Source organism: Shewanella sp. MF05960 (assembly GCF_050849305.1).
GTDB lineage: Bacteria > Pseudomonadota > Gammaproteobacteria > Enterobacterales > Shewanellaceae > Shewanella.
The window spans coordinates 1-230,686 of sequence record NZ_JBOZPS010000008.1; the positions used below are offsets into that span (position 1 = coordinate 1).

A 230,686-nucleotide genomic window follows, 5' to 3' on the forward strand; every position below is an offset into this window, starting at 1 on the left:
AAGATGAAAAGAAGATTTGCCTAAATCGATCCCAATTACTTTAATAGTAGACATGATGCTTCGCCTCTTTGATTAGCCTACCCTAAGTTTAGCTTAGGGGTGAGGCGGACCATCTAATTAAGCCCCAACTAATGTTGAGGCTTTTTTACACCACTCGCTATTGCTAGCAGCTCGTATACCAATAATGGTACCCGAGGCCAGACTTGCGCTTGCACGCCTGATGTTCAACCAGAGCTGCCTTGGGCTTTAAACCTTAACGATAAAACCCAAATTTCAGACATAAAAAAGCCCCAACTCATGTTGAGGCTTTTTTACACCACTCTCTATAAATAGAGATTATAATGGTACCCGAGGCCAGACTTGAACTGGCACGCTTATTCAGCGAGGGATTTTAAATCCCTTGTGTCTACCGATTCCACCACTCGGGCAAAACTTGTTGTGTTTTGATATCAAATATCAAGGCACTAAATTTTGATTTCCACTACGTTAATCTGGTGCGTTTTTCACGTCCCGTTTAACTTGGTGCATACTTTACTGTTTTTTTGACCTCAAGCAACAAAAATATTTACTTGAGCGAACCGAACGCTTCAAAATTCGTCAATTCGATTTAAATTACAGCAAACTGAGTGAGTTAACAGCAACCCACTCATGCTTTACACTCATAAAAAATACCACAAAATGCGGAATAAACAGTACGATTAATTAGCTCTAACCGGTGTTAAGCCTTTACTGCGATTGGTCACAGCATCTTCAATTTCAAAGCCCGCTTCAGACCACACTTGTGCTTCTTCTACGTTAAAAGACTCTTTAGCCCAAATAGTTGCGGTATCTAAACTGAAGTTAGCTTGAACCCAACCATTTGCTTCCGTTGCACCAAAACCTCGAACGCGCCAATTTTGAGCTTGAGTGGCATCAAAACCAATCGATTTCCACTGGCTAATTTCACGCTCTGACATGCCTTCCCAGCTTGGCGCTGATGCACAACCAACAACAAATAACACCAATAAACCAGCAAACAATTTCTTCATCATGTTCAATGACTCACAATAATACCGAAGCCCCATAAAGAGCTTGAGCGGAACGTTTTAATTAATGGTGCGGATCATATCTGAGATTGGACTTTAAACAAGCAGAATTACATAAAATTACAGTCAATAAAAAAGGCCGCTTTCGCGACCTTTAGAGGTAAAACCGACATCATGTGATTAGTCACGTTGACGTGTTGGTTTTCCGTGGTTTGAACCCACTTTGTGTTTACGTACCGCACGACGAATTTTAGCACTTTTCACTTTAGAGCGAGCGACACTGTGTTTGTCAGAACCCAATAATGAACGTGTTTCAGGCTCAAGTCCTGCAAGTTGACGTAAATAGTTAACCTGGTCAATTGGCAATTCAATCCAACCGCCACGTGGCAACGTTTTTGGTAACTCAACTTGACCATAACGCACACGGATCAAACGGCTCACCTGCACTTCTTGTGATTCCCATAAACGACGCACTTCACGATTGCGTCCTTCACGTAATGTCACGTGCCACCATTGGTTAATGCCTTCGCCACCAGCCGCTTTGATGCTGTCAAACTGCGCAGGACCATCTTCTAAGGTCACGCCGGTGCGTAAACGTTGAACTGCCGCTTCTGGTACTTCACCAAAAGTACGCACAGCGTATTCACGCTCAACTTCGTTTGATGGGTGCATCAAACGGTTAGCGAGTTCACCATCACAGGTAAACAGCAATAAACCAGAGGTATTAATATCTAAACGACCTACCGCAACCCAGCGAGCATCACGCACTTTAGGTAAACGTTCGAACACAGTCGTACGACCTTCAGGATCTTTGCGCGAACAAATTTCACCTTCAGGTTTATGATAAGCCAACACACGACAAACGATGTCGTCAGCTGACTTTAATGAAACGGCACGGCCATCAATACGTATTTTGGCATCAGCCTCAACACGATCGCCTAAACCAGCAATTTCACCGTCAACACTAACTCGGCCTGCAGCAATCCATGCCTCCATCTCACGACGGGAGCCATGGCCTGCACGGGCCAAGACTTTCTGCAATTTTTCACTCATTAGCGGGGACTCTTTAAAGAAATTCGATAGAAAGCAAAAGGTTAATTACTTTTACTTTATTGTCTTTTTAGGATTGTACCCGCCTGTGACGCATACAATTAGAAAAGTGCCAAGATTATACGCTGAATGTGACAAACGAGCAAAAAAAACCGCCGACACGGTTAAATGTGTCAGCGGTTTTATCATGAGCCCAACGATAAACTAATGTGCAGTAATATCTTGGCGGTCAAAACGGATGTTAAACAATAAGCTGTACATCACAGGCAATACCACTAGAGTCAGCAATGACGCAAAGCCAAGGCCAAAGATAATAGTAATAGCCATTGATCCAAAGAAGGCATCGCTGATTAACGGGATCATCCCCAGCATGGTGGTGATGGCCGCCATCATGACCGGGCGAACACGGCTGACACAAGAATGCACTAATGCATTCGTCGGTGCTGCGCCATCATGAAGCTCGAGGTTTATTTGCTCAACCAATACAATACCGTTTTTAATCACCATACCTGACAAGCTCAGTAAGCCAAGTAAGGCCATAAAACTAAATGGCGCATCAAACAGCAGTAAGCCGGCTGAGACACCAATGACAGCAAGTGGCACGGTAAACCAAATCACTAACGGTTGCCTTACTGAGTTAAACAGCAATACGGTAATTAAAAACATCGCTAAATAACCGAGCGGAATAGAACTAAATACCGCCGTTTGTGCTTCACCAGCAGACTCATACTCGCCGCCCCACTCAAAGCGATAGCCTGCAGGAAGTTCAATGGCCTCGACTTTCGCTTTCACTTTACGATGCACCGAGTCTGCCGTTTCGTCTGAACCCAATTTAGGATCGCCTAATACGGCTAACATGCGGATTCTGTCGCGGCGCATCACCAACGGGTTTTCCCAGTCAGTGGTAAATTCACTGACCACTTGAGTCGCGGGGACAAACGTATTGTTCTCGGCACTCCAGATTTGCATTTTCCACAAACTATCAGCTTGTAAACGCTCTTCTGCTGGCGCCCGGGCAACAATAGGCAGTAAGTGACTGGTTTCACGATATAAGCCTATCTGCTTACCGCTAAAGTTAAGCAATAAGGCGTTATCCAGATCTTGTTTACTGATACCGGTTTCACGTGCTTGCGCATTCAATAATTGTGGGCGGATCACCGGCACTTGATTGCGCCAATCATGGCGAACACTGTCCATTGCCGGTTCGTTATTGAAAATCTCTTTGGCCTGGGTTGCTAACGCACGTAACACTTGTGGGTCTTCACCATAAAAGCGCGCTTCAATTTTTGCGGCTGGCGACGGGCCATTCTCCATCATCTTCATACGATATTGCGCTTGCGGGAAGTTCTGCGCTAAAAAACGCTCAACCTCAGGCATATACGCTCTAACCGCATCTAAATCTTCCATTTCAATGATGATCTGAGCAAACGCGGCATAACCTTTTTCAGGCTGGTAAGGTAAAACAAATCGTTGTGCACCTTGACCTATCACGCTCGACAAATGCACCATACCCGTGCCATTTTGCTTATCTTCTGCAATAAGCTTGTGCTCAATTTTAGTCACAAAACGCTCAGTGGCTTTAATGTCTGTACCTTCTGGCATCCACACATCGACAAAGAAAATAGGTGTATTCGACGCAGGGAAAAACACATTCTTAATATAGCCAAAGCCAAATACCGCCGACGCCAACATCACCAGCACTAACAGCAAGGTCGCTATTCTGTATCGCAGTACAATGGATAATGTGCCGCGGTATGCAGTAAACAACCACCCTTTGTAAGGATCAACTTCTTCGTCAGTGGGCTCTGCATCTTTAAACAACACATTACAAAAGAATGGCGTTAAGGTAATGGCCGTGATCCAGCTAATGAACAACGAAATCATCAACACCTGGAATAACGAGCGACAAAACTCACCGGCGGCATTTTGCGACAAACCAATAGGGGCAAAGGCAATAATGGCAATCACTGTTGCTCCGAGTAATGGCCACTGAGTTTGCGACACAATAAGCTTTGCAGCGGCTAAGCGCGTTTTGCCACGCTGCAGACCAATCAATACCCCTTCGGTAATCACAATCGCGTTATCGACCAACATCCCCAGCGCAATAATTAATGCACCTAGTGAAATAAGCTGTAGTTCGATACCCAGCACCTTCATCATAATGAAAGTACCTAAAATGGTCAGTAACAGGATTAGTCCCATTAATAAGCCCGAACGCAAGCCCATAAATAACAACAAAACAGCGATAACAATCGCAATCGATTCAAGCAAGTTAATTAAGAAACCTTGAACCGTGCTATCCACTTCATGACTTTGGTTGTATACCGTATCTAACGCCATGCCTATAGGGCGTTGTGATTCCAACTGTTCAAGACGTTCGGTGACTTTTTCACCCACATCAACCACGTTGACGCCGCCTGAGAATGAAATCCCCAAGCTCAATGCCAATTGCCCGCGGTTGTGATAAATCACACTTGGGGTTTCATCAAACTCTTTAGCTATACGAGCAATGTCACCTAAGTAAATCAGCTCGGTACTGCCAGGTGAACTCACCACTAAACGAGACAATGCGTTAACGGAATTAAATTCGCCGGTGGGGTGCAGTCGAATGCGATTGTCACCAATCACAATGCTGCCTGCATTAGACACCACGTTTTGGTTGTTCACTAAGCTGTATATGTAATTTTGATCTAACCCTAAAGCAGACAATTTTTGCTGTGATATTTCAATGACAACTTGCTCAGTAATATTGCCGATAACTGACACTTTCTTTACACCGGGAACCAATACCAGTTCACGGCGTAAATAATCAGCATAATTGCTCAGTTCACGGTTACTGAAATCATCACCCGATAAGTTAAGCAAAATACCGTACACATCGCCAAAGTCATCTATCACTTGCGAAGAAGACGAACCTGGCGGTAATTGTCCTTGAGTATCACTCACTTTACGACGCATTTCGTCCCACACCTGTGGTAAACGCTGTTTGTCGTAACTGTCTTTAATCTCAATTTGAATTTGTGATAAGCCAGCACTGTTGATTGAGGTAATGTGTTTTACCCCATCAAGTTGTTGTAATGCATTTTCAAGCGGTAAAGTGACCTCTTCTTCCACTTGCTCAGGTGAGGCTCCAGGATAAGCAGTAATCACCAATGCTTGTTTAATGGTAAATTCTGGAAACTCAAGCTGGCCTAAACCGGTAAAGGCAACGCTACCGCCAATGAGCAGTAACAGGGTAAACATCCAGCTAATGACTTTGTTGTTAATTGAGTACTCAGCAACACTCATCGCTTATACTCCTCGCTGCCAGCGTAAAGGTTTTACTTTTAGACCAACAGACAGTTGTGATAAACCGGCAGCAACAAGAAGATCGCCTTTTTGTATACCCGTTAACACCTCGACACCTTCATTACTCACGCGCCCGAGAGTCACATTTACCGGACTCACTTCACCGCTTTGCGGATCATACTTCCACACCACAACATTGGCGTTAGTGTCATCTTTATCCACTGCGGTCATCGGTACCACTGCGGTAAATACGCTTTGGTCGTGGGTTGTTTGTGCAATGATAAGTTCAGCGCTCATGCCCGGCAGCAATTGCACATCTTGCGGTTGTTCTAATGAAAACACCACTTCGTAAGCCTGTGTACCAGGGGTTACCTGGGTAGAATATTCTTTAAAATAGGCATCAAAAACTCTGTCGTTCATAGCGCTAAAACGCACTTTCGCTTTTAAAGCATGAGTGACCGTTTGGGCATACTTGGCCACTATCGCTTCAGGCACTTGAATGCTGATGTCGAGTAAGTGATTATTTTGCAGGGTTAACACGCCTTGATTGGCTTGGACGATTTGATGATTGTCGACCATACGTTTCGCAATAGTGCCACTGAATGGCGCTTCTAAACGGGTGTAGCTGAGTTGATCCTTCGCGGCTTCTAATGCCGCTTTAGCGGTTTTCAATTGCGCTTTACTGCTGTCAAACTCGGCCTGAGATATCAGTTGGCGACTAAACATTGCCTGGTTACGGGTAAACTCTGCCGATAAAAACTCGTAATTTGCTTCACTGGTCATTAAGTTATTTTTCGCATCGCGATCATCCAATTTAGCGAGTAAAAAACCTTGTTTAACCACTTCCCCTTCAACAAGCTCGAGATTCACCAATTGACCTGAAACTCGAAACGACAATTCAGCACGGCTATTGGCTGTCACTTTCGCAGGAAACTTATGCACTTGATTAGCGGCTGACTCAGTGATTTCAAATAACTTTACTGGGCGAATGACTTCTTTCTCTACGGTCTTTTCTGCTTGAGAACAGCCAGCAATAAGCACAGTAGCAAGCAATGTTAACGGTAACATTGAGTGATATTTCATCGATAAATCCTTGGAGTTAGGCAGATAACAGACATAAAAGAATGGTATTAAATGATTGATAATTAATTCTGACAATAATAGGTAGACGATACGCTGATTTATGGTTGCAATAAATGGGTTTGTTTGGGAACATCAATCCCATTATTTGAGTTTGACTTAACGATTAATCTGCGAGTAATTACTATGAAAACCGAAGACATTGCCTTGTTTCATCGAATTGTAGAAACAGGCAGTATATTGGAAGCCGCTGATTTGCTGAATTTGCCCAAATCAACGGTAAGCCGAAGGTTACTGTCGCTTGAAGAATCATTAAATATCAAGCTGTTCCATCGCTTAAGCCGCGCGATATCGCTCACCTCTGCCGGCAGCCAGTTTTACGAAAAAACCTTAGTGATGTTAGCTGAGCTTGATCAAACCATCGCCGATATAACCGATAATAAAGCTGAGCTCACCGGCCATTTACGCATTTTGATGTTTCCGGTGCCGCAGATAATGCAAATTGTGAACAAAATATTTGCCTTTATGGATGAAAATCCTAAGTTCACCATTGAAATTATTACCAGCACCGAGCCTTTGGATATGGTGCGTAATAATATTGATATCGCGTTTATGGTGAATGAAACATTTACCGAACTCGATATGGTGGCAAAACCAGTGCTTTATGAAGAAATGTGTTTCTTTGCCAGTCCTGAGTATCTTGCAAAAGCGGGCACGCCAAAAAGCATAAGCGATATTGAACAACACAATTCAATTTTGTTTCGTTTCCCCAATGGTAAAACCTTTAGCGAAGTACCATTAGCCAATGATGTGCTGCAGGCGGTAAAAGGCAATTTATGCACCAACAGTATTCAACTGGCGTATGAAGCCACTCGCCTAGGTCGAGGTATTGGTTACTTACCGCATGGGATTTGTGTTGGGGATGTTGAACAAGGCAAGTTAATTCGATTATTTAACGAGTTACAACCATATGTTGGTGTGGTGTTTTTAGTCTATCCATCCAGGCGCTTTTTAAGCTTAACGGGACAACGATTAATCGATTACATGCTAACTGAAATGCCCGTTCAAACCAGTAAGGCTGCTATCATCAATAATAAAGTGTGGACATAAAATACTGAACCTTAACGAGAGATAGTAAGTTTATGTACTAGCCTAATGCGTAAAGTCATTATCTAAGTGATTGTCTAAGCCATTATTTGAGTTATCATTTGAGTCGTCGTTTAACTGATTAACTTCAGTGTCGTGCTCATTGCTAGCGTTTTCAATGGTGTCATTATTATCAATGCGCGTTTCTGTATCATTATCGCTGCTATCATCTTCAGCGTTATCCAAGGCTATACTGGCTTTATCAAAAAGTGCTTGTAACGATGCAACATCAGTTAAAGCAGGTAGATCGGCCAATTTTTTTAAACCAAAGTAATCTAAAAATTGATGAGTAGTCGCGTACAGCGCGGGACGTCCCGGTACTTCTTTATGGCCAACGGCCTTAATCCAATTGCGATCAAGCAAACTTTTAATGATATGAGTGCTGATGGCTACACCACGGATTTGCTCAATATCACCACGAGTCACCGGCTGCCTATAGGCAATAACTGCAAGAGTTTCCATGGTGGCACGCGAGTATTTAGGGGCTTTTTCTTGCCATAGCGGCTGTAAGAATGGACTGAGGATTTCTTGGGTTTGAAAACGATAACCACTGGCAACCTTAACCAGTTGTACGCCGCGATCTTGATAATCGAGCTGAAGTTCATCGAGGGTTTCTTGAATGCGCACCCGTGACACGTTAAAGTCAGCTAATACCGTTTCTTTTAAGACTTTGATTGATAGTGGTTTACCCAGTACAAATAAACTGGCTTCAATTAATTGTTTAAGCTGGATAGCATTGATTTGATTCATAGTGCTAATGACTCATTAAGATAAACGCTAAAAAGCTTTAACATAGATAGGCGAAAACGGTTCATTTTGCACTAATTCCACCAGCAACTCTTTCACCAGTTCCATTAACGCTAAAAAGCTGACAACCACACCGGCACGACCTTCACTGACATCAAACAAATGCTCAAAACCAAGATATTCAGTGCTAGACAGCTTTGCTAAAATTTGGCTCATGCGCTCACGGGTTGATAATTGTTCGCGCTTAACATGATGGTCTTCGTTAGCATCTATGCGTTTTAACACTTCGCCAAAAGCGCGGGCTATATCGGCTAACGACACTTCGGGTGGCACAACGACTGGCTTAATACCTGGGGCTGCAACCACAGAGGCTTGAAACACATCACGCTCAATTCGCGGCAGTTCATCTAAATCTGCTGCGGCTTGCTTAATCACCTCGTAGGCTTTTAATTGGCGAATAAGAACCACGCGAGGATCTTCTTCCTCATCGTCTTCATGCGCCATTTTTGGCAACAATAAGCGTGATTTAATTTCAGCTAAGGTCGCGGCCATAACCAGGTAGTCAGCGGCTAATTCAATCCGTGCCTCGGTCAATATCTCAATATAAATTAAATATTGCTGCGTAATTTGCTGAATAGGTAAATCAACCACATCCAGCTTTTGCTTACGAATTAAGTACAGCAGTAAATCCAGAGGCCCCTCGAAGGTTTCTAAAAAGACTTCAAGTGCCTCAGGCGGGATAAACAAGTCGAGTGGCATGCTGTCCATCGCTTGACCGCGCACCACCGCGAGTGGAAGGCTCTGTTGAATGCCCTGCATGGTTATCCCTTTGGACTCAAACGAATCGCGAGCTTATTCAAATGCACTGGTATCGCCTGCGCCGTAACGCAAAATAACCACTTCATCTTCTGACATATCAATGACGGTGGTTTGCTTCTCGGGTAAATAGCCGCCGTGAATAATGCCATCAACTTGGTGTTCTAAAATATCGCGGATATGCTCAGGATCTGACTCTGCTGCTTGCTCGTTTGGCATAACCAAACTGGTGGTCATCATTGGCTCATCTAAGGCTTCAAGTAAAGCAAGTGCAATTAAGTTGTTCGGCACACGGATACCAATGGTGCGTTTCTTATCGCACTGTAAACGGCGCGGCACTTCTTTGGTCGCTTTAAAAATAAAGGTATACGGCCCTGGTGTGCAGCTTTTAAGTAAGCGGTACGCCTGGTTGTCTACGCGAGCAAAGTTGGCCAGCTCAGATAAATCACGGCACATTAACGAAAAGTTATTGTCGTTTTCAATCTTACGAATACGCACCATGCGTGTCATGGCGTTTTTGTCGCCAATCATACAACCCAATGCATAACCCGAGTCGGTAGGATACACAATCACCCCACCTTGTTTAAGAATCGCCACGGCTTGGTTTATTAACCGCGCTTGTGGGTTTTCATCGTGAATATAGAAAAATTGACTCATGTCCGTTCCATCCAATTTTGAGATTGCCAAACCCACTCAACACCTTGGGGTTGGTATAAGTTTTTGCCTAGTTCAATCCAATTACTAGGAAAATGAAAATCACTGCCCACAGACGCAAGCAGGTTATTAAGTTTACTCAGAGCAATAAGATTATTTCGGTCGTCCAGCGTTTGCTGCCCCAAAATAACTTCCATCGCATCGCCGCCCGCTTCTGCATATTCGCGCACTAAACGCTTAAGCCACTTTGCCGACAATTTATAACCACTTGGGTGGGCAAGCACCGCAACACCGCCCGCTTGATGAATATGTTCAATGGCATTGGCCATGTCGCCCCAATTATTGGGCACATAACCGGTTTTTCCGCGGGCTAAATACTTTTTAAACACACTGGGCATATCTGTCGCATGGCCATGATCGGCTAACCATCTTGCATAGTGGCCACGACTTAATGCGGCATCGCCAGCAATGGCTTTGGCGCCTTCATAAGCACCTTCAATGCCTGCTTTGGCTAAACGCTCGCCAATTTCTTGGGCGCGCACTTCACGTAATTCGCGTTGTTGAGTTAAAAAGTCTAATAAGCCCGTATGGGTAATATCGACGTTAAGGCCCACAATATGAATATCAAAACTGTTCCAGCGCGTCGAGATTTCACAACCGTTGATAAGCTTCAATGGCGTTGCATGCGCAAGGTTTGCAATGTGTGCTTCTGCTAAACCGCCAACGGTATCGTGGTCGGTAATCGCAAACATCTCTACGCCCTTTTCAATGGCGCGAGAAATTAATTGAGTTGGTGTAAGTTGACCGTCTGATGCGGTCGTGTGGCTGTGTAGATCGGCCAATAGAGTCTCTGTAATCATCTGTTTATTGTACAAGAATACCAATAAAAATACTGCTGGGATTAGTGAATTAATTGTGTCAAATAATAACTATTTTTAGCGTGAAGCAGCGCTTTGCGTTCAATAAATCGACAATAGACACTACTGGATACATTTTTCCGTGTTTTTGAGTAATATTCAATTGACTTTATAGCCCAGCTGGGTTTTCCTATAGGCACGAAATACAGAATTCAATATAGCGATTAACAATGACACATTCATTAGCTTCATTACACATTACTTGGTGGTGGCACTTCCCAAATTAACGGGTGGTGTGAAGCGTTGTGCTCATTTTTAAGAGACAAGATTTTACCAGAAAGCCCGCAGAGATGTGGGCTTTCTTGTTATTTGGCCCATAGGATTACTCGGGTTAAACAGCAGTTAAGGTGACCAGATGATAAACATTAATACACAAGGAGCGGCAGCATAGTGACGACTACAGTGATCACACCAAACCAACTCGCTCAGGTTAGCACGCAAAAACAAGCGTTAACCTACCATACTGATCCGTTAAATCTGTATCAGCATGTTACCCAAAATGCGCCGCATACTATGCTGCTAGAATCTGCGGAGGTCGAAAGTAAAGATCATCTTAAAAGCATCGTGTTAACCCATGCCGCCATGATGATCCGCTGTGACGGTTATCAACTGACGTTTAGTGCATTAACCGAAAACGGCGCCAGCTTACTTGAGCCGATTGCTTCGTTCTTCAGTCACGCCGATTTACAGCGTCAGCCAAATCAATTAATCGTTACATTACAAAAAGCCACCGAGTTACAAGATGAAGATGCGCGCTTAAAATCGACCTCACCGCTTGATGGTTTACGGATGTTTGTACAGCACATTCACACTAACCATGCGGTTAAATTTGAAGACTTATTTTTAGGTGGCGTACTGGCATATGACTTAATTGACACCGTAGAGCCGCTTCCTTCTGCGCCTAATGCCAATAACGACTGCCCAGATTATTTGTTCTATCTCGCTGAAACCTTGATATTAATTGATCATCAAACTCAGCAAGCTGACATTGTCAGTCACCAATTTAATCAAGACCCAGCGATTACAGCTCAGCTGCAAACACAAATCGACACGGTTAGTCAGCAATGTACTACTTTGGGCGATGTCGCTGCATTAGCACCGATTGACGCTGAGGCTGAAGTGAACATCAGCGACGAGCAATTCAAAAAAACGGTCATTGATTTAAAGGAACATATTGTTGCTGGCGATATTTTCCAGGTCGTGCCCTCTCGTTGTTTCAGCTTGCCTTGCCCGAATACATTAGGAGCATACCGCGCGCTAAGACTGACCAACCCTAGCCCGTACATGTTTTATTTCCGCGGCCCGGATTTCACCTTATTTGGTGCATCACCAGAAAGTGCCTTGAAATACGATGCTGCAAGCAATCAGGTAGAAGTGTATCCGATTGCCGGGACTCGTCAGCGCGGTAAAAACGCCCAAGGCGAAATCGACTTTGATTTAGACAGCCGTATCGAACTTGAGCTGCGTTTAGATAAAAAAGAATTGTCTGAGCATTTAATGCTGGTCGACTTAGCCCGTAACGACATTGCCCGTATTAGCCAAAGCGGTAGCCGTAAAGTGGCCGAATTACTTAAAGTTGACCGTTACTCACACGTAATGCACCTTGTGAGTCGTGTTACTGGCCAGTTACGCAGTGATTTAGATGCCCTGCACGCTTATCAAGCCTGTATGAACATGGGCACCCTAGTGGGTGCGCCCAAAGTACGTGCATCGCAATTGGTGCGTGAAGCAGAACAAGCTCGTCGTGGGAGTTATGGTGGCGCTGTAGGCTATGTTAACGGTTTAGGTGACATGGATACCTGCATTGTTATCCGTTCAGCGTTTGTTAAAAATGACGTTGCTTATATTCAAGCCGGTGCCGGCGTAGTGTTTGACTCAGACCCACAAGCCGAAGCCGATGAAACTCGTCAAAAAGCCCAGGCGGTGATTTCTGCCATTAAAATGGGAGGTGGCCTATGAGCAACACGAACCCATTAGCGAGCGCTAAAATGAAATTATACTTACTCGATAACTTTGACTCGTTTACCTATAACCTCGTTGATCAATTCCGCAGTTTAGGCTGTGAAGTATTGATTTATCGTAACGATGTTAGCGCCGATTATTTGGCTGAAAAACTGATTAATGAAACGGGCAAAGCGGCCTTAGTGCTATCACCAGGACCTGGCGCGCCACACGAAGCTGGCTGCATGATGGAACTTATCGATAAGGTTGCCGGCAAAGTGCCTATGCTAGGCATTTGTTTAGGTCATCAGGCGATGGCGGAATATTACGGCGGTAAAGTTGAGCGCGCCCCCTTTGTAGTACACGGCAAAGCCAGCCCAACGTTTCACAACGGCCAGGGCGTGTTTGCTAACTTACCGTCTCCGCTGCCTGTTGCCCGTTACCACAGCTTAGTGGCCACTCGCGTGCCGGATTGCCTCGAGGTTATCGCCACTACAGATGACATGCCGATGGCAATATTACACCCACAACATCAAGCTATTGGATTTCAGTTTCATCCAGAGTCAATTTTAACCACCTTGGGTAGCCAATTGTTAACGCAAACACTGGCTTATTTAACCCAAGACAATACGGCTACAGGAGGCGCATAATGGCTAATTTACAACCTTTATTCGACCAACTCTATCAAGGTCAACACCTCAGCCGTGAACAAACATCAACGTTGTTTAGCACCATTATTCAAGGTGATATGGAACCGGCCACCATGGCTGGAATGTTAGTGGCTCTTAAAATGCGCGGCGAAACCATTGACGAAATCACCGGTGCAGCAGATGCATTAAGACAAGCCGCTAAGGCGTTCCCTCGATCTAAAGCATCTATTGACACAGGGATTGTCGATATTGTCGGTACTGGCGGTGATGGTTATAACACCATTAATATCTCAACCACAGCAGCGTTTGTAGCCGCAGCTGCTGGCGCTAAAGTGGCCAAACACGGCAACCGCAGTGTATCGAGTAAATCGGGTTCATCTGATTTACTGTCTCATTGTGGTATCGCGCTCACGATGGCACCAGAAGCGGCAAGCCAATGTTTAGATGATCTTGGATTATGTTTCTTATTTGCGCCGCACTATCATGGTGGCGTAAAGCATGCGGTACCGGTTAGAGCAGCATTAAAAACCCGCACTATTTTCAACGTGCTTGGGCCATTAATTAATCCAGCTAAGCCTGAGTCAATGCTACTTGGGGTTTACTCGCTCGAATTGATTGAACCGATTGCTCAAGTGCTCAATGCGCTTGGGGTAAAACGCGCCATGGTAGTGTACGGTAGCGGCTTAGATGAAGTGGCATTACATGACATTACCCATGTAGCAGAACTAAAAGACGGCACGGTACGTACTTATCAGCTCACGCCAGAAGACCTAGGGGTCACGCGTGCTGATATCACCGCGCTAACCGGCGGCGAGCCTAGTGACAATGCACTAATTACTCAAGCCATTTTACAAGGGCAAGGCCAGAGCGCACATCGTGATGCGGTGGCCATCAATGCGGGTTGCGCCCTTTATGTCAGTGGAATTTGCGACTCTGTTGCACAAGGCACACAGCTCGCGTTAGCCACCTTAGCCACAGGCAAAGCCTACACACTTTTAACCGATTTAGCCGCGGCTAGCCAAGCTGGAGAAAACAATGAGTAACCCAGAAAGTAATGTATTGACACGCATTGTTGATACTAAAGTTGCCCATATTGCTGCCCTCAAACTGCGCTTTCCTGAAGCCAGTTTGCAGCCTAAAATATCTGATCGCAGTTTATACGCAGCGCTTAAAGCGCCTAATGCACAGTTTATTTTAGAATGTAAAAAAGCCAGTCCGTCTAAAGGACTTATCCGCCCCGATTTTAACGTCGAAGCCATTGCCGATATTTACAATCATTATGCTGCGGGTATTTCGGTGTTAACAGACGAAGAATTCTTCCAAGGCGACATGGATTACATTCCGCAGGTTCGCGCTCGAGTGACTCAACCTATCATCTGTAAAGATTTCTTTGTCGACCCATATCAAGTGAAACTCGCTGCCCATCAAGGCGCTGATGCCATCTTATTAATGCTGTCGGTGCTCGACGATAAGCAATATCGCCTGCTCGCCGACGAAGCCGCTAAGTATCAACTCGATACCTTAACGGAAGTCAGTAATCAGCCAGAACTCATACGCGCGATTGATCTTAATGCGCCGATTATTGGTATTAATAATCGCAACCTGCGCGACTTAAGTACCGATTTAGCCACCACCGAACTTTTAGCGCCGCAAATCCCTGCCGATCGCGTGGTGATTAGCGAGTCAGGTATTTATAACCACCAGCAAACACGTCGCCTTAACCCGTTAGTGGATGGCTACCTTGTTGGTAGTTCAATCATGGCACAAGCAGATATTGACCTGGCTTGCAGACAATTGATTTATGGCAATAACAAAGTCTGTGGTTTAACGCGTATTGATGACATTGCAGCCGCAGCTAAGGCGGGGGCCGTATTTGGCGGATTAATCTTCCATCCTAAATCGCCACGAGCCATCAGCGCAGAAACCGCCGCCGAACTCATTGCCCAAATGCAGCAAAAACACATTGCACTCAATATGGTCGGGGTGTTTGTTAATGAACAGGTTGAAACCATTGCCAGTTTAGCGCAAACACTCAAACTATTTGCGGTGCAATTACACGGCAATGAAACCGAACTTGAAATTGATGCCCTGCGCGCACTGTTGTCGCAAAAGCAGCTCAGTACACAAATTTGGAAAGCGGTTGCTATCGACAGTCAAACCGGTGCAGTGGCAAACAAACCGCAAGGTGCTGACCGATATTTGTATGACAGTAAATCGGCCGAGCAATTTGGCGGCACAGGCCACACGTTTAACTGGCAAGCTGACATCGACAATAAAGCCGATGCCATGTTGGCCGGCGGCTTAACACCCGATAACGTTTACCACGCCAGCCAGCAAGGCTTTTATGGGGTAGACATCAACTCTGGTGTAGAATCAGCACCTGGCCATAAAGACCATCAAAAACTGATTGAAGCATTCACCCAATTACGCCGTAACTAGTTTGCACATTACGACACAATTTTTAGCGATAATACGATTACTCGAAGGGAACATTTATGACCGAGCTCAAGCTTAACCCTTATTTCGGCGAATACGGTGGTATGTACGTACCACAAATTCTAGTGCCAGCATTAAAGCAACTTGAATCCGCCTTTGTTGACGCGCAGCAAGACGAAAGCTTTCAAGCTGAATTTACCGACTTACTGAAGAACTATGCGGGTCGCCCAACAGCATTGACCTTAACCCGTAACTTAAGTCCAAACCCGATGGTAAAAATTTACCTTAAGCGTGAAGACTTACTCCACGGCGGCGCGCACAAAACAAACCAGGTATTAGGCCAGGCATTATTGGCTAAACGCATGGGTAAAAAAGAAATTATTGCTGAAACCGGCGCAGGTCAACACGGTGTCGCAACCGCCCTAGCCTGCGCGCTTTTAGGTTTAAAGTGTAAAGTCTACATGGGCGCGAAAGACATTGAGCGCCAGTCGCCAAACGTATTTCGCATGAAACTAATGGGCGCTGAAGTCATCCCGGTTACCTCTGGCTCATCAACCCTAAAAGATGCTTGTAACGAAGCCATGCGCGACTGGTCTGCCAGCTACGACAAAGCCCATTACTTATTAGGCACCGCCGCGGGTCCACACCCATTCCCAACGATTGTGCGTGAGTTCCAGCGTATGATTGGCGAAGAAACTAAAAAGCAAATTCTTGAAAAAGAAGGTCGCTTGCCAGATGCCGTTATCGCCTGCGTCGGTGGTGGCTCAAACGCCATTGGCATGTTTGCAGACTTTATTGACGAGCCATCAGTTGAGTTGATTGGTGTAGAGCCTGCCGGCAAAGGCATCGACACCCCAATGCACGGCGCGCCACTTAAGCACGGTAAAACCGGTATATTCTTTGGGATGAAGTCACCGTTAATGCAAGACAGTTCAGGCCAAATTGAAGAATCATATTCAGTGTCTGCAGGGCTTGATTTTCCGTCAGTGGGACCACAACATGCGCATTTAAACGCCATTGGCCGTGCTCGTTACGAGTCTGCAACCGATGATGAAGCGCTAGAAATGTTCCAAACTTTGGCACGCTGCGAAGGGATTATTCCTGCATTAGAATCAGCTCACGCACTGGCGTATGCTGTTCGATTGGCAAGAGAAGCCACCAAAGAAACGATACTCGTGGTTAACTTATCGGGACGCGGTGATAAAGATATTTTCACCGTGGCAGATATTCTAGAAGCCAAACAAAAGGAGAGCGGCAATGAGTAACCGTTATCAGGCAACATTTGCAGCCCTTAAAGCCCAACAAAAAGGGGCATTTGTTCCATTTGTCACCATTGGCGACCCTGGCCTTGAGTTGTCATTAAAAATTATTCAAACCTTGGTAGATAGTGGCGCAGACGCCCTTGAATTAGGCTTTCCGTTTTCAGACCCACTTGCTGACGGGCCCGTCATTCAAGGCGCCAATTTACGTTCATTAGCCGCGGGCACTAAACCTGATGATTGCTTTGAGCTAATAGCCAAAGTCCGTGCACAACATCCAGATTTACCTATTGGATTATTACTGTACGCCAATCTTGTATTTGCTAATGGTATTGATGCGTTTTATGCCAAAGCAGAAGCTGCTGGCGTTGATTCAGTATTAATTGCCGACGTGCCTGTTGAAGAGTCTGCACCTTTTAGTCAAGCGGCTAAAGCACATGGCATAGCACCGATTTTTATTGCTCCGCCTAATGCCGACGCTGACACGTTAAAACTGGTGAGCGAGCGCGGCGAAGGTTACACCTATTTGCTATCACGCGCGGGCGTAACGGGTACTGAGTCAAAAGCAGGCCAACCAATTGAAAATATTTTAGCCCAGCTTGCTGAGTTTAATGCCCCACCGCCGTTACTCGGTTTTGGTATTGCAGAGCCAGAGCAAGTGCGTGCCGCTATCAGCGCGGGTGCTGCTGGTGCTATTTCAGGGTCTGCTGTGGTTAAAATTATTGAAGCGCATCAACATGACGAGGCCACACTGTTGGCTAAGCTTGCTGAATTTACCCGCGCGATGAAAGCGGCAACTTAACGTAGCCGTTTACGCCCAGTTGTACGCGTTTTAAAAAATCAGGAGTACCTCGGTATTCCTGATTTTTATTATGCAGACTGCAAATAACGATAATGTGATTTATCAGCTAGCGTGCCACGTGCTGTCGGTAAGGCAGATGTGAACGAACAGTTAAACTAATAGTGAGGCGAATGGAAAGGCAGATAGTGGAGCTCCTAACCTGACTCTAACTATGCATCCATGTTGTCATATTTAGACAGGATCTAACGAGGCAAAATGAGCGTTGAACATCACCGTTACCTCATGAGATGAGTATGAAGAGAGATTCACTTAATCCTCCTTGTGTAATGGTTCAAAAAAATCTGCCCGTCATGTACAATCTGCCATTAATAAACTAGCGACAATCGTTCTCCTTTTTCCTTGCCTGAGATATTTATGAAGCAACTGTTAGATTTTTTACCTTTAGTGATCTTTTTTGCCGTGTATAAGTTTTACGATATTTACACCGCAACGGGCGTATTAATCGCGGCAACGGCTATTCAATTGGTCGTCACCTATTTATTGTATAAACACATTGAAAAGATGCACCTAGCCACCTTTGCAATGGTGACCGTATTTGGTTCGTTAACCTTATTTTTCCATGATGACGCCTTCATCAAATGGAAAGTCACCATCGTTTACGCTTTATTTGCGATTGGATTAATTGTGTCACAAGTCATGGGAAAACCTGCGCTGAAAAGCATGTTAGGAAAAGAAATGACCGTAGACGACAAAATCTGGACTCAGGTCACATGGTATTGGGTCAGTTTTTTTGTATTATGTGGCATTGCCAATATTTATGTTGCCTTTAGTTTACCACTTGAAACATGGGTGAACTTCAAAGTGTTTGGCCTCACCGCCCTCACGTTAATTAATACTGTCATTACCGTTGTATATCTTTATAAAAATATGCAAGAAGAGCCGATTAAACCAGAAGATGGTCAGTGATCATCAATTCGTATTTCAACAAGGAAGCCGTCAATATGTGGTACATGATTTCATCTCAAGACGTAGAAAATAGCCTAGAAAAGCGTTTATCAGTTCGCGCCGACCATTTAGCTCGCTTACAAGCTCTAGCTGATGAAGGTCGCTTATTAACGGCTGGACCGCACCCAGCGATTGACAATGAAAACCCAGGTGAAGCAGGCTTTACCGGTTCACTGGTGGTTGCTGAGTTCCCGTCTTTAGAAGCAGCACAAGCCTGGGCCGATGTTGACCCGTATATTGCCGCGGGTGTTTACAAAAGCGTTATCGTTAAGCCATTTAAGCGAGTATTGCCTTAATGAAGATTGTCTCATTTAACATTAACGGTCTGCGCGCACGCTTGCATCAATTGCAAGCGCTGATCGACAGCCACTCGCCAGACATTATTGGCCTACAAGAGACCAAAGTGCACGACGAGGCCTTTCCACTGGCCGATGTTGAAGCCATGGGTTACAAGGTGCATTATCATGGTGGTAAAGCCCATTATGGTGTGGCGATGTTGTCAAAAGCAGAGCCGCTTAACATTATTAAAGGCTTTGAAACAGACGATGAAGATGCCCAGCGCCGCTTAATCATTGGTCAATTCAAGCAAGATAATGGTCGTACGTTAACCGTGTTTAATGGTTATTTCCCGCAGGGTGAAAGCATTCATCACGAAACAAAATACCCTGCTAAGCGTAAGTTTTATCAAGACTTACAATTACATCTTGAAAAGCATCACACCCCAGATGAAGACATCGCGATTATTGGTGATATTAATATTTCACCGACTGATTTAGATATCGGCATTGGCGATGTGAACGCAAAGCGTTGGTTAAAAACCGGTAAATGCAGCTTTCAGCCTGAAGAACGTGAATGGTTAGCGCGTTTACAACAATGGGGATTTGTTGACAGTTTCCGTCACTTACACCCAACTCGCACTGAGCGTTATTCGTGGTTTGATTATCGCAGCAAAGGTTTTGATGATAACCGCGGCCTGCGCATTGATGTCATTTTAGTCACTCAACCTATGGTAGCTCGCCTTGTTGAATCTGATGTGGATTATGATTTACGCGGTATTGAAAAGCCGTCTGATCATGCGCCAATCTGGACCACATTAAGTTAAGCAGTCTTGTGACTCAGACAGTCTAGCTATGGCTTGTTCAACAAAAAATGCTACGCCATTATTGGTGTAGTATTTTTTATTGGACCTAAAAAAAGTAGCGGCTGGAAACTTGCCATTGCTGCTCAACCTGTTCGATAGGTTGATTGATATAACGCCTGGCTGGGCGAGTCGAATCAATGACATTGTATTCAAGTTGAATAAACCAGGGTTTATCCAGCTGATATTGATAAGCCACAGTCAACGACTGACCATCCTCGTTGTTATCATCCTCTGGGGTATAGTCGTTATCTGTCACTGAAAAGTCTTCTACACGCAAGCTTACACGGTGCTGCGACCAACGTTTACTCACCATGACATAACCCGAGTGAAAATCATTGTCGACCACAGGCAAACCATCGGTATTGGTCATTAAGGTGCTGCCTTGCATATACTGGCTGGTAAAACTAACGCCATAAGGGAGCAGCCATTTAGCACCGACATGGCCAAACTGGGTTAACCACACATATTGCCCTTGCTTTACAATAAGCGTGTTGGCGTTATTGTCATAGTATCCAGCCTGTACGCTACCTTTATTTCGCCACGTCCACTTAGCCACAACATGGGCACCAATACGGTCATCAAGTTCGGTAAAGGGATCTGAGTTGGCCGCTTGCTCTGCGAGCATACCGTCAGGTTGCATTGCGGGTATGGTCGTAATAGGAAGGGTTTCTTGTAGAAGGGTCTGCCTCGATGTTTGCGTCCAACCATGCCACGCGAGCATGGCTCCCGTGGTGTCATTAAACATAAACGCTTCGGCGGTTAATGAAAAGTCATGCGCCGATTGACGGTATTTGCCTAAAGACTCTATCGTGGTTGATAAACCAATATGCCGGACTTCTTCAGCAAGCCAACTGTTAATGGTCGAATAGGTTAAGCTATAAGGCGATGCCCACGCGGTGGCGACGTTTTCTAATGATATTTTGGGATACATTAAGCCAAATTCAACATCGAGACGAATACCCGACTCGCTTGGAATGTCGCGATAACGCACTAGTGCCTCAGTTAAACCAAGGCCATTATTGATGCCATCAATATAGCCATTCGCGACAATACGACTAGACCACGCGTCGCCCCATTGCGTCTGATAACTGAGTCCTAATTGCGACAACGCTATCTGCGAACCATTATTGGCACTAAATTTACCGAGCCCACCGCTTAAATATGAATCGCTGCTGTCGGCATACCCTATTCGAGTATCAACTACACCACTGACATGATGTTCAACCTCACTCCACGCCATCGACTGGGCGCTTGAGTGAAAAGTTAACACCGATAAACAGATACAGCGAAATATTAAACGGTCAATAACAGTCAATAATCATCACTCCTATACATAAGCAGACTGGCTTAACCAATCGTTAAACTGCAACTCTGGCAGTGGCCGTGACAAATAAAAGCCCTGGCCCATTTCACAGCCGCGCTCAGTAAGCCATTGTAAGGTCTCTTTATCTTCAATACCTTCTGCAACGACTTTAAGGCCTAGGTTATGGGCTAATTGTAAGGTTGATTGCACAATAATTTGGTCTGCATTTGTCTGCAGCAACTTTTGCACAAATGACTTATCAATTTTTAGTTCATCGACAGGTAATTGTTTTAATTGCGCTAATGATGAATAGCCCGTGCCATAATCATCAATAGACAAGGTTAAGCCATTTTGACGCAATAAAGTTAGTTGCTTAACCGCCAGCTCAGGGTCTGACACCACGGCATCTTCGGTGATCTCAAGCGTCATCGCCGACACTGGGACATTATGTTGTGCCAAGGTATCGATCACCCAGTAGCAAAACTGCTCATCTTTTAAATTTTCGGCTGAAATATTCACCGCTATGCACATGTCTATACCTTGTGCTTGCCAACGATGATATTGCGCCATAGCCTCGGTAATAACCCAACGAGTCAAAGCATCCATTTGCATGGTTTTTTCAGCAATAGGAATAAACGTATCTGGCGGAATAATCCCTCGAGCAGGATGGTTCCAGCGCACTAATGCTTCAACGTGAGTAATTTTTTGTTTCGCTAAATTCAGTTTCGGCTGGTAATAAAGCACCAATTGATTTTGCTCAATAGCGACTTTTAATTCGTTAATTAATTGAAAACGCTCAATGCTATTTTTATCAATATTGGCATCATAAATTTGATAATCACGCTTATTCATTTTAGCGTGTTGTAACGCGGTATCGGCCTGGCGTAACAAGGTTACAATATCAATACCCGGCTGATAAAAACTGACTCCTGCGGTAAATTGTAAATGCAGTAAAATATCTTGGTAGTGATAATCTTGGCCAATTTTTGCTTGTAACATGGTCAAGAACACTTCAAATGATTCATGTTCATATTCTTTAAACGCCAACACAAACTCATCGCCAGACAAACGACACGCCAAGGCGTTCGGGTTGATATGACAAAGCCGCTTAGCCACCTCTTTAATCACTTCATCGCCAACAGCATGGCCTAACGTGACATTCACCTCGGTCATGCGGCGGATATTAATTAAACAAATCGCCATGGTTGAACCTTCAACGAGCCAAGGCTCACAGACTCGTTGTAAATGGTTACGATTGGCTAAATTGGTGAGCGGATCATGAAACGCCTGATGTTCAATGGCTTTTTCACGCGCCACAATAGCTTGTTGCATCGAGGTAAATTCACTGGCAAGTTGTTGTAACTCAACGCTTGAATCTACGCTCACATGAGAATGATAATTACCTTTGGCGATAAAGCGGGCTTGTTCTATTAATTGTTTAATTGGCCGGGTAATACTGCTCGAAATCCAAAATGCCAACAGCAATGATACTGGTAACATTAACAGTAACACCGCCACTTGCTGTAACCACTGAGATTCGATTGATGCTAATAAATCTGAACGCGACTTGTACATATAAGCATGCAAGGATTTATCATCTACATGACCTAAAAATTGTTTCCATAAAATAAAGTTGCTGTCGGCTTGGTCTGCAACAATATATTGGGTCACTAATTGCGTTTCATGGCGCTCGAGCGGAAAACCAGAGTGACCCACTGGGGTCATCACCTCTTTTTCTAACAACATAAAACCGCTGTTTAACCCGGTGAGTTTTTGCAGAGAGTTTGCTAATGAATCGTCAATAAGAAAACCAAAACCCACCCAGCCAATGACACTATTTCCACCACTCGTTAACGGGGAAAACTTAATTTGATATAATTTGTCATCGAGGAGATAGAAAGGACTTATTTGATCAAACTCAGTGTCGAGTTTATAACGAAAAGGTGCATGTTGTTCCGAACCAAGCGCCACCGCTTCTTGACCGAGTTCATCTTGTGAGGCCACCAATTGGCCAATCACTTTACCGTCACCCGACACCGCCATCGCGAGTGAAGCGTTGATACGGCCACGATGATTATTGAGTGCCACTAAAAAACTACGATTATCACCATCGATAAAAATATCTTTTAAAGCAAAGTCTTTAGCCGCAGTAGATGCAAACGCCGCCAAATAATAGTTACGATTATCGTATTGTGACTCAAAGACTAAACTCGCCACCTCGAGTTGGTTAGCGACATACTGCTGTTCGAGGCGTTGATTGGATTGATATGACAGCCAGAAAGACAAGGCCAGTACCGCAATAATAACCAGTACAAAAAACGCAAAAATCCGTGTCTGCAGACGATTAAACAATACCAATATTAGTATCCTTCTAGGAATTCAAATTCATCTAAACTTTGTTGTTTAGGAATACTATCAAATTCAGCCTCTAAAGTGATCACTATTGGCTGCTTATTGGGTAAATGAAACGTCTGTAATTGCAGGTTATCGTTAAGCTTTAATTGCGGATGCCAGACACTGACAGTAAAGTCATCTTCAGGTAATGCGTTAAACACTACTTTTCCTTGGTTATCTGTGATGGCATAAAACGGCGTATCAACCACCAGCAAATGTCCCGACATCCAGTCATGAATATTACAGCCCATCGACACATGACCCGCTGTTTCAAACATGATTAACTGTTGCTCTTGTTCGTGTCGTAACTTAAATGAAAATCGTTTTGGGCCTAATGCAGAATAAATATGATGAGTTATATCATCTTCATTAACAAAAGCGACCTCTTGGCCTTTTTGCACCACGGTAATATAAGGTGAAAACTGTTTGTCTTTTTGATGCACTTCAGCTTTGGCAGGCTGCGCTGCTACAACCCGATTATCCGCGTTGTTGGGTTGTAAATACACCACCACATTGACCGCAGCCTGGCCTTGTTGATTAAGTATCAACAACTCCTGAGCGCTGACACTTTGAGCCAATAATTGACTGGCGAGTTGAGTCAACAACAGCAAAGTGGTTAGACTTAGCAGCGACCTTAAGCTCATCTTTTTCTTGTCACGATTTCGGCTTACACCAATCATCTACACTCCTATTGTTAGCATGTTAATCAGCAATATTGCCTAAGTACCTCTACAAGACCTCACCAAAAGCTGTTTTATTTCACCCATCTTAAATTTTATATTGGCTTAGCATGGCGGCTAATCCTTTTGATGAGTCATTGAGCTCTTTTGCTAGCACGCTAGACTGTTTTGCGGTGTTGCTGATGATTTCAGATTGTTGACGAATATGATTAATTTGCGATGAAATATCCCCAGCAGACATGTTTTGCTGCTCAGCAGAAGCGGCAATTTGGCTGCTCATATCAAATACCGAGTTAATCGACCCTGCCATTTGAGTAATATCATCACCCACGGCTTTAATGCTAGCGCTACCTTGATCAGCTTGCTCAACTATCACATTGGTAATGCCGGTAAGATTTTTAGTGCCTTTTTGTAGGCCTTCAATCATTTTTTGAATTTGCACTGTCGCTTCTTGAGTTCGGCCCGCCAGCGTACGCACTTCATCTGCCACTACCGCAAAGCCTCGACCTTGTTCGCCTGCCCTTGCCGCTTCAATCGCTGCATTAAGTGCTAACAGATTGGTTTGCTGCGATATGCTTTCAATCGTGGTCACCGCGTCATTAATTTGGGTGGCATCGCGAGACAGTTGTTCAACCGACGAAAATGATTCTGCAATTCGTTCTGATAAATAGCGAACCCTTTGTACAGCATCGGCAATTTTGTGCTGACTTTGGTCCATTTGCTTAGCATTTTTTTGGGTATGCGATGAAGTTTCACCGGCATGATGCGACACATCAGCAATGGCAGAAGTCATTTGCTCCATCGCATGAGATACCGCATCTAAAAAATGATGTTGTTGGTCTATAAGATCTTTATTGGTGTTCGCCTGACTATTAAACTCATCAGCCGCAGCAGACAAGGTGCGAGCATTATCGCGAATGGCCTTGACCATTTCACTCATGTTATCAGCGCAGCGGTCAATGTCGGTCGCGATTAAACTGAAATCATCAGTGCCAAAAAAGTTAAGCCTAAAGCTTAAATCACCATCGGCCAAACGCTTGATGGCCATGTACATATCCCACAGGCCGCCACCTAATGAGGTTGAAATCCAGTAGCTGAGTTGAAACAACGGCAACAAACCCACTAATGCAATGATCAACATAAACTGAGCATCGCCTTTTGCATCTTGCTCCCACGGCGACACATTCTGGCTTTGGCTTAAATATTGATTACCGACATTGGCTGATGCTATTACGGTATCGCCATTACGCCCGGTATTATCACGCGCAGAGACTTGCAATTGGTTGTCTGAAGCAAATTGTTGCAGCTGCGCGTCAGCTAAACCTTGATTATTAGCCACTGTCGCAAAACTTTGCACACTGGCTTTCACTCTCTCTTGAGATGCCTGTGCGATAAAATCGTTCGCTTGTTGATAATTGATTAGTGCAATTACGCTGGTTATCGCAGCGACCATTGAACACAGTATCCAAAATTTGCCGTTTAGGCTGAACTTAATCATGATTGCGTCAATCTTTCTAAACTGGATTTGCTTCATCTTTACGCTTCCTAAGGCAATTTATATCAAACATAAATAGTATAGCTGAGTGAATCTGTTCAATGATGAACAGCGGCTAAAAAAATAAAATGCCTAAGTGCAACACACTTAGGCATTTAGCTTTATTATTATCGACTTAAGCGTGTAAAACTTAAGTGCTAACGCTCACAATTTTTATCGATTAAACTTATACCGATAACACCTTGTTTAGCGGTAAATCACGATACCTTTTGCCCGTCGCGGCAAATATTGCATTGGTTAAGCTTGGCGCAACAGGTGGAACACCAGGCTCACCCACACCAGCAGGATTAGCAGTCGATTGGATGTGAATCACTTCAATATCCGGTGTTTGTGGTAAACGCAGCAGTGGATAATCATGAAAATTTGATTGCTGTACTTGGCCATCTTTAAAGCTAATTTCACCCATCATGGCTAAACTTAAGCCGAAAATAATCGCCCCTTCTGTTTGCGACTTCAATCGGTCTGGATTAACCACTAAACCTGCATCAATCGCGGCGATACTTTTTAACACCTTAAGGTTGTTATCTTTTACTTCAACTAAGGTGGCGACGGCAACATAGGTTGTAAAACTGCGATGAATAGCAAAACCCCAACCTTGATTTTTCAACAGTGGAGCTTGCTTAACCAGTTTGGCCTCCATGATATCTAGCACATTATGATAACGGCCAACATCAATAGGATGGTCTTCAAGTGTTTCGCCGTAATTACCGTACTCGAAACCTTGATCTGCTAAGGTTTCTTTTCTGGCTTCACCGAGCATTTCACGCCACATTTGTAAACAAGGCTTATTGGCTTTAACGGCCAATTCATCCATAAAACTGCCGATGCCGAATGCATGTTGAATATTACACACCGAACGCATCCAACCAATACGGGTATGGGCGGTAGCTTTTACGGCTTCGAGCTGTATTTGTGGCAACGCTAATGGCACATCAACAAAGCCTAAATCAAGTTCACCAGCAGAGGGTAAGTCGACTCCTTCAGCAAAAGTAGAACTAATAGACGGAAACCCTGTCCGGGCTAACATGGCTTGAGGTTGATTGTTTTTGTCTAGCTTAGCTTGATAAAATTGCGCACTTATCGCGTGGTAATAACCGTTTTGAATTTCATCTTCTCGGGTCCACGACACTTTAACCGGCTTATTAAGCTTTTGGGATAACATGGCCGCTTCTACGCTAAAATCGGGTTTGGATTTACGTCCAAATCCGCCACCTAATAGTGTCACATTCACTTTGACTTTATCTTCTGCAAGACCAAGTACTCCGGCGACATTTTGCTGAGTGCTTTGTGGCGTTTGAGTTGATGCCCAAATTTCGCATCCATCCGCAGTCACACTGGCGGTAGCCACGGGTGGCTCCATCATGGCATGAGTTAAATACGGCACGGTATAAACCGCATTAATTGTCGACTCAGCAGGCCAAGAATCAACGCTAGCACCTAGTTGGCGCATCACTTTGCCAGGTTGTTTAACTCGTTCAACTAAATCGGCCAAATACTGGGTGGTATCGTGGCTATCGTTGACAGATTTGGTCCAGGTGATTTTAAGCGCTTTACGCCCTTCCATCGCACTCCAGGTATTGCTGGCAATAACGGCTACGCCGCCCAAAGCTTGAAATAAGGGTGCGCCTTTAGGTACTGGTAACTGAATAATATCCAACACGCCCGCGACTTTACGTGCCGCGCTATCATCTAACGTGGCCACATCGCTGCCAAGTACAGGCGGGCGAGTGATGCTGGCATACACCATGCCGTCAACGTTAATGTCATAACCAAACATGGCTGTACCCGCTAATATGTCATCCATATCAACGATAGTTTTTGGCTTACCAATAAAGTTAAATTCACTGTCAGGCTTGAAGGTCAGCGTTTCAATATCAGGCACTTTAATGGCCGATGCCGCTACTGCTAACTCGCCAAAACGTAAGCTTTTGCTTGAACCTTTGTGATGCACACGACTTTGTTTGGCATACACCTCAGTTAACGGCACTTTCCATTTATCGGCTGCTGCTTGCTCAAGCATGGTTCTGGCCATGGCGCCCATTTGACGCATTTTTTTATATTGCTTACGAATACTTCGGCTACCATCAGTATTTTGATCGCCGTAAGCTTTGTCGCCTAAGCCTTGAACAACAACAATTTTGTCCCAGTCGGCTTCTAATTCATCAGCTAAAATTTGTGGAATACCGGTACGAATCCCCTGGCCCATTTCAGAGCGATGGCATGTTAAATACACCTTGTCGTCTTCGCCAATGGCAACAAATAAATTCATTAATGCTTGCTTGTCTTGCGCTAGCGCCATTGGGCTCCAGGCCAAACTGGTACTACCAAGGACTAAACCACCGCCAACGGCACCAAACAATTTAAGCACGTTACGACGGCTGATATTTTCAACTGCGGTAAATGTCGTCATGATTATGCCTCCGTCACTGATTTGATCGCCGCTTTAATGCGGGGATAGGTGCCACAACGACAAATATTGCCCGACATCGCATCATCAATTTGTGCATCGGTAGGCTTAGCGGTGGTTTTTAACAATGCTGCAGCAGACATTAATTGTCCTGCCTGACAGAAGCCACATTGAGGCACATTGTGCTGTAACCACGCATCCTTGAGTTTTTGAGCCTCTAGACCTTCAATGGTGGTAACTTGTTTGCCCTGCACTTGCTTAAGACTGGTTAAACAACCGCGCATTGGGCTGCCATCCACATGGATAGTACACGCACCACATAAGCCCGCGCCGCAACCAAACTTGGTCCCAGTAAAACCTAGGATGTCACGCAAAGCCCATAGGACGGGCATATTTGGGTCGGCATCAAGGGTAAAGTCCTTACCGTTGACCAGTAGTTTTTGTGTTGTGGTTGTCATAATCACTCCTTAATTAGGCAAAAGTCTTACTGATATAAACTTAAGAACAAAAATGCAGTTACTTGTATTTATTGAAATAGCTTGTATTTGTGGCAATAGCTTACGGATATCGTCGTAAACAGGTTTATTAACGTTACTTGAATTAGATTAAACTTAACTGAACTAGCTCAAGTTCAGTTAAACGAATTATTGTTGATGCAACCACAAGGCTAAATCGGCAGGTGTATCAATATCAAATTGGGCATTTTCCATGGGCAATATATTTAAACTATTCTTTTCGGCATGGCGTTTTAACACGCTCTTAGCGCCCTTATCGCCGTCAATCGACAGTAAGCCAGTAAAGTCGTCAGCAATAAAAATAGCCGGTACACCGACATCTTGATGATAAAAACTGCAGCTAGTGTGGCCATTGTGCTGATAAGCCTCAATCAAGCCCACATAATCATCCACCGTTAAGGCAACCTGGTCGGCTAACACCAACAATAATGCATCGGCTTTTGCCTCAATAGCATAGGCCACAGCTTGTTTAACCGAGCTTGATAAGCCTAACTGCCAATGTGGATTAATTATCCGCGGGGTATCGGCGGTAATCGCCATCACTTCAACATTAATATGCGCGCCCAGTATCACCACGGGCGCGGCGATATTAGCTGTTGCACTGAGTTGATTAAGCGTGGCGATACTATGGGATAGCACGCTTTGATCGTCTTGAATTTTAGCGGTGATTTTACTGCCGTTAAAGCGACTGCTCGCACCTGCGGCTAAAATGACACTCACAATATGAGGCGATGACGAGATAGTCATCCTTACAGCATCACGCAATCAAGGCTGGTCAATTTGCTGTGATACAACACACCATGACACTGAGATAAAATACTTAAGGCGACTGAACCGGGTAATTCACCACCTAATGCTAAACCTGCTGGTGCAGAGAAATAACCACTAAAGTCATCAACACTTAGCTCAGCGATATCGAGCACTTTATCGCGCCGATGAACCGGTCCTAATAACGAAATATACGCTAATCCCAACGGTTGCAACGCTTTTAGGGTTTTGGCATCAATTTGCAGATTATGGCTCATCACAAAAGCCGCATCTAACCCCTTGAGTACATCTTGCGAAATACTTGGAGTTTGATGTTTAATAATTTGGCAACCAGGGAAGTCATAAGTACGGGCATAAGCGGTGCGCTCATCGAATACCGACACTTTCCAACCCATTGTTTGTGCCATTTGCGCTATGGGTTGAGCATCTAATCCACCACCAAAAATACCGATATGCACCGGCGGTCTAAGGGGGATATTCAATACAGTATTGTGCTGTTGCTGCACTTTTTGAGTTTTAGTGTTTAGGGTAATCGCAGTTGGCGAGCCACTTTGTTGTTCAACAAACAATCCCGACACCGCGTGGCTTGACGCACCATCCTCGGCAATATTGAGCTGATAAGTACCACTATCACCACGCATTAGCGCGTCATGAACTTTAACGAGCCCGAGGTAATTATTCGCTTTGTTCAGCGACACCATCATAATATTGACGATGCCTCCACAACCTAGCTGATAACTGGTATCAGACTCGTCTGTGGCATCGTAGGTTAATTGCAGAACTTGTTGGGTTTGAATCGCACGTTGAGCATGGCGGCGAAGATCAGCCTCAAGGCAACCGCCACTGAGCATGCCCAGGCTTTTCCCCATGGGATGAAATAACATGATAGCGCCGGGCTTACGGTAAGAAGACCCTTGCACTTGAGTTAAAACCGCTAAAACCCAATCTTCTTGATATGTAGGTAACCAGGTATCGAGTAAATCAACAAGGTGTTGAACCATGAAAACTGTCCATCTTAATAAACGCAGCCTACTAAGCTAACAGACTGCCTTTACAATGCAAAGAATCATTAGTTTCAATTTATGTATAAATACACGTAAAGGTTAAAAAGTAAGTAATTTTAACAATGACTTAACCAAACTGCTGGCATAGTGTTAACGCAGTTTTCAATCAAATAACTGATCCGCGACAAACGGATTATGCTGGCGCTCATCAGCAAAGGTCGACATCGGCCCATGGCCAGGAATAAAGCTGACGTCTTGCCCTAAAGGCCACAATTTAGTGGTAATGGAATGCAGTAAGTCTTGATGATTAGACTGCGAAAAGTCGGTGCGGCCAATAGAGCCTCTAAATAACACATCACCCACCCAGGCTAACTTAGCTTGGGCATTATAAAACACAATATGCCCGGGAGTATGACCTGGGCAATGCAACACACTGAGGGTCTGCTCGCCAATAGTCACCTCATCACCTTCATTAAGGTATTGCGTTGGTTCAAATGCTTCAGCCCGCGCAAAGCCAAAGTTCTGACTTTGCTTAACGAGGTTATCTAACCAAAATTTATCGGCTTCATGCGGACCAATGATTGGTACTGATAATGTTGCCGCTAAACTCGCCGCACCGCCAACATGATCGATATGCCCATGAGTCAGTAAAATTTTCTCCACGCTCAAACCTAACTTAGTGATCTCAGCCATTATCCTTTCAATATCACCACCAGGATCAACCACCGCGGCCTTTAAGGTTTTTTCGCACCAAATAACACTGCAGTTTTGCTGGAAAGGAGTAACGGGGATAATTTGATACTTCATCGACAACCTCACGCTTATGCTCATATGTTGATTATCCGTTAATTTTACCTAGGCAGTATTGATCTAGATAGCTTTTTAATGTGATACCCATCAAGCTTTGCATTGTTGATGTACAATCTATAAATGCGATAGCGCCCAATTTAATCACCCATGGGTTATTAACGAGCCGCTTGCTCAGTGCTAAGCACTTAATTAACTGAACCGATATAACAATAATCGTGCAGTTCAAAGCGACTCGTAATGCTTCCCACAGACTTAGTAGGATATGTATGCACATTGATATGACTTTATCAGACATCAAAGCTCGTAAACATTTTTTCTCGGTGCCACTTGATTACCAACAAAGTCCCAGCAAGCAAATTACCGTATTTGCCCGAGAGTTAGTTAGCGTTGAAAACCAACACAAGCAACTGCCTTACTTAGTCTTTTTCCAGGGAGGCCCGGGCTTTGGCGCAGTAAGACCTCTGAGTAATAGTGGTTGGATTAAACGCGCACTAAAAGAATATCGGGTACTGCTACTAGACCAACGTGGCACAGGGTTATCGACTCCCGTTAATGCCACTAGTTTAAGTTACATGAGCGCCACCGATCAGGCCGACTATTTAAGCTTTTTCCGTGCCGACAACATTATTCGCGATGCTGAGTATATTCGCACTAAATTATCTCCAGGTGAGCCTTGGAGTATTTTAGGCCAAAGCTTTGGCGGCTTTTGTGTATTACATTATTTATCTGCCGCACCAGAGGGTTTAAAAGAAGCCTACATCACCGGGGGGATCCCCTCATTAACCCGTCCTGCAGATGAGGTTTACCAGGCCACTTATCAGCGTGTTATCGCCAAAAACAATGACTTTTTCACCCGTTTTAGCGATGCCAGAGTCTTAGTCGACACACTGGCTAAATACCTGTTCGACAATAAAGTCTACCTTGGCACTGGCGAGTTATTAACCGTAGAAATGCTCCAGCTATTAGGCATTAACCTGGGCATGGAACAGGGGCCTGAATCTGTTTATTATTTACTGGAACAGGCCTTAATAGACACGCCTCATGGTGTTGATGTAAACCCGTTGTTTTTGCATCAATTTAGTCAATTTCTTGATTACAACACCAACCCCATTTTCGCATTAATGCATGAGTCAATTTACTGTCAGCAACAGGCATCCGCCTGGGCTGCGCATAGAGTGCGTGCGCAATACAGCCAATTTAACTACAGCCCAGGTAAATCCTTATTCTTTACCGGCGAAATGGTGTACCCATGGATGTTTTCTCAATTTGAACAACTTGAGCCACTGCAACAAGCGGCAAATTTAATCGCCGCGAAAAAAGATTGGCCAGCCTTATACAACCTGGAGCAACTTGCCGCCAATAAAGTGCCCGTTGCCGCCGCGATATACAGCGAAGATATGTTTGTTGAAATGCAATACAGCTTAGAAACAGCCAAGCAAGTGGGTCATCTTAAATATTGGCTCACCTCAGAGTATGAACACAACGGTATTCGCATGGACGGCGAGCGAGTGTTAGACAAACTCATTAGCCTTAATCGTGGCCATTGTTTGCGTTAATATCTGATAAGAAATAAGAAAGAATAAAAAAGGGGCATAAGACAAAATCTTATGCCCCTTTTTTAATGGGATCAAATCATTTTACAACGATACAGCTATTACAATACTTGCAATACCTGCTCAGCAGCTAGGCGAGACTTAGGCAGTTTAGCGTTATAGTCTTCATCTGAGTGGTGATAGCCAAAGGCTAACGCCACATCACAGACATAACCGTCTAATTCTTTTGCAAAAATTTGGCCTAACATTTCACTATCAACACCTTCCATCGGCGTAGAGTCAATGCCAAGACGTGCTAGCGTGTGCATGGTGTTACCCAGTGCTAAATAAGTTTGCGACTTAGTCCAGGCAGCGTTATTGCCCGCTTCATCGGTGTTTAAATCAACAAATGCCAATCCGCCAAATGCACCTTCACGATCTTCAGGCTTAGTGCGGCCGTCAATAATGCCCTGGTCTACCACTTTGGCATAATCTTCACGCGTATATTTAGGGTTATAGGCAAACAATACCGTATGTGAAGCTGCTTTCGCGTGTGGCTGGTTAAACTGAAACTTATTGGCAAATGAGTCATGTAGACGTTGCTTAGCTTCATCACTTTCAATCACGATAAATTTCCATGGTTGAGAGTTAATTGATGAAGGTGACAACACCATTGCATCATAAATAACAGCTAAGTCGGCTGCTGATACGCGTTTAGTCGCATCGTAGCGTTTTGCGGTGTAGCGTTTTTCTAAATCAGAAATAATAGCGTGAGTCATGTGATGCTCCATAAAGATAAAATAAGACGTTTTCAATAAATTAAATGATTAACAATAAATTCGGCTGATATGTATTTCGCATATATTGTGCTTAATTGTGTGTTTTCAAGGGCATTAACGCCATTTAATCGAACAGCCCATACTGGCGGTTTGTTGTTTAGGCCCTTTACCAATGGCAGCAATTAATTGCATGGCATTCACCAACTCTGGGACACGATTAGGATCATTTTGTAACCTGGCATCATCCAGGCGGCCACGATATTGCAACTCACCCAGGGCATTAAAGCCAAAAAAGTCTGGGGTACACACCGCACCATATTGTTGACCTACATGCTGGTCTTCATCCACTAGGTACGGGAAAGTAAATCCATGCTTCGCGGCAAAACGAAGCATGTTTTCTGGCGAGTCAGAGTCAACTTGATGATAGTCATTTGACATCACAGCAAGGACATTAATGCCCTCTGCCATCAACAGTTTGGTGTCCTCGGCTAAGCGAGTCGCAATGGCTTTAACATAAGGGCAATGATTACAAATAAACATAATCAATAAGCCTTTATCACCTAAGTGTTCACTCATGGTAAACGCCTCACCATGAGGATTTTTTAAGGTGAAGTTGGGTGCTTTCCAGCCATAATCACAAATGGGTGTATCAAGTAACATAACGCGTAACCTTAAAAACTGAACTCGGGATGCCCCAAATTAACATAACAACACCGGTATACCTCGGCGTAAACACATATTGCAACGGGGCATACTTAATGTCGTTATTGTACGCTTAACTTTGGTCGCCATATACAGGGTAAAAATTGAAACATTATCAATTTATTTTTAATAATAGAATGTAAGACATACCGATTAACAGCTTGAAACAAAACAGCCAACCTCAGTTGACTGTTTTTAAGTGACCATCACATCAGGTTATTTTAACGTCGGTCCGCTAACCACTGCCCGATAGCCTTGCTGGGCATCATCTAGAATAAATTCAATGTAGTGCTCAATACTATCAAGGCTATCTTGTTGATAATGTGACACATAAAGTAATTGGCTTAACTGTTCTTTGGCTATCAATTCAAGAGAGTTTTTAATCAGCCTACGGCCTAAATAATCTAAGCCTTGATAGGGCTCATCGAGGATCAACAACGTAGGTTGTTTGACAATAGCCCTGGCGATTAGCAATAAACGTTGCTGGCCATACTCCAATTGTTTAAACGCCGTTTTGCTCAAATGCCCCATATGTAACATAGCTAGCCATTCGGTTGCGATAGCCACTTGTTGTTGCGTAGGCTTTTGGTACAAACCGATTGAGTCATAAAAGCCTGACACAATCACATCTAGCGCACTGCAATTAACCCGATATTGCATATGCAATGCTGACGACACCATGCCAATATGTTGTTTGATTTCCCAAATGCTCTCGCCCGAGCCTCTCTTTTTACCAAAAATATCGATATCGTTGCTATAACACTGAGGATGATCACCAAAAATAAGCCCTAACAAGGTACTTTTACCACAGCCATTTGGGCCTTTCACTTGCCAGTGTACGCCATTATCGATACGCCAATTCACCCCAGAGAAAATCACTTTATCGCTGTATGCCACTCGGCCATTGTGCAGTTCAAATACCGGGTCGGCAAACTTGGCACTGTGACGATGACGTCGAATAAGTGCTAATAATTCTTCACTTTGCTGCCCAGACTGTGCGGTTAACTGGTTAATAACGGGGTGGTTATCCCACTCAGGCTTGCTCATCACACTGTCTAACTTACCGTGACTAAACAAGGCAACATGCTCAATCCACTGAGGCAAATCCTCTTCCCGAGACACCACTATTAAGATTTGCATGCTGTGCGACAACTGTCGTAAATATTCAGTTAAGGTGTGTCGGTGATTAACATCGAGCCCAGCATAAGGTTCATCTAGCACTAAAAAAGGCACTTGGGTGGCAACGGCGCGAGCCAGCATGACCCTTCGCCCTTCACCTGTCGATAATTGAGTAAAACTGCTTTGGCTTAAATGGGTTAAATCAAGCTCTTGTAACAACTTGTGCGTCATGGCGTTATCATGGCACTGGCCATAAATCACTCCAAACACAGTGGTTTTAGGGTCTGTGTAACCGAGTGACTCACTGTCATCTTGCTCAAGAATATCTTCAAGCAGCGCTTGTTGTGCCAGCAAAGACACCACGGCGACCTGAGACGGATCTGCACCGATAATATTGCCTGAGTAATCGAGTGGTTGATGGTGAGGCGTGTGGGTTAATAGTTGGCCTAATATTGCCCCAACATCGCCTTCGGTGCTAAATACACCCCACGATTGTTGCGATGCGATTAGCCATTCATCAATCGCCAGAGTAACACTCGATGAACGGCATTGCAGTTGTGTAAATCTAATGTCCATCTTAATACCATTCCGCGTTAGTAAGTGATCTCTCAGCGAGAATTTAAAAGGGCTTAAACAAGGCGAATGACTGAATGAATAGTTATTCTCTTTCGAAGTCATGCAACGCAGTGTAAGCCCTTTTAAAACTCGCCACAAAGGAATGCCCCAGCGGCTTTTGCTCTGCGTTCTCGCTATTTGAAAGGGAACTACCATTACTACATAGCGACGCCTTAATCAAAAACCGCTGGACGCATTCTGATTGGTCACTTATTAATGTGGAATGGTATAACTAGCTACCTGTAGTTTACATCACTTGAGTGTCTCACAAGTTGCTGAAAAAAATCGACAAAAAAAGCAGAACATTTTACGTTCTGCTAAGAGAGGCTAAAGGACAAACATAAAAAACTAACTGATAACACTCATTTCGTTAAGCATCGACTCAACAATACAATCTTTAGTGGCTGCCACAAAATTAGCGATATGCTGATTGCCCATGTGAACTTGCCATAATTCACGGCTTTGCCAGTTTTCATAAAACATAAAATGCGCTGGATTTGCATTATCTTGATGTAAATCGTAGTTAATACAGCCTTCTTCAGCACGAGTCACATCAACCAATTTCAATAATTCGGCTTTCACTAACTCGATTTTATCTGCTCTGGCGGTAATATTGGCAACGATAGTTAACTGAGACATGTTGAATCCTGTTTCAAATAAATAATATAAAATAAACAATCAAATCTAACGCAAACAATTAAAACCCTTCAAGTACAATCTTACCGATTGATTTGCCTGTTTCTAACGCTTGGTGCGCTGCGCGTAAGTTAGCGGCGTTAATTTCGCCCATGTGTTGGCCTAATGTGGTTTGAATATAACCCTGATCAACAAGATCTGCGACGCGATTGAGTAAGCGACTTTGCTCTTGCATGTCTGCCGCCTTAAACATTGAACGAGCAAACATAAACTCCCAGTGTAATGACAAACTCTTAAGCTTAAGTTTAGTGACATCCAGCGCTTGAGGATCATCAATCATGGCGATTTTACCAAAGGGTGCAAGCACTTCAGTGTAACTTTCAAAATAAGTGTCTGTGCTGTTTAAGCTTGCTACGTGCGTTACAGGCCCAATATTTAACGCCTCAATTTGCGCCGTCAGTGGCTTGGTGTGGTCAACAACATAATCTGCACCTAACTTTTTAACCCAATCGCTTGAGCTTTGGCGTGATGCGGTTGCAATAACAGTGGCTCCGGTAATGGCTTTCGCAATTTGGACAAAAATAGAACCCACACCACCCGCGGCGCCAACCACTAAAATCACTTCGTTAGATTTATCAGTTAAGCCAGGGCTTTGCTGTTTAATGGTTAAGTGCTCAAACAATAACTCCCATGCAGTGATAGCTGTTAAAGGTAACGCTGCGGCTTCTGCATTTGATAAGCTCTTAGGCTTCATACCCACTAAGCGTTCATCAACTAACTGATATTCAGCATTGCTACCAGGTCGGGTAATGTCGCCCGCATAATACACCACATCACCGGGTTTAAATTGACTTGCCTTGTCACCTGAAGCAATCACTTCGCCAACCGCGTCCCAACCAATCACTTTAACTTCCCCATCAGCAGGAGGCATGTTTAAGCGCACTTTATAATCGGCAGGATTGACTGCTATGGCGCTCACTTTAACCAATAAGTCATAACCTGTAGCAATAGGTTGCGCTAACGTGACATCGATTAATGATTCAGGGTTTGTGATAGGTAAAGACTGCTTATATCCAATGGCTTTCATAATGTGGTTCCTGTTGTGCAAATCGGCAAATGATGTTCAAACTGAATGGAACTATATTAGCGCTTGTTTTATCTCACATAAACAGCATAATAATTGAAACATTATCAATTAAAAATGGGCAATCATGCTTTTAGAAGACTTACAAGTGGTGATAAAAGTGGCTGAGTTTCGCAGTATTACCGCTGCTGCAACCAATTTAGACATGCGAACAGCCACAGCCAGTGCGGCTTTAAAGCGAGTTGAAGCCCATTTAGGTGCGGAGTTGTTTATTCGCACCACGCGTCAATTACGCTTATCGAGTGCAGGTGAAAAGTACATTCCGCAATGCGAACAAGCCATGTTGATGCTTGAGCAAGCCAAACAGAATATGAAAGGTGAGCTAGACATTGTTGACGGCGACTTACGGTTATCGGTGTCATCCGATTTGGGCCGTAATGTGGTTACCCCTTGGATTGACGACTTTATGGACACTCACTCAAAAGTGAGCTTACGTGTCAGCATTAGTGATACTAACGTTGATTTTTATCGAGATTCAGTCGACTTAGCACTACGTTACGGTTCACCTAATGATGCAAATTTATATGGGTTTAAAATTTGCAATGTGCCAAGGTTAATCTGCGCTTCACAAACGTATTTAGACCAATATGGCACACCTAAACACCCGCAAGATTTAGCCGAACATAATGCGCTACTGTATCAACTACAAAACTTAACCCACGACATATGGGAATTTAACCAGGGCGAAGACAGTATTAAAGTGAAAGTATCGGGCAATCGAGTCGCCAATGATGCTGACTTAGTCAGGCGTTGGTGTGTCAGCGGCAAAGGCATCGCCGCAAAATCATGCTTAGATTTAGCACATGATTTACTGGCCAATAACCTTGTTAGCATCATGTCAGACTACCAGGTCAAATCCACTGAATTGTGGTTAATATTTCCAAGCAGACAGTCCATCACCCCTGCCACTCGATTATTACGCGACATGCTCAAGCAGCAGACCCGCGCGTTGTTACAAAAATTAATCGCTAAAGGCATTTTAGATAAAAGCGTGTTGGATTAATCTTTATACCCAATCAGCATGGTCTGTGGCTATAAAGGTCAACAGTCACAGGCCATCAAAAAACCTAATGTGTCGCTTTATCACCCCAAATCTCTGCTAACCTTTTGTCTCTGCCGCAGTTCCAGCGATAAGCATTATATCTAATAGGGTTGTTTTTATAGTAATCCTGATGGTAACTCTCATCGCCTTTTATCGGATAAAATATCGACGTATTTAAAATAGGCGTAACCACTTTATTATTAGGAAACTGCTTTTCGACTTTGCTTTTAGACTGTTGTGCAATCGCTCTTTCAGTGTCGTTTGCCACAAAAATGGCACTTAAATAGCTCGAGCCTTTATCGCAAAATTGCCCTTGTGCATCAAAAGGGTCAATGTTAACCCAGTAATGTGCTAACAATTGTTCGTAGCTCACTTTGTTAGGGTCATAAGTGATTTCAACCGCTTCATAATGACCTCGGTGGTTACCGTTATAGATAGGGTCTTTAATGTTTCCGCCGGTAAATCCTGAAATCACATCAGTAACACCATCAAGCTTTTCAAAATCAGACTCCATACACCAGAAACATCCACCAGCCAAAATGGTTTTATCTGCAGTGGCATTAGACGCATAAGACAATAAACTTGCGGCCAAGATGGTTAACAATAATGTGCTTTTCATACACCCTCCTTTAATTTGTATCTATATCTATATTTGTATACTTACAGTATGTAATTAATGACATAAAAGTTCACTCTGACATTGACACTGTGCAATTCTTTTATCATACCAATTAACACCCTAAATTATTTCACTTTTGCTTTGAGCTTCTTTTTATACGGCTTTTTAAAACTCCGTTTTGGTGCCGCACTCGCGACACCTTGTAATGCCGAAGGTAACTGGCTCGATGCCTGGGTGATTAAACCATCTAACTGACTGAGTAATGGTTGCATAAAGGCATCGTACTTTAAGCGTTTTTGGCTGATGGCATCGAGGCTGTTTTCCCATAATGCAGTCATGTCGGGTGTGGTGGCCGAGTCTGGCAAACTACGTATTAAGCCAACGCCCACTGGCGTCGCTTTAATGGCTTTGCCCTGACGAACTAAATACCCGCGCTTAAACAGTAATTCAATTATGCCTGCACGGGTGGCCTCTGTGCCTAAACCATCGGTTTCTTTAAGGATTTTTTTAATGTTGCTATCTGTGACATAACGGCTAATGCCCGTCATGGCGCCTAATAAGGTGGCATCGGTAAAATGCTTTGGCGCTTGAGTCATTTTTTCTAATAATTCACCACGCTCACATTGGAGTATTTGGCCTTTTACCAGCGGCGGTAGCGACTGTACATTATCGTCGTCATCGTCATTGTTGTTTGAATGATTACTGCTTTGGTTTGCAGTTGTTCGCTTGAACAATTGCTTCCAACCTAACGTTTTATCTTGGCGCGCTTTGGTGGTAAATAAGCCGCCAGCAATGGTCACTTCAACGGCGGTTTCTGCATACACATAAGCGGGATAAAATTGTGCGAGATATTGGCGAGCCACATGCTGATACAACTTAGCTTCGTTACTTGATAATGCTGATAAATTAGCCACTTTTTCGGTGGGCACGATTGCATGGTGAGCATCGACTTTAGAGTCATCCCAGGCTTTCGATTTAAGCTTAGCATTTGGCGCATCGCAGCCTTCAACTAACCCAGAAGCGCCTTTAAGCACGGCATCTAATACTTTGGGGGCTAATGCAAGTTGATCTTTGGGCAAATAACGGCTGTCTGAACGTGGGTAAGTAATGAGCTTATGGCGCTCATACAAACTCTGACAAGTGTCTAGCACTTCTTTAGCTGACAAGCCAAAACGTTTAGCAGCATCGATTTGCAGTGCAGATAAACTGTAAGGCAATGGCGGATTTTGACGCTTGTCTTTGGCTTCTAATTTAGTCACTTCAGCCGGTTTGCCATTAATACGAGCAACCACATTCTCGGCTAACCCTTTGGCTAATACTCTGCCATCTTCGTCCATATAAGGTTGGCATGCATCGCTCGGTTTCCATTTGGCCGTAAAAGCGTGTTGTTGGTCGGTCAATAAGTGGGCTAACACCTCATAAAATGCTTTAGGAATAAAATCAGCAATTTCATCATCACGGCGCACCACTAAACCGAGTAAAGGCGTTTGAACTCGGCCAACCGACAACACACCTTGATAGCCGACTTTGCGCCCTTGAATAGTATACGCGCGCGTCATGTTCATGCCGTATAACCAATCTGCGCGGCTGCGTGCTAATGCCGAGGTTGATAACGGCACAAACTCACGGTTACTTCGTAACTGCCCTAGCGCGCGTTTTACGGCTTGCGGGTTTAAATCGCTAATCAATAATCGCTGAACTTGATTGAGTTTGTCGCCTTTTACGCCGAGATATGAAATCACTTCATCGACTAAAAGTTGTCCTTCTCTGTCGGGATCGCCCGCGTTGATAATTGATGATGCTTGCTTAACCAGTTTACGCAACACGGTCAGTTGGCTGCGGGTTTTAGGTTTTGGCTGTAGCTTCCAGGTTTGTGGCACTATGGGTAAATGTTCAAGTTTCCATGACTTAAACGCATCATCATAGGCATCTGGCTCAGCTTGTTCGAGCAAATGGCCAATACACCAGGACACACAATCCCCGTTGGCAGTAGTAATAAAACCATCACCTTTTTTATGAGGCTTTGGCAATACATCGGCAATAGCTCGGCCCAGACTGGGTTTTTCAGCAATATATAAAATCATAATCCATTATCAGGTCGCAAAGATTCAGTAAGCACAACCATAAATCGCGCCAGTTAACTGTATAAAATTACAGTATAGATTACCTGTAAATTTAACGTGCTGCAAATTGCATAGTATTGAGCGTAAAAATCATTACAATGCGGGTTTTATTTGTCTAAACGAATAATACCAATTCCACTAATTATCTGGTCATTCAGCGGGAATTCTGTGCCTTCTAGGCAAGTAATAGGATTGAAGACATAGTTGCTCTCGGCAACTGCTCCTGCGTTGCTCTACCTTCTGCATCCATGCAGTCGTACGACAAAATGCTATTAAGCAGCATAGAAGGCACAGAAACCCGCCTTGCAGGAGACACTCAGACCGTTCATTTCTTTGTTGCATTGTCTTAGAAGGGAATAACCATTATTTCAACAATGCGCCTCAAACTGAACAATCTGAGTGACTCTGATTGGTCACATAATTAATGGAATTGGTATAATATAATGAAACTTGGCCAGCGCTTAACTCAGCTCAATGACATGATCCCAACAGGCTATACGCACATTTGGGATTGTTGCTGCGATCATGGTTTATTGGGTGCGGCGTTATTATCAAGACAGGCGGCACCGACGATTCATTTTGTCGATATTGTGCCCAGCTTAATGCAACAATTAGAAGACAAGTTGCAACGCTTTTATCCGCGCCAATTCATTCCTCAATGGCATGTACATTGTATCGATGTCGCACAGATCCCCTTATCAGATTATCCAGAAACGCCACTGCCAGAAACGCCACTGGTTGTTATCGCAGGCGTGGGTGGAGATTTGATGATCGAGCTTGTTAATTCAATTTGCCGCAATAACCCTGAACTGCAAATTGATTTTATGCTCTGCCCAGTGCACCACCAGTACGAATTACGCCAGCAGCTTATCAAGCTTGAATGTCGTTTAATTGATGAGAAATTGCTTGAAGAAAATCGCCGCTTTTATGAGATTTTGTATGTATCTCGCAACAAAGTAGACTCGGCAATAGCAACGCCCCTAGCAACCTCGCCAATAAGCCCGGTGGGCGGGAAAATGTGGCAATGCAGCTCCGAAGCGCAACGCGATATTGCTCAGCGTTATTTAAATAAAGTGCTGACACATTATCAAAAGATAAGTCTGTCTAATCCCCAAAAAGCAGCACAAGCGCTACAAGACTATCAAACGATTTTTTTGTAAATATTCGAGTTGATGTAGCTTAAAAGCCTAAAGCTAACACAAGTGTCCTGATCAACTTTGTTACTGGACGACGTAAAGAAAAACAACACCTGGATCCCGGCTCAACAGCACTGCCGGGACGACGTAGAGAAACTAGCATCTTGGTCGCGACTCAACAGCATTGCCGGGACGACGTAAAGAAACTAACATCCTGGCCGCGGCTCAACATCATTGCAGGAACGACGTATTTTTATGCCGTCATCCCTGAGATCTTTTATCAGGAATCCAGGTGTTGCTGTTGATTTCACTTAACAGCCAAAAAACAACACCTGGATCCCGGCTCAACAGCATTGCCGGGACGACGTAAAGAAACTAGCATCTTGGTCGCGACTCAACATCATTGCAGGAATGACGTATTTTTATGCCGTCATCCCTGAGATCTGTTATCAGGGATCCAGGTGTTGCTATTGATTTAGGTTTTAGGTTTTAGGTTTTAGGTTTTAGGTTTTAGGTTTTAGGTTTTAGGTTTTAGGTTTTAGGTTTTAGATTTTAGATTTTAGCATGGTGAGCCTTTTAACACCCATAAAAAAACCAGCATTTTCATGCTGGTTTGTTCGCTCACAAAATCTGGGTTAACTTATGGATGACACTCGTTGTGCATTTCTAAGTTAGTGCCGATGTCTTTGCTGCGGTTGGCTTTGGCGTCGTCATTACGCAACTGAGTCAAGTGGTCTAGATATTCTTGATTCACGTCATTGGTAATATAGTGACCGTCAAACACTGACGTTTCGAAACGCATAATTTCAGGATTTTCCATTCTTACCGCTTCAATTAAGTCGCTTAAGTCTTGGAAAATAATGCCGTCGGCACCAATGATTTTAGCGATTTCATCTGCGTCACGACCATGAGCAATAAGCTCATTAGAAGTCGGCATGTCGATACCGTACACGTTCGGGAAACGAATTTCAGGTGCCGCTGATGCAAAGTACACTTTCTTCGCGCCTGCTTCACGTGCCATTTCGATAATCTGTTCTGACGTGGTACCACGCACAATAGAATCATCGACTAATAACACGTTTTTACCTTTAAATTCGGTATTAATCGCGTTGAGCTTACGACGTACAGACTTTTTACGCTCTTGCTGACCCGGCATAATAAACGTACGGCCAATATAGCGGTTTTTAACAAAACCTTGACGGTACGGCAAGTCCATACAACGTGCGATTTCTAATGCGATGTCGCACGAGGTTTCTGGAATAGGAATAACCACATCAATGTCATGATCTTCCCATTCTTTCTTAATCTTTTCACCTAACTTAGCACCCATGTTTACGCGGCTTGCATAAACTGACACTTTGTCGATGCTTGAATCTGGACGGGCAAAGTACACAAATTCAAAAATACACGGTGCATAACTTGGGTCGACAGCACATTGGCGAGTAAATAACTGACCATCAAGTGAAATGTAAATCGCTTCACCTGGTGCAACATCGCGCATCACTTCAAAGCCAACGGCGTCTAAAGCAACACTTTCAGACGCGACCATGTACTCAGTACCCGTCGCCGTTTCGTGTTTACCCAACACTAAAGGACGAATACCAAATGGGTCACGAAATGCAACTAGGCCCTGGCCAATAATCATTGCGACTACCGCATAAGCACCACGGGTTTGGGCGTGGACTTTGGCTACGGCATCAAACACTTCGTCAGCACTTAATGACAAGCTACGCGTTTCTTGTAGTTCGTCTGCTAATAAGTTGAGTAAGATTTCTGAGTCAGATGTGGTGTTCACATGACGGCGTTTTGTAACTAGGCTTTCAGCTAACTCAATCGTGTTGGTTAAGTTACCGTTATGCGCTAACGAGATACCAAACGGAGAGTTAACATAAAACGGCTGAGCTTCAGAAGCACTAGAGCTACCCGCGGTAGGATAACGCACATGACCAATGCCAGCATTGCCTTGTAAACGTTGCATGTGTTTAGGTTCAAACACATCTTTAACCAAGCCATTCGCTTTACGTAAACGAAACGCATTGATGTCTACAGTCACAATACCTGCAGCATCTTGTCCACGATGTTGAAGCACAGTCAGCGCATCATAAATGGTTTGGTTAACTGTTGATTTTCCTACTATTCCGACGATACCACACATGGGTAAGGTTCCTCACTGTAAGGTGTTCTATGTTTATAATTATATTTTGGGTACAAAGCTTGAGGTGTTTTCGAGATAGTCAAAAAACCACTGAATAACCACGCCAAATTCGGGTACAAGTACTGAGTCTTTCCACCAAGCGGTGTCTGGAAATGCAGTAAATGCATCCATAAAGAACAGTAATGCACTAACTATCAAGGCGCCACGGATGGCACCAAAGCACAAACCTAATATTCGGTCTGTGCCTGACAAGCCAGTTTTAGACACCAACTGACCTAATAAATAATTGACTAATGCCCCTAGGATCAGGGTAACGACAAACAGAATGGCAATCGCGACACCGTTTCTAACTAACTCGTCCTGCATTTGAGTTAAATGCGCAGCAAGATCGAGATAAAACTGGCTAGCGATAAAGAAAGCGGCAAACCAAACCACAAGTGACATGGCTTCTTTTGCGAATCCGCGGATCAAACTAATAATAGTTGATAACCCGATAATGATAATAATTGCGTAATCAATCCAAACCATGAAAATGGGGATCCGGTATAGGGTTCAAGACGGCGCGATTCTAACAGAGACTGAGATGTTTCTCACCCCTGATTGTTCAAATTATTCATGCGTGATTGCGAACAATCAATTTGCTAATTTCAACCACGCAACTGTACTGCCGTCTGAACGAGTTATTGTTCTTGAGGATTGTAGGCAATGATCTTGCCCTTTAATCCAGTTAATTTGAAAATGGGGTCTTGGCGTGCTTTAAGCTTCGACTCAGAAACTTCAGGGCCAACAAACACTCGAGTTAACCTGCCATCGACAGGTTTGGCTGGCAATGTGTAGGCCGTGAACCCCGCTTTACGCAACTGAGCAATCAATGCACTGACATTGGCAGCGTTGTTAAATCCACCTAGCTGTAGAGTAAAGCCGGCTGTAATGGCGGTTTTTACCGGCGCTTTAGCTTGAGCAACCACTTTAACGGGTTCAGTTTTAGGTTGAGTTTTAGCCGGCACTGCTTGAACAGGTTTACTTTCAACCTTTTTAGCGACCGCTTCAGGCTCTTCAGTACCGAGCTCAACCACATCACTGCCCAAGTCTTGCGGCTCAGCTATGGTTAGCACCTGAAACTCTTCAACCGTGTCTTCGGCCGGTTTAGTTGCTTGAGTGTTATTTGAATTATTGTGACTCTTGGCTAATGGCCGTAATGGAATTTCAGTAAATTCCTCAACCACTTGAGTTTTTTTACCATCCAATAAGTCGGGTAAAAAAATCACCCCTAACGCGACAAGCACAATGGTGCCCACCAAACGATTTTGAAATTGACGATTCAAAGCGAATTCCCTTTTAAAATAATGCTCTATCGAACTTAAACTCACTAGTCAGTAGTCACTAATCAGTAACTGACCAATAATGAGCTAAAAAGACTTACACAGCCTTAAAACCTGCAACAGTATAAAAAGAACCAAACACAATAACCACATCGTCTTTGGATATTGACTGCTGCATTCCCTGCCAAGCGCTAGCGATATCGTTATATTGTACGGCAGTTGCACGGCTATTATCATCTGGTAATGTTTGATATAGCAGCTCAGCTGACGCACCACGAGGGTTGTCTAACCCAACTAAATGCCACTGGTTAATCTGTGGTGCTAATTGTGCCAGTACAGCCTTGATATCTTTGTCTTTTAACATGCCACACAATGCCACAATACGTCGGCCTTGATAAGCCTGTAATTGCTTTGCTAAATACCGAGCGGCGTGGGGATTATGGGCAACGTCAAGTAACACCAAAGGTTGCTGACTCACTTGCTCTAAGCGCCCAGCAAGTTGCGCATTGACCAAACCATCACTAATTTGTTGCTGAGTAATTGTGGGCCAAACCTGGCTCACTAAAGCAACAACACTAGCTGCATTCGGTAACGGTAAACGCGGTACCGGTAAGTTGTCATAATGATGTTGTTTCGATTTAAAATGCCATGTTGCCGCATCCGTTGGAGAAACATGGTAATCAAATTCAAAACCCACCCGATACAGTTCCGTTTGCATGTATTCAGCGTAATCTTTAACTGATTGAGGTAACTCAGGCTCACCCACTACCGCAATGCAATGCGGCCTAAAAACCCCGGCTTTTTCACGGCCGACTAATTCACGGGTGTCACCAAGATACTCTTGATGATCAAGGTCAATAGAGGTCAGTATTACAGCATTTGAATCAATAATATTGGTTGCGTCTAAACGACCACCTAATCCAACCTCAAGAATGGCCACATCCACGTTGGCAGCCTTAAATAAATATAAGCCCGCTAAGGTCGCGTATTCAAAAAAAGTCAGTGAAATATCTGCTCTAGCGGCTTCAATGGCACAAAATGCCTCAATAAGAGATGCATCACTGGCATCTTGCTGATTAATACGCACTCGCTCGTTGTAACGCAATAGATGTGGCGAGCTATACACGCCCACAGTTAAACCCGATTGGCGCAAAATAGACTCAAGCATAGCGCAACTGGTGCCCTTGCCGTTTGTGCCCGCCACAGTAATCACTTTTGTTGGCGCTAATGCTAATAATGCTAAACGCTTAGCCACTTGTTCAACACGAGTCAGCCCCATGTCAATTTCACTTGGGTGGATAGCCAATAAATAGTCTAGCCATTGGTCTAAACTCGATTGCAGGTTAGGAACATGCATTTCATTAATAGCCGACATATAACATCTCACTTTGTTTGACAGACGCTTAACTTAATCCAACATAAACAATGGCCCAAGAGCCAATTTAGGGATTTGATATTGCTCTGGATATGTCACATCGACTAGATACAAACCATTGGGCTTTGCGGTTGCCGCAGCTTGATTGCGATCTTTTAATGCCAATAATTCACTTATCCAGTTGATAGGTTGATTACCTAAACCAATTTCAAGTAACGACCCAACAATGTTGCGTACCATATGATGTAAAAATGCATTGGCTTGAATATCAACCATCACATACATGCCTTGGCGCGTGACATTGACTTTGTGAACGTTACGAAACGGAGTGTTTGACTGGCATTGCACCGCACGAAAACTGGTAAAGTCGTGCTCACCCAAGAGTAATTGTGCTGCTTGATGCATTAATGTTTCATCAATATCGCCGTGATAATGGCTCACACCTGAGCGTAAAATGCCCGGGCGCAGTTGGTGATTGTAAATCACATAACGATAACGCCGAGCGGTTGCACTAAAACGTGCATGAAAACTGTCGTCGACTTCTTTAGCCCAGCGCACGGCAATACTGTCGGGTAAATTGGCATTAATACCCAATGTCCAGGCGGTTAATGGCCGGTCTGCTGTAGTGTCAAAATGCACTACCTGGCCTGTACCATGCACACCCGAATCGGTTCGGCCTGCACAAAAAACCTCTATGGGTTCATTTGCCACATAAGTTAACGCTTTTTCAAGCTGAGCTTGCACTGAATCGACATCCGCCTGGCGTTGCCAACCGAAAAAACCACTTCCATCATATTCAATACCTAACGCAACCCGCATAACAATTTCCTCTACTCATTAATGGCGCGAAGTTTATACCAATTTGCACCATTATGAAATTGGATATAGGCACTCTTGCCGACTCTAATGAATAGATAAGTAAATGACATGATAGCGCCCTACTTTCAAACTTATCCCCAATCAACCTGAATATTCTCGATTTCAACAAGAATTGATACGCATTTACGCAAGAGATGACGTGCGGGTGGAGTAATCTTGATACTCAAAAGAAACACCTGGATACCTGATACAAGCACTCAGGGATGACGTGCGGGTGGAGCAGCCAGAAACAGCCACTACTCCGTCATTTGCTCATTCTTATTCAGTTGACGCCCACTACTCCGTCATTTGTTCATTTGAATACGAAATGACGCCCACTACTACGTCGTTCCGGCAACGCTGTTGAGCCGGAATCCAGGTGGTGGCTTTAAATATTCAAGAAAGGTCAAAAGAAACACCTGGATCCCTGATACAAGATCTCAGGGATGACGAATAAAAAGATGACGGCTAAAGGCCAAAAGAAACATCACCTACTACGTCGTTCCGGCAACGCTGTTGAGCCGGAACCCAGGTGTTGGCTTTTAATATCCAAGATAAAAGTCAAAAGAAACACCTGGATCCCTGTTACAAGCACTCAGGGATGACGTACGGTTGGGGCCAAGCTTTACCTAGAACCTAGAAGGACGAAGTCCGCGCTTGGCGAGCTTGCGAGCTCCTAGAACCTTAAATCTAAGAAACACCTGGATCCCTGATATAAGCACTCAGGGATGACGGGCGGGTAGAGAAACACCTTGATCCACGATACAAGCACTAGAGGATGACATAAGCACTTATTTTAAATAAAAAAACGGCGCAGATAGCTGCGCCGTTTAATCAATTGAACCTCAACACGTTAATGGCTAACGAAAACCTTTAAGTAAGTTTGCCGCTTCTGCTTGTTGGCGATCGTTGCCGTCTATTTGGACTTCTTTCAACAATGCTTTGGCACTATCTTGATCTTCAATTTCAATATAAGCCCGGGCTAGGTCTAATTTTGCATTAACCGAGTTTTCTTCATCATCAACATCAATCATATCGGCATTGCCAATTAACGAGTTCACTTCGCCCATATCAACATCAACGTCTTTGTACTGATCGGTTTTATCGTCGTCTTCGTCGGCATCGTTTAATAGTTTATCGATATCGATATAACCATTCTCACGCTCAAAACTCATTAGGTCGTCATCACTGACACTAAACTGAGGTGTTCTACTGCGCTCTTTTTCATCAAGTGCAGCCAATGCCTCATCAACCGTTAAATTATCGTCGCTCAGAATATATTCATCTTCTGAGGTGTAATCGTCACCGTCGTCATCGTTTAATGACTGTGAAAATGCAGCCAGTAAGTCATCATCACTCACATTCGGTTCAGCTTCTTGCTCATCCACTGCGGTTTCTGCCGCTTTAAGCAAGTCGCTTTCCCAATCGAGTATGGCAGGCTTTGGCTTATTGGCTTTTAAATCATTAAAAAAGCCAGAGTCTTTGTTTGCTTTTGCTGCGCCTTGAGTGTGTTCTTCTTTAAGCTGGTCATTGGCATTTTTTACATCATCGTTTGTGCTGAGTGCATCGATAGATACATCATCATCGCCCATTGTTGCGAGAAGCGCATTCAATTCATCTTCTGATGTGTCATCGTTTTCATCATCAGAGTTGTCTGAATCGTCATCGAGAGTAAACGTTAATCCGTCATCGTCATTGTTGCTTTCAAGGTCAGACCCAAGCTCAGTTTCAACATTACTTTCAATTGCATCACTGGTCTCTTCACGACTGTCATCGTCGTCACTCTGCGCCAATAACGCATCAAGCTCTGCATCAAAAAACGCCTTGTCACTATCGTCAACTAACGCGGCAGGCTTACTGTTGTCAGTGCCGTTGTCTGTGCTGTCATCGATTGTGTTTTCTGCTCTGTTTAAATCGAGATCATTTAAGTATTCATCAAGCTCATTAAACAAATCTTCGTCGTCAATATCGGCAGAGTCTTCGGCATCAAGTTGCACACCAGGGTCATTTACTGGCGTGGCATATTCATCTTCAATGTCTTGTTCAAAACTGGCGAGTAACGCATCAGTATCATCGTCAAGCGGCGGCGTGCTCTCTAATGAACGGTCTAACGCTTCATCAGTTTCTTCTCGTTCTGGCTGTTCTAACTCTAGCTCAGCCTCTTCTAGTTCTAGATCTGGTTCTTCAAGCTCTGATTCAGGTGCAACACCTTGAGCATTCTCAAGGCTATTGGCATCAACAACGGACTCTTCTTCACTAAGCGGCTCGAGCAGTGATGCCATTTCTGGCTCATTAAAGCTTGCTAACAAAGCATCAATATCATCGTCGCTGCTGTTCATCAGGTTTGCGGCGGTGTTACTTTCATCATCTTCTAGCTCTGCGGCTAATTGCGCTGCAACGTCATCTTCGTCGCTGTCTGTATCATTGTCAGAATCAGTATCGGTCTCATAATCGAGGCTCGTTAACTTATCGGTATGTTCAACAAGCGGCTCATTTAAGCTGGCCAAAAGCGCATCAATGTCGTCATCAGTCTCAACGTCATTGCTGTGGTTATTTGAACCGTCATCTGAATCATCTTCGAGCTCTGCTGCTATTTGCGCTGCTAAATCTTGCGCTTCAGACAAAGCAGAATCATCCGCTTCAGGGTTAATATCCGCAATAGTGGATTCAATAACAGGCTCATTTAAACTCGCCAATAATGCATCAATATCCTCGTCAGACTCAGCTTGTTGCGTGTCTTCATCACCCTGTTCATCTTGAAGCTCTGCGGCGATTAATGCAGCCAAATCATCGTCAGCATTAACAGTTTCGCTATTTAGCGGCGATATAGGGGCATCTTCATCGCTATCATTAGTTGGCGTAACGGCTAAACCGGCTAATAACGCATCAATGTCTTCATCGCTTGACGGCTGATCATCGCTATTTTCTAGCTCAAGCTCAGCTAATAATTCATCGGCATCCGATGTTAAAGTTTCATCGTTTTCAGTAATATCATCAACCGACGCTACCGCATCTAACGCTTCTGACTCTGTGCTGTCAGATTCTGTTTCTGCTGGCATATCAAATTCAGCGAGTAACGAATCGATGTCATCGTCGTTTGATACAGACTCTTGATCTTCAGGTTCAGCTGTTTCAGGCTCAGTAATTTCAGACTTAGGCTCTGCTGGCATATCAAATTCAGCTAATAACGAATCGATATCATCGTCGTTTGATACGCTTTCTTCAGGTTCGACGGTTTGAGGCTCAGCAATTGCAGACTCAGATTCTGCTGGCATATCAAATTCAGCCAATAGCGAATCAATGTCATCATCGTTTGATACCGTTTCTTGAGCTTTTGCTTCAGGTTCGACAGTTTCAGGCTCAACTATTTCTGACTTAGGCTCTGCTGGCATATCAAATTCAGCGAGTAGCGAATCAATGTCATCGTCGTTTGATACACTTTCTGCAGGCTCGACGGTTTCAGGCTCAGCGATTTCTGACTTAGGCTCTACTGGCATATCAGATTCGACGGATTCAGGCTCAGCGATTTCTGGCTTAGGCTCTGCTGGCATATCAAATTCAGCGAGTAGCGAATCAATATCATCGTCATTTGATACGCTTTCTTCAGGTTCGACGGTTTCAGGCTCAGTAATTTCAGACTTAGGCTCTGCTGGCATATCAAATTCAGCGAGTAACGAATCAATGTCATCGTCGTTTGATACACTTTCTTCAGGCTCGACTGTTTCAGGCTCCGCGATTTCAGACTTAGGTTCTGCTGGCATATCAAATTCAGCCAACAGCGAATCGATATCGTCGTCGTTTGATACGCTTTCTTCAGGCTCAGCAATTTCAGGCTTAGGTTCTGCAGGCATATCAAATTCAGCGAGCAGCGAATCGATATCATTTTCTGCTGAGGCATCAAGTAGGTCATTATCTGTGCTGTCGCTATCAAAGTCGGCGAGTAAGCTGTCTAAATCATCTTCAGGTGCAGGAGTGGTAATCGTTGCAGCAGGTGCTGCATCTAAACCCGCTAATAAACTGTCGAGATCGTCATCATCTTCAAGAGGTTCAAGCTCAGAGTCTTGATCTTCCATCGCCTCTGCCCAAAGATCATCAAGAGATGAGCCTTCGTCATCTTCTGCTTCATCATCTTCACCAATAAACATGTCTGATGCCATGTCCATTTCGCCATCATTGCCCAGTGACACTTCAGGTTGTAAATCAACGCTGTCTAAATCTAATAAATCATCAATTGATTCATCGTCATCTGAGTCGAGGTGAATAACCATCTCGTCAGCATTATCGTCTTCATCGACCACAGGAGCAGTAGATTGCTTAGCAACGGTTTCGGTTTGTGGCGTGTCTTCTGCAGTAGCTTGTTTATTATTTTTACGGCGAGTCAATAACCAAAATAATAAGCCAAATAACAATAACAAAGGCACAGATGCAGCCACTATCAGCATTAATGTGTTGTCCATTAAGCTGCGCCAAAAGTCTGCTGGCTCTTCAACTACAGGTTCAACGTTACCCACTTGCTGCAATAGCTTTTCGTATTCTATGGTGAGTTTGTCGTGTTTTTCGTTTAACAGTTGTAAATCTTCTTCAAGCGATGAAATATTTAACGACATCTGGCCGATTTTATTCTTCAGCACTTGATTGTCATTGTTACTGATCATCAAATCGTCTTGAGCGCGTGCAAGCTCATCGGTCAGCATTAGCGCTTTGGCATTGGCTTTATCGAGTACCGAATTTAGATCGTTTACTTCTGTGGCATTGGCTGGCTTTATTGCTTGGGTTGGTGCTTCAACGGTAGGTGTTTGTTGTACTATTTGCAGCGGTTTATCAGCATTAGGCTTTTTAACCACTTCAATAATTGCTGGCGGCTTGGTCACTACGGGTTTAGGTGTCACAACTCTAGGCGGTGGGGTTTGGCGAGTCACGCGGCGATCATCTTGCTCTGCACGGCGGCGAGCGACATTATCAGGAATGGCAGCCATAACATCGGCAGACGGGATTAATAAAATCATCCCACGTTCTAAGGTATTGTAATTATTACCACTAAAGGCATGTGGGTTGGCGTCAAACAATGCTGCCATGACCTGATAAACACTCACACGGTCATTAGGACGAACTTTTTGGGCAATACTCCAGAAAGTGTCTCTAGAGGTAGTAGGACCGTATTGACGTTTAGCTTGCTGTTTAACCTCGCCATTAGGGCCGGTTATTTTTAGTGTTTCTGCCTGAGCAGAATCAATAAGCTGTAAACTGGTTAAGCCAACGGTCGTACAGGCAATTAAACCCAAAATATAAGAAGTACGCAAAGTCATCCAATCCTTCCCTTTAAGCGCTATTGAGTTACCATCATGGCAACAGGCTGTAGGCAATTTTTATCGTTAGTATTTATACCCAATCAACCTGAAGCAGCTCGATTTCAGCAAGAATTTACACGCGTTTTGGCAAAAAACGATTGCGGGTAATGGTTATTCCCTTTCTAAAATCAATAACACAGCATAAACGCGTGTAAAACTTGCCCTTTGGGAGTTTCACCGTGTTCCCACTACGTTGTTGCGCTAAATTATAAGGTACCTACATTACTGCATTAACGCGCCTAGTATTGAAAACACGGTGAAGCTCTGAAACATGCATCATCAAGTAGATTGGGTATATGTCATCACTATATCAAATCACATCGGTTTGGCGCTAACTTTTGCACTTAAAAAAGCAGTATAGATGTTAAAAATGATACGTTTACGACTATAAACTAGATCCGCCACCCCTGCTACTACTGGCGCAAGTAAAACAAAAAAAGCCTGCTAGCTGCAGGCTTTTTAAACTAAATCACTTAATGATTAATAGATTAGCATTGAGCAACGCTCAATTAATAGTAATCTCTAATCAAAATTTCAGCGATTTGAACACTGTTTAATGCCGCACCCTTACGAATGTTATCGGCAGTAACCCATAAATTTATACCATGAGAATGAGAAATATCTTTACGGATACGCCCTACATACACAGGATCATTGCCGGCAGCTTCAGTAACCGCAGTTGGGTACTCGTCGTCGCTTTCAAATAATTCAACACCTGGAGCATCACGTAAAACCGCTTTAACATCTTCTGCATCAACAGGTTGGCGAGTTTCAATATGGATCGCTTCAGAGTGACCATAAAAAACAGGTACGCGAACGGCTGTTGGATTAACCACGATTTCGTCGTCACCAAAAATCTTCTGCGTTTCCCACACCATTTTCATTTCTTCTTTGGTGTAGCCATTTTCCATAAACATGTCGATTTGCGGTAATACGTTAAACGCAATTTGTTTTGGATAAACAGTCGGTTCAATAGGCAAACCTTGAAGCAGCTTAGCGCATTGACCCGCTAATTCTTCAATGGCTTTTTTGCCCGTACCAGACACAGACTGATATGTAGCCACGTTAATACGTGAAATGCCAAACGCATCATAAATGGGTTTTAGTGCAACCAACATCTGAATAGTTGAACAATTTGGGTTAGCTATAATATTGCGATTACGGAAATCAGCAATGGCTTCTGGATTCACTTCTGGGATCACTAAAGGCACATCGATGTCGTAACGAAAATGTGAAGTGTTATCGATAACAACACAGCCCGCTTCACCCGCAATTGGCGCCCATTTAGCAGACACATCGCCACCAGCTGAAAAGAAACCAATTTGAGCCTGGCTCCAATCAAACGTTTCTACGTCAAGAATTTCAACTTGTTTACCGTGAAAACTGACCGTTTCGCCAGCACTGCGACTGCTCGCTAATGGAAACAACTTAGCAACCGGAAAATTACGCTGCTCGAGGATCTCAATCATAGTTTGACCCACTGCGCCCGATGCACCTAAAACGACTACATTAAATTCCTGAGACATAATTAACGCTCGACTCCTATTATCCAGTTTGAACAATCAATCTACCCTAGTTTAGTGATGCTTTGCTAGGGTTAATGTATTAAAAAGACCTGCTTTGTAGTGATTTTTTCTCAACTGGGTAAATATCGTTACTTTTAAGCCTTAAATGGCTATTTACAGGCTTATTCACTCATAAAATTAGTCTTGGCTAAATCAATTAAAGCCTAACGCAGTCAGCATAGTTTGATTAATAGCGCCACGTTGCTCAGCTAATTGCATTTGAGTTAATGAAATCGCACTGTATTCACGACGATAAGTATGTTGTTTACGCATTAAATCAAAGCCAGATGGGGTGTTAAAACAACCACGGAATTTTCGATCATCGTCACGTAAGTCATACACCAAACGCGACAAAGACAATAACTGCGCTTCGCTCAACGCTGTTTGAATGACTATTTGGTTAAACTGAAAAGTCGGCAACAAACTGGTTAACGACTTAGTCGCTTCAATGCCCAGCACGGCGCATAACTTTTGATACAACATAAAGGTGCCGCGCGCCTTTCCTTCTAAACTGTAGCCAGCAATGTGCGGAGTCGCAAATTCCGCTAACGCAACTAACTCAGGCATCGGATGTGGCTCACCTTCCCACACATCTAATACCAGTTTTACATCGTCGCGTTGCTGCTTAAACTTAATCAATGCTCGATTATCAATGACTTCACCGCGGCAACAGTTAAGTAACCAGGTATTGGGTTTTAATTGGTTTAAGCGTGCTTCATCAAATAAGTACCAGGTTTTATGCTCGCCGTCTTTAGTGATAGGTACATGAAGGCTAATAATGTCAGCCTGAGCAATTAGCGTATCAAGCGAGACAAATTCACGGCTATCGCCTTGCTCAGCTTTTACAGGATCGCAAAGCAACACTTGCAAACCATACGCTTGCAAACACTTAGCCGCCGCAGTACCGGTATTGCCCGCACCAACAATCCCCACAACTTTACCTTGTAAAGATTCACCAAAGCGTTGTGCCAGCTCTAGCATGGCAATGAACGCATATTCACCCACAGCAGTGGCATTACAGCCCGGTGCGTTGGTAAATGGAATACCGCGCTGAGCAAGATAATCTACCGCCACATGATCGGTACCAATCGTCGCACTACCGACAAACTTAAGCTTGTGAGCATTTGTGAGTAATGCCGCATTCACTTTAGTCACAGAGCGCACTAACAACACATCAGCATCACGCACTTGCTCAGGCGTTAATGTGCGGCCATTCACATATTCAATCTCACCCAGGTCACCAAACAAGGCATCGACATAAGGCATATTTTCATCAGCAATTATTTTCATCGGGTATCTTATTGTCAGCGAATTTAACGACTTCACATCGCATTTTTATGGCCCGTATCTTATACCAAAGCCATAAATTGGACGAGAAAAACTGTCAGGCTTGAACGCTTCACTTACAGGCTAGAGGGATTAGGTGCTAGGTGCTAGGTGTTGCCCCACCGTTCGTCATCCCTGAATGCTTGTATCAGGGATCCAGGTGTTTCTTAGATTTAAGGTTCTAGGAGCTCGCAAGCTCGCCAAGCGCGGACTTCGTCCTTCTAGGTTCTAGGTAAAGCTTGGCCTCACCGTTCGTCATCCCTGAATGCTTGTATCAGGGATCCAGGTGTTTCTTAGATTTAAGGTTCTAGGAGCTCACAAGCTCGCCAAGCGCGGACTTCGTCCTTCTAGGTTCTAGGTAAAGCTTGGCCCCACTCGCACGTCATCCCTGAGTGCTTGTATCAGGGATCCAGGTGTTGCTGTTGACCTTGTGTAGAAGCGGAAAACCAACACCTGGATTCCGGCTCAACAGCATTGCCGGAACGACGTAGGAAAAATCAATGCTCTAAACTCTTAGTCCGTCATTTTTCGCCCGTCATCCCTGAGTGCTTGTATCAGGGATCCAGGTGTTTCTGTTGATCTTGTGTAGAAGCATAAAAGCAACACCTGGATTCCGGCTTAAAATCATTGCCGGAACGACGTAGGAAAAACCAATGCTTTAAACTCTTAGTCCGTCATTTTTCGCACGTCATCCCTGAGTGCTTGTATCAGGGATCCAGGTGTTGCTGTTGACCTTGTGTTAAAGCGGAAAAGCAGCACCTGGATTCCGGCTTAAAATCATTGCCGGAACGACGTAGTAGTGGGCGCTATTTGAATGCCCCACCCGTTCGTCATCCCTGAGTGTTTGTATCAGGGATCCAGGTGTTGCTGTTGACCTTGTGTAGAAGCGTAAAAGCAACACCTGGATTCCGGCTAAACAGCGTTGCCGGAACGACGTAGTAGTGGACATCATCTGAATACGAATGAGAACAAGATGTAATAGTGGGCGTCAACTGAATACGAATGAGCAAATGACGTAGTAGTGGCCGTTGCAGGTATGTCGAAGTACAAAAGCTTTTGCCCCACCCGTTCGTCATCTCTGAGTGCTTGTATCAGGGATCTAGGTGTTGCTGTTGACCTTGTGTAAAAGCATAAAACAACACCTGGATTCCGGCTCAACAGCATTGCCGGAACGACGGAGTAGTGGGCATCAACTGAATATGAATGAGCACACGACGTAGTAGTGGACATCATCTGAATACGAATGAGCAAATGACGTAGTAGTGGCCGTTGCAGGAATGTCGAAGTACAAAAACTTTTGCCCCACCCGTTCGTCATCCCTGAGTGCTTGTATCAGGGATCCAGGTGTTTCTTAGATTTAAGGTTCTAGGAGCTCGCAAGCTCGCCAAGTGCGGACGTCGTCCTTCTAGGTTCTAGGTAAAGCTTGGCCTCACCCGCTCGTCATCCCTGAGTGCTTGTATCAGGGATCCAGGTGTTTCCTTTGACCTTGTGTAGAAGCATAAAGCAACACCTGGATTCCGGCTTAAAATCGTTGCCGGAACGACGTAGTAGTGGGCATCAACTAAAGATGAATGAGTGCAACACCTGGGTTCCGGCTTAAAAGCATTGCCGGAATGACAAACTAAACACCTGGATTCCGGCTCAACAGCGTTGCCGGAACGACGTAAACCAAAAACGAAAGACAAAAAACAAAAAAGCCAGCGTTGTTTCCAATGCTGGCTTTCTTAAGTGCTGAGCAGACGAGGTTGCTAGTGCATATTATGCTTTGTACTTACGCATTACTAATGTTGCGTTAGTGCCACCAAAACCGAAGCTGTTGCTCATGATGGTGTTTAAGTCTGCCTTACGCATTTCTTGTACCACTGGCATGCCAGCGGCTTTTTCATCAAGGTTATCGATGTTAATGCTTGGGGCAATGAAGCTGTCTTCCATCATGATCATGCTATAAATCGCTTCATGAACACCTGCAGCACCTAAGGCGTGGCCGGTTAATGACTTGGTAGACGCAATAGCAGGCATGTTGTCGCCAAACACTTCACGTAGCGCTTCAAGTTCACGCATGTCACCCACAGGCGTTGACGTACCATGAGTGTTAATATAATCAATTGGCGCATCAACATCGGCAAGTGCCATTTGCATACAACGTACAGCACCTTCGCCAGACGGAGCAACCATGTCGTAACCATCAGATGTCGCACCGTAACCAATGATTTCGGCATAAATTTTCGCACCACGAGCAAGCGCATGCTCTAATTCTTCGACAACAACGATTCCGCCGCCACCAGAAATCACAAAACCATCACGGTCAGCATCATAGGTACGTGACGCTTTTTCTGGAGTGGCATTGTATTTAGTCGACAACGCACCCATTGCATCAAAGCCCATTGTTAACGTCCAATCAACTTCTTCAGCACCGCCAGCAAAAACCATATCTTGCTTACCCATTTGGATAAGTTCAACAGCGTGGCCAATACAATGTGCTGATGTTGCACAAGCTGAACTAATTGAATAGTTCACGCCCTTAATTTTGAATGGTGTAGCCAAACAAGCACTCGCAGTACTGGCCATAATACGTGGCACTATATACGGCCCAACACGTTTAACGCCTTTTTCACGTAACGTATCAGCTGCTTGAACCTGGTTTTTAGACGATGCACCACCCGTACCTGCAACTAAGCCAACACGGAAATTAGAATATTGTTCTTCAGTCAAATTAGCATCAGCAATCGCTTCTTGCATGGCTATATAAGCATAAGCAGCTGCATCGCCCATAAAGCGCAATGCTTTACGATCAATATGGTCAGCAGGGTTCAATTTAATATCACCCCATACTGTGCTGCGTAGTTGCATTTCTTCAAACTGTGCAGAGTGGGTAATACCGCTACGACCTGCTTTAAGTGACTCGGTCACTTCTTGCTTGTTATTACCGATACTTGAAACAACACCCATTCCGGTGATCACGACTCTTTTCATTTTTTTGCTATCCATTTGGTACATGTCGGTACTTAATTGCGGCAATCATAGCTGCTTTGAAGCAATTAAGTGGTCAGCTTTCCATAAACGCAGGTAAAATAATGCCAAGTTATGTGGCCTGAGTAAAATATTTTGAGTAAAAGCACTTTTTTATCTGCATCTGACACCCTACAACCTCAGCATAAAAGCCCATTGTTGGGTAATAATAGCGACGCTGACAATCAATATTATCAATCTGTACAGCAGTATATCGATACAGTATTGCAAACCAGTGACGCTCAACACAGTGCAAATAAACACACTCATTTACTCACCCTCGGACAATTTGGCTTTGCCGATGGTCATGAAATCCTCTTACTACAAGCTGCAATCGAGCATAAAAATCAGTATCAGCAAAACAATACCACAAATCGAGTGCATCTTATTGTATTTGCACAACAAGCTATCAATCGTCAGCAGCTTGAACAAACATGGTCACAGCAAGGGTTACTCAGCCCAGGCAATCCATTAGCGGTTCATGCTCAGGCACTGCTAAATACACAACTAGCAGCGATTAATGGTTGCCAGCGTTTCACACTTAATCATACACGCCTTACTATCGATGTATATTATGGCGACCCACTCAAGCAATTAAAAACCATTGCAACGCCAGAGTCACAAAAAATTCAGCATTGGTTTGCGCTACCCGATACGAGCCAAACTGACCTTAAGGATCACTATTTCAACTCAGCCGTTTTATGGCAATGTGGTCGCCTAAGTCATAATGATGCGAGTTTTTATGTTGCGGAAAATGTTGCGCCAAAGACGCCACTCACAGACACAGCGATACAAGCGATAAGCAAACAACTCAGCCAATGTGGATTTAATCCTCGCTCAGCCCATACGCAAATAGCACAAAACCCAATTGATGACATCGCCATTGCAGAGCGCCAGGCATTAAGCCACCAACTTAATCAACAGTTTGCCTATAACCCAACACCCAAGCACTTTAACGACAACCACCCTATTGCCATTATCGGTGGTGGTATTGCCGCCGCTAGCCTTGCGTTGTCACTGGCACAACGCGGTAAAAACAGTATAATTTACTGCAAAGACGCGCAATTAGGTCAAGGCGCATCGGGTAATAAGCAAGGCGCGATTTACCCATTACTCACACCCGAGAACGGGCCATTAAGTCAGTTTTTCCAACAAGCGTTTTTATTCAGTCGCCGCCAAATTGAGTCGTTAGTGAGTGATGGCTTTACTATTGGCCATCAATGGTGCGGTGTATTACACACAGGTTTTGATGAACGCAGTGAAACCAGATTAACCAAAATCATCGACGGTCAAGACTGGCCAGCCGAAATCGCGTTAGCGGTCGATAGCAAACACGCGAGCAAGCTCGCCAATCTCGATATCGACAAATCAGGCTTTTATTATCCACTTGGTGGCTGGGCTTGCCCGTTTGAATTTGCACAAGCAGCAATCGCCAAAGCACAAACGCTAGCTAGCGTAACGGTTGTCTATAATAGTCATATAAAGAAGATTGCAACGAGCCCGCAAGGTTGGCAACTGTTTACCGATGACGCCGAATTACCCATCGCAACACATCAACAATTAGTAGTCGCTTCTGGTGCACAACTTACCGATTACCCACAAACCAAACAACTTCAAATCACCGGATTTAGAGGCCAGGTGAGCCATGTCCCTGCACAAGGAGAATTGGCACAACTCTCTACCGTCATTTGTGCCAATGGATACTTAACCCCGCAACATCATCAATTACACTGTGTCGGCGCCAGTTATGTTAAAGACCCTAAACACTTAGCATTTTGCCCGCAAGAACAGCACGAAAATAGCTTGAAGATGAAGCAAAGCTTCCCAAATTCAAACTGGCCTAACGATATTGATGTTTCAAACAATGATGCCAGAGTCGGCGTAAGGATGGTCAGTCGCGACCACTTCCCAGTAATGGGATGCGCAACTGATGTTGAAGAGTTATTTAATCGATATGCTCTGCAGCAGCAATCAAAAGACAAACCAAGCCAATGGCAACGTTACTGGCAAACCACACCAGCACCTATTTATGACGGCTTATATGTTTTAGGCGGCCTAGGCTCACGCGGCCTAAGCTCAGGCCCACTGGTAGCAGAATGCCTCGCCGCAAACCTCTGCGGCGAACTGTCACCACTCAATCTGGAGTTACAAGCATTGCTCAGCCCCAATAGAATGTGGCTCCGCAAACTACTCAAAGGCAAAGCATTGATGTGAGTTTTAGGACAGAGATTCTAGGAACTCGCAAACTCGCCAGAGAGCGGACTTCGTCCTTCTAGTGACTAGATAACGGTATACAGAACGCTGCGCTTACGGTTTTTCGTACGTCGTTCCGGCAATACTGTTCAGCCGAAACGCAGGTGTACAGTCCGTCATTCCGGCAATGCTTTTGAGCCGGAATCCAGGTGTACAGTCAGTCGTTCCGGCAATGATTTTGAGCCGGAATCCAGGTGTACAGTCAGTCGTTCCGGCAGCGCTGTTGAGCCGGAATCCAGGTGTTAGCTTTTACGCACTTACACAAAGTCAAAAGAAACACCTGGATCCCTGATAAAAGATCTCAGGGATGACGTGCGGGTTGAGACCAAGCTACATCATTTACTCATTCGTATTAACATGACGTCCACTACTTCGTCGTTCCGGCAATGCCGTTAAGCCGGAATCCAGGTGTTAGCTTTTACTCTGTTACTTAAGGTCACAAGAAACACCTGGATCCCCGACTAAAGCACTCGAGGATGACGAAATGACAAGAAACACCTGGATCCCCGATTAAAGCAGTCGAGGATGACGAAATGACAAGCAACACCTGGATCCCTGATACAAGCACTCAGGGATGACGTGCGAAAAGATGACGGCGAAAAGATGACGAGCGGATGAAGAAAAGCTTATCACTCAATGAATTACAGACTTGGTTATCTGTATTCTTCTAATAAGCCTGCTAACTCTTTCTTAAAGTCGCCGCCAAGTTTAGGGTCGCGTAAGCCGTATTCAACAAAGGCTTTCATGTAACCCAACTTGTCGCCACAATCGTGTGACTTACCGGTCATGTTAAACGCTTCTACCGTATCTGATTCAATCAACATATCGATAGCGTCTGTGAGCTGAATTTCATCACCAGCACCAGGAAGCGTACGCGCTAATAAGTCCCAAATTTTCGAAGATAGAACATAACGGCCGACAACGGCTAAATTCGATGGCGCTTTACCTGTCTCAGGTTTCTCAACCATATTAAAAATTTTAGTAGAATCACCTGGGTTAATCGTTTCACCGCCACAATCAGCAATACCGTACTTATGTACCTGGTCATCAGGTACTGGCGCGACCATAATTTGGCTTGCTTGCGATTCACGAAAACGAATTAACATTGATGCTAGGTTTTCAGTGCGCTGATCAGCAGAGTATGAGTCTAAAATAACATCAGGCAATACAACGGCAAATGGGTTATCACCAATACAAGGTTTGGCACATAAAATCGCATGGCCTAGCCCTTTCGCTTCACCCTGGCGCACATGCATAATCGTGACATTTTTAGGACAAATAGACTGTACTTCGTGCAACAATTGACGCTTCACACGCTTCTCTAGCGTTGATTCGAGCTCATAAGATTTATCAAAGTGGTTTTCAATTGCGTTTTTACTGGCATGGGTCACCAACACAATCTCTTTAATCCCAGCACTCACACACTCGTCAACAATGTATTGAATGAGTGGTTTATCGACCAAAGGCAACATCTCTTTCGGGATAGCCTTAGTTGCAGGCAACATACGAGTACCCAAACCGGCAACGGGTATAACAACTTTCATAAATATCCTTATTTAGCGTGAGCTAATATCAAAAATAAAAAGGTAAAGAATTAGTATCAAGAACCGTCCACGACTACGTCGTTCCGGCAATGATTTTAAGCCGGAATCCAGGTGTTGGCTCTTACTCTGTTACGTAAGGTCACAAGAAACACCTGGATCCCTGATAACAGATCTCAGGGATGACGTGCGGGTGGAGCGTCAGCTTTACCTAGAACCTAGAAGGACGAAGTCCGCTCTCAGGCGAGCTTGCGAGCTCCTAGAACCTTAAATCGAAACACCTGGATCCCCGATTAAAGCACTCGAGGATGACGAGAAAATGAGATAAAGAAACACCTGGATCCCTGATACAAGCACTCAGGGATGACGTGCTGAGAACCAGAACCTAGAAGGACGAAGTCCGCGCTGGGCGAGCTTGCGAGCTCCTAGAACCTTAAATCGAAGAAACACCTGGATCCCCGATACAAGCACTCGAGGATGACGCGCAAATGAGATAAAGAAACCCCAGGGTCCCTGATAACAGATCTAAGGAATACAGTGCGGATGGAGCAACACCTATTGTCGGTTATCTAGCGATTTTGTGGTTGTCAGATGGTAGATAACGAACTAACCAGCATAAGGTTAAAATAGTTAAAAATAACATGGTGTTGGCAGGTGATTGCAAGTTAAAGTCAACCGTACAGTGGATCAGCATGTGCACTATGGCCATCGCACAGCCAAAGGCGATGCCTTTATAGAGTTTGTTATTACGTAAAAACATGGTTCGGCACGCTAACCATAAACAGTACAGTACCCACAAACCTAATAATCCAGTCACAACCACCCCGTATTCAACGGCAAACTGAATGTAATCATTATGGGCATGGTCATAAAAACCAGAATAAAACTGAGGCTGATACTGTGGGAATACGGTGTAGAAACTGCCACCACCGGTACCTGTAAATAAATGGTCCTGAATAATAGGAATGCTATCAATGACCACTTCATCGCGAGTTTCGGAGCTAAATGAGGTATCTTCTAATCGTTGCTTTACTTTATCAACACCGAAAATAGAACCGACAATTAAGAGGTCCAAAATAAAAATACTCACCACTAAAGGCTTAAATAATGTTGGTGGACGACGATAAATAAACATCGACAACAACGACACAGCACCGAGTGCAGTAAAGAAACCGGCATTGCCCATCCGTGAACGACTTAAAATAAGGCCGATAACCATAATAACAATGGCTAAACGCAAAATGAGTTTCCGACTAAATAATGTTGATAGCAGATCAACCAATCGTTGCCTTAAATCGTACTCATATTTTGTGGTTTTTAATTCTGATAACAGCCAACCAAAAGCAATACTTAAACAAAGCGCTAAATAATTAGCAAAGTGGTTTTGGTAAACGAATGACCCTTTTGCTCTGTCGCCATCGTGATAACCAAAAATAGGTGAAGATTCTAACTGTAGTAAATTCAAAAGCGTGCCGTAAAATGCTTGCAAACACCCCGACAGAATAATAGCGATTAACAACCATCGTAAAGCTTGTGGATGCTGGCAATACTGGCTTAATAGGAGAATAAACAAGATAAAACAAAAGGTTTTTAACAGTTGTTGTGCAGTTTGGTAAGCATCTACCGTATCGATACTGGGGAACCAATTTAACAACTGTAAACACAAATAAACTAATAATAAGCCGGGAGCAATGAGTAAATGCTTTTGCCATCGATAACGTAACAACAAGCTATTATGTTTAAAACAATATGCTACATGCGCAATTGCTAAGCTGACAATAGCAAACTCTAATATCGCTAATGCCCAAATTCGATTGCTGCCCAATGGTATTGGCATCCATATCACTAATGCACAGATAATCAATATCATGGTTTTATCAAATAAGCGCATATTTATGGTTTGAGAGTGTTGGGCGTTCATTAACGGCACATGTCCTTATTAACCCACTGCTCATCAACGGCATTTAAGCTTGGAATTGAATATTTCAAATAAGTGCAAATCACCGAGGTTAATTGGTACTGCGTTGCAAGTTGTTTTAAGTCATTGCGCATGCGCCAATTGGCCATAACAGATTTTCGGGCAACAGCAAATACCAGCTGTTTCTGCTCAACAGTCAAATGTCCCCATGAAGAGAATCCTATTGCCAACCCTTGATGCAACACTTCTGGGGTATAAGGGCCATATACTAATGCTTGCTCTAAATACAGCCAGGCTTGATCAACATCATGCTGAATAAAAGCTAGATTATAAGCGTAATCGCTGTAGGCGTTTGGCCAATGTGGACGCTGTTCAATCGCATCCAAATACAAACGATTAAAAACAGGAGTATTATCTTGAGCTAAATCAGCAAAAACGCCCCACTCCATTACTTTCGCTAACGTTAATAAATAATGAGGGTTTTGACTGTCAATGTTGTAAGCGTAATCAGCAGCTAATAAGGCATTGGAATATTGCAACTTTGTGGGCGCTGCGCTTTGCTGCCATTGGTCAATATAAAATCGAGATTTGAAATGATAGGCATTGGCTAAGCCTTTTTGCAGTAATATGGGCAGTAAAGCTACTAGCACTATTATGATCAGTAAATAACCTGCACGTCTCATTGACCAAATCACTTTACTCATCAATTATCTCGACTGTTCAAATAGTGAATTAGAAATATTATACGGGGTAGCTGTCGTCATTAAGTAGGCATAATCTTCATCAACCAAAGCACTAATTGCATCATAGGCTAACTTCAATTTTGGTGGACGACGATTGATAGAATGACAATCCGAGGCCACAATGGTGTACAATTTTTGTTTTAAAAAGTACTCACTGGTTTGTTGCGGTAATACCCCCATATCACCTAACAATGATGCTGCCGTCAGCTGTAATAAACAACCGGCTTGTACAAAGGGCTTTATTCTATCAGGGTGGCTTTGTAACTCCCGATTGCGCTCGGGGTGAGCAATCATGGGTAATATGTCTTTTGCTAACAACCAACTAATTAATTTATCTGTGCCTGGCGGAATATGGCTGCTGGGTAACTCAAGTAATAATACATTTTTTTGTTGATATTGGCCTAAAAAAGGTAATTGTTGTTGTTCAATAAACAACATAATTTCAGGTGAAATCCTTACTTCTGCAGCAGCACGAATATCGATGTTGAGATCCGTTAATGCTAATGTCGACGTTAGCAACTTAAAAGCAGCATTAATAGTGTGTAAATTATTATCAAAAATACCTAAATGAATATGGGGTGTCGCGACCATACGCGACACCCCTTGCTCTGCTGCCAATTTAACTAAACTGAGCGCCTCGTCAACTGACTTAGCGCCATCATCGATATTAGGTAAAATATGGCAATGCAGATCTATCATGCTTTGGTATTTTCCTTGCCACTATCAGTAGACGGTTTATTTATATACTCAGCACCATAGGCTTGATAATAGCCATAATCACCTTGGTAACTTGCAGCATCTTTTGTGTTAAATTGGTTCAGCACCACACCAAATACTTTACTACGTGCTTGATTTAACTTGGCTAAGGTTAACTTAATGGCTTCACTGCGAGTATGGGCAGATTTTACCACGACGACAGTCGCATCACACAATGAAGTAATAATTAAGGCATCACTCACGGCATGCACCGGCGGCGTATCAATAATAATTTTACTGTATTGTGTTTTTAACTCTGTGAGTAATTCAGCAAACTGAGATGAGGCCAATAACTCTTGTGGATTAAGCGGCACAGCGCCTGCTGGCATAACATCTACATTAGGCTTCACATCTTTTACAATACAATGTTCAATACTCTCAGTGCCCGATAATACATTGGCAAGACCAGGCTGGTAAGTCGGTAAACCAAAACGCAGGCCTAAACTTGATTTACGTAAATCAGCGTCAATAATCAGTACCTTCTCCATCGTGGCATAGGCAAATGCTAAGTTCATAGATGTGGTGGTCTTACCTTCATTAGGGTTAGATGAGGTCACTTCAATGACATTAAGATGACTGCCCATCGCCATTAACGACATGGAGGTTCTTATCGTTCTGACAGCCTCAGCGTGCAATGGGACAGTAGAGTCATAAAAAGAGAAGTTAATATCATCGTAACTTGTGCCTTTTTTAGCTTTAGGGATATACCCTAGTGCACGCTGCGATAATACCTTTTCTACATCATCACTAGTTTTTATGGTGTCATTTAATGCATCAAGCACTAATACCAACGCAATGGCAAAACCTAAACTGGCTATAAAGGCTAAAATAATAATCACTTTCTTTTTAGGCTTTTCAGGCAATAATGGCACCACTGCACGGTCAGTAAAGCGTGCCACGGGCGAATCAAAATCTCCAGTCACTTCAGTCTCTTTTTGGCGCGATAAAAAGCTATCAAATAACTGCCTATTAGTATCAACTTCACGTAATAAGCGCTGAAACTCGGTATCTTTTGTACTGAGGTTTTGGAATGAGCCTTTTGATCGACTAAATTGCGCTTCAAGAGTCTGTAGCGTTTGTGTAGCAGTTTGCGCTTCGTCTTCAATGCCTTGAACTAGGCGACTGATCTGTTTGCGTAAGTTCTGTTGTACCGTCTTAAGTTCTGCCTGGGCAGCAATCATCTTAGGGTGTTTAGGTCCATAAACCTGCTGCAATTCAGATACTTTACGTTCAACCAATACCACTTCGCGTTTCACGTTTTGGATCGATAAATGCGCGGTCACTTCGGGTAAACTTTCTAATCGGCTAATGTCTGTGGCGCCATAACGCTGCACAACCGCCATAAAACTATCGGCTTGCGCTTTGCGTGAACGTGCAACGGTAATTTCGTCACTTAAACGCTCAAGCTCTTTAGCATCAAGCGCTGTTACCCCTTCGACATCAATTAAGCCATTCTCAACTTTAAATTGCTCGAGCTTATGTTCAGACTGATCCAACTTTAAACGTAAATCTTCTAAACGACCACCAAGCCAGGTATTGGCTTTTTGAGTCATACCTAACTTAGCTTCAAGCTGGCTTAAAATATAAATGTCACCTACCGCATTGGCTACTTGAGCTGCTAATACTGGATCTGCGCTTTCATAACTAATATTAACTAATTGAGTTTTACGAACTGGTGACACAGTAATGTTCGCAGAAAAAGCATCTATCAAACGATGTTTAGCGATAGCTTGACTAGCCTGGCTATCGCTTACAACTTCCTGTGGAATAAAGTTTAATTGTGATTTTAACTCGCTAAACCAACTCGGAGGTTGATTAAAGACCGGATGATTAATCAGATCTAAATCATTAAACACACGCTCAGCGATAGAGCGTGATTTAATAATTTCAAACTGGGTTAAATAGTATTCTTGTTGGCCAGAATTAATACCATAAACTTCATCAATTTTGATGGCTTTAGCCTGTTCCGATTCAATCAGTAACGTCGATTTAGCGTTAAAAATGGGCGTCATACTCAGCACTACAAATATGGTTAACGCAGTGACTAATAAGGCAAAAGTCAAAATACGCCATTTAAACCGTAATATCGGCTGCATCAACTTCTTAATATCGATCAGTTGATCCGTCTGTAATCCTGATGGATTAGAAACAGGATTAGAAGAGGCACTTTGTCGTCTTTCTTGGAAGATCATTTAGAAAAATCTCTGTTCAATGGAAATAGTATCGCCAGCTTGAATAGCGCTGTTAATTGTGCCACGTTCAGATTCAACTTTACTGCCCTCACGTGAAATCGAAATTTTCTCTTGCGAGGCACGTTCAGTTAATCCGCCCGCTAATGCTATTGCTTGATTCACCGTCATACCGGGTTGATAAGGGTAACCACCGGGCAGTTTAACCTCACCATGGATATAAAACGGTCGATATTCGACCATCCCAACATACACATTAGGTTCAACAAAATAATCCCCTTTTAAGCCTTTATACACAATTTGCTCTACTTGTTTTATCGTAAGGCCAATTAATGTTAATGAACCTAAAAAAGGATAATTAATGGTACCACTGTTTGTAACTTGAGTTTCTAAGGTTAATGCATCTTCACCATACACTTTAATCACTATGGTATCGCCAGCACCTAAACGGTAACTCTGTGGTTCAGCATTGGCTGTCATTGGCTTAAATGCCAATAACAGCATAAATAATACTGAAATAAATGTTGCTAAATACTTCATGAATTTCCTATAAGGTCATTTCTGCTTTAATAAAGTAAACGTTTCTATCGTAAGCAAATTGACTGTCGGTAGAATCAATTTCAAAGATATCCACTCCGGTATTTAAGGTTAACCAACGGGTCACATAGTAATTCACACCCACTTGATACACTTTACTTTTATCTTCGCGATCCAAACCAGTATAATCATCATTAACTTGTTTGAAACCCAATGATGAGGTAAATAATTCACTCCATTCATGATGCCACTTAATCCCATAGCTGGTGCCTCGAATAAAGTCACCTACACCGTTAGGGTCACGACTGGCTCTACCTGTAGAAAAATCAAAAGCCGAATAGGTTAATGGTTTCCAGGTTACTTTAGCGTCCCAGGAGAGACCATTAAAATCTTCACGATCATTATTATCAAAGCTTTTTTGTTGATAACCAACTTTTATACTGCCCTCTGTAGCGGCTGTGGCGGCCCATTCAACACCAAGCAATGCGGTATTGGTTTTATTGTCACGGTCACCCGTAGGGTCAACCATATCATAAGCAGTATCTACACTTTGAAAATCTAGTAAAATACTGGTTGATGCCTGAGTGTCGTAATAAAATGTCGCGCCGACATTGGTATCGTCGTAATTACGAAATTGGGTAATCGTTTCAAAATTACTGTATTCTTTAGTTAAATAACTCGCATTAGCTCGAATACGAGCAGGGGTGGTTTTCGCGCCGTATTCATAATAACCACCGACACTTGCAATATTATAAGCATTAGGCTCGTTTTGATCTGCGCCACTAGTACCTTCAAAGATTCCACTACCTCGGTCTTCATGACCAACAATATATGCAACATCGAAACCAAATCGTCTAGATTGATTAACATCGACTTCTGCTTTTGCTTTTAGCAGGCCATCTAAATAATTATCATCACTGCTAGAAAAATAATCACCATACTCAAGCGCGGCATCGACTGTAAATACGGTTTGACCATCAATTAACTCAGCTTGCAACGCAGGCGTAACAGTTATAGCCCAGCTATCAAACTTTTCAGACGCAGCATTGGCACTGGTAATGTTGTCGTCATACTTTAATCCAGTGTTTAAGCCCGGCGTAAAATCGATACCAGACTCAGTACGTATCACACCCGCTTTTTCATCTGCCGCCAATATAGGGTTAACGATTAGCATCGAAGCAACAGCAATAGACATACAACTCAATTTAAATGGTACATTCATGATTTAATATCCTTATAAAATATATACATGCAATTAACACAGCCGAGATACGGCAGTGAGTAAAATTAAAACAATAAATAGACAAATAACGGTTTATGGAACGCTTCGCTTACAGGTACTAGGTAATAGGTTTTAGGTACGAGATTCTAGGTACTAGGAATATCTCCGCCCGTCATCCCTGAGTGCCTGTATCAGGGATCCAGGTGCTGCTTTTGACTTTGCTTTAAAGGCATAAAGACAACACCTGGATTCCGGCTAAAAATCATTGCCGGAATGACGTAGAAAAAGACAATGCTTTACCTTCTACGCCCGTCATCTTTTAGCCCGTCATCCCTGAGTGCTTGTATCAGGGATCCAGCTGTTTCTTTTGACTTTGCTTTAAAGGCATAAAGATAACACCTGGATTCCGGCTAAAAACGTTGCCGGAATGACGTAGATAAAGCCAATGCTTTACACTCTACGCCCTTCATCTTTTAGCCCGTCAACCCTGAGTGCTTGTATCAGGGATCCAGCTGTTTCTTTTGACTTTGCTTTAAAGGCATAAAGACAACACCTGGATTCCGGCTAAAAACGTTGCCAGAATGACGTAGAAAAAGCCAATGCTTTACCTTCTACGCCCTTCATCTTTTAGCCCGTCATCCCTGAGTGCTTGTATCAGAGATCCAGCTGTTTCTTGTGACTTTGCTTTAAAGGCATAAAGACAACACCTGGATTCCGGCTAAAAATCATTGCCGGAATGACGTAATGAAAATCAACACCTGGATTCCGGCTAAAAACGTTGCCGGAATGACGTAATGAAACATTACCAAATGATGTAGTAGTGGGCATTACAGGAATGACGCACTAAACATCTAGAATTTTGAAGGACAAGTCCGCTCTCAGGCGAGCTTGCGAGTTCCTAGAACCTCGTACCTCGTAACTAAGATCAATATACGTTCTTCCCAACAAAGCCTTTAAAAAACGTCATAAAGACAATCTTAACATCCCACCAGAGTGACCAGTTGCGGATGTAGGCTAAATCGTACTCCACACGCTTTTCCATCTTATCAAGGGTATCTGTTTCGCCGCGCCAGCCGTTCACTTGTGCCCAGCCGGTAATGCCAGGAAGCACTTTATGGCGCAGCATATAATAAGTCACTAATTTACGATATTCTTCATTATGTGCAACTGCATGTGGGCGTGGGCCTACCACAGACATATCGCCTTTTAATACATTAAAGAACTGCGGTAACTCATCCAATGACGTACGGCGAATAAATGCGCCAACTTTGGTAATACGTGCATCACCTTTACTGGCTTGCACGACCTTGTTGGAATTCTCAGTGACCGTCATTGAGCGAAACTTCCACACCTTAATTTTCCTACCATCTAATCCATAACGATCTTGTTTAAACAAAATCGCCCCTGGAGAAGACATATAAACCGCAATCGATACCGCTAACAACACAGGGGAAATAGCAACAATGGCACAAAAACTAAATACAATATCGAAGCTACGTTTATAAAAACGTTTCATGCCATTGACTGGTGATTCGAACACACTAATCGTATCCATCTCACCCACACTGCCAATACGGCCATTCATAAGATTTTTAAGTAAAAAATCAGGAATAATTAACACATCAACAGTGCTATCACCTAATGCCTGGATAATATCGGCTATACGTTGTTCTGCCAATAGAGGTAAACAAATATACAACTTTTGAATGTCGCCACTTTTAGCCAGTTCGATGGCTTGGTTAATATTACCTTCTATTAACTTAGGCTCTAAATCAACTATTCTACCTGGTTCTCTATCATCAAAAAAGCCTATACAATCAAAGCCTAAATCGTCATGCATCCATATCTCGTTATATAAATCCATTCCAGTTTTTGTTAAACCAATTATAGCAACTTTTTCAACACTATAACCTTTACTTCGTCTAAATCGTTTTATTTTCCTTAGTAAAAGCCGCCAACTCAATAAAAGAAATACAGATACTAAATACCAACCAACAACAACGACACGAGAATACAATTCACCATATTTCATGACAAACAAAAAGGCTACGATCAATAGATAACATATAGTTAAAATAGTAATAAGCATACGGCACATGTGAGAAAACTTACCTAGACGCCATGACCTATACAAGCCGAATGATTCACTAAAATAACTGAATAATAAAAGTAGACCTGCAAGGACTAATAAATAATCCTTACTAAAATAAACTGAATAGCTATGCAAAATCATAAACAAAGATAACATTATTAATGTCAAGTCTACTAAACGTGGTAAAAAACTAGATTTAGAATCAACAAACTGAAAGCTTGAGGCGCTATCCATAAAAAACCTTCTTATTACATATTTATTTTTATTAAAGTATGTAGGTTACATTTGACAATTAAACTAAATACGAAGAATTATAATAGCTAAGTGAATTTGAAATTGTAAAAAACGCAAACCAATATAGGTTAGATAATAAAAATACACATTACATATACAAAATTAAAATTAAACTGTTGAAAACAATTTTACTGATTACTTTTGCAATATATCTCTTCGTAACTAACAATTAATTCACTCCAAACTGAAACCTTAAAATCAATAAAGCTTGAAATAAAATCACTTCGATAAACATTATCTGTCATTAGCTTACTCATCATCAACAAAATAGCTTTTGAAGACAATTCAATTAAAAATCTTTCGTCAAACATCAACTTGAATGCATTTATATTTGAACATATAACAGGTATACCGTTATTTACAGCTTCGACAGCAGCTAATGGATAACCTTCTGAAAGAGATGGCATTATGAGAAAATCAACTTTAGAATATATTTCTTCCATTTTAATAGGATCCAAATAACCTAATAGTTTTATTTTTGTTGACAAATAACGATCATTTTTTATTTGACATATAAGAGGGCTATCATTTAGATAGGGCCCCGCAAAAAAAACTTCGAAATTAATGTCTCTTAGAGCTGGATTATTCTCAAAGAGTTTTATAGCTTTAACAAGTAAGATACCACCTTTAACACTTTTATCACCACCGATAAACAAAAAACTAAACTTATTCATGTTGACTTTCAATGAGGATTTCTCTAAATCGAGTCTAAAGTTATGATTAAATAGACTATCAGATATTCCATTTGTAATTGTTATTAATTTACTACTTAAAGATGGATAACTCTCCTTCATAAAGGTCTCAATTTGTGGAGAAACGCATGTAATTACATCTGCATTGGAGAGTTTTTTTATAAAAGTTTTATGTTTGATTACATATGTTAACTCATTTTCTTTTTTTAAATTTAAAAAACCATGTAATGTATATATAAATCTTATAGACTTATCTATTTCACGAATGGAACAACTTAATAAAAAATCATACATAAGGTGAGAATGAATAATTTTTATATTATTACTTTTCAAAAAACAATATGTTGATTTAACTTTGGAAAGCAATAACAATTTCGATATGTCAAAAAAAGGTCTAGCACGAATAATAATTCGTTGTGCTAAACTGGAGTTTAAAAGAGGATAAATATTACCTAAAGAAAATATATTTTCAGAAGCAACATGTGCTGCATAATAGTCTTTAATCTCATTATTAACAATTAGGAAAGGTTCATACTTAGTTTTATCGACTCTTTTTATTATTTCGAGCAATACCTTTTCAGCTCCACCCAATCCATTGGAAACAATAAAAAAAGCAACTTTTATTCTCTTCATAATAAATTCTATCTTATTAATAGCATTTAATAAAATCACATAAACGTATCAACTCATCTGACTTAGTTAAGCTTCCACATTTAAGGTTTTCGTTTTCGTTTTCGTTCAAAAGGTTAATTAATTCGCTTTCATCTAAAGCAACATAAATGCCAGCCGTATTAGAAAAAGATTGGACTGTAGATAATTGGTGGTCATTTCTATGCTCGCTGTATCGTAGTTCACGTGGTAATAATATTATCGGTTTTTTATACTCTAAAGCTGTGATAATACTACCCATTCCTGCGTGCGAAACTATACAGGTAGATGATTTAATAAGGGTTGTGTATTCCTCTTGATTAGCATGCTCTAATACTTGAATATTACTATAAACGTTAGTATCATCAAAAACTTGTGCTATTACCTTTGTAGAACTTTCGCTAGCCCATCTATCAACTATTCCAACTAGCCGTGGAAACGACAACTGAGTACCAACTGTCACAAAAATCATAATACACGCCCTTTATACTTAATCTTATTTGTTTCCAATAAATCCCATTGAGTTAATACTGTAATACTAAAAAGCTGTGCAACTCTTGCTGACATAGAAACTTTCTCAGAATTTGCAAGACTATCGATCCATAGTACCTTAACGTTAAACATTTTAAAAAAAATTAAAGCGATTAGCCCTGGAGCCGCACCAGTTGTTATGACCAAGTTAGGTGAAAATTCACTTTTTATCTTAATTAGTTTTGGAATAATATTAATTATTCCAAAAATGAAATTGTTACGATTAAAATCATTTATATTGAAATATTTAAACTTAGATTCAAACTTTTCATAAGTAGATGAAATTGCAATATCACAATTTTCACAAGATAAATTACCCGCAATTCTTAAAAGTTGAATCCAATGACCGCCAGGGGATGATATAAATAAAATATTTTTCATATTAACTCGCTTTGAATTTTTCTAAAATAGAAGAGATTATATCTTTCGCAGAAAACTTTGATATCGAATCACTTATATTTTTATGTATAAAATTATTTCTTTGACTATACATAGACCTTATGCCTTCAAGAAAAGAAGCATAAGAAAAATCATGTACAATTAAACCATTTAAACCTTCCTGAATGACAGTACTTGCCTCTCCGGTATTAAATGTTAAAGCGGGAGTTCCACATGCCAAAGACTCCATTAATGCAATAGACATTCCTTCTGTTAAACTAGTGGATACATACAAATCACATGCAACATATAGATCTTTAATTTTATAATGCTCAATACGTCCAAGGAAAAGCACTCTATTTTGAATTCCATTTTGTTTAGCAAACTCAATACAGTTATCTAAATATGGACCATCACCTACTATAATTAAAGAAAAATTTTCTGGTAAATCTACAATACAAGTTAATAACATCATCAAGTTTTTTGACTTATTAATGCGGCCAATCGATAACAAATAATAGTTATTTGGTAACAAATCAAACTTTGATATCACTTTAAGTTTTACATTTACCCTTTCTGTTTCATAATAAAATAGTTTACTATCAGCCCAAGTTGGAAAGAAATAAATTTCCTTGCGTTTATGTAGCAATCTCTTTAAGTAATGACAACTCTGATTATTGACTGAAAAAAAACCATTTATATTAGGTTCAATTTTTTTTAGTAAATATTTATAAACACTAGGAAAATACTTCCAATAAGATTCTCCACTTTTCCTTTCTAAGTAATGACTTATATCATAATGGAAGTTTACAAAATATCTAGAATTAGCATTCATTTTGATGAATGAATATTCAAATCTTTGTAAAAAAAATGTAGCTCTTTTGTCAAATAAGTTTTTAAATTTATTTAAACCTAAAACAAATTTAAACAATAAAGGAGTAAATGATTTTGTTGGGATGTTTTTGTCGGTACATACCGGTAGAAAAAAAATATTAAACCCATCTAAATTTATTACTTGTAATTTACCGACTTCTTTTGCATTTTTTGTAACACCGACAATTACAACTTCATATTTTTCATATATTTCTTTAGCAAATGATATAACATACTTGCCTACTCCACCTATATTTTTACTACGAGGATCAAACTGCCAAATAATGTATATTTTATCTAATTTCATGCTTAACACTTTCCATAAAATGATATAGCTTTTCAGAAACAATATCCCAAGAATTAAAATTAAGTTCGAAAGTCGAATTATCAAAACTTAAACACATGAAATCTTTTAACCCTTGGCAAACAGACTTTGGGTTGTCACCAACCAGAACACCATTACTATTATTTATATAAATAGAATTACCCAAAGTGGCTGTTGCGAGCACAGGCAAACCTGTTGCAAGATATTCAATTGTCTTAGTAACTGGTTGCTTATCATAAAAAGGAGTTATAGGAACATATGCAACACCTACATTAGCTTTTTTTATATATTCGTATGACTCCTTGTGATTAAGAAATCCTGTTAATTTAACAACCTCATTTAATCCGTTTGAAAAAACCTCCCTATTAATCAAATCATAATCTTCTTTACTACCGTGTCCGATTATATACATTGAATTAACAACACCACCACTGTTTATATAGATAGATAATCCTTTAATAAATTCATGCAAATTTCTTCCTGTATATGTCCCAATATAAACTAAATTAAATCCATTTTTATAGTCAGTATTATCTAGCTTACCAAATGAGTCAGCACCTAATGGTAAAATACAGTCGAACTTAACATTTAATCTTTTGGCAACACTTTCTGAAATAACAGTAATCTTCTTATAAAATAGACTGTCAAATTTTAAAATGCTATCTTCTAAAAATCGTTTATATTTAGATTTGTTTACAGAAGATGTTCTAATATCCAGAATGACATTTTTGTTCATCAGAGCGATTGGAAAACAAAATTTAAAGTGTTTTACAAATATGACATCATAGTTGTTTATCTTTATTAAATCTAAAATCGATTTAAAAAACAAATAAACTCTGCTTATAAAATAAGCATCTCTTTTAACGTAAATAACATTTATTTTATTTGATTCGAATTTATCAAACCCAAAATCGAAACAGATATAAGTAACATCGTTATCTGCTGATAAGCATTCACAATACTTATATGTATCAAGATGGTAACCAAATTGGTTGTTATTAACAATCAGGATTTTCATATTCAAACCTTATAGAAATTGCAGCCATCGTTATACCCATATACAAATAACTGTAGAGAAAGTCAGTATAAAAAACACCTATAATAAAATTTATTATCATGAAAACTTTAAAATAATAATAAAAATCTTTTATTGCACCTAAAGACTTTTTTAACATTAAATATAAGTAAGAAAATATAATTATAATTCCAAAAAACCCAAAATCGCTATGCAATCTGAAAAAACCAATTTTTGTACCTTCGAAAATTCTATAATAAGACAGTTTATCTGCTACTACGCCTGATATACCAGAGTTGTTTGCTATTAATGAAGAACCCAGTCCAAATCCAAATAGGTTTTCTATAAATGACAATCCATTTATGTACTCAAAGTAAATTTGGTATTTCAATACTCTCCCTACATCATATTCCCACTCTTTATATAAGTAATCATCAATAAAGTCCTGATCTATTGAACTCAAACCTTGACCATACATTATGTCTAAATAATAATCTATTAAATACAAAATCACGAATGAAAAAATTGCAATATAGAACTTACTTAACTTTTTAAATTTGTCATCTATAATAAATACGAACATGAGATATGCTATAACAATTATATATACGATTTTAGTTTCATTAATTAAAACAGGTATGAGTAAACATAGTGAATAAAAAAAGTCCCATTTAGAATTTGCAGTTAACAACCTAGAAAAACTTATAGCCAATAAGAAAAGTGTTAAGACCCCGCTCCCCCCCTGACCAAAAACACCAACTACATCATCTCCAGTATGATTATCACTTATGAGTCGTTGAATGATAGATAGTGGTATACAAATAAGAGCTATTAAATTTACATATTCAACGACGAAATATTTAAATTCTTTTTTATTATAAAAAAAAGGTTCAAAATAAATATATTTAAAACCTAATATAGACAAAGTGATTACTATTAATGAAGTACCATAATAAACAGATAACAAAGAATAGAATAAACTAAAAAATAAAAATAGTAATAACTTATTCCCATTATACTGGCGAGAGTACAAACCTAAAACAATAACTAAAGGAAGTATAACAATTTCTATATGCCTTAAAAAAGTTAGTTCTCCAAAACTATCAGCAAAACTAATGAGTAATATTAGAAAAAAATAAACTAATACGCCAAAATTTAAACCTTTATATTTATAATAAATCAAAAGACTTTACCTGTATATCTATTAAAAAAAACATAATATACTTTAAGTGAAATCAATACAAAAAACTGCAAAATTGTTGCAATCAGAACACCTGCCAAACCCATATCACGTAATAAAAATAAAAGCATTACATAGAACAGGCTAGAAAATGTAACTATAAAAAAACCTTCTTTCATTTTACCGACTGACAAAAACAATGGATGTATCCAAACAAAAACTAAAGAAAGACCTTGAATTGACATAAACATTAAAAGTTCATTTTTATATAAAGTGAGTTTACTAGAAAAAACATGTTCATTTACCATTTCATAAAGTAGATACGTAAAAGACAATGAAACTATTGTTACTAAAAACATCAACAGAGAAATTTTTATTATTATTTTATATATACTACCAACCTTACCCTCATGTAACATTTCTGAGAATTTTGGAAATGATATTTGACTTATAGGATCGGCTATTTGACCTAAAAGTTGTGATACTCTTTTCATTATATTGTATACACCGACTAACTCCAACCCCATCAAATAGGCTATAATAACTCTATCGAATTGCGTTACTGGCAAATCCGATATTGAGTTGCCCCATGACCAAAACGCAAAATTTGTGATCCTTTTTTTTGAAATAGCATTTATCAAACTTGATTCATCTTTATTTCTTTTATACTCCATGTATACGTAAGTAAATGCTAAAACCCATAAAGCTCCATCTATAAAAACAAAACTAATAAAAAGAACTTTTACGTCTTCATGATAGAAAGTTGCAAAAACTAACTTTATGCATGAAGAAATAAATTGTATCAATGAAAGAATATAAAACTTACTTTGAGATCTAAAAAAACCTAACACCACACCTGAATTAATAAAATAACCAAAAAAAATACTAAAAACAATTAGCAAGATATTTTCAACTACTACTGAATAGAAACAAAAATACAAAATAAAAAATAAAATTAAAGCAGTAAAGAAATAACAAACCAATTCTAAAAAATATGAAATCTTTAACACCTCATTTAATTTAATCTCATATGAGAACTTTACTATTGCTTGCCAAACTGGTGGTTTTGATATTATAACCCAAGACACTATACATGATTGATACAATACAAATTCGCCATATTCTTTAACGCTTAAATCAGCAATTAATATTGCAGCTATAATGAATGCTGACAATGCCAAGCTAATATTCCCTAGAAACACCGAAACCAATTTAAACTTATCATTCATTTATTTATTAGCCTTAATACATCATTCTTCTAGTTCTAGTTCTAGTTCTAGTTCTATTATTTTAAAAACGATTATCCAACGCAAGCATTGTAATACTTACAAATATCTAATTTTAGTTTATTGTTCTACAGTTTTCTCTCGAATTCTTATCTGTTTTTTTGGCTAATTAACTAATCAATAACATTTATTCATACTGTTCTATTATTATAAACCTAATTTCTTAAATTTAGTTTTAATCAGCCTTAGATTATAAAATTTATATTCAAGCATCCATGAACAGCAATTGCACTATGTCTAGTTGTCTCAGATCAAATAACCGTGTAATCCGGTGGTGACTACGAATAATTATTTGACCCTTCTATCCAAAACCATTTAAACCTCTTTTTTTATTAGGTTTTATTTTTTAATAGTGACTTTCTGCTAATCCGTTTTACTTTTAGTCAGAGCCAAACAAGTCTCTAGTATAGACTTTATCAGCGATATCACTTAATTCATCAGCGATTCTATTCGATACAATTACATCTGCATCGGTTTTAAATTGTTCAAGATTACGATAGACCTTTGAATTGAAGAACTCGTCTTGCTGCATAACGGGTTCGTAAATAATCACTTCTACACCTTTAGCTTTAATACGCTTCATTATGCCTTGAATACTTGATGCTCTAAAGTTGTCTGAACCTGACTTCATGATTAAGCGGTAGATGCCCACTGTTTTAGGGTTACGCTTTAAAATTGATTCGGCTATAAAGTCTTTACGTGTGGTATTGGAATCGACAATAGCGGTAATCAGGTTGTTAGGCACTGAAGCATAATTTGCACGTAACTGCTTAGTGTCTTTTGGTAAGCAATATCCACCATAACCAAATGATGGGTTGTTGTAATGATTGCCTATGCGCGGGTCTAAACAGACACCGTCGATAATTTGCTTACTGTCGAGTCCGTGTGCTTCTGCGTAGGTGTCTAGCTCGTTAAAGTAGGCAACACGCAGTGCTAGATAAGTATTTGAAAATAACTTAACTGCTTCAGCTTCGGTTGAGTGGGTAAACAGCACTTCGATGCCTTGCTTAATTGCGCCTTGTAGTAATAAGTTGGCAAAAGTCTGCGCACGTTCGCTTTGCTCACCGACGATAATACGTGATGGGTACAAGTTGTCGTGTAATGCTTTGCCCTCGCGTAAAAATTCTGGCGAGAAGATAATGTTTGAGCAATTAAGCTGCTGTTTAATTTGTTCGGTGTAGCCTACTGGTACAGTTGATTTGATAATCATCACGGCATTAGGGTTAATTTTGATGACATCGTGAATAACAGACTCTACAGATGAGGTATTAAAGTAGTTAGTTTTTGGGTCGTAGTCTGTTGGGGTTGCAATTATAACGAAGTCAGCATCTTTATAGGCTAATTCTTTATCGAGTGTTGCTTTGAAGTTTAATGGTTTGTTTGCGAGAAAGTCTTCGATTTCGACGTCGGCTATCGGTGAGATTTTAGCGTTAAGTTGGCTAATTTTCTCTTCTATTATATCGACAGCGATAACTTCATTGTGCTGTGCCAATAGCATTGCGTTTGATAGGCCAACATAACCCGTGCCTGCGATAGCAATTTTCATCTTGTAAACTTCCTGTTGATCTTAAATTGGTTTCAATGCGTATTTTGTAGAAGAAGGTGCTAGGTGCTAGGACCTCGCAAGCTCGCCTGAGAACGGACTTCGTCCTTCTAGTGGCTAGATAACGGTGTACGTAACGCTTCGCTTACTGATTCTAGGTTCTAGGTTCTAGGTTCTAGGTTCTAGGTAAAAGCATAAAGGTCATAAAGATAAAGCAACACCTGGATCCCTGATACAAACATTCAGGGATGACGTGCGGGTGGTGCAAAGCTTTTACGGCCTCAGTCAAAAGCAACACCTGGATCCCCGATACAAGCACTCGAGGATGACGTGCGGGTGGAGCAAACTTTTATTACCTAGAACCTAGAAGGACGAAGTCCGCGCTGGGCGAGCTTGCGAGCTCCTAGAACCTTAAATCTAAGCAACACCTGGATCCCTGATAGAAGCATTCGAGGATGACGCGCGGGTGTTGCAAAGCCTTTAGAGCAACACCTGGATCCCTGATACAAGCATTCAGGGATGACGTGCGGGAGGTGCTACATTTAGGTTCTAGCATGACGAGATTATTAGATGATAGGTAAAGTGCTTTTACCTAAAAAAAGGCACGCTACCGCCACTAGATTGCAGCCTCTAGATTGCTGTAAAAAACTGTTAAGTTGTTATTTTAAAAGTTTATTTCTATATTTTTAACACTTTTAAAGTTGAATTTGAAAACTATGGAGCAAATTTTTAGAGGTTTGACGTTTTGGTTTGAAATAGTAGAAAGGATCCCTTTTGAGCTAAGCTCGTGGCGGTTAGATGGCTATTTGACTGCTTGTCGTTGACTGCTTTGTCGTTAGACTCCTTGTTGTTAGCAAGGGTCATTCGATTGCTTATCGTTCGACTGTTGGTCATTTGCCAGAAGAGTCTATTGACTCACTAACTCACACACTAACTCACACACTAACTCACACACTAACTCACACACTAACTCACACACTAATTTGCTAACTCGCTTTGCGTCACTGAGTGAGTGTTTACACACACCCTAAATGATGTAAATGGGATACTGCAGGAACAACAATGATATGAGATCGCATCGGTAACTAATGAGGTTAAATCAGATGATTTTTTGCCTCAACAACAGTTCTCGCTGGCATCATGCCTTGTATGAATGTTCCTTTTCTACTATCTGTTTTTACGTCCGTCCTCTTAATTGCTGGCAATTATAATGTATACGGTAAGTTAATGACAGTTTTTTGACGATCTTTTATAAAGTGCTATTTTTACGTCTTTTTGTGCAATTTTTAGCTGTAATTAGTAAAAATAAACCTTAAGTTTACGTTTGCTCACATTGGTTACTACCAATAGCCTTTGTCAGCCTAGATTTTTCTGAAGAATACAATTGGCTTTTTATTTTCGTTATTTATGCTTGATTCAAATGCATCATAAAGAAACGTTATGGGTAAATAGCACCAAACTGGTGCGTAACATATTTCGCTCGTTCCAGTCTGTTTTAATCAAGCCTTGAATCTGCAATCCATTTTTACAACCAAACAACTTATTGTTAAATAACAATAATCTTATTTTAATCAATCCAAAATAAAATTGATTCAAATTTAGAGACGAAAATTTCAGTTCCACCGCCCCCCTTTAAAGATGAAAAATTTCTACGTTCACCTTTTTAACAAACAATTTACATGCCAATAAAATGACAGTGTCAGCGATCGCTTTTATGTTGTAATGCGATTGATGTTCTATCGGGTAAGCTTTAGTGATAGAACTTTTGATTTACTGGTATGTGTAAAGTGAGTGTTATCAACGATTACTTCGCCATAATATTGTCGTTTAAGTATTAACTAGATTATGATAGACATTGATTTAACGTTATTTTTTGTAAAATAATTACCATTTTATTCTTTTGTGTCATTTATAGCGGAATTTACCTATTAGACTCTTGTTGTTTTGTGTTGATAAGTATCGTCATTGGCTTGTGTTGTCAGTGGTGTATTCGGCTGTGTGTATTGCGACCATCACCGATAATCTATTTACTCAAGATTTTTTTAGCCAGGTAGAGCAACGCTATGGCGCTAAACGATTAGATGATTTTATTGATTGGCAAGAAACGATTAACAAAGGGATAAACTCGAGTGATGAAGATAGGCTTTTTTTAGCTAATCAGTTTGCTAATCGCAGAATTCGCTTTACAAGTGATAGTGAGCATTGGGGTAAAGGTGATTATTGGGCAACACCTATAGAGTCGTTAGGGACTAAAGGTGGCGATTGTGAAGACTTTGCGATTTTTAAGTATTTTACCTTAAAGGCCATGGGCGTTGATGAAAGTAAAATGCGCCTGATGTATGTGCGAGCATTGTTGATAAATGAACCGCATATGGTATTGATTTATTTTGACAATCCCAAAGCGATGCCGCTTGTACTCGATAATTTAAAAACCAGGATATTACCGGCAAACCAACGCAGTGACTTAAAGCCTGTTTATTCGTTTAACGGCCAGGGATTATGGTTAGCTAAGGCGCAAGGTCTTGGCAGTACTAAGCCCACCAGCAGTGGCACTAAAAGTTGGACTGATTTAGTGAATAGAATTGAAAACGGTGAATAACCGACTATGAGACATGGAGCAAATGATGGTGACGAAGACAATGTTTACTAAGGGAATATCATTAAGGTTGCAGTTATATCTGCTAATTAGCTGCTTATCAATTTTTAGCTTTGGGGCTGCGCTGTATAACAACGTGGCTAATATGCGGAATTACTTAAATGAGCAACTGGCCTCACATGCGCAAGGTGCTGCTCACAGTTTAGGTTTGTCTATTTCACCTTATATGGATGAAGAAGGCCTGGTGATTGCCGAGACCATGACCAATGCTATTTTCGATTCGGGCTATTACCAACATATTACGTTTACCGATTTGGATGGCAAACTGATATTTGAGCGCACGAACCCGCAAGGAAACTTTGCGGTACCGCAATGGTTTATCGATTGGTTTACCTTGCACCCACCTGTGATGACCAGTGAAGTTAGCGATGGCTGGCGTATTGCAGGGCAACTTAAGGTGCAGTCGCACGCGGGTACCTCTTACAAAAGTTTGTGGGACCATGCGGTCAGTAGTTTAATGACGACATTATTGCAATTGGTTATTGCCCTTATTTGTGCTTATTTGATTTTGAAAGCGGTGTTAAATCCACTGCGCAGTATTGAAAAACAAGCTGAGTCGGTGATTCAAAAACGCTTTAGCATTAATTCAATTAACCCTTTCACTTCTGAACTGCGCACTGTGGTTAATGCGATTAACCGTATGGTTGAGAATATTCAGCGATCGTTTAACGAGCAAACTCAGCTAGCAGAAGCGTTATCAAAAGAAGTGTATATCGACCCTCATACAGGGCTGCCTAATCGCCGAGCTTTATTAAAACGCTTTGAGTCTATTCAAGCTGAGTACGACCAGCATGGTAATCGATTTTATTTAGGCCTGGTGTCGATGGCATCTTTAAAACATGTTAACGATAATGAAGGTTATGGCAGTGGCGATGATTATATTTTGTCTGGTGCGCAGTTATTCAGTAAGCAAATAAGCGCGTTACAAGATGCGACTTTTTACCGTATTTCTGGCTCTGAGTTTGCCTTTTTGAGCTTGTTAACCGAAGAAGCGGCTAAAGAGATAGATCAACAAATTGCCGCTAACATTATGATTGAGAGTTCGAGTCGGTTTAATCATGGTTTTGCTAAGCATTCGCTTACGCGTGTTAATCATGAAGAAGATTTTGCCGAAGTGGTGAAACGATTGGATCATCAGCTTGTGCACAATCAATATGCCGAAAATGATACAGGCCTAGTCACGGCTCAGATGATGAAAAAAAACCATTCTCGCGAAGAATGGGTCGGTATTTTAACTCAGTTTACTGAATACTTTAAAAATGAGATTAGCCACTGTAACAGCAAAGACTTTGCCATTAAGTGCATTCCATTGGATAAGATTTTCGATTTAATGCTCCAGCCTGTGGTTGATAATAATCAGTCAATTTTATACGTCGAGTCGTTTGTTCGCTTTAAAGTTGAAGGCGAAGTGTTATCGACCTTAGATGTGTTTGCGATGGCTGAACGACTTGGTGTTTTGCAAGAGCTAGAACAGGCTGTTGTGTGCTTCATTTTTTATAAATTACAACACATCGAACATACTCGTGTGGCTATCAATATTAGTAACCGTGCGTTACATAATCCGGTATTTACTGAATGGTTGTTCGATCTTTATCAAAAAATGCACAAAACGCTTCCACCACTTTTGTATGAATTTAATGAGTCTGCGGCGATGCTTTCTTTGGAATCGACCGAGCGATTTATCCGTCAGGCTAAGCAATTAGATATTGATATTGCGATTGAACGTTTTGGCTCAAGTTTGACTTCGTTTTGTTATATTAGAAACTTAAACATTGATTACATTAAGATTGATGCTAGTTACGTCCGTGATATAGCTGAGTCTGATACACGCTTTTTTGTACAAACCATTACTCAGATTTGTCATGGGATTGGTATTAAAATCATCGCTCCACAGGTAGAGTCGGCTATGATAGGTGAGCATTTTTCACTCATGAACATCGACGGTTTGCAAGGGAATGGATTGTATGCCGTACGGAATTTCAGTACAATCATTCCTGCTAATGCAACAAACACATGGACAAGTGCATTGGAGTTGAATAACTTTAGCCACTCACTGAATCACGAGGCAACATAATGCGTAAGAATAAATTAACCCTGTTATTAGTTTCAGCATTAATGACTACAGGCATGTCTGCTGGAGTGATTGCAGCTGAAGAGACTTTAACCGCAAGCACTCAGAATGCACCTGTATCTGATGTATCGGCCCAATTAGCCAATGCATTTATTGCCGCTAATGGTGATGAAGCTTTAATTATTGAAGCGATTCAAGCTGCTTCTGCTGGGGGTTTAAGCCCTGATGAAATTTTAGCGATTGCGATTGCAAACGGTATAGACCCTGCCATTGTTGCTGCTAACCTTGAAGAGTTACAGACCGCAGCTGGCGGCGCATTTGGTGCAGCTCCTGCTCCTGGCGGCCCAGGTTTTGGCGGCGGTTCAGGCGGCGGCGCTGGAACTATTTCGAGCAACTAATCTAAAAGCTAGTTTTCATTAATTAGCTTAGCTAAACAGAAGCCCATTAATTTGGGCTTTTTTGTGGGTTAAAAAAAGAATAGAGACTAGGAACTCGCAAGCTCGCCCGGGAGCGGACTACGTCCTTCTAGTGACTAGATAACGGTATACAGAACGCATCGCTTACGGAATGCATGGGCTAAGTTCGAGATACTAGGTACTAGGTACTAGGTACTAGGTACTAGGTACTAGGTTCTAGGTAAAGCTATCGCCCCACTCGCCCGCCATCTTTATGCCGTCATCCCTGAGTGCTCGTATCAGGGATCCAGGTGTTTCTTTTGACCTTGCTTGGGCATTAAAAAACAAAAAGCCAACACCTGGATTCCGGCTCAACAGCATTGCTGGAACGACGTGGTAGTGGGCGGTATTTGAATACGAATTAGTAAAAGACGTTGTAGTGGGCGTTGTTTGAATAAAGTAGTGGTAAGCATTACCTACGGGCATGTAGTTGTTGGCCCTACCCGCACGTCATCCCTGAGTGCTTGTATCAGGGATCCAGGTGTTTCTTTTGACCTTGTACAAAAGCAAAAAGCTAACACCTGGATTCCGGCTTAAAATCATTGCCGGAAAGACGTGGTAGTGGGCGTTGTTTGTATACGAATGAGCAAACAACCAAGTAGTGGCATGCAAGTGTTGCCCTACTCGTACATCATCTTTTGCCGTCATCCTCAAATGCTTTAATTGGGGATCCAGGTGTTTCTCCAATCTGTCATCCCTGAGTGCTTGTATCAGGGATCCAGGTGTTTCTGTTGACCTTGATTAAATATTCAAATCTCAAGGTCTTCCCAACGAGGATTGAACTTTTCAATTAATTGAATTTTCCATTCACGCTTCCAGTTTTTAAGCTGTTTCTCTCTGGTAATGGCATTATAGATGTCATCAAATACTTCGTAGTAAACTAACATTTTAATTGAATGTTCTTTGGTAAAGCCATCAGACAAGCCATTTTTATGCTCCCAATTTCGTCTGATTAAATCAGATGTCACTCCAGTATAGAGTGTGCCATTGGGCCGATTAGCCATGATGTAAATATATGATTGCTTATCCATAATTACTTAGCTCAATTAACGTAATCTCAAAATATAGCAGTTAAATGCGAGTTTCGTTGATCCTTAACAAAATTAAGAACTCTGTTACTGAATGCAAGATCTAAAGCCTACACCTGGATTCCGGCTCAAAAACATTGCCGGAACGACGTTGTAGTGGGCGTTATTTGTATGTAATGCAATTTCGCCCCATCCGCACGTCATCCCTGAGTGCTTGTATCAGGGATCCAGGTGTTTCTGTTGACCTTGTTTAAAAAGCAAAAAATTAACACCTGGATTCCGGCTTAAAAGCATTGCCGGAAAGACGTGTTAGTGGGCGGTATTTGAATACGAGTGAGCAAAAGACGTAGTGATGGGCGTTGTCATAATCTTCTTGCCGTCATCCCTGAGTGCTTGTATCAGGGATCCAGGTGTTTCTTTTGACCTTGCTTGGGCGTTGTTAGGAAAAACAACACCTGGATTCCGGCTCAAAAGCATTGCCGGAACGACGTGGTAGTGGACGTTGTTTGAATACGAGTGAGCAAACAACGAAGTAGTGGCATGCAAGTGTTGCCCTACCCGCTCGTCATCTTCTCGCACGTCATCCCTGAGTGCTCGTATCAGGGATCCAGGTGTTGCTGTTGACCTTGCTTGAGTATCAAAAGCATAAGGCAAACACCTGGATTCCGGCTTAAAATCATTGCCGGAACGACGTAGTAGTGAGCGTTGTTTGTATACGAATGAGTAAACAATTACTTAGTGGAATCCAACTGTTCCCTACCCGCTCGTCATCTTCTCGCACGTCATCCCTGAGTGCTTGTATCAGGGATCCAGGTGTTGCTGTTGACCTTGTTTTGGCACGGCATTAAAAGCAAAAACCAACACCTGGATTCCGGCTTAAAAGCATTGCCGGAAAGACGTAGTAGTGGGCGTTGTCGTAATCTTCTTGCCGTCATCCCTGAGTGCTTGTATCAGGGATCCAGGTGTTTCTGTTGATCTTGTACAAAAGCAAAAAGCTAACACCTGGATTCCGGCTCAAAAGCATTACCGGAACGACGTAGTAGTGGGCGTTGTCATAATCTTCTTGCCGTCATCCCTGAGTGCTTGTATCAGGGATCCAGGTGTTTCTGTTGACTTACCGCTTGTATAATTTAACTAGAGTAGTGCTTGTTCTATGTCTGCTATTAGGTCTTGAACATTCTCTAAACCAACCGAGATACGCAGTAGGTTGTCGGTGATGCCTGCGGCGAGTCGGGCTTCTGGGGTGTAGGGTGAGTGGGTCATGGATGCGGGGTGTTGGATGAGCGATTCTGCGTCGCCTAGGCTTACGGCGATGGTAAATAGCTTTACACGATTAACGAAGTTGATGGCGTCTTGTTTGTTGCCTTTTAATTCAAATGCAATGACGCCTCCGGCGCGTTTCATTTGGTTACCGACAAAGCGGTGGCCCTGGTGGTGTGTTAAGCCTGGGTAAAACACCTGGCTGAATTTAGGGTGTTTATATAAATACTCAGCTATCATTTCGGCGTTGTCGCAATGGCGGGTTAAGCGTACGTCTAGGGTTTTTAACCCGCGTAAGATTAACCATGCATCGTGTGGTGATATGACGCCACCAAAGTCTTTTAATATTTCGTATTTTAATCTGTGCATGTGTTCTGCATTACCGCACACAATCCCGGCTATCACATCACCATGACCGTTTAAGTATTTAGTGGCGCTGTGGATCACCATGTCGATACCTAATGAAAGCGGTTGTTGCAATAGTGGTGTCATAAAGGTGTTGTCGACGATTGACACAAGGTTATGCGCTTTAGCGACATTCGCCATCGCGGTAAGGTCAAACACTTGCAGATGCGGATTAACCGGGGTTTCGCAGAACAATACTTTGGTGTTTGGCTTAATCGCCGCCTCAACTGCGATCATGTCGGTGAAGTCGACTAATGTACTCGTAATGCCTAAGCGCGTTAGCTGGGTGGTCATTAGCGCGAAGGTACAACCATAAACGGCTTTAGACGCTACGAGATGATCGCCTGCATGTAAATGCGTCAATAATGCGCTTGATACTGCTGCCATACCCGATGCGGTTGCTGCAGCGTCTTCTGCGCCTTCTAATAGCGCCATTTTACGTTCTAGTTCTGCTGTGGTTGGGTTACCGAGGCGAGTATAAATATAACCGGGTTCTTCGCCTGCAAAACGGGCTCCGCCTTGCTCGGCGCTGTCAAAAACAAAGGTCGCGGTTTGGTATAAAGGGGTGGTGAGCGAGCCAAAAGCTTCGCGTTGATGTCCGCCATGAATGGCTAATGTGGCTAAGTTCCATTTACCTTGATTGTTATTTTGCATTGCTTCTCCCTGCGCCACCTTGTTATGAGTTGTTACCCTCTTTGGGGTTATTGTTGTGGTGATCGGAATTTAAGATACAGCGGAATAAAATATAACCAAGTGATTGTTGAAAAATAACCCTGTGGACGATGTAAAAACAATTTTACAAACAGCTGTTTACATCGTTTAAATCACCTATTTGAGTGCTGTAAATGCACGCAGAAGATGTGTGACAGCAGGCGATTAGTTCAGCAAAGATTGCTTAAGCTTTTGCATGCCTTGGTCAATGTTAACAAGTGGCTGGTAACCTAAGTCTTGTTTGGCGGCGCTGATGTCAAAGTAATGGCTGGTTGACAGTTGTCTTGCGACAAAACGCGTCATGATAGGTTCTTGTGATTTATTGAGTAAACCATATGCGGTTTCGAGCACCACACCTGCGACATAAGCAACACTTGCTGGAACACGTTTGGTTACTGGCGGTAAATCAACACAGGCGAGAATACGATTAAGCATATCTGCCATGGTAATAGGTTGATCGTTACTGAGAAAATATGCTTTACCTGCACACTTAGCATTAGTGACTAAATCTAACGCGGCTAAAACATGCGCATAGGCTGCATTGTCGACATAAATGGTATCGACCAGTTTATCTTCATGACCCACGAGCTTTAATCGCCCTGCCCGTGCACGTTCAATCACTCTTGGCACAAGATGAGGATCGTTGGGTCCCCAAATCAAGTGTGGCCGCAAAGCGGTAGTATAAAGTTGAGCGGAATTAGCCTCAAGCACCTGTTGCTCTGCGATGGCTTTAGATTCACCGTAATTATTGAGGTATGAGTCTGCGTAAGGTGCTGACTCATTGATGCCGTTTTCATCACGCCCGGCAAACGTCACGCTTGGGGTGCTGGTATAGACTAAACGTTGAATATTAAGCGTTTTACAGGCATTGATAATGTTGTTTGCACCATCGACATTGGGCGAGTAATAGCTTTGTTTACTGCCCCAAATCCCTGCTTTTGATGCCACATGAAACACCATGTCGCAACCTTGCATGGCTTGTTTAACGCTTTTGTAGTCACTGATATCGCCGCGGTGCATATCGACGCCCAGTTCTACCAGTTTTGGGTAATCACCACGGGCAAAACCCACTACCTGAATACCTGCAGCAATTAAACGCTGACAAATCGCCCATCCTAAAAAGCCACCCGCACCGGTGACAAACACCTTGTCGACTGACAATGCTAATTGCTTAAGCGCGGTTTGCTCTAGAGGATGTAAATCTGTCAGATTCATGCTGATGACCTTATTTAATACTTTTAGACGACTTTAAGACGAGGCTTATTCTTTCCACTGCTTTTGTGCCCACACCGCCAGTTTTTCTCTAAAGATTTTTGCGTTATGACGCACATCGACCGGGAATTGAGGATGAATTAAAAAGCGCCCTATTCCGTCGGTGTGTGGATATTGTTCTGCGATAGCTAATAGCTCTTGATACAGTGCTTTAGACGTTGAGCAGACGATGTCTTTTTGCAGTTCAATACACAATACCGGCACGATATTATCACCTAACTTAACGCCCACAACAGCCGAACGTTTTACTTGTGGATGGGTGTTAAATACGCGCTCACAGGGTAATGTATAAAAGCGCTTTATTCTTTGCTGGCCACGCGTAGCATCGACAATATGGCCTTTACGACCACACATCCATAATAAGCCATTATCGTCTATATACCCCACGTCACCCATGCGGTGCTTAACGTGTTCAGCGTCGTTAATTTTAGCTAATTCAGTGGCCTGTTGACGTTGATAATAAGCCTGGCTGACCATTGGGCCGCTGACGACAATTTCGCCAATTTCGTTAGCGGCAAGTTTTTTAACATCGACCCAATTAGGCTGGACCTTATCTGTGATGGCAATAATATCAACGCTAACTGTCGAGATTGGTTTTCCAACACAAATGCCCTTACCTTGATCGGTCAGTTCGCTGGTTGCAAACAATGCATGGCTACCAATCATGCTGATGGGTAACGATTCTGTCGCGCCGTAAGAATTCAGCACTTCAACCTGTGGGTTTAGCATGTGGCTAAAGCGTTTAATCGAACTAATTGTTGCCGGTGCGCCTGCTGATATCACTCGCTTAACGCTAGTGAGTTTATGCTGAGTTTGCTCGCCTGCTTGACCTAAACGCTCTAACAAGGCTGGGTTAACAAACATGTTGCTGCATTGATATTGCTCAATTGCGGCAAACAAATTAGCAGGATTCGCCGTTATCGGTTTACTGGCGTCCATGTCTGGCACAATCGATGCCATGCCGAGTGCTGGGCCAAATAATGAAAACAGCGGAAACGTTGCTAAGTCGCGCTCGCCTGGGCTAATGCCGTAATCATGTTTTAGGGCGCTGATTTGTGCTTCAAACATCGCGTGGCTATACACCACACCTTTTGGCGTACCTGTGCTGCCACTGGTAAACAAAATGGCCGCCATATCATCTGGTTTTAACAAGGCCATTTCAAAAGGATAAGCCTCATTTCGGCCGATTTCGGTAATGGTTTCTAAACTGGTGGCATTCGTTAACCAGCGCTGTAACCCTGAACCACCGACATTAATCACCTGTTTTACACTGCCTTTGCCCCAACCCAGTACGCGCCTGGCGATATGGGCTTTAGGAATACCGATAAAGGCGTCTGGTTGCGACTCTTCAAAACACTGTTTAAGGTTTTTAATCCCCATGCCTGGGTCGACTAAAATGGGGATGATACCGGCTTTGAATAAGGCAAACGTTAACGAGAAAAACTCAATGCTTGGGGTGACCATTAACACCGCTTTCATGCCACGTTTGATGCCGTATTGAATAAGCCCTTTGGCAATCATATCCGATTGTTGATGTAAGGTAACAAAGTCGATTTCTTGATAATTGAATTGGCCTTGCTTAAAGTGTTGCACTGCAACAGCAAGTCCGGCAGGCATAGTTTGCGCAGCCGTTTTAAGGTGCTGACAGATATTGGCATTAGCAAGAGCAGAGGTTTGAGTCATGTGGCTTCATTTTGGGCGAATGTGAATAACGCATATGCTGGCTAACAACAATAACGCCAACATATAGATAATTTTAGACGATTAAATAGCTAAAAGGCTCAAATGAGCCTTTTAGGGTGTAATTAATTTTTTGCGATAAAGTCTTTAATTAAGCCAATCACTTCGTCGCTGGCATCTTCAAGGATGTAATGACCGCAGTCAGCAAACTCGTGCACCGTTGCGTGAGGCATTCGCTGTCGCCATTCTTCTAAAAAATACTTATCGAATACAAAATCTTGTAAACCAAAACAAATCAATGTCGGTACTTCAGCAAACTCGCTTAAGCTATCGCCAATGCTAGTCACTAGGTCGTAGTTTCTGTCGCCAGGTTTGAGTGGAATGTCTTGTACAAAACGTAAGGTCGAAATACGGTTTTTCCACGAATCAAACGGCGCTACGTAAGCTTCACGCACTTCTTTAGACATGGGTTTGCGTTTAACACCCACATACGAGGCTGCTGATGAAAATGCATTTAAACCACGAACCAACAAGGTACCGAGTAAGGTTTCGCGGCAAATCCACAATGCCCAGGGAAAAGGCTTAGTTTTAGGAAGATGAAACGCTGCGGTGTTTAAACACACAATGCGTTTGATGCGCTCATGATGACGAGCCGCAAAGCCCATTCCTATCATACCGCCCCAGTCGTGTACCACGAGGGTGATGTTTTGTTTTACGTCTAAGCTGTCAAGTAACGCTTCTAAATCGTCAATACGGTTTTTTAAGGTGTAATCGTATTGTGGATCATCTGGCTTGTCTGATAAGCCGCAACCAATATGGTCTGGCACAATACATTGGTGTTGATCGCTCAACGCGCTCACTAGGTTACGGTAGTAGTAACTCCAACTCGGGTTACCGTGCACCATAACCACTGGCTCGCCCTGGCCTTCGTTGATGTAATGGAGTTTATTGCCGTTACGGTCTAAATAATGACTTTTAAAGGGCAGTAAGTTGTCTAGCATGATGCATCCTGTTAACTATTTTTATAATGATATGCAAAAATTCAGTGCAGCCTGAGGCTTACCACTTAATTCCTAACATCATGCAGTTTAAACCACTGCCTATGCCTAAAAAGCTGACCTGATCGCCAACACGTAAAAAACCTTCGTCGTGTGCGATGGCGGCGGTAACAGGTAAAGACACTGTGCCCATGTTGCCAAGCTTTTGGTAGGTTGGATATTCTTTCTCGTGCGGAATGTTTAATGCATTGAGCACTTGTCTGCGGTTTGATGCACCCACTTGATGACAAATCACTTTATCGACTTGCTCAACAACCCAGTCGCGTTGCTCTAAAAAGTGTTCCCACGTGTGTTTAGCAAGCTCAACACCTTCTTTAAGCAAGGTAACCGCATCGGTACGCATAAACTCGCGATACAATAAGTGCCCTGCTTCTTGCAGGCCCCATTGACACAATTGGTGATGTTCTGGTGCAGACAAATGGCTGGCACCCAGTAATTGATGTTGGCGTGTGGTTGTGAGTGGCAAGCTACCGTCTGTTAAAATAACAGCCACTGCGCCAGAACCGCCCGTTAGCGTTGCCAGCGACTGTGCAAAGTTTTGCATCGTCGGCTCCGCTAGCATGTGGTCAATTGTGGCATCGACGATGTCTCGTGCTGATTCGCACGACACCACCATACCCGCTTTAATTTGCCCAAGCTCGATACGGTTAGCAATGTCTAAAATACCCGACAACACCCCTAAACAGGCATTACTGATGTCGTAAATTGCAGTATCTTTGGACACGCCAAGCTCAGCAGCTATGCGGCACGCGGTAGCGGGTTCGTGTTGGTCACGGCACACTCCGGTATAAACCACTGCGCCTAGGTCACTGACATTAATGCCCGTTTCGTTGACGGCTTTACGTGCAGCGGCAATTGCCCCGTCTGATAAACGATGGCCTTTTGGCCACCAACGGCGCTCAGTAATACCCGTTAATGCGGCAAGTTGCCCCATTGGAATACGAAACTTTTGATATAGCGGTGCTAAGCGAGATTCTAAATCGCTACTCGACACTATTTGTGGTGCTAGCTCATAAGCCAGACTATTGATAAAGACGCGTGAATATTTCATTAAACCGTATAATTCGCTTCGCTCTAGCAAGCCCAAAGCCACTAGAATAATTGTTATTCATTATTAACCCGCCATTTGAACAAGAATGGCATCATTATTCAATCAAAAACCGCAGTTAAGTCGGCATCTTTGGCGTTTTTTTTACGGCTTTGTGAAGGCTGTTGATTAACTAGCGCCTTGATTATTACTGACTTACGTTAAATAAAATAGCTTAAACAAAGGCTTAGTTGTAAATGTAGATGTTATTCAACTTAAGCTGTTGTTTTAATTGCCTGGATAAAGGCATTTCGCGGTGTAACACTGTTTGCACAAAATTCACTCAGCGAAACATCATATCCATGCTGTTGCAAAAAACACACACGGTCGAGCAATAACCAAGCTTCTAATGCTCGACGAAATAAATGCGCGACTAAGTCTATGCGTTTTGTGAGTCGTTGTCGCGCTATTCCGCGTTGTAAAAATGCATCGAAGTCGATGTCGTTAGGAAGCACTAACTTTTTGTGATTTGCAGCCCACAGACAAAAATCGGCAAAACTGCCGCTGAGTTGGCTTTGTTTGACTGTTGGCACGGGTAGATAAGCATCAATCCCTCGCACCTGACGTTGCAGACTGTCAAAGCCTAAACGCCACGACACTTCTTGCAAGCGCAATGCCTGTTGCTTGGGACTGGCAATAACGCTTTGCTGTAATGGCAGTTGTAAGTCATGCCTTGAAAGCTTAACTTTACTGGCTTTAGCTTGAGTGGATAACGGTTGGTAGTGTTGGTCTTGTATTAAATGGTAACAACAAGGCGAAATCGAAATTGCTTGAGTGTTGGCCTTAGTCGCAAGGTCTAATAAACGCACATGCAAATCACCACAAGCATGCAATGCTATAACATGCTGCTGCGGATAAAATATCGTTTCATTGGGGTTAAGCGGCGCAAACGCATCGGCACAGATAAACCGTTGCGATAACTGCCATTGCTTGGCGAATGCCTGACCTTGCTGGCATAAGTTAGCTTGCCATTCGAGACTGGTGACTTCCACTTGTTGCTGCTTTGCGACCAATCGCCCTAAATGTCCTTTGCCAGCGCACCATTCTAATATCGGCAAACGCGTTAATGTCGTTTGATATTGCGGGTCGATTTGCTCGGAAAATGCTGTGATTTGTTGCCACTTTCGACCTTTAATATGCGCGCTAAAATGGGCTAAATCAGTGTGTTGTTCAGCCATTGATGCTGCTTGTTTACTTACTGCGCTAATGCTGCTTGTAGGCAAAGTAAATACTAACAAGCTTAACTGTTCAATGATCTCTGTTGCATGTTGGTGTTGGCTTTGTTTGAGGTCTCTTATCAAGCTTGGGAGCAGTGTGTCGATTAATAATTGCTGATCAGCATCAATTACATCAATTTCAGCATCGTCTAATTGCCACACTTTTTGCGCTAGATGAGGAAATGACGCCTGCCAAGGTAAGTGGTCACACTCAAATGCCACCAGCTGCCACAAGGGCGTTAAGCGTTCAAGCAATGAATCGAGTGCTGTAAACGTATGTTGATATTCGATTGAAGACATATTGATGCTGACAGTTAACCTTGGCTGATTGAAATGATAGGATGCGGGCTCAGATAACCCAAACCGGAATTGTAAACTATGCACTCGCCTTGTGTCGCCCGCTGTGGCTTAAATGCTGACGATTATTGTATGGGCTGTTTTCGCCACATCGACGAAATTGTCATTTGGTCACAAGCCACAGATCAGCAAAAACAACAGATTGTAGATAAGCTCAACGACAGAAAACAATTGTTTATGGGTGACAGTAATAACAAAACCTTGTCTCGCGCCGAATGGCTCGCTGCAGAGAAACGTATCAACAAGAGGTAAAAACCTAACAGCTAACACCTGGATTCCGGCTAAAAAGCATTGCCGGAACGACGTAGTAGTGGGCGGTGTTTGAATACGAATTAGCAAATGTGCCATTTGGCCCTACCCGCCCGTCATCTTTTGCCGTCATCCCTGAGATCTTGTATCAGGGATCCAGGTGTTTCTTAGATTTAAGGTTCTAGGAGGTCGCAAGCTCGCCCAGCGCGGACTTCGTCCTTCTAGGTTCTAGGTAAAGCTTGGCCCCACCCGCACGTCATCCCTGAGTGCTTGTATCAGGGATCCAGGTGTTTCTTTTGACCCTGCTTGGGCATTAAAAGCGTAAAATCAACACCTGGATTCCGGCTTAAAAGCATTGCCGGAACGACGTGGTAGTAGGCGTTGTCGTAATCTTCTTGCCGTCATCCCTGAGTGCTTGTATCAGGGATCCAGGTGTTGCTTAGATTCTAAAAGGACGAAGTCCGCTCTCTGGCGAGCTTGCGAGTTCCTAGAATCTAGGGCCTGGCACCAAAACCAACACCTGGATTCCGGCTAAAAAGCATTGCCGGAACGACGGAATAGCGGACGTTGTCCAAACGCGGGTAACCCTCTACTTCTTCATCATCGCTTTTAAGTCTGCGAATGGATTGAAGGTGGCGGCTTCTTGTTTGGCTTCTTTGGTGCTGCCGTAACGGATGAGTTCTTCAAAGCGAGAATGCTCATTGTCGTGACAGTACAAGCATAATAATTCCCAATTGGTACCATCTGAAGGATTATTGTCGTGGTTATGATCGCGGTGATGTACCGTGAGTTCAGAAAGGTTTTTATGGGTGAATTCTCGGGTGCAGCGGCCGCAGACCCATGGGTATAATTTAAGTGCTTGTTCGCGGTAACCCTTTTCACGGGAGGCTTTGTAGTCTCTGGCTTCTGCTAAGACTTTATCTAATTTACTTGGGTTTTGATTGGTTGACATGATGCATCACTTATACAAAAAAATTACCCCAAGGATAATCACTGTTATCGCTTGGGGCAATTGTTTATACGCTGTTATTTTACGATTATTCAGCTACTGGAGATGAATTCGATAAATAAAGGTAATGTAGGTAACGCTCATACTGAGTAATAATATCGGCAATAATCTGTGATTGAGTATAACCCATCACATCATATTGCTGTCCACCGTGCTCAAGATACACTTCAACTCGATAGAATGCCTGCTCAGCATTTTTATCGGTTAATTCTGCACCCATCATATTATGCGCTCGGATCCGTAAACCATACGCAAATGCCAGTGATTCATCTGAACCAATGACCAAACGTACGCGATCTTCACTCAATATAATTTCAGCATTGATGTGTTTAGCGATAAACGTATCTTTGACTTCATTCAATGCTGGGCGTGCAACTGTGTCTAAAAACACTTGTGCATCTTGATGGCTTGGTTGTGACACCAAAACGTCAAGACGGTCTTGCCAGCTCATGTTCGCTTTTACATACTGCACACTGGTGTTGTGCGACTGTACGCTGTTGATTTTAAGCCAGTCATCTTGCAATGCTCGGTATAAACCCACACACATAAATAGCATTACAATTAAGAAGGGTAATGCGCTGGCAATCGCGGCAGTTTGCAGAGCTTGTAATCCGCCCGCAACTAACAACACTGATGCAACCACACCTTGTAATAAAGCCCAGAAAATACGTTGCCATACTGGCGCATTTGCATCACCGCCAGAGGTCAGGTTATCAATCACTAATGAACCCGAATCTGATGAGGTTACAAAGAACGTCACCACTAAACACAATGCAATAACAGACAGTACGTTAGACATTGGCATGTGTTCAAAGAATTTAAACAACGCCACTGACACATCGCTTGATACCGCTTCAGCTAAATAGGTTGCACCGTGGTTCATAATGGCGTCGATAGCTGTGTTACCAAATACGGTCATCCATAGGAAGGTTAACGCGCTGGGTACAAACAACACACCGATTAAGAATTCACGAATAGTACGACCACGACTTACACGGGCGATAAAGGTACCGACGAATGGTGACCATGAAATCCACCAGCCCCAATACAGTAATGTCCAACCACCAATCCAATCATCTTTTTGCTCATAAGCATAGAGGTTAAACGTTTTACCTACGATGTCGCTTAAATAGCTACCGGTATTTTGTACAAATGATTGTAACAACATCACGGTTGGGCCAAGAATCAACACAAAAGCAAGTAACAAACAGGCTAAGCCAAGGTTAAGCTCACTTAAGCGTTTAACCCCTTTGTCTAAACCAGAAAACACTGACAATGTCGCAATACCAGTGATAACAATGATCAAACCAACCTGTACAGTGGTGTTATTTGGAATGTCACTCATTAAGTAACTCAAGCCAGAGTTAACCTGTAACACCCCAAAACCTAATGACGTTGCCACACCAAACATGGTGCCGATAACCGCAAAAGTATCAACCGCATGACCGATTGGGCCATAAATACGGTCACCAATTAACGGATATAGCGCCGAGCGTGGTAGCAAGGGTAATTTATGACGATAAGAGAAATACGCTAAGCTTAATGCTACAACTGCGTAAATAGCCCATGCATGGATACCCCAGTGGAAAAAGGTAATTTTAAGCGCATCTTTAGCGGCTTGAATGCTTTCAGGTGTTGCATCTGGCGGCGCAAGAAAATGCATTACCGGTTCTGCCACACCAAAAAACATTAAGCCAATACCCATACCTGCTGAAAACAGCATAGCAATCCAGCTTTTATAGCTGTAATCAGGTACTGAATGGTCAGGGCCTAATTTAATATCACCAAAACGGCTGACCATGACAAAAAGGATAAAAATTAAGAATACCGCCACGCCTAGAATATAAAGCCAACCCGCTTTAATTTCTAACCATGACTGCACACTTTTAAAGAAGTTACTGGCGCCTTCTGGCCAAATGGCACAGAACAACACCATAAAAAAGATGATCACCACCGATGAAATAAACACCGGCGGATTAATACTCGACTTTATTGACATAAAATCTCCAAGATAGAGAAAAATAAAAACAAAATGAGTCAGCCATGAACAAAATTGCTCAAGCCAACATAAATTCTATTTCAATTTGGGACAAGGGCAGATATTACCATAGACAAAAATAAAACAAATGGAAAGTCTGCGGTTTGTGATAAACATTGCGCTCTAATTGATATAAAAAAGGTTTGAGCCACAAATTGGGCTGAAACCTTTATTTTCACTACTTATGTAAGATGCAATGAGACTTAACGAGCGAGTAACGTGAGTGATAATCCTAAATGTGGATAGTCCTACGTTATTCCGCTTTATTGTTGGCTATACCTGCCGTTAAGTTAAAGCGCATTGCATCTTCAAATGACCAATCAACAAAGATTAAATCATCACGTTTAACCAAACTGGTCACTCCAGCCATTTGGTAACTGAGCTGAAATAATACTGGCACCCAATCGCCATCTGGCAGAGCATCGGCTAACGGCTGCGGTGCTGACTCACTCATAATAAACCCTACCACATAGCCGCCATTGGCTTGTTTCACTAATACGGTTTTTTGGGTTTTAGGCTCGCCGTCGCGGTTCATTAAGCTAGCAATATCACGAATACTGCCATACACAGATTTAAACAACGGAAATTTCATCAGTTGCTTTTCAATCCAACCGTAAACCCAAGCGATAGGGCTGACTGAAAAAAGCAAACCTGCGACAAACACTAGGCTGGCAACCAGGCCAAAACCGGCGCCGACAAACACAGATTGAACACCCACAAGTTCAAGTAATAATTTACCTAAACCATCAAGTGATATAAATAGCGACCAAAAAAGCCAAATGGATAACACCATTGGCAATAAATTCATTAAACCACGGGCAAGGGTCTTTTTCATTAAACACACAAAAGCAGAAAAAACAGGTCAAAAATGTTAACACAGTTTGCTGATTAGTCACTTCAAATCTACTGAGGTTTAGTATCGGCTAACAATCTGGGATCGGTTAAAACCTGTTAACGGCTATGTGTATCTCATATCACAGGCTGCAAACATAATAGATTACTTATTTGTTTTAGCGACATTCACCCATTGATGACGGCCTAACTCTAATAACACCCCAATGGCCAAGCCTGCTGCAGTATTGATTAATAAGCATGTTGCTGCGGTTGAAAAAATAACAAAAATACAAAAAGGTTTACCATCGATAAACCGCTTTGACCACGCTAATTGTGTACCGGCTATGGCAAGTAGGCTGCCTAAAATAGCGAGAGGAATAAATGAAAGTGCACTGGCAATGCCCTGGCCCCAAAAAATAGCAATGAGTATACATGTACTGCCAAAAATGGTGGGGGCTAACCAGGTGCGGGCCCCAAAGTGATATTGTACGGCTAGTCCTCCGGCGCCATGGCACATGGCTGTAGCCCCAAAAGGCGCTAACAATAAATTAGCCCAACCAGAACTCTTAGCAAATTGTTGTGGCTCAAATTTAGCGGCATCTTCTGGGAATTTATGTTTCGCCATTGCCGATACGGCAATCACGGCATTAGTTAATGTTAGGGCTAATTGCGGTAATACTAATAGCATTGCAGCTGAGCCCCATTCATCGATACTCGGCCAACTTAATTGCCATGCACTGGCCTGGCTAAAATTAAAGCTAGGTGCTGTACCGCTGGTATATTGCCAAGTAATACCAAGGATAATCACTAACGGCATGACCAAATATTGCATTGACATATAACGGCTAGCGAACAATAACCCAAAGGCCAATAAACCAATAAACCAAGTTTCGCTCATCATGACACCACCGAGCCAAATAAGCTGGAGTCCTATTGCTAACTGGATACCAATACTGATTGCTGGCGATAACTGCTTGGCCATCCATTGAATAATACCGCTATAAGCTAATATCAGCAGGATAATACCCATTAATATGGCTGATGCCTGGAGCATTCCCAGCGACATGCCTTCTGCAATAACTAACGCACTGATCACCTTCATAGGTTGCACAGGCATGGGTCTTCGGTAATACAGTGCGGTAAATAATGCAAACAAACCGAAACCGAAAAATATCCCTTGAGGAGAGAAGTGATTAAGCGCAATTAAACCTAACACTAAAGGAAGGAAGGTGCCTAAGTCCGCAAATGCGCCACTAAATTCACCTGAAATCTTATTGACGTTGTCGTATCGATTGATTTCACGTCTCATAAATCTTGCCGAAGGTAATAGATACTCAAATATAGCAATTACAGTGCCACATCAAAAGTGAGAACCACGTCAAAGTAAAAGACTGATTGACAAAATTATTGGGACAATTTGAACCAGTAGATATTATCAATACTGTCATTATGTCCACATTACAGTGGTTGTTTCCCTTCAAATAACTACGTAGAGCAAAGGCGGCTGGATTGATACCGTTAGATATAGTGAAAAACTCGCCGAAAACGTGTTTAACCGGTATAAAAAAGCCCCTATTAAGGGGCTTAACAAACATAGCATCACGATTAAGTGTCGTGTAAGACGTTTACATCTTATGATTGAAACGTTACAGGTTTTTTTCCATGTCTTCATAAGAAGTATGGCGAACATCTTTACCTTTTACATAGTAAATTACGTATTCACAGATGTTTTTACAACGGTCGCCAACACGCTCTACTGCGCGAGCGGCCCATAATACGTCCAGCACACCTGGTATTGAGCGTGGGTCTTCCATCATGTAGGTCATTAACTGACGAATAATACCTTCGTACTCTTTGTCTAATTTGGCATCTTCTTTATGCAACTCAAGAGCTTGCTCAGCATCCATACGTGCAAGCGCATCTAGGGTTGAGTGCAGCATGCGCGTTGCGTGACGGCCCATGCTTTCTATGCTGACAAGTAAAGGTTGCTGGCTATTTGCCCGTTTTTCAAGCGCGGCTTTGGCAATACGCACACATGCATCACCAATACGCTCAAGATCCGCAATGGTTTTTGAAATAGCGATAATCATGCGTAAGTCACTTGCTGCGGGTTGACGCTTAGCAATAATACGGGTGCACTCTTCGTCAATCGCCACTTCCATGCCGTTGACTCTGTGGTCGCCTTCAATCACTTTTTGCGCCAGTTCAGCATCTAATGTCGTTAAGGCATCAAGTGCTTGCTCAAGTTGACGCTCAACTAAACCGCCCATGGCCAATACACGGTTACGAATATCTTCAAGTTCAGCATTGAACTGACCAGAGATGTGTTTACTTAAATTCATTTTTTCCATCTTACCCACCTAACATTTGTTTGTTTATTAAAAGCGTTTATCGCCAGGATTAACCATAACGACCGGTAATATAATCTTCGGTTTTACGCTTTTTAGGGGTAGTAAAAATCGTGTTGGTATCGGCGTATTCAACCAATTCACCCATGTACATAAACGCCGTTTGGTCTGACACTCGTGCAGCTTGCTGCATGTTATGCGTCACAATCACCACGGTGTACTGTTGTTTAAGCTCAGTGATCAACTCTTCAATGGTTAAGGTTGAAATAGGATCCAGCGCCGATGTCGGTTCATCGAGTAATAACACTTCTGGCTCAATCGCAATGGCACGAGCTATCACTAAACGCTGTTGCTGACCGCCAGATAAACCAAAAGCATTGTCGTGTAAGCGGTCTTTAACTTCGTCCCAAATTGCTGCACCGCGTAATGAACGCTCTGCGGCTTCATCTAATTCACGGCGGTTATTTAACCCTTGTAAACGTAAGCCATAAACCACGTTTTCGTAGATTGATTTAGGGAACGGGTTTGGACGCTGAAACACCATGCCGACGTTACGACGCAATGACGCGACATCGACTTTCTTGTCATAGATATTTTGCCCATGAAGCAAAATTTCGCCGTCGATTTTACAGTTATCAACCAGGTCGTTCATGCGGTTAATACAACGTAAAAGCGTTGATTTACCACAACCACTTGGACCAATAAATGCCGTCACTTGTTTTTTAGGGATCTTCATCGACACATCAAATAACGCTTGTTTGTCACCGTAACGTAAATCAAGGTTACGGATCTCAAGTGCGGTATCCTGCGCGGGTAAGTTAACTAAATCAACTGCTTGTGTTTGCATTGCTGAACTATCAATAGAAATCATTTTTCTTTCCTTCAGGATATCGCTAATTAGTGTTCTAGCGAACGGAATTTTTCACGTAAATGGTTGCGCACGCTAATCGCGGTTAAGTTAAGTGCAACAATTACTGATACTAATAAGAACGATGTTGCATACACCAATGGGCGAGCAGCTTCAACGTTAGGGCTTTGGAAGCCTACATCGTAAATATGGAAACCTAAGTGCATGAACTTACGCTCTAAATGCACAAACGGGAAGTTCATATCTATCGGTAATGTTGGCGCTAATTTAACCACGCCCACCAACATCAACGGTGCCACTTCACCCGCTGCACGCGCTACCGCTAAAATCAAACCGGTCATAATGGCTGGGCTTGCCATTGGCACAACAATGCGCCATAAGGTTTCTGCTTTGGTTGCCCCTAATGCCAGGCTGCCTTGACGTACCGCACTTGGGATACGGCTTAAGCCTTCCTCTGTCGATACAATCACAACCGGTAAAGTTAGGATGGCCAATGTAAGCGCAGACCAAATCACCCCTGGTGAGCCAAATGTCGGTGCTGGTAACGCTTCAGGGAAAAACAATTGGTCAATTGATCCGCCCATCATGTAAACAAAGAAGCCTAAACCGAACACACCATAAACAATCGACGGCACACCTGCTAAGTTAATCACCGCGATACGGATCATCTTAGTAATAGGGCCTTTCTTAGCGTACTCGTGCAAGTAAATCGCTGCGACAACACCAAATGGCGTCACAATGACAGCCATTAACATCACCATGAACACGGTACCGAAAATGGCTGGGAATACCCCACCCTCAGTGTTGGCTTCACGTGGGTCATCGTTGACAAATCGGCCAATACCGACAAACCAGTGACCCACTTTTTGAATGACATTCATGTGGTTAACGTAGCTAACATCTAAAATAGAGTCTAGCTTGAGTATGACTTCTTCACCGCGCATGTCACGCACTACAACCGAGTCTCGAGCCGCCTGGTCGCGCAGTGCAAACAAGTCTTTTTCAAGCACAAGGTAGTCTTGGTTTAACTGCTCTATTTGCGCTTTAATATCGGCTTTGCGCTTGTCGGTTAGTTCGCCATCAAGCTCATAGCCACGTTGCTTTAAACGTAGGCGCTCTATTTGATAGTTAATTGAGCCGATGTCCGATTTTTGTAAGCTTAATGCCTGGTCAGCAATATCAACCGCACGGTCAATATGGCTAAATAAAGAGGCTTCAATATCGGCTTCGTTATTGAGTTCTAGGCGTTTACCATCTTCAATCACTGCCACTGGGTAGCCATAGAAGTTACCGTTTTTGGTACGTTCTAGTTTTGCGACATCAGCTGGTGTAGTGCGGCTCACGATATCTGTGGCTAAAATCCAGCGAAAATCCAGGCCAACAAATTCACGGTTACCGGTTTTAACGAGGTAACGTGTGACAAACTCACCAGGGTGTTCAGTGAATTTATGACCTGCTGAGATTAAGCGCTCTGTTGGCACTTCTTCACGGTCGTAAATCTCACCAATTAAGGTGCTTTTCACCCCGTTGTTATCTTCTAGTTGCCATTCGTAAATGTCAGCTGGCCAAAAGTAACTTAAGCCACGCCATGCGATTAACAGTAATAAGCCTAAAACGGCAATTAAACTGATACTTACGGCACCACCGGTCATCCAAATCCACGGTGAACCTGATTTAAACCACTTACCCATTGCACAAACCTCTCAAGGCGATTGGCGAAATAATCAATATATGAGTCATCATCTTTCCTTACAGTGAGCTATAACGGTCGCGTAAACGCTGACGTACGACTTCTGCAATGGTGTTGAAGAAGAAGGTGAATATAAACAGGACAAAGGCGGCTAAGAACAGCACTCGATAGTGCGAACTGCCAATGGCTGACTCTGGCATTTCTACCGCAATGTTAGCTGCCAAGGTACGCATACCTTCAAACACACTCCACTCTAATATTGCTGTGTTACCGGTTGCCATTAATACAATCATGGTTTCACCTACGGCGCGGCCAAGTCCCATCATAATGGCAGAGAAAATGCCTGGACTTGCTGTTAACAATACCACTCGAGTCAAGGTTTGCCAGTTGGTGGCACCTAATGCCAAGCTGCCGTTTGATAAGTGACGAGGCACCGAGAAAATCGCATCTTCGGCAATCGAGAAAATAGTGGGGATAACCGCAAAGCCCATCGCAATACCGACCACAAACGCGTTACGTTGGTCGAAGGTAATGCCTAAATCATTCGTGATAAATTGACGCGTATTACCGTCAAACAATGCCACTTCAATCACGGGGCTAATGGTGAACGAGAACCAACCAACAAAGATTATCACTGGTAGTAACATCAGCTCTTGATAGGTTTCTGGTAAGCGGTGCTTCCAGGTTTCTGGCATTTTGCTCCATGCAAATGCGGTGGATAGTATCGATATTGGCAATAACATCAATAACATCACGATGCCGGGTAAATGATCTTCAATCAGTGGCGCTAACCATAAACCTGCTAAGAAACCCAAAATAACTGTTGGCAATGCTTCCATAATTTCAATGGTCGGTTTTACCACATTACGCACTTTAGGTGTCATGAAGTAAGCCGTGTAAATCGCGCCTGCAATGGCTAAAGGCACAGCAAACATCATGGCGTAGAACGCAGCTTTCATGGTACCAAACGCTAATGGCATTAAACTTAATTTAGCTTCAAAGTCGTCTGAACCTGAGGTTGACTGCCATACATATTGCGGCTCTGGGTAACCTTCGTACCACACTTTTTGCCACAAGGCGCTCCACGAAACTTCTGGGTGGTCGTTTTCAACGGCAAACAGATTAAGCTTGTTATCCGCTTCAATAATCAACGCATTTGAACGCGGGCTAAACGCCATTAAACCAGGGTTAGGCAGGCTGTACTTTTCATCAAACAGGTTACGTTGGCTGGTGGTGTACAGTAGGGTTAACTCCCCTTCTGAACTTAATACCGCAAGACTTTTACGATAAAACTCTGTCGCCATGGCGCTCACTGGCGCGATATCGTCAAATTCACGAATTTGCTGGTACAAGCGGCCTTTATCGCCATTCACCTGGAAATATTGGCTAATCACACCACTGTCGTAGCTGATCATAATTGAGCTAGCACCTGCAAGTAAATTCACTTGCTTAATTTTGGCCTCACCCCTTTTAACATCCAGCACTTGCAGTAATTCAACCTCGTCAGCCTCGCGAGTGTTGTACACAAATAACTTTTCTGTGGTGCTTAAAATTAATTGGCGATGATCGGGCGTCATTAACGCTGACACCACTTGTTTAGGTGCATCTTCAACAAACACTTCGATAGAAGCCCATTCAACTTCTTCTGTCATCATGTTTTCTTCGCCTTCTTGGCGATTGAGCTTCCATGCACCATTAGCATCCTGGTAGGCAAAGCTCATGCGACTGCCGCTGTAATCAAACACTAGGTTGTATACGGCGCCGTCTTCGTTGATGGTTAAGGGTCCATCACCGATTGGATAAGTTAATTTAGGCGTAATTTGACGCTGATTGTCCGGATAGGTCACCGTAAAATCGATGCCGACAACTATCACCTGGCCATTGCTTAAGCCTAATGCAAAGCGTTGCTCGCTTGGGCTCGATTTAGCGCTACTGGTAATGGTCGCGCCTTCTGGCAAGGTCGGTGTAAACGTTGAGATTAATTGCCCCGTTGTTGATGAGTAAAAATCAACCGTACCTAGTTGCGTGACGCGATATAACACTTCGTTTTGTTCGTCACTGCCAATCATTAGCGTCTTGGCATCAGTATGTTGATAACTCACACTGGTTACAGGTTCTATATGTGCGCCATCAAAGATAGGCTTGATGACATACAGCAAGTAAAAAAATATTAATAACAAAGCCACAAACACCATAGTGCCGCCGACTGTTATCCCAAACTCTGCTGCTTTATCCTTAAATGCTCTGCGTGATGCTTGTTTACCCGCAAGTAAACTTTTTTCAGCAGAACCAGGCTGATTTACCTGACTTTCCATTAAGAACCTCTAATAATTAATCGATGCCATAATTAGCGCTTTGATTGTGCAGTTTACTGTGCTAACAATAAATATTTATGACTGAATGGCGATTTCTAAAGCGTTAACTTAACTCAGTAAATTAACAACGAATATTGTGGCCTAAAGCCCTATCATTATTCATCACTCAATCGCCACCAGCTGCATAAGTCAATCGTCGTTAAACAACCGTAAAGCCATAACACAATCTTAAGTGGCTGCGATTATATGACGTAAAGATGACAGTTGTGTTACAGCCAATGTATATAGGAGAAATATCGTATGATGCGTTACCTTATCACTTTGCAAGCACCTGATAGAAAAGGATTAGTAGAACAGATCGCCAATGTCGTTAGTCGCCACAATGGCAACTGGCTTGATTCTGAAATGCGCCATATTGATGGTGTTTTTGCCGCAATATTACAGTTAGAAGTGCCAGCATTAAAATGGGACGAGCTGGTTGATGCGCTTGAATGCATTGACGGCCTCACCATGACCTTCTCAAAAACCAGTTTAAGTGCACAGCCTATCAAGCAACTCCGTTACAACCTTGTCGCTTATGATCGCCCGGGTATTGTTTTGCATATTTCCAATAAAATGAATGCATTAGGCATTAATATTGAAAAATTTAGTAGCCAATATGAAACCGCAAGCCATACCGGGATTGCCTTATTTAGGGCCACAATGGAGCTAGGACTTACCGATCCCGCTCAGGAAGAGATGATTGCCACTTCCCTGTATGAAATGGGTGACGATGTGGTATTAGATAAATTGGGCCAGTCAGCTTAAAAAGTTAACAGACAAACAGCACATAAACCATGTTGGGCAAATTAAGGCTAAATTCCATTTTCATCATCTGCTAAACTGCCAGCAAATAAAGACGATAAAATGGATTCACCATGTTTGGAACGCTATCAAAACTGAAAACCCACCTCAATGACAACCATGAGGTGGAGTATCATTTACCTGTCGGTGAGGCGCGCTTGTCGCTAAACCCATTAATTGGTAAAACGCTTACCATGACTCACACGGGTAATATTTTTTGCAGCAGCTGCGGAAAAAAAACCAAAAAGAGTTACTCGCAAGGCCACTGCTATGTGTGTATGACTAAGCTGGCCAGTTGCGATATGTGCATTATGAAACCAGAAACCTGTCACTTTGATCAAGGTACTTGCCGTGAACCAGAGTGGGCCATGTCAAATTGCTTTGTGCCGCATTATGTTTATTTGTCTAATACTTCTGGCATTAAAGTCGGCATTACGCGTCACACGCAAATCCCTACACGCTGGATTGACCAGGGTGCCACTCAGGGCTTACCTATTTTTAAAGTGTCTACGCGCAAAATGTCGGGCTTAATTGAAATTGAACTAGCCAAATTCATTAACGACAAAACCCATTGGCAAGCCATGCTGAAAGGTCACAATGATGACATTGACCTGGTTGAGCAAGCTGCGCAACTTATTCCGTTAATTGAAGATAGACTGCAAGCCCTTGCTATAGAGCATGAAGATATTGTCATCGAGCGTTTAGATGCCAATATTCAGGCCATTAGCTACCCTATTACCGCGTTTCCAACCAAAGTGAAATCACATAACTTTGATAAAATTGCTGAGGTCACAGGGACATTGCAAGGCATTAAAGGTCAATACCTGATTTTTGATACTGGGGTGATTAACATTCGTAAGTTTTCATCTTATGAAGTTGAAGTGAGTTATTAAGTAATCATCACATTGGGTTAAGTATTGTGGCGACTGCTGTTCTCTATGTTCAGCAGTCTCACTGATTGATAAGTTAATTAATTTACTCATTTGTAAAAATATCATTATGCTCGGTAGAAAAATTCCCCTAAAATTCTGCTTCTCAGCACCTTAGCTTAAGAGATCCATTCATGGAGTTAGTGTTCGCCATTGCATTGTTTGCCTTTTCTGCCGGTATTACACCAGGGCCTAACAACATTATGTTGATGACCTCTGGTGTTAACTTTGGCATTAAGCGCAGTATTCCACATTTACTTGGGATCAGTTTAGGCTTTCCAACCATGATTTTAGCTGTGGGATTAGGCCTAAGCGCAATATTTCAGGCGTATCCAATTATTCACATTGTCATTAAAGTGGTTGGCATTGCTTACCTACTCTACTTGTCTTGGTTAATTGCTAATAGCAGCAGCAAAATGGAAGGTAAACAAGTCAGTAAACCGTTTAGCTTTATTCAAGCGGCGGCCTTTCAATGGGTAAACCCAAAAGGTTGGATTATGGCCGTGGGTGCGATAGCCACTTTCACCTCGGTACAGCACGAACTCAACAGCCAGGTCATCACCATCGCCAGTGTGTTTTTATGTGTCGCATTTCCCTGTGCTATCGTGTGGTTAAGTTTTGGTGTTGCACTAAAACGTTTATTGAAAAATGAACGTCAGCAGCGCATTTTTAATATTTCGATGGCATTATTATTGGTGGCATCAATTATTCCGATGGTGTTACCTGCATCATCACCGATATAGTGATAAGGTTAATCAATGGAACAACATGAATGCCTCGCCCACACTGAAAAGTGGGTTGTGGATGTCATCATGAAATACAATATTTGCCCGTTTGCTCGTAGAGAAGTTGAACGTGCCAGTATTCGTTATGTGGCTATTGAGCAAACCAAAGTAAAAGCAGTATTAAAAGCACTCATAATCGAATGCCAATACCTTGATGAGCATCCACAAACTGAAACTACCTTGTTTATTTTGCCGCGTGGATTTGAAGGGTTTTATGCCTATTTAGATTTGGTCGACGATGCCACAGAGATATTAGCTGAGCACGGTTATGAAGGTGTTTATCAACTCGCGACATTTCATCCAGACTACTGCTTTGAAGGCGAACCCCAAGATAGCGCCGCTAACTTTACCAATCGAGCACCCTACCCAACCTTACACATCATTCGCGAAGCCAGTATGGAAATAGCACTCGCAAACTACAACGACCCCGAATCAATTCCTGAACGTAATATTGCATTTGCTGAACGCAAAGGCAGTGAGTTTTTTATTAAATTATTGCAGCATTGCACTAAATCGTAGACTGATAACGATTTACGAAACGCTTCGCTCGGCGCTTACAGACTCTAGGTTCTAGGTTCTAGCATGTCATCCTCGAATGCCTTAATCGGGGATTCAGGTGTTTCTTTTGACCTTCTGTAAAAACATAAAGCCAACACCTGGATTCCGGCTCAACAGCATTACCGGAACGACGGGGTAGTAGACGTTGTTTGAATACGAATGAGCAGAAGGCGAAGTAGTGGGCGTTATTTGTGTACGGATGAACAGAAGTCGAAGCAGTGGGCTTAATCTGAGTACGAATGAGCAAATGTGCCATTTGGCCCCACCCGCACGTCATCCCTGAGTGCTTGTATCAGGGATCCAGGTGTTTCTTGTCTCTCGTATCTGTGACTTTGGCTATCGCTTTCAAGCGAAAAGCCACCAACATCTGGATTCCGGCTAAAAAGCATTGCCGGAACGACGGAGTAGTAGGCGTTATTGGAATACGAATGAGCAGAAGGCGAAGTAGTGGGCGTTATTTGTGTACGGATGAACTGAAGTCGAAGTAGTGGGCTTAATCTGAGTACGAATGAGCAAATGTGCCATTTGGCCCCAACCGCACGTCATCCCTGAGTGCTTGTATCAGGGATCCAGGTGTTTCTTTGGACCTTCTGTAAAAGCGAAAAGCCAACACCTGGATTCCGGCTAAAAAGCATTGCCGGAACGACGGAGTAGTAGGCGTTATTTGAATACGAATGAGCAGAAGGCGAAGTAGTGGGCGTTATTTGTGTACGGATGAACAGAAGTCGAAGCAGTGGGCTTAATCTGAGTACGAATGAGCAAATGTGCCATTTGGCCCCACCCGCACGTCATCCCTGAGTGCTTGTATCAGGGATCCAGGTGTTTCTTGTCTCTCATATCTGTGAGTTTGGCTATCGCTTTCAAGCGAAAAGCCAACACCTGGATTCCGGCTCAACAGCATTGCCGGAACGACGTGGTAGTGGGCGTTGTTTGTGTAAAAATGCGAAATGAAGGAGTAGCGGGCCTTTCCCGTTTCGAGAAGTGGACCGTGACAATCGACTTATCAGCCTTTAACTTAACGCTCTACTCTTTTGATAACGTAAACTTGCTCACTTGGCGTGACATGTTGCTGGCATCACTGAGTAAGTTGTCGTTAAGCTCTGCGAGTTGTTGCGATATTTCTTGAGTATGATGGTAGATTTCAGTAATTTTCATCGCATTGCGATTCACTTCTTCTGCCACAGCTGACTGCTCATGGGTTGAGGCGGCAATTTGTTCATTCATGTTGTCTATCACCTCAACGTGCTCAGCAATGAGTTTTAGCTCACGACCTGCGTGTTTAGATTCTTCAACGCTTAACTGCGCCTGCGCCTGGCCTCGCTTCATGGCACTAACCGCTATTGTTGCGCCGGACTTTAAGCGTTCGGTCATGTTTTTAATGTCTTCGGTTGAGCTTTGTGAACGCTGCGCGAGCGTGCGAACCTCATCAGCAACAACGGCAAAACCTCGGCCTTGATCGCCGGCCCTTGCCGCTTCAATGGCAGCATTTAGTGCTAATAAATTGGTTTGTTCTGCAATGGAGCTAATCACATCAAGTATGGTCACAATGCTTTGCACATCTGTATCTAAACGGCCTATAGCTTCTGCAGCATCTGCTATTTCATTGGCTAACAGTTGAATAGCATCACCGGTTTTACTGACATCATTTTCGCCGCTTTTGGCCTCAATGTTGGCTTTGGCTGACGCATCAGATGCCTGCACTGCATTGGCGGCAATTTCATGTACTGTTGCACTCATCTGAGTCATGGCAGAAGCGACCTGCTCTGCTTCTGATGAACCTTGTAGCACATCGGTTTGCAATGAGCGTGTATAACCGTTCATTTGCTCAACAGCATTAACCAGATTAACGGCATTGACGCGCACCTGGGTAATGATGTCTTCAAACTCGGCCATCATTTGGTTAAACGCTATTGAAATTTGGCCAAATTCGTCTTCAGATTGATGAGGTAAACGGGTGGTTAAATCAAATTGAGTGCCGGCATGGAGCATTTGCTTGTGCAATACGCTTAAACTGCGATGTAAATAACCCGACACACTCAGGCTCATTACAATGACAAACACTAATGCGAGCAGTAAGAGTAACGCGGTGTAGTACATCTGCTGAGTTGCATTAGTCAGTTTGTCGTGGCTAAGCTGTGTTAAATCATCACCAAATTGTTTTTCAAGTGCTGTTAGTATTGCTATGCGGGCTGTTGATGTTTTAAACCACTCTTCTGGGTTTTGCGCCAACATGGCTGAGGCGTCTTGTGTAAAAGCCAGTTCTCGTAAAGCTTGTACATCTGCCATGGCACTGCTTTGCTGCGCTTGTTTAAAGGCGTTTATATTACTGATATTAGCCGCTGCGATAAATCGCTCGGCATAGGTTTGCTGCTCTGCCACTAAAGTGACAAATTTACGGAATAAACCCGGGGCAAACTCGCTGTTACCAAATGTGGTACTTAATACGGCCCGCTCTATCCCTGCACGCTCTTTTAACTGTAAATAAGCCGCAAACGCTTTGAGGCGCATTGACAGTTCGCTGTCTTGGCTTTGGCTCGCGGCTTCGTCGACCATCGACAGTAATAGCGTGTTCATTTGAGTGTAATAACCGACTTGTTCAGGCACGGTAACCGTGAGGCTGCTAACCTTGTCTCGCATCGTTTTTAGTTGAATTAATGATGAGGCAACTTGATCGTAAGTCGCTTGCAATTGAATAGGGAAGTCATCTTGCTGAGCAAATTGTTTAAAGCGGTTGATTTGGCTATCGGTTTGACCACGCTGCTCAGGCAAATCGTCTTTAAATGATTGCCCTTTTGACCCAATGAAACCAGCGCTCATGCCGCGCTCTTTTTGCAGCTCGTGCACCAGCGCACTATTAATAATGGCGACATTTGATAGTTCTATCACTAACTGAAGTTGCTGCTGGGTGCGGTAATGATTACTCACATACATGCCACCAAATAAGATACTGGTGAGCAAGGGTGGCAATACAAGCAAAGCAAGCTTACGCGAAATTTTAAGGTTACTTATCCATTGCCAATTCATAAAAATCCTTTTTAATTATAGGTGAGTACAATATATCTGAATACAATAATAGTACGACTGAGGTTAACTGATATGATTTATTTTTGTATTACAAATAAATCAAACTCAGACATTGCTCACAGCTAAATTAGCTAACCTCATATTAATTATGAGTAAGTTACCTATTATTAGGTATTAGGTATTAGTTATCACAGCCACACTATTGCTCTAATGCGAGACAAAACTCGCTGATTAATGCCGGCCATTCATTAACATCGTCCATTGCGTTAGCGATGTGTAATGTGGCATTAGGCAGCCACTTTTTTAAGGTAATGGCACTGTCGATGGGATGGGCGGCATCGCCTTCCCAGGCCAAAATAAGTGTCGGAACATCAATACTGGCAAGTTGCGCTGTGGTGGGTAAATCATTGTGGGCCGCTGCAGTAAAGAGTTGATGTAATGTTTGGCGTTTCATCAACTTCAAGCCATCTAGCATGCCTAACACGCTGTGTTTGTGAGCATCGATTAACCAGCTAGGCAACATTTTATCGATATGCTTAGCATTCATTTTTGCAAGGCCCTTACCACCTAATATCCGCGCAGCTTTGGCTATTTTATGGTAATAATCGACTTGTGCAGCCCGGGCTTGCCAGCCTATGGGAGGCGTCATTAACACCAGGCCTTTAACCTTTTCGGGATGGGCTAATGCCGCATACAAACTGGTGGCACTTCCCATAGATTGGCCGCCTAAAATAAGCGGTGTTGCCGCGCGGTAATGATCAGCGACACGGAGCATGTCTGTGGCTAGGTTTGGCCAAAGATAGTCATCAACAGACTGGCTTTGGGTGGATAAACCATGGCCAATGGCGTCGTAACGAATAAGTTGGAGTTTTTTAGGAAATCGATGCCATGCGTATACGCCAATAGCATCTTCGCTTTGCATACAGCCACATAAACCGTGGGCCCACACTAGGCTTTGGCCTTTACCGCTAATGGAACAATTAAACTGATTGATATTAAATTGTTCTGTCATGGCGAGGTAATCTCCTACTTATCCTTTTACGATTTCGATTAATCGATTAATAAACAGTTTGATGGCTTCAACATTATCAAATCTAAATGCTAATCCGTAGTGGGTTTCATTTAAGCCTTTGTATTGCCTTGTCGGAAAACGTGTCATTTGTGCATTGTGATAATAATCGTATTTAGCGTGTACACCGTCAATGGTGGCAAGCTCAGTTGAAAAGACTTCAAATGCTGGACGGATTATCAGCAACGGAATTTTACCTTCAACATGCACATAAACCGGTTCTTTGAGCTCTGGCAACATGTATTCGGTGACATTCTTAATATTAAAATTAGTACGACATTTGAGTTCATTCAAGGTACTAGATGCTTGTTCGAGGGTGATGCTCATGTATTTATCTGCCTGTAATCGTTTAATAGCTTGAGTATATTGATATTCATGCTCTTAAATCAATAATATAAAAAAAGCCCCGAACATAAGTTCAGGGCTTTCATCAATTACTTGGTTGAAAGCGAATCAACTTAACCTTCAATACCTTTGCTTGCTAGGAACTCATCGTAAGTGCCTTTAAAGTCATTAATGCCTTGTGGCGTGACTTCAAGGATACGTGTCGCCAGCGACGATACAAATGCACGGTCATGCGATACGAACATTAACGTCCCTTCGTATTTCTCTAAGGCGTTGTTCAATGACTCAATCGATTCCATATCCATGTGGTTGGTGGGTTCGTCGAGTAATAAAATGTTTGGCTTTTGCATGATAAGTTTACCGAAGTACATACGGCCCTTTTCACCACCCGATAACACTTTAACCGACTTTTTAATGTCGTCTGCACCAAACAGCATGCGGCCTAAAATGCCACGTACAGATTGATCATCATCGTTTTCTTTACGCCATTGGCTCATCCATTCGAACAAGGTCATGTCGTTAGCAAAATCGGCTTCATGATCCTGAGCGTAATAACCAATGTTATTATTTTCAGACCAATGAATGGTGCCTTCATCCTGCGGAATGTCATGCACTAGGGTACGTAACAAGGTGGTTTTACCCACACCGTTTTGACCTAGAATTGCAATGCGCTCACCCACTTCGACCATAAGATCAAATTTGCTGAACAAAGGTGTGTCGTATCCTTTGGCAAGGTTTTCAACAATCAATGCATTACGGAACAATTTCTTTTCTTGTTCGAAACGGATAAACGGGTTAACACGGCTAGAGGCTTTAATGTCATCAAGCTTAATTTTATCAATCTGTTTTGCACGCGATGTGGCTTGTTTCGCTTTAGATGCGTTAGCCGAGAAACGCGCAACGAAGGTTTGTAGCTCAGCAATTTGTGCTTTCTTCTTCGCATTGTCGCTCATTAAGCGTTCACGCGACTGTTGTGCAGCCATCATGTATTCGTCGTAGTTACCAGGGAATACGCGCAGTTCACCGTAATCTAAGTCAGCCATGTGGGTACACACTGAGTTTAAGAAATAACGGTCATGCGAGATGATGATCATGGTGCTATTACGTTGGTTCAACATATCTTGTAACCAACGAATGGTGTCGATGTCCAAGTTGTTGGTTGGTTCGTCTAGGAGTAATAAATCTGGGTCAGAAAACAGGGCTTGCGCTAGCAAGACTCGTAATTTAAAACCTGGGGCGATTTCGCTCATTAAACCAAAATGTTGCTCGGTAGCAATACCGACGCCTAATAGTAAGTCACCCGCGCGAGATTCAGCGGTGTAACCGTCCATTTCAGCAAATTCCATTTCAAGATCAGCTACTTTAATGCCGTCTTCTTCGGTCATTTCAGGCAGTGAATAAATGCGGTCACGCTCTTGCTTCACTTTCCATAATTCACGGTGTCCCATGATCACAGTGTCTACGACAGAAAAGGCTTCGTATGCAAACTGGTCCTGGTTTAGTTTACCCATGCGCTCGTTAACGTCTAACGACACGTTACCGCTTGAAGGCTCTAAATCACCGGCAAGGATTTTCATAAAGGTGGATTTACCACAACCATTCGCGCCAATTAAACCGTAGCGATTACCGCCACCAAATTTGACAGAGAGATTTTCAAACAGTGGCTTAGCGCCAAACTGCATTGTGATGTTAGCTGTTGTAATCAAAATGAAATTCCAAATCGTGTTGTGTGTTTAAACCGATATCACATTATAGCTTAATCGCTCGAGTTGACATCTGTATTACTCAAGTCCGCTCTTAACCAAATGCTAAGCAAATAATAGTGAGATTTAAACTGATATACGGCATCGCCGAAGGGGTAGATATAAAGCGCGACATTGTAAGGATTATTGGCCTATTTATCAACCTAAACCCAATCATAATGCTTTGCTGTTGATGCAATAAAAAAACGCAACAGCAAAGCATTTACAATTTAACGACTTTGTTAACCCTGCAAATAATTCACAATGTAATCTAAGCCACCTGTAATTGCCGCCACTTGCGCATCGTTACATTGTTGCGTCGTGACATGTGGGCTGTCTGGGTACACTTCGGTGGTGGTATTGAAATGATTCAACGTGATACCAGCACATAAGCTCAGCTTTTTAACCGGATAATTAATCACCCCAAACTGTTCAATCGGTACTTCAATTAATTGGCCATTATCATCTGGGGCAATGTGGGTCACTTTGGCCACAGAATCGATAATAGCTTTTTGGAACTCAGGGGTTGGGTTATCACTGTCACCAACCAAATAAAATCCGTCAGGAATAACGCCTTTATCGTACTCAACACCATCACGAGCAGACAATAACGGCCTGAACTCTAACTCATCTGTGTCGGTGGTTTCATGTAAATCAATGTGGGCATACACTTCGCCTAACGTGGCGACAAATGCCATTAATGCTGCTGACTCTTCTGCTGGACTGTTAGCGTAAAAAGAGCGATTAGGATCTATCGCTCGTGGGTTCCAACGGTTAATAGTCTCATAACCCCATGGGCTGACACACGGCGCCACAGCGACATTAAAATACTGACTGTAATACTTGGCTTTAGTGGCTAAAAATTGAATAGCGCCATGTACGCCACTGGTTTCGTAACCGTGCACGCCACCTGTCACTAAAATGGTCTTTTTGTTGCTGTCCCAGTTGTGCGACTTAAAGCCAAATAACGGATACTTGTCAGCGTCATAAGATAATGCGCCGTATTTCACTTGCTCAAACTCGCTTGCCAGTGGAATTAATTTACTGACCACTTCATCTTGGTATGAACGTTTGATGGTAACTTGTGCTAACCATTGGGCTTTCTCAGCATCGGTCCATTTTTGTCCCGGTGTGCCTATTGGGTATACAGTCGAATCTGTCATGAAACCTCTTTTATTTTTAATTAATGTTTATGAGTTAGATTTTGTTTTGGCGAAAATCACCAGGGCAATACCAAACAAAATAATACTGGTGCAAATAATAAGATGAACACTGATTTGCTCGCCGACAAAGATGACGCCACCTATTGCGGCAATCACAGGCACAGAAAGTTGTAATACTGCGGCATGATTGGCACTGAGTCCTCTAAGCGCTTGATACCATAACGCATAGCCCACACCCGAGGCCAACGCACCAGAAAGTATCGCCAGCACAATCCCTTGAGTGCTTAATTGAAATGCTAGCTGTGCCGATTCTGATTGCATTGGTTCGACGGGCATTAACATCGATAATAACCATACGCTGGCAAGCATCAACAATACTAAGGGTAAGGTGCGAATAAAATTGTAACCTGTAGCAAATAATGGCTTAACAGTGCCCTTACCTAACAACGTATAGCCGCCCCAGGCGCAACCACTTATCGCCATGAGCACTAAGCCGGTGATTGATAATGTCTCACTGCCAAGGCTGAGGCTCGGCCACACTAAATAGCCAAAGCCTGCAAACGCCACTAGCGCACCAGTTATCTCAAGAAAATTCAGTCTATGACCTTGCAAATAACTGATAAACATCATGCTAATTTGTACGGCGGCAAATAAGACTAATGCCCCAGTTGCAGTGTCTAGCAGGACATACGCGTACGAAAAACCAATGGCATACACAAACAACAGGCCTGCGGCTAAATAACTGCCATGGGCTTGTATTGGCAATTGATGTTTTGTTGCTAGGCCTTCTGTTGTTGGGTTTTCTTTTGCTGGTTTTTGTGTTGTTCGCCCTTTTGCCGAAGTCAGCAGCATCAATAAGGCCAACATCAATGCACCAGATGCTAATCTGATGGCGGTGAAACTGCTTGGGTCAATGAGTGGCACAGCCTGTTCATTTGACAATGCAAGCCGACAAAATACTGAGTTAGCCGCAAACGCGATTAATGCGATTAAGGTATAACATGTCAGTGCGGTGCGAGATAGCGGCGTGGCAGAAACCATAAGTTAACCTTACTGATAGTGAGTTACTTAGATGACTTTCTAAAGCTGAATTTACTCGCAAACCAGCTGATCACCGCCACCTGTTGTACGTGACTCAAGCCAAAATACACACAAATCCATGGAGAGATCAGTAAGAACCACGGCAATGCAGCGGTGGATCGCCCCGAAAACAGCAGATACAAAAAGCCGCCATAAATAATCACCACGCCTAGGATCCCCACGATAAGCATGATTTTTTTGAGTATGAGTTCGAGTTTTGCCACGTGATTAATCCCTAAAAGTAAAAAAGTCACGCCGAGCTAATACACATTGTATTAGCTCGGCGTGACAGCATCATAACAAACTGTAAACCCAATACCACTGTTCTATAAGCGAATACCGCCGTCAATTTCAAATACACGGCCGTTTACATAATCATTTTCAATGATAAAGCGAACCGTTGATGCGATTTCTTCAGGTTGACCTAGCCGCCCTACTGGCACCATTTTCTCTAAACGCTCTAATGCCTCTGGCTTCATGGCCGCGGTCATTTCAGTGGCAATCACACCCGGCGCCACAGCAGCGCTGCGGATGTTGTATCGCGCTAACTCTTTAGCCCAGCCAACAGACATCGCGGCAACACCGGCTTTAGACGCTGAATAATTTGATTGACCCATGTTGCCCGATTTAGCCAGACTAGAGATGTTAATGATCACTCCTGCTTGCTTGGTTTCAATCATGGCAGCCGCGGCTTCACGGCCACATAAAAAACTGCCGGTTAAGTTAACATTGATAACCGATTGAAACTGCTGATACGACATACGGTCGGTGACAACGCCATCTTTGGCTTTAACCATTAAGCCATCACGTAAAATGCCCGCGTTATTGATAAGCACATTTACTTGGCCAAAGTCTTCAACGATATACTTAAAGCCCGCCACAACATCTTCTTCGTCGGTAATGTCTAACGCATAACCTTGTACTTCAGTTGTCGTGCCTAAATCAGCACAAGCTTGCTCGAGCTTAGTTTGGTCAACATCGATAAGCGCCAATTTAGCCCCTTTGGCAGCTAAATCATGGGCCATCGCCAGACCTAAACCACCTGCTCCGCCAGTAATGACGACAACCTTATCTTTTAATTCCATCAACTGAATCCTTTATTTTTTCTTTGAAAACTGTTCAAAAATACTCGAAAAATCACGACTGCCATTGCCTTGACGCGCATGGTTAATATACAAACTGCGTGCAAGTGAGCCCATCGGTGTGCTCGAGTTAGAGGCTAATGCCGCCTCTTGCGACAAGCCTAAATCTTTTACCATGAGGTCGACCATAAAGCCGCCTTGATACCCTTTCGACGACGGCACGTTTTCCATCACATCTGGACATGGATTGTACTTTTCGAGTGTCCAGTTACCGCCGCTGCTGACTTTCATGATATCAGACAACACTTTAGGATCTAAGCCATTATCTAAACCTAATTGTAATGATTCGCTAGTGCCGACCATTAACACAGATAACAACATGTTATTACAAATCTTGGCAATTTGCCCTGCACCCACAGCACCCGCATGGAAAATATTGCCGCCCATGACCGTTAATACGGTTTGCGCTTGAGTGTAGGCGACATCTGAGCCGCCACATATAAAGGTCAAGGTACCTGCTGCTGCGCCTGCGGTACCGCCAGATACCGGCGCATCCATAAATTCAAGGCCTTTTTCGGCAGCTTTTGCGCCCACTAAACGTGCACTGTCGGCATCGATGGTCGAACAATCAATTAATAATGTCTGTTTAGAGACCACATCAAGCAGGCCTTTATTATTGTCATCACCAATATATAAACCCCGTACATGCTTGCCTGCAGGCAACATGGTAATCACAAAGTCTGCTGATGCTGCTGCGCCGCAAGCCGTTTTAGCACTGAGTGCACCTTGTGAGGTTAACGCTTCGACTGCGAGCGGATTTAAATCAAATACAGTCACGGTCATGCCGGCTTTAATTAAATTGACCGCCATCGGGCCGCCCATGTTACCTAAACCAATAAATGCTACAGTTGCCATGATAATAATCCTTATTAAGTAAAGTCAGCTAATGGGTGGTTTTTGGCGTCCCAAGGGGATGTGGTCAGTTGGTCTATTCGGCTTTGTTCTACGGCTTCAACATCGCTAAATAACCATTTAGGTTGGCGGTCTTTATCAATCAGTAACGCCCGAACCCCTTCGCAAAAATCCCCTATTGAGCAACAATTCACGCTGACACCAAGCTCCCATTGAAAACATTGCGCTAAACTGAGTTCAGTGCCTAATTGGGCTTGAGCAAAAATTAAATGCCAGCTGATTGGGCTACCCGCTAAGGCGGTTTTCTGGGCTCGTTGTAGCCATTCAAGCTCAGTATTTAAGGTCGATAATTGATGATGAACATCTAAAATATCGCCCGCCATTAATAAATCGATTTGAGTTTGAAATTGCTGTAAGTGACTGTCTGGTAGCGTTGCTAAATGCGGCTCAGTCATCGTGGTGAGTAAATCACTTAACAACTGATGATTACGCTGACTGTCTTGGCTCCAGTTAAGCTCAGCCATGGCGTCGAACAATGGCTCTTGTTCATCGCTCGGTAGATAATGATTTCCCAACTCAACATATAAGGCATCGGCGGCGTTCATGTTGTAGGCGGTAAGGCCTAAAAATAGCCCGGTTTTGCCTGGCATGCGGTTTAAAAAGTAACTGCCACCGACATCAGGATATAAACCAATGGTGACTTCTGGCATCGCGATTCGACTGCGCTCAGTCACAATACGATGACTGCCGCCGGCCATTAAGCCTAAACCGCCACCCATGACAATACCGTCGCCCCACACTAAAACGGGTTTACCAAACTGATGGAGTAAGTAATCCAGCTGGTATTCTTGGGTAAAGAAACCACACGCTTCATCGGTAATGGTGTTGGGATTAGCAATAGATGCATGGTAAATAGCACGCACATCTCCACCAGCGCAAAATGCTTTTTCGCCCGCACCTTGTAGCACCACACACGCAATGCTGTCGTCGTTTTGCCAGTGGGTTAATTGAGTTTGCATCGCGGCAACCATATCGAGGGTTAACGCATTGAGCGCTTTTTCAATATTAAGGGTCACAATGCCAATTGATTGGCCAGAGAGTGTGCCGAGTGTTTGAAATATTACATCTTGAGTCATTAGCAGTTCTTCCAGATTGCGGCGCGTTTTTGTAAAAAGGCGTTCACACCTTCAGCTTGATCTTCAGTATCAAATAGCCCGACAAACAATTCGCGCTCAAGCGGCAGGGCTTGAGTGCGCGGCATGTATCGCCCAGCTTGAATTAAAGTTTTACACACACTTACACTACTCGGTGACTGTTTAGCGACTTTGGCAGCTAAGGCAACGGCAGCATCTAGTGCCTGGCCTTTTTCGACTACTTCTTCAACTAGGCCAATTTTTTCTGCTTTAGCAGCATCAATACGTTCGCCACATAAAATCATGCGTTTTGCCCAGCCTTCACCCACTAATGCGGTGAGGTTTTGCGTGCCACCTGCACAAGGTAGTAATCCCACGGTAGCTTCAGGCAGTGCCATTTGCGCTTGGGCTTCGGCAATGCGTAAATCGCAGGCTAACGCGACCTCTAGGCCACCACCCATGGTGTAACCGTTAATGGCGGCAATGGACACACCACGAAACGAACTTAAAGTTTCAAAGGCTTCGCCAAAATGTTTTGCCATGGTCGCTGCATTGCCTTTATCGCCATCGGCAAATAAATTTAAATCGGCACCTGCTGAAAAGAACTTTTCACCTTGACCTGTGATCACTAAGGCATAAATATCTTTATTTTGATTCAGCTTGATAATGGTTTGCTTTAATAACTGTAAGCTGTCTGCTGTCCAGGTATTGGCTGGCGGGTTGTTAAGCGTCAAAATGGCCGTGTGACCAATAATATGCTCAATTAATGCGGTGTGGGTTGTCATCATTTACTGTCCTTAGTTTAGGGCTAGTGAGTCGCGAGAGTATCAACGCATTACAGAATTGGGTGAGCATCACTGGCAAGTAAACGACGAGCAATAATCAGGCGCATAATTTCGTTAGTGCCTTCTAAAATCTGATGCACGCGCACATCGCGGAAGTGACGCTCAAGCGGATACTCGCGGATATAACCGTAACCACCATGGATTTGCAGCGCGCCGTCACATACTTGAAAACCTACATCGGTCGCAAAGCGTTTGGCCATGGCGCAATAGGCGCTGGCTTCTGGGTCTTGGGTGTCGAGTTTAAATGCCGCTAAACGCACCATTTGGCGGGCAGCAACCAACTCTGTTGCCATGTCGGCTAATTTAAATTGCAGTGCTTGGAACGCCGCTAACGGTTTGCCAAATTGCTTACGCTCGTTCATGTATTGTGTCGCGCGCGTTAATGCGGCCTGCGCAGTACCAATTGAACATGTGGCAATATTGATGCGTCCGCCGTCGAGCCCTTTCATGGCAAAAGTAAAACCCTGGCCTTCTTCACCGAGTAAGTTAGCGGCAGGCACGCGCACGTTTTCAAAGCTGATCAGTCTTGTAGGTTGAGCATTCCAGCCCATTTTATCTTCCGCTTTACCATAAGTGACTCCAGCAGCATCAGCTGGCACCGCAATGGCAGAAATCCCTTTAGGGCCTGCTTCGCCGGTACGGCACATCACCACGAGCAATTCAGTTTCACCGGCACCAGAGATAAACATTTTTGAACCGGTAATGAGATAATCATCACCATCACGCACGGCTTTGGTTTGCAACGATGCTGCATCACTGCCAGCACCTGGCTCAGTTAAACAGTAAGATGCTAATAATTGCCCTGTGGTTAAGCCTTCTGACCATTGTTTACGTAAGGTTTCGGTGCCCCAGGTGGTCACCATCCAGGTCGCCATATTATGAATGGTTAACATGGCTGTTGTAGCGGTACAACCGTGGGCTAATTCTTCAAAAATAATTGACGCATCTAAACGAGATAAGCCCATGCCGCCTTCTGACTCTGGCGAGTACAAAGAACAGAAACCCAGCTCTCCGGCTTTTTGTATCACGTCTTTAGGAAAGTGATGTTCTTCGTCCCATTTTGCAGCAAATGGCGCAAGTTCTTCGGCTGAGAATTGACGAGCTAAATCAGCAAATTGGCGTTGGTCTTCGTTTAAATTAAAATCCATGCTGGACTCCTAATATTGTCTTAGATGACTCTTGGGTCATTTAGTCACTTGCTCACTGCAGCTTAAGTTGCTTGGCCATTATGTAAGGGAAAACAATGGTGTGAATCAAGATAGTCTTGTTGTATTTCGATTAGATTGTCGCGATATATCGATGATGTATCGCGACAAATGGTGACTCATCACAGCACACTTATTTTAAGTTAATGCTCATGTTAGGGCCGCTAACGGCTTCTGAGTCAAACCAACGAGTGGTGATGGTTTTAGTTTCAGTGCAAAAACGCACCGCTTGCTTACCATAGGCGTGTTGGTCGCCATAGAAACTGCCTTTCCAACCGGTAAATGAGAAGAACGGTAATGGCACAGGGATAGGCACGTTAATGCCCACTTGACCCACTTCAATTTCATGTTGGTACTTACGCGCTGCGCCGCCTGATGCAGTAAAGATTGACGTGCCGTTGCCGTATGGGCTGTTGTTCACAAGCTCAATCGCATCGTCTAATGTTTCAGCTTCCATACAACACAGTACAGGGCCAAAAATCTCTTCTTTGTAAATGCTCATGTCGGTAGTGACATTGGTGAACATAGTTGGACCAACCCAGTTACCAGACTCATAACCTTCAAGGGTAAAGTCGCTACCATCGAGTAAGCAATCGGCACCTTCTGCTTTGCCCTGGGCGATGAGTTTTAACACGCGCTCTTTGGCTGCAGGGCTGATGACAGGGCCGTAAGCGGCGTCTTTGTCATCCCATAAACCTGGACGCACTTTGGCAAGCGCCTCTTTTAACTCAGGGATCCACTCTTTAGCTTTACCGACAAATACTGCCACTGAAATGGCCATACAGCGTTGACCTGCAGCGCCAACCGAAGCGCCGACCATGTTGTTGATCACTTGCTGCTTGTTTGCATCAGGCATGATCACGCAGTGGTTTTTAGCACCCGCAAAGGCTTGCACACGTTTTAGATTGTCAGTACCTGTTTTATAAATGTATTGACCAACGCCCACTGAACCGACAAATGAAATCGCTTTAATGGCTGGATCTCTTAACAAAATATCAACGGCGGTTTTGTCGCCATGAATAAGCTGCAACACGCCTTTTGGCGCACCCGCTTCAACAAACAATTCAACTAAACGCTGTGGCGTCATTGGATCTTGTTCAGACGGTTTTAAAATAAAGGTGTTACCGCAGGCAATCGATAACGGGAACATCCATAATGGGATCATGGCAGGAAAGTTAAACGGGGTAATACCCGCACACACGCCAAGCGGTTGTGTATAGCTGTAGGTATCGATATTACGCGCGACGTTTTCAACGGTTTCGCCCATCATTAACGATGCAACATTACAGGCATGCTCAGCGACTTCAATGCCGCGCCATACATCGCCTTTAGCGTCTTCAAATGTTTTACCGGTTTCTTGCGCCAAAATGGTCGCTAATTCGTCGTGATGTTCTTTGAGCAAATGTTGGTAACGCAACATGACGCGCGCACGCTCAGACACAGGCACTTCTTTCCAGGTCTTAAACGCTTCTTTGGCGCTGTGAATAGCCAATTCGACTTCTGCTGTTGTCGCGCAATTAATTTTTGCGATAACGCTGTTATTAGCTGGGTTGGTCACATCGATATTGCGATCGCCGCTGCCAAAAGTGAATTCGCCATCAATGTAATGCTTAACTTGTGTGATCATGTTGCTTCCCTCGATCCTTGAATATCGTTAGTGAGCTAGGCCCACTCGTATTGAGTGACTGCACAGGTGATGCGATTATTTTGCTTGTCAGTCTCACATGTTATGTGGCTGCATTTGCCTCTACCTGTACAGTGGTCTTGTCGAACTTAATCTTTTTAAACTTAGTCTTACATAGTCTTGTCTAATTTAATCTTGTCTAGCTTAATCTTGTCTAGCTTGCTTAAACCTCAATCGCCATGGCTGTGGCTTCGCCGCCGCCAATACAAAGCGAGGCAACACCACGCTTAAGCCCTTGAGCTTTTAACGCATAAATCAATGTGACTAACAAACGTGCGCCCGAACAACCAATTGGATGACCTAAAGCACATGCACCGCCGTTAATGTTGACTTTGTTGGCGTCTAACCCTAACTCAGATATTGCTAGCATGGTCACCATGGCAAATGCTTCGTTAATTTCATAAAGGTCGACGTCATCTTTGCTCCACTGCACTTTTTCGAACAGTTTTTGCATTGCGCCTACTGGAGCCGTTGTGAACAACGATGGTTCTTGTGAGTGGGTGGTGTGGCCTTTAATGGTGGCCATAACGGTTAAACCTAATTCGCTTGCTTTAGCGCGAGTCATTAACATTAATGCTGCGGCGCCATCTGAAATTGAACTTGAGTTAGCTGCGGTAATGGTGCCGTCTTTGGTAAATGCTGGGCGTAACGTGGGGATTTTTTCAGGGCGGGCATTACCCGGCTGTTCATCTATCTCAACCGTCACGTCGCCACGACGGGTACTTATGGTGACAGGCACGACTTCGTCTTTAAATGCGCCAGAGTTAATCGCTGCATTGGCTTTTTCGAGTGAGCTTAATGCAAAAGCATCCATTTGCTCACGCGTTAGGCCAAAGTCATCGGCAGTTTTCTGGGCAAAAGTGCCCATTGCACCGCCGGTATAAGCATCTTCAAGACCATCTAAAAACATATGGTCCATTACTTTGCCATGGCCCATACGCATCCCACCACGGGCTTTGTCGAGTAAGTATGGCGCTTGGCTCATGCTTTCCATGCCGCCCGCAACAACCACTTGGCTGCTGCCAGCTTTAATTAAATCGTGCGCTAACATCACGGTTTTCATACCTGAGCCACACACTTTGTTTACTGTTGTTGCGCCAACGCTTAATGGCAAGCCTGCACCCAATGTTGCCTGTCGAGCGGGTGCTTGACCCAACCCCGCGGGCAATACACAGCCCATTAGCACTTCATCTACGCTGTCGCCGCTTATGCCAGTTTGTGCCAAAAGGCCTTTAATCGCGGCAGCCGCTAATACTGGAGAAGCGACCTCAGACAGTGCACCCTGAAACCCACCCATTGGTGTACGTTTCGCGGCAACAATAACGATATCTTGACCTGTTTGCTCTGTACTCATAACCACTCCAATTTTGTACGCATAGAAAATATCAAAAACAATATCACACCACTTTGACGTTGACGCTAACGTAAAGCAAGTAAAAAATGGTCAAAAATGTGATGTTAATCAGATGCGGTTGTCATTGCAGATTTACACTTGATAGAAAACGAGATGAAATTCTAGATAACATTCTGTTTATATTGATATAAAATACAGGCCACCTTGGTCGCGCTAGTGATTATAGCCAAGGTTAAACTTTAGTCTACTGAGGTTTATAATAAGAGGTTATTGTGGTTAAAAACAAAAAAAGCCGCGATACCTTAAGGTATGACGGCTTTTGGATTATGAGTGGCTGATTATGGTTTTTTGTTTTCCCATGGTGTTTTTGCGCTCATGTCGTTTAAGTCATACGGCGTTAACTGATACACATAATAATTAAGCCAATTACTGACTAACAAACTACCATGGCTATGCCAACGCGCTATTGGGTCTTGAGCGGGGTCGTTATTACGATAGTAGTTTTGCGGAATGTCTGGATTTAATCCCTGGCCTAAATCGCGAGTGTATTCATCGTTAAGGGTGTCTTTTTGATATTCAGGATGACCCATGACAAATAAATTACGATTGTCACGGCTGATCGCAATATAGGCACCGGCTTCATCAGACTCGGCCAACACTTCAACCTCTGGGTGTTGACGTAACTCTTCAACATTCATCTCAGCAAATCGTGAGTGCGGCGCATAAAATTCATCGTCAAAACCACGCAACAACGGGTGTGGGTCGCTGGTGCGACTGTGATTAAATACGCCAGAGCGTTTATTTTGCAGTAGCTGACGCTTTAAGCCATACAAATGATATAAGCCAGCATGAGCCGCCCAGCATAAAAAAAGTACCGAGGTGACATGATTTTGCGACCAGTCGATAATTTCGCGAATATGATCCCAGTACACCACATCTTTAAAATCGATTTGTCCAAGCGGTGCGCCGGTAATGATTAAGCCGTCATAATTGTTATGACGGACCTCTTCAAAATCACGGTAAAAAGTATTCATGTGGTCGACTGAGGTATGCTTTGATTCTTTGTCGTGAATACGCAGCAAATCAACTCCAACCTGCAATGGCGTATTACCCAACAATCGCAGCAATTGAGTTTCGGTCTCAATTTTGTTTGGCATTAAATTCAAGATCAGCACCCGCATCGGACGAATGTCCTGATTGGCGGCGCGGGTTTCAGACATCACGAAAATATTTTCTGACTCTAAAATACCTGCTGCGGGAAGATTATCTGGAATTCGAACCGGCATACGACTCACCTTTTTGGGTTAATTAAACACAGACCATGTGTGTAGTGATAAATAAATAGGCAACGTGCTGTAAATCAATATGTTTCACCGATCACAGTTTCAGCATTCTGCAAAAAAGCTAACTGAGCACACCAAGCTGATGTCGTTAGCGATACAGATTAACGCTAGACCTTGATAACACGCGATATAAGCAATAGTCACACAAGCACTCATTGATGTCATCAATCATACACAAGGATGTCTAGAAGTCTACACGTCTTAAGTTGAATTTTTTTCTCTCTTGTTATCAAACGAGGTTATTCCTATTATGAGCCATTGATAATCATGAGGTTAACTATGTCTGTCGCGACAGCAATGATCATTGGTGCAGGCTCTCAACTCAGCCAGGCGCTAGCCAAGCAATTATCGGCACAACAAGTGTCTTTAGTGCTTTTTGTGCATGACCCTGAATCACTCAAACAATTTGCTCAAAGCCTTCCTGGCGAGGTCAGCGTTTATCCGCTCGCCATTGACCAGCCACCAATGTTAATTGAACAGCTTAATCAAGCGTGGAAGCAACATAATGGCGCTCATTTAGTGATAGTGAACACTGGGGTAAACGAATACGACCCTACGCTACCCTGGTCTATTGACCAACAGGCTATTAACGTTAATGTAATGGGGTTTGCAGCGGCCAGCCAATGTGTTTTTAAATTGATGTGTGAGCAAGGCTACGGTCAATTAGCCGCAATTAACTCCATTGCAGGGCAACGCGGTGGTCCCAATGTGGCCTACCACGCCTCTAAAGCCTTTGCAGCAAATTACCTGCAAGGGTTGAGCATGCATGCACAGCGCTTAAAGTTGCCGGTAACGATTAGCGATATTCAATTAGGCTTATTTGATAAAGCGGTGCACTTAAATACTCAATTACTCCTGTCGCCCATTGATAAAGTGGCAACGCAAATACTAACCGCACTGAAAAAGGGAAAGCGCCGCGTATATGTCACTAAACGTTGGCGTCTTGTGGCATGGATAAACCGCATACTGCCCGAATATATTTATAATACTCGCCATTGGAAACCGAAAAAGAAACGCGGTTAACTTTACGCTTGGTTAATCTTGATGGCACAAAACAAAACAGGAACCTAAAAGGTTCCTGTTTTTGTCTCTACGATATCATACCAATTCTATTAATTATGTGACCAATCAGAGTCACTCAGATTGTTCAGTTTGAGGCGCATTGTTGAAATAATGGTATAAGTCGTTAGAAGGTATAACCGACGCTAATCATATAAACCCAAGGGTCGATATCGGTTTCAACCACCACATGATCTGCCCCCATATCAAAGCTCACATCTGTAGAAATTTGCGCATACCATACCGACGCGTTCACGAGCCATTTTTTATCAATCTGGTAATCAATCCCGACCTGCGCCGCAACACCCCAAGAGTTAGACATCGACAGATTATCTAGGCCTAAATCTTTGGCATCTTGATTAAAGTCATTGTCAAAAAAGTTAGTAAAGTTAACCCCTACCCCAACATATGGACGCAGTACAGACTGTGCATCACCAAAATAATACTGAGCAACTAATGTAGGTGGTAAGTGTTTAGCGTTCGCTATAACGCCTAACTCACCTAAGGACACATCATGGCTAAATGGCGTTGCTGCTAATAACTCAACGGCAATGTTGTCGGTCAGCATATAACCAAAGTTAAGGCCTAATTGCGTGTTGTTATCAACGGTAAACTCTGCGACACCAGCAACAACAGGACTTGATTCGTTAGGCGCTACCGTTGCACTACCCGCACGAACAATTATGTCACCCGCTTGATGCGCTGCAGCACCAAAAGATAAGCCAGCAGATAGTAATGATGCAGCAACTAAACCTAGGGTAATTTTCTTATTCATTTTCAAACTCCATGACAACAATAAATAGATGTAAGCCTGTAACATCCTTAACAATTGCCGCTAACCTACCTAAGTTATTCATTAACAATATTGATTTAGATCAATAAAATTGCACTACCCCTATTGAGGTAGCATATTGCATGTCTCGAGCTTGATTTAGATCACAAAACGATCAGCAAAATAGACTAAAGATGCATTTATAAGTTAGCTTATGCGATGAAGATCATGGGCTTATGGCTGAATGGAATGTAAATGTTGAAAACACATGATGCCATAGCAAATCGTCATATTGAGTGAATGTGATATGGCATGATTGGGTCATGCAACCATCGCTAACTAGCGAGTTAGCGATGGTTTGAAAGTGGGATTTAAACTGATAGCAAAAAACTAGCTGGCGTCGTGTTGTTGTTCTGGCGCTGCATCGGCAAAGGCGGCTAATTGATTACAAGCGGTATCAATACGTACGATGTTAGGAAAGTCATCAAGCGGGACATTAAAGCGCTTTGCATTGTAAACCTGTGGCACTAAACAAATGTCTGCCAAACTGGGTGTGTCACCGAAACAAAAACGGCCAGAATACTGGCTTAATTGCGCTTCTAACGCGGTAAAACCTACTGTTATCCAATGTTGATACCAACGCATTTTATCGGCATCAGACACGCCCATGTCTTTCACTAAGTATTGCAATACCCGTAAATTGTCTAACGGGTGGATTTCACACGCAATGGCTTGCGCCATGCCACGCACAATGGCGCGATGCTCAATATTACTCGGCAATAAGGCTTCCTCTGGATACTTTTCTTCGAGGTACTCAATAATGGCCAGTGATTGCGATAAATTAAGCTCGCCTTCTATGCCATCATCAACCAGAGTGGGAACTAAATGTTGGGGGTTAAGTTGATGGTAAGCCTGTGAATGCTGCTCTCCGCCATTATTAACCAAATGCACTGAAACCTGCTGTGCCGATAACTGCTTTATATTTAACGCGATACGCACACGATACGCTGCACTTGAGCGCCAATAACCATAGAGCTTCATGTTCTATCCTCTTTTTAGTTTTAGTTGTTTGTTTTACTTTTTAATTTGTTGAGCCATTAATAACAAAAAAGGCAATAACGATAATACGTTATTGCCTCCTAAAAAATACCGCGACAGAACCTTTACGCTTTATATTCAACGACTTTTTGGTCGATAGAACCAAAAATACTCACGCCATTTTCGTCAAACATTTCAATTCGTACTGTGTCGCCAAATTGCATAAACGGAGTTGATGCTTTGCCGTCGGCAATGATTTCTAGCATGCGTTTTTCTGCTAAACAGCTTGAACCGGCACTGCGGTCATAATTTGAAATCGTGCCAGAGCCAATAATCGCACCAGCACCTAATGGACGGGTTTTAGCCACATGCGACACTAATTGACTAAAGTTAAACGTCATGTCAACGCCTGCATTTGGGCGGCCAAATAACTCACTGTTTAAATGAGTCACCAGTGGCAAATGCACCTTGCTGTCTTGCCACTTGTCGCCTAATTCATCAGGCGTTATCGCAATCGGTGAAAACGCACTTGATGGTTTCGATTGGAAAAAACCAAACCCTTTACCGAGCTCACCTGGGATTAAGTTACGTAATGACACGTCGTTAACCAGCATTAATAGTTTGATGTGCTTAGCGGCATTGTCAGCCGATACACCCATGGCGACATCATCGGTGACAATGGCTATTTCTGATTCAAAATCGATACCGTATTCTTCGCTAGCCATTTCAATGTCGGCTTTAGGTGCAATAAAGCTGTCTGAGCCGCCCTGATACACTAATGGATCGGTCCAAAATGATTCTGGCATTTCAGCGCCGCGCGCTTTACGCACTAGCTCTACGTGGTTAACGTATGCACTACCGTCTGCCCATTGATAGGCACGCGGTAATGGCGATAAACAACGTGCTTCATCAAAAGCGATGGCGTTATCCATTTGACCGTCATTTAATGCTTCATATAATTCGCTTAACTGTGGATACAATAAATCCCATGCATCGAGTAATTGCTGCATTGTTTTAGCAATGGCAGGCACCGCTACCGCTTTGGTCAAATCTTTACTGACTAACATCAATTGGCCGTCGCGACGTCCGTTGTGATAACTTGCAAGTTTCATTATTGCTCCTAAATTCTGGGTGGCATCCGCGCTTGAGATCAATTGCATGAATGGCATTGTGCATTCATTTTGATCATAAAAAGCCGAAAAATCCTAACATGTGCGCCAAATCACGCGGTATTGAAATAAATCGTAATTTGTACATTATTATTTACAGACGATAAAAAGCCACTCTAACACTGGTTTACAGGATTAAAATGAGCAAAATGCCAGCAATTAGCTGGCATTAAATCGTTACATTACTTTTTCTTACTAATATTATAATCGCGCAGTTTATTGGCAATGGCGGTATGAGATACACCGAGTTTTTTCGCCAACTGTCGCGTACTTGGATATGCAGGATACAAACGGCGCAATAAACCCGATTCATACTCTTTCATGGCTTCGTCGAGTGTGCCTTCAAACTCTTCGTCGAAATAGCCAAAACCTTCGGCGTAAGACGGCAGTTTAAGCTGCTCTACGGTTAATTCAGTTGAACCATCCCACATCGATACTGCTCTAAAAATGGCATTTTTAAGCTGGCGCACGTTACCGGGCCAGGCATAAGTAAATAAATAGTCACGGCAATTGGCTGAAATACGACGCAGCGGGCTCGATAATTGCTGGCTGTAATGCTCTAAAAACATCTCGGTCAGTGGTATCACATCCACTTTGCGTTCACGCAGAGAGGGCATGTGATAACTCAACACATGGATGCGGTAATATAAATCTTCTCTAAACTCACCCGTTTGGCATAGTTCAGCAAGGTTTTTCTGGGTCGAGCAAATAATGCGAACATCGGCGCGCACTTCTACATCGCCACCGATACGTCTAAACGTGCCGTCTTGCAGCAAACGTAACAGCTTTACTTGCGCAGCTTTAGACATTTCGGCTATTTCATCTAAAAAGACTGTGCCGCCTTTAGCTTCTTCAAATAAGCCGCGTTTCACTACGGTACCGTTGGTGACAAAGCCAAATAATTCTTCTTCAGCCACACTGTCTGGCAATGCTGCACAGTTAATAGCAATAAACGGATGTTCACGGCGCATGCTGGCATCGTGACTGGCGCGGGCCATTAACTCTTTACCGGTACCAGTTTCACCAGTAATCAATAACGGAGCATCAAGCTGGGCCATACGCTTGGCTTGCTTTAATACGTCTTTCATTTTGTCGCTATTGGCTAATACATTGTCAAAACCCGTGGTTTGGTTTTGCAGTGCATTAAATTGTTTACCCACGCGGGCTGGAGATTTAAGTGAAATCACCGCACCGGCTAAAATAGTGGTGTCATCATCGTCGGGCAAATAAATCGGCAACATTTCAGCTAGGTATTCATTAGAATTAATTTGCACACGAGTGGCCTGGGCTAACACTGGGGTTTCGCTCATCCAACGGGCAAAGTTAAAGCCTTGCACCCAATGGTTTAATGATTCGTCAACCACTTCATGCTCTGCCATGCCGAGGGTTAATAGTGCTGACTCGTTAGCAATACGAATACGCCCTTTTGAATCAGTTGAAAAAACCGAATCTGGCAAAGTTTTCAATAATGTTTTTAAGGCGTAGTGCTCTTGTTCTGATGGCATAAAAGACACGGTACGCACATCATGTACACTTTCGACTTTACGGATTTGTGGCATCAGTTCACGCAAGGTTTCGAAACTGATTTCTGCAAATTGCAAAAATAGGAAACCTTTATTACTGGCATCAATGGCAATTAAGTTAATACCATGTTTTTCAAGCACAACGAGGATGTCTTTCGCTAAACCCACGCGATCAATACAGCTGACTTCCAAACGCATATGTAACGATTCCCTATTTATTAGTGTTTTGTGACGGAAATTTGTGACAACGTTAGAGGGATATTGCTTCGGTGGCAAGTGAAGTTTACAGTAGAATTGTAACAGACAGATTATTCAGCACATTACGTTAACGTAACATGCTGAAATCAATGTGATAATATCTAGTCTAACAACTGGTCTGTCTTGGCAGCCATAATGAAATCGTTTTTGTGTAAGCCTTTAATGGAATGCGACCACCAAGTGACGGTGACTTTGCCCCATTCGGTTAATATACCTGGGTGATGAAATTCCGCTTCAGCTAAATCGGCCAGTTTATTGGTAAAAGCCATAGCCAATTTAAAATTCTTAAATTTATACACCCGCTCTAACTGCATAATGCCGTCTCGCACCTCTACTCCCCAGTCAGGGATCATCCCGATAAGCTCTGCTAGCTCTGCATCGGTGACTTTAGGTGCATCTGCTTGGCATGCTTCACACTTCATCTCGGTTAATGCGCTCATTTGTACTCCTTGGCTTAATTTAGTTATGTGTTACTTGCAGCTTAATGAGCCCAATGCTCTGCTGCTCTTAATCGTTAACCCGCTTTGGCTTTAGGCTCAAATTTCGGTGCAAACATACCGAGTTGCTGAGCTTGAGTCACCATACTCATAATATCCATACGAGCAATTTCATCTAAGTAGTCAATATTTTCAATCACGTAATAAATCGGCTGCATAATATCAATTCGATAAGGTGTACGCAGCACGTCGAGTAAATCAAACGGTTTACGCTCAGGTTTATCGCTTAATGCATACATGGTTTCACCGGGTGAACTTAAAATACCACCACCATAAATCTGTAAGGGTTCATCTTTAGCCTGCACTAGACCAAACTCGATGGTAAACCAATACAAACGCGCCAGGAACACTCGCTGCTCTTTGGTTGCGGCAAGACCTAGCTGGCCATACATATGCGAAAAGTTGGCAAACGATGGATTGGTCAATAACGGACAATGACCAAATATTTCATGAAAAATATCAGGCTCTTGCAGGTAATCGAACTCTTCTTTAGTGCGAATAAATGTCGCTACTGGAAACTCTTTATTGGCGAGCAATTCAAAAAAGCGTCCAAACGAAATTAATGCTGGCACCGCGGCCGTTTTCCAGCCTGTAGCTGCTAAAAGGACTTTGTCGATGTCGGGTAATTGCGGGATACGGTCAATCGACATTCCTAATGCATCTAAGCCATTAAGGTATGCGGGGCATGCGCGCCCGGGCATATTGGTCACTTGGCGCTGGTATAACTGCTGCCATAATTGATTCTCATGTTCAGAGTAATCAATGTAACCCTGGGCATCGGGTTGATGGGCAATATACTTTGTTGCTGCTGTCATAGGTTCCACTTTACGTAAACTTCACTCTCTACATAGTGTGCTAACGTTGTGCTTTTGTTAACTCCCTCACAGTTTATTGTGTGGTGATAATGCAGGGGTAATTGTAAACAAATACATACAAAGACCCATAATTGTCATCATTTTCAGCTGATAATTTTATGTTTATTGAACGCAATGAATGCACAGCCGACCAGTGATTTTTTATGGAGAATATCAATAATTTTGCTGGTACTTGAACTGTGATAATTTACAATGTAGACAGAACATGACTCATTTATTCACAGGACGATTAAACTATGGCAATTTTGGTAACCGGTGGCGCTGGCTATATTGGTACGCACACAGTCGTGGAACTGCTAAATGCTGGACAGGAAGTAGTCATCGTAGACAATTTATCAAATTCAAGTGTTGAAGCATTAGTGCGAGTTCGCACTATTACCGGTAAAGATGTGACCTTTTATCAAGGCGACATTCTCAATAAAGCACTGCTGCAAAAAGTCTTTGCCGATCACAGTATCGAATCAGTTATTCATTTCGCGGGCTTAAAAGCCGTTGGCGAATCTGTTGCAAAACCGCTTAAATATTACGAAAACAACGTTACTGGCACCATTATTTTGTGCCAAGTGATGGCGGAAAATAATGTTAAAAACCTGGTGTTCAGTTCATCTGCAACTGTGTATGGCGACCCAGCAAGTTTACCGATTAAAGAAGATTTCCCTACCGGTGCCACTAACCCTTATGGCCAATCTAAACTGATGGTTGAACATATTTTAGCGGATTTACATCACTCAGATAACACCTGGAACATCGCGCGTTTACGCTACTTTAATCCGGTTGGCGCACACGAAAGTGGCTTAATTGGTGAAGATCCAAATGATATTCCAAACAACTTAATGCCGTTTATTGCCCAGGTTGCTGTGGGGAAACGCGAGCAATTAAGTGTATTTGGCGATGACTACAACACGCCTGATGGCACCGGTGTTCGCGATTATATTCACGTGGTTGATTTAGCCGTGGGTCATTTACAAGCACTTAAAAAGTTACAAACCAAACCTGGTTTAGTCACTTACAACCTCGGCACAGGCATTGGCTACAGTGTGTTAGACATGGTTAAAGCATTTGAAAAAGCCTGTGGTAAAACCATTGCGTATCAAATCAGCCCTCGTCGCCCTGGCGACATTGCAGCTTGTTACGCCGACCCAAGTTTTGCCGCTGCACAATTAGACTGGCGTGCAACCCACAGTGTTGAAGACATGGCCGGCAGCAGCTGGAAATGGCAATCAAATAACCCTGATGGGTATAAATTACCAAACGCTTAACCATTTTTTGCTGCAGCTAATACTAATATTCGCTGCAGCAATGAATTCAAACCTATTCGAATAGAAATGCCCCTAATGGTTATAAATAGCCCAGTGCTCAACCATTATTGATTACAGCCAATGCTAATATGCACTGCGGCAACTAATACCAGCCTATTGACCGTCTATTGGAATATAAATGCCCCTGATGGGTATAAATTGCTAAGTGCTTAACAATTTTTTATTGCAGCTAATGCTAATATGCACTGCAATAATGATTTAAAGCCTATTGACCGTTTATTGGAATCGAAATGACCCAAGGTATTAACCAAAGTCGCCGTAACCTCTTTAGCCGCCGCAAAACCAATGTGATCCGCCCGCCGTGGAGCAAACCTGAGCAAGCCTTTACTGATAATTGCACCCGTTGTGATAAATGCATTACTGCATGCGACACGCAAATCATTAAACGTGGTGAAGGTGGATTCCCTGAAATCGATTTCAGTAATGATGAGTGCACTTTTTGTAAACAATGTGTTGAGGTGTGCCCAGAACCGGTATTTGATACCTCTTTGGCACAACCATGGACTTATGTTGCCAGTATTAAAGACAGCTGCTTAACCGCTAAAGGTGTGTGGTGCCAAAGCTGTAAAGATGCCTGCGAACCGCGTGCGATTAGTTTTACCATGGCTGTTGGCCAAGTTCCAAAACCCGTAATTGATTTCAATGCCTGTAACGGTTGCGGCGCCTGCGTTTCACCTTGCCCGGCTGATGCAATTGCATTACTCACATCAGAGTAGATTACTGCTTTTTCCGAATTCAAGTTACTTAACACTATGCACAGTTTGTGGTGTTGTTAATTTGATTTTAACGTTATATTAGCCACCCCATTTAGCCTTAAGGGCACTAACATAAGAGCACTAAGATGTTTGGTCAAAAAAAGCCTGTCAATCCGTTGAGCTTTATCGCTCAAGAATGTCATTTAACTGGCAAGCTTATTTTTAGCGGTGATGTGTTAATTGCAGGCCATGTTAGTGGCGATATTCAAGCCCAAGGCAACGTGACGATAGAGCCTAGTGGTACGGTTGCAGGCGATATCTTATGCCGCGAGTTAATGATTGCAGGTCAACTGTCTGGCGAAGCACGCTGCAAAAAAATTACTTTACATGATCAAGGCGTGTTTGAAGGCGATGCATTTTGTGAAAACATTGAAATTTTAGATGGTGGCCAATTTTTAGGTTATCGCCATCGCGATCCGCTCTCAACCACAGCCGTCACTCAATAATCGTTAAGCGGTTTTATTGGTGCTAAAACACTGGCAAGTGTCATTAATGTTCAGCCAACTAACCTGCTCATTAGTATAAATATGATATGTGGGTTGCACTTTGTTTGGGTCATCAAGTGATGCTATCGATAAGGTGCAATACTGTGGATAATCCACATGACGATAGGTCATTGTGGTACCACATTGCTGACAAAAGCCGCGGCGAATATGAGCCGACGAAGCAAACTCTGTCACCTGCCCTTGCAACCATTTCACCTGTTCAATATTAAAATCCATCCAACTCATCACAACTGCACCAGTACTTTTTCGGCATTGGTTACAATGACAATGGTCAGCATCAAATGGCATGTCAGTCGTCTGGTAGCGTATTGCACCGCATAAACAACCACCTTGTAACACCATAGTCATTACCTCTTCGCACATTATTGAAATGGCTGCTTTGCAGAAATACTCGCTTGTTGTTGCCATTGGCGTAACAGACTCACAAACTCTTTGGGATCGCGATCGACACTGTCGATTGATAAATATAAGTGATAACCCAATTGCTCATTTAAGGTTTGGCAACGATGACCAAACATCGCTAACACGCCGCGATACCGGTCTCCATTTACCACTAGCGGCGTATATTCAACGCCTAAATACCCTTCTAGACTTTGTAAATCTTCATCTTGCGTTGCTGCGGTCATCAACAGTGGCCGCTGCTCGGTTAATAAACCAGTAGCTAAACGTGGCGAAATACAATCTAAAATCGGATTGATTTTTTTAAGTTTAACGCCAATATAAGGTAGTTCTATTAATTCCATGCTTTGATTTACGCGCACATTATCAAGGCGTTGAATGTTATCCCATTCAATAAACACCTGACCGCGACGGTGAAAAAACGCCACACCTTCGGCAGTAAACTTAAAACTGACCGCTGGCTGGTACACTTTAGCCACACCTAAAATTAAGCTGACTGAACCAAGCGCAAAAAACATCATGCCCAGCGCAAACAAGCTGCCAAAACCAATAAAAACAATCAAGCTTGTTAACAGGCTAACCGCACCAAGTATGGTTAAGGTAATACCATTACGTTTTGAAAAAGGACTGATCAATAGCTCATCGGTCATTTACTTTGTCTCCTTGGGGATCGGTAGTGCAGATAACCCTTTAATCTGTAGCCAAAGCATACCGACATACTCATGAATTGAACGCTGCGACGCTAATAATTGGTCTGCATCTAAACGCCACCAAAAGCTTTGAGAAGCAATAAAGTCTGTGGGCGCAGCCTGTGGTTGCAAGCCTAATTGGGTAAAAATGGCCATTGCTCGAGGCATATGTGTCGCCGAGGTCACTAACTTAAAAGGTTGCTGGCCAATCAACTGTTGTAATGCGTATGCTTCTTCAATGGTGTCTTTGGGCTGGCCAAACTTAACAATACGAGCCGGATTAACCCCAAGCTCAATTGCGGCTTTAGCCATTATGCTGGCATGCGGTGTTGGTTGTTGGCCGCCACTGTAGCCACTTACCACTAGGGTACAATCTTGTCCCAAACTCAGCTGCCTTAGCCCTTCACTTAAGCGCGCTAATGCGGTGGCAGATAGCTGCTGCACCGCGGTTAGGCCTGGCTTTTCAATATTACCCGAGCCTAATACCATTACCACACAGGCTTCTGTCATCACTTGATTATTGGCAGCGTAACGCGACTCTAGTGAGTCGGTTAACCAATAACTGACTTGCGATTGGCTACACAATAACAACACAGAGGTTGCAAGTACGAGTGTGACCTTGCCCAACGACAACAGCGATTGACGCTGACTGCGCCACAACAACCACGCAATTAATAGCAATAAAACGGTTAACGGAATGGGCATCACTAATTGCGACAAGACTTTTTTTAACCAAAACATCAATGATTCACTCAATCTATATTCAGTCAGTTATCCCGACTCATATTCTAATATTGGCGCTAGTGTAACTTAGTCTGCACAAAACAAAAACGGCACTATAAAGTGCCGTTAAATGTTATATCAAACTGGGTAAAACTACTTTTCGTCTTTGCCCCACAGCCACGCTGCGCCGCGAACACCCGATGATGCACCAAATTTATTTTTAACCACTTGCGTACCACATTCGCGGCCAACCACATATTTAGGCAATATTTTAGGCAACTCAGTATAAATTGCTTCAATATTTGATACGCCGCCACCAAGTACAATCATGTCAGGGTCCATCATATTAATCACATGAGCCAATGAGCGTGCTAAACGGTCGATGTAACGCTCAAATGCTGCAGTGGCTAGCGGATCGCCTTGTTGCATCATTTCAGAAATTTGAATACCACTGGTAGCATCGCCACCCGCTTCACGAAAATCGCGTATAAAGCCGGTGCCAGAAATAAAGGTTTCAATACAATCGCGGTTACCACAAAAACACGAGGTGGTATTAAATTCATCAGCGGTCATCCAAGGTAATGGGTTATGACCCCATTCGCCGCCAATACCATTGCCGCCACCATGTACTCGGCCATTAATGGCAACACCTGCACCACAGCCGGTACCAATAATACCGCCAAATACCACACCTTTACCTGCCGCTGCGCCATCGACCGCTTCTGATACGGCAAAGCAGTTAGCATCATTAGCCACTCGCACTTCGCGGTGTAATACTTCGCTTAAATCTTTATCTAATGGATGGCCGTTAATCCAGGTTGAGTTTGAGTTTTTAACCAAACCAGTAAACGGTGATACCACGCCCGGAATACCGACACCGACAGAGCCGGTTTGCTTTGTTGCCGTTTCGGCATCTGCCACTAAGCTGACAATGGCTTCAATGGTGCCAGGATAGTTTTTTGGCGTTGGAATGCGCTTTCTGAATATTTCTGCACCGTCATTAGCTAACGCTACAATTTCAATTTTGGTACCACCGAGATCGACGCCCATGCGCATCATAACTTGTCACTCCATTTGCTTATTAATTGGGGTTCCATATTTTGGTTTGCACAGGCCGATAACATGAGTGTTATTTACGTGCAAACCATGCTGACGATGCAGCAATAAAATACGGATTTAAAATATTTTCTTTTTGGTTATATTCAAGCGGCGTCATTGCTGGATACGCTAATACTACGCCACCTGCACTTTCTAATACTGCTTGTGCGGCTGCGGTGTCCCACTCGCTGGTTAACCCCAGTCTTGGGTACACATCAGCTTGGCCTTCGGCCACCATACAAAACTTTAATGAACTGCCGACACTGAGCATTTGGTGTTCACCAATAGTCTGTAAATACTCAGCAACATCAGGACTGACATGTGAACGACTTCCGACCACGATAGCGGGCGATTGCAGTGCTCGATCACGAATATCTAATACTGATACTTGTCCGTTATGTTCAAGCCAGGCGCCTTGGCCAATCACCCCGCTATAGCATTTATTCAACACTGGGGCGTAAACAACACCGGCAATGGCTTTGCCATTGTGGATTAGCGCAATGTTGACGGTAAACTCGCCGTTACGCTTAATGAATTCTTTAGTGCCATCAAGTGGATCTATTAACCAATAGGTTTGCCAGGTTTGTCTTTCAGCCCAGCTAATGTCTGCAGCTTCTTCACTCATTACCGCAATATCGGCAAAGTGGCTGTTAAGCCCTGCAACAATCACATTGTGACTAGCAATATCCGCAGCAGTCACTGGGCTGTCATCTTGCTTAACTTCAATCCCTAAATCGGATTGAGCATATACCTGCATAATGGCGTCGCCAGCCTCTTTGGCAAGCACAACGATTTTTTGTAAATCTGCGGCTGTAAATGTAATGTTCGACAAATCAATTCCTTAAAAATTTATAGCGGTTCGATACCATTGATATACATTATGCCATCGTTCGCACTGTAAATTGATATATTCATTTCATCGTAGTTAATCCTAAAATTATTAACGCTTCTCTAGCCACTACAGCTCACTGATAGAACAAACTGTTACAACAATCTGTTACGAGAGTCTGTTACAACAATCTGATAACACTTTTTGGGTCTGCTGATACTAAGCTAAGCGCCACAAGCCTCAAAGCAAACAGTGCATCTTTGCATTCGTATTCAATGCTTTCTAAGAGAATGCTGCACATTGAAAAAGACGACTATTGCGTACTTTCAGTTAAGGTTTTACTGCTAACAATAACGGCATTTTTATTCATGGTTTCACATCCAGCGCCTGTGCTTGGCGATTGAGTACATTCATATACTCTGACGTAATCGACTAACATCGCTTGCGGAAACACCGCAGGGTCAATGCCTTTGTTATGCACATTCGCTGCCCAATCACCACCGACAGCAAGGTTTAATAACATGTAAAACCGCTGATTGAAGGGCGCATCATCTGGGGCGTTAACAAACTCGCCATTTTCATCGGCATATTGGCTATACCAGCCTGAGGATTGTTGCGTAGCAAAATGAACATCATCGACATACCAACGTATTTCACCTTGTTGCCATTCAATTGCATATACATGAAAGTCATCGGCTGGATTAATGCCATTAGGTAAGTGATATTCTTGCCCTGTATAGACATTATTAGGCCATTGTTTACCGTAGTGTAAGGTGCCATGAATAGCAGAAACAGGCGCTTCACCGTTGGCAACCACCTTGAGATTTACCGCTTCCATAATATCGATTTCGCCAGAACCCGCCCAGGGACCGTATACCCAATCGGTAGGAAGCATCCAAATAGCTGGCCAAGTTCCTTGCCCTTGAGGCAACTTCGCGCGAATTTCAAAACGGCCGTATTTCCAATCGCCTTTGTTTTTTGACACCAAACGTGCCGAGGTATAATCCAGTGTTTTCGATGTGTCATTGACATCATAACTCGGGTCAGCGCCATTGACCGCAGGGCCAGAAAAACGTTCTTTAATTGCTGTGATTGTCAGTAAGCCATCGGCCACAGAAGCGTTTTCAGTTCGGGCGGTATAACATTGTGCTTCATTATTTCCACCACCATAACAATCAACTGCAAAACTCCATTTATCAGCATTGACGTCATGTCCCTCAAACTCATCTTGCCATACCATTTTCCAGGCAGAAGAACCCAGACGGGTTGCACTATGAGTTTGGTTTTCAGTATCAACTGAATGACAACCCGAGAGAAAAAACGAGGCCAACGTTAAAGCCGTTACGCCTTGTAAAATTGAATGGTTGTTAGCAAAACGCTTCATTAGTTTACTCATGATGTTCAATACTTAACATAAGTTGAGCCAGACCGTACCTGTATATTTGAGGTCTGGTCTGGCTCTCTACACAGTTCACTTTTTACATTGAACCGTGTTTTCACTTGGCTGAGTATGGATCACCACATCACTGAAACTCACATCAACTTTATCGCTGGTCGCGAGATAGAACGGCATGGTGATTTTGCCAAAGTCCATTGGCTCGCTAGCAAAACACGCCAATGACACACTAACACTCTGCCACTCACCTAACTTGCTATTCACTTGCTGAGCAATATCGACCTGTTTACGGCAATCACCTTCACACGCCATGCCTAACCAAAGTGGCTTTTGCAATGATGATGTCGTCTTAATGCTTAACGTCAACGCTGAATCGCTGTTGCTGTAGGCTCTAAAGTCGCGTGGAAAGTTACTGATTAATCCAACGATCCCCTGCTCACTACCATTAAATGACACAAATCGAGCGTCTTCTTGTACGACACGGTCCATGGTGCGAATCGTTAACGCACTGTTTTGTGCGACGCTGCTCGACAAACCTTGGCGCTCTGCGCTATTGGCAATGTACATTGACCATGGTGACTTAACTGCACGCTCAAATAAGGCAAGATCAGAAGTGGTTTGTTCAGCAGATAAATTATCTTCAGACAAATTATCTAATGCCACTGCGCTACTGATATCAGATTGATAATTAAGGCCATAACCAAATGGGATAAGCGGTTTGTATTGTGCTTTAGCTTCAGCGGAGGCACTTGCTAACGGCACATTGACGGTTGTTTGCTGCGGTGTCGCAGGCCATGAAAATGATAATTTACCACCAAAGTCATGTTTGATTTTACCGTCTGCATCAGTGAATAACACATCTGCAATACCTTGACCTTCTGAACCAGGTAACCATGCTGCGACAAAGGCGTCCGATGCATTAAACTCGGCATTCACCCACATTGGGCGACCACTGATAAATACCGATACCACTGGAATACCTTGCGCTTTAAGCTGCTTTAGCAAGGCTAAATCGCGCTTGTCACCACGTTGATATTCAAGGTTATCAATATCACCATTGCCTTCTGCGTAAGGCTCTTCACCAAACACCACAATGGCCACATCTGGCTTTTGCTGTTCGGTCAATTCACCTGTTGCACTTAATATAGCCTGACCACCCGCCTGCTTAACCACTTGCTCAATACCTGAGTAAATTGACGTTGCGCCTGGGAAGTCGGCATTTTTATTGTCTGTACCCTGCCAGGTAATTGTCCAACCGCCAGACTGCTTACCGATATTGTCGGCTGCATCACCCGCAACCAAAACCGTTAACTTAGGTGAAAGCGGTAATACATTTTGATTGTTTTTCAATAACACCAATGATTCACGCACCGCTTGACGAGCAACATCTCGATGACTTGCTTGACCAATAAGCTCTGTTTTGCCCGATAACGGACGGTTAGCAGGGCTTGGCTTATCAAATAAACCGGCTCTTAATTTAACCCTTAAGATACGTGACACAGCATCGTCTAATCGAGCCTGGCTAATTTCGCCACTATTAACTTGCGCCACAGTGTTTTCAAATAATGGTTTCCACGCAGCCGTCGGCACCATAAAAATATCTAAGCCCGCATTCGCCGCCTGTGCGCACGACTCATTGGTACAACCTGGAATTTGTCCATGGCCATTCCAATCGCCCACCACAAAACCGTCAAAGCCCATGCGATCTTTTAATACATCAGTCAGTAAGTATTTATTGCCATGGTTTTTTTCACCGTGCCAGCTATTAAACGAGGCCATCACACTCTGTGCGCCTGCATTTAACCCACCAACATACCCTTGGGCATGCACATCAACGAGTGATTGCTCACTGGCGATGTTGTCGCCCTGGTCAATACCTTTTTCTGTGCCACCATCACCGATAAAATGCTTAACGGTTGACAGAACCCGTTGATCAGACAAAAAGTCGCCATTGACTGCGCCTTGTAAACCCTCAACAATAGCAAAAGCATAATCTCTTACAATACTTGGGTCTTCTGAATACCCCTCATAACTGCGGCCCCAGCGGTCATCCTGAACAACCGCAACGGTTGGTGCAAACACCCAATCAATGCCTGTTACCATGACTTCTTTGGCTGTAATCGCCGCAATCTGCTCAATTAATTTAGGATTATTGGCCGCACCCAACCCAATATTATGTGGAAATAACGTTGCCCCAATGACATTGTTGTGGCCATGCACTGCGTCAGTCCCCCACATCGTCGGGATATTGCTACCATCAACAGAGTCATCAACAGAGGCTTGATATAAGGTTTCAGCTAAAGCTATCCAGTCCGCTGGCGTGGCGTGCTTATCGTTATTAGGGTAAGACCCGCCACCATTAAGGTATGATCCAAAACCGTACTTGCGCATATCTTCAACGGTGATGTCGCGAATTTCAGGCTGGATCATCTGCGCCACTTTTTGCTCTACCGTCATCTTGCTCACCAAGGTGGCAATTTTAGCTTCGAGCTCAACATCTTTGGCAATAGCAGGTGTCAGTGCTGGCCATAAATCAATACCAGACTTAGCGACAACTTCAGCGGGTTTAGTGTCGACAACCGCTTTTACATCTTTGCTTTGTTCAACTTGTTTTGCATCACTGCACCCGCTTAGCGATAACAATACCGCCAAACTTAGCGTGCTTAATTTTGTCGTCATGGTTGTCGATTTAAAAGCGACAATCGGGTTATTCGTGTTCATGTAATTTCCTTATCCTTGCTGCTGTGCATTAAATGTTGGACGCGTTGCATTGCAGCCCACTAAACCGTAATAACCAATGAAACCATAACAAACTAGCGGCACAATAAATGCTAACTGAATGCCTAAACTGTCGGCTAAAACACCTTGTAAAAGCGGTAGTACAGCGCCGCCGACAATCGCTAAGCATAAAATACCTGAGCCTTGACTAGTATGTTGTTTTAAATCTTGTAACGCTAAACTGAAAATGGTTGGGAACATAATTGAGTTACATAACCCCACCAGCAATAATGCCCACATTGCCACACTGCCAACATTAAACATGGCGGCGACAATCAACACGCAAGCACACAGCGCGTTAAAGGCTAACACTTTACCCGCTTTAATTTTTTGCATAACACCCGCGCCAATAAAGCGGCCAACCATAGCACCACCAAAATAATAGGCGATATAATGCGCGGCTTGTGATTCAGATAAACCACCGATATCGTCTTGGGTTAAAAAGCTAATGAGAAAACTGCCAATGCCTACTTCGGCGCCGACATACACAAAAATCCCCACTGCGCCCAATACTAAATGCGGATACTTCCACGCGCTGCCGCCAGAATCTTTTTCAGTGCTTATCACTTTTTTGCCCAGTAACGGCAACTTTAACAACATAAAAATAAGCGCTAATACAAATAACGCACCAGCTAAAATTAAGTAAGGGGTTTGTACTGCACTGGCTTGTTGCTGCACCGATAACTGGCCAATGACCTCACCCACTTCGGTGATTTTCGCGTCATGTTCAACCGTCGATAAAATTAACCAGCTACCAAAGAAAGGAGCAACGGTTGTGCCCAATGAGTTAAATGCTTGAGTTAACGTTAAGCGAGAAGATGCCGTTTCAGCAGGGCCAAGAACACTCACATAAGGGTTAGCTGATACTTGTAAAATCGTAATACCAGATGCCAACACAAAAAAGGCGAACAAGAACATATTGTACGAGCCATAACTGGCTGACGGATAAAATAATAAACAGCCGACACAGGCAATAACCAGACCGGTAATAATCCCCTTTTGATAACCAATCTTACCCACTAATGCGCCCGCAGGAATCGACACAATAAAGTAAGCACCAAAAAAGCAAAACTGCACTAACATTGCTTGAGCATAATTAAGCTCAAACATATTTTTTAAGTAAGGAATTAAAATATCATTGAGGCAAGTTAAAAAGCCCCACATAAAAAACAACGAGGTTAACGCGACCAACGCAAAGCGAAAGTCTCCTAATTGATGAGTAGAATCACCGCCAGTGAATTCTGTTTGCTGTTGTGAAGTCGCCATGACATTCCCTATGTTATAAATCGTTATATTGGGTTGTTATCAATCGATATTATTGATTGCTACCACGCGGTAGCGACAAAATATGCCCATAAATCATTACCTCAGACCCTGGCCCAGTTAATGACTTCCCCTACAGACCTATTGTGAATAATTTGCAAAATCAATTATTGACCTTTGGATAATTAATCACTAATCTCAATGTAAGCGCTTTCATTTTTAACATATCGATAACTGATGTCAACGATTTTTAGCCAAACGAATAGAATTTTTCATCCTAGAGTCAATCGACATTAACCTGTTATCACGGGTGTTACAGCGCAAAAAACTTTCAATGATAAAGACTCAAACTCAATTAATGCGAAGTGAATAATTATATGAAAATAATGTTACCAACCAACTCGAAGATGCAGTCAACAGCATTCACCTATGGTGTAGCGACAGCTTCGTTTCAAATCGAAGGTGCAGCAGAGTCACGTTTAGCCTGTATTTGGGACACTTTTTGCGCCACGCCAGGCAAAGTACGTGATGGTTCAAATGGCGAGCAAGCTTGCGAGCACGTAAAGCTGTGGCGTGAAGATATTGATTTGATTGAGTCATTAGGCGTAGACGCTTATCGTCTGTCTATTTCATGGCCACGTGTACTGCACAAAGATGGCAGTTTAAATGCTCAAGGTGTGCAGTTTTATACTGATTTGTTAGACGAGTTAAATCGTCGCGGCATTAAACCGTTTGTGACCTTATACCACTGGGATTTACCACAACACATTGAAGACAATGGCGGCTGGTTAAACCGTGAAACAGCTTACCTATTTGCAGACTATGCCGACAAAATCACTCAAGCATTTGGCGACCGAGTATATTCTTATGCGACATTCAATGAGCCTTTTTGCAGTTCGTATCTAGGTTATGAAATTGGCGTACATGCACCTGGGTTAGCCAAAAAATCTTATGGTCGTCAATCGGCGCATCATTTATTGTTAGCCCATGGTTTGGCCATGAAAGTATTGCAAAAAAACAGTCCAAACACTGAAAACGGCATCGTACTTAATTTTACCCCTTGTTACAGTGCCACAGAGTCTGCCGAAGATGTACAAGCAGCCAGTAAAGCCGACCAGTATTTTAATCAGTGGTACATCAAACCATTGTTTGATCGCTGCTATCCAGAGATTATTAACGATTTTGCCCCTGAGGATATGCCAATAATCGAACAAGGCGACTTTGATATTATTGCGCAGCCTATCGACTTTTTAGGCATTAACTTTTATACCCGCGCCGTCTACAAAGCAGATGCAGTAACAGGCTTTAGCCAAATTGATATGGTTGATAATCCTAAAACCGATATTGGTTGGGAAATTTACCCACAATCATTCACTGATTTATTAGTCTCTTTGCATGCACTTTATCCATTACCGCCGATGTACATTACCGAAAATGGCGCCGCCATGGACGATAAATTGATTGACGGTAAGGTGGATGATCAAGACAGACTCGCTTATTATGATGCCCACTTAAATGCTGTGAATAACGCCATCGAACAAGGTGTTAATATTGTGGGTTACTTTGCCTGGAGCCTCATGGATAACTTTGAATGGGCCGAAGGTTATTTAAAACGTTTTGGCATTGTCTATGTTGATTATGACACCCAAAAGCGTACGCTAAAGTCGAGTGCGCATGCCTATAAAGACTTATTAGCTAACAGAAAATAACCTCCGACTGTTTAAGCCGTTCCTATGAACGGCTTTATTTTATTCAACGCATCATATTAAAAATATAACAACAATTATTGAGGCACGTATGATCAGTATTAAAGAGAAAATCGCTTACGGACTTGGGGACACAGCAAGTAACATCGTCTTCCAAACGGTGATGCTGTTTTTAACCTTTTTCTATACCGATATTTTCGGTATTTCACCTGCATTTGTCGGCACGATGTTTTTAGCCGTGCGTTTAATCGATGCGGTAACCGACCCACTCATGGGCGCACTCGCCGATAGAACCAATACCCGTTGGGGTAAATTCAGGCCGTATCTATTGTGGTTTGCCCTGCCCTTTGGCTTTATCAGTGTGCTGGCATTCACCACCCCTGATTTAACTGAAGACGGCAAAATGATTTATGCCTTTGTAACTTATACGGCATTAATGATGGTCTACACCGCGATTAACATTCCTTACTGTGCATTAGGCGGCGTATTAACGGCCGATCCTAAAGAGCGCGTATCGGTGCAGTCATACCGTTTTGTATTTGCTATGTTGGGCGGCTTACTGGTGTCTGGTTTAACCTTACCCCTGGTCGAATTTTTAGGGGAAGGAGACCAAGCTAAAGGTTACCAGCTAACCATTACCGCCATGAGCATTTTAGGCGTGGCGATGTTTTTAGTGTGTTTTTGGGGCACTAAAGAGCGTCTTCACCCACCCATCGATCAGCAATCGAGTTTTAAGAAAGACTTTGGCGACATGCTCAAAAATGATCAATGGCGCGTGCTTGCGGTTGCTTCCGTGTGTTTATTATCAGGCATGGTATTGCGCACTAGCTTGGCTATTTATTACGTTAAATATTACCTCAACATGCCAGATTCAATCACCTTATTTATCACCTTAGGTATGGTTGGTAACATCTTTGGCTGTATTTTGGCAGAGCCTTTGGCGAAACGTTTTTGTAAGGTCAAAGCTTATATCACCTTACAACTCCTTGCTGCAGCCATGTGTATCGTGAGTTACTTTGTCCCTAGCGATCAAGTCGTGCTCGCTTTCGGCATGTTTATTATTTGGGGCTTTACCTTCAACATGGCAACCCCATTATTGTGGGCAAAAATGGCCGACGTTGTCGATTATGGCCAATACAAAAACGGCGTGCGCATTACCGGGATGATTTATTCTTCGGTGATATTTTTCATCAAACTGGGTGTCGCCATTGGTGGTGCTGCTGCAGGCTGGTTGCTTGCCGGTTATGGCTATCAAGCCGATACCGTTCAAACTGAAGCAACGCAACAAGGTATTTTAATATCATTCACGCTTTTCCCTGCCATTGGCTCAATTTTGGTCGCCTTAGTGATGCGCTGGTATGTGTTAGACAATAAAAGAGTTGATGAAATCCATTTAGAATTAAATAGAGAAGTAAAATAAAAGCATGTTAGTCTTGGCGCACTATGCTCCAAGGCTAATTTGAATTCTTTAACGTGAAATGACGATATGGCAACGATTTACGATGTATCTGTAATGGCAGGTGTTTCTCTGGCGACAGTGTCGCGAGTGATGAACAACAACACCAAAGTCAGTGACAAAACCAAACAGAAAGTATTAGATGCAATGCAAAGCTTAGGCTATCGTCCCAATACGATTGCCCAGTCTTTAGCGTCTAATTGTTCCAATAGCGTTGGCGTGTTGGTATCGCAACTCGACGGTCCATTTTACGGTCCGATGATGACCGAAATTGAAACCGTGCTTCGTAGCGCCAACAAACACGTGATTATCGCCGCAGGCCACAGCGATGAAGCGCAAGAAAAAGACAGTGTTGAGTTTTTAATGAGTCGCGGCTGTGATGCACTGATTTTAGACATTGAAGCCGTGTCGGACGAATACCTCATTGAACTGAGTAAAGGTTCAACGCCCATCGTGTTTATTAACCGCTATATTGACTCCATTAAAGAGCGCTGCGTTTATCTTGAAAATGAACAAGGTGGCTTTATGGCGACCAATCATATTTTGTCACTTGGCCATAAAGACATTGCTTATATTTCAGGCCCGCTGTTTAAGCTCGACGTAAGAGATCGTTTAAAAGGTCATCAACGCGCGCTTAAGCAATACAACATTGATTTTGATGACAGTCTCTGCATTGAAAGCGATTTTAAAGAAGCCGGCGGCAGCGAGGCTATGGAACATTTGTTGTCGCTAAACAAACCCATTACCGCTGTTGTATGCGCAAACGATCAGATGGCATCTGGGGCGATATCGGTTTGCTTAGAACAGGGATTGCGTGTGCCTGAAGACATCTCATTTATCGGTTACGATAATATTCCATTCCCTCAATACATTTCGCCTAAGCTATCCACAGTCAGCAACCCTATTCACGAAATGGGTAAAATGGCCGCAAGGTGGGTATTGCAAAATGTCTATAATGACAAAGAAACCGTGGTTGAAAGCTCATTCTTACCGGAGTTATTTATTCGCACCTCCACCAAAGCAATTGATTAACCTGCATCGCTAGCGTAAAAATCGCGATCACTATGATCTAAATATCTAAAACCAGCATTTGCTGGTTTTTTATTTTCTTGAGCATCACTTTTCACAAATTCATTTGATTATACCAATTCCATTAATTATCTGGTCATTCAGCGGGAGTTCTGTGTCTTCTAGGCAAGTAATAGAATTGTAGGCATAGTTGTTCTACGTCAAAATGCTATTAAGCAGCATGGAGGACACAGAAACCCGCCTTACAGGAGACACTCAGACCGTTCATTTCTTTGTTGCATTGCCTTAAAAGGGAATAACCATTATTTCAACAATGCGCCTCAAACTGAACAATCTGAGTGGCTCTGATTGGTCACATAATTAATAGAATTGGTATTATAGCCAAAAAGGTTATTCTGATGATGCTACCAATGGCTATTTATCAGATTAATCAGCACTAAAACTGGTAACATTTCCATCAACAAAAGAAAGCGCTTACATTTTTACCTAAAAAACCGGTTGAAAAATAAAATAAATATAAACAATAAGTTAAATTGAATGAACACAATTCCCTAGCACGATGGTTAACGAAATGTAATAATTTAAACTTGTTTTTGTTGACTAAGGTCACAATTTACACTAGTTTTATGTAAGCGCTTACATTAGCTGTTTTATATGACAACAATTTATAAATAATGATTGCAGCGCCGATGGAGAATTACAAAAAACGATTTGCGCCCAACTCGCAATATTGAAAGAAATAAATCTAGTCAATGGGGATTTCCTAGATGAAAACAAGAACATTTAACAAAACCAAGCTTGCGACCAGTTTATCGCTTGTACTTGGTATGAGCAGTATCCTACCAGCTCATGCTGCAGATGAAGTCAGCGAAGAAAATATCGAAGTCATTTCGGTTACTGGTATTCGTGGCAGTTTAATTAAATCAATGGATGTGAAGCGTTCTTCAAGTGGCGTTGTAGATTCTATTTCTGCTGAAGATATTGGTAAATTTCCAGACACTAACCTAGCAGAGTCGCTACAACGTATTACCGGTGTATCGATTGACCGCTCTAACGGCGAAGGCAGTAAAGTGTCTGTGCGTGGTTTTGGCCCTGACTACAACTTGATCACCCTCAATGGTCGTCAAATGCCAGTCACTACTGGCACTCGCTCATTTGACTTTGCTAACATCGCATCTGAAAGTATCAGCGGTGTAGAAGTCCATAAAACCAGCCAAGCATCAGATTCTACCGGTGGTATCGGCTCAACTATCAATATTTTGACTCATAAGCCATTGAACTCGCCAGGTCTTAAAGCGACTGTTGGCGTTAAAGCCGTTGATGACAAATCAACTGATAACGGTTCAGTGACACCTGAGGTATCTGGCTTATATTCAAATACCTTTGCCGATGACACCTTTGGTATTTCATTGTCTGCAAGCTACCAAGATCGTGAAAGCGGTAACCAACAAGCACAAGTCGGTACCGGCTGGCGCACATTCCCAGGTACCGCAACTAATGCCAGTGAATGGGGCGGCGTAGCCAACGACAACACCCAGGTTAACCGTCCTGGCGATGATGATTTCTATTCAGTGCCACAAACTACTGTGTATCGTTTTGAAGAACAGCAACGTACTCGTACAAACGGCCAGCTAGTTCTGCAATACAGCCCTATCGACACCGTTACCGCGACTTTAGATTACACCTACATGCGCAACGATATCGACACTCAATCAAATGACGTATCAGCATGGTTTAACTTTGTTCCATCTGAAAACGTATGGTCTGATGGTCCTTATGCATCACCGCTTATTTATTCAGAAACCTACGACTCACCCGCTGACTTATCAATGGCCGCCGGCGATTATGGCGTACGTAACGAAAGTGGTTCATTAGGCTTCAACATCGAGTGGCAAGCAACAGATAACCTAAAGCTAACCTTTGATGCGCACAACTCAGTGGCAGAAAACAAACCCAACAACCTTTACGGTTCAAGCAACAATTTAAGTACAGCAGCGTTTATCCGTACTAGTGCTGCAACCGACTTTAGCGGTGACTTACCGGTACTTGCAGTGGGCGGCGGTAACGCTGTAACCGCGGCAGATATGATGGTAACCGGTTCAGTATTTACCAACTCACGTAACAAGTCTGAAATTGACCAGTATCAATTTGACGGCGAATACTACCTTGAAGATGCGGGCAGCATTGATTTTGGTATTGCGTTAACAAACGTCAACAACCACTCTCAAAGCGTTAACGTGCAACGTAACGATTGGGGTGGCGTAGGTTCTGCTGGTGATTTAGATGATGCCTGGTTCCCTGCTGATACCATTCAAGATAAATTTGATGCCAATGGCGGTGATTTCTCACTTGCTGATGGTAACTTCGATATCCTAAATACTATATTCATGTGGGATTTTGCCTCAGTACGTGATTACGCAGCAGCAAATTATGCCTCTTCTGTTAGTGGTGATTGTGGAAATGGCTTCTGCCCGTCAACTAACTATGCAGCTGAAACAGATCGTTATACTGAAGAAGAATCACAAGCGATTTACGTACAGTACAACTACGAAGATGAAATTTCTGGTATGCCGTATGACGTGCATTTCGGACTGCGTTATGAACAAACTGATGTCACCTCAACCGCTGCAGTTGCCGGTTATGATGGTGCGGATTGGATTGCCGAAACAGAGATTGCGTTATCACCTACTGGTGAGCAAGTCTTTGAAACTAAAACCGGTGATTATGACTATGTACTGCCAAGCTTTAACTTCAATATTGAAGTGGTAGAAGATGTCATGCTCCGCGCTGCATACAGTGAAACCATTGGTCGTCCTAGCTACACAGACATTCAGGGCGGCACAGTATTAGCCACACTGGCTAACCGGACTAACGGTGGTGGTTCAGCGGGTAACCCAACATTATTACCGCTAGAATCTGAAAACATCGACTTCTCGGCAGAGTGGTATTACGCGCCATCAAGCTACGTCTCTGTGGGATATTTCCGTAAAGACACACAAAACTTTATCAGTGTTGATCCAGTTGCAACCACTAATGGTATTTACAACCCAGCATCGGGCGATTTATACAAAGCGGCTGTTGCTGCAACAGGCACAACGGAAGCGGGTGCAGTACGCGATTATATTTTCGCAAACTTTGCTGATAATGCTGCAGTAGATGCAACCAACCAAATCATTAGCGGCAGTGCTGCCAACAATGATGAGTTGTTAAACTTTAATATCAACACTCCATTGAACAGTTCAGAAAACTCAGTCATTGACGGTTGGGAATTTGCAGCGCAGCACTTCTTCGGCGAAAGCGGAGTGGGTGTGATAGCAAACTACACATTAGTTAACAGTGATTTAGCGCTAGTCGGTATCAGTGATACCGCCAACGCTGTATTAGTGTACGAAAACTATGGCTTCCAGGCTCGTGTGGCTTACAACTGGCGTGACGAGTTCTTAAGTTCAACGAGTCAAGGTACTGGTTTATTCCCTCAGTACACTGAAGCTTACTCGCAAATTGATTTGTCAGTCAGTTATGACATCGAGCAAGTTGAAGGCTTAACCGTGTTTTTCGAAGGACTTAACATTACTGAAGAGTATGTTCGTGTACACGGACTGGCTGACGAGCAAGTGTTAAATCTAACCGAAACGGGCGCGCGCTATAGCATTGGTGCTCGTTACACTTTCTAAGTGATAACCCACTTGATGTTTTATCCCGTCTTACCTCAGTTTGAACGGAATACATCAAGGCTCTATTTAGGTCGTTGAGGTGCACAAACTTTGTCACCTCTTTTTATTGCAAGATATTGAGTAACAAGGACGTTACTATTTTTATTAGGGATTTGCTCGTTTTTATATTGAAATTAGCACCCAGCCCAATTAAAACAAATAATTGAAAAAGCTTACATTTTACAAAATTCTACTTATGATGTTTCTGATGCGAATAAAACATCATAGAATCGTTAAAATAACAATAACGCCCAAAGCGTAGGTAGAGATAATGCAAAAACCAATCACCCAAATAGTCATTGTTGGTGGCGGCACCGCCGGTTGGATCACCGCAGGATTACTGGCGGCTGAGCATAATGTCGACAAGGGCGTATTGGCTAACTCTCCTAAGCTCAACATCACCTTAATTGAATCGCCCGATGTAGCCACCATTGGTGTAGGTGAAGGTACCTGGCCTTCAATGCGCTCAACCTTGAGCAAAATAGGCATTGATGAAAATGACTTTATTCGTTGTTGTGATGCCAGCTTTAAACAAGGCTCTCGTTTTATCAATTGGCGCACAGATACCGCCACAGCACAATCAACACAATCGACACAAACAAACAGCTACTTGCACCCTTTTAGCCTGCCACATGGACATCAAGAACTCGATTTATGCCCATTTTGGTTACCTCACTCAGAGCAAGTGAGCTTTGCGCAGGCCGTCAGTAGCCAGGAAGTATTATCACAGCTCGGTTTAGCGCCAAAAACCATCTCATCAGCGCAATATCATTTTCAAAATAATTACGGTTATCACCTCAATGCAGGCAAATTCAGCCAGCTGTTAAGCGAACATTGCACCCAAAAGCTGGGTGTAAAACATATTCGCGATCATGTCTGCCAGATTATAAATAATGACCAAGGCGATATTGATAAACTGATAACCAAAGAGCATGGTGAAATTAGTGGCCAATTATTTATCGACTGTACTGGCGTTAAATCATTGCTATTGGGCGAGCATTTACAAGTCCCATTTTTATGCCAAAAATCCGTATTATTTAATGACAGCGCCTTAGCGATGCAAGTGCCTTATGAAGACACTACAACCGCGATTGCCTCTTGTACTCACTCAACTGCACAGCCAAATGGTTGGATTTGGGACATTGGTTTACCTACCCGTAAAGGGGTCGGTTATGTGTATTCATCAAGCCACTGTAATGACAGCCAAGCTGAGCAAGTGCTACGTGATTACTTAACAGCCAACGGCACCAGTAATGAACTCGCCTCAAAACTTGAGCCGCGAAAGCTCAATATTAGCCCGGGTTATCATGCTAAATGTTGGCAAAAAAATTGTATTGCCATTGGAATGGCCGCTGGATTTATCGAACCGTTAGAAGCCTCAGCTCTTGCGTTAATTGAATGGACTGCTACCACAATAGCACAGCAATTACCGCCCAACCGCCAGGTGATGGACACGATTGCAGAACGAGTCAACTTACGTTATCAGCAGCATTGGCAACAAATCATCGACTTTTTAAAGCTGCATTATGTCATTAGCCAGCGTGAAACTGATGCCTATTGGCGCGATCATCGTGACAGCAGCTCAATACCCGAACGTTTACAAGCACAACTGGAATTATGGCGTTACCAGGCGCCAAGCCAACATGATATTAGCTATAAAGAGGCGCTCTTCCCAGCCGCCAGTTTTCAATATGTGCTCTATGGTATGGGCTTTCAAACTCAGTTACCAAGCCATGTAAAACCGTCTATGCAACAGCTTGCACAACGACTGTTTACCGATAATCAACAACGCACTCAAGCATTAAGCAAAAGCTTACCGAGTAACCGGGCACTACTAGATAAAGTGGCTCAATATGGTTTTCCTAAGCTTTAATGAGATTGATTGACATAAATGACATCACGTACAAAAATCATAACAATATACTGTATTTGAACGAATAAAATAGGATTTAACATGAGCCAACATGTACTACTTAACAGCATCGATCATAAAGACTTAAAGGTGAACACCAGCCGTTCTGCCGCATTAGGTGACAACCTTTGGTATACCGTGACATTCCCGCAAGAGTTTCGCAGCATTCAGGCTCACTACCCTATTTTCTTTCACAAAGATGTCGCTACAGGTCAATTTTATTCGGTAGCCTTATTTGGGTTTGCACAAAATGAAAATCTGTTTTTAACAGAATCTGGCTGGAATGCCGCTTATGTGCCGCTCAGTGTGCGCCGCCAACCTTTTTTAATCGGCCAACAAACCGTACGTGAAGATGGCTTAGAGCGTCAACAACGGGTGATTCATGTAGATTTAGATCATCCGAGAGTCAGCCAAACTGAGGGCGAAGCGCTGTTTTTACCTTATGGCGGTAACACTCCGTTATTAGATGAAGTCGGCGAAATGTTGGAAATCATTCATCACGGACTTATCGACAGCCAGCGTTTCATTAACGTGTTAATTGAGCATGAGTTACTCGAGTCATTTACCTTAGACATCGAACTCGACAACGGCCAAAAACATCAAATGATTGGTTTTTACACCATTAACGAAAACACCTTAGCCACACTCCCCGCCGACACGTTAGCCACCTTGCATCAACAAGGTTACTTGCAAGCCATTTATATGGCGCTAGCATCACAGAGCACAGTCCGTGATTTGCTTAACCTTAAAAATGCTCAAGGCTAAGGAACCGCGCAGATGTCCAATGACACATTAACAGCCGTCGACTGCGTCAGCGATTGGACGTTAGCGCAAGTCATGACGCACATAGAAAAAGCCGACAAACCCATGGTATTTAAAGGGTTGTGTCGTCATTGGCCTTTAGTGCAGGCAGGGCTTGAATCGGCCGACAAGGCGTTAGATTACCTGCGCCAGTTTTATCAAGGTTATGCCGTTACCGCCTATCACTTAGCACCAGAGCAACTAGGCCGAGTGTTTTATAATCAGCAGCTTGATGGCTTTAATTACCAGGCTGGCCGGCTTGATTTCAATCAACTGTTAGCACGCTTACAACAAGAAAATGCCAGCGAAAATCCTGCCGGCATTTACATGGGTTCTACTGATATTCATCAATGCCTGCCAGGGCTTGGTGAACAAAACAGCCTTAATTTACAGCCTATCAATCCACTGACCAGTATTTGGCTAGGTAACAAAACTAAAGTGGCGGCCCATTTTGACTTTCCGCTAAATCTTGCCTGCAACGTAGTGGGTAAGCGCACTTTCACCCTGTTTCCACCAGATCAAATCAGTAACCTGTATGTTGGCCCAATGGAGTTTGCTCCTGGCGGGCAGGATATCAGCATGGTGGACTTTGATAACCCAGATTTTGAGCGTTTCCCCAAATTTCAACAGGCGTTAGATGCGGCGTTAACCGCTGAATTAACGCCCGGAGATGTATTATTTATTCCCAGTATGTGGTGGCACCATGTACGCGGCATTGACGATATCAATGTACTCATTACTCACTGGTGGCGTGATACGCCGGGTTACTTAGGTCGCCCTAATAACGCATTACAGCACAGCATGTTAAGCCTACGGTCCTTGCCAAAGGCGCAGCGCCTAGCGTGGAAAGCTATGTTCGACCATTACATCTTTGAACATGATGATGTAGACGACAGTTATATCCCAGATAACGCTAAAGGCATGCTAACTAAACCGTTAGATGACTTAAATGCCCGTAAGTTACGCGCAGATTTAATCAATAAATTAAAACGATAATGCTGACTACAGCAAAAACTAAGATATTAAACAGGATGCCCAAGATGAATAAATCAATCAAAAAAGTCGTCATTGCTGGCGGTGGCACTGCAGGTTGGATGGCCGCAGCCGCGTTTAGCAAGCTCATGGGCAAAAACCTAGATATTGTATTAGTTGAATCAGACGACATTGGCACTGTCGGTGTTGGCGAAGCCACCATCCCTACGTTACACATTTTCCATCGATTATTGGGTTTAAAAGAGCAAGATGTCATGGCCGCCACCAATGCCACGTTTAAACTGGGGATCCAATTCGAAAACTGGCATGACGTGAATAAAGATTATTTGCACTCGTTTGGATTTTTAGGCAAAGACTGCTGGGCTTGTGGTTTTCAGCATTTTTGGCTTAAAGGCAAGCAGCAAAATATGGTCAGTGAAATCGGCGATTATTGCACTGAGCATTTAGCCGCTCGTCAGGGACGCTTTGCGGTATTACCCAATCAAGATTACAACCACGCTTATCATATGGACGCCAGTTTATACGCCAAATTCTTACGCAAATTTGCCGAGCAACATGGTATGACACGCATCGAAGGTAAAATTGCTGATGTATTGCAGCATGATGATTCAGGCAATATTAAAGCGTTACAGCTTGAAAGTGGCGACATCATTGAAGGTGATTTATTTATCGACTGCACCGGTTTTAAAGCCTTACTGATTGAACAAACGTTAAATACCGGCTTTGAAGATTGGAGCCATTGGCTACCTTGCGACAGTGCAATAGCGGTTCAAACCGAAGCCGTGCAACAGCCTATTCCTTATACTCGCTCGATTGCCCGTGAGTCAGGTTGGCAATGGCGCATTCCGCTACAAACCCGTACCGGCAATGGTTTAGTGTTTTGCAGTAAATTTATGTCTGATGCCGACGCCACCGCGTTACTGCTCAATAACATTGAAGGGCAACCAATAAATCAACCGCGAGTGATTAAATTCAAAACTGGCACGCGTCGCCAACATTGGAACAAAAACTGTGTTGCAATTGGCTTATCAGCAGGCTTTTTAGAGCCTCTAGAATCCACCAGTATTCATATGATCCAGCGCAGTATCGTGCGTTTACTGCAACTGTTTCCGGCGCATGGCGTCATTCAAGCTGACGTCGATGAATTTAACCAACAAACCAAAATTGAAATGGACAATATTCGCGACTTTATTATTTTGCATTATAAAGTCACCGACCGTGAAGACAGCCGTTTTTGGCGTTACTGTAAAAACATGCCAATTCCCGCCTCATTGCAGCATCGTATTGATATGTTTAGTCAATCTGGCAAAGTCTATAAATACGGTAATGAGCTGTTTGGCGAAAGCTCGTGGATCCAGGTCATGATGGGGCAAGGTTTGATACCTAAAGAGTATCATCCGATTGTCGATTTAATGGAACCCGCTGAGTTGCAAAGCTTTTTAAATAACATTAAAGCCACGGTTAAACGCAAAGTAGATACCCTGCCCGCGCATCACGACTTTGTACAACACTATTGCATGTCAACGGCAATGCAAGTCAAAGATGATGCAAGGGTAAGCTAACGATGTCGTCGCAATCAGCCACTCAGCCTATAGTACAGGTCAATCACATTTCACCTCAGGTGCAGTTGATTGGCCAACAACAAACGCCGGTTATTGTGCTTGATAATTTTGCAGGTGATATCTCTGAGTTAATTGATATCGCAATTAATGACAGTCAATTTAACCAGGATAAAAGCTCGTTTTATCCTGGGCAGCGGACGGCACTGCCAAGACAATATATTATCGATGTGCTTGATGCGGTATTTCAGCTTATTTACGATGTGTATCGTATTCCAACAACTCGGCGCTTAAAGCCACAACAAGGGGTGTTTTCGTTAATCGATACCCAGGAAAAAGACCTAATACCACTGCAATGTTTGCCCCACTTTGATACACCTAATCCGTATTACTTTGCCATTTTGCATTATCTTAATGACGGTCCCCATGGCGACACCGGATTTTTTAAGCACAACACCAGCGGTTTCGAACGGATTAATAACGACAATATTGACTCATACTTTAGCCAAGCACAGCCTTTTGTTGATCAAATAACCCAATCAAGTCCGCGTTATTGTGTTGCCAGTAATGAGCATTACAGCTTGTATCACCAGGTAGAATATCGGCCAAATCGTGTGGTGATTTACCCCGGTAACTTACTGCATTCAACCCTAGTCAATCCAGATAAAGACATCGATGCTAACCCGAAAACCGGTCGCCTTACCGCTAATCTATTTATCGATTTTCAGTCAACTAGCGCTCAATAAACCCTTTTAAGCATTCAGTCAGTTGTTGCGCTAACCCAGCCTCTCCCGCTTTTTCAAGCAATAACGCCACGCATTCTGCGGTGCATAACCCGCCCTCAAGCTGATTTCGCCTTAACGGATAAATAGAGGCATGTGTTGGCTGTAATCCCACTTTAACTACGCTTTTAAGATATGGGCTTTGATTATACATTTTACGGGCTTCTTGCCAGGTGGCATCAAGCAACAGCAAATACTCGAAGGATTGAGCGGAGTCATTAGCGGTGATATTGACACTCGCTGTAGCGTCTAAATTTAATTGTGCCGAATCATCATCGGTTGGAAACACTAAGCCCACACATCCTCCCTCAATGGCCGCTAGTAATGCCGCATCAGGCAGCTTACGATGCCACTCAATCACACGAGCACGCTCGCCTAACACTTGCAGCACTAATTGGCCTGTGTTATTGGCACGAAGCAACTCTCTTGAGTGGGTTAATAAGATGAACTGCACAACAATCCTTAAAAAGTGCTATACGCATGAATAATCAAGCAATGTAACACATTTTGAAAGGCGCTATTAGACATAATGAATTACACAATTGATACTTTTTAGCACCATCCTAATGGCATTTTTATGACCCATTTACGCTATAATCGCCATCAATCGGCAGGTGTGCCATCCATCATAATAAAAACCGAACTGAAGAACATTAATGGCTTACCCACAGATTATCGCATTATTTTTTACCATGATTATTTTGGCCATTGTACCTGGCCCTGCGGTTTTTGCGGTGGTGTCTCGCTCATTTTCTAATGGCTTTTCTCATGGCGTCGCGATGACAATTGGAGTGCTACTTGGCGATTTTCTGTATATCTTATTAGCCCTGTTTGGATTGTCTGCCATAGCCAATCCAATGGGGCCTGCATTTGAACTGATAAAATATGCCAGCGCCTTATATTTGTGTTGGCTTGGCATCAGTATGCTTCGCGCGACAGCGCATGGCGTTCAACTCGTTGAGACGGCCAAAGTCAGCTTAACTAAAAATGTATTCACTGGCATTTTGATTACTTTAGGTAACCCTAAAGCGCTGATTTTCTATGTGAGTTTTTTTCCCGCATTTGTGCCAATGAACCAGGTCAGCTTTTTGGACGTCATCATTATTTTAACCATTGCCACTTGTGCTTTTGGTTCGGTAAATCTCGGTTATGCTTACCTGGCATCGAGTGCGAAGCGAGTGTTTACCTCAACAAAAGCTGCCAACATCATTAATCGCACCGCGGGCAGTATTATGTTGCTTGCAGGCATCTTGGTTGCCATTACCTTATAGGATTTTCAATGACTGCTTTACGTTTTACCCCCTTAACTTTAACCAGCGGATTAACCTTCAAAAATCGTTTAGTGGTACCGCCTATGGCATCACAAACGGCAGACGTTAATGGTTTGGCAACCGAAAAAACCTTTAGCCATTATCACAATTTAGCCCAATCGGGTGCAGGCCTTGTGATGGTTGAATATAGCCATGTGAATTTGGCAGGGCGAAGTGAAACAAACCAACTCGGTGCGTACGATGATGCGTGTTTACTAGGGTTAACCCAGATAGCCAGTACACTGCATAATGCTGGCGTTAAAACGGGCTTACAAATTACCCATTGCGGCGGTAAAGACAGTGCCGGTATTAGCAGTGATATCATGGGCCCTTCTGGTATTACCGTACCCGCATACGACCGTGTGTTGCCGACGCCTCGGACAATGACATTAGGTGATATCACGACTTGGCAACAAGACTTTGTGGCGGCAGCAATACGCGCCGATAAAGCCGGTTTTGATTTAGTTGAAATCCACTGTGCCCATGGTTATGGGATTAATCAGTGGTTATCGCCATTGACCAATCAACGTCAAGATAAATACGGTGGCAACCTTGAAAACCGCGCCAGAATATTAATTGAAATAGTGACTCAAATTAAACAAGTCGCACCAAGACTAGCCGTTATGACGCGTATTCCGGGCCAAGATGGATACCCAGGCGGCTTATCTCATGCAGACATGGCACAAGTGAGCCAATGGTTAGTGGCTGCTGGCGTTGAAATCCTTAATGTATCGTCAGGTATTGGTGGTTGGAATCGACCTAAAGATAAACGCGGCGAAGGCTTTTTAGTTGAAGATGCCGCGCCGTTAACAGGCACCACCACTGCGGCGGTTATTGGTGTCGGCGGCATTGAAAGCGTGGACTATATCGAAACGATTTTGGCCACCAAGCAAGTAGATTTAGTCGCAGTAGGCCGGGCGATTTTAGCGGGCCCAAGTGAGTTTGCTAACAAGGTGATGCAAGGCTAGTCATTATCTGGCGCATTGACCATCGGCGATATGATGCCTTTAAAAATCAGCGGGTAGCGTCTTACTCGCTGACCAACATCGTCACTCATCACCTGTTTGTAGAGCAATTCAATATCATCATTGTCTTCAAATACCAGTAGCAGTCTATCTATGGCGGTGTGTAAGCCTTTTTTCAAAAAGGGTTGCGCCTGAAATTCAGCAATGTTGTGTCTCACAATAGCGATTTTTTCAGGATGACGGCGCAGCTCAACAAACACTTGCTCAAAGTAATCCATGTGCAGCACAGGTGTAGCACGATTGCCACGTCTTGGCCTTGGTGCACCAGAACCTCGTTTAAAATACATTGCTGGCAATGCCGTAACCTCATATTAACTAACTGTTAAACCACTATAAATAAACATATATACACAGGGCAACGACCATATAAACAACGACCGTTAACTCAATAGCGCCAATAAATCTTCGGCGTTACCTTGCCATGGCCCTTGAGTACCATCCGATAAAATACTGTCTGCCAAACCTTGTTTATGCTGCTGCATTTCCTGGATTTTCTCTTCCACCGTACCTTGCGCAATTAACTTGTACACAAATACCGGATTGAGCTGGCCAATACGATGCGCGCGATCGGTTGCCTGACGTTCTGCAGCAGGATTCCACCAGGGGTCGAAATGAATAACGGTATCGGCAGCCGTTAAGTTAAGCCCCGTACCGCCCGCTTTTAAGCTGATGAGAAATACCGAGTTGTCGCCCTCTTGAAACGCATCTATTTGGGTTTGTCTGTCGCGCGTTTGACCGGTTAATTTACTGTAGCTTATTGCCATGGTTTTTAATTCATCTTCAATCAGCGCGAGCATACCTGTGAATTGACTGAAAATAAGGATTTTGCGACCCTCTTCAATCATCTCGGGCACATTTTGAATTAACCAGGTGAGTTTAGCGTTGTCTTTAACTTGCTGTGCTTGCTCAAGTTTAACAAGGCGGGGGTCGCAACAGGCCTGGCGTAATTTTAATAATGCATCTAAAAACTCAATATGACTGCTCGACACGCCTTTTTTAGCAAACAGTTCGCGCAGCTTTTTCTCCATCACTAGGCGGATAGACTCGTACAAGTTACGCTGATCTTTCTCAAGCTCAAGTGTTTGGATAATCTCGGTTTTTTCTGGCAGTTCAGACACCACTTCTTTTTTGGTGCGCCGCAACATAAACGGTGAAATACGCTTGCTCAGCAATACTGATTTTTCAATATCCGCTTGTTTCTCAATCGGACCACGAAACTCTTTATTAAAGTAACTGTGCTGACCTAATAACCCCGGTAAACAAAAATCCATTAACGATTTCAGCTCGCCCAAGTGGTTTTCAAGCGGCGTCCCAGACAAACACAAACGAAACTTACCCTTTAAGGTTTTGATCACCTGGGTAACTTTAGCCTGGGCGTTTTTAATCTGCTGTGCTTCATCCAAAATAATATGGTCAAACACATAATCACCGTAAATAGCTTCATCGCGCAGCATTAGCGGATACGTTGTCACCACGACATCAAAGTCATTAATTTGATCTAACAATGGCTGGCGCTTATTACCATGAATAACCACCACATTGAGCGACGGAGCAAACTTGTTGGCTTCTTTAAGCCAGTTGCCCACTAAGCTGGTTGGACACACAATTAAGCTGGTGCGATGTTCAGTCGCATCTTGTTTCGCTTTAAGTAAAAACGCTAAGGTTTGGATGGTTTTGCCTAAGCCCATGTCGTCGGCCAAAATCCCGCCCAGTTGGTACTCTTTTAAAAAGCATAGCCAATCAAAACCTTGTTTTTGATAGTCGCGTAATGTGGCGTTTAAGCCCGCAGGTAACTCAACTTCTGTTACCCCTTTGAATTCCGCTAATTTTGTCGCAAGATTGCGCACTCGTTCGCCATTAAGCAAACGTACATCGCTGGCAGATAAGTCATTAAGGATGTGGGCTCGGTTTCGCGGTATCGCAATATGATCGCCAGAGTGACGATTAAACAATTCTTGAATAATCGAAATCAATGGCTTAATGGTTTTGGCTTTAATTTTAATAAAGCCGCCATTTGGGCCAGGAAGAATTAACTCGTCGTCATCGGCTGGCTCACCGTTTTGTTGTAACCAACGAGCAACTAAGGCTAATAACGGTACATTTTGACCTTCAATATCGGCGCTCAGTGATAATGAAAACCAGCCAGACTCATCATCGTCGACCAAATCAACATCTAACTGAGCATCGACAATTTTTAAATCAAAATCATCTTCAAACTCAATTTCTACGCCCAATGCGGTTAACGCATCTAAACCGCTTTCCGTTAAATCAGACCATTCAAAAATCGATTCAGGTAATAAGCCAACACTTAAAAAATACTCAGGCTGCTTGCCATATTCGCTCGGAATAAACGTCACTAAACCGGCTTCAGTCAAGGCTTGTAATATGGCTAACTCTTGATCGACATGGCGATGCACTTGATATTGAACACTGCCCTTTTTAACCAGACTAATACGTTCTGGTTTCAGTGAAGCATTAAAACTGATATTGCCATAATGTTGCTCAACCCGAATGACCGGTTGCAGTATGGGATTATTAGCATAGATTTCACGGGTAAAAATCAGTTTCGTGTTAAGTGGGTCGTTAATTTCACAAAAATCGATTTCGCTAGGTACGGGCACGGTTTTAGGTGAAAAATGCTGCAACATTTTGTGGCTAATCTGGTCCACTTGCGCCAATGGCACAGGCGGCATATGTTGCAATAAACTGATTTTTTTCGCCGATAAATCGGTGTCGATTTTACCTAAACGCAAATAATCTAATTCAACATACAATGGCGGCTCAGTCGCAATAAACTCCCAGTTTTCAAGACCGGGCATGCGCATTTGCATTTGTGTGTGTTTTTTATCAAGCTCACACCAGATAAACTCTGGCGCGATAGATTTAGCCCAGGTTAACGGGGTACGATTTTCTTCCCAAAAACACACTTGATCCGCCAGCATTTTGACCAACGCAAGGTATGAAATCTCACCGTCGATGTAGATTTTAGAACCTTGATTATTAGACGAGAGTAATAAGCTAATGATTTGTTTATCGTCGGGGGCAATCCACCACGGCATACTGTAGCGAATGTCGGTTAACGCCAGCTTACTGCCTTTATTATATTGACCTTTTTTATTGAGCTTACTGCGTTTAAATTCGACAAAGATACCGTTAGGGTCGTTTGACAGCACATAAATAATGCGGTCTTTTTCTTCTTCCTCATCTTCAAACTCAGTCACCGTTTTTTGTTCATCAAGCTGGCGCAACCACTGGTGAATGCGTTGCTCTTCTACCGGTTTTTTATCCACCAACGCTAACATTGCGGCAGCAACGTGTTTGCAATTTGTGCGCACGGGACAAGTGCAGTGCGATCGCATCACTATTTTGTGGTTAACATTGACGAGGGTGATTTCTTGGCGGTATGGCTCTTCAGCAGAACCTTCAACATAGGCTTCTATATCATGATTATCACTGCTGGCGCTCACTTCTAATACTCGACCCTGGATCAAGTAGTTTTGTGCTTTTTGAATTTGCGTGGCCGAGAACAGTTTCGCAATCATCTCTAATGAAAGCTTAATGGGAAGATTAAACAGTTTCGCCGACATCAATATACCTAATAAAAACCGAGCAGAAAAATCATCACTGCTGATAAAAAGTTAACTTACCATTCTATGGAAGAAAGCATGCAATATCTAGCTTTTGCGTGTTGTTATGCGTTAATTAACCACGAATAAACGTAAATGCCGTTTGCATCTTGATACGTTGATGATAGAAATTCGGTTTACCCTTTGGCGCTCAATTCAATTATTTAACTGAGGGCAAGCTTAGAATGTGTTCACAAGAGGGCATGACTTTGCTGCTAAGGCGCAAAATACTGTGCCTTGTGAGTAGCGGTTTCGCAGGATTGGCTTGATATGAATAGCGCCAAGGAATAGCACTATTCACTGAAAATGGCGTGTAACCATCAGCCAAGATTAACTGGTGGTTCAGAGATGATCGGTTAAGCGTGACTCACCTCTTGGTAAGCTTTTAGTTAACCCACTGCTCAGCAATGATAATGATGCTTAAAAATATCAATGCTGGCGATAAAATGAATAGCGTTTTTAAGCGCGTAAGCTGCTGACGCATTTGTTGTAATTGCGGGTCGTCAATACTCGCGAGTTTACCTGAGTGAAACGATTCCATCACAAACAACGATGTATTGCGTTGCCCTCCTCCTGCACTGCGGCCAAGCGCCTCACAATGTTGATATTCATCTTGATAATGTTGTTGAATATATAAGTAAATACCATGAGTACATTGGTTGAGTTTATAAACCGCAAATATCGCGGCAATGAGCGTCACTATTGTCCCAATAATTGTAATCAATACGACTCCTACCTTTATTTCATTCAATATTAGCGCCACCAGCGTGCGAGTAAAACAGCAACTGCCGATGGCATTCTTATTTGACCTGATAGTGATTAATACTATGCTTGGCTCTTGAGACGATTTAAAACGAGCGCTTAACACTAACGCTAACGCTCAAGGTTAATCATTCAGGTTAATCATTGGTTAAAAACGCTCAACAGACCATTGAATCGCCATAATACCAATCGCGACAGAACCGACTTGCATTCCCCACACCCGATACCATCGTTGATGACGGCAAAAAACCAGTATGGGTAACACTACGGCTAAAATCGCTAACTGGCCCACTTCAACACCTAGGTTGAACGCTAAAATGGCCAGTAACTTTTGGTTTTCAGGTAATCCCAACTCACCGAGCACACCGGCAAACCCCATCCCATGAAGTAAACCAAAGCCAAATGTTATCCAGCCTAAACGCAATACAATAGGCCAAATATTATTAAGCGCTGCAAATAAGACCGATAAAGCAATGCCAAGTTCAACCCAATGGCTACTAAAATCTAAAATACCTAATGCTGTGGCCGTTAATGTTACCGAGTGAGCCAAGGTAAACGCAGTAATAATCCATGCGGTCTGTTTGATAATTTTTATTGGGCTTTCAATTGCCTGCCAGCTTTTTTGCTCACGAATAAGCACGCAAGTTAATAATAAGGCCAATAAAAATAAAATATGATCAGTACCTTTCCAAATATGAATCACACCTTGATAAACATATTCTGTGAAGGTGTCGTAGGTTGAGCTCTCAGCTAAATTAATCAGTAATGTACGGTTATCATTACTGATCACTCGGGTGTATTGATGCTCAGGCGTATCAATCGTCACAATCGATTTATGGTCAGTATCGACCTCAAAAAAAGCTTGATAATCGATTTTAAGCGCACCATCACCCTGGCATAGGCCATTAAATGATGCGACTAAATAACCTTCGTTAAAATGTTGGTCCACTTGCTGGGCGACATCAAACACCAATTCACAGTCTTGATTGCGGTTTATGATTAAATTTGATTGTAAATAGTGGGTCACCGCAAGCTGATTGCGTTGTAATTCGCCCCAGGTTAACTGACCATTTTGATTCTGGTCGATATCAATCACTTGATAAAGATCGAAAAAGCGTACTTGCCACGCGCCCTGCAATTGCCCTTGTTGATCTAAGTTTACCGACAAATAACTGGTACTCATTTGATGAGCAACGCTGGCATGACTGATAATCAACAAACCGATTAATGCGATACTTTTAGTTGCGGTCATTAACCACTTAGATAGGTTCACAGTGTATTCCTTTTTACTGGTTACGGCTTAAACCGTCTCTTTGGTTTGTTGTTTGAGCAATAAACGCGCTTCTTCAAGCAAAGTGCGATCATTAATTTGCCTTGCAATACGCCAGTTTACTTTGGCCCAGTACAGTGCTTTTGTTGGTTGCACATCGACATATAAATAATATTGTGCCAACTCCGAGGCGTGTAAGCTGTCTTGTCTTTGTTCACGCAGCTCGACACGTTGCGCAAAGGCCCATTGCCATTCAACAGATCCCTTAAGCACCTTTTCTGCCCTTGCTAAACGCAGCAAGAGTGCATCATCTTGTATAGGATTTCCGTTAACAATATCACCTAATGTATCAACAACTTGCTGATGTTGCTGTAAAGACATTTGCACATCGGCCCACAGGGCTAATAAGCTCACCGGCGCACGTTGTAAGTCGACCTGGTTTAAATACGCTAAGGCACTCTCAGCAAGATCTTGTCGCATGGCCATATCTGCTAATATTTGCACTATCCAATATTGTTCTTGTTCATTAATGGGTTGATATAAATTGTATAATCGCGCCAACTCTTTGTAGCTTTCTGGCAACTTACCATTTTGCCCTGCCACTTCTAACGCGCAGGTCGAAATGAGTAAAATATCGGCTTTACCGATTAACGCCAAGCAGGCTTCGCGCGCACCGACGACATCACCTTGCACTAAATGAATATTGGCTTTTAATAACCAGCTATTAACGGCTAACGGGTCTAAGGTAATTGAGCGTTCTAATGCCTTAATCGCTTTAGAAAATTGATGTTGATGCTGTAACACACGCGCATACAAGTAAAAGGTTTGCGCATCAGGACTTTGTTGACTCATTTTGGCTTGCAACAATGCTTTGGCACGGCCATAACGATAATCGGCCTCACCAGGATATTGCCCCTGCTCAATAAACTCGCTAATTTGAGCTAGGCTAACCTCTTGATTTGCATTATTTGCATAGGTGGGTGAATCGTCAAGTACCTTCCAGGTTGCAATGACTTCATCTTGCGATGCTGGCGTGTATGGCGCAGCCACACTGTTATTTGCAAACACGATACCCAGCCCCATCAAGGCGGTTAATGTTGTGCGTATTATCCGAGTTGCTACACCTTGCATATATTCTCCTTAGTGCCATCCATGGCTATTTTCGTCCTGTTTTACAGTTAATTGATGCTTAATCTAGTAATAGATCGTCATAGAAGTTAGCTTCACTGACATCATTACTGACATCGCGACCATTAAGTCGTAACGGCTCATCGTTAGCATCTTGTGAAAATGCCTGACGACTCAAACTTGAAAACTGCAACTGTTGTGCTTCAATCGTCACCATGACGGTGGCATTAACAGAGTCATTAATGCCGTCAGTCACGGCAATGGTAAAGCTATCTGTACCGGTGACCTCCGTGTTTGGCGTATACGTAAATTCGCCATTGGGTGTTAAGCTCACCATGCCCAAAGTCGGTTGTTGATTTAAGGTAAACCCTAAAACATCGCCGTCGCCGTCGCGGGCTGTAATTTTCGCCATCACTGCCGTTTCGGTTTCTGTGGTTAACATGATGTCGTCAACCTTTGGCGCTTTATTGACGGCATTTTTGTTATGGTCGTCTGAGTTACATCCAGCCAGCAAACCAGCGCTTAATAGGCTAGTTAACAGCAAGGATTTAGTGATAGATTTAGTCGATGTGTTCATTATTGACTCCTTATTTTGAACCCGACAATGGCGTCGCTAAGTAAGGGAAGTGATCCATCATCATGCTTGCATTAACCGGAGCACCATCGGTAAATGGCACGTTACCGACACTGGCATCATCTTTAGTACACAAGCCTAAGTCTGTGTCTGTTCCGTTAACAGGGATGGGATAACATAAACGTCCCATCACCACACGCAGCGCAATATCCACCACGTCATCACCTGGGCGACGACCATTTGGGAAACCGGCTAAATCATCGCCAGCAACACCAAATGCAGATTGCATTGCTTGTGGCTTAGCGGGAATACCGGTATTTAAACGCAGCATTTCTGATGGCGTCACGGTTTCAAGTTGGTTAACACCAGCAAAGCCGGTTAAAAAGGCGGTGACTAAATCTGTTCGTGGAAAGTTTGTTGGTGCTAGGGTTGCAATATTGGCACCCAGCGTTTGATTAACCGCATCTTTAAACAGAATGTTTAACAGCTCAGGTAAGCTTGGGTGAGTGACATAATCAGCAAATTGAGTATCATCTTTTGGATGCGCACTCGAGAAGGTGTCTTTGTCTTTTAAGCCAATCACCAACTCATTAACCAATGGATTACCTAAACGAGATACCTGAGTTAATGCACCACCGTTAACCTCCGTTTTACCGTTTTTAGCGTTCGGGTTTAAAATGCGTGCTTGCGGTAAGCTCGCAGTAGTCCACGCACCAATCGTGCCGTTACCCTGGGTGGTTAAACATGACTTGGGTACTTCAATCGACAATGCGGTGACGTTTTTATCTATCAAGTCATCGTTGTCACTTGATTGGGTAATACCGCCAGGGAATCCGCCCTGATCGCCCGCACCAGGAGCACTGTCGCCTTCAACAGGCACGTAGTTAACTAAATCAAAGGTTTTACCTAGGTTAACCACAAACGGGTCTTTACGTTGGCCAACAAACACTTTGGCAGGACTTTCACAGCCCTCTATAGCAAATTCATACACAAATTGGCTGGCGTAGTCGGCATAGGCCGCGGTATCACCAAAACTTTTATTACCGATATAATCAAGCGGCTTATTGAATGTGGTGCCACCAGCACTGTGACTTAATACCGTGGCATTACCGTCCATTTGCGCGCCTTTTACCAAACTCAATTGATAAGATTCAGTAAAGTTTGCAGCGCTTTGATCGCCTGCGCTAATGGCACCCACATTTTTAAGCGGCACGGCAACGCTGCGTTGATTACCGGCAGGCCCAACCGTCAAAGCAATACCTTGATTATTATTGGCGAGCTCGTTGGTAAATTGAAATTGGAAGGTTAAATCTTCTATCGCATCACCGTCATTATCAATGTGGATGCTGTATACCGCGGCGGGGTCCATTGCGTAATAGTTAGGTCCACCATAAGCATCTTGCAGGGGAATATAATTGGCGATTAACGTGACGTATTCTTCGCGTCCCGCTTCGTAACTGTTAAAGGCATAAAAATCGGTCGAGTCTAATGTTGGCATACGGGTAATGTTTGGTGCTTCTCGGTGGCTTGATGCTAAGGCGTTAGCGCCTAGTAAGCTGCTACAAACGAGACTTGCGATGAGCGATACTTTGAGTACTTGCATGACTATGTCCTTGTTGTTTTGAGTAGAGTCATGTCAATAAACGGATGAGATGCGATATTGGATGCAATAAATGAGATTTAATTTTTACACTTCAGAAAAATTACATTCAATATATTGATTATAAAAGAAATAAACTTTAAAAATAAAATGTGCACATTCCGCTTAATCATAAAAAAACGGCCTAAATAAATTTAGGCCGTTATAAAGTGATTAAACTCATCACTCAAAAGCAATGATACCGCTTACCTGTGACTTAGCAGTTGTTGCTGGGTATTTGTTGCTGAGTATTTGTTGCAGAGTATTTGTTGCTGAGTATTTGATATTTAGAACTTTATACTTCAACTTGATACTTCTACTTGGAACTATAAGCTGGAACAACAAGCGCTAACTGCACCTGTAACGACAAGCTTTAACTACAAATTTCAACTACAAATGTTAACTACAATATGGCTAACTCTGCGGTGTAGAGCACCTCTGTCGGCAAGCCATTTGGCGAACCATTTAACGGTTCTAAACTGACCGCTAATGCGACAATATCAACCTCATCAAATTGGCTGTTTTTAGGCAACGATAGTTGACCTGACTTTGGCAACAAGCCTAGTGATATCGGGTTTTCAACACCTTTAGCAATCATCCATAACTCATAATCTTTATTGGCCAGTGGCGTAAAGTTACTGGTTGAGCGCACTTCAATACTGCGTTCAGTCACTTCAATTAACCATAAGGCTTGCGATTCAGCGCCTTGCACTACGGCCATCTGCTGGGCAACGGGTAAATCAATGGATTGTTGTTTAACTAACACGACGGCCAAGATAATTGCAGCAGCGGTAGCAAACGATGCTGCCCCCTGCCATAAGCGAGTCTTAAATGATGACAATGACACCACATTTGACTGAGGTGATGTTGATGGCGCACTGGTTTGCACATCTGCAGTATCAGTTGCAGCACGCGTGTCGATATCGGCATTAGCCACGGTAAAACCAAGGCGTTGGCTGATGTGTTGCCACACAGCCTGTTCAGGTTCAACTGGGGTTAAACATTCGTTCATGCCATGTAAATGTTGCTCCCACAACCAGGTACTTTCACGCAGGCTGGGGATCTGCATCATCAAGGTTTGAAAGCGGCGACGAGCCTGGCCACGTAATGTGCCCAAAACGTATTCGGCGGCTAATGCATCTCGTAATTCGGGGTCGCGATAATTCATAATGCTAAACACCTCTGCAATTGTTGTAAGCCTCGACGGATCCAGCTTTTAATCGTGCCCAATGGTAAGTCTAAATGCCCAACCACTTCATGGTGGGTTAAGCCGTTGTAATAGGCTAAATGAATGGCTTGTTTTTGTTGAGGTTCAAGCTCACCCATACAATCATCAAGCTTGGTCTTAGTGATATCAGGCCCTTCATCTGCCCCCTCTCCTGACATAGGAGCCTCGAACATGGCTTCTTGGCCATCTTCAAATTGATCTTCTTTACGCACTTTGTGATATCGCAGCATGTCTAGTGCTCGGTAACGCACAATGCTAATCATCCACGTGAGTACCAGGCCTTTACCGTGTTGATACTCGGTCGCGTTATGCCATATTTTGACATAGGCTTCTTGCAAGGCTTCTTCGGCAAGTTCTCGCCTGCCGAGCATTTTTAAACTCACGGCAAATAACTGGCCAGACGTCTGTTTATACAGATTTGCAAAGGCTTGTTTATCGCCTGCGGCAGTTGCACTAAGCAACCCTAATAACGTGTCTTGTTCCATAGTCAACGATGCTTCCTATTGGTAGGTCTGCTGGCAAAAATAACGGCCCAATAAATTCAATACGTCGCAACAGCCCTTTTGGATGCATCATTTGAAAAATAAAATGTAGCAATCAAACTGAGCAATCAAACTGAGCAATCAAACTGAGCAATCAACCTCGGCGGCACAGTTGAAAATAGAAAGTTGAATACTGAAAGTTGAGCCATAAAAAAACACCCTCACTTTGCAATGAGGGTGTTTTCGTTTAAAAAATAACTGACATCTACACTTATACCCAATCAACTTGAAGATCCGTGTTTCAGAGCTTCACCGTGTTTTCAATACTAGGCGCGTTAATGCGGTAATGTAGGTACCTTATAAATTAGCGCAACAACGCTCTTGATTTAATAATCAGGGAAACACGGTGAAACTCCCAAAGGGCAAGTTTTACACGTGTTTATGCTGCGTTATTGATTTTGGAAAGGGAACGACCATTACCCGCAATCAATGCCTTGCCTAAACGCGTGTAAATTCTTGCTGAAATCGAGCATCTTCAGGTTGTTTGGGTATAAGATAAACAGTACAGATTAGCCTTGCAGTAAATACTCTTCGGCTTTTTCGATGCTGCGTGGTTTACCCACTAACATCAAAATATCATTACGCCTTAAAATCCAATCTAGCGGTGGAGGGTCCATTTCTTCTCCGCGGCGTCGCACAGCTCTTAATTCGACATCTAAAGTTTGCCACGGAATATCGGCAATGGTTTTCCCCACGGCACTGGCACCCGTGGCTAACGACACCGCATGCAATAAGTCGAGGGTGAAATCGGTTTCGGTGCCGGAAAAAAAGCCGTGTAAATACTGGTAATGGTTACGACGCTCCGATTCTAGGCGTTTAATAATCCGCGCTAATGGCACGCCGCATTTAAACAATACCTGCGACACCAACATTAAACTGCCCTCAAGCGACTCAGGAATAACTTGAGTCGCCCCTGCCTCTTTAAGCTCATGTAAGTTTGAATCATCGCGAGTGCGCACTAAAATTTTCACTTCGGGAGCGAGCTTTCTGGCTACTGCAAGACACTCTTCTGATTGCCTTGGCTCGCAAAATGTTACGACCACCAAACTGGCCTGACGAATGCCCATTTTCTTTAATAACGCCATACGGCAAGCATCGCCAAAATAGATATTCTCTCCAGCGGCTCGAGCTTCAGTTACACGTGTAGGATCGAGATCGAGCACGATATACGGCACAGCCTCAGTTTTTAAAAAGCGCGCTATGGTTTGCCCTACCCGGCCGTAACCTAAAATCAGCACTAAATCGCTGTCATCGCTAATGGGTAAATTAACCTCTAATGGTTCATTTTGCGGCTTTTTATGGCCTCCCGTAAGCTTTTTAGCAATATCAATACTGTGACGAATAAGCCACGGCGCTATCGACATTGAGATAACCGCAACTGCCACGAGAACCGTGCTGACTTCGTTTTCGAGTAATTGGTAATTCACTGCCAGTGCTAATAACACAAAACTGAACTCACCGACTTGAGCCAAGCTGATAGCGGTACTTAATGCAATTTTGCCGTTCTCGCCCACCAATTTCAGTATGCCATACACAATCAACGCTTTAGCCAACACCACACTGACTAAAATCAATAACACTTGCCACCAATATTGCATGACTAAGTTAAAGTCGAGCAGCATGCCTATCGAGATAAAAAACAGCCCCATAAGCAAATCACGAAATGGCCTAATATCGGCTTCTAATTGTCTACGGTATTGGCTTTCGCCCAATAACATGCCGGCAATAAATGCCCCTAATGCCATGGATAATCCTAGCCACTGGGTAAATGCACCGGTGACCAACGCCACAACCAAAGTAGACAGTACAAATAACTCGTTTGAACGTGAGCGCGCGACTTCATCGAAAATACGCGGCAATATCCATTTACCAAACGACATTAAGCCTAAAAACGCCAAAATACCGGTTAGCAAGCCCCACGCAATCGCATTAAAGCTCATTTGGGTGCCATCATTGGCGAGTAACGGCATTACTATGAGTAAAGGCACCACGGCTAAATCTTGAAATAACAACACACTGACCGACAACTCACCGTGGCGTCTGCGTAACCAATTTTGTTCATTTAGTAATTTGAGCACAATGGCGGTAGACGACAACGCAATAGCCGAACCAATCAGCACCGCAGCCACCAGATTTTGGCCCACTAGCATGGCAATACCACCGGCAACCAATGCGGTGACAATCATTTGCGCACTGCCTAGGCCAAATACAGTGCGGCGCATTGCCCATAATCGCGGCACCGAAAACTCAAGCCCGAGAGTGAACATCAGTAAAACCACGCCAAGCTCAGCCACCGACTGCATTTGCAATTGAGTAAACCAATGAAAACCGCTCGGGCCGCTCACCACACCGGTTAACAAGTAAGCCAAAATGGCCGGCAAACCAAGGCGGCGCAACAATGCAATCGCCACAATCGCAATCACAAGCATTGAAAGAATATGAATAAAAATGCTGTGTTCCATTACGGTCTGGGTTCCTTGTCAAAAAAATGTCGAAAGGGAAATAAATGCTGTACCTCTTCTACAGTAAATCATCAAACAACTAATAACTATAGAATTTTTTTCATGGGCACGATTATTGCTACTAACAAAGTAATTAGTTGTCACGTACTGGAGAAAATACAATGGATTTTGCACTCGCTACAGAGTTTTATCCTGAAGATTACTGGTACCGTTCAGACGCTTACTTGAATATGGATTCTGAACTGGATCTGATTCAAGTAATTCAACAGCTACATGGAAGTTTAGATCCTAGGACAGTTTTTGCCTGTTTCGGCAAAATTCTAGGACAACATTTGCCGATTAAAGGATTACAGTTGACCCTAGACAAACAAAAATTTGTTTGGGGACGTCATTACGGTATTGAACTGCAACGCACTGTTGCAGATAAACAAGACCAATTTAACCTGGTTTATCAGCTTGCTATGCCACTGAGCACAGCTCAAGCGCATACGTTAAGCCGGTTAGAAGCGATGTTTATTCAGCCATTAAGCAATGCACTGAAGTATCAAAGCATGTCTAAACAAGCCATGTTTGATTCGTTAACAGGTTTGGGCAATCGCTATTATTATAATCAGGCGGTTGGTACTGCTTTAGCTCGCGCTAATCGCTACCAAGGCCATGTGTCATTAGTGGTGATTGATCTGGACAAATTTAAGCAACTAAACGACATACATGGCCATAAAGCCGGCGATTATGTTTTAGTGGGCTTTGCCGAATTAATTAACGAAGCCATTCGTGATACCGACCAGGCATTTAGAATTGGCGGTGACGAATTTGTGATTATCACTCAAGGTGACACACTAGCGGCAGAGATAGTCTGCCAACGAATTATTGACATGATGCCAAAACATGCTCAATTAACCGAATACGACATAAAATGCAGCTTAGGGATTGCCGAGGCGATTCCAGAGCAACTTGCTGATAATCTATACGAACGGGCAGATAAAGCCATGTATGCAGCAAAAGCGGCTGGGCGTAATTGCTATCGCATCGATGTAGGTGAACAAGCAGGATAGATATGTAGCTTAAAGTCTCGCTAAGGTGCCAGCACCATGGCGTTGGTTTGAATAGACAACTAATTAATTGAAAAAGCCCTTATCCAGTGGAATAAGGGCTTTTTAGTTTATGACATCCCGCGTAGTTGAATACGCCTTAAAAACTCAGTCATCACCCTATCGTAAACTAAGTCTCCTAAAAACAAATCTTCAACGCCATGATCAATACTCGGATTATCGTTCACCTCAATCACAAACGCTTTGCCATCGATTTCTTTTAAGTCAACGCCATACAAACCAGCACCAATTAAATTAGATGCTTTAACCGCGGCATCAACAATATTATGCGGCACCATTTTTAAATCAATACAGTCAAAATCGCCACTGCTGACACGGCCACTTTGATGATGCTGATAAATTTGCCAATGGCCACGGCTCATAAAATAACGACACGCGTAAATAGGTTGGCGGTTTAATACGCCAATGCGCCAATCGTAATCGGTTGGCATAAAGGCTTGCGCTAAAATGAGCGCGCTGTGCTCAAAAATTTTTTCTGCTTGTTCAAGCAAGGTTTGGCGGTCTTTTACTTTCACCACCCCCAGCGAAAATGCCCCGTCGGGTACTTTTAACACTATGGGCAAACCAATGGCATTAATCACATCGTCAGCCCAGTTTTTATCCGACGCTTTAAAGATCACGCTTTTAGGCACCGGCACTTTATGCTTATAGAGTAACTCTGTTAAAAATACTTTATTGGTGCATTTCATTATGGATTCAGGGTCATCCATCACCACCAAACCGAGCTGCTCAGCTGCTTTTGCAAATCGATAAGTAAAGTTACTAATATTAGTTGTGGAGCGAATAAACAGCCCATCAAACTCACTTAAGCGAGCCAAATCGTGTTTACCGATTTGCACTAAATCCATGCCAATACGATTCGCCGCTTTGGTAAATAACTTCAATGCCGCTTTATCAGACGGCGGCATTTTTTCGTTTTCATCCACTAACATGGCGATTTCGTAACGATAGCGTTTTGACGGCTTAGGCAAGCGCCACACTTTTTGAGAGAACACTTCTAAATAGCGAGCAAACAAGTCTTGCTCAGGTTCGGTTAAGTCTTGAAATGCCGCAGGCTCAATAATATCCACCTGCCATTTACCCGACACTTTAAGCAAATTCACTTGCAAAATGGGCACGGTAAAACGTTCAAATATTTTGCGGGCAATTTTATCTAATGCAGGATTATCGCAGTAGCCAAAATACACCTTCATCGCAATGCTAGTCACATTGTCTGCCAGCTTATCAAGCCCTGCTTGAGGTAAACTAAAAAAACGGTCTTGCGACAAATCGTTAATGGTCATCACCCGAGGGATAACTCGATGTCCGCGGGCTTCAGCCATTAACGAGCAATAATAGCCGGTAGTGAGGTAGTCATAACTGCGGCATAAGTTAATCACTTGCATGGCGCTTTTATCCGAGTACGCCCCCATCTCTAAATAATCATGAACCGTGACCATATGATCACTGGGCAAATAAGGACGCCAATCATTGACATCATCGGTGACAATTAAAAACTGAGCCATAAATATCTATTGCCTCTTATGCGGTTTAGCGCGTAAATTAACCCACTAGTTGTTTGCCATTTCGAGCCGACTCATGCTGCTACGCCAAGCCAACCTCTCTGATTTACCCCAACTCAATACCATTGAAAACAATGCCTTTAGCGGCGATAAAATTAGCCCTCGGCAAATGAAACGTTTTATCAACTCGCCATTAGACAGTTTGTTCGTCGCAGAAATAGACGGCACACTCGCCGCTTATGCCTTAGTGCTGTTTAACCGAGGCACTAGGCTCGCCAGACTGTATTCAATTGCGGTTACGGCTGAGTTTAGAGGCCGTAACATTGCCTTTGAGCTGGTGAGTCGCTGCGAGCAAATCGTCGTCGAACGTGGCTTTATTACATTACGCCTCGAAGTGCGAAACGACAATATCGCTGCAAAAAATCTTTACTTAAAAATGGGTTATAAGGTCCTTAAAACCTTAGTGCACTATTACGATGATTTAGCCGATGGCGTGCGCATGCACAAACGCTTAGACACGCCAGGGCCAAGTAAAGTGATTAAGATGCCTTTGTATGTACAAACCACACCGTTTACCTGCGGCGCGGCGTGTTTGATGATGGCCATGAGTGCGGTAAAACCGCAATATAATCCCAGTAGAGTGGATGAGTTAAGTATTTGGCGTGAAGCCACCACCATATTTATGACCAGCGGTCATGGCGGTTGCAGCGTGCATGGCTTAGCTTTGGCGGCAATCAAGCGAGGCTTACAGATTGCCATTTACAGCCAGTCTTCATCGGTGCCATTTATCGATAGCGTGCGGGATAAAAACAAAAAAGCGGTCATCACCTTAGTACACAATGATTTTTGCCAACAGTTAGCTTCACAAGGCGTTATGGTCCATAACGCCTCGCCAACTATTACTCAATTAAAACACTGGACAGACCAAAAGTTTGTAGTGCTGTTGATGATCAGTACCTATCGTTTTAATGGCGAAAAAGGCCCACATTGGGTGGTATTGAGCGGTTACAACGAGCAGTTTATGTTTATCCACGATCCGTTTGTTGAGGCGCAAAAAGATGCCATTAACGCAGCTTACGTGCCCATCAGTCAGGCAGAGCTTGCGCAGGTCATGCAGTATGGTAAGCAGAAACAGGTTTCTTGTTTGGTAGTGGAATCATCTTTGGCTTAACAAGGTTAAGCTTTTTGATGGCCAACGGGCACTAACGTCATGGCGCTTCGCCCACACCAGAGTGAAGTGATAACGCCCTGAACGAAATGTGTTCACGATCTTGCCCTGGGGTGACTAATCAACTTGTCATTAGCGGTTTCTTAATGTACTTTTCACACGTTTAGTAACTATGTCATCCAATGATATACACTAACGCCTCCAAGTATAATCATTAGTAAGATTCCGCCTCTCGATAACTGATATACAGCCGAAACCATTGTCCCATTTCCATACCGACTCTTTGATAACAAGTTATAATAAAACTCGTTTACAGACTTCGCATAATATTTAAATATTAGGAAATAGCTTGTCGAAGCTATAAGCCAAGTACATTCCATTAATATAAAAGCAGTCGAGTCTTCAAATAGCGCTATAAAAATGAAGGGGGAAAGGAAAAATAATACTAACCATGCAATAGCATAATAAGTACACTTTTGTTTTAAAATATATCTCCATTCTTCATACTCAGTAATATTTTTAGCTCTTGCTTCTTTATACTCCTTTTTATGTCTACTTTTCTTACCCATTCAAAAAACAACCTTATATTTTAGTAATCCTATAACGACACATACTTATTTCACTCCTAAAGCGGCATTCTACAACTTCAACGCTCAAATCTAGGGAATCCCCAGATGATTCTTTTAAATTTCAGAATAGTAGACACGCATGGTGTTATCTGATCTAATCAATTTCGCCACTTATTCCTATAAGAAGGCTACTAAATATAACGCCATGTGTGCTCCTGTTAAACTTAAGCATATACTACACGATTTGCTTAAAAAACAATGCCCCAAAATTCTCTTATGGTTGCCATTGAGTCACTACTCGATAGAAATCAATCGTCACTCACTCAGCTTGATCGCAATATTACAGGTTCTGAATGATTAATCATGCTACTCATTTTATGATAATTAACATAACTGCTTTTAAGTTTAATTGCGGTAACCTTCTTCACTATTCAAATGTATAAATTGAATGGCAATTATCAACAAACTGAGCGCTAGATTGAAAATGGTGAGCTAGGCAGAAAATTAAACACTGCACTAGTGGCTTGATTGATATCAAGCTGGCAATCAGGTGATTGATTTAGTGTCAGACGTTAAGCCTTAAGCACACAACCAGCGATGGCTGTTTGATTCACCTTGTCTTAGCTTTCGCTCTAGATATTCGCAATATTCCGTTAATGCAGGTAAAGCCCCTACTGCACCTTTGAATAATGAATCAAACTCAGTAGTGATTTTTAGCCTGTTGTCAGCAGAAATATTGAGTCTATTGAGAAAACTATCGTGGGTAGCCATGTTTATGAATTTTACCTCTGTCTTAGAAGTGTAATCTTGCTACAAAAACATCATTAGCATACTCAGGATCAAAGATACTGATCATAAATGACACCCCCTACTTTTTATGAGTTTTTCAAACTCACCCTTCGGGTCGGCGTCGCATTGCTCCTTCGTTCGGCTGGGCGGTTTTTCATCAATCACTCTGTAGGTTGAGCTGAGGCACGAAGCCCAATAGATTGTTTTAGATATGAAAAAGTTGGGTTGCTTATCGTTAGACCAACCTATCTAGCGAATACAAAACACCCTCAAAAGGTGGGGGGTCTTTTAAAAATCTATAAATAAATGCTGAGTTAAAATTATAGAATTATCAATATCTGTCCAATACGTATGTTGTTTAGATGCTTAAGCTGATTCAATTTTGCAAGCGTCTTCACACTAACTCCAGTTCTTGCAGAAATAAGTGACAAACTATCACCAGAACGAACAGTATAAAATTGCTGTTTAGTCTTAGCAGGCTGTTTTACCACTATCTTTGTAACGACAACCTTCTTGGTTGGGGTACTTTTAACAACAACTATCTTGTTAGTACTCTTAACGTTCTTAGTAACAACTACTGTTTTCGTATTATTCTTACTAATGTTTTCATTTACCTTCTTGGTATAAGTAACTTCATTTTGTTGTTTATGGTTATTAGATAGGCTGTTGTTATCCGCTGATGCCACGCCTGCAACAGTTAAAGCCAAAACCGAAAGAGCTGTTACTAAAGTTAATTTTACATTTTTCATATTATTTACCCTTTATTAAATTTTTTGGTTTAAATTCGTTTGTTGCTTTTGTTCAAACGTTGAAAGTATTTTACACCAGATAAATGCAAACTTGTGTAGAGAGGAAGTAAAGAATAATTGACAATTATCGTGGATGGCCATGTTTTAAGTTACTTTGATTCAAGATATCTAAAATGAGTCTGTCAGTTTATATTTGTCTTCCCGGCAATGCTTTTGAGCCGGGATCCAGGTGTTTCATTTACTGTTTGTGTTTATGTACTTTTGTACTCATGGCCTGCGGCCACTAACGTCGTGGCGCTTCGCCCACACCAGACCAAGAGGAAATTAACGGCTATTCCCTCTTTACTCTTTATAAAAGAATTGGCCCAGCCGCCATATCAAAATTATCATTCTTAACTTAACAATAGCTGCGATAATTTCGCGACGTGGTTAGATCCAGCTTTTTACTCTATTTGGAATCGGCTCGGCCACCTCTTTATGGTGAAGAATGAAAATGCTAACGCTTCCGATGGTAAATCTGATGTGAATGGATTCACGAATGTCGCGGTGGCATGGATGCCAAAGAGCGACCTGTACCGCGAAAGCTAAGTTCATATCTGATAGGCAGGATGCCTGAATGCCTTGTAGCACCTGGATGTGCGTGAAAGGCCATGTGAGCTTCACGCATTCACTTATAAAGAGTCTTCAACGGCCTCAAGTTCAGAGTTGAATTTGAATATTTTCAAACAAGCACATTTTGAATAGAAGCAGGTTAGAAGTTATTTTTTTTATAAAAGTTTACCCTGCCCAGTTAATTTTTGGTTAATGAAGCAATGACTTATCACTATTATCACAATTATCACAATGCCAAATGCTATTAAGCTACATCGCCTGCACTTGATTTTATAAAGAATGACACCTTATTGGCGCGCATTAATGAATGCAATCAACAAAGTCGTTTACACCTTAAATGAGCCTGAAACTAACTGTGCACAAAGCACCTCTGACTTGAATAGTGCCATCTTAGGGTTAACCGATAAATGTCTCGGCTTTGGCTTCCTGCGTCGCTCTACCTCCTAAATCCATTTAGTCGTAGTACCCCTGATATTTCAAAGGAATGAAAAGCGTCAGGCAGCATTCTTTAATTTAAAAGAAATCGCACTAAGAGAGCCTCTATATGTGTTTGCTGTAAACGATGATTTGACAGCTAAATGACAGACGAAGTAGATGAATTTGTTGATTGATTTTTATTTGACTGCAAAAGCAGTCAAATAAGTTAGGCTCGCCTATTGACTGGCGGAAGGCTCATATGTGTTAGCAAGCATTTATTAGTAGCTAAGTTCTTTCAAATGTAGCTCTATGTCTTTTAATCCATCAAATACATGATTAAATAAATTTATAGTTATAGAAGGTGCATCTACCTGTCTAGTCACTCCTTTCAGATGGGTATGTGCCTCTCTATTTCTAGCGCTTTTTAAAGTACCAAGAGCTGATTCAAGTCGTGCTTTTTTTAATGGATCAAGTTTATCTTCCAATTTTTCAATATTTATAAGACCAACAACATAAGTAAGCATTTTCATAAAGTGCTTTTTGTATTCAAACCCATAGGTTGGTTTAATTATCTGGGTCGCGATATAGTTTTTATTTGCTTGACTCTTAAGTGAGCGATTAGCACACTTTTGAACTATATCGTCCATTGATTCTTCTATCCAACCACAAAGCTCTAACATAGCAAGCTTTGAGTAATATAATTTACTCTTAAGCGTTATAGCGTTGAGATATAGCTTATCTAATTGCTTTAAATTACTTTCAATGTACGAGCGAGCTATCATGATTTACCAATATTATGAAAAAATTTCTATAGAAGCAGATATACGAGCTTCGACTTTATCTTTCTTAGCAACACCACCGTTTAAATATTCAGTAGCTAAAGAGCTATGCTCTTTAAGTCTTAAGAAACGTGATGTTAAGTCTTCTTTTGATAACAGTTCTAAAGAATCAATATTAGCAGACACACCAGCCAATAAAGCTTCTAATGTAGAGATACCTACTCTTTCATCTCCCGGTAGAACTTTCGCTTCTATTAATTTAACTGTTCTTAAAAAATTGTCTTTTTTAGCTTGTAAGAAATCTTCACTAGGAGCCCTATTAACTCTCATATATTCATTTAAAAATTTAGATAAAATGCCTTTATATTTTAATAGGTCATCATTAAATGCAAAGTGCCTTAGGATCATTTCAACATATTTAAACCTAGAATCATCTTTATCTTTGAGCCTATTGATAGCTCTCCAATGAGTATTCTCATTTAATTCTTTTAATAGTGAATTCAAAGAGCCACTGAATATACAATTTCTTATTTCTTGATTATTTAGTTTTGTCCCGCCAGTGTTAAGCCTATGAAATATGGTAAATAAATATTCCATATGAGATTTTTTACTATGATCACATCTAAGAACAGTCACAGGGAGAGTGAGATTTTCTAATCTTTGATAAAGAATATGATCAACACTATCTTCGTCTTTAAAATGTGATACTTTTTTACCTGCTAACTTTTTATCAATATCATCAAGATCTGATAAACGCCATGATTTGTCATCTAAAAATCGAATAATTGCAGTCATCCGTTGAAGCCCATCAATTACCTGCCACTTTTGAGTTTTAAAATCTAAGCTAAAGCACATACTCGGTATGGGTAGTTGTTTTATAAGTGAATCAATAAATCTTGTTTGAGCGGGTGGGTTCCAAACAGAATCTCTTTGAAAATCAGGGGTTATATCTAAAATACCCTTATCATACATTCGGAATAAATCTGCACATGAACGTAGCTCATTATAGGCAATGATATCTGAGGGTGGTTGCTGATCAGATTCATCTTCAAAAAATGATTGCTCTTCTTCTTTTTCTAGTTCTGTTAAGTCATCTGTACTCATAAATTATCTCAATTAAATTGTATAAATAAATATTATTAACAGAATAACATTCAAACTTGATTCTGTAATTGATAAATGAACAGCTTTGCTTGCTAACGCTTATTGAAGGGCTCGCCCGATAATGTCGGCCCTTTAACTTATTGATTAATAACATCCTACATTTGCTAACTTATTGTTGTAAAGCAGTTTTATTTAGATCATCTGGCAAATAAAAACGAGGTTGCGCGTTAAAAGTGGACTCAATATTTAACAGCAAACAAAAAACACTTTAATTTCAATGCATTACAATCTTCGCAAATTATTATTCGTGCTACTTTAGTTTACTTATCACCGATTAAACTTAAAAATACGCCAAAAAACATTACAACTGTTTTTATGCACAGTGCACACCACATAAAAGTGGAGGACTAGCTACCACTGGATATCTATCCGACATTTGTAAGCTAGCTAAAATGCAGTCTGGAGCTGGGCAAAGCGCCACGACGTTAGTGGCCGCTGGTTATATTTGAAATACTCTTTGCTACATAAATGAGTTAACTAATTGACTTTCAGAGGTTCTAATTCAACTCTGAACTTGAGGACGTTGAAGACTCTTTATAAGTGAATGCGTGAAGCTCACATGGCCTTTCACGCACATCCATGTGCTACAAGGCACTCAGGCATCCTGCCTATCAGATGTGAGCTTAGCTTTCGCGGTACAGGTCGCTCTTTGGCATCCATGCCACCGCGACATTCGTGAATCCATTCACATCAGATGTACCATCGGAAGCGTTAGCATTTTCATTCTTCACCATAAAGAGGTGGCCGAGGCAGAATTCAAACGAAGCCACAAGCTGGATCATTTTCCGTCGCGACCTTTTCGCTGTTTGAAAATGTTGCCGGAACGGCAGGGGTGATCCAAGAGGGGATTGCTGTTGATCCCCTCTTGGCCAGTGCAAGGTGGAACCTTGCGATCTTACTTCAAACGAAGTTTGAAAAAGCCTGGTATGGGCGAAACGCCTACGACCTTAGTGGCCATAGGTACAATATGTACAAAAGTACAAAACAAACACCTGGATCCCGGCTCAAAAGCATTACCGGGAAGACGGTTAAATCAACCTGCGTAAATTGGCAACTTACAACCTTAATCTGGTGTGGGCGAAGCGCCACGACGTTAGTGGCCGCAGGCCATACATATGAGGCCATATGAGCCCATATATTTCAACCCATATGTATCAACCCATATGTATCAGCTAATAAACATCACCTCCGAAGCTTCCCTCGATAAAATTATCGTTATTATTTTTCAATTTTTTGACCTAACGTTATTTTTATTCCCTTTATATCAAGTCTACTAGGAATAGAATTCAATATCGGTGGATATAAGGTATTAATAATGCAAAGTTTAATCAATTGGCAATTGTTACATAAGCGCTTATCTAAAAAAAAGAGACCAGAAAGTGAGTTTCTATTAAATTGGGATGAGTTTGCCGAAATGTATGATGGAATGATCCGTCTTGAAGCACGTTTTAGCGAACAACAAGTCGCCTGCCTGCCTATTGAAGCAAGTGATACCGTGGTTGATATAGGTTCTGGCCCAGGTCGTTTATCGGTGCCATTAGCTCACAGAGCTCAACAAGTAACAGCGGTGGATGCCTTTCCTAATATGTTAGCCCGCTGTATGAAAAACGCTAAAAATGCAGGTGTTGATAATATCAAACCGCTGTTACAAGATTGGGAAGCTGAAGATGCTTTAGAACAAATAGGCATGCATGATATCGCCATCGCTTCTCGTTCTGTCGGTTTAGCCGATTTAAAAAAGCTCAATAAGATTGCCAGAAAATATGCCATTATCATCGCATTTGCTAATGCTCCGAGTTTAAAACAGATACATTTTGAGTTTCTAGAAGGTATGATCCCCAATGCTAAAAGAAGCAAAAAAACCAAGGACAGAGCATTTAGTTATAACATTACTTACAATATGCTTTACGACATGGGCGCTGAGCCAAATGTATTAATCCTTGATGATGGTTTTGAGGCTATCTATAACACCAAACAAGAAGCCTATGATGACTTAACGTTTATGGGCAATATTCAACCAGATGTTGAGCATCTATTTCACCAAAATATTGATAAACACCTTACCGCGACCGAAGATAATCGCTGGAAATTATTTTGCCCAACCCGTTCTTTTGTCATGTGGTGGAAAACCAGTGACATAGTGGAATAAACAACCCACTTAACCGCATGAATATTAACATTAATGACGATGAGACTAAAAAGGAGGCTTTCGCCTCCTCTCTTTATCCAACTAGCAAACACTACTTACCGTCTTGTGCTCGACGTTTTTTAAAGTCAGATTCTTCTAGCCATTTTGGCCAGTCGTTGTTGTTGGCCAGCTTTTCAATAATGTCACTGATTAAAGCGAGGTCTTGCTCGACTCCGCCTAAATTCCAGCTGGCATCATAATCGTCGGCAGCTTGATGGTATTTATGAGCAATGTAGTCTGGGTCAGTATCACCTAGGCTCATAAACATTAACCCTGGCACACCTTGTTGGGCTAAGGCAAAGTGGTCTGAACGGAACATTAAGCCGTTTTGTGGACGAGGATCTGCTTTTACAGTGCGCCCTTGCGCTTTGGCGGCATCATCTAAATAAGTTTCTAACTCTGACACGCCCTGGCCGTAACGCAGTATGTAATTAACACCTTTGCCAACGTTCATGCCGTCAATGTTTAAAAACGACACCAGTTGTTTAGTCGGGACTGGAGGATTGGCGGCAAAGTATTGCGCGCCAATGAGGCCTGTTTCTTCTGCGGTAAAGGCAGTAAACAAAATAGAGCGTTTAGGTGCTTTGTTTTGCGCTTTAAAATGTCGCGCTAACTGTAACACGCCTGCTACACCCGAGGCATTGTCGACAGCACCGTTATAAATGCGGGTTTTGCCATCTTGCACAGTTTTACCTAAATGATCCCAATGCGCATGCATGACGACCCATTCGTCGGCTTGGCTAGTACCAGGGATAAGCCCTGCTACGTTATAAGATGTAGCCAATTCGATTTGATTTTTTAGCGATAAGTTGGCTGTAAGTTTAAGCGGTATAGACTTAAAACCGGGCTTAGCGGCGGTGAGTTTCAGTGTGTCGTAATCAAGGCCCGCTGCGCTAAAGATTTTTTGCGCGGTTTGATGTTGAACCCAGCCCATAACACCGATGTGTGATTGGTTTTTATGGTCATCCACTAAAGTATATTTAGTATTGGTATTGCTGTTTTCAACCACATTCCAACCATAAGCAGCTGGGGCAGTTTCATGGACAATAAACACCGCTTTGGCGCCCTGCCTTGCAGCTTCTTCGTACTTGTAAGTCCAGCGACCATAGTAGGTCATGGCATTACCTTTAAAAATGTCAGGGTCTTGAGTCGCAAAACCTGGATCATTGACCAGCATAATTAACGTTTTACCTTTCACATCAATGTTAGCGTAGTCATTCCACTGGTATTCTGGTGCATTAATACCGTACCCCACAAACACCACATCACTGCCATCTAAGCTGACTTGAGGTTGAACTTGTTCAGTACGGGCGGTGAAATCAGTACCGTTGTTAAACACTAAATCGCCGACACTGAGTTGCATCGTTTGGTCGGCTGTTATTTTAGCCATAGGCACTGCTTGACGGTAGCTGTCACCAAAACCCGGTTGAAGCCCCATGGCTTTATAGGCTTTTTCTAAATATTCAACGGTCAGCTTTTCGCCATGAGATAACGGCCCACGGCCTTCAAATTCATCGCTTGCTAAGGTTTGCACATCTTGGCGGTAGGTTTTTTCATCAAATTGAAATGGCGTAGCGTTAACGCTTGGCAGTATAAACACACCACACACAGCTAATAAACGAAAGGTATTCACAGACAACATCCTTTGTTAAATATTAAGAAAAATAATTGTAAACATGGCTAGGTATTAGAGCGGACTTCGCCTTGTTAGAACGTTTCACGGCGATAAAGACTAGACTCACCAATATAGTCTGAAGCGATAATCAGTGCTACCGCTTTTGTCGCCCTTCATCGTGTGTTCAAAAGCGGTAAACTAAGCCCGGTTTGGCCTTGTGCTGCCAGGTAACGTTTGTCTATCCATAATCCTATTGCGGCAACTAACACATCATCGTAAAAAATTAATGGAATTTGCTGACGGCGCCAGGGTGGAATTTGACATTCCTGCCAGAGCTTTTTGAGCTCTCGAGGTTTGGTGCGTTGCGATGTGGCAAACTGTGGCTGGCATTTAATTGAACCTGCTGCGCCATATTTTATCATTACGTGTACATGAGTTGCAGGCAATGCAAGTAGTGGCATTGTTGATGCTGACACGTCTTGCTGTACACATTCTGCTTTATAGGACTGTATTTGCACACTAAATGATTGCTGCCCTACTTTGCCGCTGACTTGATTTAGCTTGCCTGCTAATACCGCCAGAATATCACGTTGCAATGCTGTGGCATCTTGAGGTTCAAGCGCTTGATGGGTTAACACATATGCGATATTCGCAAAGCGTTTAACCTGATAATCGCCCCATTGAATGGCCACATTGGCATCATCTTTTGCATCAAGCAGTTGTGACAATATTTGCTGCAATTGCGATTGCGATGGCAAACTCACACCACAATGCTGTAAATAACCGCGAAATAATAATGCCTGCCAGGCGGCACTCAATAGGCCAAATCCAGTGAGCTTAAACCCGCTTGATTCGGTGATTAATGCATTTGTATCGGTGGGTAGAGTTAACCACTGGGGTAAGCGATGACTCACTTCATCATCAATCACTTGTTGTTGATCCGCACACAATGCCGCGCTTCTTGCTGCGGTGGTGGCAATACTTGGCCAGCGTTGTTTTAAGCGAGGAATAATCTCTAAACGTAAAAAGTTACGGTCGTAACTGTCGTCTTGATTACTTTCATCTTCAATATGACGAACACCATATTGTACTGCAAATTGCTCTATTTGATCGCGGCTGATATCCAATAACGGTCTAAGTAACCACCCTTGTTTGTAAGCTTGTATCGCCCCCATTGCGGCTAGCCCTTTTGGGCCTTGCCCACGTTTTAACGCGAGTAATAAGGTTTCAAGTTGATCATCTTGGTGATGGGCGGTCAGTAAAATGTCACCCGGATTAAGATAACGGTCAAAAGCCTGATAGCGCGCATCACGCGCTTTGGCTTCTAAACTTTCTCTTGGACCTTTGTTAACGTTCACTCGCTCTATTTGTACAGGCAGTTGGTAATGATTAGCACGAGTGATGCAATGGTCAACCCACGTATTAGCATTAGGACTTAATCCATGATGTACATGAATAAGTAAACAAGCGATATGCGGGTGTTTTTGGGCAAAGGCACTTAAGCCAAACGCTAAGACTTCTGAGTCAACGCCGCCACTGTAAGCCAGCACTAACTTAGGAGCTTGCTCACTGTGTAGCAAACCTTGCTCATACAGTGGCAATATGGCCAGCTCTAATAACGTTAGCAGCTGTTTTGCTGTGAGTGAGTCAGGCATTAACGCTGTTTTTGTCATGATGTTAGCCTAATTAAAGGTGATTTTGACGTTATTAGACCCAAGCATACTTTCAAGCGATAACATAAGCTCATCACTTGGGTTTACCCGCCATTCATCGCCTAAGGTAATTCTGCCGCTGGCTTCTGGTTTAACATAATTAATCACCACTGGTACTGCGCCATTACGCCATGGCGTTAAGGTTTGCTCAAACGTTTCCAGCCATTCGGGGGTAACATCATTGCCTTGAACATTAATTTCAACTGCGCGAGCAAAGTGACTGCGAGCTTCGCCAATTTCGATAACATTACGGGCGTTCATGCGATTACCGCCAGAGAAGTCATCAAAACTGACATCGCCTTCACAAATGAGAATACGATCTTTTTCAAGCAAATGACCAAATTTTTCAAACGGCTCGGTAAATAACATAATTTCTAAACGCGCGCTTTTATCGTCTAACGTGACTAAGCCCATTTTTGAACCACGCTTGGTGATCATCACTCGGGTTGCCACCACTAACCCAGCCGCTTTAACGGTTTTACCGCGCTCAGTTGGGTGAATGTCTTTTAATCGACCATTGGTGTATTGCTTAAGCTCTTTTAAATACTGGTTAATGGGGTGTCCAGTTAAATACAAGCCTAAGGTTTCACGCTCGCCTTCTAGCCAAATTTTGTCTGGCCATGGGGTACATTGAATAAAGTTTTGCTTACTGTCTTCTGGCTCACTATTGAGTAAACCAAACATATCATTTTGACCAATTGCTTCGGCTTTAGCATGTTGCGCTGCGGCGCTAATGGCTTGGGGCAAGGTCGCCATCATGGAGGCACGATGCGGGCCTAGGGTGTCTAGTGCCCCAGCTAAAATGAGTTTTTCAATGACGCGTTTGTTGAGCTTTTTTAAATCGACACGGGCACAGAAATCGAACAAGTCGGTAAATGGACCGTCTTTACGGGCGGCTAAAATAGAATCGACTGGGCCTTCGCCCACGCCTTTAATCGCGCCGATACCGTAAACAATATTAAGATCGTCATCGACCGTAAACTTGAATAAGCCTTTGTTTACGTCGGGCGGAATTAACGGCAAGCCCATGCGCTCACACTCATCAACTAAGGTGACGATTTTGTCGGTGTTGTCCATGTCGGCAGACATTACCGCTGCCATGAATTGCGACGGGAAATGGGTTTTAAGCCACAATGTTTGGTACGACACCAGTGCATAAGCTGCTGAATGCGATTTGTTAAAACCGTAACCGGCAAACTTTTCAACCAAGTCGAAAATTTTCATCGACAGTTCGCCGTCGACACCGTTATTGATCGCGCCCTCTTTAAAGGTACCGCGCTGCTTGGCCATTTCTTCTGGCTTTTTCTTACCCATTGCACGACGGAGCATATCCGCGCCGCCTAGGGTGTAACCCGACAATACCTGAGCAATCTGCATGACCTGCTCTTGATACAAGATAATGCCGTAGGTCGGTGACAATAATTCTCTTAGCGATTCATGCTGATATTCAGCATCGGGGTATGACACTTCCTCACGGCCGTGCTTACGTTCGATAAAGTTATCAACCATGCCTGACTGCAAAGGACCTGGGCGGAAAAGAGCCACAAGTGCAATCATGTCTTCAAAGCAGTCAGGCTGTAGACGTTTAATCAGGTCTTTCATACCGCGAGATTCAAGCTGGAATACCGCGGTGGTTTCGTAACGTTGCAGTAATCTAAAACAAGCGGGATCGGCAAGTGGAATGGATTCTATGCGAACTGGCTCTTTGCCTTCTTTGACTTGGCGCGGATTGATCATCTGCAATGCCCAGTCAATAATGGTTAAGGTACGTAAGCCCAAGAAGTCGAACTTAACCAAACCTGCAGTTTCTACGTCATTTTTATCAAACTGAGTAACGGGGTTTAAGCCTTCTGCATCGCAATATAAAGGCGCAAAATCGGTAATTCGAGTCGGTGCGATAACCACACCACCGGCATGCTTACCCGCGTTACGGGTTACGCCTTCTAGGCGACGACACATGTCGATAAGTTCTTTTACATCTTCATCACCGGCATAGGCTTCTGGCAGCGCAGGTTCAACCTCAAAGGCTTTTGCCAATGTCATCCCAGGCTCTGCCGGGATCATCTTGGTTAAGCGCTCAACAAAGCCGTACGGATGACCTAATACGCGGCCTACATCGCGCACAACCGCTTTTGCCGCCATGGTACCAAAGGTAATAATCTGGGATACCGCTTCGCGGCCATACAGGTCGGCAACGTGATCAATTACCTCGTCACGTCGGTCCATACAAAAGTCGACGTCAAAGTCGGGCATCGATACACGTTCTGGGTTCAAGAATCGCTCGAACAGTAAATCGTATTCTAGTGGGTCTAAATCGGTAATTTTAAGTGCGTATGCCACTAATGACCCCGCACCAGAACCACGACCTGGACCAACGGGAATGCCTTGGTCTTTACCCCATTGAATAAACTCCATCACAATAAGGAAGTAACCAGGGAACCCCATTTGGTTAATCACTTTAAGTTCAATTTCGAGGCGTTCGTCATATTCGCCGCGTTTTTCGGCACGAACTTGTGGGTCTGGGAATAAAAATTCGAGACGCTCTTCTAAGCCTTTTTGTGACACGTTAACCAAGAAGTCTTCAATGGATAAGTCGCCGGTCGGGAAATTCGGTAAAAAGTATTCATTTAAGCGAATGGTGACATTACAGCGTTTCGCTATTTCAACACTGTTTTGAATGGCTGACGGAATGTCGGCAAACAGTGCGATCATTTCATCTTCTGTGCGCAGGTATTGTTGGTCACTGTAGGTTTTAGGACGGCGAGGATCAACCAAAGTAAAACCATCGTGAATGGCTACGCGGATTTCATGTGCTTCAAAATCATCTTGCTTTAAAAACACCACTTGATTGGTGGCAACAACAGGCAAATCTTTTTCTGATGCGAGCTCAACCGCCATGTGTAAATAGCGTTCTTCATGAGCTCGACCGGTTCGAATAAGCTCAAGATAATAGCGGTCTGCAAAATGCTGTTGATAAAATTCAATCAGTGAGTCGACCTGGTTTTGGTTACCCTTTAATAAGGCTTTACCCACATCGCCATCTTTAGCACCAGAGATAATAATTAAGCCACGATTAAACTTCACCAGCCAGTCTTGATCGATCACTACCCGACCATTAACTTGGCCACGTAAGTAGGCTTCACTGATGAGCTGGGTCAGGTTTTGATAACCTTCGTTGTCCATGGCAATAATCGTTAACGCACAAAACTCTTTTTCAAAACCCGGTGTTTGCACCCAAAAATCGGCGCCAATAATGGGTTTAATCCCTGCACCGTTACAAGCACCATAAAATTTAACTAGACCACAAAAGTTGTTTTGATCGGTTAATGCTATTGCAGCCATGCCCTGACTTTCAGCAGCAGCAATAATAGGTTTAACTTTAGCAACGCCATCAGACATTGAATAATCACTGTGGACGCGTAAATGAACAAAACGAGGATCGGACATAGATTAATTATTCTTCGAAAAAGATGAATGAAACAACACGAAAAAGCGGGATTTAGACTATCAAAATTCCCTAGTTTCGCCAATGAAAACTAGGGAATGATTATTAGTCTTGAAGCAACATACGTTCAGCAACGGGTTTAAAACTTTTACGATGTTCAGCTAAGACGCCATGTAAGGCTAAGGCTTCAAAATGCGCCTTGGTGGGATAGCCTTTATGCTTAGCAAAACCATACTGAGGATATTGATTATCTAAGGTTTCCATTTCAGCATCGCGGGTCACTTTAGCAATAATAGAAGCTGCGCTTATTGCAGCAACTAAACCATCACCTTTAATCACGGCATGGCTGGCAATACCAAAATCAGGCACACGGTTACCATCAACCAGCACACGTTGTGGTTTGATGCTCAACCCTGCGACCGCTCGCTGCATGGCTAACATCGTGGCATGCAAAATATTCAATTCATCGATTTCTGCAGGGCTGGCTCTGCCGACGCTAACACTGAGCGCATTTGTCATAATCTCTTGATATAAGGCATTGCGACGCTTTTCGCTGAGTTTTTTAGAATCGTTTAATCCGATAATAGGCTTGGTCGGATCTAAAATCACCGCCGCGGTGACCACATCGCCCACTAACGGCCCACGGCCGACTTCATCAACACCGGCAACCCTTCCTTGCGATATCAAATCAACTTGTTCTGGGGTGATATTTTTAATCACTACCGGTACAGTATCAAGCGTTATCATTAGGGTTATCCTGTTGTCAGTAGTGCGTCGACAGCGTCGGCTGCTCGCTCGCTGGCATTGCATTTAAGTAGCTGATGCAATTGCTCGAATCGGGCATTAAGCGGCGTAAAATCTTGGTTAAGCTGGTTAATCACAGCATCTGCAATTAATTGCGGCTGGCAATTCGCTTGCATCAACTCTGGCACAATAGTTTCATTTGCCAATAAATTAGGTAATGAGTAATTCTTTATTTGCATCATACGGATCGCAATCGCATACGTGATTGGACTGACGCGATAGGCCACTACCATAGGACGCTTAACTAGCATGGCCTCTAATGTAGCTGTGCCTGATGCTAATAAAATACAGTCGGCTGCTGCCATGACTTCACGCGAGTGACCATCAACAATATGAATTTCTAAATCAGGTGCATACTGTTGTAACGCGTCATTGAATTGTTGCTTACGCGCCTCATTCACCATTGGCGTCACAAACTTAATGTCAGGATAGGCTTGTTTAACGAGCAAGGCCGCTTTAACAAAAGGTTCAGCCAGTTGCGCTAATTCGCCACCACGAGAACCGGGCAATACTGCGAGGTATTCTGCTGCAGCATCTAAACCTAACTCTGCACGTGCGGCTAATTTGTCGCTTTGCATCGGAATATCGTCAGCCAAGGTATGGCCAACAAACGTACATGGGACTTGATGCTTATCGTAAAAGGCTTTTTCGAATGGCAATAGCGATAACACCATATTAGTGGCTTTCGCTATTTTAAAGATACGCTTTGGACGCCACGCCCACACGGATGGACTGACATAATGAACCGTTTTAATGCCTTTGGCTTTTAACTTAAGCTCAAGGCCAATATTAAAATCAGGTGCATCAATACCGATAAAGCAATCTGGTGCAAGTTCGGTTATTTGCTTTATCAAGCTTGAACGGATATGAAGCAGTCTTGGTAAACGCGATAACACCTCTACAAGCCCCATGACTGAAAGTTCTTCCATGGAAAAAAGACTTTCAAACCCGAGGGCTTGCATACGAGGACCACCAATACCAATAAAACGGGCATCTGGATGGCGTTGCTTAAGCGACTTTACTAAGCCGGCACCTAAAATATCGCCGGAGATTTCTCCGGCGACAATGGCAAATACTTTTTGAGAACGTTGAGTCATCATTTCTTCTATCGAATAATGCCGCGACCAGGTTGGTTAATGAATTCCATAAATGCTTTTACATTGTCATCTTTGTCAGCCAATTCACTGACTTCTGCGTTCGCTTCTTCAATGGTTAAGCTCTTACGGAATACCGCTTTGTAAGCATTTAAAATCGCTCGCTGGCTTTCTTTGGTAAAGCCACGGCGCTTTAAGCCTTCAAGGTTTAAGCCACGTGGTGCAGCAGGAGAACCTGCAGCCATTACAAATGGAGGAACATCTTGTAAAATTAGTGACGCCCCAGCAGTAAATGCATGATTACCAATGCGAACAAATTGATGTACGCCAGTCATGCCGCCAAGGATAACCCAATCGCCTACATGCACATGGCCAGCGATTGACGCATTGTTAGCCATAATCACATTGTTTCCCACAACACAGTCGTGAGCAATATGAACATAGGCCATAAATAAACAGTTAGACCCAATGCGAGTTTCGTGATTGTCTTGCGTCGTACCACGATGAATGGTGACAGACTCACGGATAATATTATTGTCGCCGATAATTAAGCGAGTTTGTTCGCCAGCATATTTTTTATCTTGGCATTCTTCACCGACTGAAGCGAACTGGAAAATCCGGTTACCTTTGCCAATAACAGTTGGACCTTTAACCACAACATGTGAACTAATCCATGTGTCGTCGCCAATCTCAACATTTTCGCCAATATACGTCCAAGGGCCAATCGTGACATTTTGACCAATTTTGGCACTGGGATGAACAAACGCTAATTTATCTATCACTTTTTAATCTCTCTACGTGCGCACATGATTTCGGCAGAACAAACCAGTTCACCATCAACACGAGCTTCACCAACAAACACACCAATACCACGGCGTTCTTTAATCATTTTAACGTGGAAATGTATTTGGTCACCCGGCTCAACAACACGTTTAAAACGCGCTTTATCGATACCTGCAAAATAATACAATACGTCAGGAGAAGGCTCTGTACTCATGGTTTTAAAAGCAAGTAAACCGGTAGCTTGTGCCATTGCTTCTAAAATTAATACACCAGGCATAACCGGTTGTATTGGGAAATGACCTTGGAAGAAAGGCTCATTAATCGTGACGTTTTTAATCGCATGCAATTGCTCGCCTACGGTAAAATCCAATACACGATCGATCAACAAAAATGGATATCTATGAGGTAGATATTTAAGGATCTCTTTAATATCCATGGTGTTTAATTGGTTTGACACACTACATTCCTTAATCAAGGCTGAATGGGTTTATTCTTCGCCTTTGGTGCTTTTCTCGAGGTGTTTTACTCGATTAAATAATTCATCTAATTGACGGAAACGAACAGTGTTTCGACGCCATAGCTTGTTTTCCATTGCAACCGTCGCAGAAGAATACACGCCTTTCTCACGGATAATACTGGTTACATTAGTGCCACCTGAAACATGGACACCATCAGCAATACTTAAATGGCCTGCAATGGCAGTATTACCGCCGATAATACAGTATTTACCAATCTCGGTACTACCCGCAATTGTCGTGCTACCTGCAATAGCAGTATTTTGACCAACAATCACGTTATGAGCAATTTGAATTTGGTTATCTATAATCACACCATCATGAATTTCAGTATGAGATAACGCGCCGCGATCGATACTGGTACAGGCACCAATTTCGACCCGATTGCCAATACGAACTCCGCCAGTTTGAGGGATCTTAACCCAGGTTCCGCGCTCATTAGCGTAACCAAAACCATCTGAACCAATTACTGTACCTGATTGCACAAGACAATGTTGTCCGATGTGCACATCATGATACACAGTAACGTTAGCCCAGAGACGAGAATCTGAACCAATAATGCTGTCTTCACCGATAACACAGCCAGGTCCAATTTGGACGTTCTCACCTAGAATTGCCCGCGCACCAATAACCACATTAGCCCCAATTGCTGCATCAGTACCTATGATGGCTGACGGGTCAATTTGAGCTGATGGGTTAATGCCTAACACTTGCTTAGGCGTGGTATCCAATAACTGCGCTACTCGAGCAAATGCCACATAAGGGTCGCTAATAATTAACGCATTGCCCTGATATAACTCTGCTTCTTTTTCGCTTAGCAATACCGCGCTAGCTTGAGTTGCCTCAAGCTGAGCACGGTACTTACTATTGGCTAAAAAAGAGAGTTGGCCTTGGACCGCATCTTCAAGAGTCGCAACACTGGTGATTTCCACTGTTGCATCGCCTTTAACCGTTGCCCCCAATTGCTGGCCAAGCTCTTTTAAAGTCACTTTTTGCATATTACTTATTTGCCTTTGCTTAAGGCTTCAACCACTTTACCGCTGATATCAGCTTCTGGCTTAACAAAAATTACCGCGCCACGTTGTAGCACTAGGTCGTAATTTTCTTTACCAGCAATGGTATTAATGGCTTTTTGAACTTGAACTAATAGTTTATTTTGCTCTTCACCTTGACGACGACGCATGTCTTCATCTAATGCTTTGCCTTTTAATTGGAATTCAGATTTTAAAGAATCCATTTTACGTACTAGTTCAGTTTTTTGTGTGTCGCTCATTAATGCGCCGTCACGTTGTTGCTTTTCTACCAAAGAACGCATTTCTTCCTGCATTTTTTGAACTTCAGCAACACGATCACCAAACTCAGCTTTTAATGATTTAGAAATTTGTTCGCGCTGTGGCAACTGCTCAAACACTTCACCCATGTCAACTACTGCAATTTTTTCTGCGTGAGCGAGCATAGGCGTAGCGATTAATGCCAATGTTACTAGTGCGCGATTTACCATCTTTTTCAAAGTAGACTCCTGTTAAATTTGTTGTTATCAGCAAAACCTGCCGAGTGTATTTGTTTTAGAACGTTTTGCCAATATTGAACGAGAAAATCTCTGTTTCATCGTCTTCATATTCTTTTATCGGCCAAGCTAAACTAAACACCATCGGACCCATTGGTGATAGCCACTGTACGCTCATACCCCATGACGCACGAATACGTTCAGGGTCACTATAATCACTTAACTGCGAGAATTGATCGGCTGGCAAATAACGATAGCCATCGTAATCAAACTCAGTATCCCATACGTTACCGGCGTCTAAGAAGAAGCTGGTACGTACCGAGTTTGTGTAAGCTTCATCTAAGAATGGTGTAGGCACAATCACTTCTATACTCGCCGTTGCAATAGCATTACCGCCGATAGAGTTTCCATCACTCACATAAAGTGTATCTAGGTTGCCAGGCAAGTTACAACCCTCTCCAGATGGATCTGGTGAACAGGCTTCACTACCACGATATAAGTAAAATGAACGAGGTCCTACGGAGTTAGACTTAAAGCCACGTAATGAGCTTGAACCACCTGAGTAGTAATTTTCCCAAAACGGTAGAATTTGATCATTATCTTTAAAACTGCCATAACCGTTCGCGTAACCTAAATGGGCGCGAGCTAACAACACAAATCCATGCTGACGAGTTAACGGTAAATAGTAGTTAGTGTCAAAATCGGTTTTGAAATATTGTAAATCCGACCCTGGCACTGTCATTTTACCACTTAAGCGCTGAGATGAACCGTCTGTTGGGAACGTGCCACGGTTGAGCGTGCTGCGGTACCAACCCGCAGTTAATTCAAAGTTATCAAAACTTAAATCAGCATCAACTTCATCGTTTTCACGGTAAATATTGTAAAAACGCACAGCTTGTTCATAAGACGAAATTTCTGAAATCGTGTTATGACGATAACCAATACCGCCATTTAAACGGTTAGATTCGTTAATCGGGAAACCAGAGTTAAGCGCTAAGCCATAAGATTTATTCTTATAACGTTCAAGGTTAGCCTGGTTCGCGTCAAACTCATTCCAGTAAACACTGCCACCTAAACTCACGCCATCTTTAGTAAAGTATGGGTCGGTATAAGACAAGTTCGCACTTTTTGAATACTTGTTAGTATTGACACTGAAACCAGCTTGGTTACCTGTACCAAGGAAGTTATTTTGTTCAACCCCAAACTGCAAGCTTACGCCTGATTCAGTACCATATCCCACACCTGCGTTGAACGAGCCAGATGGCTGCTCTTTAACTGTAACGGCTACATCGACAAGATCGTCACTGCCAGGCACTTGAATCGTCTCAGTTTCTACCGTTTCGAAGTAACCTAGGCGGTTAAGACGAGTTTTAGATTGCTCAATTTGTGATGAGTTTAACCAAGCCCCTTCCATTTGACGTAACTCACGGCGCATGACTTCATCTTTAGTCACAGTGTTACCTGTGAAATTGATGGAGCGAACATACACACGCTTACCTGGTTTAATATTGATGTTTAATACAACTTCTTTGTTTTCATCATCAATTTCAGGATAAGTTTTCACTTCTGGGTAAGCATAACCAAAGCGGCCTAAATATTTGCTGTACATTTCTTCGGTGAATGTCACATCCGCACCGTTGTACATATTGCCCGCTTTAATTGGCAAAATTGAAGTCATTAACTCTTCGCGGCCCATTAAGTCGCCGACTAAGTTAACTTCTTTAACTTTGTATTTCTCGCCTTCTTTAACGTTGATTGTGATGTACAAACCTTTACGGTCTGGCGTCATCGCAACTTGCGTTGAAGTCACTTCAAAGCGGATATAGCCTTGGTTGTGATAATAGGTCTTAATGGTTTCTAAATCGGCCTGTAACTTCTGCTTTTGATAGCGACGCTCACCGAATAAATCCCACCATGCAACATAGTCTTTAAGCTCGAGCATGCTGATAAGCTCTGAGTCAGTAAATACCGTGTTACCTACCACGTTTATTTGACGAATTTCTGCCGCTAAACCTTCGGTAAACTTAAACTTAAGCTCAACACGGTTACGCGGTAAGTTAATAATTTGCGCTTCAACTTTGGCACCGTACTTACCCACGCCGTAATAGAAATCTTGCAAGCCTTTTTCAATGCCTGACAACATGGTTTTATCTAACGACTCGCCAGATTTCACACCAGAACCATCAAGACTTTCTTGTAACTGCTCGTCTTTAATGTCTTTGTTACCTTCAAACGAGATAACGCTGATGGTTGGACGTTCTTTTACGGCCACATACAATATGCCATTTTCATGACTGATACTGATGTTTTCAAAATTAGTTGAACCATATAGGCTCTTAATTGCTTGCTGTAATTTAACTTCATCTATTGTGTCACCTATTTTCACAGGTAAGTTTAATAGCGCCGCACCGAGAGCAACTCGTTGCAGACCTTCTACTTGAATGTCGGTCACTTCAAAAGGTTGGAAAGACTCTGCCCAACCATTCCCTGAAAAAGACGCGCCGACGAATAACATCGAGGCAAAAATTTTATTCAATCTCATAGAGCACTTCTAATTATTAGTCTGTCCTTGCTCAGAGTCGGGCAAAATCGTTGAATAGGGCGACACCCATCAACATTAGCAGCAATGCTGCGCCAAACCTGAAACCTATTTCCTGCACCTTTTCGGGTACAGGCTTACCAGTAATCACTTCAACAAAGTAATACAGCAAGTGTCCACCATCAAGCACTGGCAAAGGCATTAAATTAATGATGCCTAAGTTAACGCTGATGAGCGCGATAAACCCAAGAAAGTACACTAAACCGTAACTTGCACTGGCGCCTGCGCCTTGTGCAATCGAGATAGGACCACTTAAGTTTTTCACCGACACATCGCCGGTAAATAATTTTCCAATCATCTTGAAACTAACAACAACGAGTTGCCATGTTTTGTCAGTCGCTGCGATAAAAGAATCTACTATGCCATACTCAAGATCAAAGCGCATATTGTCAGGCCAAGGTGCTTGAGTAGGGCTAATGCCAACAATACCAATGGTTTTGCCATCTGGGTTTTGCTGAGCTTTAGGTGTTACATCAACATTGATCACTTGGCCGTCTCGCACCAATGTCATGCTTATTGATTTGTCTGCCGATGTTTGTACCACATCGACAAAGTCTTTCCAATCACTGTAAGGATTGCCATTAATTGATGATAATTTATCACCGACTCTTATCCCTGCTTGTTCTGCAGCACTCTCAGCCGACACTAAAGCAATGGTAGGGTCAATCCCTGGGCGAAATATCCCTAAACCTAACGAAGTAATAGGCGACATTTTTTCTGGGTCAAAAACCCAGGCGCGAGTATCTAGTGTCACTGTTTTCGTTGGCATATCCATGCCAGACAATGTGGCAAGGGGCGCTAAGGTTAATTCAATGCTTGCATCACCAATATGCCCCACTAACGCTAAATTCACTTCTTCCCAGGTGCGAACTTTTTGCCCTGATACCGCGAGAATCTGTTGCGGTTCAACCACATTAATAATCCCTGCTTGGCTGTCTAATTTAGTGCTATCGATAACAGGCTTAAGCGATGGTGTGCCTATCAAGTACATAATATACAAGGCAAGTATGGCAAAAATAAAATTGGCAATTGGGCCTGCTGACACAATCGCGATACGTTGCCATACTGATTTGCGGTTAAATGCTTGATCAACCAATTCTGCTGGTACGTCTTCTACACGCTCATCGAGCATTTTGACATAACCGCCCAATGGGATCATCGCGACCACATACTCGGTACCGTCTTGGCCCACTTTGCGCCAAATCGCTTTGCCAAAGCCAATAGAGAAACGTTCTACTTTGACACCGCAACGACGGGCAACCCAAAAATGACCGTATTCATGGGCGGTAATTAAAATGCCCAATGCCACGATAAATGAACCAAGGCTCCAAAAAAAATCTATCATCATTTCCCTGAATTAATTAAGTGCGTTAATAACCGATTTAGCCGTTTTGCGCGCTTGCTCATCAAGCTGCAAAATATCTTCAATACTGGCTAAGCGTGTTTGTTGCACTGAGTCTAAACAATGATGATTAACATCAGCAATATCGGTAAAACGGATCTGACCTTTTAAAAATGAATCGACGGCAATTTCGTTAGCCGCATTTAATACTGTCGTTGACTCTTGACCTTGTTCGCAAGCTTGCATCGCCAGACGTAAGCAAGGAAAACGGCTAAAGTCAGGTTCACAAAAGCTTAATTGTCCGACTTTGAAAAAGTCCAAAGGTTCAACACCTGCATGAATTCTTTGCGGATAGCTCATACAATGAGCAATTGGAGTGCGCATATCGGGATTTCCCATCTGTGCAATCACTGAACCATCTCGATATTGCACCATGGAGTGAATCACACTCTGAGGATGAATAACCACTTTCAGCTGATCTTTTTGAGTGTTAAACAACCAGCGAGCCTCGATAAACTCTAAGCCTTTATTCATCATGGTAGCGGAATCGACCGAAATTTTAGGTCCCATAGACCAATTAGGGTGATTACATGCCTGAGCCGGTGTCATGGTGCTCAAGGTGGTTAAATCGGTATTTAGAAAAGGTCCACCCGATCCTGTTAGCAAAATATGCGAAATACCATTGCCATTAAGATCGCAGTAACCGAGTTGGTCTTGTACTTGCTGAGGTAAACATTGAAATATAGCGTTATGCTCGCTGTCGACAGGCAGCACTGTTGCACCTGAAGCCTTAGCGGTGTTCATAAATAATTCGCCAGACATCACCAACGCTTCTTTGTTGGCCAACAATACACGCTTACCAGCTTTAACAGCATCAAAGGTCGGCACTAATCCAGCCGCACCAACAATGGCAGCCATCACGGTATCTGTTTTACTGTCAGTCACTAACGCATGCAGCGCCTCAGCACCGGTTGTCACTTGGGTAATACTATGTGAAGGCAACTGAGCTTTAAGCTGCATAGCAGCGGCCTCATTAACCATATGAGCATATTGCGGTTGATACTTAACACATAGGGCTAGCATTTTATCAACACTGGCATTGGCAACTAAGCCATAGACATGGAACTCGGCAGGATTATTTGCTATCACGCTCAGAGTGCTTGCCCCGATGGAGCCTGTCGCTCCTAGTATCACCATATTTTGCATCGACATTACATCCACATCGCAATATAGATAAAGGTAAACACAGGTAATGCGGCCGTTAAGCTATCGATACGATCTAAAATGCCACCATGGCCTGGTAAAATAGTGCCCGAGTCTTTGATGTTGGCAGCACGCTTAAACATGCTTTCAGATAAATCACCAAATGCTGAAGCTAACGCAGTGACTAACGTCACGACAACCAACAAGCCAAGTTCTTGTTCTGGTGCGACATACATTACGCCTGCAACGACTATCATTGTGGTTAACAAACCACCTGCTAAGCCTTCTAAGGTCTTGGCAGGGCTAACGCTAGGCATCAACTTATGTTTACCTAATTTACGACCCGCAAAGTAAGCTCCGGTATCGGTGGCCCAAACGACCAGCATCACCAAAAACACTAAGGCGCCGCCATAATAAGGGTCAACATTATTGCTTAATGACTTAAGCGCAATCAATGAAGCAAAACACGGCACTAATGTTAGTTGTCCAAACATAGACTTTAACATTGGGCTGGTTTTCCAAAACTTAGCACTTTTAGGAAAGCTAAACACTAATATACTGCTAACAATCCACCAAAACACACCAATACTAATGATTGCCAGGTACATTGGGTGTAGTTGGCCTTTAAACCACAAAACATCCACTGGCACGGTCAAATTAAGGGCTATCAGCAAAAAACCTAATGTTGCGGTAAAAGACCATTGAGTTGCATTGCACTGAGGGTCAATGAAACTGCCCCACTCTTTGGCTGCAATCAAAAAAACTGGCACCAATACCCAAGCAAAGAAGTTTGCTGGTAGTAAAAAAATTGCCCCGAGTACAATTGGGATTAACCACAATGCTGTTATTATTCGTTGTTTTAGCAAAAACTAATCCTCTTAATATTTTTTATATTGCGCGTATCTGTTCGATTTGACTCCCAGTCAAACCAAAACGACGCTGCCGACTGGCAAAAATGGCAAGCGCATCTCGAAATGCTTGCTCATCAAAGTCAGGCCACAAGGTGTCAGTAAACACCAATTCGGCATATGCAGCCTGCCATAACACAAAATTACTAATGCGGTAATCACCGCCAGTACGGATCATTAAATCAACTTCGCTCTGATTTTGCATGCACAAATGTTCATTTAGGGCATCTTCGGTCATCTGACTGCTGTTGATTTCGCCAGTTGCGACCTTTTCGGCTAATTTTTGTGCAGCTTGCAAGATATCCCAACGGCCACCGTAGTTAGCCGCTACATTCAATATTAACCCGGTATTGGCCATCGTTTTTTCTTGAGCTGCTGCAATTTGCTTTTGCAAACGCGCTGAAAAGCGACTGGTATCGCCAATAATATTGAGTCTTACTTGATTTTTGTCGAGCAATTTTAGCTCGCGCTGCAACACAGTAAAAAACAGTTCCATTAACAAACTGACTTCTTTATCAGGTCGGCGCCAATTTTCACTCGAAAACGCGAACAGCGTTAACGATTCAATCCCTAACTGACTTGCGGTGCTAACGGCACGACGAACGGCTTTAACACCGGCTTTATGGCCAAACACACGGGCTTTACCCTGCAATTGTGCCCAGCGACCATTACCATCCATGATAATTGCAACATGCTTTGGCAGAGATTGTTTAACTACATCAGATAATTGTCCCGGCAGTAATGGCGAAGTCATAGCCTCCGGATCTGCATTAGGGTCTGATTCAAACTCAACTGTAGATGACATCTACGGCAATCCTTTATAAAAACAAACGCCGTGTAGTATACCCTTACACGGCGTGTTAACTCTAGCGTCTAAGTTGAGAGATTATACTTCCATCAACTCTTTTTCTTTAGCCGCTAAAATGGTATCGATATTTTTGATGTATGAATCTGTTTGCTTTTGCACCTCGTCTTCACTGCGGCGCACATCATCTTCAGTACATTCTTTAGCTTTCTCAAGCTTCTTAACTTCACTGATCGCATCACGGCGAACGTTACGAATGGCAATACGGCCATTTTCCGCTTCGTTTTTTACCACTTTAATGAAATCTTTACGACGCTCTTCGGTTAATGATGGTAATGGAATACGCAACGTTGCACCGGCTGTCATAGGGTTTAAACCTAGATCAGAGCTCATAATCGCTTTCTCAACGGCTTGTACCATAGTACGGTCAAAAACGGTTACCGTTAATGTACGAGAATCTTCAACACCGACGTTAGCGACTTGCTTAAGTGGTGCCATAGAACCGTAATAAGAAACCTGAATAGAATCTAATAAACTTGGGTGTGCACGGCCGGTACGAACCTTAGCCATTTGATTTTTAGTTGCATCTACGCACTTGCCCATGCGCTCTTGCGCATCTAACATAATTGTATCAATCACAATAATTTCCTTTTTGTCACAAATTCATGTGTGCCTGAGCTTTAGTCTAAGAATGACACAAGCAATAAAACAGCTCAAACAGTTAATTTATTTGGTGTCACTATTTTTTACTTCTGTGATTAAGCAGGTAGTTTACTGCTAATAACAGTCCCTTCTTGTTCGCCCATAATCACGCGACGAAGCGCGCCAGGCTTGTTCATATTGAACACTAAAATAGGCATATTATGATCACGCGCCATTGTAAATGCTGCAAGGTCCATTACTTTTAATTCTGATTCAAGGACTTCAGCGTAGGTTAACGTATCATATTTAACCGCTTCAGGATCTTTCATTGGGTCAGCAGAGTAAACGCCATCTACTTTTGTCCCTTTAAGTACCACTTCAGCTTCAATTTCGATACCGCGCAAACAAGCCGCAGAATCTGTTGTGCAAAATGGGTTGCCTGTACCAGCAGCAAAAATCACTACGCGGCCAGATTTTAATAAGCTAATGGCTTCTGTCCAGGTGTAATCGTCACACACGCCTTTAAGCGGAATGGCAGACATAAGACGAGCATTAACATATGCACGGTGCAACGCATCACGCATGGCTAAACCATTCATTACGGTTGCTAACATACCCATGTGATCGCCCACCACGCGGTTCATGCCAGCTTTTGCTAAGCCTTCTCCACGGAACAGATTACCACCACCAATAACCACACCAACTTGAATGCCGAGTTCAACAAGCTCTTTTACTTCTTGTGCCATACGATCAAGTACTTTTGGGTCAATGCCGAAGCCTTCTTCACCCATTAAAGCTTCACCGCTTAATTTAAGCAGAATACGTCTAAACGCTGGTTTTGGATTGGTGCTCATAATTTTCGTCCTAATTATAACAAGACCGCAGCGGTTGCTGCGGTCTTAGGGTACTTAGAGAAAAGCGATTACGCTTTTTTAGTTGCAGCGATTTGCGCTGCTACTTCAGCAGCAAAATCTTCTGCCTTCTTCTCGATACCTTCGCCAACTTCTAAACGAATGAAGTTAGTCACTGTTGCTTTTTTCTCTTTAAGAACTTCGCCAACAGTTTTCTTAGGTTCCATGATATAAGCTTGACCAGTAAGAGAGATCTCACCAGTAAACTTCTTCATACGACCTACAACCATCTTCTCAGCGATTTCAGCAGGCTTGCCTTCATTCATCGCGATTTCGATTTGAAGCGCTTGCTCTCTTTCTACAAGTTCAGCAGGCACATCGTCAGGGTTTACGAATTCTGGCTTAGAAGCAGCAACGTGCATTGCGATGTGCTTTAAGGTTTCTTCGTCAGCTTCGCCCGCAACAACAACACCGATACGGTCGCCGTGACGGTAAGATGCTAAGTTAGCACCGTCGATGTACTCAACGCGACGAACGTTGATGTTTTCACCGATTTTAGTCACTAGCGCAACACGAGTTTCTTCAAACTGTGCTTTAAGATCTTCAATAGTGACTTTTGATGCAGCAGCAACATCTAGTACTGCGTTAGCAAATCCTAGGAAGTTTGAGTCTTTTGCAACGAAGTCAGTTTGACAGTTAACTTCTAAAAGTGCAGCGAAACCATCGCCGTTCTTGATTAGAATTGTACCGTCAGCAGCGATGTTACCTGCTTTTTTAGCAGCCTTCGCAGCGCCGCTTTTGCGCATGTTATCAATCGCTAGTTCGATGTCACCGTCAGTTTCAGTCAGTGCATTCTTACAGTCCATCATGCCAGCGCCAGTGCGGTCACGAAGTTCTTTAACTTGGGCAGCAGTAATTGCCATTGTTAAATCCTCTAATTTAATTCGTCTAATATTGCATTTATAAAACAGGGGCCAAAAGGCCCCTGTTCACCAATTATCTTATTGGCAAATAAGGGAGATGGTAACCATCACGCCTTATTAAACAGCTTCTACGAAACCGTCTTGCTCAGCTTGAACAGCTAAATCTTGACCACGGCCAGAGTTGGCAGCAGCAGCAACAGATGAAGTGTACAAACGAATAGCACGCATCGCGTCGTCGTTACCAGGAACGATGTAGTTAACACCGTCTGGTGCAGAGTTAGTATCAACAACTGCAACAACTGGGATACCTAGGTTGTTTGCTTCTTTAATAGCGATATGCTCATGGTCAGCACCGATAACGAATAATACGTCAGGTAAGCCGCCCATGTTCTTGATTCCGCCTAAAGACTTTTCTAACTTGTCTAATTCGCGTGAACGCATTAGCGCTTCTTTCTTAGTAAGCTTGTCGAAAGTACCGTCTACAGACTGGCTTTCTAGCTCTTTAAGACGCTTGATTGACTGACGAACAGTTTTCCAGTTTGTTAACATACCGCCTAACCAGCGGTGATCAACATAGTACTGGTCACAAGAAATTGCAGATTCTTTGATAGCTTCGCCAGCAGCGCGCTTGGTACCAACAAATAATACTTTACCTTTCTTAGAAGCGATGTTGCTAATGAAAGCTAAAGCTTCGTTGAACATTGGTACAGTGTGCTCAAGGTTGATGATGTGTACACCGTTACGAGCGCCGAAGATGAAAGGCTTCATCTTTGGGTTCCAGTAACGTGTTTGGTGACCGAAGTGAACACCAGCTTGTAGCATGTCGCGCATTGAAACAGTAGTCATTGTATATACCTTAATGTAAGGGGTTAGACCTCCACGCATCCCATGTTTTCGACCCTCTTAATTCGATATGAATTAGAAAGCACCCCGAAAAATGTGTCGATACGTGTGTGATTTAGTATTTAAGTTAATTGCCATGTATAATAGCCGCCATATTTTACGGTTTGCCGAACTCTTTGTGATGATTTGTTTAAAATGCCTATAAATAAGCGTTTAATAACATTAACCGACATCGAGTTAACTCGAACCGTACAACAACGATCTTATACACAACGGCGCGCTTTATACCATAATCGGCAACTAAATACAAATTTTTGCCATAAAATCATTGGATAAAACCAGCCAATTTTGACCGTCAAATGATAGAGAGTTTTCATGAGTATTGTGATTAAAAATGCAGACGAAATAGCAAAAATGCGTGCAGCAGGTAAGTTAGCTGCTCAAGTATTAGAAATGGTTGCTCCTTTTGTAAAGGCAGGCGTCACCACCGATGAGCTAAACGACATTTGTGCAAAATACACCGAAGAGCAAGGCGCAATTTCTGCCCCGCTTAATTATCATGGTTTTCCAAAGTCTATTTGCACTTCAGTAAATGCAGTGGTTTGCCACGGTATCCCTTCTGGTTATGTGTTAAAAGAAGGCGATATGATTAACCTTGATATTACTGTCATTTTAGACGGTTATCATGGCGACACCTCTAAAATGTTTTTAATCGGTGAAGTGTCAGCAAAAGACAAACGCTTAAGCCGAATCGCCCAAGAAAGCTTATATTTGGCCATTCGTAAGGTTCGCCCTGGTTTAAAATTAGGCGAAATTGGCACAACCATTGAAAAATTCATCAAAACCAGCAAAACAGGGCTTGATAAGTATTCTATCGTGCAAGATTATTGTGGACATGGAATTGGTTCTGGCTTTCATGAAGAGCCACAGGTAGTTCATTACAAAAATAATGATAAAACCACTCTAAAGCCTGGTATGTGTTTTACTATCGAGCCAATGATCAACGCCGGTCGTCACACGACAGTACTGGATAAAAATGATAATTGGACCGTCACCACCTCCGATGGTAAAAATTCTGCTCAGTGGGAACACACCTTATTGGTAACAGAAACCGGCGTAGAAGTGTTAACTTTACGCGAAGAGGAAGATTTCCCTCGTATCATTAACCACTAAAAATAAATAAGGTTATCAATGAATACTGCGCTGGCCGCCAAAAATGCATTAATAGACTTAAACCAGCGCTTAGTTGAGCAATACACAGCAAAAGATCCCATTGCTGATATTGTTAAACATCGCAGTCAATTTGTTGATTCCTTATTAACCCAGGCATGGCAAGACTTTGCGTTAAATTCTGACGCACTTGCCTTGGTTGCGGTAGGTGGCTATGGCCGCGGTGAACTGCATCCCCATTCAGACATCGATTTACTGTTTTTAGTTAACAATGAGCCACTTTCAACTGAATTAGAAAGCCAACTCAGCCAGTTCATTACCTACCTTTGGGATACAGGGCTTGAAATTGGCCACAGTGTTCGCACCATCGCGCAAACCATTGAACAAGGTAAAGCGGATATTACCATTGCCACTAATCTTATAGAGGCAAGGCTGCTAACCGGTAATGAATATTTATTTGATCTGCTTTATGACCATATCCGCCAGGATGATTTTTGGCCATCTTATGATTTTTATAACGCAAAAAAAGATGAACAGACCAACCGGCACAGCAAAGCCAGCGCCTTCGATTTAGAACCCAATATTAAAACCTGCCCAGGTGGACTGCGCGATATTCAAACCATCGCATGGGTTGCTATGCGCCACTTTGATGCAGCAACATTAGAAGAACTCGTTGAGCATGACTTTCTTGCGCCAGCAGAGCTTGAAGAGTTGCTAGAGTGTCAAAACTTTTTGTGGGAAATTCGCTTCGCCCTGCACATCACAGCTAATCGCAATGAAAACAGACTACTGTTTGATTTACAGCGTCAAATTGCTAGCTTACTCGGCTATGAGGACGCGACTCAACTGGCCGTTGAACAAATGATGAAACGCTACTATCGCACGGTTCGCCGAGTGATGGAGCTCAATCAAATGCTGTTACAGCTATTTAAACGCGCCACACTTGGGCATACGCAAGCTTTAGAGATTCAGCCGATAAATAGCATGTTTCAACGTCGTGGACGGTACATCGAAGTATTAGACGATGACTTATTTACTCGCGCTAATGAAGAAATTTTGCGCTTATTTTTAATGATAGCCAAAAACTCTAATATTCAGGATATTTACGCACCGACACTACGCTTATTGCGCAATGCTCGTCGAGGACTCACCGCGCCGTTACAAGATAATCCCGCTTGTCGCAAAGTGCTCATGGAAATTCTTAAGCACCCTCGGGGTATTGAAGCATTATCGTTTATGCACAAACACGGTATTTTATCTTCATATTTACCCGCCTGGCGCAAAATTGAAGGTCAAATGCAGTTTGACTTATTCCATGCTTATACCGTTGATGAACACACTCACCGATTATTACTCAATATAGAGCGTTTCTCACAATCCGAGCAAAAAGATGAATTTCCTTTAGGCGCGATTTTGATTAATCAGTTACCGAAAAAAGGCTTATTGGTGCTAGGGGCAATATTTCATGATATTGCCAAAGGTCGAGGCGGCGATCACAGTAAATTAGGTTCAAAAGATGCCATCGATTTTTGCAAGTTACATGGCATGAACGATCATGATGGTCGATTAGTCGCGTGGTTAGTTGAAAACCATTTAGTCATGTCGGTGACCGCGCAACGCCGTGATATTTCCGATCCTGAAGTGGTTGCCGAATTTGCAGAAAAAGTGCGCGATGCGATTCATCTCAGTTATTTATATTGCCTTACCGTCGCAGACATTTGTGCCACAAATGAAAAAACCTGGAATAACTGGAAAGGTTCATTACTGCGCGATCTGTACTTCTCGACTCAACGCGTATTAGCGCGCGGCAAAGAAAAGCCTGTTGATGTCAAAGCGCGTGTAAAAGAAATACAAGCTAAAGCAAAGAAAGAATTAATAAGACGTGGCATAAAAGAAAAAGACATGGACACCTTGTGGTCACGTTTTAAGTCTGACTACTTTATACGCCATCAACCCAATCAAGTCGCTTGGCACGCCGAAGCCATTCTAAAACACAATCGCGACGAACCATTGGTATTAATGTCTAAACACACCACGCGAGGCGGCACAGAACTGTTTATTTACAGTAAAGACAAGCCTAAATTGTTCGCGACGGTAATGACCGTATTAGACAATAAAAATATCAACGTCCATGACGCCAACATTATGACGTCAAAAGACAACTATGCGCTCGACACCTTTGTTATTTTAGAACAAGATGGCGAGCCCATTTTGCAGTTATCGCGCATTCAAAGTATTCGTAAAGCACTTGAGAAAGCCTTAGCCAGTGAAAATCCGAAGCTACCAAAGTTCAGAAAACTGGCGCGGATCATGAAACCTTTTAATGTTGCCACTCATGTGAGTTTCTTACCCAGTGCTCGCCATGGTACAAGTATGATGGAATTAATCACCTTGGACACGCCAGGCCTGTTAGCCAAGGTCGGCGACACTTTTTATCGCTGTGACGTCACCTTATTAGCGGCCAAAATTACCACGATTGGCGAACGCGCAGAGGATTTCTTTATTTTGCAGACCCAAAGTGGTGCGGCATTAGACGAGCAGCAACAACGACAACTATCAGATGCACTTATATTGGCACTGAAATCCACTAACTAATTTTTTAAAACTCAATGTTTATGCTAATTTTGAGCTAATCATTACCTACTGGGAGAAAACAATGGAGGCTTTACGCCAACGCATTGAAGCTGCATTCGAAACTCGCCAAGACATTTCACCTTCGAGTGTCGACGCAAGTGTACGTGCAGATGTTGAAACTGTAATCAACATGCTAGACAAAGGCGAAGCACGTGTTGCTGAGAAAATTGACGGTGAATGGCATGTTCATCAATGGCTTAAAAAAGCAGTTTTGCTGTCTTTCCGTATTTTTGATAATGGCGTGATTGACGGTGGCGACACAAAATACTTTGATAAAGTACCGCAAAAATTTGCTGATTACGACGAAGCTCGTTTCAAAGCAGAAGGCATTCGTGTCGTGCCACCTGCAACTGTACGTAAAGGCTCATTTATCGGTAAAAACACCGTATTAATGCCATCTTACGTTAACCTAGGTGCATATGTTGATGAAGGCACCATGGTTGATACGTGGGCTACAGTAGGCTCATGCGCACAGATTGGTAAAAACGTACATCTCTCTGGTGGTGTAGGTATTGGCGGTGTATTAGAGCCATTACAAGCCGGCCCAACCATTATTGAAGACAACTGCTTTATTGGCGCACGCAGCGAAATCGTTGAAGGTGTTGTTGTTGAAGAAGGCAGCGTTATCTCAATGGGCGTTTACATTGGCCAAAGCACACGTATTTTTGACCGTGAAACCGGTGAAGTGCATTACGGTCGTGTTCCAGCGGGTTCTGTTGTGGTCTCTGGCAACTTGCCATCTGCTTGCGGTAAATACAGTTTATATGCTGCCATTATCGTTAAAAAAGTGGACGCCAAAACTCGCGGTAAAGTAGGTATTAACGAGCTACTGCGTATCGTTGACTAATCACCTTTCTCGGTGAATAGATTAATAATAAAAAAGGCGCTAAGCGCCTTTTTTGTTATTCCATTGTGCGTTAATAAGTGATGGCTCACTTATAAACGAGGAATGGTATTACTGAGTTTTTTTAAGGATCGCATTGGCTAAAATCTGCCATGTTAGCATTCCAATCACCTGTTCTTTATCATTTTGCACCAAAAGATACGCCGCGTTAGATTTTTCTAGGGTTAATTTAGCATCATTTAAAATAGTATGATCGCTAATCATATTCATCTTATGCTGCATAATTTGGTGAGCACGCTTATTAAGTAAACTTCTATCCGCCGCACGTTCTGCAGCGGTATCAATGAATGGACTGTGCCAAAATGCTAAAATTTGATTATCGACGACACCAATCGGCTTACGTTCTTTTTCTGAGAGCACGACTGCCACCCCCATCTTAGCCTTTTTCATCATGGCTTCGGCGTGTTCTAAGGTATGATATTCCTCTAAAAATACGACAGGTGCCAATGTTAAACTCGACACATACTCTTCTTCTTTAAAGTCTTCTACCGCTAAAATTTCTAAGCAAGCATCAACAACACCTGCGTCATATTGTATACCGCGACCTCGCATTAACTCTTGTGTTAATACATCCATGCCTAAAGAAGGACGATAAGGTCTGTGGCTTAAGATTGAATCGGCAATATCAGCTACCGCAATAATTTTAGCTTCTAGTATGATGTCTTTGCCTTTGAGACCTTTGGGGTAACCTGAGCCGTCTAAGCGCTCATGGTGTTGTAAAATCATTTGTTTAATGGGCCACGGAAACTCCACCTCATCAATGATCAATGCACCTTGCTCAGGATGCTCTTTAACCATGGCAAACTCAGCTTCAGTTAACCGTGATGGTTTTGATAAAATTTGACTGGGTAATGCCAGTTTGCCGATATCGTGGATCAACGCCCCCAATTTAAGCCCCTCAAGGCACTCAGGCGACAAGCCCATTTTTTCGCCCATTAAATAGCTTAACTGCGCCACTGACTTTTGATGGCCTGCGGTATAAGCATCTTTGAGCTCCAACGCTTCCGATATTGCTCCAATCAATTGGACCAATATTAAGGTCATTTTCTCTTTTTGCGCTTTGATAATGCTCGATTGGTGGGACACTGCTTTCATCGTACGAGGCAGCTCTACGCTATGCCATAAAATGGTAGCAAAAATGGTTAATGATTTTGCATCAACTTGGGTATAAGGATTATCTCGATTACCTACGCCAATAATCCCAACCAACTTCTTACGGTAATGAATAGGAATACAAAGGTGGTTTTTAAAGGCAAAAAAGCCGTCTTTTTGGCTTTTATTGGCAATTAGATCGGTTAAATCGTTATGAATAACAGGTTTGCGGGTTTTAATGGTTTCGGCCCAAACACCAGAATCAGCTTTATATGTTTGTTGCTTAGGGATAGCAAAGTAGTCACTGACTTCATCATTCCAAGCCGTTTTAACTATTTGATTCGATTTTTCATTAAAAAGATGAACATAACCGACTTTGGATTTAGTTAATGATAAACCTTGTTTTATTGCCGTAACAAAGACTAAATCGCCACTCGCATTAATCACTTCTTCGATTTGCTCAAGCCAGTCATCACTAGACTGAATAGCTTGATGATAATCAGGATGAAGCTCATTTAGCCAGGCTTTATCCAATTCAATCTCAATAATTGAAATACACCAATGCTCGCCGCTTTCTTCTATGGCGGTGAGCCTTGCTTGAAGGGCATGGCCTTTTTCATCGACAAAATTAATCACATGGCTGTTTTGACGTTCACTGAAATCAATACCGTCGAGTGGTAACGTCGGAAAAGCATTTAATATTGGTTGCTTTAATATGGCTGAAATCGGTTTTTTGGCTAATTTATAGAGCGGCTCACTCAACTTAATGAGCTCAAGACGATCGTTCAAAATCCCCCAGCACAATTTTGCACTTTTAGGGACTTCAGACGGCTTTAAAAAAAAATCAGCTTTTTGTAACATCGATCACCCTATTAAAGAATAGTAAATTACAGGACTATTTTAAGATTGGATAAACACTAATCTACGAATAAACTTGAACAATTGATCTTATTTCAATCAATAGATTAACCATAGCACATGAAGTCTATCGGCTGTAATACGGCATAACTAAAGCCGAATGTAGTGCTAAAACTGAGCTTAATACCAATTTGCATTAATAAGTGATGCCGACTCAAATACTAAAAAACGACGGTTTTGTTGCCGTACACCACAACTTGTTCATTTAGCACTAATTGCAATGCTTTACTGAGTACGCTTTTTTCTACATCGCGACCATTATGTGCAAGCTCTTCAGCGCTATAACTGTGATCAACTGAAATAACATCCTGCTTAATAATCGGCCCTTCGTCCAGATGATTATTAACGAAATGCGCAGTCGCACCAATAATTTTAACCCCACGATCCCACGCTTGTTTATACGGCGATGCACCAATAAATGCGGGTAAAAATGAATGATGAATATTAATGATTTTATCCGCAAACGCAGTGACAAACTCAGGGGTCAATACACGCATGTATTTAGCCAGGACAACAAAATCAGGATCGTAAGGTTTAATGACCTTGAGCATCGCTTGCTCATGTTCTTGACGGTTTAATCCTTCATGACTGACATAGTGAAATGGAATATCGAATTTTTCAGTCAATGGTTGTAATACATCATAATTGCCAACCACTGCGGCTATCTCAACATCTAAGCCGCCATAATAAGACTTCATTAAAATATCGCCTAAGCAATGCGCTTCTTTTGTCACCATAATCACAATGCGTTTGGTACACATTTCCACCAGCTTCATGTGGTTTTGCGCTGGTAACACCGCGCGTAATTCAGATAACAAACGCTCATCATCGAAGTGGCCTTCAAGCTCTGCACGCATAAAAAAACGCCCTTGAGCATGATCGACAAACTCAGTGTTTTTAATGATATTGAGCTGATTGGCAAAACACACATGAGTAATTTTTGCGATTAACCCTTTCGCATCAGCACAGTCAGTAATTAAGACTTTACGCTGTAATTCGGTTGGACTGGTTTTATTTAATTGATGACTCACGCTTACTGCTCCCGTATTACGATTAAGATTAACCTTGTCAGTTTGCCACTGAATATGCATCTTTGGGGAGGTTTTTTAATGATAAATTCTCATAAAGACTCAAAAAAGCGCATTTTGACACCATTTGCTACGCAATCATGAAAGAACAGTCAAAGAGTGGTTAATTTACATCACGTTATTTTCGAGAATCGAGATATTTTTGCAGCAATTTACGTAACGATTCAGCTTTAGTGCCATAGACGACCTGCACACCTTTTCCCATCACCACTACGCCTTTTGCGCCCAGGCGCATTAAACGGGCTTTATCAATTAAATCCGCTTGATTTACACTAATGCGTAAACGGGTTAAACAGGCATTAATTTCAACAATATTGTCGCGGCCACCTAACGCTGAAATCATCGCTCGCAAGCTTTCTTTGGGTCCTGATACCCCATCGGTTTGCTCTATACGCCCAGGAGTTTTTAAGTTAAAAGCTAAAATACTGGCCCGAAAAAGAGCATAGTAAATAATGGCAGTAATGGGACCGAGGACCCAAATCCAATAGGTATTGGCTGAACGAGAAAAGAGCAAACTGAAATCCACCAAACCATGAGAAAACACAATACTGTGGTGGACTTCTAATAATATACACACGCTATAGGCAATACCCGTGAGTAAAGCATGGACGAAAAACAATAACGGCGCGATAAACATAAATGCAAATTCAATGGGTTCAGTCACCCCAGTCAACCAACTCGCTGTGGCTGCAGAGAGCATAATACCGGCAACACGATTACGCTCTGACTTATCTGCACAACGCCAAATCGCCAATGCCGCTGCAGGCAATCCCCACATTTTAATTAAATAACCGCCGGCCAAATTACCCGCTAATGGATCGCCAGCCAGGTAACGAGCAACCTCGCCTCTTACAACTGTGCCCTCGTTAATGTATTGACCCACTTCGAGATAAAATGGTGCATTCCAAATATGATGCAAGCCTAAGGGAATGAGCAAGCGCTCTACGGTGCCATACACGCCAAAGGCAATAGCAGGATCTTGATAAACAGCCCAGTCGGATAAATGCTCAATCACGAGAGATAAAGGCGGCCATACATGACTTAACACATAAGCCAACATCATGGATAACGGAATAACGATAATAGGTGCGCTTCGACGGCCCTCAAAAAATGAAAATATGGCAGGTAACTTCACATGCTGGCTAAAACTAACCGCAAGGCAAGTGATGCCACCCACGAGCATACCACCAGCTATCCCGGTATCGATGGTTTGCATTCCCCATAATGGACGCGATACTAAGCCATAAATATCGGTTAGCGCCCCCATTGTCGATAAAAACACGCCAAAACCAAATACGGCTGAAAATGCAGCAATCCCCTGATCACGGCAAAAACCGATAGCGATGGCCACGCTAAACAGCAGTGGCATCATGGTAAACACCAAATTGCCTACCGCAGACAGCACAATATTGAGTTCAGAGGGAATAAACGGTAACGGGTTTACCGTAAGACCAAGCATAACGCCTGCTGCGGGTAAAATAGCAATAGGGATCAACAGCGCTTGGCTTAAGCGCTGTGCAAATTTAAACCATTGTTGTGTAAAAAATCTTAGGCTGCGTTTGCCGATGTGACCGCGTTGTGCCAACTGGCTATCCATGTTTTTGCTTCAATTTCAGGTTCCATTGTTTCGCATGCATCAATTTCTAATTTATCGAGTAGCGGCTTAGCGCCTAGCTCAATAAATAATTCATCAAACTGTTTGATTGCACCGCAAAATGTTTCATAACTTGAATCACCTAAACCAATTAAACTGTATTTAAGTGACGGTAAATAAGGTGCATTATTTTTTAGCTCATTAAACCAAGGCGCAATATCTTCAGGGATATCACCTTGCCCGGTGGTAGAGCACACAACCATTAACAACTCATCTTGTGGTGGCACAAAACCAAGTAATTCATTAGGTTGCCAAAGTGTAGTGGTAAACCCTAATTTTGCAATGGCACCCGTAACAGTTTCGGCAGTATATTGAGCACTACCATAAACAGTACCAAAAACAACATTGACCTTTTTCATGGTACACTATCCCCTTAAATCAAATCCGATATAAAATGTGATATAAAATGCGTTGAGAGTGAACAACTTACTTTATTCGCTAAGGTTCTCGCAAGTGCCTTTTATAACGCATGTAAAATATAGATAGAGCAATAATTGATGCGCTCTAAGTAAACAAAGACATTACGGAAACAGTACTATGCGACAAGTCAGTAGAAAACGAAAACTCAAACTACAGCATAAATTCGCCCACATCCGCCGTAATTATTATTTCCATATTGAACAGAAAAATCACGAACTGTTGCCTCCTATTGCAGAATTCGAAAAGCTGAAGAAGGCAATTGCAGACCATATGGAGTAATTTCAGCACTACGCAACCCTGCTTATTACTGATCCCATCATAATATTGATTAGCTCAGTAACATACTCGGCATTGACGATAATTGATCATCATCCCAGCCAAACGCCTCAAAAATACTTAACCACTCAACCTCTAATTCAGCTTCGATATGCATCGCTTGTTGAGTCACCGGATGGACAAACTGCAAACTTTTAGCAATGAGCCATAATCGGTTAATGGCAAAGTGTTCTCTAAAAAACTTATTCTGCTTACCATCACCATGAGTTGTATCGCCCACGATAGGATGGCGTAAATGCGCCATATGCCGACGTAATTGATGTTTACGGCCAGTATGAGGACTTAAACGGATTAACGCATAGCGACTACTAGGGTAACGACCTGAGCTAAACGGTATTTCGGTATTCAACAGCGGCTGAAAATCGGTTACCGCCTCTTGCGCGGCTTTATTAGGGTCGACGTGTTTGTCCCCTAAATCGTCAAACTCTTGTTTTAAGGCGTAATCTAAAGTGCCAGACTCGTGCATATTACCGCGCACAATCGCCAAGTATTGTTTTTTAATGCTGTGATCGGCAAACTGTTCGCACAACTGACGTGCAACATCACTGGATTTTGCAAACAACAAAACCCCAGATGTTGGTCGGTCTAAACGGTGTACAGGAAAGACATGACACCCGACCAAGTCACGGGTCATTTGCATAGCAAAAAAACGCTCTCTTCGCGCTAAATAACTGCGATGGACCAATAATCCTGCCGGTTTATGAATCGCCACAATATGTTCATCTTCAAATAATATTTCTATCTTTGGCGGTTGCTCGTCTGAATCGACATCGCTATCAATCAACGCTTCTGTGTCTTCTACAAATTGCGGGTCATATAACTCATCGTTATCAATCGCGAGTTTGGCATTCGTTTCTTTGGCATTCATCTTGGAATCACTTAGGTCTAAAAATAATAATTAATTGCGACTTATTGCTGGCTCAACAACACATCAAATGCTTGCAGGTGAACAATAATCACGTTGCGCTGCGGCATACCTTGCCACAATTGTTCTGCCATAGGGGCGATTGCCATTGTGGTGGGTAATGGATGCTTTAGAGCAATCAGTTCAGTCATTTTAGGAATAAAAATAAACTGCACCCATTGTTCAAATGCCATGGTATCGCAAGCAAATGGCGCATGACTTGCCATAGCGGCTGCACTAGGAGGTGTATCTGACCAAATCTGACACTGTTTAAGCAGTTGTTCTAATTTAATTAAATGGTTTTTACTGGCTAAATAAAGCATAAACATGAACGACAATATCGAGGCAATGTCTGTTTATGATATCATCTAGCTTCTTGAATACCCATCCAACTTGTTTGATTTAGTGAAGATACCATGACCGAAATAACCACCCTTAGCCAATTTCTGACCACCGCCAATACCCAGTTCCAAATTTATGATTTAGGCCGCCGTGTTCAGCACATTGATATGTTGGCATTTCACCAAATCGATTCTTTATTAGCGCCGTATCCGTACCCTATTCAAGGGCATGCGCAATTTGCGATTGTATTTTGGCAACAACAGCAACAGCCTTATATTTGGTTTGTAAAGTTACCGTTAGACGAGCAAGGCTTATTATCACCTGCTCCGCGTACTCAATTTATCAAAATGATTTTAGAGGCACTCGGACGCGATCCAACCCAGGCATTAAGCGATGAACAGCAAGAACAATTAGCGAATCATCCTTTTAGTTTTAAACCCAATCAAAATAAACTGGCACTGTTTAATGCCTTGGTGAGATTGCAACTTGGCCAAAGTGCATCGAGCCAATATGAATTTGCCGCCCAATATTTATCAGGTCAAGCACCCGCTGACACATGGCAACAATTAGGCCTACAAGGTTTAGCGGATATTTGCGTTCGCGCACATCAGTTTGACCATCTTGATGACATCATTAATGCATTCGACCAAGCTCCCGTTGAGGTACAAGCCGCATTGTGTCAGTGCTTAGAACATATCACGATTGATAAACGGCTAGCTGAGCGATTATTACAGCGATTATCACAAGCTGAAGCTGACTTAAAAGTGATGTACCTTGCAGCATTAGCCTCAGATACGCAATTGAGCATGGCGGCCATTAAGCAGCTAAATGAACAACAATTGTTAAACGATAATCACTTAATTACCATTGCGGCACGTAACTGGTTGGCATTGAAAGATGACACGACTCGCAAAGACTATTTAGAAGCTTTGGCAAAACAACCACAACACTTCTTTAACCAGGTATTTGCTGATATCGTAGCAATACCTAGCTTGCGTCAAGGATTACTCACTGATTTACGTCATCCAGACCGCAGCATTCAATTAGCTACCGCTATCGGCGGATTATTTAAGGCAACCAGCCTATGATGAGTGATTTTTTATTATTTGTTGCTTTAGTCGTTGTTGGCGCATTTTTTTGGCAATTAAGACAAATGGCCGAACTGAGCAGAACCATTGCCGAGCAATCATGTAAAAAACAAAATGTGCAACTATTAGCGATTGCTATGGAGTCTGCTCGTCCAAGCATTGGAGGCAGTACCGGTATTTGTTGGAAAGCCACCTTTATGTTTGAATTCAGCACCGACGGTATTAACCAATACCGAGGTCATATTATGATGCACGGTAATCGAGCTAAAAAAATTGAATGGCCAATTTTTCCTGAACCAGAATGGATGGAGTCTCCTACCGCAAGCGGTAAATTTGGTGGATGCGGCAGCAGTAAAAGTTGCGACTCAGGTAAATGTCATTAAAAGCCGTTCTACTTTTTGAACAACAGAACTAAAGATGAATATAAAAAAACGCTATTTTGCAAAAAATAGCGTTTTTTATTGAGTGGTATCATCATTAAGTTTGTGGTTTATTAAGCACTTTGTAATCGCTGTACGTCACAGTTTGAATACTGTCGAGCGACTTAAAAATTGCCGCAGTCCCGCTAATGGTCGTTGACGTGTGGGCTGGCATCACGAGTCCCTCAAACACATCAAAACGTAATTCAAGTTCAAATGTAGTCAGGGTAACTGAAAATGCAGGGTTTAACTCGTCGGTATTACTGATGAGAATTTTACGTAAATGCTTGGATGTTTTATCCAAATAAAGCACGCCCGCTAATGCGTTATTGTCTAGCTCATCAATACTGGGTGTAAATGTGAATGACAGATTTATGTCATCCTCGCCGACAAAAACCAATGTCGACAAATCAATTAAATCAGAAAACGCCAATTCATAGCTAGTCTCATCTTTATCTGTCTCCAGCTCTTGTTGACGTTCTCGGTATTCAGTTAAGCGCTCTTTACTCGGAGCATCGCCATTTTCAGACACCAAACGCCAACGTTCTGCCTCAGGTAAGGATGCATTGAATTGTTCAATACGTGTCATGTCTGGCATCACTGTTTGCTGTGAATACTGCCAAAGCACCTTGGTATGGTCATTATTACTATTGAGATCGTTTAACGCTTGCTCAACCCATTGTTGTTGCTCTTCGCTCACCTGTGCATTGGCGTGATAGCAAACCAATGAAAACCCTATCAGTAGTGCAATTTGAAACCCTTTCATGCTATCTCCTTGTACAATGATGACTTAGATGTTGTGCAGTCAAATGAGGTGCTTAAACCATAGATTTAAATCATCCACATCGGCACTTTACAATTGGACAACATATCACTACAAAGTTCCATCACCCTGAAAAAAGCCAAAAGAAAGGCCGCGACAGTAACTGTCGCGGCCTTTATATCTCTTGTTAAGCTTTCCCGCTATTTAAGTGCTCCCTGCACCATCCATGCGTCTAACTTGCATCCTGCTCAATCCTTGGTCATTCCATGATGTTCCGTGTACTTACGTACTTTCCTTCTTACTCGATTATCCATTGACCGAGCCTGCTCAATCCTAAGCGTGTCCTTATATCATCCATGAAATTTTTACCTATCCTGTAGCAAATCATTTGCTGAGTATTTTGCATCCTGCAACATTATCATCCTGATAATGTTTAAAACCCGTTGTTCACTTAACGCTTATAACGTGTTTTGCGTTTCATCCTGAAACTGTAATTCGTCCATAACATCCGTTTACATTGGGTCATCATGACCAGCTAACTTCCTTGAAATGTCCCCGTCCTAGGAACGAGATAAATAATAATTCATTTACCTCTACGTAAACAGATACCTCTTAATGAATAAAACACCACCGCGATTGCATAATAAATTAAATCATTAATAATTAGTGAGTTAGGATTTTCGTGGTTTATTTTCTCAATAATAAAGTGATTAGTCTCACACTCTTTGTGCGATATCTCTTACAAGAGAGCGAGCGAAATAGGTAATATCTAGTTAACATTTAAGCTACATTCTAGACGTTGAAAGGGTAATAACAGTGATATCGCACACCAAGTGCCTGTTTTGTGATGGTCGAGGAAGTTGTTTGTCTGCGAGAATGATATAAAAGCTAAGTTGTCATTATTATCACACTTATATTTATTGGCATGCCCTGGCACCATCGCAATTAAAATTATTAAAGAGTAAAACGGCTACCATAGATAACTCCGCTCATGTCAATCTACGAATAGAGATAAATAAGTAACCGTGTTAACATGTAACAAAATATTAACACCATGTTGCGTACTAGTAAGGAGGGGAAATAGGCTTGAATAATTCCGAAATAGATGATGTCAGCAATGTCATTATAATCCCTATCGATCAACTAACCATTGGCATGTTCATTACCGCGATTGATCGCGACCAAAGCAAGATCGAGATCCGAAACCCCGGCCAATTAAAATACCAAGATGCAATATTAACACTCAAAAAAAGCAATGTATTACGTGTCTGGGTAGATATTAAGCGTTCATCAAATCATTGTGGCTTAAAGCCGCGAGACAAATCAAATTCCTTATCAAATCCACTAGCTCGAAAACCCACCACAACAAGAGCAAGCCAGCAGATCCAAGCTAAAAAACTGCTAGCTGAAGCAAAAAGTTTAATTCAGAAGTTTTTATCTGATACCTATGAAGGTAAAGATATTAACGTTAATCAGTTCGATCATATTATCAACAATATGATTGAATCTGTTTTGACCAATGAAGACGCTTTTCAATGTGTATTAGCGCTGCGGACTAAAGATGCTTATTTACTGGAGCATGCTATAAACGTCGCATTTTTGCTTGTTACTTTTGGGCATCATCTCAAATTGGATATCGACATTCTTAGGCAACTGGCTATTGGAGGCATTCTGCATGATATCGGCAAAATAAGAATCGATGATCATATTCTTCATAAACCAGGAAAGTTAACACCTGAAGAACTCGAACATATGAAATTGCACCAGGTTTTCGCAATTGAAATAATGGAAGACACTAAGGGTTTGTCACAAATAAGCAAAGATGTGTGTTTGATGCACCACGAAAAAATCGATGGACGTGGCTACCCAAAAGGATTGAAGGGAGATGAAATCCCAGTACATGGAAGAATGAGTTGTATTATTGACATCTATGATGCATTAACTGCAACACGAACCTATAAAGAGGCGATGAGCCCTGCAGCCTCATTTAAAACCCTTATGAGCTTAACACCATTTCACTTGGATCAAGAGCTAGTTTATGAGTTTATACGCTGTGTTGGAGTCTATCCGGTTGGCTCATTAGTTGTGCTGTCCGATGAACGTGTCGGTATTGTATGGGAAGCAAAAGGCCGAAATGTACTTCAACCCATTGTAAAGTGTTTCTATTCACTCAAACATAAACGTTACATTGATATTAAGATGGTTGATTTATTAAAGTGTGACCTCAATATTGAACGAGGAATATCGCCAAGTAGTCTAGATATAGATCCATCTTCATTTTATTGAGTAGCAAAAACATTCGCATAGAGTATGTATTGAGCCAACTTAATAAAATTCAATCTCAACAATACTAGCAACGTAAAAAGCAAAAAGGCACAACCTTAAGTTATAAGGTTGTGCCCGTAACACTTTTGTCAGCATCCTACTGAAATGTGCTCCCTGCGCCGTCCATGAAAACATGCATCCTAGCAGTCCATTTCCTTTTTGCTCATTTCCGTGACCCTTGTTTATACGAATATAATCAAAGCATCTTATGAGTGTCATTCCATTGAACAGCCTATCCATTGACTGAGCATTCAATCCGTTGAGTCATCCATGCTGCATCCTGCAGTCCTATCCTTTCATCCTTGTGTCGCTTTCGCTTCACCCTTCCTTGATTCGGCTATCCATTTGCCGAGCTTATGCCCTATGTCCTTGGGCGTGTCCTACTATCATCCTTGAAAATCTTTACTAACAATCTATTTCGAGAATCTATTTCGAGAATCTGCTTCGAGAAACTACTTGAACCATCGACTTTGAAAGTCGACTTAACAATTGATTTCAAATCTCAGCTATTTAACCTTTGTTTCTCATCCTAAGAAAACCCAGTTAATTATTCGCTTTCGATGGGTACATTCTAGCTAAAAAGCATTGCATGAAAAGTCACTAAAACCGACTGAAACAAAACTTTCACATAACAAAAAACAACAAAAGCCTAACAAACAACTGTTTATAAACGCATTTTTATTTTTACACCCGATTAACACTCACAACTTTAGATAAGAATGCCTACATCAATGTAGGATAATGCTTACAAGCGTGTGAGCTAGGCTCTATTTTGCCCCAATAACGTTACGCCACTGGCGTTTTAACATTTGCCCAAACATCACCCAATCAGCCCATAAACTGTACAGCGGATAGGTAAATGTCGCAGGACGATTTTTTTCAAACATAAAATGGCCTAACCAAGCAAACCCATACCCAACGACAGGTAAAAGCAGTAATTGCCACCAATGTTGATTTATCAGTGTATTTATAATAATCACAACAATAATACTGCTGCCGATGTAATGTAACCTGCGGCATACAGGGTCTTGATGTTGCGACAGGTAAAATGGATAAAACTCTGCAAAAGAACTGTAACGTTTGGTCTGCATGACCTACTCCATAATGTGTTAGTGTTAGTGTTAGTGTTGGCACGGCAAAAAACATAAGATTTGATGAACACTTAACTTAATGAAGTTACGCACTCATGTCATCCTAAGGTTAAGTCGATCCGTCTAGTTTGTTATAAAATAAAATCTCGCCATCAACCTTGCCAATATTGACCTCAGCAATACTGCTAAACCCTTGCTGGACAAACACATCATGATGTTTAGGATGAGTAACAAAGACACCAATACCATCAAGCTTAGGCTGTTCATCACACCAACTTAATACCGCTTGAATTAACCTTGCACCATAGCCTTTATTTTGCTCATTGGGCGCTAGGGCAATAAATTGTAAGATGCCACATTTGTCAGAAGGCAAATGTTCCAAAATACAGTTCTCTTTTTCCATTAGGCCCTGGGTTGATTTCCAACCGGTTCCTAACACCATTTTTAAACGCCAATGCCAATATCGCGCTTCACCTAATGGCACTTGTTGGGTAATGACGCAGGCGACACCAATGAGCCGTTCATCATCAAATAAGCCAATTAAGGGTTGTTCTTGTTGCCACAGCTCATTGAGTTCTTCACGAATAGCTGCACGCAGTTTTTGTTCATATTGCGCTTGATCTTGCTGCCCCAAAACATCAATAAAATAGGGGTCGTCATGGTATGCGTTATACAAAATTGACGCCGCCACACGTAAGTCTTCAGCTGTTAAATACACTGCACGTAGGGTTTCCAAGGTAGGGTTATCCATTATTGTTATTCCTTGTTTGATGACTCATTTGCTTAACTTGTTCAGTTAACAAGTGAATAACTTAGCAAGTTAACAAGATTGAAACAATCAACAAATACGGTTTACCTTTATATCCAAACAACCTGAAGGTGTTCGATTTCAGCAAGAATTGACACGCGTTTAGGCAAGGCATTGATTGTGGGTAATGGTCATTCCCTTTCCAAAATCAATAACGCAGCATAAACGCGTGTAAAACTTGCCCTTTGGGAGCTTCACCGTGTTCCCCTGATTATTGAATCAAGAGCGTTGTTGCGCTAATTTATAAGGTGCCTAGTATTGAAAACACAGTGAAGCTCTGAAACACGTATCTTCAAGTTGATTGGGTTTATAATCAATAAATAGCTTTATTGATTAGTTCTTTGCAATTTGGGTATCGAAGATTAATACTGGAAATTCTAACGGGTCATATAAAGGAGTTGTCTCAATGGATACGACAGAAAATGATTTAAGCCACTTATTCCAGCAGCTCGGATTAGCGCACTCACAGCAAGATATTAATGAGTTTGTTAGCCGAAACAAATTAGCCGCACACACCCTGTTGATTGACGCCCAATGTTGGAATCAAAGTCAACGGGCATTTATAAAAGAAGCTTTAATGGAAGACGCCCAATGGTCTGAAGTTATCGACCAATTGGACGTAATGATGAGAGGTTAACCGAACTCTTACAATAACAGACCGATTCAAACCAGCTTAAATTTGCCCTAAAGCAGTGTCACCCCAGCCAACTAAGGTATTGTCTCTAAAGACTATTGGGGTGCACTCATCTTTAGTGGTTTTACCGTCACCTTTAGCCCATTGAGTGCGATAAAATAAGACTTTTATTGCCTGGTCTGTATTGGCTGAATTGTTTTTTGAATATGCTTCACTAAAATCGGCAGTGCCCATTAATGTCACCACTTGCTCGCTGGTCATGCCGAGTGCAAGGTTAGCCAATAAAGCACGATTTTTATCTTGTTGTTTTTCCCAATACTCGTGGCTTTTACCTGATTCATGATCGCCTACGCTAATCACACAGCCGCTTAATCCTACTGACATTAGCGCTACGACACTTGCCGCAATAAGTTTTGATTTCATGTTGCATCCTTTTTGTTAAAATATAACCCGCATTGTTATTACAGATCCTTGTAGCTAAAATCATGCCAAAACTTAATGCACTGATTTAAAATAATTTTTAATGCAATAAAAAATAAATTAGTGAATATTGCTACATATAATGAAGGAATTTAACCAACAATGAGTCCAATTGAACAAGTGCTTGCTGCTGCAAAAGCGATAGCAAACAATGGCCATACTCCAAGTTTAGCGTTAATCAAAAGTCGTTTAGGCAATCGCTTTGCAATGCCGATATTGATCCAAGGCTTACAACAATTTAAAGCATTGCCGAAATCAGAATGGCAAAACTTACCTGAATTAGCCGATATCCCGGCACAAGATCAATCCTCTACCGTACCAGCAGACCCTATCGCTAAGCTGCAATTACAAATAGACGCCATGCAACAGCATATCGATTTACTCACTAACAGAGTCTGCGAATTAGAACAACAAGTCTTAACCATCACCGAAAAGAAGGCACCGTAATCCATGTTTGTTACAGAACTTCGCTTTGAATGCTTTGCCGACACCACTATTGATGCAGCAGAAAAAGCCATTAATGGATTATTAGAAGCCCTTCGCGCCAATGGTCAAATTTTAGGACGCGAGTTTGCAGTGGCTTTTAACGATGGTGAATTTAGAGTTCGCTTGTTGTTACCTGAAAAAACCAGCTTATCGAATCGTTATAATAGCCCTTGGGTAAAAGTGACGTTAGCGGGGTTAACTGCAGCAAAATTATTGGCGCCAAGAGAAAAATTGATAGGCCAAGACATTAACTCAGAAGTCAGCAACACTGACGCACCTTCATGGCAACTGTTGTATACCAGTTATGTTCACATGTGCTCGCCACTGCGCAATGGTGACAACTTATTACCTATCCCGCTTTATCAATTGCCTGCAACGTTTAATGGTGATCATAAGCGCATCATAAAATGGCAAACAGAATGGCAAGCCTGCGATGAACTGCAAATGGCTGCAGCCACCAAAGCAGAATTCGCGGCATTAGATGAAATCACTCGGGCAGACAGTGACCT

The 230,686-nt window shown here is 42.7% G+C and carries 187 protein-coding genes, 1 tRNA gene and 1 pseudogene (1 of these 189 cut by a window edge); 50 read left to right on the top strand and 139 right to left on the bottom strand.

Annotated features, from left to right (window positions below; genetic code table 11):
* Window positions 1-342 precede the first annotated feature (342 nt).
* From ACROAE_RS09695 to ACROAE_RS09715, 5 genes are all read right to left on the bottom strand, one after another.
* A tRNA-Leu gene (locus ACROAE_RS09695) sits at window positions 343-428 on the bottom strand.
* Window positions 429-698: 270 nt separating this feature from the next.
* Entirely contained in the window at window positions 699-1,031 is a 333-nt protein-coding gene (locus ACROAE_RS09700; RefSeq protein WP_432401178.1) for a hypothetical protein, read from the bottom strand.
* A gap of 174 nt (window positions 1,032-1,205) precedes the next feature.
* Window positions 1,206-2,078, bottom strand: a complete 873-nt coding sequence (gene rluB / locus ACROAE_RS09705) for a 23S rRNA pseudouridine(2605) synthase RluB (protein ID WP_432401180.1) — start codon at window positions 2,076-2,078, stop codon at window positions 1,206-1,208.
* 201 nt (window positions 2,079-2,279) lie between these two features.
* Window positions 2,280-5,363, bottom strand: a complete 3,084-nt coding sequence (locus ACROAE_RS09710) for an efflux RND transporter permease subunit (RefSeq protein ID WP_432401182.1) — start codon at window positions 5,361-5,363, stop codon at window positions 2,280-2,282.
* Between the two features lie 3 nt (window positions 5,364-5,366).
* Complete coding sequence (locus ACROAE_RS09715; protein ID WP_432401184.1) at window positions 5,367-6,446, bottom strand: efflux RND transporter periplasmic adaptor subunit; 1,080 nt, start codon at window positions 6,444-6,446, stop codon at window positions 5,367-5,369.
* Window positions 6,447-6,569: 123 nt separating this feature from the next.
* Here ACROAE_RS09715 and ACROAE_RS09720 point away from each other — a divergent pair, with 123 nt between their 5' ends.
* Window positions 6,570-7,553: a LysR family transcriptional regulator gene (locus ACROAE_RS09720; protein ID WP_432401186.1), complete on the top strand. Its 984-nt coding sequence runs from the start codon at window positions 6,570-6,572 to the stop codon at window positions 7,551-7,553.
* A 192-nt stretch (window positions 7,554-7,745) separates the two neighbouring features.
* Here ACROAE_RS09720 and scpB read toward each other — a convergent pair.
* The 4 genes and pseudogenes from scpB to rnm all read right to left on the bottom strand — a co-directional run.
* A pseudogene (scpB, locus tag ACROAE_RS09725) lies at window positions 7,746-8,339 on the bottom strand (SMC-Scp complex subunit ScpB); the annotation flags it as partial.
* Window positions 8,340-8,366: 27 nt separating this feature from the next.
* The gene (locus ACROAE_RS09730; RefSeq protein ID WP_432401188.1) at window positions 8,367-9,155 is read right to left on the bottom strand and encodes a segregation and condensation protein A; all 789 of its coding nucleotides are present in this window, start codon (window positions 9,153-9,155) and stop codon (window positions 8,367-8,369) included.
* A 33-nt stretch (window positions 9,156-9,188) separates the two neighbouring features.
* On the bottom strand, window positions 9,189-9,809 hold the full coding sequence (locus tag ACROAE_RS09735) for an L-threonylcarbamoyladenylate synthase (RefSeq protein ID WP_432401190.1): 621 nt from the start codon (window positions 9,807-9,809) through the stop codon (window positions 9,189-9,191).
* Window positions 9,806-10,666, bottom strand: a complete 861-nt coding sequence (gene rnm, locus ACROAE_RS09740; RefSeq protein WP_432401193.1) for an RNase RNM — start codon at window positions 10,664-10,666, stop codon at window positions 9,806-9,808. The genes ACROAE_RS09735 and rnm overlap by 4 nt, the downstream gene beginning before the upstream one ends.
* Window positions 10,667-11,110: 444 nt before the next feature.
* Between rnm and ACROAE_RS09745 the strand changes: the two genes are divergently transcribed.
* The 9 genes from ACROAE_RS09745 (at window position 11,111) to xthA (ending at window position 19,918) form a co-directional block, all read left to right on the top strand.
* On the top strand, window positions 11,111-12,682 hold the full coding sequence (locus ACROAE_RS09745; RefSeq protein ID WP_432401538.1) for an anthranilate synthase component 1: 1,572 nt from the start codon (window positions 11,111-11,113) through the stop codon (window positions 12,680-12,682).
* A gap of 29 nt (window positions 12,683-12,711) precedes the next feature.
* Window positions 12,712-13,314 carry an aminodeoxychorismate/anthranilate synthase component II gene (locus tag ACROAE_RS09750; RefSeq protein WP_432401540.1) on the top strand — a complete coding sequence of 201 codons (603 nt, stop codon included), beginning with the start codon at window positions 12,712-12,714 and terminating at the stop codon, window positions 13,312-13,314.
* Window positions 13,314-14,357 carry an anthranilate phosphoribosyltransferase gene (gene trpD / locus ACROAE_RS09755; protein WP_432401195.1) on the top strand — a complete coding sequence of 348 codons (1,044 nt, stop codon included), beginning with the start codon at window positions 13,314-13,316 and terminating at the stop codon, window positions 14,355-14,357. Before ACROAE_RS09750 ends, trpD begins: the two co-directional genes overlap by 1 nt.
* Window positions 14,350-15,753, top strand: a complete 1,404-nt coding sequence (gene trpCF / locus ACROAE_RS09760) for a bifunctional indole-3-glycerol-phosphate synthase TrpC/phosphoribosylanthranilate isomerase TrpF (protein ID WP_432401197.1) — start codon at window positions 14,350-14,352, stop codon at window positions 15,751-15,753. The genes trpD and trpCF overlap by 8 nt, the downstream gene beginning before the upstream one ends.
* Window positions 15,754-15,809: 56 nt before the next feature.
* Complete coding sequence (trpB, locus tag ACROAE_RS09765) at window positions 15,810-17,015, top strand: tryptophan synthase subunit beta (protein WP_432401199.1); 1,206 nt, start codon at window positions 15,810-15,812, stop codon at window positions 17,013-17,015.
* The gene (gene trpA, locus ACROAE_RS09770; protein ID WP_432401201.1) at window positions 17,008-17,811 is read left to right on the top strand and encodes a tryptophan synthase subunit alpha; all 804 of its coding nucleotides are present in this window, start codon (window positions 17,008-17,010) and stop codon (window positions 17,809-17,811) included. The genes trpB and trpA overlap by 8 nt, the downstream gene beginning before the upstream one ends.
* 414 nt (window positions 17,812-18,225) lie before the next feature.
* Complete coding sequence (locus tag ACROAE_RS09775; RefSeq protein ID WP_432401203.1) at window positions 18,226-18,777, top strand: septation protein A; 552 nt, start codon at window positions 18,226-18,228, stop codon at window positions 18,775-18,777.
* 35 nt (window positions 18,778-18,812) lie between these two features.
* Window positions 18,813-19,112 (top strand): YciI family protein, encoded by a 300-nt coding sequence (locus ACROAE_RS09780; protein WP_432401205.1) that lies wholly within the window; start codon window positions 18,813-18,815, stop codon window positions 19,110-19,112.
* Window positions 19,112-19,918: an exodeoxyribonuclease III gene (gene xthA / locus ACROAE_RS09785; protein ID WP_432401207.1), complete on the top strand. Its 807-nt coding sequence runs from the start codon at window positions 19,112-19,114 to the stop codon at window positions 19,916-19,918. Before ACROAE_RS09780 ends, xthA begins: the two co-directional genes overlap by 1 nt.
* Window positions 19,919-20,003: 85 nt before the next feature.
* On the opposite strand, the gene ACROAE_RS09790 is transcribed toward xthA, so the two are convergent.
* The 9 genes from ACROAE_RS09790 to ACROAE_RS09830 all read right to left on the bottom strand — a co-directional run bounded on the left by ACROAE_RS09790 (window position 20,004) and on the right by ACROAE_RS09830 (window position 31,390).
* Entirely contained in the window at window positions 20,004-21,272 is a 1,269-nt protein-coding gene (locus ACROAE_RS09790) for a hypothetical protein (RefSeq protein ID WP_432401209.1), read from the bottom strand.
* A 12-nt stretch (window positions 21,273-21,284) separates the two neighbouring features.
* Window positions 21,285-23,618 carry an EAL domain-containing protein gene (locus ACROAE_RS09795; RefSeq protein WP_432401211.1) on the bottom strand — a complete coding sequence of 778 codons (2,334 nt, stop codon included), beginning with the start codon at window positions 23,616-23,618 and terminating at the stop codon, window positions 21,285-21,287.
* Between the two features lie 2 nt (window positions 23,619-23,620).
* Complete coding sequence (locus ACROAE_RS09800; RefSeq protein ID WP_432401213.1) at window positions 23,621-24,334, bottom strand: hypothetical protein; 714 nt, start codon at window positions 24,332-24,334, stop codon at window positions 23,621-23,623.
* An 88-nt stretch (window positions 24,335-24,422) separates the two neighbouring features.
* On the bottom strand, window positions 24,423-25,868 hold the full coding sequence (locus tag ACROAE_RS09805) for a methyl-accepting chemotaxis protein (RefSeq protein ID WP_432401215.1): 1,446 nt from the start codon (window positions 25,866-25,868) through the stop codon (window positions 24,423-24,425).
* 187 nt (window positions 25,869-26,055) lie between these two features.
* Entirely contained in the window at window positions 26,056-28,299 is a 2,244-nt protein-coding gene (locus ACROAE_RS09810; RefSeq protein WP_432401217.1) for a molybdopterin cofactor-binding domain-containing protein, read from the bottom strand.
* A 2-nt stretch (window positions 28,300-28,301) separates the two neighbouring features.
* The gene (locus tag ACROAE_RS09815) at window positions 28,302-28,754 is read right to left on the bottom strand and encodes a (2Fe-2S)-binding protein (protein ID WP_432401219.1); all 453 of its coding nucleotides are present in this window, start codon (window positions 28,752-28,754) and stop codon (window positions 28,302-28,304) included.
* Window positions 28,755-28,940: 186 nt separating this feature from the next.
* Window positions 28,941-29,558 (bottom strand): nucleotidyltransferase family protein, encoded by a 618-nt coding sequence (locus ACROAE_RS09820; protein ID WP_432401221.1) that lies wholly within the window; start codon window positions 29,556-29,558, stop codon window positions 28,941-28,943.
* Between the two features lie 2 nt (window positions 29,559-29,560).
* Entirely contained in the window at window positions 29,561-30,580 is a 1,020-nt protein-coding gene (locus ACROAE_RS09825; protein WP_432401223.1) for an XdhC family protein, read from the bottom strand.
* A 165-nt stretch (window positions 30,581-30,745) separates the two neighbouring features.
* On the bottom strand, window positions 30,746-31,390 hold the full coding sequence (locus ACROAE_RS09830) for an MBL fold metallo-hydrolase (RefSeq protein ID WP_432401225.1): 645 nt from the start codon (window positions 31,388-31,390) through the stop codon (window positions 30,746-30,748).
* Between the two features lie 269 nt (window positions 31,391-31,659).
* On the opposite strand from ACROAE_RS09830, the gene ACROAE_RS09835 reads away from it, so the two are divergent.
* Complete coding sequence (locus tag ACROAE_RS09835; RefSeq protein WP_432401227.1) at window positions 31,660-32,949, top strand: alpha/beta fold hydrolase; 1,290 nt, start codon at window positions 31,660-31,662, stop codon at window positions 32,947-32,949.
* A 98-nt stretch (window positions 32,950-33,047) separates the two neighbouring features.
* Here ACROAE_RS09835 and ACROAE_RS09840 read toward each other — a convergent pair whose 3' ends face one another.
* The 5 genes from ACROAE_RS09840 to ACROAE_RS09860 form a co-directional block, all read right to left on the bottom strand.
* Window positions 33,048-33,704, bottom strand: coding sequence for a nitroreductase family protein (locus ACROAE_RS09840; RefSeq protein ID WP_432401229.1), 657 nt, complete (start codon window positions 33,702-33,704; stop codon window positions 33,048-33,050).
* Between the two features lie 114 nt (window positions 33,705-33,818).
* Window positions 33,819-34,364 carry a thioredoxin family protein gene (locus ACROAE_RS09845; RefSeq protein ID WP_432401231.1) on the bottom strand — a complete coding sequence of 182 codons (546 nt, stop codon included), beginning with the start codon at window positions 34,362-34,364 and terminating at the stop codon, window positions 33,819-33,821.
* Window positions 34,365-34,622: 258 nt separating this feature from the next.
* Window positions 34,623-36,101, bottom strand: a complete 1,479-nt coding sequence (locus ACROAE_RS09850; RefSeq protein ID WP_432401233.1) for an ATP-binding cassette domain-containing protein — start codon at window positions 36,099-36,101, stop codon at window positions 34,623-34,625.
* Between the two features lie 387 nt (window positions 36,102-36,488).
* Window positions 36,489-36,779 (bottom strand): putative quinol monooxygenase, encoded by a 291-nt coding sequence (locus tag ACROAE_RS09855; protein ID WP_432401235.1) that lies wholly within the window; start codon window positions 36,777-36,779, stop codon window positions 36,489-36,491.
* Between the two features lie 58 nt (window positions 36,780-36,837).
* Window positions 36,838-37,863, bottom strand: coding sequence for a zinc-binding alcohol dehydrogenase family protein (locus ACROAE_RS09860; RefSeq protein ID WP_432401237.1), 1,026 nt, complete (start codon window positions 37,861-37,863; stop codon window positions 36,838-36,840).
* Window positions 37,864-37,987: 124 nt separating this feature from the next.
* Here ACROAE_RS09860 and ACROAE_RS09865 point away from each other — a divergent pair, with 124 nt between their 5' ends.
* Window positions 37,988-38,923, top strand: a complete 936-nt coding sequence (locus ACROAE_RS09865) for a LysR family transcriptional regulator (protein ID WP_432401239.1) — start codon at window positions 37,988-37,990, stop codon at window positions 38,921-38,923.
* A 64-nt stretch (window positions 38,924-38,987) separates the two neighbouring features.
* Here the strand turns inward: ACROAE_RS09865 and msrA are convergent, their stop codons facing one another.
* Together msrA and ACROAE_RS09875 are read right to left on the bottom strand one after the other, a co-directional pair.
* Complete coding sequence (msrA, locus tag ACROAE_RS09870) at window positions 38,988-39,581, bottom strand: peptide-methionine (S)-S-oxide reductase MsrA (protein WP_432401241.1); 594 nt, start codon at window positions 39,579-39,581, stop codon at window positions 38,988-38,990.
* 125 nt (window positions 39,582-39,706) lie between these two features.
* Window positions 39,707-41,665, bottom strand: coding sequence for a DNA topoisomerase III (locus tag ACROAE_RS09875; protein ID WP_432401243.1), 1,959 nt, complete (start codon window positions 41,663-41,665; stop codon window positions 39,707-39,709).
* Window positions 41,666-42,147: 482 nt separating this feature from the next.
* On the opposite strand from ACROAE_RS09875, the gene ACROAE_RS09880 reads away from it, so the two are divergent.
* The gene (locus ACROAE_RS09880) at window positions 42,148-42,864 is read left to right on the top strand and encodes a tRNA (adenine(22)-N(1))-methyltransferase (protein WP_432401245.1); all 717 of its coding nucleotides are present in this window, start codon (window positions 42,148-42,150) and stop codon (window positions 42,862-42,864) included.
* Between the two features lie 616 nt (window positions 42,865-43,480).
* Here the strand turns inward: ACROAE_RS09880 and purF are convergent.
* The 9 genes from purF to fabB form a co-directional block, all read right to left on the bottom strand.
* Window positions 43,481-44,995, bottom strand: coding sequence for an amidophosphoribosyltransferase (gene purF, locus ACROAE_RS09885; RefSeq protein WP_432401247.1), 1,515 nt, complete (start codon window positions 44,993-44,995; stop codon window positions 43,481-43,483).
* Between the two features lie 39 nt (window positions 44,996-45,034).
* Window positions 45,035-45,523, bottom strand: coding sequence for a CvpA family protein (locus ACROAE_RS09890; protein ID WP_432401249.1), 489 nt, complete (start codon window positions 45,521-45,523; stop codon window positions 45,035-45,037).
* Window positions 45,524-45,675: 152 nt separating this feature from the next.
* A complete protein-coding gene (dedD, locus tag ACROAE_RS09895) occupies window positions 45,676-46,320 on the bottom strand; it encodes a cell division protein DedD (protein WP_432401251.1) in 645 nt (214 codons plus the stop codon).
* A gap of 94 nt (window positions 46,321-46,414) precedes the next feature.
* Window positions 46,415-47,692, bottom strand: a complete 1,278-nt coding sequence (gene folC, locus ACROAE_RS09900) for a bifunctional tetrahydrofolate synthase/dihydrofolate synthase (RefSeq protein ID WP_432401253.1) — start codon at window positions 47,690-47,692, stop codon at window positions 46,415-46,417.
* A 33-nt stretch (window positions 47,693-47,725) separates the two neighbouring features.
* The gene (truA, locus tag ACROAE_RS09905) at window positions 47,726-48,511 is read right to left on the bottom strand and encodes a tRNA pseudouridine(38-40) synthase TruA (RefSeq protein WP_432401255.1); all 786 of its coding nucleotides are present in this window, start codon (window positions 48,509-48,511) and stop codon (window positions 47,726-47,728) included.
* Between the two features lie 899 nt (window positions 48,512-49,410).
* Window positions 49,411-53,856: a FimV/HubP family polar landmark protein gene (locus ACROAE_RS09910; protein WP_432401257.1), complete on the bottom strand. Its 4,446-nt coding sequence runs from the start codon at window positions 53,854-53,856 to the stop codon at window positions 49,411-49,413.
* A 551-nt stretch (window positions 53,857-54,407) separates the two neighbouring features.
* Window positions 54,408-55,424 (bottom strand): aspartate-semialdehyde dehydrogenase, encoded by a 1,017-nt coding sequence (locus tag ACROAE_RS09915; protein ID WP_432401259.1) that lies wholly within the window; start codon window positions 55,422-55,424, stop codon window positions 54,408-54,410.
* A gap of 192 nt (window positions 55,425-55,616) precedes the next feature.
* On the bottom strand, window positions 55,617-56,753 hold the full coding sequence (gene pdxB / locus ACROAE_RS09920; protein WP_432401261.1) for a 4-phosphoerythronate dehydrogenase PdxB: 1,137 nt from the start codon (window positions 56,751-56,753) through the stop codon (window positions 55,617-55,619).
* Window positions 56,754-58,547: 1,794 nt separating this feature from the next.
* Entirely contained in the window at window positions 58,548-59,762 is a 1,215-nt protein-coding gene (gene fabB / locus ACROAE_RS09925) for a beta-ketoacyl-ACP synthase I (RefSeq protein ID WP_432401542.1), read from the bottom strand.
* A 132-nt stretch (window positions 59,763-59,894) separates the two neighbouring features.
* Between fabB and mnmC the strand changes: the two genes are divergently transcribed.
* Window positions 59,895-62,012, top strand: a complete 2,118-nt coding sequence (mnmC, locus tag ACROAE_RS09930) for an FAD-dependent 5-carboxymethylaminomethyl-2-thiouridine(34) oxidoreductase MnmC (RefSeq protein ID WP_432401263.1) — start codon at window positions 59,895-59,897, stop codon at window positions 62,010-62,012.
* A gap of 692 nt (window positions 62,013-62,704) precedes the next feature.
* Here mnmC and galU read toward each other — a convergent pair.
* The 16 genes from galU to ACROAE_RS10010 form a co-directional block, all read right to left on the bottom strand.
* Window positions 62,705-63,595: a UTP--glucose-1-phosphate uridylyltransferase GalU gene (gene galU, locus ACROAE_RS09935; protein ID WP_432401265.1), complete on the bottom strand. Its 891-nt coding sequence runs from the start codon at window positions 63,593-63,595 to the stop codon at window positions 62,705-62,707.
* 562 nt (window positions 63,596-64,157) lie between these two features.
* The gene (locus ACROAE_RS09940) at window positions 64,158-65,513 is read right to left on the bottom strand and encodes an O-antigen ligase family protein (RefSeq protein ID WP_432401267.1); all 1,356 of its coding nucleotides are present in this window, start codon (window positions 65,511-65,513) and stop codon (window positions 64,158-64,160) included.
* A complete protein-coding gene (locus tag ACROAE_RS09945) occupies window positions 65,513-66,214 on the bottom strand; it encodes a hypothetical protein (protein ID WP_432401269.1) in 702 nt (233 codons plus the stop codon). The genes ACROAE_RS09940 and ACROAE_RS09945 overlap by 1 nt, the downstream gene beginning before the upstream one ends.
* Before the next feature lie 3 nt (window positions 66,215-66,217).
* Complete coding sequence (locus ACROAE_RS09950) at window positions 66,218-66,952, bottom strand: tyrosine-protein phosphatase (RefSeq protein ID WP_432401271.1); 735 nt, start codon at window positions 66,950-66,952, stop codon at window positions 66,218-66,220.
* Window positions 66,949-69,201, bottom strand: coding sequence for a GumC family protein (locus ACROAE_RS09955; protein ID WP_432401273.1), 2,253 nt, complete (start codon window positions 69,199-69,201; stop codon window positions 66,949-66,951). Before ACROAE_RS09955 ends, ACROAE_RS09950 begins: the two co-directional genes overlap by 4 nt.
* Window positions 69,202-69,738, bottom strand: coding sequence for a polysaccharide biosynthesis/export family protein (locus ACROAE_RS09960; protein ID WP_432401276.1), 537 nt, complete (start codon window positions 69,736-69,738; stop codon window positions 69,202-69,204).
* Between the two features lie 7 nt (window positions 69,739-69,745).
* Window positions 69,746-70,957: an outer membrane beta-barrel protein gene (locus ACROAE_RS09965; RefSeq protein ID WP_432401278.1), complete on the bottom strand. Its 1,212-nt coding sequence runs from the start codon at window positions 70,955-70,957 to the stop codon at window positions 69,746-69,748.
* Window positions 70,958-71,882: 925 nt separating this feature from the next.
* The gene (locus ACROAE_RS09970) at window positions 71,883-73,283 is read right to left on the bottom strand and encodes an undecaprenyl-phosphate glucose phosphotransferase (RefSeq protein ID WP_432401280.1); all 1,401 of its coding nucleotides are present in this window, start codon (window positions 73,281-73,283) and stop codon (window positions 71,883-71,885) included.
* Window positions 73,284-73,471: 188 nt separating this feature from the next.
* Entirely contained in the window at window positions 73,472-74,668 is a 1,197-nt protein-coding gene (locus tag ACROAE_RS09975) for a glycosyltransferase family 4 protein (protein ID WP_432401282.1), read from the bottom strand.
* Between the two features lie 16 nt (window positions 74,669-74,684).
* Entirely contained in the window at window positions 74,685-75,155 is a 471-nt protein-coding gene (locus ACROAE_RS09980; protein ID WP_432401284.1) for a glycosyltransferase, read from the bottom strand.
* Window positions 75,152-75,595 (bottom strand): hypothetical protein, encoded by a 444-nt coding sequence (locus ACROAE_RS09985; RefSeq protein ID WP_432401286.1) that lies wholly within the window; start codon window positions 75,593-75,595, stop codon window positions 75,152-75,154. The genes ACROAE_RS09980 and ACROAE_RS09985 overlap by 4 nt, the downstream gene beginning before the upstream one ends.
* A gap of 1 nt (window position 75,596) precedes the next feature.
* Entirely contained in the window at window positions 75,597-76,772 is a 1,176-nt protein-coding gene (locus ACROAE_RS09990; RefSeq protein WP_432401288.1) for a glycosyltransferase, read from the bottom strand.
* Entirely contained in the window at window positions 76,759-77,808 is a 1,050-nt protein-coding gene (locus tag ACROAE_RS09995; RefSeq protein WP_432401290.1) for a glycosyltransferase, read from the bottom strand. The genes ACROAE_RS09990 and ACROAE_RS09995 overlap by 14 nt, the downstream gene beginning before the upstream one ends.
* The gene (locus tag ACROAE_RS10000; protein WP_432401292.1) at window positions 77,789-78,988 is read right to left on the bottom strand and encodes a hypothetical protein; all 1,200 of its coding nucleotides are present in this window, start codon (window positions 78,986-78,988) and stop codon (window positions 77,789-77,791) included. Before ACROAE_RS10000 ends, ACROAE_RS09995 begins: the two co-directional genes overlap by 20 nt.
* Window positions 78,985-80,214: a lipopolysaccharide biosynthesis protein gene (locus tag ACROAE_RS10005; protein WP_432401294.1), complete on the bottom strand. Its 1,230-nt coding sequence runs from the start codon at window positions 80,212-80,214 to the stop codon at window positions 78,985-78,987. The genes ACROAE_RS10000 and ACROAE_RS10005 overlap by 4 nt, the downstream gene beginning before the upstream one ends.
* 436 nt (window positions 80,215-80,650) lie before the next feature.
* Window positions 80,651-81,817, bottom strand: coding sequence for a nucleotide sugar dehydrogenase (locus ACROAE_RS10010; RefSeq protein ID WP_432401296.1), 1,167 nt, complete (start codon window positions 81,815-81,817; stop codon window positions 80,651-80,653).
* 1,936 nt (window positions 81,818-83,753) lie between these two features.
* Here ACROAE_RS10010 and ACROAE_RS10015 point away from each other — a divergent pair.
* The 3 genes from ACROAE_RS10015 to ACROAE_RS10025 are packed head-to-tail and all read left to right on the top strand — an operon-like array spanning window position 83,754 to window position 86,939.
* A complete protein-coding gene (locus ACROAE_RS10015) occupies window positions 83,754-84,413 on the top strand; it encodes a transglutaminase-like cysteine peptidase (RefSeq protein ID WP_432401298.1) in 660 nt (219 codons plus the stop codon).
* Window positions 84,414-84,453: 40 nt separating this feature from the next.
* Window positions 84,454-86,544: a bifunctional diguanylate cyclase/phosphodiesterase gene (locus tag ACROAE_RS10020; protein WP_432401301.1), complete on the top strand. Its 2,091-nt coding sequence runs from the start codon at window positions 84,454-84,456 to the stop codon at window positions 86,542-86,544.
* Window positions 86,544-86,939, top strand: coding sequence for a hypothetical protein (locus tag ACROAE_RS10025; protein WP_432401303.1), 396 nt, complete (start codon window positions 86,544-86,546; stop codon window positions 86,937-86,939). The genes ACROAE_RS10020 and ACROAE_RS10025 overlap by 1 nt, the downstream gene beginning before the upstream one ends.
* Before the next feature lie 806 nt (window positions 86,940-87,745).
* Here the strand turns inward: ACROAE_RS10025 and ACROAE_RS10030 are convergent.
* The 7 genes from ACROAE_RS10030 to ACROAE_RS10060 all read right to left on the bottom strand — a co-directional run bounded on the left by ACROAE_RS10030 (window position 87,746) and on the right by ACROAE_RS10060 (window position 97,014).
* Window positions 87,746-88,027: a GIY-YIG nuclease family protein gene (locus tag ACROAE_RS10030; protein ID WP_124731388.1), complete on the bottom strand. Its 282-nt coding sequence runs from the start codon at window positions 88,025-88,027 to the stop codon at window positions 87,746-87,748.
* Window positions 88,028-89,158: 1,131 nt separating this feature from the next.
* The gene (gene megL, locus ACROAE_RS10035; protein ID WP_432401306.1) at window positions 89,159-90,343 is read right to left on the bottom strand and encodes a methionine gamma-lyase; all 1,185 of its coding nucleotides are present in this window, start codon (window positions 90,341-90,343) and stop codon (window positions 89,159-89,161) included.
* Window positions 90,344-90,565: 222 nt separating this feature from the next.
* Window positions 90,566-91,615, bottom strand: coding sequence for a 2-alkyl-3-oxoalkanoate reductase (gene oleD / locus ACROAE_RS10040; RefSeq protein WP_432401308.1), 1,050 nt, complete (start codon window positions 91,613-91,615; stop codon window positions 90,566-90,568).
* Window positions 91,616-91,660: 45 nt separating this feature from the next.
* The gene (gene oleC / locus ACROAE_RS10045) at window positions 91,661-93,355 is read right to left on the bottom strand and encodes an olefin beta-lactone synthetase (RefSeq protein WP_432401310.1); all 1,695 of its coding nucleotides are present in this window, start codon (window positions 93,353-93,355) and stop codon (window positions 91,661-91,663) included.
* Window positions 93,356-93,477: 122 nt separating this feature from the next.
* The gene (locus ACROAE_RS10050; protein ID WP_432401312.1) at window positions 93,478-94,353 is read right to left on the bottom strand and encodes an alpha/beta fold hydrolase; all 876 of its coding nucleotides are present in this window, start codon (window positions 94,351-94,353) and stop codon (window positions 93,478-93,480) included.
* A 58-nt stretch (window positions 94,354-94,411) separates the two neighbouring features.
* Window positions 94,412-95,461, bottom strand: coding sequence for a 3-oxoacyl-ACP synthase III (locus tag ACROAE_RS10055; protein ID WP_432401314.1), 1,050 nt, complete (start codon window positions 95,459-95,461; stop codon window positions 94,412-94,414).
* Between the two features lie 251 nt (window positions 95,462-95,712).
* Window positions 95,713-97,014, bottom strand: a complete 1,302-nt coding sequence (locus ACROAE_RS10060; RefSeq protein ID WP_432401316.1) for a methyltransferase — start codon at window positions 97,012-97,014, stop codon at window positions 95,713-95,715.
* A gap of 78 nt (window positions 97,015-97,092) precedes the next feature.
* Between ACROAE_RS10060 and ACROAE_RS10065 the strand changes: the two genes are divergently transcribed.
* Window positions 97,093-97,323 carry a DUF1289 domain-containing protein gene (locus ACROAE_RS10065; protein WP_432401318.1) on the top strand — a complete coding sequence of 77 codons (231 nt, stop codon included), beginning with the start codon at window positions 97,093-97,095 and terminating at the stop codon, window positions 97,321-97,323.
* A gap of 586 nt (window positions 97,324-97,909) precedes the next feature.
* Here the strand turns inward: ACROAE_RS10065 and ACROAE_RS10070 are convergent.
* The 8 genes from ACROAE_RS10070 to ACROAE_RS10105 form a co-directional block, all read right to left on the bottom strand.
* Window positions 97,910-98,272 (bottom strand): YajD family HNH nuclease, encoded by a 363-nt coding sequence (locus tag ACROAE_RS10070; RefSeq protein ID WP_432401320.1) that lies wholly within the window; start codon window positions 98,270-98,272, stop codon window positions 97,910-97,912.
* Window positions 98,273-98,357: 85 nt separating this feature from the next.
* Entirely contained in the window at window positions 98,358-100,328 is a 1,971-nt protein-coding gene (locus ACROAE_RS10075) for a BCCT family transporter (RefSeq protein ID WP_432401322.1), read from the bottom strand.
* A 292-nt stretch (window positions 100,329-100,620) separates the two neighbouring features.
* A complete protein-coding gene (locus ACROAE_RS10080) occupies window positions 100,621-101,202 on the bottom strand; it encodes a DUF502 domain-containing protein (RefSeq protein WP_432401324.1) in 582 nt (193 codons plus the stop codon).
* Between the two features lie 162 nt (window positions 101,203-101,364).
* Window positions 101,365-102,510: a putative sulfate/molybdate transporter gene (locus ACROAE_RS10085; RefSeq protein WP_432401326.1), complete on the bottom strand. Its 1,146-nt coding sequence runs from the start codon at window positions 102,508-102,510 to the stop codon at window positions 101,365-101,367.
* A gap of 337 nt (window positions 102,511-102,847) precedes the next feature.
* Window positions 102,848-103,552: a phosphate signaling complex protein PhoU gene (gene phoU / locus ACROAE_RS10090; protein ID WP_432401328.1), complete on the bottom strand. Its 705-nt coding sequence runs from the start codon at window positions 103,550-103,552 to the stop codon at window positions 102,848-102,850.
* Window positions 103,553-103,601: 49 nt separating this feature from the next.
* Entirely contained in the window at window positions 103,602-104,420 is an 819-nt protein-coding gene (pstB, locus tag ACROAE_RS10095) for a phosphate ABC transporter ATP-binding protein PstB (protein ID WP_432401330.1), read from the bottom strand.
* 26 nt (window positions 104,421-104,446) lie between these two features.
* The gene (gene pstA / locus ACROAE_RS10100) at window positions 104,447-106,108 is read right to left on the bottom strand and encodes a phosphate ABC transporter permease PstA (protein ID WP_432401332.1); all 1,662 of its coding nucleotides are present in this window, start codon (window positions 106,106-106,108) and stop codon (window positions 104,447-104,449) included.
* A 58-nt stretch (window positions 106,109-106,166) separates the two neighbouring features.
* Window positions 106,167-108,422, bottom strand: coding sequence for an ABC transporter permease subunit (locus ACROAE_RS10105; RefSeq protein WP_432401334.1), 2,256 nt, complete (start codon window positions 108,420-108,422; stop codon window positions 106,167-106,169).
* A 300-nt stretch (window positions 108,423-108,722) separates the two neighbouring features.
* Here ACROAE_RS10105 and ACROAE_RS10110 point away from each other — a divergent pair, with 300 nt between their 5' ends.
* The 4 genes from ACROAE_RS10110 (at window position 108,723) to ACROAE_RS10125 (ending at window position 111,498) form a co-directional block, all read left to right on the top strand.
* Entirely contained in the window at window positions 108,723-109,229 is a 507-nt protein-coding gene (locus ACROAE_RS10110; protein ID WP_432401336.1) for a glycine cleavage system protein R, read from the top strand.
* A 110-nt stretch (window positions 109,230-109,339) separates the two neighbouring features.
* Window positions 109,340-110,158 (top strand): DUF2797 domain-containing protein, encoded by an 819-nt coding sequence (locus tag ACROAE_RS10115; RefSeq protein WP_432401338.1) that lies wholly within the window; start codon window positions 109,340-109,342, stop codon window positions 110,156-110,158.
* Between the two features lie 170 nt (window positions 110,159-110,328).
* Window positions 110,329-110,937: a LysE family translocator gene (locus ACROAE_RS10120; protein ID WP_432401340.1), complete on the top strand. Its 609-nt coding sequence runs from the start codon at window positions 110,329-110,331 to the stop codon at window positions 110,935-110,937.
* Between the two features lie 15 nt (window positions 110,938-110,952).
* Entirely contained in the window at window positions 110,953-111,498 is a 546-nt protein-coding gene (locus tag ACROAE_RS10125) for a DUF1415 domain-containing protein (RefSeq protein WP_432401342.1), read from the top strand.
* 1,062 nt (window positions 111,499-112,560) lie between these two features.
* On the opposite strand, the gene ACROAE_RS10130 is transcribed toward ACROAE_RS10125, so the two are convergent.
* From ACROAE_RS10130 to metA, 15 genes are all read right to left on the bottom strand, one after another.
* Entirely contained in the window at window positions 112,561-114,561 is a 2,001-nt protein-coding gene (locus tag ACROAE_RS10130; protein WP_432401344.1) for a methyl-accepting chemotaxis protein, read from the bottom strand.
* 199 nt (window positions 114,562-114,760) lie between these two features.
* Window positions 114,761-115,573 (bottom strand): alpha/beta fold hydrolase, encoded by an 813-nt coding sequence (locus tag ACROAE_RS10135; protein ID WP_432401346.1) that lies wholly within the window; start codon window positions 115,571-115,573, stop codon window positions 114,761-114,763.
* A gap of 18 nt (window positions 115,574-115,591) precedes the next feature.
* On the bottom strand, window positions 115,592-115,957 hold the full coding sequence (locus tag ACROAE_RS10140; protein WP_188956682.1) for a hypothetical protein: 366 nt from the start codon (window positions 115,955-115,957) through the stop codon (window positions 115,592-115,594).
* A gap of 131 nt (window positions 115,958-116,088) precedes the next feature.
* On the bottom strand, window positions 116,089-117,681 hold the full coding sequence (locus ACROAE_RS10145) for an ABC-F family ATPase (protein WP_432401348.1): 1,593 nt from the start codon (window positions 117,679-117,681) through the stop codon (window positions 116,089-116,091).
* Window positions 117,682-117,959: 278 nt separating this feature from the next.
* Window positions 117,960-118,880 carry a M14 family metallopeptidase gene (locus tag ACROAE_RS10150; RefSeq protein ID WP_432401350.1) on the bottom strand — a complete coding sequence of 307 codons (921 nt, stop codon included), beginning with the start codon at window positions 118,878-118,880 and terminating at the stop codon, window positions 117,960-117,962.
* Window positions 118,881-118,907: 27 nt separating this feature from the next.
* Complete coding sequence (locus tag ACROAE_RS10155; protein ID WP_432401352.1) at window positions 118,908-119,921, bottom strand: DMT family transporter; 1,014 nt, start codon at window positions 119,919-119,921, stop codon at window positions 118,908-118,910.
* A 23-nt stretch (window positions 119,922-119,944) separates the two neighbouring features.
* Entirely contained in the window at window positions 119,945-120,151 is a 207-nt protein-coding gene (locus ACROAE_RS10160; protein WP_432401544.1) for a hypothetical protein, read from the bottom strand.
* A gap of 135 nt (window positions 120,152-120,286) precedes the next feature.
* A complete protein-coding gene (locus ACROAE_RS10165) occupies window positions 120,287-121,045 on the bottom strand; it encodes an SDR family oxidoreductase (protein WP_432401354.1) in 759 nt (252 codons plus the stop codon).
* Window positions 121,046-121,057: 12 nt separating this feature from the next.
* Window positions 121,058-121,957, bottom strand: coding sequence for a 3-hydroxyisobutyrate dehydrogenase (gene mmsB, locus ACROAE_RS10170; RefSeq protein WP_432401356.1), 900 nt, complete (start codon window positions 121,955-121,957; stop codon window positions 121,058-121,060).
* 14 nt (window positions 121,958-121,971) lie between these two features.
* A complete protein-coding gene (locus ACROAE_RS10175) occupies window positions 121,972-123,090 on the bottom strand; it encodes an enoyl-CoA hydratase/isomerase family protein (protein ID WP_432401358.1) in 1,119 nt (372 codons plus the stop codon).
* On the bottom strand, window positions 123,090-123,872 hold the full coding sequence (locus tag ACROAE_RS10180; protein ID WP_432401546.1) for an enoyl-CoA hydratase: 783 nt from the start codon (window positions 123,870-123,872) through the stop codon (window positions 123,090-123,092). Before ACROAE_RS10180 ends, ACROAE_RS10175 begins: the two co-directional genes overlap by 1 nt.
* Window positions 123,873-123,922: 50 nt before the next feature.
* Window positions 123,923-125,080, bottom strand: coding sequence for an acyl-CoA dehydrogenase family protein (locus ACROAE_RS10185; RefSeq protein ID WP_432401360.1), 1,158 nt, complete (start codon window positions 125,078-125,080; stop codon window positions 123,923-123,925).
* A 190-nt stretch (window positions 125,081-125,270) separates the two neighbouring features.
* Window positions 125,271-126,764: a CoA-acylating methylmalonate-semialdehyde dehydrogenase gene (locus tag ACROAE_RS10190; RefSeq protein ID WP_432401362.1), complete on the bottom strand. Its 1,494-nt coding sequence runs from the start codon at window positions 126,762-126,764 to the stop codon at window positions 125,271-125,273.
* A 220-nt stretch (window positions 126,765-126,984) separates the two neighbouring features.
* On the bottom strand, window positions 126,985-128,175 hold the full coding sequence (locus ACROAE_RS10195; RefSeq protein WP_432401364.1) for a thiolase family protein: 1,191 nt from the start codon (window positions 128,173-128,175) through the stop codon (window positions 126,985-126,987).
* Window positions 128,176-128,513: 338 nt separating this feature from the next.
* A complete protein-coding gene (metA, locus tag ACROAE_RS10200) occupies window positions 128,514-129,461 on the bottom strand; it encodes a homoserine O-succinyltransferase MetA (protein ID WP_432401366.1) in 948 nt (315 codons plus the stop codon).
* Window positions 129,462-129,797: 336 nt separating this feature from the next.
* Here metA and ACROAE_RS10205 point away from each other — a divergent pair, with 336 nt between their 5' ends.
* A complete protein-coding gene (locus ACROAE_RS10205; protein WP_432401368.1) occupies window positions 129,798-130,541 on the top strand; it encodes an SDR family NAD(P)-dependent oxidoreductase in 744 nt (247 codons plus the stop codon).
* 163 nt (window positions 130,542-130,704) lie between these two features.
* Here the strand turns inward: ACROAE_RS10205 and ompW are convergent, their stop codons facing one another.
* From ompW to phhA, 6 genes are all read right to left on the bottom strand, one after another.
* Entirely contained in the window at window positions 130,705-131,352 is a 648-nt protein-coding gene (gene ompW / locus ACROAE_RS10210) for an outer membrane protein OmpW (RefSeq protein WP_432401370.1), read from the bottom strand.
* A 387-nt stretch (window positions 131,353-131,739) separates the two neighbouring features.
* Window positions 131,740-132,390 carry a maleylacetoacetate isomerase gene (gene maiA, locus ACROAE_RS10215; RefSeq protein ID WP_432401372.1) on the bottom strand — a complete coding sequence of 217 codons (651 nt, stop codon included), beginning with the start codon at window positions 132,388-132,390 and terminating at the stop codon, window positions 131,740-131,742.
* 122 nt (window positions 132,391-132,512) lie between these two features.
* Window positions 132,513-133,499 (bottom strand): fumarylacetoacetate hydrolase family protein, encoded by a 987-nt coding sequence (locus ACROAE_RS10220; RefSeq protein WP_432401374.1) that lies wholly within the window; start codon window positions 133,497-133,499, stop codon window positions 132,513-132,515.
* 239 nt (window positions 133,500-133,738) lie between these two features.
* Complete coding sequence (gene tyrR / locus ACROAE_RS10225; protein WP_432401376.1) at window positions 133,739-135,277, bottom strand: transcriptional regulator TyrR; 1,539 nt, start codon at window positions 135,275-135,277, stop codon at window positions 133,739-133,741.
* A gap of 161 nt (window positions 135,278-135,438) precedes the next feature.
* Window positions 135,439-135,777: a 4a-hydroxytetrahydrobiopterin dehydratase gene (locus ACROAE_RS10230; protein WP_123776978.1), complete on the bottom strand. Its 339-nt coding sequence runs from the start codon at window positions 135,775-135,777 to the stop codon at window positions 135,439-135,441.
* Window positions 135,778-135,851: 74 nt separating this feature from the next.
* Window positions 135,852-136,649 carry a phenylalanine 4-monooxygenase gene (gene phhA, locus ACROAE_RS10235; protein WP_432401378.1) on the bottom strand — a complete coding sequence of 266 codons (798 nt, stop codon included), beginning with the start codon at window positions 136,647-136,649 and terminating at the stop codon, window positions 135,852-135,854.
* Between the two features lie 296 nt (window positions 136,650-136,945).
* Between phhA and galE the strand changes: the two genes are divergently transcribed.
* The 3 genes from galE to ACROAE_RS10250 all read left to right on the top strand — a co-directional run bounded on the left by galE (window position 136,946) and on the right by ACROAE_RS10250 (window position 139,229).
* Window positions 136,946-137,968, top strand: coding sequence for a UDP-glucose 4-epimerase GalE (gene galE / locus ACROAE_RS10240; RefSeq protein WP_432401380.1), 1,023 nt, complete (start codon window positions 136,946-136,948; stop codon window positions 137,966-137,968).
* 290 nt (window positions 137,969-138,258) lie between these two features.
* Window positions 138,259-138,744, top strand: a complete 486-nt coding sequence (gene napF, locus ACROAE_RS10245; protein WP_432401382.1) for a ferredoxin-type protein NapF — start codon at window positions 138,259-138,261, stop codon at window positions 138,742-138,744.
* Window positions 138,745-138,869: 125 nt separating this feature from the next.
* Entirely contained in the window at window positions 138,870-139,229 is a 360-nt protein-coding gene (locus ACROAE_RS10250; RefSeq protein ID WP_432401384.1) for a bactofilin family protein, read from the top strand.
* Between the two features lie 3 nt (window positions 139,230-139,232).
* Here the strand turns inward: ACROAE_RS10250 and ACROAE_RS10255 are convergent, their stop codons facing one another.
* From ACROAE_RS10255 to ACROAE_RS10290, 8 genes are all read right to left on the bottom strand, one after another.
* Window positions 139,233-139,631, bottom strand: coding sequence for a GFA family protein (locus ACROAE_RS10255; protein WP_432401548.1), 399 nt, complete (start codon window positions 139,629-139,631; stop codon window positions 139,233-139,235).
* 20 nt (window positions 139,632-139,651) lie between these two features.
* A complete protein-coding gene (locus ACROAE_RS10260) occupies window positions 139,652-140,338 on the bottom strand; it encodes a DUF2982 domain-containing protein (protein WP_432401386.1) in 687 nt (228 codons plus the stop codon).
* Window positions 140,339-141,118 (bottom strand): YdcF family protein, encoded by a 780-nt coding sequence (locus ACROAE_RS10265; protein WP_432401388.1) that lies wholly within the window; start codon window positions 141,116-141,118, stop codon window positions 140,339-140,341.
* Window positions 141,119-141,253: 135 nt separating this feature from the next.
* Window positions 141,254-142,159 (bottom strand): fructokinase, encoded by a 906-nt coding sequence (gene mak, locus ACROAE_RS10270; RefSeq protein WP_432401390.1) that lies wholly within the window; start codon window positions 142,157-142,159, stop codon window positions 141,254-141,256.
* 70 nt (window positions 142,160-142,229) lie between these two features.
* The gene (gene cysQ, locus ACROAE_RS10275; RefSeq protein WP_432401392.1) at window positions 142,230-143,030 is read right to left on the bottom strand and encodes a 3'(2'),5'-bisphosphate nucleotidase CysQ; all 801 of its coding nucleotides are present in this window, start codon (window positions 143,028-143,030) and stop codon (window positions 142,230-142,232) included.
* 310 nt (window positions 143,031-143,340) lie between these two features.
* A complete protein-coding gene (locus tag ACROAE_RS10280; protein WP_432401394.1) occupies window positions 143,341-144,423 on the bottom strand; it encodes a glycoside hydrolase family 16 protein in 1,083 nt (360 codons plus the stop codon).
* A 75-nt stretch (window positions 144,424-144,498) separates the two neighbouring features.
* Window positions 144,499-147,144 (bottom strand): glycoside hydrolase family 3 protein, encoded by a 2,646-nt coding sequence (locus tag ACROAE_RS10285; protein WP_432401396.1) that lies wholly within the window; start codon window positions 147,142-147,144, stop codon window positions 144,499-144,501.
* Between the two features lie 9 nt (window positions 147,145-147,153).
* Window positions 147,154-148,467 carry a sugar MFS transporter gene (locus ACROAE_RS10290; protein WP_432401398.1) on the bottom strand — a complete coding sequence of 438 codons (1,314 nt, stop codon included), beginning with the start codon at window positions 148,465-148,467 and terminating at the stop codon, window positions 147,154-147,156.
* Between the two features lie 374 nt (window positions 148,468-148,841).
* On the opposite strand from ACROAE_RS10290, the gene ACROAE_RS10295 reads away from it, so the two are divergent.
* The 9 genes from ACROAE_RS10295 (at window position 148,842) to ACROAE_RS10335 (ending at window position 162,379) form a co-directional block, all read left to right on the top strand.
* Complete coding sequence (locus ACROAE_RS10295; protein ID WP_432401400.1) at window positions 148,842-150,173, top strand: GH1 family beta-glucosidase; 1,332 nt, start codon at window positions 148,842-148,844, stop codon at window positions 150,171-150,173.
* 88 nt (window positions 150,174-150,261) lie between these two features.
* The gene (locus ACROAE_RS10300) at window positions 150,262-151,590 is read left to right on the top strand and encodes a glycoside-pentoside-hexuronide (GPH):cation symporter (RefSeq protein WP_432401402.1); all 1,329 of its coding nucleotides are present in this window, start codon (window positions 150,262-150,264) and stop codon (window positions 151,588-151,590) included.
* Between the two features lie 66 nt (window positions 151,591-151,656).
* Window positions 151,657-152,658, top strand: coding sequence for a LacI family DNA-binding transcriptional regulator (locus ACROAE_RS10305; RefSeq protein ID WP_432401404.1), 1,002 nt, complete (start codon window positions 151,657-151,659; stop codon window positions 152,656-152,658).
* A 764-nt stretch (window positions 152,659-153,422) separates the two neighbouring features.
* Entirely contained in the window at window positions 153,423-156,329 is a 2,907-nt protein-coding gene (locus ACROAE_RS10310) for a TonB-dependent receptor (RefSeq protein ID WP_432401406.1), read from the top strand.
* Between the two features lie 310 nt (window positions 156,330-156,639).
* Window positions 156,640-158,241 (top strand): tryptophan halogenase family protein, encoded by a 1,602-nt coding sequence (locus ACROAE_RS10315; RefSeq protein WP_432401408.1) that lies wholly within the window; start codon window positions 156,640-156,642, stop codon window positions 158,239-158,241.
* 81 nt (window positions 158,242-158,322) lie between these two features.
* A complete protein-coding gene (locus ACROAE_RS10320) occupies window positions 158,323-159,045 on the top strand; it encodes a SapC family protein (protein ID WP_432401410.1) in 723 nt (240 codons plus the stop codon).
* Between the two features lie 72 nt (window positions 159,046-159,117).
* Entirely contained in the window at window positions 159,118-160,077 is a 960-nt protein-coding gene (locus tag ACROAE_RS10325; protein ID WP_432401550.1) for a cupin-like domain-containing protein, read from the top strand.
* Between the two features lie 44 nt (window positions 160,078-160,121).
* Window positions 160,122-161,636, top strand: a complete 1,515-nt coding sequence (locus ACROAE_RS10330; protein ID WP_432401412.1) for a tryptophan halogenase family protein — start codon at window positions 160,122-160,124, stop codon at window positions 161,634-161,636.
* Between the two features lie 2 nt (window positions 161,637-161,638).
* Window positions 161,639-162,379, top strand: coding sequence for a DUF6445 family protein (locus ACROAE_RS10335; RefSeq protein ID WP_432401414.1), 741 nt, complete (start codon window positions 161,639-161,641; stop codon window positions 162,377-162,379).
* On the opposite strand, the gene ACROAE_RS10340 is transcribed toward ACROAE_RS10335, so the two are convergent.
* Entirely contained in the window at window positions 162,366-162,869 is a 504-nt protein-coding gene (locus tag ACROAE_RS10340; RefSeq protein ID WP_432401416.1) for a DTW domain-containing protein, read from the bottom strand. The two genes, ACROAE_RS10335 and ACROAE_RS10340, sit on opposite strands and share 14 nt — an antisense overlap.
* A gap of 202 nt (window positions 162,870-163,071) precedes the next feature.
* On the opposite strand from ACROAE_RS10340, the gene ACROAE_RS10345 reads away from it, so the two are divergent.
* Together ACROAE_RS10345 and ACROAE_RS10350 are read left to right on the top strand one after the other, a co-directional pair.
* On the top strand, window positions 163,072-163,686 hold the full coding sequence (locus tag ACROAE_RS10345; protein WP_432401418.1) for a LysE family translocator: 615 nt from the start codon (window positions 163,072-163,074) through the stop codon (window positions 163,684-163,686).
* 8 nt (window positions 163,687-163,694) lie between these two features.
* Complete coding sequence (locus ACROAE_RS10350; RefSeq protein WP_432401420.1) at window positions 163,695-164,693, top strand: NADH:flavin oxidoreductase; 999 nt, start codon at window positions 163,695-163,697, stop codon at window positions 164,691-164,693.
* On the opposite strand, the gene ACROAE_RS10355 is transcribed toward ACROAE_RS10350, so the two are convergent.
* The 10 genes from ACROAE_RS10355 to ACROAE_RS10400 form a co-directional block, all read right to left on the bottom strand.
* Window positions 164,690-165,037, bottom strand: a complete 348-nt coding sequence (locus tag ACROAE_RS10355) for a hypothetical protein (RefSeq protein WP_432401422.1) — start codon at window positions 165,035-165,037, stop codon at window positions 164,690-164,692. The two genes, ACROAE_RS10350 and ACROAE_RS10355, sit on opposite strands and share 4 nt — an antisense overlap.
* 93 nt (window positions 165,038-165,130) lie before the next feature.
* On the bottom strand, window positions 165,131-168,337 hold the full coding sequence (locus ACROAE_RS10360; protein WP_432401424.1) for an SNF2-related protein: 3,207 nt from the start codon (window positions 168,335-168,337) through the stop codon (window positions 165,131-165,133).
* 424 nt (window positions 168,338-168,761) lie between these two features.
* Entirely contained in the window at window positions 168,762-169,100 is a 339-nt protein-coding gene (locus ACROAE_RS10365) for a hypothetical protein (RefSeq protein ID WP_432401426.1), read from the bottom strand.
* A gap of 186 nt (window positions 169,101-169,286) precedes the next feature.
* A complete protein-coding gene (locus ACROAE_RS10370) occupies window positions 169,287-170,390 on the bottom strand; it encodes a HupE/UreJ family protein (RefSeq protein ID WP_432401552.1) in 1,104 nt (367 codons plus the stop codon).
* Window positions 170,391-170,438: 48 nt separating this feature from the next.
* Window positions 170,439-171,539, bottom strand: coding sequence for a tetratricopeptide repeat protein (locus ACROAE_RS10375; RefSeq protein ID WP_432401428.1), 1,101 nt, complete (start codon window positions 171,537-171,539; stop codon window positions 170,439-170,441).
* Window positions 171,540-171,597: 58 nt separating this feature from the next.
* The gene (locus tag ACROAE_RS10380) at window positions 171,598-172,113 is read right to left on the bottom strand and encodes an Ig-like domain-containing protein (protein WP_432401430.1); all 516 of its coding nucleotides are present in this window, start codon (window positions 172,111-172,113) and stop codon (window positions 171,598-171,600) included.
* A gap of 10 nt (window positions 172,114-172,123) precedes the next feature.
* Window positions 172,124-173,713 carry a DUF4331 domain-containing protein gene (locus ACROAE_RS10385; protein ID WP_432401432.1) on the bottom strand — a complete coding sequence of 530 codons (1,590 nt, stop codon included), beginning with the start codon at window positions 173,711-173,713 and terminating at the stop codon, window positions 172,124-172,126.
* A gap of 439 nt (window positions 173,714-174,152) precedes the next feature.
* Entirely contained in the window at window positions 174,153-174,917 is a 765-nt protein-coding gene (locus ACROAE_RS10390) for an anti-sigma factor (RefSeq protein WP_432401434.1), read from the bottom strand.
* The gene (locus ACROAE_RS10395; RefSeq protein WP_432401554.1) at window positions 174,914-175,462 is read right to left on the bottom strand and encodes a sigma-70 family RNA polymerase sigma factor; all 549 of its coding nucleotides are present in this window, start codon (window positions 175,460-175,462) and stop codon (window positions 174,914-174,916) included. The genes ACROAE_RS10390 and ACROAE_RS10395 overlap by 4 nt, the downstream gene beginning before the upstream one ends.
* A 566-nt stretch (window positions 175,463-176,028) precedes the next feature.
* Window positions 176,029-177,981, bottom strand: coding sequence for a monovalent cation:proton antiporter-2 (CPA2) family protein (locus tag ACROAE_RS10400; RefSeq protein ID WP_432401436.1), 1,953 nt, complete (start codon window positions 177,979-177,981; stop codon window positions 176,029-176,031).
* 161 nt (window positions 177,982-178,142) lie between these two features.
* On the opposite strand from ACROAE_RS10400, the gene ACROAE_RS10405 reads away from it, so the two are divergent.
* Window positions 178,143-179,036, top strand: coding sequence for a GGDEF domain-containing protein (locus tag ACROAE_RS10405; protein WP_432401438.1), 894 nt, complete (start codon window positions 178,143-178,145; stop codon window positions 179,034-179,036).
* Window positions 179,037-179,143: 107 nt separating this feature from the next.
* Here ACROAE_RS10405 and ACROAE_RS10410 read toward each other — a convergent pair whose 3' ends face one another.
* Window positions 179,144-180,598 (bottom strand): RimK family protein, encoded by a 1,455-nt coding sequence (locus tag ACROAE_RS10410; RefSeq protein WP_432401440.1) that lies wholly within the window; start codon window positions 180,596-180,598, stop codon window positions 179,144-179,146.
* A 73-nt stretch (window positions 180,599-180,671) separates the two neighbouring features.
* Here ACROAE_RS10410 and ACROAE_RS10415 point away from each other — a divergent pair, with 73 nt between their 5' ends.
* The gene (locus tag ACROAE_RS10415) at window positions 180,672-181,766 is read left to right on the top strand and encodes a peptidase C39 family protein (protein ID WP_432401442.1); all 1,095 of its coding nucleotides are present in this window, start codon (window positions 180,672-180,674) and stop codon (window positions 181,764-181,766) included.
* Window positions 181,767-181,933: 167 nt separating this feature from the next.
* Here the strand turns inward: ACROAE_RS10415 and ACROAE_RS10420 are convergent, their stop codons facing one another.
* The 3 genes from ACROAE_RS10420 to ACROAE_RS10430 form a co-directional block, all read right to left on the bottom strand.
* The gene (locus ACROAE_RS10420; protein WP_432401444.1) at window positions 181,934-182,332 is read right to left on the bottom strand and encodes a hypothetical protein; all 399 of its coding nucleotides are present in this window, start codon (window positions 182,330-182,332) and stop codon (window positions 181,934-181,936) included.
* Between the two features lie 579 nt (window positions 182,333-182,911).
* Window positions 182,912-183,103 carry a hypothetical protein gene (locus tag ACROAE_RS10425; RefSeq protein WP_432401446.1) on the bottom strand — a complete coding sequence of 64 codons (192 nt, stop codon included), beginning with the start codon at window positions 183,101-183,103 and terminating at the stop codon, window positions 182,912-182,914.
* 338 nt (window positions 183,104-183,441) lie between these two features.
* Window positions 183,442-183,870, bottom strand: a complete 429-nt coding sequence (locus ACROAE_RS10430) for a LysM peptidoglycan-binding domain-containing protein (protein WP_432401448.1) — start codon at window positions 183,868-183,870, stop codon at window positions 183,442-183,444.
* 915 nt (window positions 183,871-184,785) lie between these two features.
* Here ACROAE_RS10430 and ACROAE_RS10435 point away from each other — a divergent pair.
* Window positions 184,786-184,929: a hypothetical protein gene (locus ACROAE_RS10435; RefSeq protein WP_432401450.1), complete on the top strand. Its 144-nt coding sequence runs from the start codon at window positions 184,786-184,788 to the stop codon at window positions 184,927-184,929.
* A 248-nt stretch (window positions 184,930-185,177) separates the two neighbouring features.
* Here ACROAE_RS10435 and ACROAE_RS10440 read toward each other — a convergent pair whose 3' ends face one another.
* A complete protein-coding gene (locus ACROAE_RS10440) occupies window positions 185,178-185,681 on the bottom strand; it encodes a hypothetical protein (protein WP_432401452.1) in 504 nt (167 codons plus the stop codon).
* A gap of 12 nt (window positions 185,682-185,693) precedes the next feature.
* A complete protein-coding gene (locus ACROAE_RS10445) occupies window positions 185,694-186,782 on the bottom strand; it encodes a DUF262 domain-containing protein (protein ID WP_432401454.1) in 1,089 nt (362 codons plus the stop codon).
* Window positions 186,783-188,157: 1,375 nt separating this feature from the next.
* On the opposite strand from ACROAE_RS10445, the gene ACROAE_RS10450 reads away from it, so the two are divergent.
* Window positions 188,158-188,991: a class I SAM-dependent methyltransferase gene (locus ACROAE_RS10450; protein WP_432401456.1), complete on the top strand. Its 834-nt coding sequence runs from the start codon at window positions 188,158-188,160 to the stop codon at window positions 188,989-188,991.
* A 91-nt stretch (window positions 188,992-189,082) separates the two neighbouring features.
* Here ACROAE_RS10450 and ACROAE_RS10455 read toward each other — a convergent pair whose 3' ends face one another.
* The 18 genes from ACROAE_RS10455 to rpsB form a co-directional block, all read right to left on the bottom strand.
* A complete protein-coding gene (locus ACROAE_RS10455; protein ID WP_432401458.1) occupies window positions 189,083-190,672 on the bottom strand; it encodes a M28 family metallopeptidase in 1,590 nt (529 codons plus the stop codon).
* A 146-nt stretch (window positions 190,673-190,818) separates the two neighbouring features.
* Entirely contained in the window at window positions 190,819-192,318 is a 1,500-nt protein-coding gene (tilS, locus tag ACROAE_RS10460; RefSeq protein ID WP_432401460.1) for a tRNA lysidine(34) synthetase TilS, read from the bottom strand.
* A gap of 9 nt (window positions 192,319-192,327) precedes the next feature.
* Window positions 192,328-195,804 carry a DNA polymerase III subunit alpha gene (gene dnaE, locus ACROAE_RS10465; protein WP_432401462.1) on the bottom strand — a complete coding sequence of 1,159 codons (3,477 nt, stop codon included), beginning with the start codon at window positions 195,802-195,804 and terminating at the stop codon, window positions 192,328-192,330.
* A 103-nt stretch (window positions 195,805-195,907) separates the two neighbouring features.
* Window positions 195,908-196,549, bottom strand: a complete 642-nt coding sequence (gene rnhB, locus ACROAE_RS10470) for a ribonuclease HII (protein ID WP_432401464.1) — start codon at window positions 196,547-196,549, stop codon at window positions 195,908-195,910.
* 5 nt (window positions 196,550-196,554) lie between these two features.
* Entirely contained in the window at window positions 196,555-197,703 is a 1,149-nt protein-coding gene (gene lpxB / locus ACROAE_RS10475) for a lipid-A-disaccharide synthase (RefSeq protein ID WP_432401466.1), read from the bottom strand.
* 8 nt (window positions 197,704-197,711) lie between these two features.
* Window positions 197,712-198,482, bottom strand: coding sequence for an acyl-ACP--UDP-N-acetylglucosamine O-acyltransferase (gene lpxA / locus ACROAE_RS10480; RefSeq protein WP_432401468.1), 771 nt, complete (start codon window positions 198,480-198,482; stop codon window positions 197,712-197,714).
* A complete protein-coding gene (gene fabZ, locus ACROAE_RS10485) occupies window positions 198,479-198,940 on the bottom strand; it encodes a 3-hydroxyacyl-ACP dehydratase FabZ (protein WP_432401470.1) in 462 nt (153 codons plus the stop codon). Before fabZ ends, lpxA begins: the two co-directional genes overlap by 4 nt.
* Before the next feature lie 30 nt (window positions 198,941-198,970).
* Window positions 198,971-199,996: a UDP-3-O-(3-hydroxymyristoyl)glucosamine N-acyltransferase gene (lpxD, locus tag ACROAE_RS10490; protein ID WP_432401473.1), complete on the bottom strand. Its 1,026-nt coding sequence runs from the start codon at window positions 199,994-199,996 to the stop codon at window positions 198,971-198,973.
* A 5-nt stretch (window positions 199,997-200,001) separates the two neighbouring features.
* Window positions 200,002-200,499 carry an OmpH family outer membrane protein gene (locus ACROAE_RS10495; protein ID WP_160053907.1) on the bottom strand — a complete coding sequence of 166 codons (498 nt, stop codon included), beginning with the start codon at window positions 200,497-200,499 and terminating at the stop codon, window positions 200,002-200,004.
* A 64-nt stretch (window positions 200,500-200,563) separates the two neighbouring features.
* Window positions 200,564-203,047, bottom strand: a complete 2,484-nt coding sequence (gene bamA / locus ACROAE_RS10500; RefSeq protein ID WP_432401475.1) for an outer membrane protein assembly factor BamA — start codon at window positions 203,045-203,047, stop codon at window positions 200,564-200,566.
* A 31-nt stretch (window positions 203,048-203,078) separates the two neighbouring features.
* Window positions 203,079-204,449: a sigma E protease regulator RseP gene (gene rseP, locus ACROAE_RS10505; RefSeq protein WP_432401556.1), complete on the bottom strand. Its 1,371-nt coding sequence runs from the start codon at window positions 204,447-204,449 to the stop codon at window positions 203,079-203,081.
* A 12-nt stretch (window positions 204,450-204,461) separates the two neighbouring features.
* The gene (gene ispC, locus ACROAE_RS10510; protein WP_432401558.1) at window positions 204,462-205,652 is read right to left on the bottom strand and encodes a 1-deoxy-D-xylulose-5-phosphate reductoisomerase; all 1,191 of its coding nucleotides are present in this window, start codon (window positions 205,650-205,652) and stop codon (window positions 204,462-204,464) included.
* 5 nt (window positions 205,653-205,657) lie between these two features.
* Complete coding sequence (locus ACROAE_RS10515; RefSeq protein WP_432401477.1) at window positions 205,658-206,515, bottom strand: phosphatidate cytidylyltransferase; 858 nt, start codon at window positions 206,513-206,515, stop codon at window positions 205,658-205,660.
* A gap of 22 nt (window positions 206,516-206,537) precedes the next feature.
* Complete coding sequence (uppS, locus tag ACROAE_RS10520; protein WP_432401479.1) at window positions 206,538-207,362, bottom strand: polyprenyl diphosphate synthase; 825 nt, start codon at window positions 207,360-207,362, stop codon at window positions 206,538-206,540.
* 81 nt (window positions 207,363-207,443) lie between these two features.
* Window positions 207,444-207,986 (bottom strand): ribosome recycling factor, encoded by a 543-nt coding sequence (frr, locus tag ACROAE_RS10525; RefSeq protein ID WP_432401560.1) that lies wholly within the window; start codon window positions 207,984-207,986, stop codon window positions 207,444-207,446.
* Window positions 207,987-208,120: 134 nt separating this feature from the next.
* Entirely contained in the window at window positions 208,121-208,858 is a 738-nt protein-coding gene (pyrH, locus tag ACROAE_RS10530; RefSeq protein WP_432401481.1) for a UMP kinase, read from the bottom strand.
* Between the two features lie 68 nt (window positions 208,859-208,926).
* A complete protein-coding gene (gene tsf, locus ACROAE_RS10535) occupies window positions 208,927-209,778 on the bottom strand; it encodes a translation elongation factor Ts (RefSeq protein WP_432401483.1) in 852 nt (283 codons plus the stop codon).
* 117 nt (window positions 209,779-209,895) lie between these two features.
* The gene (gene rpsB, locus ACROAE_RS10540) at window positions 209,896-210,624 is read right to left on the bottom strand and encodes a 30S ribosomal protein S2 (protein WP_432401485.1); all 729 of its coding nucleotides are present in this window, start codon (window positions 210,622-210,624) and stop codon (window positions 209,896-209,898) included.
* A 372-nt stretch (window positions 210,625-210,996) separates the two neighbouring features.
* Here rpsB and map point away from each other — a divergent pair, with 372 nt between their 5' ends.
* The 3 genes from map (at window position 210,997) to dapD (ending at window position 215,272) form a co-directional block, all read left to right on the top strand.
* A complete protein-coding gene (gene map / locus ACROAE_RS10545) occupies window positions 210,997-211,794 on the top strand; it encodes a type I methionyl aminopeptidase (protein WP_432401487.1) in 798 nt (265 codons plus the stop codon).
* Window positions 211,795-211,812: 18 nt separating this feature from the next.
* Complete coding sequence (gene glnD, locus ACROAE_RS10550) at window positions 211,813-214,386, top strand: bifunctional uridylyltransferase/uridylyl-removing protein GlnD (RefSeq protein ID WP_432401489.1); 2,574 nt, start codon at window positions 211,813-211,815, stop codon at window positions 214,384-214,386.
* A gap of 61 nt (window positions 214,387-214,447) precedes the next feature.
* Window positions 214,448-215,272 (top strand): 2,3,4,5-tetrahydropyridine-2,6-dicarboxylate N-succinyltransferase, encoded by an 825-nt coding sequence (dapD, locus tag ACROAE_RS10555; RefSeq protein ID WP_160053895.1) that lies wholly within the window; start codon window positions 214,448-214,450, stop codon window positions 215,270-215,272.
* A 108-nt stretch (window positions 215,273-215,380) separates the two neighbouring features.
* On the opposite strand, the gene ACROAE_RS10560 is transcribed toward dapD, so the two are convergent.
* The 6 genes from ACROAE_RS10560 to ACROAE_RS10585 form a co-directional block, all read right to left on the bottom strand.
* Window positions 215,381-217,282, bottom strand: a complete 1,902-nt coding sequence (locus tag ACROAE_RS10560) for an HD domain-containing phosphohydrolase (RefSeq protein WP_432401491.1) — start codon at window positions 217,280-217,282, stop codon at window positions 215,381-215,383.
* 218 nt (window positions 217,283-217,500) lie between these two features.
* Window positions 217,501-218,370: a formyltetrahydrofolate deformylase gene (purU, locus tag ACROAE_RS10565; RefSeq protein WP_432401493.1), complete on the bottom strand. Its 870-nt coding sequence runs from the start codon at window positions 218,368-218,370 to the stop codon at window positions 217,501-217,503.
* A gap of 175 nt (window positions 218,371-218,545) precedes the next feature.
* Window positions 218,546-220,024, bottom strand: a complete 1,479-nt coding sequence (locus tag ACROAE_RS10570; protein WP_432401495.1) for a PTS transporter subunit EIIC — start codon at window positions 220,022-220,024, stop codon at window positions 218,546-218,548.
* Window positions 219,976-220,440 (bottom strand): flavodoxin, encoded by a 465-nt coding sequence (locus tag ACROAE_RS10575; RefSeq protein WP_432401497.1) that lies wholly within the window; start codon window positions 220,438-220,440, stop codon window positions 219,976-219,978. Before ACROAE_RS10575 ends, ACROAE_RS10570 begins: the two co-directional genes overlap by 49 nt.
* Window positions 220,441-220,829: 389 nt before the next feature.
* On the bottom strand, window positions 220,830-221,705 hold the full coding sequence (gene truC, locus ACROAE_RS10580) for a tRNA pseudouridine(65) synthase TruC (RefSeq protein ID WP_432401499.1): 876 nt from the start codon (window positions 221,703-221,705) through the stop codon (window positions 220,830-220,832).
* Between the two features lie 41 nt (window positions 221,706-221,746).
* Window positions 221,747-222,070 carry a YqcC family protein gene (locus ACROAE_RS10585; RefSeq protein ID WP_432401501.1) on the bottom strand — a complete coding sequence of 108 codons (324 nt, stop codon included), beginning with the start codon at window positions 222,068-222,070 and terminating at the stop codon, window positions 221,747-221,749.
* Between the two features lie 87 nt (window positions 222,071-222,157).
* Between ACROAE_RS10585 and ACROAE_RS10590 the strand changes: the two genes are divergently transcribed.
* Window positions 222,158-223,171: a DUF3549 family protein gene (locus tag ACROAE_RS10590; protein ID WP_432401503.1), complete on the top strand. Its 1,014-nt coding sequence runs from the start codon at window positions 222,158-222,160 to the stop codon at window positions 223,169-223,171.
* A complete protein-coding gene (locus ACROAE_RS10595) occupies window positions 223,168-223,554 on the top strand; it encodes a DUF3301 domain-containing protein (RefSeq protein WP_188959185.1) in 387 nt (128 codons plus the stop codon). Before ACROAE_RS10590 ends, ACROAE_RS10595 begins: the two co-directional genes overlap by 4 nt.
* Before the next feature lie 94 nt (window positions 223,555-223,648).
* Here ACROAE_RS10595 and ACROAE_RS10600 read toward each other — a convergent pair whose 3' ends face one another.
* Window positions 223,649-224,356 (bottom strand): hypothetical protein, encoded by a 708-nt coding sequence (locus ACROAE_RS10600; RefSeq protein ID WP_432401505.1) that lies wholly within the window; start codon window positions 224,354-224,356, stop codon window positions 223,649-223,651.
* A gap of 1,083 nt (window positions 224,357-225,439) precedes the next feature.
* Between ACROAE_RS10600 and ACROAE_RS10605 the strand changes: the two genes are divergently transcribed.
* Window positions 225,440-226,639: an HD-GYP domain-containing protein gene (locus ACROAE_RS10605; RefSeq protein WP_432401507.1), complete on the top strand. Its 1,200-nt coding sequence runs from the start codon at window positions 225,440-225,442 to the stop codon at window positions 226,637-226,639.
* 806 nt (window positions 226,640-227,445) lie between these two features.
* Here ACROAE_RS10605 and ACROAE_RS10610 read toward each other — a convergent pair.
* Complete coding sequence (locus ACROAE_RS10610) at window positions 227,446-227,769, bottom strand: Mpo1-like protein (RefSeq protein ID WP_432401509.1); 324 nt, start codon at window positions 227,767-227,769, stop codon at window positions 227,446-227,448.
* 109 nt (window positions 227,770-227,878) lie between these two features.
* Window positions 227,879-228,520, bottom strand: a complete 642-nt coding sequence (locus tag ACROAE_RS10615) for a GNAT family N-acetyltransferase (RefSeq protein WP_432401511.1) — start codon at window positions 228,518-228,520, stop codon at window positions 227,879-227,881.
* A gap of 463 nt (window positions 228,521-228,983) precedes the next feature.
* On the opposite strand from ACROAE_RS10615, the gene ACROAE_RS10620 reads away from it, so the two are divergent.
* On the top strand, window positions 228,984-229,214 hold the full coding sequence (locus ACROAE_RS10620) for a DUF2789 domain-containing protein (protein ID WP_432401513.1): 231 nt from the start codon (window positions 228,984-228,986) through the stop codon (window positions 229,212-229,214).
* Window positions 229,215-229,250: 36 nt separating this feature from the next.
* Here the strand turns inward: ACROAE_RS10620 and ACROAE_RS10625 are convergent, their stop codons facing one another.
* Window positions 229,251-229,634, bottom strand: coding sequence for a DUF3192 domain-containing protein (locus tag ACROAE_RS10625; protein ID WP_432401515.1), 384 nt, complete (start codon window positions 229,632-229,634; stop codon window positions 229,251-229,253).
* Window positions 229,635-229,793: 159 nt separating this feature from the next.
* Between ACROAE_RS10625 and ACROAE_RS10630 the strand changes: the two genes are divergently transcribed.
* Entirely contained in the window at window positions 229,794-230,138 is a 345-nt protein-coding gene (locus tag ACROAE_RS10630) for a hypothetical protein (RefSeq protein WP_432401518.1), read from the top strand.
* Between the two features lie 3 nt (window positions 230,139-230,141).
* Window positions 230,142-230,686, top strand: partial view of a Zn-ribbon-containing protein gene (locus ACROAE_RS10635; protein ID WP_432401520.1) — the 5' portion only. Its footprint extends 229 nt past the window's final position; 545 of the gene's 774 nt are visible here — the first part of the coding sequence; it begins with the start codon at window positions 230,142-230,144; the stop codon falls past the right edge of the window.

What these genes read in the sequence shown, in the direction of transcription:
- ACROAE_RS09700 (WP_432401178.1), bottom strand. Translation starts at nt 1,031, where the DNA reads ATGATGAAGAAATTGTTTGCTGGTTTATTGGTGTTATTTGTTGTTGGT.
- rluB (WP_432401180.1), bottom strand. Translation starts at nt 2,078, where the DNA reads ATGAGTGAAAAATTGCAGAAAGTCTTGGCCCGTGCAGGCCATGGCTCC.
- ACROAE_RS09710 (WP_432401182.1), bottom strand. Translation starts at nt 5,363, where the DNA reads ATGAGTGTTGCTGAGTACTCAATTAACAACAAAGTCATTAGCTGGATG.
- ACROAE_RS09715 (WP_432401184.1), bottom strand. Translation starts at nt 6,446, where the DNA reads ATGAAATATCACTCAATGTTACCGTTAACATTGCTTGCTACTGTGCTT.
- ACROAE_RS09730 (WP_432401188.1), bottom strand. Translation starts at nt 9,155, where the DNA reads ATGCAGGGCATTCAACAGAGCCTTCCACTCGCGGTGGTGCGCGGTCAA.
- ACROAE_RS09735 (WP_432401190.1), bottom strand. Translation starts at nt 9,809, where the DNA reads ATGAGTCAATTTTTCTATATTCACGATGAAAACCCACAAGCGCGGTTA.
- rnm (WP_432401193.1), bottom strand. Translation starts at nt 10,666, where the DNA reads ATGATTACAGAGACTCTATTGGCCGATCTACACAGCCACACGACCGCA.
- ACROAE_RS09750 (WP_432401540.1), top strand. Translation starts at nt 12,712, where the DNA reads ATGAAATTATACTTACTCGATAACTTTGACTCGTTTACCTATAACCTC.
- trpD (WP_432401195.1), top strand. Translation starts at nt 13,314, where the DNA reads ATGGCTAATTTACAACCTTTATTCGACCAACTCTATCAAGGTCAACAC.
- trpCF (WP_432401197.1), top strand. Translation starts at nt 14,350, where the DNA reads ATGAGTAACCCAGAAAGTAATGTATTGACACGCATTGTTGATACTAAA.
- trpB (WP_432401199.1), top strand. Translation starts at nt 15,810, where the DNA reads ATGACCGAGCTCAAGCTTAACCCTTATTTCGGCGAATACGGTGGTATG.
- trpA (WP_432401201.1), top strand. Translation starts at nt 17,008, where the DNA reads ATGAGTAACCGTTATCAGGCAACATTTGCAGCCCTTAAAGCCCAACAA.
- ACROAE_RS09775 (WP_432401203.1), top strand. Translation starts at nt 18,226, where the DNA reads ATGAAGCAACTGTTAGATTTTTTACCTTTAGTGATCTTTTTTGCCGTG.
- ACROAE_RS09780 (WP_432401205.1), top strand. Translation starts at nt 18,813, where the DNA reads ATGTGGTACATGATTTCATCTCAAGACGTAGAAAATAGCCTAGAAAAG.
- xthA (WP_432401207.1), top strand. Translation starts at nt 19,112, where the DNA reads ATGAAGATTGTCTCATTTAACATTAACGGTCTGCGCGCACGCTTGCAT.
- ACROAE_RS09800 (WP_432401213.1), bottom strand. Translation starts at nt 24,334, where the DNA reads ATGATTGGTGTAAGCCGAAATCGTGACAAGAAAAAGATGAGCTTAAGG.
- ACROAE_RS09805 (WP_432401215.1), bottom strand. Translation starts at nt 25,868, where the DNA reads ATGAAGCAAATCCAGTTTAGAAAGATTGACGCAATCATGATTAAGTTC.
- ACROAE_RS09810 (WP_432401217.1), bottom strand. Translation starts at nt 28,299, where the DNA reads ATGACGACATTTACCGCAGTTGAAAATATCAGCCGTCGTAACGTGCTT.
- ACROAE_RS09815 (WP_432401219.1), bottom strand. Translation starts at nt 28,754, where the DNA reads ATGACAACCACAACACAAAAACTACTGGTCAACGGTAAGGACTTTACC.
- ACROAE_RS09820 (WP_432401221.1), bottom strand. Translation starts at nt 29,558, where the DNA reads ATGACTATCTCGTCATCGCCTCATATTGTGAGTGTCATTTTAGCCGCA.
- ACROAE_RS09825 (WP_432401223.1), bottom strand. Translation starts at nt 30,580, where the DNA reads ATGGTTCAACACCTTGTTGATTTACTCGATACCTGGTTACCTACATAT.
- ACROAE_RS09830 (WP_432401225.1), bottom strand. Translation starts at nt 31,390, where the DNA reads ATGAAGTATCAAATTATCCCCGTTACTCCTTTCCAGCAAAACTGCAGT.
- ACROAE_RS09835 (WP_432401227.1), top strand. Translation starts at nt 31,660, where the DNA reads ATGCACATTGATATGACTTTATCAGACATCAAAGCTCGTAAACATTTT.
- ACROAE_RS09840 (WP_432401229.1), bottom strand. Translation starts at nt 33,704, where the DNA reads ATGACTCACGCTATTATTTCTGATTTAGAAAAACGCTACACCGCAAAA.
- ACROAE_RS09845 (WP_432401231.1), bottom strand. Translation starts at nt 34,364, where the DNA reads ATGTTACTTGATACACCCATTTGTGATTATGGCTGGAAAGCACCCAAC.
- ACROAE_RS09850 (WP_432401233.1), bottom strand. Translation starts at nt 36,101, where the DNA reads ATGGACATTAGATTTACACAACTGCAATGCCGTTCATCGAGTGTTACT.
- ACROAE_RS09855 (WP_432401235.1), bottom strand. Translation starts at nt 36,779, where the DNA reads ATGTCTCAGTTAACTATCGTTGCCAATATTACCGCCAGAGCAGATAAA.
- ACROAE_RS09860 (WP_432401237.1), bottom strand. Translation starts at nt 37,863, where the DNA reads ATGAAAGCCATTGGATATAAGCAGTCTTTACCTATCACAAACCCTGAA.
- ACROAE_RS09865 (WP_432401239.1), top strand. Translation starts at nt 37,988, where the DNA reads ATGCTTTTAGAAGACTTACAAGTGGTGATAAAAGTGGCTGAGTTTCGC.
- msrA (WP_432401241.1), bottom strand. Translation starts at nt 39,581, where the DNA reads ATGAAAAGCACATTATTGTTAACCATCTTGGCCGCAAGTTTATTGTCT.
- ACROAE_RS09875 (WP_432401243.1), bottom strand. Translation starts at nt 41,665, where the DNA reads ATGATTTTATATATTGCTGAAAAACCCAGTCTGGGCCGAGCTATTGCC.
- ACROAE_RS09880 (WP_432401245.1), top strand. Translation starts at nt 42,148, where the DNA reads ATGAAACTTGGCCAGCGCTTAACTCAGCTCAATGACATGATCCCAACA.
- purF (WP_432401247.1), bottom strand. Translation starts at nt 44,995, where the DNA reads ATGTGTGGTATCGTCGGAATAGTAGGAAAATCAACAGTTAACCAAACC.
- ACROAE_RS09890 (WP_432401249.1), bottom strand. Translation starts at nt 45,523, where the DNA reads ATGGTTTGGATTGATTACGCAATTATTATCATTATCGGGTTATCAACT.
- folC (WP_432401253.1), bottom strand. Translation starts at nt 47,692, where the DNA reads ATGTCGGCTATTAATGAAATGCATGTTCCTAACCTGCAATCGAGTTTA.
- truA (WP_432401255.1), bottom strand. Translation starts at nt 48,511, where the DNA reads ATGCGGGTTGCGTTAGGTATTGAATATGATGGAAGTGGTTTTTTCGGT.
- ACROAE_RS09910 (WP_432401257.1), bottom strand. Translation starts at nt 53,856, where the DNA reads ATGACTTTGCGTACTTCTTATATTTTGGGTTTAATTGCCTGTACGACC.
- ACROAE_RS09915 (WP_432401259.1), bottom strand. Translation starts at nt 55,424, where the DNA reads ATGTCTCAGGAATTTAATGTAGTCGTTTTAGGTGCATCGGGCGCAGTG.
- pdxB (WP_432401261.1), bottom strand. Translation starts at nt 56,753, where the DNA reads ATGAAAATAATTGCTGATGAAAATATGCCTTATGTCGATGCCTTGTTT.
- fabB (WP_432401542.1), bottom strand. Translation starts at nt 59,762, where the DNA reads ATGAAAAGAGTCGTGATCACCGGAATGGGTGTTGTTTCAAGTATCGGT.
- galU (WP_432401265.1), bottom strand. Translation starts at nt 63,595, where the DNA reads ATGAAAGTTGTTATACCCGTTGCCGGTTTGGGTACTCGTATGTTGCCT.
- ACROAE_RS09940 (WP_432401267.1), bottom strand. Translation starts at nt 65,513, where the DNA reads ATGAACGCCCAACACTCTCAAACCATAAATATGCGCTTATTTGATAAA.
- ACROAE_RS09945 (WP_432401269.1), bottom strand. Translation starts at nt 66,214, where the DNA reads ATGAGTAAAGTGATTTGGTCAATGAGACGTGCAGGTTATTTACTGATC.
- ACROAE_RS09950 (WP_432401271.1), bottom strand. Translation starts at nt 66,952, where the DNA reads ATGATAGATCTGCATTGCCATATTTTACCTAATATCGATGATGGCGCT.
- ACROAE_RS09955 (WP_432401273.1), bottom strand. Translation starts at nt 69,201, where the DNA reads ATGATCTTCCAAGAAAGACGACAAAGTGCCTCTTCTAATCCTGTTTCT.
- ACROAE_RS09960 (WP_432401276.1), bottom strand. Translation starts at nt 69,738, where the DNA reads ATGAAGTATTTAGCAACATTTATTTCAGTATTATTTATGCTGTTATTG.
- ACROAE_RS09965 (WP_432401278.1), bottom strand. Translation starts at nt 70,957, where the DNA reads ATGAATGTACCATTTAAATTGAGTTGTATGTCTATTGCTGTTGCTTCG.
- ACROAE_RS09970 (WP_432401280.1), bottom strand. Translation starts at nt 73,283, where the DNA reads ATGGATAGCGCCTCAAGCTTTCAGTTTGTTGATTCTAAATCTAGTTTT.
- ACROAE_RS09975 (WP_432401282.1), bottom strand. Translation starts at nt 74,668, where the DNA reads ATGAAGAGAATAAAAGTTGCTTTTTTTATTGTTTCCAATGGATTGGGT.
- ACROAE_RS09980 (WP_432401284.1), bottom strand. Translation starts at nt 75,155, where the DNA reads ATGATTTTTGTGACAGTTGGTACTCAGTTGTCGTTTCCACGGCTAGTT.
- ACROAE_RS09985 (WP_432401286.1), bottom strand. Translation starts at nt 75,595, where the DNA reads ATGAAAAATATTTTATTTATATCATCCCCTGGCGGTCATTGGATTCAA.
- ACROAE_RS09990 (WP_432401288.1), bottom strand. Translation starts at nt 76,772, where the DNA reads ATGAAATTAGATAAAATATACATTATTTGGCAGTTTGATCCTCGTAGT.
- ACROAE_RS09995 (WP_432401290.1), bottom strand. Translation starts at nt 77,808, where the DNA reads ATGAAAATCCTGATTGTTAATAACAACCAATTTGGTTACCATCTTGAT.
- ACROAE_RS10005 (WP_432401294.1), bottom strand. Translation starts at nt 80,214, where the DNA reads ATGAATGATAAGTTTAAATTGGTTTCGGTGTTTCTAGGGAATATTAGC.
- ACROAE_RS10010 (WP_432401296.1), bottom strand. Translation starts at nt 81,817, where the DNA reads ATGAAAATTGCTATCGCAGGCACGGGTTATGTTGGCCTATCAAACGCA.
- ACROAE_RS10020 (WP_432401301.1), top strand. Translation starts at nt 84,454, where the DNA reads ATGTTTACTAAGGGAATATCATTAAGGTTGCAGTTATATCTGCTAATT.
- ACROAE_RS10025 (WP_432401303.1), top strand. Translation starts at nt 86,544, where the DNA reads ATGCGTAAGAATAAATTAACCCTGTTATTAGTTTCAGCATTAATGACT.
- ACROAE_RS10030 (WP_124731388.1), bottom strand. Translation starts at nt 88,027, where the DNA reads ATGGATAAGCAATCATATATTTACATCATGGCTAATCGGCCCAATGGC.
- megL (WP_432401306.1), bottom strand. Translation starts at nt 90,343, where the DNA reads ATGCAAAATAACAATCAAGGTAAATGGAACTTAGCCACATTAGCCATT.
- oleD (WP_432401308.1), bottom strand. Translation starts at nt 91,615, where the DNA reads ATGAATCTGACAGATTTACATCCTCTAGAGCAAACCGCGCTTAAGCAA.
- oleC (WP_432401310.1), bottom strand. Translation starts at nt 93,355, where the DNA reads ATGACTCAAACCTCTGCTCTTGCTAATGCCAATATCTGTCAGCACCTT.
- ACROAE_RS10050 (WP_432401312.1), bottom strand. Translation starts at nt 94,353, where the DNA reads ATGCTAGACAACTTACTGCCCTTTAAAAGTCATTATTTAGACCGTAAC.
- ACROAE_RS10055 (WP_432401314.1), bottom strand. Translation starts at nt 95,461, where the DNA reads ATGAAATATTCACGCGTCTTTATCAATAGTCTGGCTTATGAGCTAGCA.
- ACROAE_RS10060 (WP_432401316.1), bottom strand. Translation starts at nt 97,014, where the DNA reads ATGTCTTCAATCGAATATCAACATACGTTTACAGCACTCGATTCATTG.
- ACROAE_RS10065 (WP_432401318.1), top strand. Translation starts at nt 97,093, where the DNA reads ATGCACTCGCCTTGTGTCGCCCGCTGTGGCTTAAATGCTGACGATTAT.
- ACROAE_RS10070 (WP_432401320.1), bottom strand. Translation starts at nt 98,272, where the DNA reads ATGTCAACCAATCAAAACCCAAGTAAATTAGATAAAGTCTTAGCAGAA.
- ACROAE_RS10075 (WP_432401322.1), bottom strand. Translation starts at nt 100,328, where the DNA reads ATGTCAATAAAGTCGAGTATTAATCCGCCGGTGTTTATTTCATCGGTG.
- ACROAE_RS10080 (WP_432401324.1), bottom strand. Translation starts at nt 101,202, where the DNA reads ATGAAAAAGACCCTTGCCCGTGGTTTAATGAATTTATTGCCAATGGTG.
- ACROAE_RS10085 (WP_432401326.1), bottom strand. Translation starts at nt 102,510, where the DNA reads ATGAGACGTGAAATCAATCGATACGACAACGTCAATAAGATTTCAGGT.
- phoU (WP_432401328.1), bottom strand. Translation starts at nt 103,552, where the DNA reads ATGGAAAAAATGAATTTAAGTAAACACATCTCTGGTCAGTTCAATGCT.
- pstB (WP_432401330.1), bottom strand. Translation starts at nt 104,420, where the DNA reads ATGATTTCTATTGATAGTTCAGCAATGCAAACACAAGCAGTTGATTTA.
- pstA (WP_432401332.1), bottom strand. Translation starts at nt 106,108, where the DNA reads ATGGGTAAGTGGTTTAAATCAGGTTCACCGTGGATTTGGATGACCGGT.
- ACROAE_RS10105 (WP_432401334.1), bottom strand. Translation starts at nt 108,422, where the DNA reads ATGGAAAGTCAGGTAAATCAGCCTGGTTCTGCTGAAAAAAGTTTACTT.
- ACROAE_RS10110 (WP_432401336.1), top strand. Translation starts at nt 108,723, where the DNA reads ATGATGCGTTACCTTATCACTTTGCAAGCACCTGATAGAAAAGGATTA.
- ACROAE_RS10115 (WP_432401338.1), top strand. Translation starts at nt 109,340, where the DNA reads ATGTTTGGAACGCTATCAAAACTGAAAACCCACCTCAATGACAACCAT.
- ACROAE_RS10120 (WP_432401340.1), top strand. Translation starts at nt 110,329, where the DNA reads ATGGAGTTAGTGTTCGCCATTGCATTGTTTGCCTTTTCTGCCGGTATT.
- ACROAE_RS10125 (WP_432401342.1), top strand. Translation starts at nt 110,953, where the DNA reads ATGGAACAACATGAATGCCTCGCCCACACTGAAAAGTGGGTTGTGGAT.
- ACROAE_RS10130 (WP_432401344.1), bottom strand. Translation starts at nt 114,561, where the DNA reads ATGAATTGGCAATGGATAAGTAACCTTAAAATTTCGCGTAAGCTTGCT.
- ACROAE_RS10135 (WP_432401346.1), bottom strand. Translation starts at nt 115,573, where the DNA reads ATGACAGAACAATTTAATATCAATCAGTTTAATTGTTCCATTAGCGGT.
- ACROAE_RS10140 (WP_188956682.1), bottom strand. Translation starts at nt 115,957, where the DNA reads ATGAGCATCACCCTCGAACAAGCATCTAGTACCTTGAATGAACTCAAA.
- ACROAE_RS10150 (WP_432401350.1), bottom strand. Translation starts at nt 118,880, where the DNA reads ATGACAGATTCGACTGTATACCCAATAGGCACACCGGGACAAAAATGG.
- ACROAE_RS10155 (WP_432401352.1), bottom strand. Translation starts at nt 119,921, where the DNA reads ATGGTTTCTGCCACGCCGCTATCTCGCACCGCACTGACATGTTATACC.
- ACROAE_RS10160 (WP_432401544.1), bottom strand. Translation starts at nt 120,151, where the DNA reads ATGCTTATCGTGGGGATCCTAGGCGTGGTGATTATTTATGGCGGCTTT.
- ACROAE_RS10165 (WP_432401354.1), bottom strand. Translation starts at nt 121,045, where the DNA reads ATGGAATTAAAAGATAAGGTTGTCGTCATTACTGGCGGAGCAGGTGGT.
- mmsB (WP_432401356.1), bottom strand. Translation starts at nt 121,957, where the DNA reads ATGGCAACTGTAGCATTTATTGGTTTAGGTAACATGGGCGGCCCGATG.
- ACROAE_RS10175 (WP_432401358.1), bottom strand. Translation starts at nt 123,090, where the DNA reads ATGACTCAAGATGTAATATTTCAAACACTCGGCACACTCTCTGGCCAA.
- ACROAE_RS10180 (WP_432401546.1), bottom strand. Translation starts at nt 123,872, where the DNA reads ATGACAACCCACACCGCATTAATTGAGCATATTATTGGTCACACGGCC.
- ACROAE_RS10185 (WP_432401360.1), bottom strand. Translation starts at nt 125,080, where the DNA reads ATGGATTTTAATTTAAACGAAGACCAACGCCAATTTGCTGATTTAGCT.
- ACROAE_RS10190 (WP_432401362.1), bottom strand. Translation starts at nt 126,764, where the DNA reads ATGATCACACAAGTTAAGCATTACATTGATGGCGAATTCACTTTTGGC.
- ACROAE_RS10195 (WP_432401364.1), bottom strand. Translation starts at nt 128,175, where the DNA reads ATGAGTACAGAGCAAACAGGTCAAGATATCGTTATTGTTGCCGCGAAA.
- metA (WP_432401366.1), bottom strand. Translation starts at nt 129,461, where the DNA reads ATGCCGGTTCGAATTCCAGATAATCTTCCCGCAGCAGGTATTTTAGAG.
- ACROAE_RS10205 (WP_432401368.1), top strand. Translation starts at nt 129,798, where the DNA reads ATGTCTGTCGCGACAGCAATGATCATTGGTGCAGGCTCTCAACTCAGC.
- ompW (WP_432401370.1), bottom strand. Translation starts at nt 131,352, where the DNA reads ATGAATAAGAAAATTACCCTAGGTTTAGTTGCTGCATCATTACTATCT.
- maiA (WP_432401372.1), bottom strand. Translation starts at nt 132,390, where the DNA reads ATGAAGCTCTATGGTTATTGGCGCTCAAGTGCAGCGTATCGTGTGCGT.
- ACROAE_RS10220 (WP_432401374.1), bottom strand. Translation starts at nt 133,499, where the DNA reads ATGAAACTTGCAAGTTATCACAACGGACGTCGCGACGGCCAATTGATG.
- tyrR (WP_432401376.1), bottom strand. Translation starts at nt 135,277, where the DNA reads ATGCGTTTGGAAGTCAGCTGTATTGATCGCGTGGGTTTAGCGAAAGAC.
- ACROAE_RS10230 (WP_123776978.1), bottom strand. Translation starts at nt 135,777, where the DNA reads ATGAGCGCATTAACCGAGATGAAGTGTGAAGCATGCCAAGCAGATGCA.
- phhA (WP_432401378.1), bottom strand. Translation starts at nt 136,649, where the DNA reads ATGACAGCAGCAACAAAGTATATTGCCCATCAACCCGATGCCCAGGGT.
- galE (WP_432401380.1), top strand. Translation starts at nt 136,946, where the DNA reads ATGGCAATTTTGGTAACCGGTGGCGCTGGCTATATTGGTACGCACACA.
- napF (WP_432401382.1), top strand. Translation starts at nt 138,259, where the DNA reads ATGACCCAAGGTATTAACCAAAGTCGCCGTAACCTCTTTAGCCGCCGC.
- ACROAE_RS10250 (WP_432401384.1), top strand. Translation starts at nt 138,870, where the DNA reads ATGTTTGGTCAAAAAAAGCCTGTCAATCCGTTGAGCTTTATCGCTCAA.
- ACROAE_RS10255 (WP_432401548.1), bottom strand. Translation starts at nt 139,631, where the DNA reads ATGGTGTTACAAGGTGGTTGTTTATGCGGTGCAATACGCTACCAGACG.
- ACROAE_RS10260 (WP_432401386.1), bottom strand. Translation starts at nt 140,338, where the DNA reads ATGACCGATGAGCTATTGATCAGTCCTTTTTCAAAACGTAATGGTATT.
- ACROAE_RS10265 (WP_432401388.1), bottom strand. Translation starts at nt 141,118, where the DNA reads ATGTTTTGGTTAAAAAAAGTCTTGTCGCAATTAGTGATGCCCATTCCG.
- mak (WP_432401390.1), bottom strand. Translation starts at nt 142,159, where the DNA reads ATGATGCGCATGGGCGTCGATCTCGGTGGTACCAAAATTGAAATTGTA.
- ACROAE_RS10280 (WP_432401394.1), bottom strand. Translation starts at nt 144,423, where the DNA reads ATGAGTAAACTAATGAAGCGTTTTGCTAACAACCATTCAATTTTACAA.
- ACROAE_RS10285 (WP_432401396.1), bottom strand. Translation starts at nt 147,144, where the DNA reads ATGAACACGAATAACCCGATTGTCGCTTTTAAATCGACAACCATGACG.
- ACROAE_RS10290 (WP_432401398.1), bottom strand. Translation starts at nt 148,467, where the DNA reads ATGGCGACTTCACAACAGCAAACAGAATTCACTGGCGGTGATTCTACT.
- ACROAE_RS10295 (WP_432401400.1), top strand. Translation starts at nt 148,842, where the DNA reads ATGAAAATAATGTTACCAACCAACTCGAAGATGCAGTCAACAGCATTC.
- ACROAE_RS10300 (WP_432401402.1), top strand. Translation starts at nt 150,262, where the DNA reads ATGATCAGTATTAAAGAGAAAATCGCTTACGGACTTGGGGACACAGCA.
- ACROAE_RS10305 (WP_432401404.1), top strand. Translation starts at nt 151,657, where the DNA reads ATGGCAACGATTTACGATGTATCTGTAATGGCAGGTGTTTCTCTGGCG.
- ACROAE_RS10310 (WP_432401406.1), top strand. Translation starts at nt 153,423, where the DNA reads ATGAAAACAAGAACATTTAACAAAACCAAGCTTGCGACCAGTTTATCG.
- ACROAE_RS10315 (WP_432401408.1), top strand. Translation starts at nt 156,640, where the DNA reads ATGCAAAAACCAATCACCCAAATAGTCATTGTTGGTGGCGGCACCGCC.
- ACROAE_RS10320 (WP_432401410.1), top strand. Translation starts at nt 158,323, where the DNA reads ATGAGCCAACATGTACTACTTAACAGCATCGATCATAAAGACTTAAAG.
- ACROAE_RS10325 (WP_432401550.1), top strand. Translation starts at nt 159,118, where the DNA reads ATGACGCACATAGAAAAAGCCGACAAACCCATGGTATTTAAAGGGTTG.
- ACROAE_RS10330 (WP_432401412.1), top strand. Translation starts at nt 160,122, where the DNA reads ATGAATAAATCAATCAAAAAAGTCGTCATTGCTGGCGGTGGCACTGCA.
- ACROAE_RS10335 (WP_432401414.1), top strand. Translation starts at nt 161,639, where the DNA reads ATGTCGTCGCAATCAGCCACTCAGCCTATAGTACAGGTCAATCACATT.
- ACROAE_RS10345 (WP_432401418.1), top strand. Translation starts at nt 163,072, where the DNA reads ATGGCTTACCCACAGATTATCGCATTATTTTTTACCATGATTATTTTG.
- ACROAE_RS10350 (WP_432401420.1), top strand. Translation starts at nt 163,695, where the DNA reads ATGACTGCTTTACGTTTTACCCCCTTAACTTTAACCAGCGGATTAACC.
- ACROAE_RS10355 (WP_432401422.1), bottom strand. Translation starts at nt 165,037, where the DNA reads ATGTATTTTAAACGAGGTTCTGGTGCACCAAGGCCAAGACGTGGCAAT.
- ACROAE_RS10360 (WP_432401424.1), bottom strand. Translation starts at nt 168,337, where the DNA reads ATGTCGGCGAAACTGTTTAATCTTCCCATTAAGCTTTCATTAGAGATG.
- ACROAE_RS10370 (WP_432401552.1), bottom strand. Translation starts at nt 170,390, where the DNA reads ATGACCGCAACTAAAAGTATCGCATTAATCGGTTTGTTGATTATCAGT.
- ACROAE_RS10375 (WP_432401428.1), bottom strand. Translation starts at nt 171,539, where the DNA reads ATGCAAGGTGTAGCAACTCGGATAATACGCACAACATTAACCGCCTTG.
- ACROAE_RS10380 (WP_432401430.1), bottom strand. Translation starts at nt 172,113, where the DNA reads ATGAACACATCGACTAAATCTATCACTAAATCCTTGCTGTTAACTAGC.
- ACROAE_RS10385 (WP_432401432.1), bottom strand. Translation starts at nt 173,713, where the DNA reads ATGCAAGTACTCAAAGTATCGCTCATCGCAAGTCTCGTTTGTAGCAGC.
- ACROAE_RS10390 (WP_432401434.1), bottom strand. Translation starts at nt 174,917, where the DNA reads ATGAATTATCGCGACCCCGAATTACGAGATGCATTAGCCGCCGAATAC.
- ACROAE_RS10395 (WP_432401554.1), bottom strand. Translation starts at nt 175,462, where the DNA reads ATGGAACAAGACACGTTATTAGGGTTGCTTAGTGCAACTGCCGCAGGC.
- ACROAE_RS10400 (WP_432401436.1), bottom strand. Translation starts at nt 177,981, where the DNA reads ATGGAACACAGCATTTTTATTCATATTCTTTCAATGCTTGTGATTGCG.
- ACROAE_RS10405 (WP_432401438.1), top strand. Translation starts at nt 178,143, where the DNA reads ATGGATTTTGCACTCGCTACAGAGTTTTATCCTGAAGATTACTGGTAC.
- ACROAE_RS10410 (WP_432401440.1), bottom strand. Translation starts at nt 180,598, where the DNA reads ATGGCTCAGTTTTTAATTGTCACCGATGATGTCAATGATTGGCGTCCT.
- ACROAE_RS10415 (WP_432401442.1), top strand. Translation starts at nt 180,672, where the DNA reads ATGCTGCTACGCCAAGCCAACCTCTCTGATTTACCCCAACTCAATACC.
- ACROAE_RS10420 (WP_432401444.1), bottom strand. Translation starts at nt 182,332, where the DNA reads ATGGGTAAGAAAAGTAGACATAAAAAGGAGTATAAAGAAGCAAGAGCT.
- ACROAE_RS10425 (WP_432401446.1), bottom strand. Translation starts at nt 183,103, where the DNA reads ATGGCTACCCACGATAGTTTTCTCAATAGACTCAATATTTCTGCTGAC.
- ACROAE_RS10430 (WP_432401448.1), bottom strand. Translation starts at nt 183,870, where the DNA reads ATGAAAAATGTAAAATTAACTTTAGTAACAGCTCTTTCGGTTTTGGCT.
- ACROAE_RS10435 (WP_432401450.1), top strand. Translation starts at nt 184,786, where the DNA reads ATGAATGCAATCAACAAAGTCGTTTACACCTTAAATGAGCCTGAAACT.
- ACROAE_RS10440 (WP_432401452.1), bottom strand. Translation starts at nt 185,681, where the DNA reads ATGATAGCTCGCTCGTACATTGAAAGTAATTTAAAGCAATTAGATAAG.
- ACROAE_RS10445 (WP_432401454.1), bottom strand. Translation starts at nt 186,782, where the DNA reads ATGAGTACAGATGACTTAACAGAACTAGAAAAAGAAGAAGAGCAATCA.
- ACROAE_RS10450 (WP_432401456.1), top strand. Translation starts at nt 188,158, where the DNA reads ATGCAAAGTTTAATCAATTGGCAATTGTTACATAAGCGCTTATCTAAA.
- ACROAE_RS10455 (WP_432401458.1), bottom strand. Translation starts at nt 190,672, where the DNA reads ATGTTGTCTGTGAATACCTTTCGTTTATTAGCTGTGTGTGGTGTGTTT.
- tilS (WP_432401460.1), bottom strand. Translation starts at nt 192,318, where the DNA reads ATGACAAAAACAGCGTTAATGCCTGACTCACTCACAGCAAAACAGCTG.
- dnaE (WP_432401462.1), bottom strand. Translation starts at nt 195,804, where the DNA reads ATGTCCGATCCTCGTTTTGTTCATTTACGCGTCCACAGTGATTATTCA.
- rnhB (WP_432401464.1), bottom strand. Translation starts at nt 196,549, where the DNA reads ATGATAACGCTTGATACTGTACCGGTAGTGATTAAAAATATCACCCCA.
- lpxB (WP_432401466.1), bottom strand. Translation starts at nt 197,703, where the DNA reads ATGACTCAACGTTCTCAAAAAGTATTTGCCATTGTCGCCGGAGAAATC.
- lpxD (WP_432401473.1), bottom strand. Translation starts at nt 199,996, where the DNA reads ATGCAAAAAGTGACTTTAAAAGAGCTTGGCCAGCAATTGGGGGCAACG.
- ACROAE_RS10495 (WP_160053907.1), bottom strand. Translation starts at nt 200,499, where the DNA reads ATGGTAAATCGCGCACTAGTAACATTGGCATTAATCGCTACGCCTATG.
- bamA (WP_432401475.1), bottom strand. Translation starts at nt 203,047, where the DNA reads ATGAGATTGAATAAAATTTTTGCCTCGATGTTATTCGTCGGCGCGTCT.
- rseP (WP_432401556.1), bottom strand. Translation starts at nt 204,449, where the DNA reads ATGATAGATTTTTTTTGGAGCCTTGGTTCATTTATCGTGGCATTGGGC.
- ispC (WP_432401558.1), bottom strand. Translation starts at nt 205,652, where the DNA reads ATGCAAAATATGGTGATACTAGGAGCGACAGGCTCCATCGGGGCAAGC.
- uppS (WP_432401479.1), bottom strand. Translation starts at nt 207,362, where the DNA reads ATGTCATCTACAGTTGAGTTTGAATCAGACCCTAATGCAGATCCGGAG.
- frr (WP_432401560.1), bottom strand. Translation starts at nt 207,986, where the DNA reads ATGTTAGATGCGCAAGAGCGCATGGGCAAGTGCGTAGATGCAACTAAA.
- pyrH (WP_432401481.1), bottom strand. Translation starts at nt 208,858, where the DNA reads ATGAGCACCAATCCAAAACCAGCGTTTAGACGTATTCTGCTTAAATTA.
- tsf (WP_432401483.1), bottom strand. Translation starts at nt 209,778, where the DNA reads ATGGCAATTACTGCTGCCCAAGTTAAAGAACTTCGTGACCGCACTGGC.
- rpsB (WP_432401485.1), bottom strand. Translation starts at nt 210,624, where the DNA reads ATGACTACTGTTTCAATGCGCGACATGCTACAAGCTGGTGTTCACTTC.
- map (WP_432401487.1), top strand. Translation starts at nt 210,997, where the DNA reads ATGAGTATTGTGATTAAAAATGCAGACGAAATAGCAAAAATGCGTGCA.
- glnD (WP_432401489.1), top strand. Translation starts at nt 211,813, where the DNA reads ATGAATACTGCGCTGGCCGCCAAAAATGCATTAATAGACTTAAACCAG.
- dapD (WP_160053895.1), top strand. Translation starts at nt 214,448, where the DNA reads ATGGAGGCTTTACGCCAACGCATTGAAGCTGCATTCGAAACTCGCCAA.
- ACROAE_RS10560 (WP_432401491.1), bottom strand. Translation starts at nt 217,282, where the DNA reads ATGTTACAAAAAGCTGATTTTTTTTTAAAGCCGTCTGAAGTCCCTAAA.
- ACROAE_RS10570 (WP_432401495.1), bottom strand. Translation starts at nt 220,024, where the DNA reads ATGGATAGCCAGTTGGCACAACGCGGTCACATCGGCAAACGCAGCCTA.
- ACROAE_RS10575 (WP_432401497.1), bottom strand. Translation starts at nt 220,440, where the DNA reads ATGAAAAAGGTCAATGTTGTTTTTGGTACTGTTTATGGTAGTGCTCAA.
- truC (WP_432401499.1), bottom strand. Translation starts at nt 221,705, where the DNA reads ATGAATGCCAAAGAAACGAATGCCAAACTCGCGATTGATAACGATGAG.
- ACROAE_RS10585 (WP_432401501.1), bottom strand. Translation starts at nt 222,070, where the DNA reads ATGTTTATGCTTTATTTAGCCAGTAAAAACCATTTAATTAAATTAGAA.
- ACROAE_RS10590 (WP_432401503.1), top strand. Translation starts at nt 222,158, where the DNA reads ATGACCGAAATAACCACCCTTAGCCAATTTCTGACCACCGCCAATACC.
- ACROAE_RS10595 (WP_188959185.1), top strand. Translation starts at nt 223,168, where the DNA reads ATGATGAGTGATTTTTTATTATTTGTTGCTTTAGTCGTTGTTGGCGCA.
- ACROAE_RS10600 (WP_432401505.1), bottom strand. Translation starts at nt 224,356, where the DNA reads ATGAAAGGGTTTCAAATTGCACTACTGATAGGGTTTTCATTGGTTTGC.
- ACROAE_RS10610 (WP_432401509.1), bottom strand. Translation starts at nt 227,769, where the DNA reads ATGCAGACCAAACGTTACAGTTCTTTTGCAGAGTTTTATCCATTTTAC.
- ACROAE_RS10615 (WP_432401511.1), bottom strand. Translation starts at nt 228,520, where the DNA reads ATGGATAACCCTACCTTGGAAACCCTACGTGCAGTGTATTTAACAGCT.
- ACROAE_RS10620 (WP_432401513.1), top strand. Translation starts at nt 228,984, where the DNA reads ATGGATACGACAGAAAATGATTTAAGCCACTTATTCCAGCAGCTCGGA.
- ACROAE_RS10625 (WP_432401515.1), bottom strand. Translation starts at nt 229,634, where the DNA reads ATGAAATCAAAACTTATTGCGGCAAGTGTCGTAGCGCTAATGTCAGTA.
- ACROAE_RS10630 (WP_432401518.1), top strand. Translation starts at nt 229,794, where the DNA reads ATGAGTCCAATTGAACAAGTGCTTGCTGCTGCAAAAGCGATAGCAAAC.